Genomic DNA, 224,908 nt, shown 5'->3' with positions numbered 1-224,908 from the left:
GACGATCTCTACGATGCTTGCCTGGTGCTGGACTGGAACATTGTGCCGCGCCGGCGCGGGCGCGGCAGCGCCATCTTCTTCCACCTGGCGCGCCCCGGCTTCACGCCGACGCAAGGCTGCGTCGCGGTAACAGCCCGCACCATGGCACGGCTGCTGCCGCTGCTGTCGGAGCGGACGGTGGTGAGGGTGGTAAGGTAAGGGAATAGGGGAATAAGGGAGTAGGGGAATAGGGCAGTAAAAGTAGAGACAGGGGCGGGCGCGCCGCTTAGCTCCCCTACTCCCCTACTCCCCTACTCCTTTGCCACCCTATGTCGAGAAGGCCGAGCCGGCCGAGTTCGCGGTCCATGGCGCGTGCGATGTCCTTGCGTTCGCTACCGATGTCGCGCAGCTGGCGATCGGAGAGATCCTCGACATTCTCGTAGGGAAGATTGGCCGCGATTCTCGCGTGCCGAAGCCAGTCGAGCACGGCGCGCAGCCAGGCCGGGCGGAGGGTTACAGAGCGCAGGGCGATGTCAGACATGGTGCAATCCGCTTCTCCGGACATCAAATCCGGTTTGATGTTTCTTCGATGCTCAGATCATGGCGGATTGAAATTCAAACGGGAAACGAGTAGTTTTTTCTGCATCTTCAAGTTTTGTTTGAGGATTGGAATGCTCGACCGAACCCTCCTCGTCTGGCCCTGATGGCGCGCCTGCTGCCTGGAACCCGTGCGCTGCGGACGCTGGAGGCGGCGGCCCGGCACCTCAATTTCACCCGCGCCGCCGACGAGCTCGGCCTGACGCCGGCAGCGGTCAGCCACCAGATCAAGGAAATCGAGGATCAGCTCGGCATCATGCTGTTCACACGCACCAGCCGCACAATCCGGCTCACCGAGGCGGGTGCGGTGCTGTTCGAGGCCTCGACCGACGCGCTCGACCTGCTTGGCCGCGCGGTCTCACGGGCGCAGAAGACGGCGCGCGGATCGGCGCTGCTGAAGGTCACCCTCGATGCGCAATTCGCGACGAAGTGGCTGATGCGGCGCGTCGACGATTTTCGCAAACAGCATCCGGCAATCGAGCTGCGCTTCGATATCAGCTATGAGGTGCGCGATTTCGACCGCGACGATGTCGATGTCGGCATCCGTTTCGGCGCCGGCAAATATCCGGGGCTTCGCTCGCACCGGCTGTTCGAAAACGTCATCATTCCCGTCTGCAGTCCGGCCTTGCTGCGGTCAGGGCCGCCGCTCAAGGAGCCACGCGACCTGTTCCATCATACGCTGGCGCATATCGAGTGGTCGCGCCAGGGCGTCACCTGGCCGAACTGGAGCATGTGGATGGCGGCGGCGGGCGTCGACGATTTCGACGACAGCCGGACCATCGTGTTCGGCAATTCGACGGATGCCGTGCAGGCCGCGCTCGACGGCAACGCGGTTGCGCTCGCCGATTTCGCCATGGTGGCAAACGACCTTTCGGAAGGCCGGCTGATCCGGCCGTTCGAACTCGGCATCAAGGTCGCGCCCGAGTTCGCCTATTTCCTGGTCTATCCCGAAAATGCGGCGAACGATCCACGCATCGTCGCCTTTCGCGATTGGCTTCTCGAGGAAGTCGCCAAGACCCCAACCTAAAGGTCAGCCTGTCGCCGCCTAAAGGTCAGCCTGTCGCCGCCGCGCCGAACCAGCCGATCACCGCGCCGATGAGAAGCATCACGCCGAGCCAATGGCCGACATCGATGAGCGTCAGATCCCAGCCGAAACCTTCGTAGCGATGGTTGACCGAAAGCGTCGTGGCGACGAACCCCAGCCAGAGAACGAAGCCGAAGATCACCCCGGCAAGCAGGCTCGGTTCGCCGCCGGTCACTGCGCCGATGATCAGCGACATGACCAGCGCCATGACAAGCTCCGCGACGAAGGAGACGACGAAGGGCAGCATCGACTTGCTCATCGTCGCCGGATCAAGCTTGGCGGCCTTCAGCCACGGCTTGCTCAAGCCCATATACCAGGCCGCGCCGAACAGCCACGCCACCACGGCGGCGACGATTACCGCCAGCCAATTGATTGCTGAAAAATCCATGATTCCCTCCGGTCGATTGCGCGATGGAACGCCTGTTCGGCGATGCCGTCAAGCAAGGCACCAGACGGTGGTGCGCTTGACCTCGGCGTCCTCCAGCGCGCGGGTTACCGCCACTTCGTAGACGGCAAGCGGTTCCAGCCCGGCCTTCGGCAGATAGGAGCGGCCGGGATCGCCGACGAGGATGTCGGCGCCGCGCGCCTTCAACGCCGCGAACCACGGCATCAGCCTGTCGGCGAAAGCTTTGTCGTAGAAGACGTCGCCGGCCAGCACCAGATCCCAGCCCGCATCGGTGCCGATGCAGTCGCCGGCGAGGAATTCTATCTCGACGCCATTGGCCTCTGCATTGAGGCGGATCGCGGTCGCGCAGAACGGGTCGATATCGGCGGCGATCACCTCGGCAGATCCGGCCATCACTGCTGCAATGGCGACAAGGCCGGAGCCGGAGGCGAAGTCGAGCACGCGCCTGCCGCGCACCGCAGCCGGATTGTCGAGGATGTAGCGGGCAAGGCCTTGGCCGCCGGCCCAGGCGAAGGCCCAGAAGGGCGGTGGCAGGCCGATTTCGCTCAGCTCATCCTCGGTCCGCTGCCACAATTCATGCGCCTCGTCGGCCAGCTGCAGGCGTATCTCCGGCACATGCGGCGGCGCCATCAGCGCCGTGTTGTCGAGGATGAATTTCTTGGCGCTGTCCGGCGTCAGCGCCGTCATGGCGCCGGCGTCAGTCCGCTCATGCGGCAGACCTCCTGCCATTCGGCAGGCGTCACCGGCTGCACGGACAGCCGCCCGAGCCGCACCAGCGCCATGTCGGCCAGCTTTGGATTGGCCTTGGCCTGTTCCAGCGTCACCGGCTTCGGCATGTCCTTGAAGGCGCGGATATCGACGCACTCCCAGCGGGGGTCGTCGGTCGTGCTGTCCTGATGGGCCAGAGCGCAGATTTCGGCGATGCCGACTATGTCGAGCCCGTCATTGGAATGGTAGAAAAAGCCGAGATCGCCGATCTGCATCGCCTTCATGTTGTTGCGCGCCGCATAATTGCGCACGCCGTCCCATTGCGTGCCGGCCTTGCCCTTGGCCTTGAGGTCCTCGAAGGAGAAGACCGAGGGTTCGGATTTGAACAGCCAGTAGTTCATTGTCTTGCTCCTCCTCAGGTGCCGCCGCGACTAAAAGCGCGTAGCGTTCGACCGGCGTCATGCGACGCGCTTCAGGTTCTTGTTTTATGCATGTCGTTATCACAAAACCGCTGCACACTTTTGCGCGACATGCATTTAGATACCCGCCGGTTTGTTGAAGCTCCAGTTCCACTGCCGGATTTCGACGCTTTCGAACAGCCCTGCCTTGGTATAGGGATCGGCCGCCGACAGGGCTTTTGCCGCAGCCAGATCGGGCGCCTCGACAACGACGAGGCTGCCGTTCGGCTTGCCGTCGGCGTCGAGGAACGGGCCGGCGAAGGCCAGTTTCTTGTCGCCGTTCAGCCCTTCCAGAAAGGCAATGTGCTCGGGCCGCGTATCGAGCCGCACCTGCAGATTTCCTGGCTTGTCCTTGCAAATCAACGCAAACAGCATCTTTCCATCTCCGCAATCGTTCGGGATTACATGTCGGTTTCGGTTTTGAGCGGCCTGGTCATCAACGCCGACACAGCCTGGTCTATGGTGACGGTGCCGTCCAGTATGGCGGCGACGGCGGCGATGATCGGCGCGTCGATCCGGCGCTCGCCGGCGATGCGGGCGGCGATCGCCGCCGTCGGCACGCCTTCAGCCAGAGGCAGGCCGGCAAGCGGCTTGCCTTGCCCGAGCGCCAGGCCATGAGCGAAATTGCGCGACTGGGCGGACGAGCAGGTGAGCAGCAGGTCGCCGAGGCCGGAAAGCCCCATCAGCGTCTCCGGCTTTGCGCCGAAGGCGGCACCGATGCGGCGCAATTCGACGAAGCCGCGCGTCACCATTGCGGCCTGGGCGCTGGCGCCGAGCCCGGCGCCGGTAACGGCACCCGCGGCGATGGCAAAGACGTTCTTCAGCGCGCCGCCGATCTCGACGCCGATCAGGTCGTCGCTCCAATAACAACGCAGGTTTTCAGCCGAGAAACGGGCGGCAAGGTCGGTGGCCAGAGCCTCGTCGCGGGCGGAGACCACCACGGCCGTGGGCAGGCCCCTGGCGACGTCGGTGGCAAAGCTTGGGCCGGACAAAGCGGCGACCGGATTTGCCGGCAGGATTTCCTCGGCAATGGACGACAGCAGCGCGCCGGTGTCGCGCTCGATGCCCTTGGCGCAGAGCACCAGCGGGACGCCTTTCGGCACATGGCTGGACGCGGCCGTCAGCATGGCGCGCAACGATTGCGCCGGCGCCACCGCCAGCACGCAGTCGGCGTCGGCGAGAGCCAGTTTGATGTCACTTGTCGCCGCGATGCCGGGATCGAGCGCGATGCCGGGCAGATAGCGCGGATTTTCGCCACGGTCGATCGCCGCGACGGTCTCCGGGTCGCGCGCGAACAGCCGGACCGAATGGCCGGCGCGCAGCATGGCCAGCGCCAGCGCCGTGCCCCAGGCACCGCCGCCAAGCACGGCGACACGCCAGCCGGCGCTGGCTTTGCGCGTCATGGCTTTGCTCGTCACGCCTTGGCCCCGCGCCGGCCAGAGCCGACCATCGGGGCCGAGACGCTGTCCAGCGGCCAGCGCGAGCGCGGCACGAAATCGGCGGCGTTTTCGCCTGATATGCCGGCGCGCAGCCGCTCGATGCCGGCCCAGGCGATCATCGCCGCATTGTCGGTGCAGAGATTAAGCGGCGGGGCGACGAAGCTGAACCCGGCCTGTTCGCACAGCGCTTGCAATGTCGCCTTGATCGTCCGGTTGGCGGCGACGCCGCCGGCGACAACCAGCGCAGGCTCGGCCTTGTCCGGGAATTGCTGACGGAATCTGGTCAGCGCCCGCGAAACACGGTCGCCGAGCGCATCCGCCACCGCCGCCTGGAACGAGGCGCAGATATCGGCGACGTCCTGGTCGCTCAGCGGGGCGATCGCGGATGCCGCCTGGCGCACTGCGGTCTTGAGGCCGGAAAAGGAAAAATCGGGCTGCGCCGAGCCCTTCATCGGGCGCGGAAACGCAAAACGGGCCGCATCGCCATTTGCCGCCGCCTTCTCGACATTCGGTCCGCCCGGATAGGGCAGGCCGAGCATCTTGGCCGTCTTGTCGAAGGCTTCGCCAAGCGCGTCGTCGATGGTCGTCGCCCAGCGCTGGTAGTCGCCGACGCCGCGCACGGCGACGATCTGGGTATGGCCGCCGGAAACCAGCAGCAAGAGGTAGGGAAAGTCGAGCCCGTCGGTCAATCTGGCCGTCAGCGCGTGGCCTTCGAGATGGTTGACGGCGATCAGCGGTTTTTTAGCTGCAGCGGCGATTGCTTTTGCCGTCATCAGGCCGACGATCAGCCCGCCGACAAGACCGGGACCGGCGGTGGCGGCAATCGCATCGATGTCGGCGAGGTCGACGCCGGAATCGGCCAGCGCTGCCTCGATGATGCCGTCGAGCGCCTCGACATGGGCGCGCGCGGCAATCTCCGGCACGACGCCGCCGAAAGCGGCATGCTCCTCGATCTGGCTGAGCACGATGTTCGACAGGATTTGCGGCGTGCTGCGACCGTCCAGCGCCACCACGCTGGCGGCGGTCTCGTCGCAACTCGTCTCGATGCCCAGAACGCGGATCAATTCGTCGCTGTCTCCAAGGATTGTACGGCCTGCCTTTCCCCGATAGGAGGAAGCCGGAAAGACGGACCTCGATCCTGCCGGGGGTTATCACGGACGGCGCGCCATGCAAACAACCTTGAAAATCGGAACACGCGGCAGCCCGCTGGCATTGGCGCAGGCGCATGAAACGCAGGCGCGGCTGATGACGGCGCATGGCATGCCGGCCGAGGCGTTCGAGGTGGTCGTCATCTCGACCAGCGGCGATCGCATCCAGGACCGGCCGCTGTCGGAAGCTGGCGGCAAGGGCCTGTTCACCAAGGAGATCGAGGAGGCGTTGCTGGCGCGGCGCATCGACATCGCCGTGCATTCGTCGAAGGACATGCCTACGCTGTTGCCCGAGGGGCTGGAACTGGCCGCCTTCCTGCCGCGCGAGGACGCACGCGATGCCTTCATCGGCAAGGCGGCGCGAACGATTGCCGGCCTGCCGCAAGGCGCCAGGGTCGGCTCGTCGTCGCTCAGGCGCCAGGCACTGATCCGGCGGATGCGGCCGGACATCGACGTGGTGATGTTTCGCGGCAATGTGCAGACGCGGCTGCGCAAGCTCGACGAAGGCATCGCCGACGGCACCATCCTCGCCTATGCCGGGCTGAAGCGGCTCGGGCTCGAAAATGTCGTCACCGACCTGATGCCGCTCGACGTCTTTCCGCCGGCGCCGGGGCAAGGCGCGATCTGTATCGAGAGCCGCATCGGCGACCGCGACGTGGAAGCGATGCTGGCGGCAATCCACGACGTGCCGACCGGCCAGGCGCTGGCCTGCGAGCGCGCCTTCCTGGCGGCGCTCGACGGCTCCTGCCGCACCCCGATCGCCGGCCATGCGACGATATCCGGCGCAACGGTTTCCTTTGCCGGGCTGATCATCTCGCCCGATGGCACGCAGTCGCATGAAGTCAGGCTGGAAGGGCCAGCGCAGGAGGCGGCGCGCATTGGCGCGGAAGCCGCCGCGACCGTTCGGGCCAAAGCCGGCGAAACATTCTTCGACGGCTGGACCTGACATGCTCCGCGTCCTGGTGACGAGACCCGAACCGGGCGCCTTGCGCACGGCGCGCCGGCTTGCGGATGCCGGCTTTCAGCCGATCCTGCTGCCGCTGACCGAAACGGTGGCGCTGCCCGTCGACGTCGGCGCGGTCGCCGATGCGGCTGCGGCGGTCGCGGCCACCAGTGCCAACGGCGTTCGCCATGCGCCGAAAGAGGTCATCGCGGCGCTCGCCGGCTTGCCGTGCCACACCGTCGGCAGGAAGACGGCGGAAGCCGCCCGCGCGGCCGGGTTTCTGTCGGTCAGCGAAGGCCCAGGGAATGCCGAGGCGCTGGCCGATGCGCTTGCTGGTGGTTACGCGGGGCAGACCATCGTCTATTTCTGCGGGCGGGTGCGCTTTCCGGGCTTCGAGGAGCGGCTGCAGGCGGCGGGCGCTCAGGTCCGCGCCGTCGAGACCTACGACACCGTTGTGCTGGATTACTCCGACGAGGCCGTGCTTGCGCGCCTGTCCGCCCGGCCGGTCGAGGCGGTGCTGCTCTATTCGGCCAAGGCGGCCATGGCGATGCAGGCCCTGGCTGGCCGGCCGGCGCTGCGCGGTTTTTTTGAAGAGACGCGCTTTTTCGCATTGTCGGGACGTATTGCCGCGGCCTTGGATGATGCCGCTGGCGAAAGGATCCGGATAGCGCCCCAACCAAACGAGGACGCGCTGCTGGGACTTTTGCGGGCGCGGCGCTGACCGGCATCCGCCTGTTCCGGACGTTGGCATACCTCCTGCCGGCATCCTCAATTTATTCCGCAGCAGGCGCTGTCGGCAGCTTGGCGGGCAGCCACCAACCTGAGACAATTGCGCTCGGGCACATTTTGTTCTTGCTTTGTGCCGGCAGCTATGCTAATAATTTCAGCATGGTGCTGATTCGCCCCAACGACCCGCCGCCGAGGCGGGTTTTTCATTTCTGGTTCCGCATGCCGTGTCCCAAAACCGCTGCGGCGTTTTGCCAAAACTGAACTCCAAGCCGTGGCGTCATCACGCCGCCCCTTTTCACCGCTTGGTGATGTGCTAGACCCTTCAAACCATCCCGAAGCGAATTTTGCGGAGCCCGAGCATGGTCAAGACGCCGAAGATGCGGCATTCCAAGAGCCGCCGTGAGCCGGTGACCATCGATCTCGAGCCCGGCGCCGTCTCGCGAGTCGCCGACGAACAGGATGCCAGCTCGCAGCAGCCGGCCGCGGCGCAGACCTACGAGGCGCGGGCCGAGGAAGCGGCGAACGCATCGCAGCCGGAGCCGCCTGAGGAGCCGGTGCATGCCGACCAGACCGATCTCGAACCATGGGAACATGCCGACGCAGCCGCGCGGGCCGGCACGCAAGAGCCGACGGACGCAGGCGCCGATTCTGCCAGGGAAGCGGAAATCCCTTATCCGGCCGGTTCGGATGCGCCGGTCGGTCGCTTCACGGCTTCCGACTACAGTTTTGAGGATGCATCCGCCAATGTCCACGCAACCGAGGCCAACAGACCGGGAATACCAGGTTCCGGCGAGACAACAGCCCGGATGAGGGACGAAAACATGGCAGCGCAGCCGAAGCGGAGCGGCATCAACGGCATCGCCGCCGGTATTGTCGGCGGCGTCATCGCGCTGGCCGCCGCCGGCGGGCTGCAATTTGCCGGCCTGCTCGGGGCGCCGGGGTCGGGCGGCGTGTCGCTCGACCCCGTCAATAGTGAGATCGCTTCGCTGAAACGCGAGGTCGCGGACCTCAGACAGGCCGACGCCAACAATGACGCATCAGCCAAGGTGGACGGGCTGTCGTCGGCGCTGGATCAGGTCAGGGCGGACGTCACGGCGCTCAAATCGGCGGTCGAGCAAGGCGGCGCCGGCGACAATGCCGGGCTGGCCGCACTTGGCGACAAGGTCCGGCAGATCGAGACGGCGGTCGCGGGCCTCGGCAAGGCCGGCGGCACGGCGCCGGTCGATCTCGGGCCGCTCAACGAAAGGCTGGCCGCGCTCGACGCGCTGGTGAAATCGGCCGGCGAGACGGCAAAGGCGCAGGAAGGCCGGCTTGCGGCGCTGGAACAGTCGGTTTCACAGCTCTCGGGCAAGGTCGATGCACAGGCTTCGCAGCCGAAGATCGCGCTGGCCATTGCCGCCTCGGCGCTCAAGGCAGCGCTCGACCGCGGTGCGCCGTTCGCGACCGAACTCGAAACCTTTGCCGCGATCTCACCCGATGCACCCGAGATCGCGACGCTGCGCGCCTATGCCGAAAAGGGCGTCCCAACGCGCGCCGAGATCGCCGCCGAAGCGGACGCCACCGCCAACGCCATGGTCGCTGCCGCGACGCCTGTCGACCAGAATGCCGGCATCCTGCAAAAGCTGCTGTCGAGCGCCGAATCGCTGGTCAAGGTCAGGCCGATCGGTGCGGTCGAGGGCGCCGGCGCCCCGGAAACCGTCGCCCGCATGGAGGTCGCCGTCAATCAGGGCGACTACGCCAAGGCGCTCAGCGAATACGAAACGCTGCCTGAAGCGGCCAAGGCCGCCGGCGCCGACTTTGCCGGCAAACTGAAAGCGCGGATGGAGGTCGAGACGCAGATCGATTCGCTCATCGCTGGCGCGATGAAGGCGTGAGGAACCCGATGATCCGCATCCTCGCCTTCCTTGCCGTCGTCTTTGCGCTCGGGCTCGGGTTCGCCTGGCTGGCCGACCGGCCGGGTGAAATGCTCGTCACCTTCAACGGCTATCAATACCAGGTCAGCCTGATGGTCGCGGCGGTGGCGATCGTTGCCGTGGTTGCCGCGGTGATGATCGTCTGGTGGCTGGTCAAGGCGCTGTGGACCAGCCCCTATACGATCTCGCGCTATTTCCGCGTGCGGCGCCGCGACCGCGGCTATCAGGCGCTGTCGACCGGCATGATCGCCGCCGGGGCCGGTGACGGCGCGCTCGCCCGCAAGAAGACCAAGGAAGCGGCAAAGCTGATCCGCTCCGACCAGGAGCCGCTGATCCAGCTGCTCGACGCGCAGGCCTCGCTGCTCGAAGGCGACCATGAGGGCGCCCGCGAAAAGTTCGAGACCATGCTCGACGATCCCGAAATGCGGCTGCTCGGCCTGCGCGGACTGTATCTCGAAGCCGAGCGGCTCGGCGACCGCAACGCAGCCCGCCACTATGCCGGCCGTGCGGCGGCGGTGGCGCCGCAGCTGGCCTGGGCGGCCGAATCGACGCTGGAAGATCTGACCGGGCGTGGCGACTGGGATGGTGCGCTGAAACTTGTCGACGCCCAGAAGTCAACGCGGCAGATCGAGCGCGACGCCGCTAACCGGCGCCGCGCTGTGCTGCTGACCGCCAAGGCGCAGGCGCTGATCGACAGCGATGCCAATGCCGCCCGGACGGCGGCTCTCGAAGCCAACCGGCTGCGGCCGGATTTCGCGCCGGCGGCGGTCGCCGCGGCGAAATTGCTGTTTCGGCTGAACGACGTGCGCAAGGGCTCGAAAATCCTCGAGGCGGCGTGGAAGGCCGAGCCGCACCCGGAGATCGCCGAGCTCTACACCCATGCCAGGCCCGGCGATGCCGTGCTCGACCGGCTGAACCGGGCAAAGAAGCTGCAGGACCTGAAGAAGAACCATGCCGAGGCCTCGCTTGCCGTGGCGCGCGCCGCGCTCGATGCGCAGGACTTTTCAACCGCCCGCCGCGAGGCCGAAGCCGCCATCCGCATCGATCGCCGCGAAGGCGCCTATCTGCTGCTGGCCGATATCGAGGAGGCCGAGACCGGCGACCAGGGCAAGGTGCGGCAGTTGCTGTCGAAGGCGGTGAGAGCGCCGCGCGACCCGGCCTGGGTCGCCGACGGCGTCGTCTCCGACCGCTGGGCTCCGGTATCGCCGATCACCGGCAGGCTCGATGCATTCGAATGGCGAGCGCCGATGGAGCGGCTCGGCCAGTTGATCGACAGCGATGAGGATACGCAGGAGGCATCGGTGCCGGCAATTGCGGCTTCAGCCAAGCCGGTACAGGAAACAGCCGAGGCGATCGAGCACACAGCGGTTGCTGCCGAGACACCGGGCACCGCGACCGAAGCAAAGACCGAAAACCGTGCCGGCGAGGATCATGTGACACCGGTCGCCGCGGCGGCGTTTGCCGCGGTGCCGGACGATGCCGAAGCCGTCGAGCCGGCGCAGGAGTTGACGCGGCTGCCCGACGACCCCGGCGTCGACCCCGACGACGAGGCGGGTAAATCGACGCGCCGGTTTCGTTTGTTCTGATCCGGGTCGAGTGGACCCGGTCTTATTGGGAATGATTTGATGTTCGAACGCGTTCTGTCGTTTCTAAGGGACCTGCCGTCCGGTAGTGGCGCCAGCGCCAGCGCCGACGATCCGCGCGTTGCCGCATCCGCCCTCCTTTTCCACGTGATGAACGCCGACGGCGTGCGCCAGGATACCGAATGGGAACGGTTCAAGAAGGTGCTGGCGGAAAGCTATTCTATCAGCGGCGACGAACTCGATGCGTTGGCGGCTGCCGGCGAGCGGGCCGACAATGAGGCGATCGACCTTTACGCCTTTACCAGCGTGCTCAAGCGCCATCTCGACGCCGAGGCGCGAAAGGCCTTTATCGGCCTGATGTGGGAGATCGTCTATGCCGATGGCGAGCTGCACGAACTCGAGGACAATACCGTCTGGCGGGTCGCCGAGCTGATCGGCGTCGAACGCCGCGACCGCGTCGAGGCTCGCCTCAAGGCGGCGGCCGCGGCTCCTGGTGCTGCCGGAACGTCAAGCGACGAATAGACAGGATCCCGCCTTCCAATGCCGCCCAAGCCAAGCCCGAGACCAAAGATCCTGATCGTGCTGCATCAGGAGCATTCGACCTCGGGACGCGTCGGCCATATGCTTATCGAGGAAGGCTTCGATCTCGACATCCGCCGCCCGCCGCTCGGCGAGGCCTTGCCGCAGACGCTGGATGGCCATGCCGGCGCCGTGGTGTTCGGCGGGCCGATGAGCGCCAATGACGGCGACGAGTTCGTCCGCCGCGAGACCGACTGGCTCAAAATTCCACTCAACGAGAACCGGCCGCTGCTTGGCATCTGCCTCGGCGCGCAAATGCTGGTCAAGCATCTCGGCGGCAGGGTCGAGGGCCATGGCGAGGGCCTCGTCGAAATCGGCTGGTATCCGCTAAAGGCGACTGAAGCAGGCAGCAGGCTGATGCATTGGCCGGAGATGGTCTATCAGTTCCATCGTGAGGGCTTTTCGCTGCCGAAGGACGCGACGCTTTTGGCGACGGCCGAAACCTACCCCAACCAGGCCTTCCGCTATGGCGACAATGCCTGGGGCATCCAGTTCCATGGCGAATTGACCCGGGCGATGATGCAGCGCTGGGTGGTGCGCGGCGCCCATCGCTTCGAATTGCCCGGCGCGCAGCCCGGCCGCGACCATCTCGGTGGCCGGCTGATCTGGGACATGCACCTCAAGCGCTGGCTCGGCGAGTTCCTGCCCATGATTTTTGGCAAGCCGGCGCTGCGGTGAAGTCGGTGCATGTCGCCCAAAAGTGTGCAGCGGTTTTGGGAAAACGACATGCACAAACAAACGAACTAAAGCGCGTCGCGCTTTAGTTTCGCCCCCTGAGATGACGCACCTTGCGCAGCTGTGGGAACAGCACCGCCCATAGACCGGCGACAGCGATCGCGCCGACGCCGCCGACCACCACGGCCGGAACCGTGCCGATCAGCGCGGCCATGGTGCCGGCGCGGAATTCGCCGAGCTCATTGGAGGCGCCGACAAACACCTGGTTGACGGCGTTGACGCGGCCGCGAACGTCGTCCGGCGTCCACAGCTGGATCAGCGTCTCGCGGATATAGACGCTGAACATGTCGGTGGCGCCGAGCAGGGCAAGGGCTGCGATCGACAGCCAGGTGATGGTCGAGAGGCCGAACAAGACGGTGAACGCGCCGAACAGCGCAACGAAGCCGAGCATGACAAGGCCGGCATGGTTGCGGATCGGGTGTCCGGCCAGCCAGATGGCGACGCAGATGGCGCCGACGCCGGGCGCCGAGCGCAACAGGCCGAGCCCCCATGGGCCGAGTTCGAGGATATCGCGCGCATAGACCGGCAGCAGCGCCGAGGCGCCGGACAGGAGCACCGCGAACAGATCGAGCGAAATCGCGCCTAGCACGATCTTTTCGCTCCAGATATAGCCGAAGCCGGCGAACAGGGTCCGTACCGTCGGTCTGTCGGTCCGGCTGCGCTGGGCGGGCTTCGGGATGGTGAAGATCAGCACGGCGGCGATGAGCATCAGCGCGGCCGCGGTGGTGTAGGCGGCTTCGGCCGAAAGCCCGTAGAGCAGACCGCCGGCGACCGGCCCGACGATGGTTGCCGTCTGCCAGGCGGACGAGTTCCAGGCGATGGCGTTGGCGAAATCCTCGGGCGGCACCAGATTGGCGAACAATGATGACGAGGCCGGCCCGAAGAAGGCGCGCGCGATGCCGAACATGGCGAGCACGATGAAGACCGGCATCGGCCCGGAGAGGCCGCGCAGCGTCAGCAACAGAAGCGCCAAAGCGCAGCCCGCCTCGACCAGCACCGCCAGCGCCATGATCAGGCGGCGTCCAAAACGGTCGGCAACGTCGCCAGTGACCAGCACCAGCAGCAGCGAAGGCAGGAACTGGACGATGCCGACAAGCCCAAGGTCGAACGGGTCGCGGGTCAGATCGTAGATCTGCCAGCCGACGGCGACCGACACGATCTGGGTGGAGAATGTCGAGAGGAAGCGCGCCGCCCAGTAGCTCAGGAACGGCCGATGGCGAAAGGCGGCATAACGCTGGTCAGGCGGTACTTGGGATTCTGTGGTCATGGATCAGGCCCCGTGGCGGCGATGTCGGCCGGCGGGGCACTTCCACGATGGGCGCTGGTCCGGCCAAGAGAGCCTTTAGCGCAGTTCAGCGCAGGGCGCGCGCAAAAATCCGGCCTGGATCAACAATTTCCGCTCCGCCGGGCGTTGCCGCTGGCGGAGCGACCGGACCTGCTCCGAACGCTTTAGGCCGTCGCCTTGGCCTTCCTGCCCCTGCCCTTGACGGGCGCAGGCGGGGCGGCCTTGCGGCCGAGACCGATTGCCTTGGCCAGCTGCGAACGCGAGGCCGCGTAGTTGGGGGCGACCATCGGGTAGTCGGACGGCAGGCCCCATTTGGCGCGATAGGCGTCGGGCGTCAGCCCGAAATGGACGCCGATATGGCGCTTCAAGGATTTGAACTTCTTGCCGTCCTCGAGACAGATGATGTAGTCCGGCGTCACCGATTTCTTGGGATTGACGGCAGGCGTCAGCGGCGCGGCGACCGGCACTGCCGGTTGCCCGAGCCCGCCTATGGAAGCGCTGACGCTGGCGATGAGATCGCCGAGGCCGGAAGCCGGCAAGCGGTTCTTCTCGACATATGCGGACACGATATGGGCGGTCAGCTCAAGCAGGTCGATGTCTTTGCGAGCGTTGTTGTTGTCGTCGGTCAATCTATTTCTCCGTCCGTGGGGGTCGCAGAAATTCCTAGTCGGCAAATCTGCGCAATGCAATGACGCCGCACCACGTCACACATTATTTTGAATAATAATACTAACGGCAGCGCGGGATTAACAACCCTGAGCCGGTGCTCGATAATATCAGACAATCAGCAATATCAGATAATCAGGGATTTGTCGCGCCACAGTCGAAATCCGCCCTCGAAGGCGCGTGTATTGTCGCCGCGTCTGCAATCGGCGGGCAAGTCGGCGAGTTCCTCGACATTGCCGCCGCCGATGACCACGTAATCCGGCTGCATGGCGGCGCGAAGCCGGTCGACCACGTCAAAGACGTGTTTGCGCCATTTCTTCTTGCCGCGCTTTTGCAGGCCGCGTTCGCCGACATAGTCTTCGAAACTGCCGCGCTTCTTGTAGGGAAGATGGGCAAGCTCCATCGGTTGGGCGACGTTGTCGACGATCATCGCGGCCCCGAGGCCGGTTCCGAGGCCGAGGAACAGCATGCGGCCGCCTTCATAGCTGCCGACGGCCTGCATCAGCGCATCGTTGACGACCTTCACCGGTTTGCCGAACTCAGCGGCGAAATCGCAGCCGACCCAGCCCTTGCCGAGATTGGCGGGTTCGGTGAGCGGCCGGTTGTGGTGCACCGGACCCGGATAGCCCATCGAGACGACATCGTATTGCAGCCCTTCGGCCAGCGTCTTCACCGCCGCGACCATCTGCTGCGGCGTCAGCTCCGGTCCGGAAGCGGTCTTGCGCTCGTCGCCGCCGGCGCTGGTGCGGATCTTGACGTGCGAGCCGCCGATATCGATCGCAAGCACGATCTTTTCGGCGTCGGGTGCCGGTCGCTTCACCGCTTTGGCCATCGCTTTCGCCTCCCAGAAATCATTTCGATGGATTGATCCAGCCGTTCGGCGGGCCGAATCCAGTCATCGCTTCGGTCGGCCCCCAGGTCTTTGGCGCGTAGATCGCGGGCGGCGTGGTGTCGCCGAGCACCGGGCCGACGATGCGCCAGGCGAGCTCGCTGGCGTCCTGGCGGGTGAACAGCTGGCCGTTGCCGTTCATAGCGTCGCCGATCAACCGCTCGTAAGGCGGCATGTCGCCCTTCGAATCGTCGAGCGCGGTGAGCTCGACCTGCTCGCCGACCATGTCGTCGCCGGGCGCCTTGCGCCGGGCTCCGATCGAGATCGCCACCTGCGGATCGATGCGGAAGCGCACGTGATTGCAGTCGCCGGGCTTGATTGGATCGAAGACGTCGAGCGGCGGCCGTTTCAGCCGCACGATGACCTCGGTGGCGTGCACCGGCAGGGATTTGCCGGCGCGGATGAAGAACGGCACATCTTGCCAGCGCCAGGTATCGACGAAAAAGCGCACCGCCGCGAAGGTCTCGACCGGCGAGTTCGGCGCCACGCCCGGCTCGTTGAGATAGCCGTCGAACTGGCCGCGCACGACATCGTCCCTGGTCAGCGTCCGGATCGCCCGCAGCACCTGCACCTTCTCGTCGATCAGATCGTCGGCCGAGCGGCCGACCGGCGGCTCCATGGCGAGCAGCAAGAGGATGTTGAGCAGATGGTTTTCGATGACGTCGCGGATGCAGCCGACCTCGTCATAGAAGCGGCCGCGGCCCTCGACACCGAAATCCTCGGCCATGGTGATCTGCACGCTCTCGACGAAGTTGCGGTTCCAGATCGGCTCGAGGAAGGAATTGGCGAAGCGGAAATAGAGCAAGTTCTGGATCGCCTCCTTGCCGAGATAATGGTCGATGCGGAAGATCGACTTTTCGTCGAAGACCAGATGCAGTACCCGGTTCAGCCAGCGCGCCGATTGCAGATCATGGCCGAACGGCTTTTCCACCATCAGGCGTGCGCCCTGGGCGGCGCCCGACTGCTCCAGTCCCTGGACGACGACCTCGAACATGGCGGGCGGCACCGCCAGATAGTGCAGCGGCCGCTGTGCGCTGCCGAGCGCGGTCTTCAGTTTATCGAAGGTCGCAGGCGCCCGGTAGTCGCCGCTGACATAGCGCAGCAGCGACGCGAGCCTTGCGAAGATCTTCTCGTCGATGCTGCCGATGGCGTTGACGATGCCGTCGCGGGCGCGCGCCTGCAGCTTGGCGATATCCCAAGGATCGAAGGCGACGCCGATCACCGGCTCGTTCAGCGTTCCCTTGGCCACCATGGCGTAGAGGGCGGGGAAGATCTTCTTGTGGGCGAGATCGCCGGTGGCGCCGAAAAGCACCAGCGTGTCCGATCGTTCCTGGCTCATGGGCGTGCCTCCCTGTCGCCCGTCACGAGCCGGCCTTGGGTTTTTCGACATGGCCGCCAAAGGCATAGCGCATGGCGGACAGAAGCTTGTCGGCGAATTCGGACTCGCCTTGCGAGGAGAACCTGTCGAACAGCGCCGACGACAGCACCGGCGCCGGCACGCCGGTGTCGATCGCCGCCTTCAGCGTCCAGCGGCCTTCGCCGGAATCCGAGACCCGCCCGCCGAACTGTGTCAGCGACGAATCGGCCTTCAGCACGCCGGCCGTCAGGTCGAGCAGCCACGAGCCGATGACGCTGCCGTGCCGCCAGACCTCTGCCACCTCAGCGATGTCGATGTCGAACTGGTAATATTGCGGGTTCTCGAGTGGACTGGTTTCGGCGTCGGCGGTGCGCTGCCGCTTGCCGGCGTTCGCCGATTTCAGGATGTTCATGCCCTCGGCATAGGCGGCCATGACGCCGTATTCGATGCCGTTATGGACCATCTTGACGAAATGGCCGGCGCCGCTTGGTCCGCAGTGGAGATAGCCGAAGGGAGCGGTTCCGGCGTCCTTGCCGGGCGCAGGCGAAGCGGCGTCGGCGCCGGGCGCCAGCGTTGCGAAGACTGGATCGAGATGCTGCACCGCGCTGTCGGGGCCGCCGATCATCAGGCAATAGCCGCGCTCGAGGCCCCAGACGCCGCCGCTGGTGCCGACATCGACATAGCTCAAGCCTTTCAAGGCCAGGCGTGCGGCGTGGTCGACGGCCTCATGATAATAGGAATTGCCGCCGTCGATGATGATGTCGCCCGGCTCCATCAAGGCGGCCACCTGGTCGACGATCCGGCCGGTGATCGCCGCCGGCAGCATCAGCCAGGCGCTGCGCGGCTTCGCCAGCTTGCCGACGAACTCCTCCATCGAGGGGGCTCCGACCGCGCCGGCGGTCACAAGCGCCGCGACGCTCGCCGGGTTGATATCGTAGACGACGCATTCGTGGCCATCACGCAGCAGGCGCCGAACCATGTTGGCGCCCATCCGGCCCAGTCCCATCATTCCTATCTGCATGGTCTCGTCCTGCCTTACTTGAGGGATCGATGATCTAGTGGCTGTGCGGCATCGTCGATGCCGACAGAAAAGTCAGCATTCTCCCAACGGCCGGCATCGGACCAGAAGAATGTGAAGACAATGCTATTGCCCGGAGCGGCGTCGGCAACCGGCAACTCTGCGAGATGGATACCGAAAAGGTTCGCAGCGGTCTCGCTGTCATGGACGGTGGCCCAATTGTCGCTGCTCCAATGAACCACCGCCCGAGCCAGAAGTTCGATGCGCAGCGCCTTGCCTGCCGGTATGGTACGGATCTTGTGGTTGAAGCGCCATGCCCTGAGGCGCGACACCGTCCTGCCCTCGATATAGCGCTTGACGCCTTGCGGCGGCATGTCGAACACGGCGCCGTCGCGCAGCGACCGCAGCAGCTTGATGTGCTCGGAATGCGCCCAGACCAGCGGCTTGGCGCTGCCGGAGGGGCCGCCATGCCGCAATTCGCGCTCCGGCATATCGGGACCATCCCAGACCTGCTCCGGCAGCAGGCCGCCCGGCCCGGCAGAGTTCTCGAACGTGTTGAGAAGGCTTGCCGCTCTGTCCTTGCGTCCCGCCGCCAACTCGTAATGGGCGCGCTCGCCGACCAGCAGCGGCCCGGGCCGGCCCTGGCCGGTTCCATCGAACGGTGCGCCGTCGGCATGCTCGCCATAGCCGTCGCCATTGTAACGGTACCAGAGCGGGCCCTGCGGCAGTTCGCAGCGCAATTGCGCGTCGATGACCTTGACCGTGTCGAGGATGCGCGGATCGTCGGCTGCCCTCAGGCCGAAGCGGACCAGCGCCAGCGCATCCGGGCTGACGATCGCTTCGGCTGGGCGGTCCGCATCACCGGGCGGGCGGTTCTTGATCGGCACAAAGCCGTCCTTCGGCGATGCGGCGCCGGCGGTGTCGGGCGGGGCGATGCGGACATAGTAGCCTTCGACGCCGGCTTCGTCGCATGCGGCGGTGCCGGCGACGTAGGTCCAGCGCTCGATCTGATCGTTCCAGATATCGGCGGTTTCGCGCAGATAGTTTGCCGGCTCTGTTTTGCCGGCGGCATCGAACATGTCCGCAGCCGCAAGCAGCGCGGCGATCTCGACGGCAAGCGTGAACGGGCTGTAGCCGGCGTCTTCCTCCCAGCGGTCCTCGCCGGTGACGGGGCCGTTGCGTACGACATAGGCGGCAGCGCGCTCGATCATCGGCATGAAGGAGGAGAGTGCCGCAGGCGGCAAATGCCCGGCGCGGCGCAGCGCGTCGGCGAGCAGCAGCGGAAAGGCGCACTCGTCCATCTGGATGCCCGGCCAATAGACCGACCCGTCGAGCCAGGCGTTCTGCGGCCAATGGCCGTCCGGCTGCTGGATCGAGCGCAGATAGCCAAGGATGCGCAAGGCTTCCGCCGGGTCGCCGGCGGCGAGGAATCCGCCGGCGGTTTCGACCAGATCGCGCGGCCAGACCAGGTGATAGCCGCCGAGATCGTCGTCGCCCTTGTTGAAGCCCCACGGGATCGACAGGCTGGCCACGGCTGCTCCGGTCGACGAGCGGTGTGTCGCCAGCACCGCCGTGCTGAGGCGGTAGGGATTGAGGGCGGACACCGCATGCCGGTCCAGCGGCAGCAATCCGGCCTGCCATTGGCGCCATTTGTCGACGTAGGATCCGGCTGCGGGCCCAAAACCTTGGTTCAGGCTGGCGAAAGCAGTTTCCGCCGCCTGTTGCGGCGTCGTGCCGAAGCCCAGCGCCAGCAACATTTTTGGGTTCGCAGCCGAAAAGGCGATCTCACCGGTCAGCGCGACATTGCCGTCCTCGGCCCTGCGGCAGGCCGGATCGAGCCGGCCGCTTTGACGAAGCTGCTGCCAGCCGTCGGAGACGCCGACATAGCCGGCCGCGCACGCCTTCCACGGCCGCGACGAGGCGAGCGCCAGGCAGACGCCGCGTCCCGATGCAAACAGAACAGGCTGTCCTTCATGGTCGTCGATCCAGGCAGTGTTGCCCATGCCGGCATTGACGAGGTGCGGCGCCAGCAGCGCGTAGACGCGGTAGTCGCTGGCGGCACCCTTGAGCGACGTGAACATGATCTCCTGCAGCAAGACGGGACGTTCCGGATCGGTGAGGACGCGCTTCTCGATCCGGTAGCTTCCATCGGCTGCGGTGTTGACCAGCCGATAGGCAGGCACCCCGTCCTCGAGGGGTTCGATGCGATGTTCGGCGTCGCGCTTCTCTTCGGAGAAATAGCCGTCGGGTCCGGTGACGATCAGCCCCAGATCGCGGGTGCATGCGCTGTCGAGGCGGGAATAGTAGATCTCGTTGAGGATACCGTGGCTGATGGTGAACCAGATCGGGCAGGCCGGCGACAGCGCGGTGCCGACGCCGCTCTTGGCGCTCGACGTCCAGCGCGCCGGAATGCCGGGTGCACCCGGGGCAAGGTTCACTGCCATTTAATCGGTCTCCATCGCCATCCCTAGACCAGGAGTCGAACCGGTTTCAATGATTGCACCGCAAGTTGATCGTCGGCCATGGATTGATGTTGACAGCTTGCTGGCTATCTGCATTTGTCTGATAATAGATAAAAAACAGCATTGTGAGCGTATCAGCCATTAGCCACCAGCCAGCCATTAGCCACCAGTAAGACAGCAACTCACGGGAGGAGTATGACATGAAGAAAATATTCGTTTTGGGCGCCCTTGCAGCGATGCTTGCCGCAGGCACCGCGCTTGCCGATACCAGCGGCAAGAAGATCGCTTTCTCCAACAATTACGCCGGCAATTCGTGGCGGCAGGCGATGCTGGACAGCTACGGCATCGTCACCAAGAAGGCAGTCGCCGACAAGGTGGTCGGCGCCGCCGACGTCTTCACGACGGCCGACAAGGAAGTGCCGACGCAGGCAGCCCAGGTGCAGAACCTGATCCTGCAGGGCTATGACGCGATCGTCATCAACGCGGCATCTCCGGATGCCCTCAACGGCGCCATCAAGCAGGCCTGCGACGCCGGCATTGTCGTCGTCTCCTTCGATGGCATCGTCACCGAACCCTGCGCCTACCGCGTCGTCGTCGACTTCAAGGACATGGGCAAGCAGGAAGTCGAGCAGATGGCCAAGTTCCAGCCCAAGGGTGGCAATCTGCTGGAAATCCGTGGCCTTGCCGGCACTTCGATCGACGATGCCATCCATGCCGGCATCCTCGAAGGTGTCGCCGCCCATCCCGAGTTCAAGATCGTCGGCTCGGTGACCGGCGACTGGGACCAGACCACGGCACAGAAGGCCGTAGCGACGATCCTGCCGTCGCTGCCGGATGTGGTCGGTGTCGTCGACCAGGGCGGTGACGGCTACGGCGCGGCGCAGGCCTTTGCCGCCGCCGGCAAGCCGCGCCCGACCATCATCATGGGCAATCGCCAGGACGAGTTGCAATGGTGGAAAGAGCAGAAGGAAAAGGACGGTTACCAGACCTGGTCGGCTTCGATCGCGCCAGGCGTATCGACGCTTGCCTTCTGGGTGGCGCAGCAAGTGCTCGACGGCCGCACCGACGTGCCGCACGACCTGCTGGTTCCTTATCTCGCCTTCACACAGGACGATTTCGAGGCAGCGTTGCCGAAGATTCCGAAGGGCGGCGTCGCCAGCCACGAATACACGCAGGAAGACGCCGTCGCGGCGATCAAGGCCAACATCAAGTGAGCATGGCACTATTGTTGCCGCCACAGATAACCGGGTATCGTTGAGGGATGCCCGAGGCCAGTGCAGACATCATCAGGCCTGACGGCGCCGAAAAACATTTCGGTGCCGTCAGTATGGACATCATAAGACTGGGCGGCGCCGAAAAACATTTCGGGGCCGTCAGGGCGCTCGACGGTGTCGATTTCAGCGTTCGTGCCGGAGAATGCGTCGGTCTCGTCGGCCATAACGGCGCCGGAAAGTCGACGCTCATGCATATGGTGGCCGGCACGCTTACCCCCGACAGCGGGCAGATCGCGGTCCGCGGCGGCGTCGAGGCAAGTTATTCGGTGCCGCGCGCACAGCAGCTCGGCATACGGTGCGTTTTCCAGGAACTGTCGCTCTGCCCGAACCTCAGCGTCGCCGAGAATACGCGGATCAACCACGCCTCGCTTAATGGCTTCGGCTGGCGGCGCAAGGCGGCCGATCTGATCGCGGCCAAGCTCGACGAGATCTTCCCCGGCCACAGCATCTCGGCATCCGACATCGTCGGTGATCTCGCCATCACCAGCCGGCAGATGGTGGAGGTGGCGCGCGCCTTCACGGTCACCCAGGAGCCGCTCGAACTGGTCATCCTCGACGAGCCGACATCCTCGCTCGATGCGCATACGGCCGGCCAGCTGCTGGCGTTCGTGCGCCGCTTCATCGCCGCCGGCAAGAGCTGCATCCTGATCTCGCATGTGCTGGGCGAGGTGCTCGGAAATGCCGACCGCATCGTGGTGATGCGCGACGGCAAGGTGGTCGCCGCCGGACAGGCCGATCAATTCGACCGCGACAGGCTGGTGACGGCGATGGGCGGAGCGGAGGCGCGCGAGAAGGCCGCCGCAGAGATTGCGAGCGGCAAGCCGGAGCCCGGTCCGCTGCGGGTCCGGGCGCGGCCGGCGCGACAGCAAGATGGCAACGAGCTCATCGCCCGTGCCGGTGAGATCATCGGCCTTGCCGGGCTTGCCGGGCATGGCCAGACCGACCTTTTGCTGGCGATCTTCGCCGCGGCTTCCCGCGCCAAGACCGGCATAGAGGTCACCGCTCCGGTGGCGCTGGTTGCCGGCGACCGCCAGTCGGACGGGATTTTTCCGCAATGGTCGATCGCCGAGAACATCGGCATCCGCTCGCTGGCGCGATTGCGCAACGGCCTCTTGATCTCACCGCAGCGCGAAGCCGAGCTCGCCCAGCTGTGGCAGCGGAAAATCGGCATCCGCACGCCCGATATGAACAACAACATCTTCTCGCTGTCCGGCGGCAACCAGCAGAAGGCCTTGTTCGCGCGGGCGCTCGGCTCCGACGCCAAGATCGTGCTGATGGACGATCCGATGCGCGGCGTCGACATCGGCACCAAGCTCGAAGTCTACGACCTCGTGCGCGAAGAAGCTCGCCATGGCCGCACATTCCTCTGGTACACCACCGAAACCGAAGAGCTCGACAATTGCGACCACATCTATGTGTTCAAGAACGGCCGGATCGTCGCCAACCTTCGTCGCGACGAACTGACGGAGGAAAAGATCATCCAGTCCTCGTTTGGCGACGCGGCCTGAGATGACGGCGGCATCCATCGAGAATGGGCTAAAATCGTCGGCTCGCGCCACGAGGCGGGCGCGCATGCTGCGCAGCCTGCTGCCGGCACTGTCGTTGGCGCTGGTGCTCATCGCTATCGCCTGGCTCAACCCGCGCGCCATCAGCTATTTCGGCTTCAGCCTGATGCTCAATCTGGCGATCCCGATCGCGCTGGCGACGATCGCGCAGATGTTCGTCATCGCCGGCAACGAGCTCGATTTGTCAATCGGCACCTTTGTCGGCTTCGTCGGCTGCGTCACGGCGACATGGCTGAAGGACGCGCCGTTGCTCGGCGTCGTCATCCTGCTCGGGTCGATCGGTGTCTACGCGCTGCTCGGCGCGCTGATCCATCTGCGCAACCTGCCCTCGATCGTGGTGACGCTCGGCATGAGTTTCGTCTGGCAGGGCCTGGCCATCCTGATCCTGCCAAAGCCCGGCGGCAAGGCGCCGGACTGGCTGCTGGCGCTGATGGCCTTCAAGCCACCCTTCATTCCGTTCCCGATCATCGCGGCATTGCTGATCGCGGCGGTCGTCCACTTTGGCCTGATGCGCACCTCCTATGGTGTCATCCTGCGTGGATCGGGCGGCAATTCAGCCGCACTCAAGCGCGCCGGCTGGTCGCTGCTCCGTACCAAAATCGCGCTGTTTGCGCTGACCGGCCTGTTCGGCGTTTTGTCCGGCATGGCGCTGATCGGCATCACCACCTCGGCCGACGCCAATATCGGCAATGGCTACACGTTGCTTTCGATCGCCGGCGTCATCCTCGGCGGCGGTGAGTTCGTCGGCGGCCGGGTGTCGCCGATCGGCGCCGTCATCGGCGCGTTGACGCTGGCGCTGGCCGCATCGCCACTGCTGACGTTCATGCACATTCCGCCCGACTGGCAGGTTGCCGCCAATGGCGCCATCCTGATCATCGTGCTGGCGGCCCGGGTGCTGATCAGCCGCAGGGAGAGGTGAGCATGGTCTCGCTGCGGACACTGCTCGCCAGACCCTGGATCTGGTCGTTCTTCGGGGCGCTGCTGGTGTGGCTGGCGACGATCGCCTTCACCGGCGGCTATGGCGGAGGCGGGATGATCACGGCGGCGCTGTCGCTTGCCGTCTTCACCGTCATCGTCGGCGTCGGCCAGATGTTCGTCATCACGCTCGGGCCGGGCAATGTCGACCTGTCGCTGCCGGCCAATATCGGCCTTGCCAGTGCTGTCGCCATGAAGGTCATGGACGGCAATGATGCGATGATCGCGGTCGGGCTGCTGGCCGCGCTTGCCTGCGGCATGGCGATCGGTGCCGTCAACTACCTGCTGATATGGGCGCTGCGCATTCCGCCGATTATCGCGACGCTGTCGGCCAGCTTCGTCATCCAGTCAGTCGATATCAGCTATGGGCGCGGCTTGCAGATCAAGCCGCCGCCGGGCTTTGCCGATTTCACCAACTGGCAGGTGTTCGGTATCCCGGTGCTGGCGATCCTGACCGTGCTGTTCACCATCGGCGCCGGCATCGTTTTGCAGCGCATGATCTACGGACGCTCGGTGCTGGCGATCGGCCAGAACATCCGCGCCGCCTGGCTGGCAGGCGTCAATGTCGGCCGCACCCGCTTCCTCACCTACACGCTGTCGGGCGCGCTCGGCGGCCTCGACGGTGCACTGCTCGCCGGTTATTTCCGCGGCGCCAATGTCGATATCGGCAATGAGTATCTGCTGGCGTCGATCGCGGTCGTCGTCATCGGTGGCACGTCGGTAGCCGGCGGCAAGGCCAATGTGCCGGGGGTCTGGGGCGCGGCGCTGTTCCTCGTGCTGCTGTTGACCATGCTCAACACGTTCGGCGTAAGCGTCGGCGTGCGCCTGGTGCTGACCGGGCTGATCATCGTCGGCGTCATCACCGCGGCCGGCGGGCAGAAGGCGCTGCGCTAAGGCAAGGCCACCCGGCGGCGAGAGGATATCGATCCGGCCCGCAAACATGTGGTTCCCATCCGCATGCCAGCGCTGTAAATCCCGTCGGGCTCCTGGCCAACATCATTGTATGAGGTTTGCGTGCCCGATTTCGTCAGCACTACAAGGCACGGCAACGTCGCGCTGGTGACCATCGACAATCCGCCGGTCAACGCGCTGAGCTTCCATGTGCGCGAGCCGTTGATGCGGGCGCTCGTTTCCCTGCGGGACGAGCCGTCGGTGGGAGCAATCGTGATAGCCTGCGCCGGGCGGACCTTCGTCGCCGGCGCCGACATCACCGAATTCGGCAGACCGGCGCAGCAGCCGGAATTGCGCGCCATTGTCGCCGTGCTGGAAACCATCGCCAAGCCGACGGTCGCCGCCATTCACGGCACTGCGCTCGGCGGCGGCCTGGAACTGGCGCTCGGCTGCCATTTCCGTGTTGCCGACCGAGCGGCAAGGCTCGGCCTGCCGGAAGTCAAGCTCGGCCTGCTGCCGGGCGGCGGCGGCACGGTTCGCCTGCCGCGCTTGGTTGGTCCGCTGAAGGCACTCAGCATGATCGTTTCGGGAACGCCGATCAATGCGGCCGAGGCGCGCGCCGCCGGTCTGGTGGATGCCGTCTTCGATGGCGACCTGACCGCGCAAGCGGTGAGTTTCGCCAGCGAAACGGCCGCGAAAGGCGGTCCGTTCACGCCGGTGCGCGACCGCAACGATCGCCTCGACCAGGCCGACTTGCCGGCCTTCGACAAGGAGGCGGCAACGCTTGCGGGCAAAGCGCGCGGTCTCGAGGCGCCGATAGCCTGTGCGCAGTCGGTCCGCGACGCCCTCACGCTGCCCTTCGACGAAGCGCTGGCGGCCGAACGCGACCTGTTCGTCAAGCTTGTCGCCGGCGACCAATCACGCGCGCAGCGGCATTTGTTCTTCGCTGAACGTGAGGCGGCAAAGCTTGCCGGCAAGGATGTCGTCAGGCGCAAGATCGCCCGGGTCGGCGTCATCGGCGCCGGCACGATGGGCGGCGGCATCGCCATGGCGTTCGCCAATGGCGGTCTTCCCGTGACCTTGCTGGAAACAACGCAGGAAGCATTGCAACGCGGGCTGGCGACGATCGACAAGAACTATGCCGTTTCCGTCACCCGCGGGTCGCTGAGCGAAGACGCCAAGCGCCAGCGGCTGGCTTTGTTCAGGGGCAGCACCGACTATGCAGACCTCGCCGATTGCGACCTGATCGTCGAGGCTGTGTTCGAGGAAATGGCGGTCAAGAAGGAGGTATTCGGCAGGCTCGATGCGGTGGCCAAACCGGGCGCGATCCTTGCCACCAACACCTCTTATCTCGACGTCAACGAGATCGCCGCTTCGACGTCGCGGCCGCAAGATCTCCTTGGCATGCATTTCTTTTCGCCGGCTAACGTCATGAAGCTTCTGGAAATCGTCCGCGCCGACAAGACCTCGCCGGACGTGCTGACGACCATCGTCGATCTGGCGCGGCGGATCGGCAAGGTGCCGGTCGTCGTCGGCGTCTGCCACGGCTTCGTCGGCAACCGCATGCTGGCGGCGCGGGGTGCGGAACTGGAGGCGCTTCTGCTCGAGGGTGCAATGCCGCGCCAGGTCGACCAGGTGTTCACCGATTTCGGCTGGCCGATGGGGCCGTTCCAGATGAGCGATCTCGCCGGCCTCGACATAGGCTGGCGCAACCGCAAGGCGCGTGGCCAGACGGCTGACATCGCCGACACGTTGTGCGAACAGGGCCATTTCGGCCAGAAGACCGGCAGCGGCTTCTATCGCTATGAGAACGGTTCGCGCACGCCGCTGCCCGATCCGGAGGTCGAAGCGCTCATCCACAACAAGGCTGCTGAACGCGGCATTGCACCGCGGGCAATCGGCGCCGAGGAGATCATCGAGCGCACGCTCTATCCGATGATCAACGAGGGCGCCAAAATCCTCGAGGAACAGATTGCCGCCCGCGCGTCCGATATCGACGTCGTCTGGGTCAACGGCTATGGCTTCCCGGTCGGCAAGGGCGGGCCGATGTTCTGGGCAAGCCGCGAAGGCGTGGACAAGATCATCCGGCGGTTGGATCACTGGCACCAGCAGACCGGCGAGGACGTCTTCCGGGCGGCACCTCTGCTCAGGCAAATGGCCGAAACCGGTTCCTGGGACGGCGCTGCCGGCTGAACTTGGGACTACCGAATCCGTGCATCCATGATCTCGACAAAACGCGCGAATAGGCCCGCCTGCGATTTGATCTTGAGCTTGCGGTAGATGTTACGGCGATGGACTTTTACGGTTCCCGGCACGATGCGCATCGCCCTGGCGATTGATTCCGTGGAATGGCCCTGAAGCACCAGGTCGACGACATGCTGTTCGCGCGGCGTGAGCGAAAGGCTCTTCCAGATGTGAGCACGTTCGAACTCGCTGACTGGAGCAATCGTTTCGTCCTGCTTCGTCTCTGCCGGTTTGTCGGCCGGAAGATCATGCCAGCGCAGCCTGATGAGATTGATCACCGCAGGCGCCATGTCGCGCAGCAACCTCGCATCGGCGGTTCCGAAAGGTCCCGAAGCGCGCAATCGCATCAGCGAGAGCACCAGTGCGTCCTTTCCCGGCAGCGGCACAAAAAAGCCGACCTCCTCCGCAAGTCTGGTCTGGCTGTAATAGGAGCGGTAATATTCGCTGGCATAGAAGCGATCCGGCGCCAATTCGCGCATGCGCCAAAAGCCTTCCTTGCGCTCGACCGCAGCATGGTGGAACGGATCGAGCAGATAAGGCCCTTCCTGATAGAGCGCGACGAAGACGTGGCTGTCGGCCGGCGAGAATGTCTCGAACAGCAGCGGCGGGCGTAAGGCGCCGCGATAGCCGAAGATCACGCAATGATCGAAGCTGACATGCTGCCGGAGCCAGGCCACCATTGCCTTGCCGAAAAGCTCGCCGCTGGTCTCCCGCGTCGCTGCGATGAGCGCAGCGAGCCGGCTGTATTCATCGCTGCGCGAAACGCCCAATTCATACCCCTCCAGACGAGAAAATAGACAAAATATACCACCTGGGAGGTATATACTAGCCGCCATTGGCTCTGATAGCGTTTCGAGATCAACTAGCCGCTGGAGCCCGCAGCTTTGACCGCAGTGCCCGACATCGAGTTTCGCGGGGTCACCAAACGCTACGGCAGCGTGATCGCGGTCAGCGGCATCGATCTTGCCATCCCGCCGTCTGCCTTTGTCGCCTTGCTCGGGCCGTCCGGCTGCGGCAAGACAACCTGTTTGCGCATGATCGGCGGCTTCGAACAGCCAAGCGAAGGCGCGGTATTCATCCGTGGCCACGACATGGCCGGCACGCCGCCCTATCGGCGGCCGGTCAACATGGTGTTCCAGCAATATGCGTTGTTTCCGCATCTGGATGTCGAGGACAACATCGCCTATGGCCTGCGCCAGGCGCGGCCGCGCCTGTCGTCGCGCGAGATCAGCCTGAAAGCAGGCGAGGCGCTCGCCATGGTGCGGCTTGCCGGCTATGGACGCCGCAAGATCCATGAGCTTTCCGGCGGCCAGCAGCAGCGTGTCGCCCTGGCGCGGGCGCTGGTCAACAAACCGGCGGTGCTGCTGCTCGACGAGCCCCTGGCGGCGCTCGACAAGAAGCTGCGCACCGACATGCAGATAGAGCTGCAGAACCTGCAGCGCGAGATCGGCATCACCTTCGTCCTGGTCACCCACGATCAGGAAGAAGCACTGTCGATGAGCGATTTCGTCTGCGTCATGAATGGCGGGCGTATCGTCCAGCTTGGGCAGCCGAGCGAAATCTACGACGAACCCGCCGACCTCTTTGTCGCCGATTTCGTCGGCAAGACCAATCTGTTGAGCGGCAAGGTCGTCGGGCTCTCGGGCAAGCTCGTCGAGGTGGCGCTTGCCGATGGCACTGTCATTGCCGCGCGCAAGCGGACTTCGATGGCTCAGGGTGAAGCCGTTTCGGTCAGCCTGCGCCCTGAATCGCTAAGCCTCGGCGCGCCCGGAAGCGGCCGGCTGAACGGGCTTGTCCGCAACCGGATCTTTCTCGGTTCGACCGCGGAATATGCAATCGAGGTCCAGGGCATCGGGACGCTGCTCGCAAAGGCCGATCATCTGATTGGCGGTGGAAATCTCTTCAAGCCGGGTGAACCCGTTGCCATCGGCTTTGCAGCCGGAACGCCGCTGGCGTTTCCGGAGAATAACGGGACCAACCAGAGGGAAAACAAAAATGTCGAAATCATATCGTGACGGACTGCCGATAAGCCCTGAAAAGTTCGTCGATCAATTGATGCGCCTCAAGCGGGGTTCCATCGGCCGCCGCGAGTTCCTTGGCCTTACCGGCCTGGGCATCGCAACGGCGGTGATGGCCCGCGAGCTCGGCATCATGCCGACGCCGGCTTTCGCCCAGGAAGGTCTTGGCGACCGCATGTCGATTGCCACCTGGCCCAATTATCACGACCCGGCGACGTTCGAGAATTTCCAGGCCGAGACCGGCGTTGCCGTCGAGGTCAATGTGTTCGGCTCAAACGAGGAGATGCTGGCCAAGCTGCAGGCCGGCGCCTCGGGCTGGAGCCTTTTCGTTCCAACCAACTACACGATCTCGACTTACAAGAAGCTCGGCATCATCGAAGCGCTCGATATGGCAAAGCTTGCCAATTATGACGGCTCGCAAGAAGACCCGCGCTTCACTGGGGAAGGCACCATCGACGGCGTGACCTACGCTGTGCCGAAGAATTGGGGCACCACCGGCTTTGCCGTCAACACCAAGAAACTGGCCAAGCCGATGACGAGCTGGAAGGAATTCTGGGACACGGCGATGGCGGAGGGCGACGGCCGGACCATGGTTCATGATTACCAGCTGACCACGATCGGCAACGCGCTGAAATATTTCGGCTTCTCGTTCAACTCGCTGAAGCCGGACGAACTCGCCAAGGCGGAGGAATTGCTGCTGAAGGTCAAGCCGCATCTGTTCGCGGTCTCCAGCGACTACCAGCCGTCGATGCGTGCCGGCGACGCCTGGATGACGATGTGCTGGACCAATGACGGGGCGCAGCTCCACCGCGACATCCCCGAAATCGCCTACGTGCTTGGCAAGGAAGGCGGCGAGATCTGGACCGACTTCTACGCAATCCCCAAGGATGCGCCCAACAAGCCTGCGGGTTATGCCTTGCTCAACTATTTGATGAACCCGAAAGTCGCGGTCAGGGAGCACCTGGCCAACGGTGCGCCTTCCACCGATGCGCGGGTCAATGCGCTGCTGCCCAAGGAGGTGCTGGAAAATCCGATCCTCTATCCGGCGGCGGATCTGCTCAAGCCACTCGAATTCGGTGCAGCCGCGACCTTGACCGACCCGGGCCGGGCCGAATTGATGGCACGCTTCAAGTCGGCTTGAACCGGGCGGACCAAAGGTCCGATGCAGGCAACTCCCCCGGCGGACAGATGTCCGCCGGCATCGGGGCGATTTTTCAATGCGCAGCAATGTTCTTCGTCACAATCTCCTGACCGCCCTGCTGCTCGGTCCGGCGACCGCATGGCTGTTGGTGTTTTTAGTTTTGCCGTTCGTGGCGATCGCCGTTTTCAGCGTCGGCGAGCGGGCGCCGGAAGGCGGCTATCAGGCCGCTTTCACCTTGGCGCAGTATGCCAATCTTCCGGCGCGGGCGACCGCCTTCTGGAACACCATGGTGCTGGCGCCGGCCGGTGCACTGGCCTGTCTTCTCGTTGCCTATCCGGTCGCCTATTACCTCGCCTTGCGCGCGCCGGAGCGGTGGCGGCTGATCCTGCTTGCGCTTGTCGTCATCCCGTTCTGGACCAGCCTGCTGATGCGGACTTATGCCTGGATGTATGTGCTTGGCGGGCGCGGCGTCCCAGCTCTGCTGGCCTATGTCGGGATGGAGGATGTGCGGCTGATCAATACGCCGGGAGCGGTTCTGCTCGGCATCGTCTATGGTTATCTGCCGCTGATGATCCTGCCGATCTATGTCAGCCTCGAGCGGCTCGATCGCCGGCTGCTGGAGGCCTCCGCCGATCTCGGCGCGACGCCGATCTCGACATTCCTCGGCGTGACGCTGCGGCTGTCGCTGCCAGGTGTGATGACCGGCTTCTCGCTGGTCATGATCCTGTTGCTCGGCGAATATCTGATCCCAACGCTACTCGGCGGCGGCAAGGTCTTCTTCATCGGCAACGCGCTGGTCGATCTGTTCCTGCAATCGCGCAACTGGCCGTTCGGATCGGCAATCGCCATAACCCTTGTAGCGGTTTCCGTGGTCGTGCTGCTTGCCGCGAACCGCATTTCGACACGGCTTTCGGGTGCCCGCCGGGTGGACCTGATCTGATGCGTGCCTTCGTCGTTGCGGTCTTTGCCTTTCTCTACCTGCCGATCGCGCTGGTGGTGCTGTTCTCGTTCAACGCCGGCCACCACGCCAGCGAGTTCACTGGCTTCTCGGTGCAATGGTACGGCAAGGCACTGGCGAACCCGTTCCTGGTCGAAGCGCTGAAGAACAGCCTGTTAATCGCCACGACCAGCGCCTTGCTCGCGGCACTCTGCGGCACCGCGGCGGCGCTTGGCCTGGCGCGTGTCGGCGCGCGGACGCGAGCCGTCTTCAATGCGCTTTTGGGTGCTGCGATCGTCGTTCCTGGCGTCGTCATCGGCATCTCGACGCTGGTCGCGCTGGTCCAGCTATTCGGGGTGGTCAACCCGTTTGTCGCTTCGCTGTGGCCGAACGATCAGCCACCGCGCCTGGCGCTCGGCTATGGCTCGATCATCGCCGCGCACGGGCTGTTTTCGATGGCGCTGGTGGCGATGATCGTCGGCACGCGCCTCGGCAGCCTCGACCGCAATCTGGTCGAGGCTTCGAGCGATCTTTACGCCACCCCGCTGACGACGTTCCGCAGCATCGTGTTGCCGCAGATCATGCCGGCGGTGGTCGCCGGCTTCCTGCTCGCCTTCACATTCTCCTTCGACGATTTCATCGTCGCTTTTTTCGTCGCCGGCGCGCAGACGACATTGCCGATCTATGTCTTTGCCTCGATCCGGCGCGGGGTCACGCCGGAGATCAATGCCATCGCGACGATCGTGCTCGTCGCCTCCGTTCTGCTCGTGGTGCTCGCCCAATGGCAATTGCGCCAGCGAAAACCATCCCACTGAAAGACAAAAACATGATTCTGAAAGATCGCATCGCCGTGGTGACGGGCGCCGGGTCGGGGATCGGGCGTGCCGGCGCCATGATAATGGCCAGGGAAGGCGCGCTCGTGGTGATCGCCGACAGGGACCAGGCGGCGGGGGAAGCAACCGCTTCCGACATTCGTGCGTCCGGCGGTCGGGCCGAAGCCGTCGCCACCGATGTCGGCGACGATGCGGCGGTCGAGCAGCTCGTCGCAGGAACGCTGGGCCGGCATCGGCGGATCGACATCCTGCACAATCATGCCGGGATCCAGGTCGGCGGCACGCTGACCGAAGTCGGCGCCGACGGCATGGATGCCTCCTGGCGGATCAATGTGCGGGCGCAGTTCCTCGCGGCCAGGCTGGTCATGCCGTCGATGATCGCGCAAGGCGGCGGGGTGATCCTGAATACCGCCTCGAATTCGGGTGTGTTCTACGACCGCGAAATGATCGCCTACGCGACCTCAAAACATGCCGTGGTGGCGATGACCCGGCAGATGTCGCTCGACTATGCCCGGCACAATGTCCGCGTCAACGCGTTGTGCCCCGGCTGGGTCGACACGCCCTTCAACGAACCGTTTATCGCGCAGATGGGCGGGCGGGCGGCGATCGAAAACTATGTCCGCACCAAGATCCCCATGCAGCGCTGGGCCAGCGCCCAGGAAATCGCCGAAGCGATCCTGTTTCTCGTTTCCGACCGCTCGTCCTTCATGACCGGGCAGGCGTTGGTGATCGACGGCGGTGAAAGCATCGGCTGATCCGCAGCTCCCGGCGGGCGGGAGCTGAAATTCCCTTTGGCCTAACGGCCGGCGGCAAGATGTGCTTTCGTCTCAAGGAGAATGCGGCCAACATGGCTGGGCCGGGAGCAGAAATCGTCAGCGCAAAGGGAAGTTGCATAATGGCCGAGGCCTATATCTGCGACTATATCCGCACGCCGATCGGCCGCTTCGGCGGTTCGTTGTCGGCGGTGCGTGCCGACGATCTCGGCGCAATCCCGCTGAGGGCGCTGGTCGAGCGCAATCCCGGCATCGACTGGGCTGCCATCGACGACGTCGTCTATGGCTGCGCCAATCAGGCCGGTGAGGACAATCGCAATGTGGCGCGCATGGTACTGCTGCTGGCCGGCCTGCCGAAGGAGATTTCCGGCTCGACCGTCAATCGCCTCTGCGGTTCGGGCATGGATGCCGTCATCATCGCAGCGCGCGCGATCAAGGCCGGCGAGGCGGAGCTGATGATATCCGGCGGCGTCGAATCGATGTCGCGCGCACCGTTCGTGCTGCCGAAGGCCGAGACCGCGTTTTCGCGCAATGCCGAAGTTCACGATACCACGATCGGCTGGCGCTTCGTCAATCCACTGATGAAGAAGCAATACGGCGTCGATTCGATGCCGGAGACGGGCGAGAACGTGGCGGAAGAGTTCGCCGTCTCTCGCGCCGACCAGGATGCGTTTGCCGTGCGCAGCCAGGACAAGGCGGTCGCCGCACAAGCCAATGGCCGGCTGGCAAAGGAAATCACGCCGGTGACGATCGCGCAGCGCAAGGGTGACCCGATCGTCGTCTCGAAGGACGAACATCCGCGCTCGGGTACCACGATCGAGGCGCTGGCCAAACTGCCGACGCCGTTCCGGCAAAGCGGCACGGTCACGGCCGGCAACGCGTCGGGCGTCAATGACGGCGCGGCGGCGCTCATCGTTGCCTCGGAAGCAGCCGTGAAAAGATACGGGTTGACGCCGATCGCCCGTATTCTCGGCGGTGCCACGGCCGGCGTGGCGCCGCGCCTCATGGGCATCGGCCCGGTGCCGGCCACGCAAAAGCTATGCGCCCGGCTCGGCCTGACGCCGCAGCAATTCGATGTCATCGAGCTCAACGAGGCCTTCGCCTCGCAAGGCATCGCCGTGCTGCGCCAACTCGGCATTGCCGAGGATGCGGAGCACGTCAACCCGAATGGCGGCGCCATCGCGCTCGGTCATCCGCTCGGCATGTCCGGGGCGCGCATCACCGGCACGGCGGCATTGGAACTGCGCGAAGTCGGCGGCCGCTATGCGCTTGCCACCATGTGCATCGGTGTCGGCCAGGGCATAGCGGTGGCGCTGGAGAGATTGTGAGCGAGCAATTCCGGCCGTTCTGAAGGTGCGGCTGCGCGAATTCCCACGTCGTTCCGCCCTTCAAATTTGACCATGTGGACAAAAGCCGGGCACCGTTCCATAGTTCCTTCGCTGATATTCCAGAGAAGAGAGCCGGCTCGACACGGCGCCAATCAGAGGGGCATGCAATGGACAACGGGAAGAGCAGAATCCAATCGAAACGCGAAGGGCTTTCGCGACGCAACGTGCTGGAACTGGGCGCGCTCGGCCTGGCGGCGGCGATGCTGCCGGGCAGCGCCTTTGCTAAGACCAAGAAGCTGAAAGTGGCGGCGATCTTCGCCACGCCGATCGAGGAGCCGTGGGACAACCAGATCCACGTCGCCCTGCAGAAGGCCGAGAAGGAACTCGGCATCGAATACAAATGGTCGGAGAAGGTGCAGACCGCCGATTTCAGCCGTGTCATGCGCGAATATGCGCAAGGCGGCTATGAGCTGGTGCTGGGCGATGCCTTCGCCGCCGAGCGCGAATCGCGCAGGACGGCCAAGCAGTTTCCTAAGACCGCCTTCCTGTTCGGTTCCGGCGCCGGGCCGGCCGAGCCGAATTTCGGTGTCTTCGACAACTGGATCCACGAGCCGGCCTATCTGTCCGGCATGATCGCCGGAAAGATGTCAAAATCGGGAACGATCGGCGCGGTCGCGGCGATGGGCATTCCGGAAGTGAACCGGCTGGTCAACGCCTTCTTTGCCGGCGCCAGGGAGGTCAATCCCAACATCAAGAAGAAGGTCGCCTTCATCGGCTCGTTCTTCGACCCGCCGAAGGCAAAGGAAGCGGCCGTCGCCCAGATCGACGCCGGCGTCGACGTCATCTATGCCGAGCGCTTCGGTGTCATCGAAGCGGCGGCGGAGAAGAAGATCCTCGCCATCTCCAACATGTCGGACCAGTCGAGCCTCGGCCCCGACACGGTGATCACCGGGCCGGTCTGGGACATGTATCCGACCGTCGAGCAGGCGATCAAGCTGGTCAAGGCCGGCGTCTTCACCGCGCAGGATTACGGCGATTTCTCGCGCATGGCCAAGGGCGGCTCCTACCTCGCGCCGTACCACAAATTCGACAAGACGCTGCCGGCCGAGGTCAAGGAACTGGTCGAGAAGAAGAAGGCCGAGATCCTCGACGGCAATTTCCGAGTCGACGTGGACGAGAATACGCCGGTCTCGGACTGAGTGCGCCCGCCCCTCCCCCTTGAGGGGAGGGTGGCCCGCAGGGCCGGGTGGGGTCCCCTGCCACCCGCTCCATCCTTGTCGGTTGAAACGTCGAGGCGGTTGAGGGGACCCCTCCCGCCTCGCTTCGCTCGGCACCTCCCCGCAAGGGGGGTATCCGCGCCATCTCTCACCAGGAGTGCCCTTGCCCGCCCCTCTCATCGAAATGCGCGGCATCACCAAGAGCTTCGGCGCCGTCAAGGCGAACGAGGCCGTCGATCTCAGCGTCGCGCCGGGTGAGATCCTTGGGTTGCTCGGCGAAAACGGTGCCGGCAAGACGACGCTGATGAACGTGCTGTTCGGCGCCTATGCGCCCGATGCCGGCGAGATCCTGGTGCAGGGTCGGCCGGTGGCGATCAACAGCTCGGCCGATGCGCTTGCCGCCGGCATCGGCATGGTGCACCAGCATTTTCATCTCGCACCGCGGCTTTCGGTGCTGGAGAACCTCCTGATCGGCATTCCCGGCAGATCGGGCCGGATCGACCGCGCCGGCGGGCTGGCGCGGCTCGCCGAGATCGGCCGCCAGCACGGGCTGGCGCTCGACCCGGACCTCCCCGTCTCGGCGCTGTCGGTCGGCGAGCAACAGCGGCTCGAAATCGTCAAGGCGCTGTTTCGCGGCGCAAGGCTGCTGATCCTCGACGAGCCGACGGCGGTGCTGGCGCCAACCGAGGTCGACGGACTGTTTTCGGCGCTGCGCTCGATGGCGGCACAGGGGCTCGGCATCATCTTCATCTCGCACAAGCTCAACGAGGTGCGGGCGCTGACGCATCGCTGCGTCGTGCTCAGGCACGGGCGGGTTGCCGGCCGCGTCGATGCGCCGGCCAGCACGACATCTTCGGAGATGGCGCGGCTGATGTGCGGCCACAAGATCGTGCCTCCGGCCAGGGGACCGTCGACACCGGGTGCGGCGGTGCTGACCCTCGACGGCATCTCGACATCGCAGCATTCCGGTATGGCGCTGCGCGATGTTTCGCTGTCGGTTCGTGGCGGCGAGGTCCTTGGTATCGCCGGCGTCTCCGGCAATGGCCAGCGGGCGCTTGCCGAGGTCATCTCCGGCGTGCGAGCGCCCGATGCCGGCCGCATGACGATAGCCGGCAAAGCCGTTTCGCGGTTCTCGCCGAGCGCAGTGCAGGCGCTCGGCCTCGGCCGCATCCCGGAAGACCGCATGACGACCGGCCTGGTCACCAATCTGCCGCTTGCCGATTCGATGGTGCTGCCGCGCATCGGCACGGTGGCGTTCAGCCGCAACGGCCTGCTCAGACAGGATGCGATCCGCACCTTCGCCGAGGCGCAGATCAAGGCCTACGATATACGTTGCCCCGGGCCGATGACGCGCGCCGGGGCGCTGTCCGGCGGCAATCTGCAGAAGGCGCTTTTGGCGCGCGAACTCGCCTTCGACCCAAAGGTGCTGATCGTTTCGCAGCCGACACGCGGCCTCGATATTGGTGCCGCGCGCTTCATCCACGAAAAATTCCTCGACATGCGCGCCAAGGGCTGCGGCATTATCGTTATCGGCGAGGACCTGGAAGAGTTGCTGATGCTCTGCGACCGCATTGCCGTGATGTATGAGGGCCGCATCGTCGGCACGCTGAACAGCGCCGATGCCAGCGTCGCCAGACTCGGGTTGATGATGACCGGGGCGGAGGCCTGATGTTCCGTCTCGAGGCCCGCACCTCAACGCCCGCCTGGTTCAATCTGGCGCTGCCGCTGCTCGCCATCGGCGCGACGCTGATCCTGTGCAGCGGCCTCATTGCATTGGCCGGCGCCGGCGTCGTCGAGGCATATGGCGTGATGTTTTCGGCGTCGTTGGGCGACAGCTACGCCATCACCGAAACGCTGGTGCGTGCCGCGCCGATGATCTTCACCGGCCTTGCCGTGGCGGTCGCTTTCCGCGCCAAATTCTGGAACATCGGCGCCGAAGGGCAATTGCTGGCCGGTGCGGTGGCGAGCTGTGCCGTCGGCGCCATCCCGATGCCGGGGCCGCTCGCCATGTTGCTGATGGCGCTGGCGGGCGCCGCCGCCGGCGCGGCCGTCGCCCTGATCCCTGCCACACTGCGGGTAAAATTCAGGGTCGATGACGTGGTCAGCTCGCTGCTGCTCAATTCGGTCATTTTCTACGCGCTGATGGCGCTGATCGAGGGCCCATGGAAGGATAGTTTCAGCGGCTACCCGATCTCGCCGCCGATCGAGGATTCAGCGAATTTCCCAGTGCTGCTCGAAGGCACGCGACTGCATCTCGGCGTCGTCGCAGCGCTGGTCGCCGCACCGGTCATCTGGTTCGTGGTCGCGCGCACGACGCTTGGTTTCCGCATCAGGGTCACCGGCGAGAACCCGGAAGCCGCGCGCTATGGCGGCATCAATGTCGAGCGGGTGCTGATTTCGACGGCGCTGCTATCAGGCGCGCTGGCCGGCCTTGCCGGCGTCGGCGAGGTCGGCGGCGTGCATTTCCAGGTGATGAGCGACATCTCGCCGGGCTATGGCTATTCCGGCATCGTCGTCGCCATGCTGGCGAGGCTCAATCCGCTCGGCGTCGTGCCGGCGGCGATCTTCCTTGCCGCCGTCATGACCGGCGCCGAGGCGACGTCGCGGGCGACCGGCGTTCCGGCCTTCCTCAGCGATGTCATCCAGGGAACGGCGCTGCTCGCCATGCTGGTGGCGCTGCTGTTCACCGCCTATCGCATCCGTCGCGTGGGAATAGCCAAATGAGCGTGGTGCTGGAGCAGATATTCCAGGTCGGCTTCCTGGCCGCCATCATCCGCATCGCCACGCCGCTTGCCTTCGCGACGCTGGGCGAGATGTTTTCCGAGCGCGCCGGCGTGCTCAATCTCGGCATCGAAGGCATCATGCTGTTGTCGGCAATGACCGGCTTCACCGCGGCGAGCCTCAGCGGCAGCCTCTGGCTTGGCGTGCTTGCGGCGGTGCTGACCGGGGCGCTGATGGGCGCCGTGCACGCGCTGTTCACGGTGGCGCTCGGCCTCAGCCAGCATGTCTGCGGCATCGGCGTGACGCTGTTCAGTTCAGGTCTTGCCTATTTCCTCTACCGGCTGATCTTCGGCCAGCAATCGGTGCCGCCGAACATCAAGGGGTTCGAGACGCTGCCGATCCCGATACTATCCGGCATTCCGGTGCTCGGGCCGGCGGTGTTCAACCAGTTTTCGCTGGTCTACATGGCGATGCTGTCTATTCCCCTGGCCGCCTTCGTGCTCTACCGCACGCCGTGGGGTCTGTCGGTTCGCATGGTCGGTGAAAACCCGCGCGCCGCCGATTCGGCAGGCGTCAGCGTCATCGCGACGCGCTCCCAGGCGGTGATCCTCGGCGGCGCCTTGATGGGGCTTGCAGGCGCCTTCCTGTCGATGGCGCAATTCAACGCTTTCACCTTCGGCGTGGTTTCCGGGCGTGGCTGGGTGGCGATCGCACTCGTCGTCTTCGGCCGCTGGGATCCATGGCGCTCGGCAGGCGCCGCACTGTTGTTCGCCTTCGTCGACGCGCTGCAATTGCGCATGCAGGCAAGTGGGCTCGGCCACATTCCTTATGAGGCGTTCCTGATGCTGCCCTTCATCTTCACCATCGTCGCCATGGCGGTGATGTCGCGCAATGCGGTGGCTCCTTCGGCACTGCTCAAGCCGTTCCGGCGCGAAGAGCGGTAGCGGCGCGCCGTCCTTCACATCGCGGTAAAGCCGTTATCCACGAACAGATGGGCGCCGTTGACGAAGCTGGCCTCGTCGCTGGCCAGGAACAGGGCTGCCCTCGCCACCTCTTCCGGCTCGCCGATCCGCCCCTGCTGCGCCGCCATTGCCGCGTCTGAGACATCGACGCCGAGTTTGTCGAGATCGGCGACCTCGCGCAGGCCATGCGGCGTCCTGATGAAGCCGGGGCAGACCGCATTGCAGCGGACGTTGCGGTCGCGGAATTCGACGGCAATGGCACGCGCGAACATGTGGCAGGCACCCTTGGTGGTGTCGTAAAGCACCTCCATCGGCGTCGCCGCCACCGCCGAGATCGACGAGGTGCAGACGATGGAACCGCCGCCGGCGGCGATCATGCCGGGCAGCACGGCGCGCGTCATCAGGAACATCGAACGCACATTGACGGCATGCAGCCAGTCCCATTCCTGCAGCGTGGTCTCCAGGAAGGGTTTGATGACGATGGTGCCGGCATGGTTGAACAGAACCGTGACCGGGCCGAATTTTTCCATCACGCCCTTCACCGCCGCTTCGACCTGCCGCTCGTCCGATACGTCGGCGACCCAGTGCTCGGCGACCTGGCCGCGTTGCCTGATTGCCGCTGCGGTGGCAGCCGCCGCTTCGCCGTTGCGGTCGATGATCGCCACCTTGGCGCCCTCCGCCGCGAAAAGCTCCGAGGCCGCACCGCCCATTCCCGTCGCGCCGCCCGAAATGATGGCGACCTTGCCGGCCAGTCTTGTACCCATGTTTTGCTCCCTGCTGCCTTGCCGTGACGTCGCGGCTTTCCGCTCAAGCAGCGATGCTATCCCGCATCCATTGGATGGCCAAGGAGCCACAGACACATGGACCGGACGTTTTCTGCCGTCACCCCGGCACGCCTCAAAAAGGCAGCGCTAAGCAGTAAAAGCACTAATTTGTCTAGCAGTTGGAGAAAATTGTTCTAAAGATCGCGCGAAAATAGCACTCGACAAAGTCTACTGATTTTATAGATTAAGCGCCGAGACGGAGGTCGATATGTCCTATAGCCAGAACGCTCAGACTGCCCGCAGAGGCCAAAGGCTGAGTTCCGACCAGGTATGGCGGCCGGCCTACGCCGGCGCTTTCGCTTATCTCGTCTTTGCCCTTGCGTTCGTATTCACCGGGGCAGTGGTACTGGGGCTGATCCCCTGATTTGTAAAGGCTCTGATCGTCGAGACTTGCTCGGGATAGCGGCCTGCCGTTTGCAGAAATTCCGGAGTTGAATGAACCGAATGCCGGTGCGCTTTCGCGCGCCCTGATTCAACGTGATGGAGGAGATGGCAATGCCGATCGAGTTCACGCATGTTCCCGGTAAGATCCACGCTGCCGACGCCAGCTTTTTCTACGACTTTGTCGAGACCGCGACGAAGCTGTCACTGATCGAGGATGCCGGATTCCAGAAGATCGTCATCGACGACCAGGCCGGGCTGCTGACCAATATGGACCTTGCCGCCCAGACGCTGGACCGGACCTCCTCCCTCGAGGTCGTGCTCACGCATTGGGCGGGCGTGATCGAACCAACCGTGGCGGCGCGGCAGCTCGCTGCCCTCGACGCGAGAAGCCGTGGCCGGCTGTCGCTCAGGATGCTCAGCGAGCCGCTGAGCGACGACGATGCCGAGGCACGTCCGGCCGGCCATACGGTGGTCTGGCAACGCATCGACGAATATCTGGTGCTACTGAAGCGGTTGTGGTCGAACGACAGGCCGTTCGACCATGAAGGCGCCTTTTACAGCGTCAACGGCGGCTATGTGCCGCGCAAGGGGCCGCATGGTGCCGACGTGACCATCCGCATGGGCGGACAGTCGGGCACGGCGCTCAGGGTCGCGGGCAGGCATGCGGATGTGTTCGAGCTGGCGCCCGGCTCGCTTGCAGAAATCCGACAGTCAATGGAGCGCGTACGCGGCGCTGCCGCCGAACACGGTCGGGCCGGCAAGCTGCGTTTCGCGCTTCCCGTCCGAATCCGTTCGGAAGACCGAATCCGTTCGGAAGATAAGCCGGCCGCTTCCTGCCAGAAGGCGCTCGAACTTGCCGGGCCGCCGGCGCAGGTCGCGCTGTCGCTGCTTTCCTACGCCGCTTTGGGGATCAAGGAGTTCATGATCGTCGGCGTCGACAGGCCGCGCGAGATTGCGACTGCCGGCCGCGAGGCGATCGCACTGCTGCGCAACTCGCTGGCGCGGCGCGAGGCCGATATCCCTCAGCCGGGGGCGTTTGCGTCCCGTGCGACACAGGGCGCGAGAGCCGGCTGCTGAAGAGCCGCCGTCGTCCCGCGCCTTGCTGACGGGTCTACCACCATTCCGGGAAAGCCGCGTGAGCGGCCCTGGCCAGCGTCGGGATTTCCTGATCGGGAACGGAGCTGTAGGGCCAGAGCAGTCGCGGGCCGAGTGGCGCCCAGCCGCCGGCCGCCGCCATCGCCTTGTCGAGCGCTGCATCGCTGACATTGTAACGGGTGCGAAACGGTAGGACATGTGCGGCGAGGAAGGCCTGTATGCGGGCCTCGACCTCGGCAGCGGCGGCCATGTCGGTGCGGATCATCTGCCACCACTGTACCGCACCCTTCGGGTTGAGGCAGGCAACGTTGGAATAGCTGCCATGGGCTCCCCCAGCATAGCCTGTCGCCAGCGTGTGGCCGGGGACGAAGACGGAGAATCCGTCCAGTTTGTGGCGCATATCGGCATACCAGTCGGCGTCACCGCCCGGCAGTTTGGCGCCGACCAGCGACGGCACGGCCGCGCGCAGCCGGGCGATGCCTTCGAGTGTCAGGCGACGCTTGGCGTGCGGCGGGTTGTAGAGCACCAGCGGCGTTTCGGGCGCGGCCTCGCAGAGGCGGCCGACAAAACGCATGACCTCGTCGTCGCTGGGCGGCCACCAGTCGGGCAGTGTGAATTGCACCGCCGCCGGGCCAAACGCCGAGACCCGCGTCAGCCGCTCCAGTGCGACGCGCGGATTGGACTGGCTGATGCCGATCTGGAAAGGAAGGCGCGCGCCGCCGGCTGTTGCGGCGACCAGCCCACAAAGCCGGTCGAATTCGGGCTCGGTCTGGCAATGGAATTCGCAGGCCGTGCCATTGGAATAGACGCCGTCGACGCCTGACGCGCAAAGCCGCGCGATCGTCTCTTCCGTCGCCTGCCAGTCGATCGCTCCGCGATCGTCGATGGCCAGCATCACCGCGCCCCAGACGCCGCGCGGTGCGTGTGCGGGCAAGCGGGCCAGATGGTCGTCGAGGTCAGCGTGCACCGGCGATCTCGTGTTCGTGGCGGGTTTCGTTCGACGCGAAGGCAGCCTCGATAATGCCGATGATCTTGCGTGCATAGAGACCGTCGACCGGCACCGGCGTGTCGTCGGCAATGGCATCGCGCATCGCGCTCCATTCGCGCACCAGCGCGTTGTGCATCCAGTTCGGTTCGAATGAACCGGGCAACTCGGTCCAGACCGTATCGCGTCCAAGCATCGTGCCGCGATCCATGTCGATGCGCAGCGTTCCCTGCTCGCAGACCAGATCCATGGCGTAGGTGGTAGCGCCGGTGCGATAGCCGATGCTCTGCACCTGGCCGATGCCGCCGCCGGCGAAGCGCAGCCCAAGCAAGGCGCTGTCGTCTGCTTCCTGGTCATGGAACTTGGCGCCGAGCATGCCGCTCACCGACACGACATCGTCATCCATCAGCCAGACCAGGCGGTCGAGCGCGTGGATGCCGGCCGTCAACAGCATGCCGCCGCCGGTCGACTTGCGCAGATGCCAGTCGCGGCGATTGTGCTCCATCCATAGCTTGATGATCCAGCTCGATCCGATGAGCGGCCGGCCGAGCTCTCCTTGCTCCAGCTTCTGCCTGGCTGCCATGCAGGGCAGGGCGAAATGCATGAGATGGGCGACCATCAGCTTGACGCCGCTATCGGTTACGGCGGCGTTGATCGCGTCGCAGGCAGCCGCCGTCGGCGCCATCGGCTTTTCGAGCAGGATGTGCTTGCCGGCGTTTGCTGCGCCGATGGCCATTTCGGCATGGAGATGGTGCGGGGTGGCAATGAGGACCGCGTCGACCTCCTTGTCGTCCAGCAGCTTGCGCCAATCAGTGTAGCCGCGGCCGCCATATTCGGCGGTGAAGCGCTGCAGCGCATCGGCATTTCCACGAGAGGCGGCGACGAGACGAATCCCTCCAACCTCACGGATTGCCCGCGCATGGGCTGCGCCGAAATCGCCGGCGCCGATAATTCCTATTCCAATCATGATCCTGCCTTTTCATAAGCGGCGTCGATCAGAGACATCGCCGCAACATAATCCTCGATGGACACCGGCGGAGGCGCCTTTCTGGCCAGCCGGTCAAGCGTATCGCGCATGAACAGACGATAGCGCGTTGCCGGCAGTTCGACCGGCAAATCGGCAACGGCCGCATCGTCGAGCGTTGCGCAGGTGGCATGGTCGCCATGATCGATGAGGGTGGCATTGGCACTGACGATACGCCACTCGAAGTCACCGCCGGGGCGCATCGAGGCAAAGGTGTAACCGGCCTCGACGATGAACACCGCGCCGGCCTCGTCTTCCAGCACCAGCAGCGCATGGTCCTCGACCGGGCCGGGATGAATGCGGTTCGCGATCGAAACGCTTTTCAGGCCGAGCTTGCCGGTTGCGAGGCTGAGTGCCGCGTCGACGCCGTGTATGCCAAGATTCCTCAACGCACCCCCGCCGCCAACCGCCGGATCGACGACCCAGGCGACACCGTCGGCGATGTAGCGTTGCGGCGGGCCGTTGACCAGCCGGAACTGGCAATGCGCCACCGGCCCGGCGCGACCTTGCCGGCGCAGCCGTTCAAAGCCGGCAACGGCCGGCCCGAAACGGTTGGGCAGGGGAACAGCGACAAAAGCCTGGTGCTGCCTGGCAAGCTCGCACAGCGCCATCAGTTCCCTCGTATGGCTGGCCGCCGGCTTCTCCAGGATCAGCGGTATCCCTGCCGCGATGATCGCGCGTGCCCGCGCCGGCACCATCGAAGGGTGCCCCATCAACAGGATCGCATCCGGCGGGCTGGAGAGTATCTCCGTGAAATCTTCGATGAACGGCAGGTCATGACGCGCGGCGAACCCATGCGCTTGGCCAGGATCCTCGTCCCAGATGCCGGCGATCTCCGCACCGTAAAAGCGTGCGGCGTCGAGGTGCATTTCGGCGTGCCAGTGGCTCGAGCCGGCGAGGGTAATCTTCATTCGAAGGCAGCAGGTTTGTTATGGGCTTGCAGGATATCCTACAAGTAGCTATACGACAAGCGGGCAGGCTAATCCGGCGGATGATGAAAGCAGTGGGATGGCGGAACTGAAGTCGATCGAACCGTTGAGCAGACCGCCGCTTCTTCACGTCACCGTGCAGGAAAGCCTTAGGGCCTATATCGAAAGCAACCAGCTCAAGGCAGGCGATCCCTTGCCGCCGGAAACGTTCCTGGCGCAGCGGCTCGGCGTCGGCCGCAACTCCGTGCGGGAAGCCATCAAGGCGCTGGAATCGATCGGCATCCTGGAGACGCGGCGCGGCATCGGCGTCTTCGTCAAGGAGTTCTCGTTCAAGCCGCTGCTGGATAACCTGGCATACGGCTTGCAGGATTCGCTGCGCGATGTCGAAGAGCTGCGCGAAATCCGCCGCGTGCTGGAAACCGGCCTCATCGCCAAGACGATCGAGATGATCAGTGCCGAGGATATCGAGGCGCTGCGCCAGTTGACCGAGCGCATGCGGCAACGTGCCGAGCGCCATGAGAGCTTCGCCGAAGAGGACCAGCAATTCCACCAGCTGCTGTTCCGCTGCCAGAACAATCACATGCTGAGCGCACTGATCGACATCTTCTGGACGGCGTTCGACAAGGCCTCGAATTTCACCAATCTCGATAATCCGACGCCGCTGGCGACATGGCGCGACCATCACGAGATCGTCGAGGCTGTCGCCGCCAAGGATGTCGACCAGGCGCGTCGGCGGCTCGACGACCATTACCGGGGGATCCAGCAGGTTATCGCCAAAAACCGAGCAAGCTGAAGAACAACCTGAATATGCCAAGGGAGGAAACCATGCGCATCAGGACCATCGCATTCTCAGTCGCCGGGCTGCTGCTCGCCAGCATTGCCCCATTGACCAATGTCCAGGCACAAAGCGCCAAGACCATTGCGGGCGGCTTCGACGTCGGCCCGGGCGGTTTTCCCAAGAACTTCAACCCGCTGGTCGCGACCGGCGGCTACACCTGGCTCAGCACCTATTTCGAACCGCTGGTCATCTTCAATGCCGGGCTGACCGAGATCGAAGGCGACCTCGCCAAGAACTACAAGATCAGCGACGACCAGCTGAGCTATACGTTCAACCTGGTCAACGAGACCTGGCATGACGGCAAACCGTTCACCTCGAAGGACGTCAAGTTCACCCTCGAGCTTGCCAAGAACAAGGCCTCCGGCAGCCTGTTTGCCGCCCGCCTCGCCAACATCGCCTCGGTCGATGCACCGGATGACCACACCGCAGTGGTGAAGCTATCGAAACCGAACGGCTCGTTTCTATCCATCCTCTCGCAGCTAATGATCCTGCCGGAGCATGCCCTGGCCGCTCTGCCGCCGGAATCACTGGCGACAAGCACCTGGTGGTCGACCGCTCCGGTGGGCACCGGCCCGTTCAAGTTCAAGCGCTACGTGACCGACCAATATGTCGAACTGGCAGCCGATGACGACTATCGCAGCGGCAAGCCGAAGGTAGACGTGCTCATCAACCGCTATTTCGAGTCGCCGGCGGCGGCCGTCGCCGCGCTCCGCGCCGGCGAGATCCAGTTCACCTATGTCGAGCCCGACGATGCGGCATCCTTCAAGAGCGACAGCAATTTCAAGGTGATCGAAGGTGCCTCGTACGTGGTCAACTATATCGGCCTGAACCAGAAGGTCGACCTGTTTAGGGATATCCGTGTCCGCCAGGCGATTATGTATGCGATCGATCGCAACGCCATCATCGACAGCCTCTACGGCGGTGCCGCCAAGCCAGCCAATTGCGGCTATGTCGCGCCGCATCTCGTTCCGGCAGACCTCGAACCCTATGCCTACGATCCGGCAAAGGCCAAGGCGCTGCTGACCGAGGCGGGCTGGGACAAGATCAATGGCGACAAGCCGATCACCTTGCTGACCTATTACGGCTCGCCGCAAGCCGCCAATGTGATGGCCGCTGTCCAGTCGATGCTGGCCGAGGTCGGCATCAATGTGGTGCCGCGCGTCGTCGATACGCCGACCTACAATGGCATCGTCTACAAGCAAGGCACGCCGGACTGGAATGCATTTCCGATGGTTTATGCCGGCCTGCAGAACGGCCCCAACCCGGCCGGCCTCAATCCCGGCCTCAACAAGTCGCAGATTCCGCCGGCAGGCTTCAACACCATGCGCATCGAGTTCGACGACCTGAGCACCGCGTTGGACGCCGCGCTCGGCCAAACCGATCCGGCCAAGCTCGATCAATCCTGGCAGGAGGTCTGCAAGGTCATGAACAAGGAGCTACCCTGGGCGACGTTGTGGGTGGCCAACCGCTATGGCGTGGCCTCCAACAAGCTGCGTGACTTCGTCTGGACGCCGGCGCCGGGCGGCGGTCCTTATGCAGCTCACCCCGAGCGCTGGGACATCCAGTAAGAACTCCGCAACCAAGCGAGCAGGCGGAACCACTTTGGCGCCGCCTGCCACGGCCACGGAAAGCCCATGTTGAGCTTCATCGCCCGCCGCAGCGCCACAGGACTGCTGATGCTGGTCGCGCTCAGCGTCCTCATCTTCATCCTGCTGCGGCTGGCGCCGGGCGATCCGATCGACGCCTATATCAACCCGTCGGTCCCCATGTCGGCTTCCGACCTCGAGGGCCTGCGCGAACGGCTCGGGCTCGATCGGCCGCTTCCCGTGCAATATCTCGCCTGGCTGCGCGCGGCGCTGAGCGGTGACTTCGGCTATTCGATCCAGCGCAGCGGCGTTGCCGTGCTGCCACTGGTCATGGAACGCATCGGCCCGACGGCGCTGCTGATGGGCACGGGCCTGGCGATCGCCATCGTGCTCGGCATTTCCGCCGGCATTTTCAGCGCGGTGCGCCGTAACGAACCGTCCGACATCGCGCTGTCGGTGCTGTCGTTTATCGGTATCTCCAGCCCGGCTTTCCTGACGGCGCTGCTCGGTCTCTATTTCTTCTCAGTGCTGCTGCGCTGGGCGCCGTCCGGCGGCATGCAGACGGCCGGCGCGCCGTTCTCGATGACGGATGTGCTAGCGCACCTCATCCTGCCCGCTTGCCTGCTATCGATCGGCCATGCCGCGCTGATCATGCGCTACATGCGCGCTTCGCTGCTGGAAGTGCTCAACCAGGACTACGTGCGGACGGCGCGCGCCAAGGGCGTGCGCGAGTTCTGGGTGATCATCAAGCACGCCACCCGCAATGCGCTCTTGCCGGTCATTACCCTGATCGGCTCGACCGTCGGCATCGCCGTCGGCGGCGCCATCTTCCTGGAAAGCGTGTTCAACTGGCCGGGCATGGGACTGCTTCTGGTCAACGCCGTCGGCACCCGCGATTACCCGGTGATCATGGGCGCTACCCTGGTGATCGGCGTTTGCGTCATCCTGGTCAACCTCTTGACCGACGTCGTCTATGCCGTCGTCGACCCGCGCATTCAGGTGGCATGATGGCAATCACCGCGCCAGATCCTACAGTTGACCCGACAGCCGTGCCGCAAACCAAAGGCCCGCTTCGCCGCGCGTTCGACCGCTTTTTTGAAAACCGAGCGGCACGCGCCGGGCTTTTGATCGTCATCCCGATCCTGTTGGCGGTTTCGACCTATCCTCTGTGGTGGCCGTTCGGCCCGAACGCCATCGACCTCAGGGCGATGAACAAGGCGCCGTCCGCCATTCATTGGCTGGGCAGCGATGGCGTTGGGCGTGATGTCATGGCACGGTTGCTGCAAGGCGGGCGGATCTCACTGCTGGTTGCCATCTGTTCGGTTGCCATCTCGACCGTCATCGGCTTCCTGATCGGCGCCGTCGCCAGCTTTGGCGGGCGTCTCGTCGACGGAACGGTGATGCGCCTGGTCGATCTGGCGATGACGCTGCCGCCGGTGATCTTCCTGCTGGTGCTGGCTTCGATTGCCGGCACCGGCATCGCCCCGACCATCCTGGTGATCTCGCTGCTCTCCTGGCCAGTGCTGTCGCGCATGGTGCGCGCCCGGCTGCTCGAACTGCGCGAGCGCGATTTCGTCGTTGCGGCCCGGGGCATGGGCGCGGGGCTGCCGCATCTGCTGTTCCGGCATGGCCTGCCCAACTGCATCGATATCCTGGTCGTCTACGCCACCTTGCAGATCGCCAACGCTATCCTGCTCGAGGCCGGCCTGTCCTTTCTCGGCCTGGGCATCGCACCGCCAGAAGCCAGCTGGGGCAACATGCTCAATCTCGCCCGCTCCACCGTCGTGCTGGAAAATTACCCCTGGCAATGGATGTTCCCGGGCGCCGCACTGGTGCTCACCGTGCTCGCCATCAATTTCATCGGCGACGGCTTGCGCGATGCATTCGATCCTCGCTCCGATCTCAACTGACCTCAAAGGTTCATCAAAATGCCCCTGTTTACCGGCGTCGTGCCACCTGTCGTCACCCCGCTCAATGCCGATTTCAGCATCGACTTTCCCTCGTTCACCCGCACCATCGAGAACCTGCTCGACGGCGGTGTCCACGGGCTGTTCGTGCTCGGCTCGACCAGCGAGGTGGTCTTCCACGACGAGGCGGGCCGCAGGGCCATCCTCGAGCACGCGGTCAGGGTCAATAACGGCCGGGTTCCGATCTTCGCTGGGGTCATCGACCCGACGACCGATCGTGTGATCAATCACGCCCGCATCGCCAGATCGGCCGGCGTCGACGCCATCGTCGTCACCGCGCCGTTTTATACCCGCACCAGCCAGCCGGAGATCGGCGACCACTTCCGCTATATCAAGGATGCGATCGACATTCCCGTCATCGCCTACGACATCCCGGTCTGCGTTCACATCAAGCTGGAGCGCAAGACCACGGTCGGCCTCGCCCGGGAAGGCGCCATCGCGGGCATCAAGGATTCCAGCGGCGATGACGGCAATCTGCGTTACGTGCTCAAGGATATGGCCGATGACCCGGGGTTCTTCGGCATGACCGGCTCCGAGATCCTGGTCGACAGCGTGCTGGCCATGGGTGCGCATGGCGTCGTGCCGGGCCTCGCCAATGTCGACCCGCATGGCTATGTCAGGCTGTGGAAGCTGATGCAGGCCGGCCAGCATGCCGAAGCCCGGCTAGAGCAGGAGCGGCTGTTAAAGCTGTTCGAGATCGTCTGGATCTCGCTCGGCAGGACAAGCGCCGGCTCGGCCGGCGTCGGCGCCTTCAAGGCAGCGATGAAGAGCCTCGGCATCATCGCCTCGAACACCATGGCGCGGCCGCAGCGCAGCCTGAACGAGGAGGAAACCGCGAAGATCGACATGATCCTTCGCGACGTGGGGCTGCTCCGCTGAGTGTCGCGCCGATCCTCTCGATTTCCGGCCTGCGCGCGGTGTTCCGCATTGCGGGGCGCGACATCGCGGCGGTAACGGATGTCGACCTGACGATCGGCTCCGGCGAGACGGTGGCGCTCGTCGGCGAATCCGGGTCCGGCAAATCCGTCACCAGCCTGTCGATCATCGGCCTGTTGCCGAAAAGGGTCGGGCATATCGCCGAGGGTTCGATCGCGCTGCGGCGCAAGAACGGCACGGTCACCGAGCTGACCAGCCTCGATGCCGAGTCGCTGCGCAAGATACGCGGCAACGAGATCGGCATGGTGTTCCAGGAGCCGATGGCCAGCCTCAACCCGGTCTACACGATCGGCGAGCAGATTGCCGAGCCGATCCGCATCCATCTCGGCAAATCGCATCGCGAGGCAGAAGCAGACGCGGTGCGGCTGCTGGAGCAGGTCGGCATTCCCGATCCGAAGCGGCGGGCGCGACAGTATCCGCACGAGCTGTCGGGCGGGATGCGCCAGCGCGCCACTATCGCCATGGCCCTGTCCTGCGATCCAGGCTTGCTGATCGCCGATGAGCCGACAACCGCGCTGGACGTCACAATCCAGGCCCAGATTCTCGATCTTTTGGCCGAGCTGCAGGCGCAGCGCGGCATGGGCATCCTGTTCGTCACTCACAATCTCGGCGTCGTCGCCGAAATTGCCGACCGGGTAGCGGTGATGTATGCCGGGCGTATCGTCGAAACAGGCCCGGTGAGCGAAGTGTTCACCCGCCCGCGTCATCCCTATACGGCGGGGTTGATGCGCTCGGTGCCGCGGCTCGGCGAGGCCACGGCGCTGAAGATGGCGGGGACGCCGCTGCCGACCATTGCCGGAAATGTTCCGTCGCTCGCCTTGCTGCCCAAGGGCTGTTCCTTCGCGCCGCGCTGCCCGATGGCTATCACTGCCTGCCGCGCCGCGGTGCCGCCACTATTTGCGGCGACGCCGACCCAGCAAAGCCGCTGCCTGCGCTGGGAGGAGCTCTGATGGACGGCGCCCCCTTCCTATCGGTCAAAAACCTGACCAAGCATTTTGCGCCGACCGCGTTTTCGCGCGGCCCCATCGTCAGGGCACTGGAGGATATTTCGTTCGAGGTCAGGCGTGGTCAGGTGGTCGGGCTGGTCGGCGAATCCGGCTCCGGCAAGACCACGATCGGCCGCTCGGTGCTGCGTCTGATCGAGCCGACATCCGGCCAGATCAGCTATGGCGGCACCGACATCACCAGGCTGGGTGCCGCCCAGTTGCGCCGCCAGCGCCGCAAGATGCAGTATATTTTCCAGGATCCCTTCGCCAGCCTGTCGCCGCGCATGACCATCGGGCAGATCCTCACCGAAGGCTTGGACATTCAAGGCATTGGCAGGAAATCCGAGCGGCGGGCGAAGGCCGAGAAGGCACTTGCCGCGGTCGAGTTGCCGGTCGACGCCTATGATCGCTACGCCCATGAATTCTCGGGCGGCCAGCGCCAGCGCATCGGCATCGCCCGGGCGCTGACGCTCGAGCCGGAATTCATTGTCGCCGACGAGCCGGTCTCGGCGCTCGACGTCTCGATCCAGGCCCAAATCATCAATTTGTTGCGCGATCTGCAGCTCCGGCTTGGGCTGACCATGCTGTTCATTTCGCACGATCTGGCCGTGGTCGAGTACATCTGCGACACGGTCATCGTGCTCTATCTCGGGCGCATCATGGAGGTTGCGCCGGCGGCCGAGCTCTATGCCCGGCCGCAGCATCCCTATACGCGCGCGCTGCTGTCGGCCATTCCGTCGCTCGATCCGTTGGCCAGGCAAGACCGGCAGGTGCTCAAGGGCGATATTCCCAGCCCGGCAAACCCGCCGTCGGGCTGTGTTTTCCGGACCCGTTGCCCGTTTGCGCTGGAGGCTTGCGCCGGGGCTATGCCGCCGCTGAGGGCGACAGCCGAGGGTCATCTGAAGGCCTGCATCCGCGACGACATCGCTTAGGTTTTTTGCCCTCGGCCTACGGGAGAACTTGGGCGAGATGGACAAGGTCGTCGGCCACAAAGTCCCAGCTCTCACGAGGCGAGAGATCGGTCGTCTGCGCCGGACCATGCTCTTTCGGCCGAGCAACAAAAGCGGTTCCGATACCGCACCTTCGTGCCGCAGCCAGGTCGTCGTTATGCGCGGCGACTAACACGGCCTCCGAAGGTCGCACCCCCAGGATATCCACTGCGCGGAGATAAGCCTGTGGCGCAGGCTTGTAGGTGCCGAACACGTCCGAGCCAAGGACGGTGTCCCAAGGCAGGCCGGCGCGCTTGGCCATGTCCAGCAACAGCCGGGTATTGCCCCCCGACAAGGGCGCGATGATGAAGCGTTCCTTCAGCCTCGCAAGGCCTTTCAGCGAATCGGGCCACGGCTCCAGCCGGTGCCAGGCGAGATTGAGTTCCTCAACTTCGGTGGCCGGCAGCGCGGATGGGATTAGCCCGAACTGGACGAAGGCGGCGTCCAGATTCTCCTTGTTGATCACGTCGAGTGAAACGAAAGGCCGGTGCCCCGTCCGCACCGCCTCGGTCGAGGCGTCATAGCGCAACGCCCATGCGTCCGCGAATTCACCGGGATCGACCTGCTGTGCACCGTTTCGCGCGAGGAAGGCGCCAGCCTCCCTTGCAATACCGTTGCGCCAGTCAACGACGGTTCCCAGAACGTCGAAGAATAGAACTCGAGTAGCGGTCATATTGAGCTTTCCGGTCGGGTTGCGGTGCGTGTCCTGCCGCATCGGTCGCGATAGGACGGATCGGCCTCGTCGAGCTGCTGATCAGATAATCGAAATGTTTAAAAGCCTGATCGCGAAGGGCGGTTCCCCCGACCTCATTGAAACGTCGTCGACGCCAACCCATATGCAATCCGCGTCGGATGTTTCCTCCCATTCGTCCGGCGCGTTCCCCTCTGAAGGTTTTTCGACCTTCACATCTGGCCGGGCTTCGCAGCCCGGCCTTTTTTCTGCGGGGTAGGTGAGCGAGCCGAGATCATGGCGCAGGCGAGCCCAGCGTATCGATGCGTTTGGTCAGCGCCGCGGGATCGCCAAGCACGCGCAGCGTCTTCAGCCGAGCTGTGCCGCCGGCGGCGATCGAGACGCCCGATGCCGGCACGCCAAGCGCTTTGCCGACCAGCCTTTCCAGCGCTCGATTGGCGGCTCCGTTTTCCGGCACGGCGCGGACGCGGGCTTTTAAATAGCTTCGCCCATCCGCCGATGTTTCGATCCCCTCCAGCCTGTCCATCGCCGCTTTCGGCGTTAGCCGAACGAAAAGGTCGATGCCGTCGGCGCGAGGTCGAAAGAAACGGTTCGTCCCGTGACTCACATCGATCCGATACCGAACATCGGCTGAACCGTCGTGTCTAGGAACACGCTGATAAATGTCAGCGCCAGCAACAGGATGATCGGCGAGATATCGATGCCGCCAAGGTCCGGGAGGACGCGGCGGATCGGCCGCAATGCCGGCTCGGTCAGTCGATAGAGCATGTTGCCGATCGAGTCGACAAGCTGGTTACGCGAATTGACGACGTTGAAGGCGTAAAGCCAAGAGAAGATAGCCGCGCCAATCACAATATACCAATAGATATTAATCGCGGCATGCAGCGTGTAAAAGACTGCGATCATCGGTTGCTCCTTGCGAACGCCCGACATGTAGCCACTGCAGGGGAAAGCGGCAAGAGCCGCCTCTGCCGCATGGCGAAGCCGGACCAGCGGCAGGCGAGAATTCGGCGACACGCACAGCCTTGACAGGAAACCTCAGCGGCCGATAAAAGCCCCATCCGCTGGACGGGGCTGTAGCTCAGCTGGGAGAGCGCGTCGTTCGCAATGACGAGGTCAGGAGTTCGATCCTCCTCAGCTCCACCAGCGGATTTTTCGAATCCCCTTGCCTGGTTGCATGCCGAAGACAGCGGCCTTGGGCGTTGTTCCGCTTGCGCAAGCTTACTCGGGCAGGGGCGATTTCGCGACGCCGAGAGAAGGCCGCTCGCGACTTGCGGCCATCGACCGGCGTTTACGAACGCGTTAGGCATCGGGCGGCAAAGATCAGCCTCTCAGGTCGCTCGTCCGGCAGGCCAGAGGGCGTTGCCTCCTTCTCCAACCTTCCGAACGACCCCCTAACCTTGCTGCGCTGAGCGTCGCTTCGGCACCATGACCACCTCGAAAAACGCCCCGTAAGCCATCCGTAAGCCACGTTATCGGAACCTCACCCCGTCGATAAAAGTCGATTGCCGCAGGCCCTTCGCCTGTGTCCATCGATCAGGCGGCGGGGGTTTGAAATGGCGGCTACTTCAGCACTTCGAGACAAAATCCGCGACGCCGGACCGAGCGCGCAGAGCGGTTCCAAAGGTTCTCAGCGCGGCCGGCACACAGCACCACCGGCAGCCTGCAAGCGCAGTTCCAGCGCGTCTTCAGGGCGTGCCGGCCGAAGCCCGCCAGGCTCTCGCAAACAGCTTGAATCGGCACATGCCTGCAATCGGCTCTAGGGGGAAGAGCCGATGTCGAAGCTTCACGCCAACCTGCTTCTCCTGCTTGCCGCCGCTTTGTGGGGTTTCGGCAATGTCTCGCAGAAGACTGTGCTCGGATATCTCGACCCGCTGAGCGCGGCCGGCATGCGCTGCCTGATCGCCGGACTTCTGGTGCTGCCGCTGATGATTGGAGAAAGCCGGGTAGCGAAGACCAAAGGTTTTCGCGCCAGCTTGGCAAGGGTCGGCGCGCTATTCGCCATTTCGATCGTTCTGCAGCAGATTGCCTATCTCGGCACCTCGGTCACCAATGCCAGCTTCCTGATCAGCACCGCGACCGTGATGACGCCGGTTGCAGCGTGGGTTCTGGTCGGGGAGCGGCTGACCGCGACGGTCGGGTTTGCCGCCGGCATGACCCTGATCGGCGCGCTGCTATTGTCTGGCGGCATCGCCGGCTTCAATGGCAACGACACGACGGTGGTGCTGTCGGCCGCATGCTATGCATTGTGGACGGTCGAGCTCGGCCGCCACATGCAAACCCATGGGCGCCCGTTTGCCACCATGGCGGCGCAGTTCCTCGGCACTGCGGCGGTCACCCTGCCGCTAGCCCTCTCGCATGGCAATTTGTCGGTCGCGACGGCACTCGATGCCTGGCCGCAACTGCTTGTGCTCGGCGTGTTCTCGACTGCCGCCGGCTTCGGCATCCAGACCGTTGCCCAGCGCTTTACCTCTGCCAGCCACGCAGCGGTGATCGTCAGCGCCGAAAGCCTGTTCGGCGCGACTGGCGCCGCCCTTTTTCTCGGTGAGCGGATCTCGCCCATGGGGGCTCTCGGCGCGATGATGATGCTCGGCACCATCCTCTATCTCGTCACCTCGCCCGGGCCGGCGAATCCGGCCGATCCCGTCATATCATCGCTGGAGGGAGCTCCATGAGCTTTGCCGACGCGAGCGGATTCCAGGCTGGGCTTGCGCTCGGCATGGCCTCGGTGGCCTCGATAGGGCCGAACAACCTGATGATGATCAGGGAAGGCTTGCTGCGCGGGCGGGTGATGTTCGTGGCGAGCCTGGTGTGGGCGACCTATGTCGCCCTGATCGCCATCTCCTATATGCTCGGCAGCTCGATCGCCGGCCTCGATCCCTCACTCGGAACGGCGCTCTCCTGGCTTGGCCTGGCGGCGGTCTCCTGGTTTGCGGTGAAATCCTTTCGTGCAGCATTGGCCGTCGGCGAGGCCGAGGACCGCTCCGGCAAGGCCGAGACCAGCCGCTCCTGCGTAGCCCGCGTCATGGGCGTGGTCGGGATGAACCCGCTGACCTACGTCGAGCGGCTGTCGTGCCGGCGGCGTTCGGCCAGTCTTTCGCTGCGAGTGGTACGCAGCTCGAATTCATGGTGACGCTGATCCTGATGTCGGCGCTCGGCTGTTACGGCTATGCGCTCGGCGGCGGCCTCGTGGCGCCGCTGCTGCGCAGCCGTGCCAGCCTGCGCATCTTCGATCTCATCTCCGGGCTCATCCTGTCCACCGTCGCATTGGTCATGGCCGTGGGGCTCGTCTCGCCATGACCGCCCGTAGCAAACGCCCGCTCATCGTGCCGTCAAATGCCACCGCAGCTGAAAAGGAGGATCCAATGCAATTCGACAACGACCGTGCGCCGTTCGGCCGGCATTTCGCGCTTTCAATCTGGAACGACGCGCCGGCCAGCTGGCGTGATGCCTCCGGGCTGGTCGATCGCCTCTCCTTCGAGCCGTCGATTATCGACTTAAAACCGAAATCTGCCGGCCCCAGTCGGACCGCCCGGGCGGTGTCGCGATTTGCGGCTGCCATCCGGGCGCGCATTTCCGGTCCGGGCGGCTACTACAATCTTGGCAACGCGCTGGGGCTGGCAATGGGCGTGGCGATGCAGCTCACCACCGGCCCTGAATGGGGTGCCGGCACCCTGTTCGACTATTTTGCCGGCAGCGGCAGCGCCGTGGCGTTGACGCTGGCGACGTCGATCTTCTTCTGCAGCGGCGAAGTCTATCACCGCGCCTGGGCTGGCCGCGATGTCCCCGATCCGGCGCTTAACCGGCGCGCCGATCTCCTGTCGGGGCTCGGCGCGATCGGGCTCGGCGTAGCGCTGTTCCTGCTCGGCCAACCGGTGCTGGCTGCGACTGCCGGACTGCTGCATGCGTTGGGAAAATTCGGCAGCGCCGTGCCCGGCATGATTGTGCCCGGCTGGCCGGCCAGGTGGCCCGATCCGTTCCGCAGTGCAGTGTTGGCCAGCCGCCTGCCTGCGGCATTGGCGGCAGCCCTTTCGGCCGGCTCCGCCGTGCCTGAAGTGTGGTCGGGGGCCTCACCCGCCCTTGTCACCGCGCCGCTGACATTGCTCGCCTGCTACGCGCTGTGGGCGAGGGCCGACCTTCTGCTGTTTGCCGACGCCGGCGAAAGCCCACCAACCCGTTCCGCCGCGGCGGGGCAGGGCGACTAGAGCCGCGCCCGCAGGACCATCGTTCAACTGAAGCCAAATGGAGACAGAGCCATGTTCGGAATTTTCAATGACGACGATGCGCCTTCCCTGGAGGGGCTGTTCTATCCGACGCAGACCCGTATCGGCACCGTCTGCGTGTTCGGCGGCGCCCGCGCCGGCAACGACCGGCGCCTCGCGCAAGCGGCCGCGGCGCTGGGCCGCGAAATCGGCAGTGCCGGCATCCGCCTCGTCTATGGCGGCGGCGGTGAAGGGTTGATGGGCGCCGTGGCTTCCGCGGCGGCAGACGCCGGCGGCGAGGTGATCGCGATTGCGCCGCACTTCCTTCTGGAGCGGATGCGGATGCCGCGCGGCGTCGCCCAAATCATAGCGGTTCCGGACATGCACATGCGCAAGCGGCTGATGTTCGACTATGCGGATGCATTTGTAGCGCTGCCGGGCGGAATCGGCACCATCGAGGAACTGGCCGAAGTGATGACCTGGCGCAAGCTCGACCGGCACGACAAGCCGATCCGGGTCGCCGACTTCTTCGGTTTCTGGTCGCCCTGGCTCGACCTGCTCGATCATCTCGAGGAGCCGGGGTTTCTCAGCGGCCACGTGTCGACGGCATGTCTTGTTGCCGACGTGCCGGCGGCAATCCTGCCGATGCTGCAGCGCGGCGTCTGCTTCACGCAAGCGCAGCAAGGGGCGAGTACCGTCGGGCGCACCGCTCAATCTCTGGCACCCGTGGCGACACCATGACCGGAGCTGTCGATATGAAGGACCGCTTCGAAGCCATAGCGAACCCAAGCTGCCGGTTCGATATCTGGGACAATGAGAGCGGCGAGCCCGTGGTCCATCGCGGCCGATTGCTCTCCTTTGCCACGACCAAGACGGCGGAGCGGATCGCCGGCTTCCTCAACGAGACAGCCGCGGCCGGTGAGGCCGAGCCGGCCCGAGAAGGGCCGGGCAAGGCTTAGACCAGTCCGCGCTTGGCCATCATTGCTTCCGGTGAAGGCATCTTGCCGCGGAAGGCGGTGTAGAGTTCTTCGGGGTCCTTCGAGCCGCCGGCGGCGTAGATGTTCTTGCGCAGCCGCTCGGCCAGCGCCGGGTTGAACGGATCGCCTGCTTCCTCGAAGGCGGCGAAGGCGTCGGCGTCGAGCACTTCCGACCACATGTAGGAATAATAGCCGGCCGAATAGCCATCGCCGGCAAAGATATGGCCGAAATGCGGAGTGCGGTGACGCATCGCGATGGTGTCCGGCATATTGAGCCTTTCGAGCGTTTCGGCTTCGAAACGAAGCGGCTCTTGCGGCGCCTCCGGGCGCGCATGGTAGGCCATGTCGACCAAGGCCGAGGCGGTGAACTCGACCGTGGCGAAGCCGGCGCCGAAGGTGCGCGCCGCCAGCATCTTGTCGACCAGCGCCTTTGGCATCGGCTTGCCGGTCTTGACATGCAGCGCATGTTTTTCCAGCACCGCCGGTACCGTCAGCCAGTGTTCGTAGAGCTGCGAGGGCAGCTCGACGAAATCGCGGCTGACCGAGGTGCCAGCGACCGATGGCCAGGTGACGTCGGTCAGCATACCGTGCAGGGCATGACCGAATTCGTGGAACAGCGTCTTGGCTTCATCGACCGACAGCAAGGCGGCCTCGCCGGCCGGCGGCTTGGCGAAATTCATGATATTGTAGATGACCGGCTTCGAGCCAGGACCAAGCTTATAGCCGGATTTGAGTGCACTCATCCAAGCGCCGGAGCGTTTCGAGGGTCGCGCGAAATAATCGGCGAGGAAAAGGCCGCGCTCGCTGCCGTCGGCATTCTTCACGACGAAAACACGTGCGTCCGGATGCCAGGTGGCAATGCCCTTCTTTTCCTCGAAAGAAATGCCGAACAATCGTGTCGCCACGTCGAAACAGGCGTCGATGATGCGGTCGAGCTGCAGATACGGCTTCAGTTCGGCCTCGTCGAAAGCGAATTTCTCGGCGCGCAGCTTCTCCTGATAGAAGCGCCAGTCCCAGGCGGCGAATTTTTCATTGCTGCCGGCCTCGGCCGCCAGCCGCTGCAATTCGGCCTGGTCGGCGGCGGCCTTCTCCAATGCCTTTTTCCAAACCGGGTCGAGCAGCGTATGCACCGCCTCCGGCGTCTTGGCCATTGTGTCGTCGAGCTTCAACGCGGCATATGATTCGTAGCCGAGCAGCTTCGCCTTTTCGGCGCGCAGGCGCAGCATGTCGCGCACTACGTCCGTGTTGTCGGTGGCGCCGCCATTCTGGCCACGCATGATGAAGGCGCGGAACGCCGTCTCGCGCAGGTCTCGGCGTTCTGAGAAGGTCGAGAACGGCTCGTAGATCGAACGCGACAAGGTGACGGCGTAGCGGCCCTTCTGGCCGCGCATCTCGGCGGCTTCCGCCATCGAGCTTTTCAGGAATTCCGGCAGGCCGGCAAGGTCAGCCTCGTCGAGGAACAGCGCCCACTCGCGCTCGTCGGCAAGCAGGTTCTGGCCGAAATTGGTGCCGAGCGACGACAATTCCTCGTTGATCGACGCCAGCCGCTTCTTGCCTTCGGCGTCGAGCTTGGCACCGGAGCGGACGAAGTTTTTCCAGGTCTTTTCCAGTACGCGCAGCGTTTCGGCATCGAGCTTCAGAGTCTCGCGGCGTTGATAGAGATCGTCGATGCGGGCAAAGAGGCGCTCGTTCATCGAGATCGCCGAGAAATGCCGCGACATCTTCGGCGAAATGTCGCGCTCCAGCGCCTGGATTGCCTCGTTGGTGTGGGCGCCAGCGCGGCACCAGAAGATCGACGAGACATGGTCGAGAGCCTCGCCGGCGAGTTCGAGCGCGGCAAGTGTATTGTCGATGGTCGGCGTCCCGGTGTTGCCGGCAATCGCCTCGATCTCGGCCTCATGGGCCTTCAGGGCAGCATCGAAGACCGGAGAAAAATCGCCGTCGCCGATGCGCGTGAAATCGGGCAGGCCGAGCGGCCCTTGCCATTCAGTCAGCGGATGGGCGGCGAGGTCGACGGCGGACGGCATGGGCAAACTTTCGCTGGATGGCGGGAGGAGGCGGATCGTCACCGATGTAGGACGCCGGCCGGCTCCACGCAACAGCGCCTGGTAGCGCTGAAGCGTGCCCACATGGTGCCGTGAGTATCGTTCGAGCCGAATTTTATGCCCACCAAGATATTATCTTGTAACCTGCATTTTCCTTCGACTGAGGCTTCCACTCGTATCCTGACACCCGATCCAAAGGAACCTTAATGAGAGTAGAATTCTATGGTCTCACCTTCGACCTGCCTGCTGGATGGGTAGACATAGCCAGCGATCTTCCTGAGGGATCGCCACCTACCTTAGCCAAAGAAACGGACGGCTGCGGCGCGATTCAATTCTCTATTGCGAAGTATCGTCGCGGAGAAAAACCAAACGTAGACTTTAACGTTCTGAGAACATTTATGATTCAGTTTTGTCACAATAATTCCATAGATGTAGGACATATCACAAACATCGAGTCTGACGGTATAATCTCTGTTGGCGTATTGTCAGAGACCGGGGATCAATTGACATCTGCCTGGTATTTGTCGAATGGGAATGATGTTGTATTCATGACATACGTCGGGATGGCTAATGATACGGATTGTCTGAAAGAATTGGGCGTTGCCAAAGCAATCGTGTCGTCTATATCGTTTTAGGGACTTCGATATCGGGTGGAATTACGGGAATTACGACAACAGTGCACTTTTTAGACGTGATAACGCGGGCAATTCCAGCGACCGTCACCAAAAAGTCGCGGGCGAAAAAGCCCGTCAGTAGCCGTCGCAGTTTTCGGCGATCGCGGCTTGCGAGCTAGCGGTGATCTGGTCGTTGGCGACCGCAAAGGTCTCCTGCATCAGCATGTCGTTGCTGGGAAAATCATAGCAGGCGATCACAGTGGTGACGCCGCCCTCGGATTTCTCAATCCGGTGGCGGATTTCGGCCCCGGCGACGGCACCTTGCCACTCGGCGATCGAGGCGATGAATTCCTGCTTGCTTTGCACGACGCCGAGGTCGTCGAGCTTGATGCGGACGTTGTCGGCAAGCAGGTCCGACAATTCGGTGCGGTCGGCGACCAGCAGTGCCGAATACCAGCGGTCGATGATCGCGCTATCGTCGGCGCTGGCGACATTTGCCGAGCACAGCAGTGCTGCCGCCGCGAACACGAACCGAGCTCGCACCATGCCTCGTCTCCTACTCCGTCTCCGGCCGCTCGAAATCGCCGGTGTCCTTGTTCATCACCCAAAGCTCGCCGGTCGAAATATCGAACCAGGCGCCATGCAGCGACAGCCGCCCTTTGCCTTCGAGGATCGAAACACAAGGGAAGGTGCGCAGATTGGCTATGGAATAGCGGATCGAGATGCGCTCCAGCGCGGTCTGGCGCTCGGTCGCGGTCATGAAGGTGCTGGACGATACGGTCTCGGCCGCCGGCGCGATCAGGCTCATCCATTTGCCGATGAAATCGCCCGGCGACAACGGTGCGGCCGTGCTGTCGAGTGCCGCGCGGATGCCGCCGCAGCGGCCGTGGCCCATCACCACGATGTTCTTGACCTTGAGGTTCTGCACGGCAAATTCGAGCGCCGCCGATGTCGAGTGGAACTGATCGTCGGGCGCATAGGGCGGCACCAGATTGCCGACATTGCGCAGCACGAACAGTTCGCCGGGCCCGGCATCGAAGATCGCTTCGGGCGCGGCGCGGGAATCGCAACAGGCGACGATCATCGTTTCCGGTGCCTGGCCCTCCCGCGCCAGCGAGCGATAACGGCCGCTTTCGGTGAGATAGCGGCCACCCATGAAACTGCGGTAGCCGGCGAGAAGATGCTCGGGAAGGTGGGGCATGGGCAGCGGTAGGAGCCTTTCCGGGTTAAGGCACGGTTCAATCCCGAAAGGCTCTAGCGCATCGGCCCGAAAATCGGAACCGATTTTCGGAAGCGCGGAGACGCAGGTTCAAAGCATTGCAGCGTACTTTGTAGGTCGGCTCTCTCCAGAGTGCCTACTGCGCCGTCCAGCCGCCATCCATCGGCAAGGTCGTGCCGGTAATCTGCTTGGCCGCATCCGAGCACAGGAACAGCGCCAATGCCGCAAGCTCCTCGACGGTGACGAATTCCTTGGTCGGCTGGGCAGCGAGCAGCACGTCGTGCTTGACCTGTTCCTCGGTCATGCCGCGTGCCTTCATCGTGTCGGGGATCTGCTTTTCGACCAGCGGCGTCCAGACATAACCAGGTGCGATCGCATTGACGGTGATGCCGGCTTGCGCTGTCTCCAGCGCCACTGTCTTTGTCAGGCCAGATATGCCGTGCTTGGCCGCCACATAGGCGGACTTGAAGGGCGAGGCGACCAGCGCATGTGCCGACGCGGTGTTGATGATGCGGCCCCATTTGCGCGCCTTCATGCCGGGCAGCGCCGCCTTGATGGCATAGAAGGCCGCAAGCAAATTGATGCGGATGATGGCTTCCCATTTTTGGTCGGGAAATTCCTCGATCGGCGCGACATGCTGGATGCCGGCATTGTTGACCAGGATGTCGAGGCTGCCGAAGGCTTCCTCGGCCTCGCGGACCATGGCAGCCACCGCCGCGCCGTCCATCATGTTGGCGCTGGAGTAGCGGCACTGGACGCCGAAATCGGCTTCGATGCCGGCGCGCTCCTGTTCGATGGCGGCCGCATCGCCGAGACCGTTGATGGTGATGTTGGCGCCTTCGGCGGCAAGGGCGCGGGCAATCGCCAGACCGATGCCGCTGGTCGAGCCGGTGACGAGGGCGTTCTTGGACGACAGGAAACCCATGATGATCTCGCGAAAGGTAGGAGGGAACGGCGATGCTTGGTGTGCGTCGCAGCATGACCATGCCATCGCCGTGTGTCGGCGCGATTACAGCGCTGTGGCAGTCCAACGGCCTTCAGGTGCTGGCGGCAGGCTGACACGGCGTTGTCATGGTGCGTGCAACATAACCGGTGCGCAATCGCGCGGTCATTCCTGCAGTACATGGGGGAGCAGCTTGGAAATCGCCGATGTCGTGAAGCGCGCCTATGCGATGCCGCTCACCAACCCGTCCTTCCCGCCCGGGCCCTACCGTTTCTTCGACCGCGAATACGTCATCATCACCTATCGTACGACGCGCGAAGCCCTCGAGGCCGTCGTGCCGGCGCCGCTGGAAATCGACGAGCCGCTGGTCAAATACGAGTTCATCCGCATGCCGGATTCGACCGGCTTCGGCGATTATACCGAGACCGGGCAGGTCATCCCGGTCCGCTTCCACGGCCAGCATGGCACCTATGTCCACTCGATGTTTCTCGACGACGATGCACCGATCGCCGGCGGACGCGAGCTCTGGGGCTTTCCCAAGAAGCTTGCCAGCCCGAAGATCGTGCATGAGGGCGAAGTGGTTGTCGGCACCTTGCATTACGGCAGCGTTCTGTGCGCCACCGGCACGATGGGCTACAAGCACAGGCCGGCCGATCACGGCCAGATTCTCGCCTCGCTCGCGGCGCCCAATTTCCTGATCAAGATCATCCCGCATGTCGACGGCACGCCGCGCATTTGCGAGTTGGTACGCTATCACCTCACCGACGTGACGTTGAAGGAGGCCTGGACAGCGCCGGCGGCGCTCGATCTCAGGCCCCATGTCATGGCCGACGTGGCGCGGTTGCCAGTGCTCGAGATCGTCTCGGCGGTTCACTTCATCGCCGACCTGACGCTCGGCCTTGGCGAAGTGGTTTACGACTATCTCGCCGGACGCGAGCGGTCAGTCAGTCCAAATCTGGAGGCATTCAGTCGTGCTTGAACGCAACACCAAGAAGGCCGCCACCATCGAGGAAATCTCGGCGCAATACGACCGCGTCGCGCTGGTGTTCCAGGGCGGCGGTGCGCTGGGCGCCTAACAAGGCCGGGGTGTACCAGGCATTGGCCGATGCCGGCTGCGAGCCGACCTGGTTCTCCGGCGTGTCGATCGGCGCGATCAATGCAGCGATCATAGCCGGCAACGAGCCGAGCCGCCGGCAGCAGCGGCTCGAGCAGTTCTGGCAGACCATTTCCGGCCGCAAGATCTGGGCCTATACGCCCGAGGGCGACATCTACCGGGACATCCGCAACCGCACCAGTTCGTGGATGACGATGACGATGGGCCAGCCCGGCTTTTTCAAGCCGCGCCATCCCAATCCGTGGTTCGAGCAGTCGGGCGCCGAGGGCGCTACCAGCTTTTACGACACCGCCGAGCTTAAAGAGACGCTGGAGAGCCTGATCGATTTCGACGTGCTCAATGACGGCAAGAAGCGGCTCAGCGTCGGCGCGGTCAATGTCAGGACGGGCAATTTCGTCTATTTCGACACCGAGAAGGTGCGCATCGGACCGGAGCACATCATGGCAAGCGGCGCGCTGCCGCCGGCCTTCCCGTCGATCCGCATCGAGGGTGAGTATTATTGGGACGGCGGCATCGTCTCCAACACGCCGCTGCAATATTTGCTCGACCAGGAAGAGGACCGCAGTTCGCTGGTGTTCCAGGTCGATTTGCTCAGCGCCCGCGGCGCCTTGCCGCGCGGCATGGCCGATGTTTTGTCACGGCACAAGGACATCATGTATTCAAGCCGCACGCGCCAGAATACCGACAACTTCCAGCGCATCCATGCGTTGAAGATGAAGCTGCTCGATGCGCTGAAGCGCGTCCCCGTCGAGTTACTGAAAGAAGGGGAGCAGGAATTGATCGCGGACTATTCGGATGCCGGCGTGGTCAACATCGTCCACCTGATCTACCAGCACAAAGGCTATGAGGGGCACGCCAAGGATTACGAATTCTCGGGCACCTCGATGCGCGAGCATTGGGAGATGGGGCTGAAAGACACGCAGCGGACGCTGCGCCATCGCCAATGGCTGACACTGCCGACCAATGTCGAGGGCGTCGCCATCCACGACCTGGACCGCGAAGATCCGACTTAAAGCGCGCCGCGCGCCTGACCGGCCTCAGAACCGCAGTTTGGCGCCGGCGCGCAGCAAAAGCCAGTAGAACAGGCCGGTCGCGCCGACCGCGAGCAGCATCGTCAGGATGAAGCCGCTGGGGCTGTCGGTGAATGGCAGCCCGCCGGTGTTCATGCCGAATATGCCGACGATCAGGGTGCCCGGCAAAAGCAGCGCGCTCATCACCGCCAGCGCCTTGAGGCTGCGGTTCGATTCGTCGGCAAGCTCGGCCGCAAGCTCCTCCTGCAGCAGCCTTGCCCGGTCGTTGATCATGACGACCTCGCGGTCGAGCCGTTCCAGGCGGGCAGCAAGCCGGCGCAGAACTTCATGTGCGCCGGCGGAAAGGTTCCAGGCGGAACGGTCTTCATCCTGGAAAAGTGCTGCCAGGGCCGAGATCGGCCGATGCAAGGATACGGCAAGGCGGCGCACATCCTTCAGCTGTCGTCTTTCGTCGGCAAGTCGCTCGGTCACGAGATGGTCCTCGACCGCATCGAGCCGCTTCGTCGCCGCGGCGAGCCGCAGGCTGGTGGTCTTGCAAAAAGCCATGACCAGCGTTTCGAACAGCTCGAATGCTGTGGCGGGCCGCAGCCCCGCGGCAAGGGCGGTGTGCACTTCCTCCACCGCCGCGAGCGGATGGCGGCGGCCGGTGACCAGCAGCCGCTCCGAGACCGCAAAATGCAATCTGCCGATGGTCGTCGACTGAGGGGCGATCTCGCCATGCAGGTCGGCGGAAATGCCGTGGACGACGCCATTCTCATGCGCCAGCACCAGGCTGTCCTCATGTCCTTCGAGGATTGCATGAGCCGACGCCGGCAGCGCGCAGGCATGGCTGACCCAGGAATGGGCGCGCCGGTCGACAAGGTCGACATGCAGCCAGACCCAGCCGTCCAGTGAGGCCAGCGCGGCCTCTATGTCCCGGGGCGCCAGCGATTCGGGAGCTTTGCCGGGAGCGGCATGATAGGCCCAGACCAGCCCGGGGGCATGATGCTGGTCGTCCGCGGCAAGCAATGTCAGATGCGATGCGTCATTCATGGCCGCCGCCGAGACAATGCACGTTCAGGATCCGGGCGGCGCCGGAGCCGGCGCCGCGACATTCTGGCCAAGTCCTATCCCCGCTCAGAATATCTGGCGGAAGATGACGAACAGCACGAAGGCAGACAGATGGAGACCGGAAGGGTCAGTATCCAGGCCATCAGCATGTTGCGCACTGTCGACCATTGCAGGCCCGAGCCGTTCGCCGCCATGGTGCCGGCAACGCCCGCCGACAGCACATGGGTGGTCGAGACCGGCAGGCCGAGATAGTCGGCCGATGCGATGGTCGCCATTGCAACAAGCTCTGCGGACGCACCCTGGCCGTAGGTCAGATGGCTTTTGCCGATCTTCTCGCCGACGGTGACGACGATGCGCTTCCAGCCGACCATGGTGCCGAGGCCGAGCGCCAGCGCGATGGCGACCTTGACCCAGAGCGGGATGAACTTCGTCGCGTTGTCGACCGCCTTGTGATAGGTCGTCACCGCCTTCAGGTCGTCGGCCTCCATCGGCAGCAGCTTCTTCTTGTCGATCAGTTTCAGCGCTTCACCGATAAGATAGATGTTGTTGCGGGCGTTGCTGACCAGCGTTGTCGGCAGCTTTTCCACGGACGGATAGGGCGACAACATTGCGCTAGTGTCGTGGATGAAGCTCTGCAGCGCAGGCGTGGTCTCGTCCTTCCAGGTCTTGGTGCGAACGGCGTCACCGACCACGGTCGCCGCGTCGGTCACGGCGACGCCGGGCTTGACGTATTTGCCGAGTACCGTTTCGACCTGCGTCGCCGCCGATTTGTAGGCTTCGAGATAATTGATATCCGGCGTGCGGTTCAGCGCGAAGGCGGTCGGCACCACGCCGATCAGGATGAGCATGATGAGGCCCATGCCCTTTTGCCCGTCATTGGAGCCGTGGGCAAAGCTGACGCCGGTGCAGGTGAAGATGAGCAGCGCCCGGATCCACAGCGGCGGCGGAGCGCTCGACTTCGGCGCCTCGTAAAGCTCGCGGTTCCTGACCAGCAGCTTCATCACCAGAAGCAGCAGCCCAGCCAGGCAAAACCCGACCAGCGGCGAGATCAGAAGCGACAGGCCGACATTGCTTGCCTGCGACCAGTCGATGCCGCTGGTGATGGAACCGGCCGGCGCCGTGAACTGGTTGGCGAGGCCGACGCCGATGATCGAACCGATCAGCGTGTGCGAGCTCGAGGCAGGCAGGCCGAGATACCAGGTTCCGAGATTCCACATGATCGCTGCGACCAGCAGCGCGAAGACCATGGCCAGCCCGGAGCTTGATCCGACCTGAAGGATCAGTTCGACTGGCAGCAGCGAAATGATGCCGAAGGCGACCGCCCCGCTGGCGGTGAGCACGCCGAGGAAGTTGAAAAAGCCGGACCACATCACTGCAAGCTCGGCCGGCATGGAATGGGTGTAGATCACCGTTGCCACCGCATTGGCGGTGTCGTGAAAACCGTTGACGAATTCGAAGCCGAGCGCGATCAGCAGCGCCAGGCCAAGCAGAATCCACGGCACCGCGACGGTGCTGGTCAGGTCCTGGCTGAGCGCGTAGCCGACATAGGCAAGGCCGCCCAGGATGATGACGGCAAAGGCCGGCAGAAACCATTTGCCGGTGCTGTTTGGCCGGTCGAGCGGATGCTCCGGCCTTGGAATTCCTGCTTCGCTGGAAACAATATCGACCATACCCCACTCCTCTTGCGTTGCAGCAAAGAATGGGAGGACGCTATGTCGGCACAATGAAGCCTGTGTGACGGCAGAGCACTTTGAGATTGGAGCAGATAGTGCTGGACGGTGGTTCCTGATCTATTCCGCGATCTCCAGCAGGGTCGATATCAGCAACCGGCGCTCGTCGGCGGAGAGAATGTCCGAACCGAACAGATTCATGCTGCGAAGCCCTTCGATAGCGAGATAGCAGACCAGCAGCGCCTTGAGATTCGGCGTCTCCTCCTTCAGCCGCTCGAACACTTGCCGCCTGAACGATTTTATCGGCGTCAGGAAATCGGGATCCTCGGCAATCGCCGAAAATATCCAGGTCGCCGACGGTTTCGACTCCTCGGCATGCTCGGCCGAAAGCCTGATATAGGCCGCAAGCGGGCTCTCACCGCTGACGCCGTTGGTGCGGGCGGCCTCAAGCGCCTGTTGGAACGCGCTGAGGTAATCCTCCACCAGCGCCTGCATCAATTTCGCCTTGGTCGGGAAATTGTAGAGAAGACCACCCTTCGACACGCCGGCACGGCTGGCGACCGCATCCAGCGACAGGCTGCCGGGACCCGTCTCGCGCGCCACGTCGGCGGCGGCGGCGAGGATCTTCTCGCGCGAATTTGTTCTGCGGGCCTTCATCAATCGTTCCCCATTCATTAGCTTAAGCGGAATTGACAAGACCGTCCAGACGGTACAGTAAGATTGCCGTCATTTGAAATTGGGACCAGTCACAGGTATGTGTTCCGGTCATCCGACCGTTATGCTGGGCCATGGCCGAGGGGACTGTTCGTGATCAAGCGCTTCATCATCGCCTTCATTCTGCTCGTGCTGGTGTGCGGCGGCATCGTCGGATTCAACCTGTTCCGCGACAATGCGATCAAACAGTTTTTCGCCACCATGAAGCCGCCGGCCGCGACCGTGTCGACGGTCATCGTCAAACCGATGTCCTGGACGCCCGGCGTCGAGGCGATCGGTACTGTCAGTGCCGTGCGCGGCGTCGACCTGACCGTCGAAACCGCGGGTATCGTCAAGGACATCCAGTTTCATGCCAATCAGAAGGTCGCCGCCAACGCCGTGCTGCTGCAGCTCGACGATGCCGTCGAGCGGGCCGACCTCGTGGCGTCGAAGGCGCAAGCCACATCCGACCAGACGACGCTGATGCGCGCTCTTGAGCTGCAGAAGCGCGGGGTCGGCACCGACGCTACGCTGGACACGGCGCAGGCGGCAGCATCGGTCTCCTCCGCGCAGGTAAACAAGCTGCAAGCGGTGCTCGACCAAAAGCAGTTGACGGCCCCTTTCAAGGGCACCGTCGGTATTCCGAAAATCGACATTGGCCAGTATCTCACACCCGGCACCGCCGTGGTGACCTTGCAGGACATGGACACGATGCGTGTCGATTTCACCGTGCCGGAGCAGCAGCTTCCGCTGCTGAAGATCGGACAGACGGTGCGGCTGGGCATTGGCGGCGGCGACATGCCGTTCGCCGGCAGCATCCGCGGTATCGATCCGAAGATCGACCCGACGAGCCGGCTGGTGACGGTGAGGGCGGAGGTCGCCAATCCTGAAGGCAAGCTGACGCCCGGCCAGTTCGTCCAGGTGCGTGTCGAACTGCCGGAGGAGAACAACGTGCTGGCGCTGCCGCAGACTGCGCTGACCTCCAGCCTGTACGGTGACTTCGTCTTCGTGGTGCGCCCGGCCAAATCCGCAGAAGTCAACGGCGCGGCTCCCGACGCAAAGCCGGAAGAAAAACCAGCCGCGGATGCTGCCAAGCCCGCTGCCGAAGCACCCGCGGCAAAACCCGAAGAAAAGCCGGGCGCTACCCCAGCCAAACCGGCAGCGGAAGCCAAACCGGCAGCGGAAGAACAGAAGCCGCAGCTCGTGCTCGCCCAGGTGTTCGTCAAGCCAGGCCGCCACAACGCCGGCCTGGTCGAGATCCTGGAAGGCATCCAGCCCGGCGACGAAGTCGTTACCGCCGGCCAGAACCGGCTCTCCAACGGCATGTCCGTTGCCGTCGACAACACAATCGATCCGAGCAAGCCGGGGAACCAGCAGGCAGCCCAGCAATGAGCTTTTCCGACCTCTTCATCCGCCGCCCGGTCCTTTCGACCGTGCTTGCCTGCATGATCCTGCTTCTGGGTTTTCAGGGCATCTTCAACCTTTCGATCCGGCAGTATCCAGAGGTTGAAGAAACGGCCATCACGATCACCACGGCCTATCCCGGCGCCAGCGCCGACCTGATCCAGGGGTTCATTTCCGCGCCGATCGCGCGTGCTGTCGCTTCGACCGAAAACATCGATTATGTCACGTCGGCGAGCCGGCCGTCATCCAGCACCGTGACAGTGCAGATGAAACTCGGCTCCGACCCCGACGTTGCGCTGAACGAAGTCCTGTCGAAGGTTCAGAGCGTTCGCGGCGATCTGCCGGACGAAACCAAAGACCCGGTGATCGTCAAGGGCACCGGCCAGCAGTTCGCGATGATGTACATCTCGATGCAGAACCCGAACATGACGCCGGAACAGCTCACCGAATATATCGAGCGCGTCGTGCGGCCGCGTATGTCGACGGTCGAAGGTGTTGCCGACGTGCAGATTTTCGGCGCCGCCGAATATTCGATGCGTGTCTGGATCGACCCGATCAAACTGGCGGCGCGCGGTGTGACGGCGGCGGAAGTGCTGACCGCCATTAACGAATCGAATTTCCTCTCCGCGCCCGGCGATACCGAAAACGAATATGTGGCTTCCTCGATCACGGTTCGCTCGACCCTGCAGACGCCGGAGGCTTTCGCTGCCCTTCCGCTCCGCTCGAAAGACGGCAATGTGGTGAGACTGCGCGACGTGGCCCGCGTCGAGCTCGCCGCGGTGAACACCGACACCAGGGTCACCTTCAACGGCAAGCCCGGCATCTTTCTCGCCATCTTTCCGACGCCGGCCGCCAATCCACTGACCACCGCGGCGGCGATCCACAAGATTGTGCCGACGATCCAGGAGACGCTGCCGCTCGGCATGACGATCGAGATCGTCTATGACTCGACCGAGCAGATCAGCGCGTCGATCGAGGAGGTGTTCAAGACCATCGGCGAGGCGGTCGCCATCGTCATCGTCGTCATCCTGCTCTTCCTCGGCTCGTTCCGCTCGGTGCTGATGCCGATCGTGACCATTCCGCTGTCGCTGATCGGCGTCTGTTTCCTGCTGTTTTCTTTGGGTTATTCGATCAACCTTTTGTCGTTGCTGGCCATGGTGCTGGCGATCGGACTGGTTGTTGACGATGCCATCGTGGTGGTGGAAAACATCCACCGCCACATGGAGGAAGACGGCTTGTCGCCGATGCAGGCGGCTTTCAACGGCATGCGGGAGATCTCCTCCGCCGTCGTCGCCATGACGATAACGTTGGCCGCCGTGTTCGCGCCGCTGGCCTTCACCGGCGGCCTGACAGGCGCACTGTTTCGCGAATTCGCAGTGACGCTTGCCGGCTCGGTGGTCCTTTCGGGTGTCGTTGCCCTAACCGTCACGCCGATGATGTCGGCACGCATCCTGAGGGCCGGCTCGCACAGCCGCTTCCAGCGCATTGTCGACAACACGTTCGGGCGCGTCGAAAACGTCTATGAGCGGCTGGTCAGCGGCTCGCTGAAATATCGCCCGGTGACGCTGATGATCGTCATCGCACTGGTCGCCACGACCGGCTTCATGTTCACCAAGACCGCGAGCGAACTGGCGCCGGAAGAAGACCAGGGCTTCTTGCTGTCTATTGTGAACGCACCGCGCTATGCGACGTCGGACTACACCGAGACCTATGTGAACCAGATTCTCGGGCTAGTGAATGATATCCCCGAAACCAGGGCGCGGTTCTCCGCCGTCGCGTTCCAAGGCCCGACGAACAGCGCTTTCGTCGGCTTTGCGTTCAAGGACTGGGCCGAGCGCGCGCGCAGCTCGAAGGAACTTCAGGAAGACATCACTGCCCGCCTTGCCAAGGTGGCGGGCGTCGAGGCTTTCGTCTTCGCACCGCCGACACTGCCCGGCTCCGGCGGCGGCCTGCCAATCACGATGGTGGTGCGCTCGACCGGCGAGGCCTCCCAAGTGTACGAGGCGGCCGAGAACATCAAGAACAAGGCGCAGGCCTCCGGTCGCTTCCTCGCGGTGCAGAATTCGATGTCCTACGATGCGCCGCAAGTGACGGTGACGATCGACCGCGACCGCGCCGCGGCACTCAACCTGCCGATCGCCGATATCGGCCGGACGCTGACCCTCTTGGTCGGTGGCGCCGAGGTGGCGCAATTCGACCGCGAATCCAACAGCTACGACATCATCCCGCAGGTGCCGCAGAGCTTTCGCGACAATCCCGAAAAACTGGGGGAGTATTTCGTGCGCAGCGTCTCGGGTGAGATGGTGCCGCTCTCTGCGGTGGTGAAGATCTCGACCAACGCGTCGCCGGCGGCGATCGAGCAGTTCAACCAGTTGAATTCCGCAACGATTTCCGCCCTGCCGCTGCCTGGCGTCACCACCGGCGACGGTTTGAAAGCGATCGAGGATATCGCCAAGGAGAGCCTGCCCGACACTTTCTTCATCGACTATACCGGCCAGTCGCGGCAGGAGAAGCAACAGGGCTACACGATCATCATCGCCTTCGCGGCAGCCGTTCTCGTCATCTATCTGGTGCTGGCGGCGCAGTTCGAAAGTTTCCGCGATCCGTTGATCATCATGATGGCGGTGCCACTCTCGATCTTCGGCGCGATCGTGCCGCTTAATGTCGGGCTCGGCACCCTCAACATCTACACCCAGGTCGGCTTGATTACGCTGATCGGCCTGATCACCAAGCACGGCATCCTTCTGGTCGAGTTCGCCAACCAGCAGCGTGAAATGCACGGCATGCGGCGGCGCGATGCGATCATCGCGTCGGCCAAGGTGCGGCTGCGGCCGATCCTGATGACGACGGCGGCGATGGCGCTCGGAGTGGTGCCGCTGATCATCTCCAGCGGCGCTGGTGCCGCGGCACGCTATTCGATGGGCCTGGTGATCTTCACCGGCATCCTGGTCGGAACCATGTTCACGCTCTTCGTGGTGCCGATGTTCTACACGTTTATCGCCAGCAAGGACCTGCCGCATCACGCCGAAAAGCCGGACCCCAAGCTGATGCCGGTGATGCCGGATTAGATTGTACTAACATTGCACAATAAAGAAGGCCGGATTTCCGGCCTTTCTTGGGAGCTACGAAAAGCATCGCTCATTTGACGATGACGATGCTGGTGTTGGCCGGGCCGAAGACCTCGACGAGCTGATAGAAATCGGCGGCGTTGTCCGGATGCAGACGCACGCAGCCATGCGAGGCCGGCTGGCCGAGGCGCTTGATGGCGCTTGTCGCATGTACGGCGTAGCCGCCGCTGAAGAACACCGAATGCGGCATCGGGGCGTTGTCGTATTTCTTCGAATACCACATTTCATGCATGCGGGTCGGCTTGAACGAACCGGTCGGCGTGACGTGCGTCCTGTCGCCGGTCGAGACTTTCCAGGCGAATGTCGGCCGGCCGTCGACCAGGATTTCCATGGTCTGCTGCGATAGCGACACACGCGCGACGATCTTGTTGGCGGCGGCGTGGGCTGCGCTGTTGCCGGCACTGACAAGCAAGGCAGCACCGGTGATGACGGCGGCGGCGATGTTGATGAGCTTGGCGGAAATGGCGGTGTACATGATGTCTCCCCTATTCTGCCGGTCGGGGCCGGCTCAATTCGATGACCGGCTTATCGGGGCGTCATGTTTCGAGCCGATTTCGCTAGATGCTCGTTTGTGTTTCGATTCTGTTTCCCCCGGGTTAACAGAAAACGCCGTGCAAAGCGGCTTACAGCTGTTGGACGTCGTCATGACAGCGGCGGCGTGTTTGCCTAAGCGGATCAGCCAAACCGCGGCACGAATACGCGATTGTCTTTCGTTTGAGAGGAATTCCACCTGACTCCGAAACCGAGCTGCAACAAAGCGCGGCCTCGGCGGCATGATCCGGATACAGCGAACGGGCAAAGTTGACGTAACGAAAACAGCGGGCAACGAACGATCGGAAGCCAACACTGTTTTCGCTACGGTCTGGATTGTCTGGACAGTTTCCAGCCTGCGCGTCGACCGGCTCAAGCCCCTCTGGCGGGGGCGGCTTAGAGCCGTTGAGGATGCGCGGCGCCTCCGGCAACTTGCAGCCGAGAGGACCGAAGGCCCGCGCCGCAACGGGGGGCTCCGCTGGCGGCGCGGGCGCTTCGGGGGTTCCCCTGAAGCGCCCGTAAATCCCAATTTTGAGGAAAGAACAGGATGAAAACGAAATTCGCCGCTTCCGTGCTTTCTGCCCTGCTCTACGTGCAGGGCCTGCTCGGCATTGCCGGCCTCGCAACCGTGCTGCTGAAGGAACGTGCGCATGCCGGCGAGGTCAGCACGAACAGTGACATGCCGTCAGGCCCGTCGCTTCTCGTGGCGCGCTGAGGAAAGAGCATCGGACCCAAAAGCGGGAACCGGTTTTAGGAAAATCCGATACTCAAAAAAGGGGTGGCTGTCCTGCATTCAATCGGCGAATTGCGTTGGCGGATCGAACCGGTAACCCGCACCCCGTATGGTGGTGATGGTTTCGGTGTCGAGCTTGCGGCGCAGCCGCACGATGCGCGAATCGATCGACCGGTCGAAGGCTTCGGCATTTTCGGCGGGCGCGGCGGCGATGATGTCGTCACGCGTCAGCACCTTGCGCGGGCTGGCCAGGAACAGCCTGAGCAGCGCCACCTGCCCGGCGGACAGCTGTTCTTCCGTGCCCGAGCGGTGCATGACGATGGCCGACCGGAGATCGACGGTCGCGTTCTCCAGCACGATCAATTCCCCGGCGCTCCTGCCGCGCCGAGCCAGCAGGCCGCCAACGCGGGCGGCAAGCTCCCTGACATTGAGCGGGCTTTCGACGACGTCGGCGGCGCCGAGCTCGAGCGCCAGCACCTTGTCGACCAGATCGGCCGGGCGGCAGATCAGGATGAAATCCGGTCCACCTTCGCCGCCATGTCGCCTGAGCAGGTCGCGCCCCTCCGCCTGGCTGACGCTGTCGCCGACAACCACGACATCGATACCCTTTTCAGAAAGCAGCGATTCGGCTTCCCACGGCTGTCGCGCGGCGCGGACGTCATGACCGCGTCGCTTGAGATGATCGGCGAGATCGGTCGCAATTACTTCAGCGACGGAAACAAGCGCGATGACGGATCGTGCAGCCATGTTTTTCTACCCCGCATACGGCAACCCAAGAAGAGTGCTGGACATCATGTTTATACCCAATCTACTTTCCGCTGAAAGCGGGAGCGAACGCATCGTGCGGGCACGAATTGTCATTGTCGAGGACGAGCCCGACCTGAGGGACGCGGTCGCCGAGTATCTCGGCGCCAGCGGCTATGATGTGGCCACGGCCGAAAGTGCGGTGGCGGCGCGCGACCTGTTGGAAGCCCAGTCCTTCCATCTGGCCATTCTCGACATCGCCATGCCGGGCGAGGACGGCCTGTCGCTCGGCCGCTGGATGCGGTCGAAAATGCCGATCGGCATCATCTATGCGACGGCCGCCGGTACCGCGCTCGACCGCATCGTCGGACTGGAGCTCGGCGCTGACGACTACATCGTCAAGCCTTACGAGTTGCGCGAAGTGCTGGCCAGGGTGCGCAGCGTGCTGCGCCGCGTTCCGGAGCCGACCGAACCACAAAAAGCCAAGGCTGAAACATCCGGTGGCCGCCGGTCCGTGAGCTTCGGCGCCTTTCACGCCGACCTCGACGGCAGGCTCGTCACCGGCGCCAACGGTGCGGTCATCGACATGGCCAAGAGCGAGTTCGACGTGCTGGAGGTGTTCCTTACCCGCGCCAACCGGCTGTTGACGCGGGCGGCGATCTCCGAGGCGATCGGTTTCGTCGAGGACGCGGAATCGTCCCGCGCCGTCGACATCCGCATCATGCGGCTGAGAAAGAAGATCGAGGCGGATCCGGCCAATCCGAAATTCCTGCGCACGGTGCGCGGCGAAGGCTATATCTTCTCGCTGCCAGCCGGCGAAAATAACTGAGGCCTGGCGGCTTGAGCAAGCCACTGCCAGGAAATGACCATGACGGCTGAAACAGCACGCGCGGACTCGCAGGGCGCCAGGCAGGGCGCGGCGATGGCGGCCGTGCATGTGGTTCGCCGGCTGCGCGAAGCCGGCGACTGGCAGCGCGAGATGGAGGGTATCCTCCAAACGCTTTGCGAAGCCATGGATTGTCACCGCGGCATCCTGTTTCGCCTGCGCGAACTGCCCGGCCAGGGCTTCGCCCAGTCGGTCGCCGCTTATTGGATCGCCCCCCGGTTTGGCGGCGAGCTGGCGTCACCGACCGTCATCATGCAGTCGGTCGTCGATTCGGACCCATTGCTGGAACAGCTGGCGGAGGACGAGCGCCAAGGCAAGATATTCGCCGGGCACACACGCGATCTCGAAGGCTTTCTGCGGACCGATTTCGAAAAGCAGAACATCAAGTCATTCCTGTCGGTGTCGGTCTTTTCGCACGGCAATTTGTGGGGCACGCTGGCGGTCAACGACTGCGTCAACGAACGCGAATGGACCGACCAGGAAGAGGCGGCGCTGCACATGGTGGCACTCGCCATTGGCGACGCCATCGAACGGTCGCCCTCCGACGCGCATGCCAGTGACGTCATTCGCCGCACCATGCTGCAGGCCTCGCTCGACGCCATCATCGTCATCGACGAGACCGGCTCGATCATCGAATTCAATCCGGCGGCCGAGAAGATGTTCGGCTATCGACGCAGCGATATCCTCGGCAAGGACCTGCTCGACACGGTCGTGCCGGAATATTACCGCAAAGGCTATGCGTCGGGCGCCGAATACATGTCGGGCCGCGGCGCGCCGATGGTCGGCCAGCGGCTCGAAACGGTCACCCAGAATGCCGCCGGCGAGGTTTTTCCGATCGAGCTGACGGCGACCGAGATGCGGGTCGCCGATCGCCATCTGATCTTCGGCTCCATCCGCGACCTGCGCGACAGATTGCGCGCTGAGGAGGAAATCAACCGTCAGCGCGAAAAACTGCACCAGAACGAGAAGATGGCGGCGATGGGCTCGCTGCTTGCGGGGGTTTCGCACGAGCTCAACAACCCGCTGGCCGTGGTCGTCGCCCAGTCGACGCTGCTGCATGAATTCGCCGCCGATCCGCAGACCAAAGTACGCGCCGAAAAGGTGCGCGCCGCTGCCGAGCGCTGCGGCCGTATCGTCAAAAGCTTCCTGTCGATGGTCCGCCTGCACCCGACGGCGCAGGCCGAGACCGACCTCAACCAGGTGATCCGCGCGGCACTCGAAGTGACCGCCTATGGCGCGCGATCAAGCGGCATCATCATCGACACCGATTTCGCCGGCGGCCCGCTGCTGGCCATGGCCGATGCCGACCACGTGACGCAGGTAGCCGCCAACTTCCTCATCAACAGCCAGCATGCCTTGGCCGGCATTGCCGGCGACCGGCGGATCAAGGTCCGGACGTTTCGCAGCGACCGCGGCAATCCCGGATTCTCGGTCGAGGACAACGGGCCAGGCGTGCCGGAAGCGATACGCTCACGCATATTCGAATCCTATTTCACCACCAAGCCAGTCGGCGTCGGTACCGGTATCGGCCTGTCGATTTCCAAATCGATCATCGAGCGGCACAATGGCAATATCTGGTTCGAGGAGGTTTCGCCGAGAGGCGTGCGTTTTGTCGTGCAGTTGCCGGCGATCGCTGCCGGCGCGGTCGCCGCCGGCGACAGTCCGTCGCGGTCGAGCGGCTTGCGTCACGCGCTGATCATAGACGATGAGCCGGATGTCGCGGCGTCGCTGTCCGACATTCTGGAGTTGATGGGCATCAAGTCGCGGATCGTGCCGGCCTGGGTCTCGGCCGCCGCGACCCTGAGCGGCCACATGCCGCCGGACATCGTGTTTTCCGATTTGCGCATGCCCGGCACCAGCGGCATAGCCGCCTATCGCGAGCTGCTTGCCGAAATGCCGGATCTGGCGCGGCGTTTCGTGCTTGTCACCGGCGATCTGATCGGCGCAAAAGGCGAAATCGAGGCGCTGCCGGCGCCGCAGCGGCCGCCAATCCTCGAAAAGCCGTTCAGCACGCTGGATGTGCGCGGCGTGCTCTCGGCCATTGCCGAGCAGGTCGCTTTGGGCGGCTAGACTCCCAGAGAGACAAAAAGGAAAGAAAAAAGGCTCCCAGCCGACATTGCGGCGGGAGCCTGACTGGAGTGCTGGAGGGCGCTCGCGAAAAGATCAAAAAACGTTCGGCGTATCGGCCAGCGGGGCGGCGTTGGCGATCATGCGGACGGGCCGTGCCTTGCCCGACTGGGCAGCGATGGCGCGCAGGCAGTCCAGGCTCTCGGCGCCCCAGGCCTGACCCTTGCAGGCAAAATCGATGTCCGGGATCGGCAGGCGCGCCGTCTTGGTCGTGGTCGTCGCGCCGTCGATGAGGTTGACCGGCGGGTTCAGCGAGGCGAAGGCCGGACCGACGGTCGGCGTGAACGCCATGCCGGCAAACGCGGCAGCGGCAAGCAGCAGGAACATCGCCATCGGGTGATCGCTGGCGCGCTGGCGCAGCGCCAGCTTCGGGCGCCGGTCGTTGCGCTGCGGACCCTGCAGGCGATGGTCGTTGTCGGTGATCTGGGTTTTCGTAGGCATCGTCGTTTCCTTCGGTGTTCTTCTTTTCCCTGTTGAAACGAACTTAACCGCACCTTGTAACGGGCCAACGATGATGGATTAACGATTGTGTAACCGGCATGAAACCAGGCCCGCGGCCATTCCGGGGGCAAACCGACGATGCGTAGCTGGCCGCACCGGTGACATTCAGCGCTCGTTTTCCGCTATCCACGGCACCGGATCCACGTCGACTTTTCCGGTCCACGGAGGGCTGGGCGCTCAACAAGCGTAAGGGGATTAACGCCCGGAATTCCCGGGATTTTCCCGGCTTCGATCGTTCGAGCTCGGCTCTCAATTGCCGATCGGTTTCGCGTCGGGAATTCGTCCTATTCTCGCAAGCTATTGCATTTCAACAGAAAATATGCTTGTATTGAACGGCCATTCAATAAATAAGAGCCTTTTATGAACCCGCATCTGCGTGACGTGGCAATCCCCAACGATTGGGATCGGCGGGGCCTGCCGGGCTGGAGCTATCATTCCGACGCCTTGCTCGAACTCGAGAAAGAGCACGTCTTCCGCAATCACTGGCAGATCGCCGGCCATGTCTGCGACCTGCCGAACGCCGGCGACTATCTGACGATGGATGTGGTCGGCGAGCGGGCGCTGATCGTGCGCGGCAAGGATGGCGTGGTGCGCGCCTTCAACAATATGTGCCGCCACCGCGGCAGTCGCGTCGTTGCCGATAGCCAAGGCACTTGCAAGAATGCGCTGGTCTGCCCCTTTCATGGCTGGGTCTACAATCTCGACGGCACGTTGCGCGGCGCTGCCCGCCCGCGGTCCTTCCCCGACCTCGACAAGACCGAATTCGGCCTGATGCCGCTCGAGCTCGAAATCTGGATGGGCTTCATCTTCATCCGCTTCCGCAAGGGTGGCCCGCAGCCATCCGTGGCCGAGCTGTTGAAGCCGATCGAAGCCGAGATTGCCCATTACGGCGTCGCCGAGATGGTGCCGTCCTGGGGCATCTGGACCCAAAAGACGCCGGTCAACTGGAAGTCGGTGCGCGACGTCGACAATGAAGGCTACCACGTCGCCATGGCGCATCCGGCGCTGCAGGATCTTTATGGCGCGACCTACTTCGACGAGCCGTTCGTCAACGGCGTGTCGCGCTCGTTCGCCACTTACAACCCGCATGCCGGACGGCGCTGGAGCGTCGCGCAATACATCAAGCTCGCACCCGAGGCGAAGCAACTGCCGGAGCACCTGCGCAAGGCCTGGATCTATTACGGCATCTTCCCGAACAACGCGCTGTCGATCATGCCGGAGTCGGTGCAGTTCTATCAGGAGTTCCCGCTGTCGACGGGTGAGACGCTGCTGCGCGGCGCCATCTACCGCTATCGCGACGAGAGCAGGGAGCAGGCGGCTGCCCGCTACCTATCCTACCGCATCGACCGCGACACGCTGGCCGAAGATGTACAGCTTTCGATATGGTCCAACGAATCCATGCTGTCAGAAGCCTTCGGAGGTTTTTACCTCTCCGATCTCGAATATGGCGTGCGCACCCACCACGACCATTTGCGCAAGCAAATTCCCGTGCTCGGATTGGAGACCGCGCCCGAGGAGAAGGATATGTGGGCGCTCAACGAGGCGCTCAGATCACGCTCCTGACGCATGCCACCTAAAACGTTAGCCCTGGTCCTCAAGACCAGATGGCGACGGGAATGCCGAAACGATCGGCGAGCGGCGGATCCGGAAACGGCATTGCCTCGCCTCTGGCGATGCGGCCGGCAATCAGCATCATCGCCGCGGCATCGAGGAAATCGTCGGTGGCCGCGCCGCGCGGCGGCCTCTGGTCGAGAAAACGCTGGCCATAACCATGCCGGGCAAGCAGCGCCTTGCGTTCGGCCATGCCGGCCGGATTGATGTTGCCCTTGATCTTCTTCGGCAGACGCATCGCCCGGTCGCCGTTCAGTCTGCAGAAGGCAACTTCCGGATGCGATTCGAAGACGCGGCTGCGCAGTTCGGGCCGCGCGATCAGCAGCGAATCGATCTCACGGATCTTGGCAAAGATGCCGAAGGCCTGGATCGAGACACCGCGCGGCGGATCTGAGGTCGTCTTGGCCACGTCACTTGCCCTGCGATGTGCCGCGTACCAGGCTTCGACCGTGGTGAAGGCTTCGATCTCCGCATAGAGCGCGGCGCGGGAGGGGATGGCAAAGACACTGGATTGCCGGGCGCCAAGAAATGGCCGCACCAGCGCCTCCGGACCGCGACCGCCTCTTTGCGAGAAATCGGGCAGGCCGATCGGCATATCGACCGCTACGATTGCATTGACGGGTAGCTGGTCGAGCAACGCCGCGAAGCTTGGGAAAACGGCTGTCGACGGTGCGGCACCGGAATCGCGGCGGACGGCTATCCAGCCGGTCTTGCAACCGTCGACGCCGACAAGCACAACATCCCTAGGCGCAACATCCTCGGGCACAACATCCCCAGGCACAACATGGTCGGGCGCAGCACCCTTGGGCGCATCATCCTGGGGCACGGCGTCTTCGGCCTGCGTCACGCCCGGCGATCCCGTCCCGGATGCAGGAGATGGCGAAGCTGCACCATCGCCATCGGGTGCGACAGGCTCTGGGCATCGGTCTCGAGCTGCAATTCGTCGCCGCCGCGCTTGGCGGTGCGCGCCAGGATCTCGTAGACCGCTGCCGTGGTCGATTGCAGCGCCTTGGCGGCCGTTTGGCCGGACAGGATGCGCGCCAGGTAGACGGCCGCCGTCAGGTCGCCGAGCCCATTCGGAGGCTTGTCGATTAGCCGGTGTTCGGCAAGCAGCGCCTCTCTGCCGTTGAGCAGCAAATTGCCGATGCCGCCGGCCATCATCGCCGGTGCCGAAGTGACCAGCATGGCCGGTGGGCCGGCTTGCAGGGCAGCAGCCATTGTCGATTTCAGGTCGGGCAGCGGCGCTCCGGCCATCCATTCCAGCTCGTAGCGGTTGGGCGTGGCGATATCGGCGATCGGCATCAGCCGGTCGCGCATGGCGATTGCGGTCTGCTCAGGTACGTAGAGGCCGCCCGAATCGCCCATCACCGGGTCGCAGATATAGAGGGCGTCCGGCGTCTTCGCCTTGACGGCGCCGACCAGCGAAGCGACGGCTTCGGCCTGGCCAGCCTCGCCGAGATAGCCGGACAGCACGGCGCCGACCTCGCCCAGCCACGGCGCGCGCTCGAGGTCGGTCATCAGCGCCTTGAACTGGTCCAGCGGCGGCACGATGCGGGTGGCCCGGCCGTGCCCCGGATGCCAGGGCAGAATGACGGTCGGCACCGCCCAAACCGGAAACCCCAGCGTCTCCAGCGCAAACACGGCGGCACGGTTGCCGACCGAGCCACGTGCGACATGGCTGGAGACGACGATGACCGCGCGCGGCGCGTCGGCTTTTTCGGCGCTCATTGATCTTTGTCCTAACCGCCCCTGGTGATGAAAAGCACGAGCCAGATCAACAGGCCGATGGCAATAAGCAAGCCTGCCGCCCGACCAATACGGGTGCCCCAATATTCGATCGGGTCCGATCGGTCGGCATCGGCCGCTGTGACGTGGTCGCGCGCGCCTCTGGCGGTTCGTGCGAGGAACGAGGTGCCGCCCGGGTCGGTCTCGCGCGCCACCCGTTCGATGATGCGGCGCGATTCCGCGTCGCTGTCGTGGCGTTTCGCCATGGTGATATCCCGTTTCATCCCGAGCTTAACCCGTTCGCCTCGTCTGTCACAGGGCCTGACGGCGAATGGTAGAAACCAGTAACGCTTCTCGGCCGAAGTCATTTTCTTGCGCAAGGATTGTGCTAATGCTTCGCGTGCCAATGCTATCGAGGGGACCTTATCATGCTTGTCCAGCGCCTTGCTTTACCGCCAATCTTCCGTAATTTAGCTGCGTTCCTGGTGATGGCCGTCATGCTGCCGCTGCTTGCCGGCTGCGGCTACAACACCATCCCGACGGCTGAGGAAAACGCCAAGGCCGCATGGAGCGAGGTGTTGAATCAATACCAGCGCCGCGCCGATCTCATCCCCAATCTGGTCAACACGGTCAAGGGCTATGCCGCGCACGAGAAGGACACGCTCGATGCCGTGGTCGAAGCGCGCGCCAAGGCGACGCAGGTGACCGTGACGCCGGAAACGCTGAACAATCCGGAAGCCTTCAAGAAATTCCAGGACAGCCAGGCCGGCCTGACCAGCGCGCTGTCGCGCCTGCTGGCGGTGGTGGAGAACTATCCCGATCTCAAGGCCAACCAGAACTTTCTGGCGCTGCAAGCACAACTCGAAGGCACCGAGAACCGCATCACGGTCGCCCGCCGCGACTATATCCAGGCGGTGAGAGAGTACAATCTGACGCTGAGGACCTTCCCGTCGGTGATCTGGGCGACCTTGTGGTTCCGCGGCAACCAGCCGTTTGCGAATTTCACCATCGAGGAGGACAAGATGCAGCCGCCGAAGGTCGATTTCGGCACGCAGCAGGGCGGGTGAACGGCGCTTAGCGGGTCTGTTCCCGTTGGCCTTGTACTCCGTCCCACCCCCCTCTGTCCTGCCGGCCATCTCCCCACAGAGGGGGGTGGGAAGAAATGCCGGCCGGATTTTTTTTGGCTTCGTTCTAAGCTTTCTCCTCCTCCCTCTCACCGTTCTCGCGGCCGAATTGCCGGCGCTGACCGGACGGGTCGTCGACAATGCCGGCATCATCGATGCCGCGACCAAGGCGGCGCTGACGCAGAAGCTTGCCGATTTCGAGACCAAGGGTTCGGACCAGATCGTCGTTGCGACCATTCCCAGCCTCGACGGCGAGGAGATCGAGCCTTACGCCAACCGGTTGTTTCGCGCCTGGAAACTCGGCCAGGCGAAGGAGAACAACGGCGTGCTTTTGCTGGTGGCGCCGAACGACCGCAAGATGCGCATCGAGGTCGGCTATGGGCTTGAAGGCACGCTGACTGACCTGCACACCAAGTTGATCATCGAAAATGACATGGTGCCGGCCTTCCGTGCCGGCGATTTCTCCGGCGGCATCAGCAAGGCCCTCGACGACATGATCATGGTGCTGGAAGGCAATCCCGAAGAGCTGGAAGCGCGCGGCGAACGCAACCAGCAGCCGCCGTTCAACAGCGACGATCTGTTCTTCACCATCTTCATAGCCATCTGGGCAATCATCTTTTTCGGCGGCCTCGCAGCCTCCATCCTGCCGCCGATCTTCGGCCAGAAGATCGGTCCCGGCCGCTATCGCTGGCTGGGCATGACCTTCGAGCCGAGCCGGCGGTCGTCCGGCGGCTGGTCGGGAGGTTCCGGCGGGGGATGGTCGTCGGGTTCAAGCGGTGGCGGGTTTTCCGGCGGCGGCGGTTCGTCCGGCGGCGGCGGCTCCTCGGGAAGCTGGTGACGAGATGACAAGACACGCCGTCAGCCCGGTGGAATCCGGCCGTTTCATCAAAATGACCGGCACCGCGCTGTTGGCCATAGCGGTGCTGCTGTTCGGCTTCGCGGCCTTCGCCGCCGAATTGCCGGCGCTGACCGGACGGGTCGTCGACAATGCCGGCATCATCGATGCCGCGACCGAGGTGGCGCTGACGCAGAAGCTTGCCGATTTCGAGACCAAGGGGTCCGACCAGATCGTCGTCGCGACCATTCCCAGCCTCGACGGCGAGGAGATCGAGCCTTACGCCAACCGGTTGTTTCGCGCCTGGAAACTCGGCCAGGCGAAGGAGAACAACGGCGTCCTGCTTCTGGTGGCGCCGAACGACCGCAAGATGCGCATCGAGGTCGGCTATGGGCTTGAAGGCACGCTGACCGACCTGCACACCAAGTTGATTATCGAAAACGACATGGTGCCGGCCTTCCGTGCCGGCGATTTCTCAGGCGGCATCAGCAAGGCCGTCGACGACATGATCATGGTGCTGGAAGGCAATCCCGAAGAGCTGGAAGCGCGCGGCAAGCGCAATCCGGCGAATGACAATCCTGTCGATCCCATCTTCATGCTGTTCATCATCCTGTGGGCGACGATGTTCTTCGGCGGCTTGGCAATGGCGTTCCTGCCGCCGATCTTCGGCACGAAACTGTCGCCGGGCGTGTACAAGTGGCTGGGCATGACGTTCCGCTACGGCCGCGGGCCAGGTTCGTCACCCTCCGGTGGCGGTGCCTGGACGTCGGGGACCTCGTCCGGCAGTGGCTGGTCGTCGGGAAGTTCAGGCAGTGGTTGGTCGTCAGGAAGTTCCGGCGGCGGGTTTTCCGGCGGCGGCGGTTCGTCCGGCGGCGGCGGTTCTTCAGGAAGCTGGTGAGACATCAATCATGGCAACACGACCGATCAGCCCCGAGGATCATGAGCGCATCGCCGATGCGATTCGCGCTGCCGAATCAAAGACCGACGGCGAGATCTACTGCGTCGTGGCGCATGCAAGCGACGGCTATTTCTTCCCGGCCGCCTTCATGGCGATGCTCGGCATGCTCGTCGTCAGCCTCGCCGTCGGTTACGGGCTGGAAGCCTGGTGGCTGTCGATCCGCTTGCCGCATTTCGTCATAGCCGAGCTTCTGGCGCTTGCCAGTGTGCTCATCCTGTTGTGGGCATTGCCCGCATTGCGCATCCATTTGGTGCCGAGGCGGCTGCGCTACCAGGCCGCCCACGCCAATGCGATGAAGCAGTTCCTCGCCCGCAACGTCCACCGCACCGCGGCGCGCACCGGCGTGCTGGTGTTCGTCTCGATCGCCGAGCGCTATGCTGAAGTGGTCGCCGACAGCGGCATCGATTCTCGTGTCGGCCAGCATGTCTGGGACGGTGTCGTCCGCGACCTTACGGCGCATGCCGGCGACGATCGGATTGCCGACGGCTTCGTCAGGGCGGTCGAAGCGGTCGGTGCGGTACTGGCCGAGCATTTTCCGATGTCGACCGGCGACAGCAACGAACTGGACGACCATCTGGTCGAGATTTGATCTCGCTAAAGGCGGTTTTGCAGCGTCTCAAGGACGCACCGTTCGGCTGTGCGAAAGCATCGCAGTGGCTGACCGGACTCTTGCAATCGGGCGCCGCGGGTTTATGGTTAACCAATCATGAATACGCTGAGCATCGACATCAGGAAAGCCGAGCCGCGCGATGCAGCCGCCATTGCCGACGTGCATCTCGAGGCCTGGCGCGGCGCCTATTCGGGCATCATCCCACACCGCACTCTGACATCGATGATCAACCGCCGCGGTGCCGACTGGTGGGCGAATGCCATTCGCCGCGCCGCCACCGTCCTGGTCGTCGAAATCGGCGGCAAAATTGCCGGCTACGCGACGATCGGCAAGAACCGTGCCCGCGAACTCAGGCAGCAGGGCGAGATCTACGAGCTTTACCTGCGGCCGGAATATCAAGGCATCGGGCTCGGCAGCCGGCTGTTCTCGGCGGCACGGGCACGGTTGGCCGACCATGGCTTGAAGGGCATGGTGGTGTGGGCGCTGGAAGACAATCAGAACGCACTTGCCTTCTATGCCGGCGCCGGCGGTCGCGATGTGGCCGAGGGCGTCGAGATATTCGAGCAGAAGGCGCTGAAGAAGGTCGCTTTCGTCTGGGAATGACGGCCAGCGCATGATCCGACCGGTTTCGGTTCGGACGATCCCCCAGTACCATTCGCCGCATTGCACCATTCGCCGTCGCCCGCTATCGATCTTCAATCGAGAGAGGGATAAAGCGATGCGTATCGAAGCGATTGCCAGCGGAAAGAACCCGCCCGAGGACGTCAACGTCATTATCGAGGTGCCGATCGGCGGTGAGCCGATCAAGTACGAGATGGACAAGGAGGCCGGCACGCTGTTCGTCGACCGCTTCCTGCACACGTCGATGCGCTATCCCGGCAATTACGGTTTCGTACCGCACACGCTGTCGGGCGACGGCGACCCGATCGACGTGCTGGTCTGCAACACACGCGCGCTGGTGCCGGGCTGCGTCATCAATGTGCGGCCGATCGGCGTGCTGGTGATGGAGGACAATGCCGGCCAGGACGAGAAGGTCATCGCGGTTCCTTCGCCCAAGCTGACCTTGCGCTATGAGGACGTTCACGAATACACGCAGCTGCCTGATATCACCCGCCAGCAGGTGCAGCATTTTTTCGAGCACTACAAGGATCTCGAACCCGGCAAATGGGTCAAGATCGAGGGCTGGTACGATGCCGCCTATGCCAAGAAGATGATCGTCGAGGCAATCGAGCGGGCCAAGCGCAAGTAATTGACGGGCGCAAATAGTCAGTTATCGACGCGGCCGAAATCGGGCGTGTTGCCCAGCATCACACGCTTGTCCTTGCCGCAGGCGAAGGTGCGTGCCTTCTCGTCGGCAAGCTTACGCGCCTGATCGTTGGCGGCGGGATTGCCGGTGGCGAGCACAAGAGCGATCGTGCAGCCTTCGTGGGCGCCAGGCTGGGCAACCTTGGCGACGATCAGCACTTCCGTCGACTTGTTCTCGCCCTCGCTACCGCTGATCGAGCGACGATGGATGACTGCGATAGGAACGGCCATATCGCCCTTGGTTTCGATACGCCACTCGACTTTGGGTCCAGCCGAGTTGAGGCCGGAAAAGCTTTCCCAGACCGTGGTCATGTCGCCAGGTGGAAACCCGTAGAACAGCGATTCCCGCGCATCGTCGTAAGAAACCATCACCGGGTAGCCGCCATAGCCCGAACAGGCGAGGTCGGCCCAGTCGCCGTCGCCTTCCTCCGCCTGGGCATAAGTCACGCAGTCCTTCTCCCAGACGAGATCGGTATAGACGCTGGATATGTCGCCAGCCCGGGCCGCCTGGCAGAAACCGGCGAGGGCAAGCGGGATCAAAAGAGCGCGCATGGCGGACAACTCCGTTCGGGCTGCCGCAGCGTACCGTCAAATTCAGCAGCAGCCTAGACGAAGTCAGGCTGCTCACAGTGACCTGGTAAACGGAACGCTATTTCCTCAAGCTTGCCTCGATCAGAAGATCGGCGTTGCGGGCCACCGACTGCGCCGGTCCGCCGGCACCGAACAACTGGCCGCTGATATAGGCTCCCTCGATCAGGAGCAGCAGCCCGTCACCCAGCGTGTCGGCGTCGCCGGCGCCCATCGCCGCCGCCATAGCACGCAGGCGCCGGCGCAATTCCTGCTTGTTGGCCTCGCTCACGACGCGGGCCGGATGGCCGTGTTCGGGATATTCGACCGCGGCATTGGTCATGCCGCAGCCGCGATAGTCGGGCCTTTGCGTGCGCTTGCCGACACGCGTCAGGAAGGCGACGATCTGCGCGCGCGGATCGCCGGGATGGGCATTCACCGCCTCGTCGAAGCGCTCCCAGAATTCGAGGTCATAGTGCCGAAGATAGGATGCGGCCAACTCATCCTTGGACGGAAAGCTGCGGTAGAGGCTTGGCTTGGTGACGCCGGCACGCCGTACGATCTCGTCGACGCCGATCGCCCTGATGCCTTGCCGGTAGAACAGGTCGCGCGCCACCTGGAGAATCCGTTCGGCGGCGCGAGGCAGCGGTGCGCCATTCTCCTTGATCGTTGGTTCAATGCTTTTCATGTCTGGTTTGCCGATTGCCTGGTTGACAATGTTACCGGTCGGTACGTATGTTCCGCACATCTGAAACGTACCGGTCAGTAACATGATAGCTCAATCCCGCCCGTTTGGCCAGCGCTACGCTTTCGTCGTGGTCGCCGTCATCTTCCTCTGCCTGCTGATCGCCGCGGGCCTGCGTTCGGCGCCGGCAGTCATGATGCTGCCGCTGGAGAATAGTTTCGGCTGGCGGCGCGACGTCGTCTCGCTGGCCGCGGCCACCGGCATCTTCCTCTATGGCCTGACTGGGCCGTTTGCCGCGGCGCTGATGGAGCGGATCGGGCTGCGCCGCACCTTGCTTGCCGCGCTGCTGTTGATGTCGGGATCGACCGCGCTCAGCCTGCTGATGACCAAGCCGTGGCATCTGCTCCTCACCTGGGGCGTGTTTTCCGGCATCAGCTCGGGCGCCGTCGCCACCGTGCTCGGCGCCACCATCGTCAACCGCTGGTTCAAGACCAATCGCGGCCTTGTGATGGGACTGATGTCGGCGTCCAGCGCCACCGGGCTGCTGGTCTTCCTGCCGCTGCTCGCCTCGCTCGCCCAGTCTGGCGGCTGGAAGCCGGTCGCTATTGCCATTGCCGTGGCCACCGCCGCCTTGGTGCCGCTGGTTTATATGCTGGTACCGGAGCGTCCGGCCGCGATCGGCATGGTCCGCTATGGCGCGGAGCTCGACGATGTGCCGCCCGCGCCGCCGGCCGCGCAAGGCAATTTCCTCGCGCATACGCTGAGCACGTTGCGCCGCGCCGCCGGTACGCGTGTGTTCTGGTACCTGTTCGCCACCTTCTTCGTTTGCGGCTTCACCACCAACGGGTTGGTCGGCACGCACCTGATCGCCTTTTGCGGCGATATGGGCATCGGCGAAGTGCAGGCCGCGGGCCTGCTCTCGATGATGGGTATCTTCGATCTTATTGGCACGACGCTGTCGGGCTGGCTCACCGACCGTTTCGACCCGCGCAAGCTGCTCGGCATCTATTACGGCATTCGCGGCCTGTCGCTGATCTATCTGCCCTATTCCGGCTTCTCGGCGACCAGCCTGATCATCTTCGCCGTATTTTACGGACTGGACTGGATCGCCACAGTGCCGCCGACGCTGCGGCTTTCCAACGAGGCGTTCGGCGACCGCAGCGGGCCGATCGTCTTCGGCTGGATCGTCGCCGGCCATCAAGTCGGCGCAGCGACAGCGGCCTTTTTCGGTGGCACTATGCGTGAGTTGCAGGGCAATTACGAGCTTGCCTTCCTGATCGCCGGCATGACGGCAATAGCCGCCGCCTGCATCTCGCTGCTGATCAACACCAGCCGCCCGGCGTTCGATCCTGAACCGCAGGCGGCATAGCTTCTCGTTGCAGGAGAGATGCCGTCGGCCAAATTGCCGATCTCCCCCCTCGCGGGGGAGATGCCCGGCAGGGCAGAGGGGGCGCGAAGGTTCGCCAGCCTCCGACTTTACGCAATGTTCTGCCCAAACTCCGCTGCTCCGTCTGATTTCTTTCTGATTTGTACGTCGGCGGGACAGCGCCCCCCTCTGGCCTGCCGGCCATCTCCCCCGCAAGGGACCCGCAAGGGGGAGATCAGCAGCTTCGCCGCCGAGCGGTCCAGCCTTCCCGCTTGTTGATGTCAGAAAACCTTCATCGTTTCGAAATGTGCCTGAAACATTGAAGCTGGAGCTTGGCGGCGACGTTCAACGCCATCCAGGAGACAGCCATGAACAAGATTTCAATGACGCGGCGCGCTTTCGTCACGTCGGCCAGCGCCGTTGGCCTGGTCGGCGCCTCGGGTCTCGCCCTTCCCTATTACTCGCGCGCCAATCAGCGCCCGGCCTTCACCCATGGCATTCAGTCCGGCGATGTCGACGCGACCAGCGGCATGGTCTGGACGCGCACGGACCGGCCGTCGCGCGTCATGTTCGAAGTGTCGTCGACGGAAAATTTCGCCAATGCCGTCCGCCTGGCGCCGCTCGATACGTCGCCGGCCAGCGACTATACGGTGAAGCGGCTGCTTACCGATCTCGCCTCCGACCAGGACATTTTCTACCGCATGGTCGCGGCCGATCTTGCCGACATCAACGCCGTTTCGGAGCCGATCGTCGGCCGCTTCCGCACGGCACCTGCCTCGAAGCGCGACATTCGTTTCGCCTGGTCGGGCGACACCGCCGGCCAAGGCTGGGGCATCGACGAGACCGGCATGAAGACCTACGCCACGATCGCCAAGCACACGCCCGACTTCTTCCTGCATTCGGGCGATACGGTCTATGCCGATGGTGCGATGAAGGACGAGGTCGACCTGCCCAATGGCGACAAGTGGAAAAACACAGTGCTGATCGACGAAAAGCGCAAGGTTGCCGAGACGCTGGACGAATACCGGGCGCAGTGGAAATACAACATGATGGACAAGAACGTTCTTGCGCTCAGTGCCATCTGCCCGACTTTCTATCAGTGGGACGACCATGAGGTGCTTAACAACTGGTCGGACTCGAAGGACCTGACCGCCGACGACCGCTACACCGAAAAATCGATCCATGTGCTGGCGGCACGTGCTGCGCGCGCCTTCCACGAGATGACGACGATCCGCTACGAACTGTCGGAGCCGGGCCGCGTCTACCGCAAGATCGCTTATGGGCCGCTGCTCGATGTGTTCTTCCTCGACATGCGTTCCTACCGCGGCCCCAACGGCCCGGATATGCAGGAGACGATGACGCCGCAATCGCGCATCCTCGGCGAACAGCAGATTAAGTGGTTGAAGCGTGAGCTGGCAAATTCCAACGCGACGTGGAAAATCATCGCCGCCGATATGCCGCTCGGCCTCGTGGTCTGGAATGACGGTACCAAGAAGGTCGGGGCCGAGGCAGTCAGCAATGGCGACAATGGCCCGGCCAAGGGGCGCGAGCTGGAAATTGCCCACCTTCTTCGCTATATAAAGAACGCGGGCATCAGCAATACCGTTTGGCTCACCGCAGACGTGCATTACACGGCCGCGCATTACTACAATCCGGACAAGGCGCAGTTCCAGGACTTCAATCCGTTCTGGGAATTCGTTTCGGGTCCGATCCATTCAGGCACATTCGGACCGAATGGTTTCGACATGACCTTCGGCCCGGAGCTGAAGTTCATCAAGGCACCGACTGCCGAGCAGGGTCAGAACCTGCCGCCGTCGGCCGGCCTGCAGTTCTTCGGACTTGTCGATATCGATGGCGCTACAGAGCAGCTGACGGTGCGGCTGATGGATCGCGACGACAGCGAACTCTACAAGGTCACGCTCGATCCGGTCCGGTCGGCGTGAGCGACTGCACCATTATCCTCGGGCCAGCCCGAGGGTAGGACGTGTATCAATCGGGATAGCAGACGACGGGAATGTTGGGCCAGACGGCGCTGTCGCATCCGGCATTTTGCTGCCTTTGCTTGAAGGCGGCGCTGACTGGCCCGGTCACCACCGGGTCGACGCCATCGGGAGCATCGGCAAAAAGCTGCTCCGCCGACCGCTTGTCGGACGGCAGGGCAGTCCGCGTCTCCTTGAACGACGCGGCCGACTGCGCCGCGCCTGCCGCGAGGAGGACGGCGAGTGCGCTACATGCCAAAATCGGCCGGAGTCTGCTGCCTGCGTCGATCATGAAATTCGAACTGCCCGGACCATGAAAGGTTCCGCCTTGGTTAATAATTCCACTTCACACCAAGACATTTAAGATTTGGTGACTTTATTTGGTGACTCGCCTCCTCTTTCGCAATTGCGAAAAACCCTGTATGAGCCGCCCAACCGAAAGAGGCAGCGCCTTTTGGCCTGCTGCCTGCAACGCTCCCGAGACCAAAACATGAAAATCCGCAATATCGCGATCATCGCGCACGTCGACCATGGAAAAACCACCCTCGTCGATCAGCTCCTGAAACAGTCCGGCTCGTTCCGCGACAACCAGCGCGTCGCCGAGCGCGCCATGGATTCGAACGATCTCGAAAAGGAACGCGGCATCACCATCCTGGCCAAGGCGACCTCGGTCGACTGGAAGGGCACCCGCATCAACATCGTCGACACGCCCGGCCACGCCGACTTCGGCGGTGAGGTCGAGCGCATCCTGTCGATGGTGGATTCGGCCATCGTGCTGGTCGACGCCGCCGAGGGGCCGATGCCGCAGACCAAATTCGTCGTCGGCAAGGCGCTCAAGGTCGGACTGAAGCCGATCGTCGTCATCAACAAGATCGACCGGCCGGATGCCCGCCACGTCGAGGTGGTCAACGAGGTGTTCGACCTGTTTGCCGCGCTTGACGCGACCGACGAGCAGCTCGACTTCCCGATCCTTTACGGTTCGGGCCGTGACGGCTGGGTCTCCGAAAACCCCGAAGGTCCGAAGGACCAGGCTCTGGCGCCGCTGTTCGACCTCGTCATCAAGCACGTGCCGGCGCCGACCGTTCATCCTGGCCCGTTCCGCATGATCGGCACCATTCTGGAAGCCAATCCGTTCCTCGGCCGCATCATCACCGGCCGTATCGAATCCGGCACGCTGAAATCCAACCAGGCGGTCAAGGTGCTGCACCATGATGGCACCCAGGTCGAAACCGGCCGCATCTCGAAGATCCTTGCTTTTCGCGGGCTCGAGCGCCAGCCCATCGACGAAGCGCAGGCAGGCGACATCGTCGCTATCGCCGGCTTGTCGAAAGGCACCGTCGCCGACACGTTCTGCGACCTGTCGGTGACCGAGCCGCTGCACGCGCAGCCTATCGATCCGCCGACGGTGACGATGTCGTTCCTGGTCAACGATTCACCGCTGGCGGGCACCGAAGGCGACAAGGTGACCAGCCGCGTCATCCGGGACCGCCTGCTGCGCGAGGCCGAAGGCAATGTCGCGCTGAAGATCGAGGAATCGCCGGACAAGGATTCGTTCTTCGTCTCCGGACGCGGCGAATTGCAGCTGGCCGTGCTGATCGAGACGATGCGCCGCGAAGGTTTTGAGATCGCCGTGTCGCGGCCGCGCGTCGTCATGCAGAAGGGCGAGAACGGCGAATTGCTGGAGCCGGTCGAGGAAGTCGTCATCGACGTTGACGAGGAGCATGCCGGCGTCGTCGTGCAAAAAATGTCGGAGCGCAAGGCCGAGATGGTCGAGCTGCGCCCTTCGGGCGGCAATCGCCAGCGCATCGTCTTCCACGCGCCGACGCGCGGCCTGATCGGCTACCAGTCGGAACTGCTGACCGACACGCGCGGCACCGCCGTGATGAACCGGCTGTTCCACGCCTACGAACCCTATAAGGGTGAGCTGCCCGGCCGCACCAACGGCGTGCTGATCTCAAACGAACAGGGTGAATCGGTGGCCTATGCCATGTGGAACCTGGAAGACCGCGGCCCGATGGTCATCGACCCCGGCGTCAAGGTCTATCAGGGCATGATCATCGGTATCCATTCCAGGGACAACGACCTCGAAGTCAACGTGCTCAAGGGCAAGAAGCTGACGAACATCCGCGCCGCCGGCAAGGACGAGGCGGTAAAACTGACGCCGCCGATCCGCATGACGCTGGAACGCGCGCTGGCCTGGATCCAGGACGACGAGCTGGTCGAGGTGACGCCGAAGACCATCCGCCTGCGCAAGCTCTATCTCGACCCGAACGAGCGCAAGCGTTTCGAGAAGTCGGCGAAAGTGGTCGGCGCGGCGTAAGCCACTTTTCTCAGTCACTATGAGGGAGGGAGCACGTGCGTGCTTCCTCCCTTTATCTTACCCGCCGGCAGCCGCGATAATGCCGTCCCGGTCTGGATCGCTAGACAGGTCGATGCGGATCGCCGTTCCCGCCCGGGCCGGCCTGCGCAAGGCTTTGGCCCCATCCGGACCAACCACCAGCAATCGCTTCTCTTCCCAAACCTGAAGCCGCGATCGCGAGACACCGAGTTCGTTGGCGAGCAACCGGTCGAGCCGCAGCGCTGTCGGCATTTCGAGCTCGAGCTGGAGTTCGAGGGCGGCGGTGTTTTCCGGCCTGTCCCCGAGCACCTGCTTATGAACGGCGGCTTCAGGAAACTCCTCGACGCGCCCGATCCTGCTTCGCAGTGCGGCAGTATCGAAAGCATGGCGCCGCGCCAGGACCGGATCGTTGCGTTCGAGCGCCTGCAATATTGCCGGTTCGATATCGCGGCGACTGCATCGCTCCAGAATGCCGAAATTCCAGGAATTGTCGCAATCGATGCAGCGGTAGATCAACCAGGCATCAATGCGTTTGCCATTGGCATTGACCCGGAATTTGCCGCTGCAGCGATAGGCTTTCAGACCGCCGCAGCGATTGCAGTTGAGGTGAGGTCGCGGTGCGGTCTTGGGCGCGATCGTCCAGCGGATACGCAGTATCGAAGGCATGCCGAAAAGCCCTTCCCGTCGGGAAGTTCGTCAGATCGGCGATGTCGAGATGCCCCTGCGGGCACGGCGTGGCGAGAGACTGCGGCAGTTGGAAATCAGGTGTCGCGGGTTATGCGCGACAGCGGTTCAGCAGTGCCAAACCGGTCTCGAACCGCCACCCTGAAGAACAGATGATGTGAAAACAGGCACCGCGACTGCGACGCCCTGCTCTGTGTCGGGGGAGTTGGCGAGACCGGCGGTTACGTAGGCAAAGTGAAGCTCGGAAAGGATTTCGAGACGACACTTCTAGCCGCGAGGTGCCTGGCCGACAAGCCTTCTTTCGGTGGACGCTACCGTCGCCGGAACAGTTGGGTTATGTTGAAGCGTCCAAAAATTTCTAACGAGATCCGCGTCATGCATTTCACGTCGCTTCTGATTTTTGCCGGCGCCCTGCTTGTTGCCGCCGGCTCGCCGGGCCCGTCGATTGCCGCACTTGTGGCGCGGGTCATCGCAAAAGGGTTTCGCGACGTGTTTCCGTTCCTGCTTGCCATGTGGATCGGCGAAGCGATCTGGCTGTCACTGGCGGTGTTTGGCCTCGCCGTGGTGGCGCAGACGTTCCACTTCGCCTTTGTCGTCGTGAAATGGGTTGGCGTCGTCTATCTCGCCTGGCTTGCCTGGAAGATGTGGACCGCACCGGTCGAGGCAAAAGAAGGTTCGCTGCCGCGCGAAGATTCGCCCGTCAGACTGTTCTTTGCCGGCATGGCGGTAACGCTCGGCAACCCCAAGATCATGATGTTCTACCTGGCGCTGCTGCCGACCATCATCGATCTCGGTTCAGTCAGCGTGATCGGCTGGGTCGAGCTGACGGCGACCATGGCCGTGGTGCTGGTCGCCATCGATTTGACCTGGGTGCTCGCCGCATCGCAGGCGCGCAAGCTCTTGAGGAGCAAACGGGCGATGAAGATCGCCAACCGCGTCAGCGCCGGCACCATGGCCGGCGCTGCGGCGGCGATCGCGGCGCGGTCTTGAGCCGCCGCGTCAACCCATTTCGATTATCGGTGCGATCTCGACGCTGAAACCCGGGTCCGTCAGGATAGGACAATCCTTGGCTTTGCGGACGGCATCGTCGATGTCTTTCGCTTCGATGATGGTGTAACCGGCGGTCGGATTGCTGCCGCCATTGTTCTCGACCTTGCCGCCGGGCAGCAGGGTCTTCGACATGCCGACTGGATTGCCACCGTCGACCACGGCTGAGCCAAGCTTGCCGTACCAGCCGTTCCAGGCATCCATCGCTGCCTTCCGTTCGGCCTCCTCGGTCGGCATCTTGCCCGAGCCGTGATAGACGTAGAGAAATTTCGCCATGTTCTCCTCCTTTGATCGGCGGCATCGAACCGGCATGCGGTCATGCCGCATGCCGATCATCGGACCAAACCGGCAAACAAGCAACGAGAATGCGATGTAGCTAATATATACGACCGCGGTGCCCTATCGCGCCATCGCGTGATATTCATCGTTCGGCCGCATATCGATCGCCGATGCCAGCCGGTTCGACATGTTGAAGAACGCGGCAGTCGAGGCGATATCCCAGATGTCGCGGTCGGAAAAGCCCACTTGCCGCAGCGCCGCCCGGTCGGCTGCGACGATCTTTGCCGGCTGCTCGGTCAGCTTCACCGCGAATTCGAGCATGGCGCGCTGCCTGTCTGACAGCTCGGCGGCGCGAAAATTCATCACCATCATCTCGCCGAAGGCCGGGTCGCCGGAAAGCTGGCGCACCGCCGCGCCATGTGCAACCAGGCAATAATAGCAATGGTTGACCGATGAGACGACCACCGCGATCATCTCTCGCTCCAGCTTCGACAGGCCGGATTCACCCAGCATCAAATCATTGTACATGTCGGTGAAAGCGCGCAGCTTCTTCTCGTCGAAGGCGTAGGCGAGCAGCACATTGGGAACGAGGCCGAGCTTCTCCCGGCATTTGGCGAAATAGGCGTTGGTCGCTTCGCTCAGCTCCGCCGGTGCGAGGTCAAGCGCGGTGATTTTGTCTGTCATAGGGGATTTCTCCTCGTTTTCCGCCAGGCTGCCGGTGAATTCCGACATTTCGTCGCAAGCCGTCAAACCTTTGTCGCCAAATACCCGTCATCTGCTACGATAGTTGTAAAAACATGACGGGAGGGAATTAGCTCATGGCCGGCCTGAAATCCGCAAGCCAGTTGAAAAAGATGAGTCCGGCCAAGGGCAGCGAAAAGCCCGGCAGGCTTGCCGACTACTTGCTGGCCCGAGCTCCGGCCGAAGATGTCGCCGCCTACGACGTCATCGATCTCGAACGCGCTGCCGAACTCGCCGGCCGCGCTGTCGCCCGGCACAAGAAGGACGACTGCGTCGTTGCCATAGACGTCGATTCCGGTGTCGTCCGCCAAGGCCGGCCGATGACGGTGATCACCGTCGTCAACGACAACATGCCGTTCCTGTTCGATTCCGTCCTCGGTGAGATTACAGAGAGCGCCGGCGAGCCGCTGCTGGTTACCCACCCGGTCATCGTGGTCAGGCACGGCAAGAACGGCGTCGAGGAAATCCTCGGCGATGGCGGTTATGCCAAGGGCGAGCACAGCCATGACCGGCTGAGCGTCATCCATGTCCATATCGGCCGCCTTTCGGCCGAGCAGGCCGAAGGCCTTTCCGCACGCCTGACGAAGCTGCTCGGTCAGGTGCGCGCCGCCGTCATCGACTGGAAGCCGATGCTTGCCCGCCTCGACCAGGCGATCTCGGAATTCCGCTACTCGCCGGTGCCGCTCGACAAGGCCCATGTCACCGAGGCGATCGCCTTCCTCGAATGGCTGCGCGACGACAATTTCACCTTTCTAGGCATGCGTGAATTCAAATACACCGGCGGCGAGAAGAGCGGCATGCTCGAGCGTGCCGAAAAGCCCGGCCTCGGCATCCTTTCCGATCCCGACGTGCTGGTGCTCAGGCGTGGCACCGAAGCGGTGAGCACGACGCCGGAAATCCGCGCCTTCCTGCATGGGCCGGAACCGCTGATCGTCACCAAGGCCAACGCCAAGTCATCGGTGCACCGCCGCATCTACCTCGACTACATCGGCGTCAAGACCTACACCGGCAAAGGCGTGCTTTCGGGCGAGCTGCGCATCGTCGGACTGTTCACCTCGACTGCTTATACGCGCTCGGTGATGAAAATCCCCTATCTGCGCTCGAAGGCCGAAACCGTCATTGCCAAATCCGGCTTCAATCCCGGCGACCACTCCGGCAAGGCATTGATCAACGTGCTGGAGAGCTATCCGCGCGACGAGTTGTTCCAGGTTCCGGTGCCGATCCTGCGCAAGCATGCCGAAGCCATACTGGGATTGATCGAGCGGCCGCGCGTCAGGGCATTGGTGCGTGTCGACCAGTTCGACCGCTTCGTCTCCGTGCTCGTCTTCGTGCCGCGCGACCGCTACGACAGCGTCGTGCGCGAGAAGATCGGCACCTATCTGAAGACCGTCTTCGAAGGCCGGCTGTCGGCCTATTATCCGGCCTTCCCGGAAGGCGGGCTGGCGCGCGTCCACTTCATCATCGGCCGCTCCGGCGGCAAGACGCCGAAGGTCGAGCAGGCGACGATCGAGGCGGCGATTCGCGACATCGTACGGACCTGGGACGATGCACTGCGCGAGACCGCGACCGAGACCGGGGCCGACGCGAAGCTAACGGCCATCGCCTCGCGCTTTTCGGAAAGTTATCGCGACAGTTTCCCGCCGGCCGTGGCGCTGGCCGATGCCGGGCGCATCGCCAGGCTCGATGCGTCAAATCCGATCGCCATCGACTATTACCGTCACGCCGACCAGAAGCCGCATCAGGCGGCGCTGAAAATCTATCACCATGGCAGCCCGGTGGCGCTGTCGCGGCGCGTGCCCGTGCTGGAAAACATCGGTTTCCGCGTCATCAGCGAGCGTACTTTCGAGGTCGGCGACAATCAATCCGGCATGGTCTTCATCCACGACATGGAACTTGAGAACAGCTACGGCAGGCCGATCGACCTCGGCAATGGCGGCGCGCTGTTCGAGGACGCGTTCCTTTCCGTCTGGCGCGGCAATGTCGACAATGACGGCTATAACGGCCTCGCCCAGACCGCAGGCCTGTGGTCGGGCGAGATCACCGTCCTGCGCGCCTATGGCCGCTATCTGCAGCAGGCCGGTATCCCGCAGAGCCAGGACTTCATCGCCGCCGCACTCAACCGCTATCCCGAGATCGCCCGCGGACTGCATGCGCTGTTCGTCGCCCGCCTCGGCCCGACGGATGAGACGGAAGGCGTCGTTCAGGCCAAACATCTGAAGGCCAAGATCACGGATGCGCTGGAAGACGTTCCCAACATCGACGACGACACCATCATCCGACGTTATCTGAACCTGATCGAAGCCTCGCTGCGCACCAATCATTTCGTTGCCGATACGAAAGAGAAGGGCCAATCACTGGCGATCAAGCTCGATTCGCAATCGGTCGACGGGCTGCCGGCGCCGCGGCCATGGCGCGAGATCTTCGTCTATGGCTCCGAGGTCGAGGGCGTGCATCTGCGCTTCGGCCCGGTCGCGCGCGGCGGCCTGCGCTGGTCGGACCGTGCCCAGGACTATCGCACCGAGGTGCTTGGCCTGGTCAAGGCACAGCAGGTCAAGAATGCGGTGATCGTGCCGGTTGGCGCCAAGGGCGGCTTCTACCCGAAAAAGCTGCCGATGAGCGCCGGGCGCGACGCCATTTTCGAGGCCGGCACGGCCGCCTACAAGAATTACGTTTCCAGCCTGTTGTCGATCACCGACAATATCGGCCTGGACGGCGTCATCCCGCCAGCCGGCGTGGTGCGGCGCGATCAGGATGATCCGTATTTCGTCGTCGCCGCGGACAAGGGAACGGCGACCTTCTCGGACACCGCCAACGCCATAAGCGAAAGGCACGGCTTCTGGCTCGACGACGCTTTCGCCAGCGGCGGTTCGGCCGGATACGACCACAAGAAGATGGGCATCACCGCGAAGGGCGCCTGGGAAGCAGTCAAGCGGCATTTCCGCGAGATGAACCGCGACATCCAAACCACGCCGTTCACTGTCGTCGGCGTCGGCGACATGTCGGGCGACGTGTTCGGCAACGGCATGCTGCTGTCGGAGCAGACCCGGCTGATCGCCGCCTTTGATCATCGCGACATCTTCATCGATCCCGATCCCGACATGGCGGCTTCGATGGCCGAGCGCCGGCGTATGTTCGCTCTCGCCCGTTCAAGCTGGCAGGATTACGACAAGACGAAGCTGTCGGAGGGCGGCATCATCGTCTCGCGCAGCCAGAAGTCGATCACCTTGCCGGCGCCCGCGGCTGCGGCGATCGGCCTCGGCAAGACAACGGCCACGCCAGTCGAGATCATGAGTGCCATTCTCAAGGCGCCGGCAGACCTTTTGTGGTTTGGCGGCATCGGCACCTATGTCAGGGCATCGGGCGAGACCAACCAGGACGTCGGCGACCGTGCCAATGACGCGATCCGCATCACCGCGCTCGACCTGCGTGCCAAGGTCATCGGTGAGGGGGCCAATCTCGGCGTCACGCAGCGGGCGCGCATCGAATTCGGATTGAATGGCGGCCGCTGCAACTCAGATGCGATCGACAATTCGGGCGGCGTGAATTGCTCCGACGTCGAGGTCAACATCAAGATCGCGCTGGCTTCCGCCATGCGCAAGGGATCGCTGACCCGGCCGGCGCGCAACAAATTGCTGGCCGAGATGACCGATGAGGTCAGCGCCCTGGTGCTGTCCAACAATTACCAGCAGACGCTGGCGCTGTCCCTTGCCCGTAAGCGCGGGCTCGCCGACATCGCCCATCAGAGCCGCTTCATGGCGGCGCTGGAGGCGCGCGGACTGCTCGACCGTGCCGTCGAGGCGCTGCCGTCGCCGGCGGCCTTTGCCGAGCGCGAGACGCGCGGTGAGCCGCTGACCCGGGCCGAGCTCGGCGTGCTGCTCGCCTATGCCAAGATCGTGCTGTTTTCCGATATCGTCGCCAGCGACGTGCCGGACGATCCGCATTTCGACCGTGATCTGATGGGCTATTTCCCCGATCGCATGGCGAAGAAATATGCGGGAGAAATCCACGGCCATCGGCTGCGCCGCGAGATCATCGCCCGTGTCGTCGCCAATGATCTGGTCAATCGCGGCGGCCCGTCCTTCGTCAACAGGCTGCAGGAAGCGACTGGCCGCAGTGCCGCCGATGTCGTGCGCACCTTCGCCGTGGTGCGGGATGGCTTTGCGCTGCCGGCGCTCTACCGGCAGATCGACGCGCTCGACAACCAGATCGACGGACAGATCCAGCTCGACCTCTATCAGGCGGTCAGCCGGCTGATCTATGTGACCAGCGGCTGGTACCTGAAGAACGATACCGGCACCGCACCGCTCGGGCAGCGGATCGCCGAGTTGCAGGATGCGCGCAAGGCGCTGGAGCCGAAGCTCGTTTCGCTGCTGCCGGCCTTCTCTCGCGAGCGGATCGAGGAGCGGCGGCACGGCCTGTCGAAGGGCGGCGCGCCCGAGAGCCTTGCCGAGCAACTGGCGTTGACCGATGTGGCGGAGCTCATCCCCGACATTGCGCTGACGGCGCGGACGGCAAATGCCAGCATCGTCGCTGCCGCCAAGGCGTTTTTTGCAGTCAGCGATGTCTTCCGCATCCCGCGCGTCGAAGATGCGGCGCGCTCGATCACGCCCTCGGATTATTATGATCAACTGGCGCTTTTCCGCGCCACCGACACGATCGGCGCGGCCAGGCGCGGCATCGCCGTGGCGGCACTCACCAGTCATGCCGAGGCGGCGGATCCGGTGACAGCATGGCTGGAGGCCGGCGGCGAACGGGTCGGACGCATCCGCGAGCGGCTGCAGGCTCTGACCGAGGGCGGCGACATCACCGTGTCCCGGCTGTCGGTGGCGTCCGGCCTGATGAGTGATCTGACGGCGCTGTGAGACGTCTTCACATCGCGCGGGATTGCCGGGAAGAACTGCGCTATAGAGCGAACGGCGCGCTGCTTTGGGGCGCCGGAGCATGATCGCGAACGTAACGATCGGCTTTTGGACAAGATCGTGCTCAACAACAAGACGGAGCATCATGCCGATTCGATCGGCACGGAGCAAGCTCCAGCGGAGGGGACATGGCTGAGATCGCAGTGCAGCGTGCGTCGGGACGCGGCATCTGGGGATGGATGCTGTTCGACTGGGCGGCCCAGCCGTTCTTCACGGTCGTCACCACCTTCATCTTCGGTCCTTATTTCGTCTCGCGCATGGCCAGCAATCCGGAGACGGGGCAAGCGGCCTGGGGCTACGGCATTGCCGCCGCCGGCCTCGTCATCGCCGTTTTGTCGCCGATCCTCGGCTCGATCGCCGATCAGACCGGACCACGCAAACCGTGGATAGCCTTCTTCGCCGCGGTCAAGATCACCAGCCTCACCTTGCTGTGGTTCGCCGCGCCCGGCTCCAACCTTTTTCTGGTCGTGGCGTTGTTCTCGCTGGCATCGGTCGCGGCTGAATTCTCGACCGTGTTCAATGACTCGATGATGCCGCGCCTGGTGCCGAAGAGCGACATCGGCAGGATCTCGAACATGGCTTGGGGGCTCGGCTATCTCGGTGGCATGATCGCGCTAATCTTCGTCGTTACCGTCATGGCCGGCTCGCCTGAAACCGGCAAGACCGTCGTCGGGCTCGACCCGATCTTCGGCCTTGACCCCAGGCTCGGCGAGGACGCGCGCGCCACCGGACCGTTGTCGGCGGCCTGGTATTTCCTGTTCATCCTGCCGATGTTCTTTTTCACGCCTGATGCGATCAAAGGCATTCCAATCGGGCCGGCGGTGCGCGAGGGCCTGTCGGAACTGAAGTCGACGCTAGCCGAAGTAAGCAAGCGCAGCGGTATTTTTCGCTTTCTCGTCGCCCGCATGATCTATCAGGACGGCGTCAACGCGCTGCTGGCGCTGGGCGGAACGTTTGCGGCGGCAATGTTCCATTGGTCGATCACAGAGATCGGCCTGTTCGGCATCATCCTCAACGTCGTTGCCATCGTCGGCTGCGTGGTTGCCGCACGCCTCGACACTGCACTGGGTTCCAAGACCATAGTGATGATTTCGCTGGTCATGCTGAGCATTGCCACGATCGGCATCGTCTCGACCGGCCCGGGCTATACGCTGTTCGGCGCCTGGGTGATGCCCGGACTGGACGGCGGCGGACTGTTCGGCACGGCGGCGGAAAAAGCCTACATTTTCTACGGCCTGCTGATCGGGCTTGCCTTCGGGCCGGTGCAGGCATCGTCGCGCTCCTACATGGCGCGCAGCGTCTCCGCAGCCGAATCCGGCCGCTATTTCGGCATCTATGCGCTGGCCGGTCGGGCAACAAGTTTTGCAGCGCCCTTCATGGTGGCCACGATCACCCTGGCCAGCGGCTCGGCGCGGTTCGGAATGGCGGCGATCGTGCTGTTCCTCGGCGCAGGCATGGCGATCCTGATCGGCACGCCCTATCCGGCGGATCGGCCGGCGGAGTGAGCTGCTCTTCCCTTCTCCCACAGGGGGGAGGGAGTTCAATGCCGGAAGTGCCTCACTCCGGTGAAGACCATGGCAATGCCGTGAGCGTCGGCGGCGGCGATGACGTCGTCGTCGCGCATCGAGCCGCCGGGCTGGATGACGGCGGTGGCGCCGGCTTCGATTGCCGACAAAAGCCCATCCGCGAACGGGAAAAAGGCATCCGAGGCGACGACCGAGCCCTTGGTCAAAGGCTCCGTCAGACCGGCAGCGTCGGCCGCGTCGAGCGCCTTGCGCGCGGCGATGCGCGAGGAATCGACACGGCTCATCTGGCCGGCGCCGATGCCGACGGTGGCGCCGTCCCTGGCATAGACGATCGCGTTCGACTTGACGTGCTTTGCCACGCGAAAGGCGAATTTCAGATTGGCCATTTCGGCCGGCGTCGGAGCGCGCCGGGTCACCACCTTCAGCTCGAGGTCATCCACCACCGCATTGTCGCGGCCCTGGACGAGCAAGCCGCCAGCAACCGATTTCAAGCCAAGGCCCGCCGCGCGCGGGTCGGGCAGGCCGCCGGTGACCAGCAGGCGTAGATTCTTCTTGACGCCAATGATGCGGATTGCATCATCGGACGCCTCCGGTGCGATGATCACTTCGGTAAAGGTCTTGACGATCTCTTCGGCGGCTGCGGCATCGAGGATACGGTTCATGGCGACGATGCCGCCGTAGGCCGAGACCGGGTCGCAGGCCAGCGCCTTGGCATAGGCCGCTTGCAGCGAAGCGCCTTCGGCGACGCCGCACGGGTTGGCGTGCTTGATGATGGCTACCGCTGCGGAGCGGGTCGGATCGAACTCGCCGACCAGCTCGAAGGCGGCGTCGGTATCGTTGATGTTGTTGTAGGAAAGCTGCTTGCCCTGAAGCTGGCGTGCCGTGGCGACGCCCGGCCGCCTGTCGCCGTTGACATAGAAGCCGGCGCCCTGATGCGGGTTTTCGCCGTAGCGCATCACCGACTGCAGCCTGCCGCCGAAGGCGCGCCATGTCGGATGCTCGATCTCCAGCGCCTCGGCGAACCATCCCGAGATCGCCGCATCGTAGCTGGCGGTGCGGGCAAAGGCCTTGGCTGCCAACTTCTTGCGGAAATCCAGCGACAACGAGCCGAAATTCATCTCCAGCGCGTTGAGCACCGAGGCATAGTCGTCAGGGTCGGTGACGATGCCGACGTATGCGTGGTTCTTGGCCGAGGCACGGATCATCGCCGGGCCGCCGATGTCGATGTTTTCGACGATCGCGGCGTAGTCGGCGCCGGAGCGGCGCACCTCCTCGAATGGATAGAGATTGGAGACGACGAGATCGATCGGCTCAATGCCGTGGTCGCGCATCGCCGCGGCGTGCTCTGGATCGTCGCGAACGCCGAGCAGTGCACCATGCACCGACGGGTGCAGCGTCTTGACGCGCCCGTCCATGATCTCGGGAAAGCCGGTGAGCTCGGATACGTCGTGCACCGCCATGCCCGCATCGGCGAGGGCCTTTGCCGTGCCGCCGGTCGAGACCAGCTCGACGCCGGCCGAAGCCAGCGCCCTGGCGAAATCGATCAGGCCGGTCTTGTCGAAGACGGAGAGCAGCGCGCGACGGATGGGTACAAGGTCGGGCGCGGGAATATTCTTGGCGGCGACGGCCATGGGCTGGCGGCCTTTCCACGTGTGGTTGGAGAGCGTCCGCGGGCCGTAGCATATGAGGCCCGGAAATCAAGCCGCAAGGCTTGATCAGTGTCTGCCGTTGCCACCAGCTTCAGCTTTTTCCTGACGGCCGGCGATAATTGTCCGCGTCAGTTGCCAATGGACCTCGGGAATCTCCGAGGCCTTGAAGGCAAGCACGATCTGGCGGCTGCGGCGTGGGCCGCCAAGCCCGGCGAAATAGATCGATTCCTCGACCTCGGGTGCCACTTCGGTGGAGGTAAACACCCAGGTGTCGGCGTGGTCGGCGGTCAGCACCAGACGGTCATGCTCATCCTGGAGCACGTTTATGTCGGGATGGACATGGAAACGCACTGTAACGAAATCACGGCCATTGTTGCGGATAGAAGCGCCGCCCGGCCGCAGGAAGCGGTCCCTGCCGGCAAGCACATTGCCCTCGGTCGACAATTTCAGCTCGCGCTCATGCAGGAAGCCGAAGCGCGCCACATAGCCGTCATGGCGGGCGATGAAGCCCTGGCTGCCCTTCTGGTCGGTGCGCTTGCAAGGCACATGCTGCGGCCCGCCTATCAAAGGCGTGCCGAGCAGGTCGTTGACGCGCAAGGAGTGGTTGAAGCGCGCCGACGACGTGTCGTTGATGGTAGCGGTGGAGTGGGCGGCGGTGGCGCGGGCAAGCGGCCGGAACTCGGCGGCACCATAGGTGTCTATGCCGGCATTGACGATATAATGCTGGCGGCCCGACGACAATTCGAAGGCGAGGCATCCGGCGTGAGCAGCATTGGACACGTCGACGGGCGGCGGCGGGCCGGTATCGGCGATCACCGTGACACCACCCATCGACAGGCGCTCATAACCCGAATGCGGCGCGTGCAGCAGTGGTGCGCCGGCGGTGTCGTCGTGATGCAGGATGCTGGCGATGCGGTCGTGGATGGTGGCGCCCATGCCGTTGAAGCGGGCAAGGCTGCCATCCTGATGGCGAAAGAAGCGCAGTGCCGGCAGCATCCGGTCGATGGCGCCGATCAGGGCGGCCGGCGGTGTCTCGGCCTGATTGGCGTATGTCTGGCGCAATGGCAGAAGGTCGGCGAGGATTTCAAGCACGGTCATCGGATTACGCGAGATATGGCCGCCGTCAGGCAGGATCTGGCGGTCGAGCTCCTCGGCGAGATTGCGGGTGGCACCGCGCAGCGCCGAGGCCGGCGCCGGCAGCGACAAAGCGGCAAAGGCCAGCGCAATGCGGGCGCGCAGCCTGTCCTTGCCGTCCGGCATCTCGCGCACCATGGCGCGCAGATAGCGGATCTGGACGGCAAGCGATTTCAGGAACGCACGGTAGAACGGAAACTCGGCGCCCTGCAACACGATCGAGGAATGCTGCAGCCAGGCAATGACACGCTTGGCCGTCGTGCCGGGCTCCCAGGCGACGCCGGAAATATGGCTGCCATGGATTGCAATCCAGTCGGAAACCAACGCCCGCGCGTTGGCGGCGGCGAGCTCCGTGCTGGCGGCACGCATGTGGCGCAGCCAGCGAAAGCCATGCAGCGTTTTTTGCCAGCCGGGATTGGGCACGTCGATCTGGAAGGGCGATTTGCCACCGGTCTCGACCAGATGCCCCGAAAGCGGATAGCGGCCGTAATAGATCTCGAGCGCGATCTGAGGATCGGCGAGGCGCAGGTCCGGCGGGGCAATCAGGACGCGCTCCGGCGTGCGGCCGGAGTAGCGCCAGCGATAGAGTGGCCCGGCGCGCAAGCGCCGGCGCGTCTTGCGCCAGAACTCCCTCGCGACAAGCGTCCACAGACGCGTCGTGTTACCGGCAGCGATTGCCAAAACCCCTCCTGATCGTCCTCACCCAAGCACAAGTTTATATGATTCAAGAACTTGTGCGAAGGCGAATTCCGCGGCAGTGGGGCCGTTCAGCCTGTTTTCCATGCCTCCTCGCCCCAAGAAGTCGGATGGCGCTTCAAGATCGGCCCTTAGCCGGCTCTGCGCATGCGGGCGGCAAAGAAACCGTCCAGCCCGGAACGCGCCGGTGAGCCAAGCTCCAGATCGGCAGGCGTGGTGCGCAACGTGCCTTGCGGCGTCAGGAATGGGTCGATGCCGGCAATCTCGCCTGGCCGAAGCGGGTCGTAGATGATCTCCGCATTGCCGGCGAGAAAGTCGCGATAGAGCTCTTCGCCTTCCAGCGGATCGAGCGAACAGTTGGAAAAGATGATGCGACCGCCAGGCTTGACCAGGGCGATGGCGCGGGCAAGCAGTCGGCGTTGCAGGTCGGCCAATTTTTCGACGTCGGCCGCCGTCTTCGTCCAGGGAACGTCGGGATGCCGCCGCACCGTGCCGGTCGAAGAGCAAGGTGCGTCGAGGAGGACGGCGTCGAAGCGGTTCTTCGGCTCGTATTTGAGCAGATCGGCCTCGACGATCTCCGCGGCCAAGCCGAGCCTTTCGAGGTTCTGCGTCAGCCGTGCCAGCCGCGTTCTGGACATGTCGAGCGCAGTGACATAGGCGCCGGCGAGGATCAGCTGGGCGGTCTTGCCGCCCGGCGCGGCGCAGAGGTCGGCGATTCGCAAACCATTGATGTCGCCGAACAGCCGGGCCGGCAGGCTGGCCGCTGCATCCTGAACCCACCAGGCGCCTTCCCCAAAGCCGGGCAGTTCGGTCACGGAAGCGCTGAGCTTCTCGACCCGCACCGTGCCGGTCGGCAAGACGAAGCCGCCGAGCCGTTCGGCCCACAGCGCCGGGTCCGACTTGACCGAGAAGTCGACCGGCGCCTCATGGCGGTGGGCGAGCAGTATCTGCCTGGCCTTGTCGGGGCCGTAGACCGTTTTCAAACGGTCGGAAAACCATTTTGGTGCCTCGTCGGTTGCGGCAATTGCGGTCGCGAGCTCGTCCTGCTTGGCCCGCGCCAGCGTACGCAGCACGCCGTTGACGAGGCCGGAAAAGCGCGCCGTGCGCGGATCGGACTTGGCGTGCGTGACGGCGAGGTCGACGGCGGCGCTGTCGGGAACATTGAGGAACAGGATCTGTGCCGCCGCCACGTGCAAGATGTGCGAAAGCGCCGTGGCGTTGGGCGGCAGCGGCTTTTCCAGGCGGCGGGCCAAAAGGCCTGATATGGTCATGCGGTAGCGCAGGGCGGTGACCAGAATGGCGCGCACCAGGGCGCGGTCGCGCAAGTCGAGCGCCTTGTATTGCGGATGGCCGTTCTCATGGTCGGTCAGCCCGTCGAGTGGCGTTCTCGCGTCGATGACTGCGGCAAGCAGGCGCGCGGCTGCCTTGCGCGCGGCGAGACCGGCTACGGCCTCGCTGCCCGAATTGTGCTCGCGATCACCTGGAATTGCGTGCCGGCGTTGTGCTGCGCTCACGACCACGGACCTTTGGGTCCGGTCGGATTGCGTCCCCAGGGATTGGGTCTCGGCTTGGCCGGCTCAACCCGCCCCTCGGGCCGGGCGGCCCTGTCCCACGGACCTGACGGCTGCTGCCCGGTCTCTTTCGGCGCCGGCTTTGGCGTCGCGGCCGCTTCGGGTGCGCCGGCCATCTCGCTCGCGATCCTTTGCAATGCGGCGATGCGGTTTTCTGTGCTCGGGTGAGTGGAAAACAAACTGTCCATGCGCTCGCCGGAAAGAGGATTGATGATGAAGAGATGGGCGGTTGCCGGATTGCGCTCGGCATCCGGGTTGCGGATGCGTTCGGCGCCCCGCGCGATCTTGTCAAGTGCCGAGGCGAGCCACAGCGGGTGTCCACAGATTTCGGCCCCGCGCCGGTCGGCCTCGTATTCGCGGGTGCGGCTCACCGCCATCTGCACGATCATGGCGGCCAGGGGCGCGACGATCATCGCCACCAGCACGCCGACGATGCCGAAGGAATTGTTGTTGTCGCGGTTGCCGCCGAAGAAGAAAGCGAAATTGCCGAGCATCGAAATTGCGCCGGCAAAGGTCGCGACGATCGTCATGGTCAGCGTGTCGCGGTGCTGCACATGGGCAAGCTCATGCGCCATCACCGCCGCGACTTCTTCATGTGAGAGCTGCTCGAGCAGGCCGGTGCTGGCGGCGACAGCGGCATTTTGCGGATTGCGGCCGGTGGCGAAGGCATTGGGCTGAGGATTGTCGATGAGATAGGTTCTCGGCATCGGCAGGCCGGCGCGTTGCGCGAGACCCTTCACGATGGCGTAATATTCGGGCGCGTTGCTTTCGTTGACCTCGATCGCACGGTGCATCGACAGCACCATCTTGTCGGCGTTCCAATAGCTGAACAAATTGGTGCCGGCGGCGATCAGCAAGGCGATCATCATGCCGCCGGATCCGCCGACCAGATAGCCGACACCCATGAACAGGGCCGTCATTGCGGCCAAAAGCATGGCGGTGCGAAGGGTGTTCATCGTCTGCTCCGTTCTGGCCCAACAAAGGGGTCGATCCTTGTGGGCCCATCGCTATATGATGGGAAACAGCGGTTCCCGTTTCAATCGGGGCCTGTTTCAATCTAGCGGAAGATCGCATGATCGACAAAACCAGCCAAACGCATGCTAACGGCTCGCCGCACAAGCCACTGACGCCGGCAGCCCGGCGCGCCTTGGCCGAGGCCGAGGCCCGGCGGGAGCAATATCGCGAGAAGGAAGCCACGCTGCCGAGGGAGATCGGTGGGCGCGGCGGCAAGGAACCCGGCCGCTACAGCGACTGGGAGGTCAAGGGCCTGACCAGCGACTTTTAGCCCAGGCAGGGTGCTGGCTAAGCAGGGTACCAGCTAAGCAGGCTGGGCGGCCCGCTCCGCTTCGATGGCAATCCAGCCGCTGGCATCGACGGCGACGCCGATCGCGTCATAGCCGGCGATGGCGGCATGCGGCGTCTCCAACGGATGCCGGTGCGTGGCGCTGATCACGACGACCGCGGCGCCCGCGGCCTCGGCTGCTGCTATGCCTGCCGGTGCGTCTTCGAAGACGAGGCAATCGCGCACGTCGACGCCGAGCCGTTCGGCCGCCAGCCGGAAGCAGTCGGGCGCCGGCTTGCCGCGGGAGACATCCTCTGCCGCAACGATCACGGCGGGAGCCGGAATGCCGGCGGCCTGCAGGCGCAGCAGAGCGAGTTCACGGGGCGCCGAAGTGGCGATCGCCCAGCTCCCGGGCGGCAGCGACGCCAGGAATGCCGCGGCGCCGGTAATCGGGTGGATGCCTTCGACGTCGGCTGCTTCGGCCTGCAAAAGCGCATCGGCTTCGCGGGCAGGATCGATCCCTGGGAGCGCCAGCCGGCCGATGGTCTCGATCGCCCGCACGCCGTGGATGGTCGGCAGGAATGCAGCGACGTCAAGACCTTGCCGGTGCGCCCAGGCTGCCCAGACCCTTTCCGCCGCGGCAATCGAATTGAGAATCGTGCCGTCCATATCGAACAGGAAGGCCGCGAATTTTCTGCCTGCAAACATCGGTTTTCCCGGGGTCATCTTGGAAGGATTATTTCGAAGGGAGCATATCGATCGACCGTAACGTTGCCGCGTCCGTATGGGAAGCCGCGAGACCTCGTTTTCGACGTTCGCAAGGAACCGCGCGCACTCTCCTGCGTTGACCAGCACTATCTTCCATGACGATCGCAGGGGAGGGCGATGCTGATTCGGCTCGGCTATGAAATTGGCATTGAATGCGTTGCACCAACGCCGGTCGTTTCATTGCTCGACATCCACGGGGATCGTCAGGCCGACATCAAGCGGCAGACGCGCGTACTGACGTCGCCATCCGTGCCGACCAGGGTCTACCACGATCTTTTCGGCAATAGCTGCCGCCGCTTCACGGCGCCGGCAGGAAGCTTTCGCATCCTCTATGACGCGGTGATCGAGGACGGTGGCGAGACGGACGAGGTCAACACGCTGGCCGGGGAAGTCCCGGTCGCGGAATTGCCGGACGAGGTGCTCGGCTATCTGCTTGGCAGCCGTTACTGCGAGACCGATCATCTCAGCGATCTCGCCTGGCAACTTTTCGGCCAGCTTCCGCCGGGTTGGGCGCGGGTGCAGGCGATCGTCGACTATGTCTACAACCGCCTGTCCTTTGGCTACGGCTATGCGCGCCCGACCCGCACGGCGGCGCAGGCGCATGAGGAGCGCGTCGGCGTCTGCCGCGACTTTGCCCATCTGGCGATCACGCTCTGCCGCTGCATGAATATCCCGGCCCGTTACGTGAACGGCTATCTTGGCGATATCGGCGTACCCGCCGATCCGGCGCCGATGGATTTCTCGGCGTGGGTGGAAGTGTTCCTCGACGGCAGATGGTACACGTTCGATCCTCGCCACAATGTGCCGAGGATCGGCCGCGTCGTCATAGCGCGCGGCCGTGACGCCACCGACGTGCCGCTGCTGCATAGTTTCGGCCCGCATCGACTCAGCCGGTTCAAGGTCTGGACGCACGAGCAGGAAGGCAATCTCTTCAAGCCGCCCTATCGCGGCGTCGACAAGACCGTCAGCGCACGGATGCTGGCATAGTCCTTTCACAGTCCAGATTTCCATCTCCCGCTACCGCGGTCGTGCTGAACCGGTTCGATACATCTCGTCTGTACCGGATTGGGACGCAGTCCAGTCGTCCTGAATTGCGAGCCTGATCATGGTAAGCGCTTTGTCAACAAAGCCGCGCTGACGCGACTTTCATTTACCCGCTGTTTACCTTGCCGTCGCTTGAAACCGTTTGGAAACAATGGCCTGAGCGAGAGCCGCTCGCTTTCTCGCGCCTGGCGGCGCGATCCGGCCGGATTCCTGCAATGCGCCTTCGGACAGCTGCAGGCTGTGGCGAATGGAGGCGGAAGGAATGCAGCGTTTCGGGGGTCTTGTTCAGGCGATCGGCGGCTTTGCCGGGGATCGCAGCGGAAATTTCGCGGTGCTGTTTGGTATAATCAGCTCGGTGCTGGCGCTGAGTGTCGGCTTTGCCGTCAACGTGTCCCAACTCTACAATGTGAAATCGAGCCTGCAAGGGGTCGTCGACGCTGCGGTCACCTCGACGGCGCGCGACCTGACAACCGGCGTCATCAGCGAGGCCGACGCCAGCAAATCGGTGCAGGCCTTTCTCGATGCCAACAGCACGGCGGGTATCCTGCAGGACAACCAGATCGTTCTCGACAAGCTGACCGTCGACCGGACTGCAAACACGGTTCAGGCGGATGTCCATGTCAATGTCAGCTACTATTTCCCGCTTTTCGGCATGAGTGGCATGCAAAGCGTTCCCGCATCGACGATGGCGCTCTATTCGGACAAGCAGATCGAAGTCGCAATGATGCTCGATGTGACCGGGTCGATGGCCGGCCAGAAAATCATCGATCTGCGGACGGCTGCGGCGAATGCCGTCGACAGTTTCCTGGGCGGTCAGGACCCCTCCAAGCCACGAGTGCGGGTTGCCATCGTGCCTTACGCAAATTCGGTGAATGCGGGTACACTTGCGCCCAGCAGCGTCTATGTGGAAACCAGCACCAGCCAACGCAAACAGGCGCCGGCCAATGACGCCGTGCAATATATCTCGGGCTTCATCCGTCCGGACAATTGCGCCACCGAACGCAAGGGGATCTATCAATATTCGGACGCAGGCCCCGACGCCAGCATGGTCAACCGCGACTACCTGCTGTCGTCCTTCGCTTGGCAAACCGGCACCGCCGCCTGCCCGGCCGCCACGCTGATGCCGCTGACGGCGGATGCGACGGCGCTCAAGACGGTCATCAAGAATTTCGTCGCATCCGGCGGCACCGCCGGCCATATCGGCGTGCAGTGGACCTGGTACATGCTGTCGGAGAACTGGGGTAGCATCATGAGGACTTCGCAACGGCCGGCCAAGATGGATCCAAAAAAGGTCGCCAAAATCGCGATCCTGATGACCGACGGCGAATTCAACCTATCCTACTTCGATGCGAGCACGGTGAGCGACGTTTACAATGACGCCGGTAAGGAGCCGACCCGCACGGCCGCCAAGACACTCTGCGCTGCCATGCGCAACAAGGGCATTGAGATATTCACCATTGGGTTTGACCTAAACGAAACGAATGCCAAGGCGACGCTCCAGGATTGCGCCAGCCCGGACACCGCCAAGATCAAGCACTTTTATCAGGCGGCCAATGGAACCGAACTCAACCAGGCTTTCCAGGATATAGCGCGCAACGTCGAGATGTTGACCGTAACCAGATAGGGGACAACAGCCCAAAGGAAAAGGCCGCCGCTTCTTGCGAAGTCGGCGGCCTTCCGTGTTTCCGTCCATGACGCGGTTCCTGGCGGCGACACTGGTCGCCAGCCGCGCATCTCGCGCCTTAACGGGAAGACTGCTTCCCGAAAGTGCAATCCGCTGAGGCCACGTTCTGGAAAACGAAATCACTCGACATCGGATCACCTCCTTTCGATTTGTTGAACACTCCCCCATGATGGGGTGTCACCCGGGAAATGGCAAGGCGCGGCACCCGAAAATCCTGAACAAGCGTGCTTGCGCACCCAGGCGGCTTGCGGCCGGCCGATCTGGCAGGCAAGATCGAGCCGCTATTGTTCCGGACCGCTATTGTTCCGGGTCACTATTTTGCCGGGTAAGGGAGGACGGGGATGGAGGCAGCCGAGAGAGCGGCCCGGATTGTTCGGACGGTCATCGAGACGCTGAAGCCGGGTTTTGCGGTGAGGCTGTGGACGGGCGAGCGGATCGGCCCGGCTGCCGGCCCGGTGCTCACCATCAACGACCAGGACATCGTCTGGCAGATCGTACGTCGGCCCTCTTTATCGACGCTGATCGAGATGTGGATTGCCAAGGCGGTCGACGTCGAAGACGGATCGCTGTTCGATTTCTATGCCTTGCCCACGCACGGCAAGCTCAGGACGAAGCTCAAGACACTGCCGAAGCTGGCGATCCTGCGCGACCTGCCGGCGGTGCTGTTTTCGCGAAAACAGATGACGGCGCGAACCGATCTTTCCGGCCGCAATCCCTACGTCAGCGGTTCGAGCAAGGAGGCGATCCAGCATCACTACGACATTTCCAACGCATTCTACCGGCTCTTCCTCGACGAGCGCATGGTCTATAGCTGCGGCTACTTCAAGGACTTCGCCAACGATATCGATCAGGCGCAGAGAGACAAGCTCGACCATATCTGCCGCAAGCTTCGGCTGAAGCCCGGCGACAGATTGCTCGACATCGGCTGCGGCTGGGGAGCGATGCTCATCCATGCCGTGAAGAATTATGGCGTCGTCGGCCACGGCGTTTCGCTATCGGAGGCACAGACCGAGTTCGCCCGCGAACGCATCCGCGCTGAGGGGCTGGAGGATCGCATCACCATCGAGATAAAGTCCTATGCCGAGCTGTCCGGTTCCTTCGACAAGATCTCGTCGATCGGCATGTTCGAACATCTGGGGCTTGCCAACCATGCCGCCTATTTTTCGACCATCCATCGCCTGCTCAAACCCGGCGGCATCTATCTGCACCATGCCATCACCCGCCGCGACAAGGGCAGCATGAAGAAGACGCTGCGCAAGGGGCCGGAATTCAAAGCGCTGATCAAATACATTTTTCCGGGCGGCGAACTCGATACGATCGGCATGACGCTCGGCAATCTCGAGGCGCACGGCTTCCTCATCTATGACGTCGAAAACTTGCGCGAGCACTATGCGCGCACCTGCCGGCTATGGGCCGAGCGCCTCCACGCACGCTTTGACGAGGCCATCGCCGAGGTCGGCGAATCCAAGGCGCGGCTCTGGCTGCTTTATCTCACCGGCTGCTCGATTACCTTCGAACGCGCCTCGGCGCAGATTTTCCAGACCGTCGCCACCAGGCGCGCGCGCGGCCCAAGCGGCCTGCCGCCGACGCGGGCGGATTTATACTAATAGCTACAGGAGACGCATCGTGGCGCCGATCTCGACGCGGGCCGGTCGATCGACAGTGCAGTAGACGCCGAAATTATGGGCGTTGTGGCGGACCAGGCTGCGCAGGATTGCCGGGTCGTGGTCGAACCCGTCCTGGCCAATGATGGTGAAGCCGCAGCGGCGGCACGGCTCGGAGATGGTCAGGAGCAGGTCGCCGATCGCCAGCTTGCGCCCGATCCATTCGGTTTCGGGGAATGACCCCTCGATCTTCGGCATGTCGACGACGATGTTGGGGCGGAAGCGGCGCGGGTCGGCGGTGCCGTCTGGATGCAGCAACTTCAACTGCGCCAGCGAAGCGGTGGTCAGCAGATGAATGGGGGCTTTGACATAGCGTTCCGCCAGCAGGGGACCGGCGTATCCCGGTGTAGTATTCTCGCGGCGGAACGGCCGGATGGAGGCCGCAAAGCCGAGATAGGCGGAAATGGCGCGGTCGCTATCAGCGCCCGGTGCGGCTAGCCAGTCGCCATCCGGGACCGCAACCTCCAGTGCGCCGGCCGGCGACAGCCGGGTTCGGATGCGGGGCACCTTGTGCCATTTCACTTCGCGGTCCGGCCGTGCGATTTCATTGTTCGACGTGTCGATAAGACCAAACAGGCGGTCGCCTTCAACGGTATGCCGGGCGACCGAGATCGCCTGCTGGCGCTCGCCGGCGAGCGAGCTCGCGGGATAGCGCCAAAGCTCGGTGACGGCACCCAATATGGCTTGCATCAGCTCTTCTTGTTCTGCCGATTGGCGATCAGGTCGTCGACGACCGCCGGATCGGCCAGCGTCGAGGTGTCGCCGAGCGCGGCAAAATCGTCCTCGGCGATCTTGCGCAGAATGCGCCGCATGATCTTGCCGGAACGGGTCTTCGGCAGGCCGGGCGCGAACTGGATCTTGTCGGGCGAAGCGATGGCGCCGATCTCCTTGCGGACATGGGCGACGAGCTCCTGGCGCAATTCCTCGCTTGGCGTCTCGCCGGCCATCAGCGTGACATAGCAGTAGATGCCCTGGCCCTTGATATCGTGCGGGTAGCCGACGACGGCCGCTTCCGAGACCTTCTCATGCGAAACCAGCGCCGATTCGACCTCGGCGGTGCCCATGCGGTGGCCGGAGACGTTGATGACGTCGTCGACGCGGCCGGTGATCCAGTAGTAGCCGTCAGCATCGCGGCGGCAGCCGTCGCCGGTGAAGTACCTGCCCTTGTAGGTCGAGAAATAGGTCTGCACGAAGCGGTCGTGATCGCCATAGACGGTGCGCATCTGGCCCGGCCATGAGTCGGCAATACAAAGATTGCCGCTGGCTTCACCCTCCAGCACCTTGCCGTCACCATCAACCAGCTGCGGGTTGACGCCAAAGAAGGGCCGCGTCGCCGAGCCCGCCTTGAGGTGGGTGGCGCCCGGAACCGGCGTGATCATGATGCCGCCGGTCTCGGTCTGCCACCAGGTATCGACGATCGGCACCTTGCCGTTGCCGACAACGTTGAAATACCATTCCCAGGCTTCTGGATTGATTGGCTCGCCGACGGTGCCGAGCACGCGCAGCGACTTGCGCGACGTCTTGGTGACATGGGCGTCGCCGGCGCCCATCAGCGCGCGCAGCGCCGTCGGCGCGGTGTAAAAGATGTTGACCTTGTGCTTGTCGATCACGTCCCAGAAACGCGACTGCGACGGGTAATTCGGCACGCCTTCGAACATCAGCGTGGTGGCGCCGTTGGCGAGCGGCCCGTAGACGATGTAGCTGTGGCCGGTGACCCAGCCGACATCGGCTGTGCACCAGTAGACGTCCCCGTCGTGATAGTCGAAGACATATTGGTGGGTCATCGAGACATAGACGAGATAGCCGGCGGTGGTGTGCAGCACGCCTTTCGGCTTGCCGGTCGAGCCCGACGTGTAGAGGATGAACAGCGGATCCTCGGCGTTCATCTTCTCGGGCTTGCATTCGGCCTTAACCGTCGCGACCTCGTCATGGTACCAGACGTCGCGCCCGGCGGCCCAGCCGGTCTTGCCGCCGGTGCGGCGTACTACCAAGACCTTTTCGACTTTCGTTCCGGCCTTGGCGGCGATCTCGATCGCCTTGTCGGTGTTCTCCTTCAAGGGGATCGGCTTGCCGCCGCGCAGGCCTTCGTCGGCGGTGATGAGGAAGGTCGACTTGCAGTCGTCGATGCGTCCGGCCAGCGCGTCCGGCGAAAAGCCGCCGAAGACCACCGAATGAATGGCGCCGATGCGCGTGCAGGCGAGCATCGCATAGGCGGCCTCCGGGATCATCGGCATGTAGATGGTGACGCGGTCGCCCTTCTTGACGCCGTGCTTCTTCATCACATTGGCGAGGCGGCAGACATGTCCGTAAAGCTCGTTATAGGTGATCTTCCTGTCGTCGTAGGGATTGTCGCCTTCCCAGATGATGGCGGTCTGTTCGCCGCGCTTCTTCAGATGCCGGTCGATGCAGTTCCAGGAAACGTTGGTCTGGCCATCCTCGAACCATTTGATTGAGACCTTGCCGTCGAAGGACGTGTTCTTGACCTTGCTGTACGGCTTGAACCAGTCGATGCGCCTGCCGTGCTTGCCCCAGAACTTGTCCGGGCTCTTGACGCTGTCGGCGTACCATTTCAGGTAGGTGTCATTGTCGATCAGCGCGTTCTTCTTCCACGCCGGCTGGACGCGATGGACATGAACATCGGACATTTCTTCGCCTTCCTCCCGAAACCAAACCGCCGGCTTGACTGCCGGCAGGATCGCAGCGTTGCGGCCGCGAATTCGCGCGCATTATTAACAGTTCGGCGATGACGGCAACATTAGACGTTGGATTTGCGCGGCGGGATGCCGCAGGTCCCTTCCCGGGTGGTGTCAGCACTCTAGCGAGACGGCTGCTAACCGCATGTTTTTGCGGCAGAAATCTGGCTCGACCGCAGAAATATCAATAGACGATTAAGCAAATGGGGTGCACAATTTCAGGCTGGGAGGAAAGAGAATCAACCAGGGGACCGCAATGCGCGACCATTCCGAAATGGACCTGATGCTCAAGGGCTATGGCTTGACCACGGCCAAGATTCTTTATCACTTTCCCGATCATCCGCATCTGCTGCAGAGCTTCATCTGGCAGGATTACGACATCGCCCCGAAATTTCCGGTGCTTATCCGCTTCATCGAGTTCTGGCAGGCCAAGCTCGAAGGCCCGCTGCATTCAGTCAGCTACACGCACCAGAAGCTGATCGCGCCGAACGAATGGCGCAAGGTCGACGGCGAGTTCGTGCTGCATTAAAGCACGCGGGCGGCAGCCTGGGAGCCGCCGCCCAGCTTTTGGAGCGTCAGACGGCGGGCGGGTTCAGCCGGGCAAAACCCTCCTGCCGGCGATAGGGAAAATACGGGTAGGGTGCGGTGACCTCGCTTGCCGTGTCCAAGATTTTCATCTGATCCGGGGTCAGTGACCATCCGACGGCGCCGAGATTCTGGCGCAACTGCTCCTCGTTGCGCGCGCCGATGATGACGGAGGCGACGGTCGGCCGCTGCAGCAGCCAATTGATGGCGATCTGCGGTATGGTCTTCCCGGTTTCCTCGGCGACAACATCAAGCGCGTCGACGACCCGATAGAGATGCTCGTCGTCGACGGGCGGTCCGAAGCTTGCCGTGTCGTGCAGCCGGCTTTTCTCGGGCAGCTTCTGGCCACGGCGGATCTTGCCGGTCAGGCGGCCCCAGCCGAGCGGGCTCCACACCAGCGCACCGACGCCCTGGTCGAGGCCGAGCGGCATCAACTCCCATTCATAATCGCGCCCGACCAGCGAGTAATAGACCTGGTGGGCGACGTATCGGGGATAGCCGTATCTGTCCGCCAGGCCGAGCGACTTCATCACTTGCCAGCCGGAAAAATTGGAAACGCCGACATAACGCAGCTTTCCGGCGCGCACGAGCCTATCCAGCGTCGATAGCACCTCCTCGATCGGTGTTGCGGCGTCGAACGCGTGCAGCTGCAGCAGGTCGATGTAGTCGGTGCCAAGACGCCTCAGTGCGTCCTCGACGGCCTTGATGAGGCGCGAGCGGGACGAGCCGGCGTCGTTGGGACCGTCGCCCATCGGCAGCGAGGTCTTTGTCGAGATCAGCACGGCATCGCGGCGGCCCTTCATCGCTTCGCCGAGCACCTGTTCGGAAGCGCCATTCGAATAGACGTCGGCGGTGTCGAACAGGTTGACGCCCGCCTCCAGGCAGATGTCGACCAGCCGCCGGGCTTCCGTCGCATCGCTGTTGCCCCAGGCGCCGAACAGCGGCCCTGACCCGCCGAAGGTTCCAGCGCCGAACGAGAGCGCCGGGACTTTCAGGCCCGATGCGCCAAGATTTCGATAATCCATCTGTTTCTCCTATGGTGTACAAGGGTTCTTCGAGTTGCTACGAGCGGGCGGGTGCCGGTTCACCGAGCGTTGGGCGATCGAGGCGTAGCGCCAGCGCTGCCACGGAAAGCGCCGAGAGCGGCAGCAGGGCCGCGACCCAGGTGACGGCGCCGAGGCCGGGGCCATGGGCGATGACCACGCCGCCGAGCCAGGCGCCGGCCGCATTGCCGAGATTGAAGGCGGCGATGTTGAAGGACGAGGCGAGGCTCTGGCCGGCGCCTTGTGCCTTTTCCAGTACCCACATCTGCAGCGGCGCCACGGTGGCGAAGGCGGCGGCGCCGAGCAGGCCGACATAGATGACGGCCATAACCTGGCTGTGCAGGGCGAAGGTCATGGTGCCGAGCACCAGCGCCAGCACGACGAGACTGCCGAGAACGGAAGGCACCAGCCAGCGGTCGGCGAACTTGCCGCCAGCGAGGTTGCCGGCGATGAGGCCGCCGCCGAAGACCAGCAGGATCGGCGACACCGCTGCTTCCTCAAAACCGGTGATCTCGGTCAGCAACGGGGCGATGTAGGTGAAGACGGCGAAGACGCCGGCATAGCCGAGCACGGTGGTGGCAAAGCCAAGCAGGACGGGCGTGCGGCCGAGCACGGCGAGATCGGCGCGCAAATTGCTTTGCTCAGGCGCTGTCTGGCTGCGCGGCACCAGCAGCAGGATGATGGCGAAAGCGACCATGCCGACCAGGGTCACCGCCCAGAAGGTCGCGCGCCAGCCGAAGGCCTGGCCGAGCCATGTTCCGAAGGGGACGCCGAGGATGTTGGCGATGGTCAGGCCGGTGAACATCAGGGCGATCGCCGATGCCTTCTTGTTGGGCGCCACCAGCCCGGTCGCCACGACCGAGCCGACGCCGAAGAAGGTGCCGTGGGCGAAGGCGGTGAGCACGCGCGCACCCATCAGCGTCCAGTAGTCTGGGGCCAGCGCGCACGCGAGGTTGCCTAGCGTGAAGATTGCCATCAGCGCCAGAAGCACGGTCTTGCGCGGCCACCGGCCGGTGGCGATCGTCAGCAGCGGCGCGCCGATGACGACGCCCAGCGCATAGCCGGAAATCAGTTGACCGGCAGCTGAGATCGAGACGCCGAGATCGGTGCTGACGTCGAGCAGCAGGCCCATGATGACGAATTCGGTGACGCCAATACCGAAGGCGCCGGCGGCAAGAGCGTAGAGAGCAAGAGGCATGGCGGTTCCCACTTCGATGACGGCCAGTTTCGACGACGGGCGCCGTGTCCTCTCACGCCCGGCCCGAAAGATCGTGATGCACCGAACTGTGAACCAGCCTTGCCTAGGGCACATTGCCTGTGAAATAGATTCACCAATGGCCAGGCCCGACATCAACCGCTCCGGCGAGATCGAAGTGTTCGTCCGCGTCGTCGAGGCCGGCAGCTTTTCGGCCGCTGCACGTGCGCTGCGCATGAGCCCGTCGGCGGTTAGCAAGCTGATCGCGCGGCTGGAGGGGCGTCTTGGCGCCCGGCTGATCATCCGCTCGACGCGCAAGCTGCGACTGACACCGGAAGGGGCGGCCTTCTTCGACAGCGGCGTGCGCATCCTGGCCGACATGGCGGTTGCCGAGCGCGAGGCAGCGGCGGGTGCCGCGCCGCGTGGCCGGCTGCGGATCAATAGCTACGTGCCTTTCGGGCGGCACCGGCTGATCCCGCTTTTGCCGCGTTTTCTAGAACGATACCCCGAAATCTCGGTCGATCTGGTGTTGACCGACAGTGTTATCGACCTGATGGAGGAGCGCGCCGACGTCGCCATACGTGCCGGCCCGCTCGGCGAATCACGGCTAGTGGCGCGCAAGCTCGGGCAGAGCCGGGTGGTCGTCGTTGCCGCGCCATCGTATCTCGAAGCGCGTGGCACACCCAAGACGCCCGCCGATCTCGATCGTCACAACCGGATGGGCTTCTGCTTCGTGCGCCACGTCGAGGGCTGGCCTTTTGTCGACGCGGCCGGCAAGCCGATCACCATATCGATCGTTGGAAACACGCTGGTCAGCGACGGCGAGGCGATGCGGTTGATGGCGCTCTCAGGGGCGGGCATCGCCCGGCTGGCACGCTGGCACGTGGAGGCCGACATTGCCGCCGGCCGGCTGCTGCCGCTGCTGGAAGAGTTCAACCCCGGCGACGAGGAACTGACCCATGCGGTTTATGTCGGCCAAGGCAAGCATTTGCCGGCGCGGGTACGGGCCATTTTAGATTTCCTGGCCGAAACCGCGCGGCTGGGCTGAAGCGGAAGGCATTCGGGAGCCACTTGGCTCCCGAATTTGGCTGCCGAAATGTCACGTCGACAAGGAACTACTTCTTTGGCGTGAACGGCGCCGGCCTGCGGCCCGCCGCCTGGCGTTCGAGCATCCAGCCCGGATATTCGGGCGGCAGCGCGCTGACTTCGTCGAGACGAGCAAGATCGTCGGCATCGAGCTTCAACTCGGTTGCCGCAAGGTTCTGTTCCAACTGGTCCATGCGGCTGGCGCCGATGATGACGCTCATCACGAACGGTTTGGCCAGGACAAAGCCGAGCGCCACCGTGGCGACGCTGACGCCGTGCTTGGCGGCGATCTCGCGCATGACGGCGACCGCTGCCCAGGCACGGTCCTCATTGACCGGCGGGAAATTGAAGCTGGCGCGGCGACCTTCGCCATTGCCGGGGGCACCGGGTCCGTACTTGCCCGAGAGCAGGCCGCCCGCCATCGGTGACCAGACCATCAGCCCGAGCTTCTCCTCGTTGAGCAGCGGCACGATCTCGCGCTCGAGATCGCGGCCAGCGATCGAGTAATACGATTGGACGGTTTCGAAACGGGCAAAGCCCTTGCGCTCGGCAATACCCAACGCCTTGGCGATGCGCCAGGCCTGCCAGTTCGAGACGCCGACATAGCGGACCTTGCCAGCGGCAACCAGGTCGTCGAGCGCCCGCAGCGTTTCGTCTATCGGCGTGACCGTGTCGGTGCCGTGCAGCTGATAGAGATCGATATGGTCCAGCTGCAGCCGTTCGAGGCTACCTTCGACCGAATCCATGATATGGCCGCGCGAAGAACCGCGCTGGTTCGGGCCGCCGCCCATGGCGCCGTGAACCTTGGTGGCGATGATCACGTCCTGCCGATTGACGCCGAGATTTCTCAGCGACTGGCCGAGAAGCCGTTCCGAGGCGCCGAAGGAATAGACATCCGCCGTGTCGAAGAAATTGACGCCGGCGGCGAGCGAGCGGGCGACGATCTCGTCGACGCCCTCCTGGTCGAGGCTGGCGATCAGGCCCCATTGGGCATTCTCGCCGGCGGCGCCGAATGTCATCGTACCGAGGCAAAGTTCGGAGACGAACATCCCCGTATTTCCAAGTTGATTGTAACGCATGGTGGCTCCAGAGGCTTTGGGATAACTCGAACCATATAGGAACGAAACGTTCCGTTTCCATTGCTGGCTTAGTCAGCGTCAGCCTGTGGCCTAAGGCCGGCTGCGCCTCATCTGGCGCCGAAAATCGCCGATCCAACCCTGACACTGGTCGCGCCGAAGGCGATCGCCGTTTCGTAGTCGCCGGACATGCCCATCGACAGCTTTCCGACGCCGGCTTCATCTGCGAACTTCTCCAGCAGCGCGAAATGCGGACCGGGATTCTCGTCGGACGGCGGGATGCACATCAGCCCCTCGACCACGAGGCCATGGACATCGCGGCAGCGGGCGACGAAGGCGACCGCCTCGCGCGGCTCGATGCCGGCCTTTTGCGGCTCGGAACCGGTGTTGACCTGGACATACAGCCTTGGTGACCGGCGCTGCCTGGCGATTTCCTTGGCGAGTTCGGCGGCGATCTTTTCACGGTCGACGGTTTCGATGACGTCGAACAATGCCACCGCTTCCTTGGCCTTGTTCGATTGCAACGGCCCGATCAGGTGCAGCTCGATGTCGGGGAAAGCTTCCTTCAGCGCCGGCCACTTGGCTTGCGCCTCCTGGACGCGGTTCTCGCCGAAGACGCGCTGGCCGGCCTCGATAACCGGACGGATATCGGTGGCATCGAAGGTTTTCGAGACCGCAACCAGCGTCACCGCCCCGGCCTCGCGTCCGGCCTCGCGCTCGGCAGTGGCGATCCTTGCCTTGACGGTGAAAAGCTGTTCGACGGCGCTCGCCATGCCTATATCCTGCCTGTGTTTGGCTTTTCGCCGGATCGCCGCAGTTGACGGGTCCGGTAATCCATGGTGAACACCGCGACGACATTTCCTGAGCCGCCCGGGCATTGTCCGGCGGCTCGCGCATGCTTTTAAGTGAAAAACACCCGATGGCAACCGAACGATACAATCCGCGCGCGTCAGAGCTCAAATGGCAGAAGGCCTGGGACGCCAAGAAGCTGTTCGAAGCCGACAACGATGACCCGCGCCCGAAATACTACGTGCTGGAGATGTTCCCCTATCCATCGGGGCGCATCCATATCGGCCATACCCGCAACTATACGATGGGCGACGTGGTGGCGCGCTACAAGCGGGCCAAGGGTTTCAACGTGCTGCACCCGATGGGCTGGGACGCCTTTGGCATGCCAGCCGAAAACGCAGCAATGCAGAACAAGGTCCATCCCAAGGACTGGACCTATCAGAACATCGCTGCCATGCGCGAGCAACTCAAGGTCATGGGCCTGTCGCTCGATTGGGCACGCGAGTTCGCTACCTGCGATGTCGATTATTACCACCGCCAGCAGATGCTGTTCCTCGATTTCGTCGAGAAGGGCCTGGTGACGCGCAAATCCTCCAAGGTCAACTGGGATCCGGAGGACATGACGGTGCTTGCCAACGAGCAGGTCATCGACGGTCGCGGCTGGCGCTCGGGCGCGCTGGTGGAACAGCGCGAGCTGACGCAATGGTTCTTCAAGATCACCGACTATGCGCAGGATCTGCTGGATTCGCTCGACCAGCTCGACGACTGGCCGGAAAAAGTGAAGCTGATGCAGGCGAACTGGATCGGCCGTTCTGAAGGCCTGCTGATCCGCTGGCCGCTGGCCAAGCCAGTCGCCGGCGAGCATGAGCTCGAAGTCTATACGACAAGGCCCGACACCATCTTCGGCGCCTCCTTCATGGCGATTGCGGCCGACCATCCGCTGGCCAAAAAGGCGGCCGAAGACAATCCGGCGCTGGCAAAGTTCATCGACGAGGTCCGCCACATGGGCACGTCGGTGGCGGCCCTGGAGACGGCCGAGAAGAAGGGCTTCGATACCGGCATCCGCGTCGTCCATCCGTTCGACGAGAAGTGGACGCTGCCCGTCTACGTCGCCAATTTCGTGCTGATGGACTACGGCACCGGCGCCGTTTTCGGCTGCCCGTCCGGTGACCAGCGCGACCTCGACTTCGCCAACAAATACGGCCTGCCGGTCATTCCAGTGGTGATGCCGGAAGGCGAGAATCAAGGAAGCTTCCAGATCATCGACGAGGCCTATGTCGGCGACGGCGTGATGATCAATTCGCGCTTCCTCGACGGCATGAAGCCGGATCAGGCATTCGACGAGGTGGCGAAGCTGCTCGAACAGAAGACCATCGGCAACCGGCCGATGGCCGAGCGCAAGGTGAATTTCCGCCTGCGCGACTGGGGCATTTCGCGCCAGCGCTATTGGGGCTGCCCGATCCCGATGATCCATTGCGGGGATTGCGGCGTTGTGCCGGTGCCGAAAGCCGACCTGCCGGTCAGGCTGCCTGACGATATCGAGTTCGACCGGCCGGGCAATCCGCTCGACCGTCATTCGACATGGCGGCACGTCAAATGCCCGCGTTGCGGCAAGGATGCGCGGCGCGAAACCGACACGATGGACACGTTCGTCGATTCGTCGTGGTATTTCGCGCGCTTCACCGCGCCCTGGGCCAACGATCCGACCGATCCCAAGGCCGCGACTGAATGGCTGCCGGTCGACCAGTATATTGGCGGCATCGAGCACGCCATTTTGCACCTGCTCTATTCGCGCTTCTTCACCCGCGCCATGCGCGAGACCGGCCATGTCGATCTCGCCGAGCCGTTCAGGGGCCTGTTCACGCAAGGCATGGTGGTGCACGAGACCTATCGGGTTGGCGGCGCCTCGAACGGCCGCTGGCTTGCGCCGAGCGAGGTCAGGCTGGAGGACGCCGACGGCAAGCGCCGCGCCTTCGAAATCGCCACTGGCGAAGAGGCGGTGATCGGTCCGCTCGAAAAAATGTCGAAGTCGAAGAAGAATACCGTTAGCCCGGAAGAGATCACCGACGGCTACGGCGCCGATACGGCGCGCTGGTTCATGCTGTCGGACTCGCCGCCCGAACGCGATGTCGAATGGACCGACGAGGGTGCGGCCGGCGCGCATCGCTTCATCCAGCGCATCTGGCGGCTGGTGTTGACGGCTGCCGATTCGCTCGCCGGAGTTCGGCCAGAGGCGGCGAAGGACGGCGAGGCCGGAACAGTGTCCAAGGCCGCGCACAAGATCCTCAAGTCTGTCGGCGAGGATATTGAAAAGCTCGCCTTCAACCGTGCCATCGCCCGTATCTATGAGCTCGCCAATGCCCTGACCGTACCGCTCAACGAGGCAGCCGAAGGCAAGGCCGGTCCGGCGCTCCAAGCGGCCTGCCGTGAAGCCGTCGAGATCCTGGTGCACGTGATCGCGCCGGTCATGCCGCATCTGGCCGAGGAGTGCTGGCAGACGCTCGGCGGCACCGACCTTGTCGCCGAACGGCCCTGGCCGGACTACGATCCCTCGCTTGTCGTCGACGCCGAGATCGTGCTGCCGGTCCAGGTCAACGGCAAGAAGCGCGGCGATTTGACAATTGCCCGCGACGCGGACCAAGGTGCGGTCGAAAAAGCGGTTCTGGCTCTCGACTTCGTGCAGAAAGCGCTCGAAGGTAAGGCGCCGCGCAAGGTGATCATCGTGCCGCAGAGGATCGTCAATGTTGTTGCCTGATCCGAAAAAAGCGGAGCTGACGCCGCGCCGTATCATGCTCTACGGGCTGCTCGCTTCGGTGGCGCTGGTTTCCGCCTGCACGGTGCGGCCGCTCTATTCAAGCGCGCCGCTGATCGCCGGCTCTCAGGTCGGCGCTGCTGCCGAACTGGCATCGATCTCGGTCAAGCCGGTCAAGACCCGCTACGCCCAGCAGGTCCGCAACAATCTGATCTTCGCGCTCGGCCAGGGCGCCGGCGAGCCTGCTTCGCCGGTCTATTCGCTTGATCTCGGCGTCTCCGAACTCGTCGAATCGGCGGCAATCGAGCAGGTCACGACCGACGAGGACGAGCCGACCGCCGGCACAGTGACGCTGACCGCCAACTATGTGCTGAGCGATGCCAAGACCGGCACGGTCATAGCGAGGGGCAAGCGCTCTATCCCGTCCTCATACGATAGGCCGCGCCAGGAATTCGCGTCGTATCGGGCGCAGATCGACGCCGAGAACCGCGCGGCGCGCGAACTGGCGGATGTGCTGCGGCTGTCGATCGCCCAAGATCTGATCAAGCACGGCAAGCCGGCGGCAAGCTAGGTCTTTCCATCCTGGATTGAAGCGCTCCGTCTGTGGCGGATTGCGCTGTCAGCAAAAGGCCGATTGCTCGGCATTTTTTGTTCGACGTAGGACATTTCGCTTCAGCCGATCTTCTGGCCGGTCTTTGCCCAGTCGGCGAGGAACTGCTCCAGGCCCTTGTCGGTCAGCGGGTGCTTGACCAGTGCCTTGAGCGTCGCCGGCGGGGCGGTGATGACGTCTGCCCCGATCAGTGCCGCCTGTTTGACATGGTTCACCGTGCGCACAGAAGCGGTCAGGATTTCGGTCTGGAAATCATAATTGTCGTAGATGGTGCGGATATCGGCAATCAGTTCCATGCCGTCCCAGCCACTGTCGTCGATGCGGCCGACGAAGGGCGAGATGAAGGAGGCGCCGGCCTTGGCAGCGAGGAGCGCCTGGGTGGCCGAGAAGCACAGCGTGACGTTGACCATGCGGCCGTCCGACCGGATGTCCTTGCAGGCTCTCAGGCCGTCGAGCGTCAGCGGCACCTTGATGCAGACATTGTCGGCGATCCTGGCCAGGATCTTGGCCTCCGCCATCATGTCCTTGTATTCGGTGGCGACGACTTCGGCCGAGACCGGGCCCTTGACGATCTCGCAGATCTCTCTTGTGACGTCGGCGATCTTGCCGCCCGATTTCAGGATCAGCGACGGATTGGTGGTTACGCCGTCGAGCAGCCCCAAATCGTTCAGCTCACGGATTTCCTTGACATCGGCGGTGTCGACAAAAAATTTCATGGCGGTCTCCTGAAGATTTTTCATGTGCAGGTCATGCACATTCGGGGTCGGACTTTGATCTAGACCAAAGTCGGGGCAAGGTCACGCCTCATGATCGAAGATTCGCCCTTTGTCGCGGCCGCACCGGTGCTGGTCCCAATGCCTGCTGAGCGCCCCTACACCTATGCTGTGCCGGCTGGCATGCGCGTGGTGCCGGGCTCGATCGTGCGCGTTCCGCTTGGCCCCCGCCAGGTCGCCGGCATCGTCTGGGACGGCGCCGTCGAAAAGGTCGACGCGAAGAAATTGCGGCCGATCGAGCAGGTTTTCGACTGCCCGCCGATCGACCGCGCGATGCGGCGTTTTGTCGATTGGCTGGCGCAGTACACGCTGTCGCCGCCCGGCATGGTGGCGCGCATGCTGCTCAGGGCGCCGGAGGCGTTCGATCCGGAGCCGTGGATCGAAGGGCTGCAGCGCACCTTCGCCAAGCCCGACCGGATGACGGAGGCGAGGACGCGCGTGCTGGAAACGGCCGAAGGTGGGCTCGCCTGGACGCGGTCGGGCCTGGCGCATGCGGCAGGCGTGTCGTCGACGGTGGTGGACGGGCTGAGGGCGCAGGGCGTATTCGAGACGGTGATGATCCCGCCGCGGCCGGTGGTCGCAGCACCCGATCCCGGCTACGCCGTGCCGGCACTGATGCCCGACCAGAGCGATGCCGCCGAGATGCTGCGCGCCAATGTCGCGGCCGGCATATTCGGCGTCACCCTGCTCGACGGTGTAACCGGATCCGGCAAGACGGAGGTCTATTTCGAGGCGGTTGCGGCCGCGCTCGATCGCGGCACGCAAGTGTTGATCCTGCTGCCGGAAATCGCGCTGACCCACGCCTTCCTCGAACGCTTTCAGGAGCGGTTCGGCGCCAAGCCGGCGGAGTGGCACTCGGACCTGCCGCCAAGAATGCGCGAAAAGGTCTGGCGGCAGGTGGCGGAAGGCGGCGTGCGGGTGGTCGCAGGCGCGCGCTCAGCGCTGTTCCTGCCGTTCAGGGAGCTTGGGCTGATTGTCGTCGACGAAGAACACGACCCCGCCTACAAGCAGGAGGATCGCGTCTTTTACAACGCGCGCGACATGGCCGTGGTGCGCGGCCATATCGGCGGGTTTCCGGTCGTGCTCGCCTCGGCGACACCGTCGGTCGAAAGCCGGGTCAATGCCAGCCAGGGCCGCTACAGCAGGGCGGTGCTTTCGGCGCGCTTTGCCGAGGCGGCACTTCCCGATCTCAAGACGATCGACATGCGCCGTGCGCCGCCGGCACGCGGCGGCTTCCTGTCGCCGGTGCTGCTTAGCCATATGCGGCAGACGCTGGAAAGAAAGGAACAATCGCTGCTGTTTCTCAACCGGCGCGGTTATGCGCCGCTGACGCTCTGCCGGGTCTGCGGCCACCGCTTCGGCTGTCCGGTCTGCTCGGCCTGGCTGGTCGAGCACCGCTTTCGCGGTCAGCTCGTCTGCCACCATTGCGGGCACAATGAACGCCGGCCCGAGGCCTGCCCGGAATGTGGCACGCTCGATCATCTGGTCGCCTGCGGGCCGGGCGTAGAGCGCATCGCCGAGGAGGTCGTCGCGCATTTCCCTGATGCCCGCACCATCGTACTGTCGTCCGACCTGATGGGCGGCGTGCGGCGGCTGCGGCTCGAGCTCGAAGCCATAGCCAATGGCGAGGCCGACATCGTCATCGGCACGCAACTCGTCGCCAAGGGCCACAATTTCCCCAACATGACGCTCGTCGGTGTCGTCGATGCCGATCTCGGCCTGGCCAATGGCGACCCACGCGCCGCCGAGCGCACCTTCCAACTGCTCAGCCAGGTGACCGGCCGCGCCGGCCGCACCGGCAAGAAGAGCCTTGGCCTGCTGCAGACCTTCCAACCCGACCACCCGGTGATGCGGGCGATCGTCTCCGGCGATGCCGAGGCCTTCTACGAGCGCGAGATCGCCGAACGCGAGCGGGCGGGGCTGCCGCCCTTCGGCCGGCTCGCCGGCGTCATCGTCAGCGCGGCGACCCGGGCGGAAGCCGAAGGGCACGCCCGCGGCCTGCGCCGTGCCGCGCCGCAAGCCATCGACCTGTTCGTCCTCGGTCCGGCCGAGGCGCCGCTGTCATTGATCGGCGGCCGCCATCGCTTTCGCCTACTGATCCAGGGCGAGCGGCGCGCCGACATGCAAGGGTTCATCCGCACCATGCTGGCCGAGGGACCGAAGATAAGGGCCTCGGTGCGGGTCCAGGTCGATATCGACCCGCAAAGCTTTTTGTAAGGTGTCGATTACCCTTTCGAGACGCGTTCGGTGAATGGGTTCAGGTAAGGCACGTCGAGAATCGCAAAATGCCGGGTGTTGGCCGTCAAAACTGACAGGCCGTGCAAACGGGCGGTAGCTGCGATCAGAACGTCCGCCAGTCCCGGATTGGCGCCTCTGGCGATAGTGGCGTCTTCCAGTTTTCCGGCTTCTCGCGCGATTGCTAAATCGATGGGAAGGATGCGCTGGTTGAACTCTAGAAGCAACCTTTCGAACCACTCATTGATGCGCTCCGCCTTCATATGCCCGCCCGCCCGCTTCAGTTTCGCGATTCCTCGTTCCACCTCCAAGATGACGATCGACGAGAGCTGCCAAGAGCCGCGTTCTCCTTGTACAGCAACCCAGTTCTGCACGTGTGACGGAAGCAGAGGCCGACCAGGTGCAAATGCCGAGAGAAAAGACGTATCAAGCAGATAGCCGGTCAAAACTCCACTTCCCGCGACGGCGATTCGTTTCGCTCAAGCTCGATGCCGCCTGGATACCGAAGCAGGAAATCCACGAAGTCTTTTTGGCTGTTCTGCGGATAAAGTTTCCGTCCCTCACCGATTGGCACCACCATGACTGCGGGCTTGCCGTGCTTGGTGATAACCGTGGGCTCACCGTTCTCAGCGGCCTCCACGAGCGCGGAAAGGCTGGCCTTTGCCTCTCGCAGTTGCATCGTCTTCATGCGCGGAACCCCTTGTGGTCTCATGTAGTCACAATATAGGAATTGTGCAGAAAAAAACAGCCCATTGTTTAACGTCCTGTTAGCCCGGTCGAGACAACGGTCGCGCTCGCGTTGAGCTGACGCGCCCTGCAAATTGCCGACGGCCCATCTGGCGCATGTCAGTTGCTTCGCTAGAATGCCCGAAATTTTGAATATCCATTTACGAGGGGACAAGGATGGAATTTGCGTTTCCATGGCCGATGAGCCAGGGCGAGTGGCTGGCATGGTCGGGCGCGGTCGCGACTCTATTGCTCGGCCTGTTGCTATTCCTGGCTCCACAGCTGGCGTTCCGCATCCTGCGGCTGCAGGTCAGACCGGAGAAGGCAGCGGCGATCGCCGAGGGGCGCGGCCGGATGTCGGGCTTCTATCTCGGCGTCAGCCTGTGCTGCATCCTCTTGGCGCAGCCGCTGCTCTACATGGCGCTCGGCTTCTCCTGGCTATTCACCGCCTTCGGCCGGCTGCTGTCGATGATGTCGGACGGCGCCAATACGCCGTTCAACTGGGCATCCATCGTCGTCGAGCTGGTGCTGGCGGCGCTGCCGCTTGCGTTCGCCTTCGGCTTTTTGCCCTGAATCACAGAGCAATCCGGGGTTGGTTGCTGAACTCGGCGAGCGGATGCGACAATAGTGCCTGAAAACCATGCCGGACGACGCATTGCGGTCTGAAAATGCCTGTGCTAGACGGCAATCGACTTTCGATCGGGGATAGCGGAAGCCGCGCCTCCGTGCTTGGAAAAATGCAGTAAGGTCAAAGATTTAGCCAGAGTTTTTGCTCGCGCCAACAATCTGCGGCCTGTCAGACAAGAGAAAAGACGGTCCGTGGCCCAATCGTCATCGCCAATCTCAGGTGTCGCAGAACGCTATGCGGGTTCGCTGTTCGAACTCGCGCTGCAGGCCAATTCGGTGGCCAGCGTCGAGACCGACCTCAACAGTTTCGAAGCGATGCTCGAAGGCAGCGCTGACCTTTCGCGGCTGATCAGGAGCCCGGTTTTCTCCAGCGAAGATCAGGCCAAGGCGATCGCCGCGATCGCCGACAGAGCGGGGATCACGGGCCTCACTGGCAATTTCCTGCGCGTCGTTGCCCAGAACCGCCGGCTTTTCGCCGTGCCAGGAATGATCAAGGCGTTCCGCCAGATCGCCGCCGAACACCGCGGCGAGACCGCCGCCGAGGTCACCTCGGCGCATGCGCTGACGCCTGCCCAGGAAACCGAGCTGAAAGCGGCGCTGAAAAGCGTCGCCGGCAAGGATGTGGCGATCACCGTCACCGTCGATCCGTCGCTGCTCGGCGGGCTGGTGGTCAGGATCGGCTCGCGCCAGATCGATACGTCGCTCAAAACCAAACTCAATTCGCTCAAGCTTGCACTGAAAGAGGTCGGCTGATGGACATCCGCGCCGCGGAAATTTCCGCAATTCTGAAAGACCAGATCAAGAATTTCGGCAAGGAGGCCGAGGTCTCCGAAGTCGGCCAGGTGCTGTCCGTCGGTGACGGCATCGCCCGCGTCTATGGCCTCGACAATGTCCAGGCCGGCGAGATGGTCGAGTTCCCCGGCGGCATCCGCGGCATGGCGCTCAACCTCGAAGCCGACAATGTCGGCGTCGTTATCTTCGGCGCCGACCGTGACATCAAGGAAGGCGATACCGTCAAGCGCACCGGCGCCATCGTCGACGCGCCTGTCGGCATGGGCCTGCTCGGCCGCGTCGTCGATGCGCTCGGCAACCCGATCGACGGCAAGGGCCCGATCCAGGCCACCGAACGCAAGCGCGTCGACGTCAAGGCGCCCGGCATCATCCCGCGCAAATCGGTGAACGAGCCGATGTCGACCGGCCTCAAGGCCATCGACGCGCTAATCCCGGTCGGCCGCGGCCAGCGCGAGCTGGTCATCGGCGACCGCCAGACCGGCAAGACCGCGATCATCCTCGACACCATGCTCAACCAGAAATCGGTGCACGACAACGGCCCGGAGAAGGAAAAGCTGTACTGCGTCTATGTCGCCGTCGGCCAGAAGCGCTCGACCGTGGCGCAGTTCGTCAAGGTGCTGGAAGAGCGCGGCGCGCTCGACTATTCGATCATCATCGCTGCGACCGCGTCCGATCCGGCGCCGATGCAGTTCCTGGCGCCGTTCACCGCCTGCACCATGGGCGAATATTTCCGCGACAACGGCATGCACGCGCTGATCAGCTATGACGATCTGTCGAAGCAGGCCGTCGCCTATCGCCAGATGTCGCTGCTGCTGCGCCGTCCTCCGGGCCGCGAGGCCTATCCGGGCGACGTTTTCTACCTGCACTCGCGCCTGCTCGAGCGCGCCGCCAAGCTCAACGACGACAATGGCGGCGGGTCGCTGACGGCGCTGCCGATCATCGAGACGCAGGCCAACGACGTGTCGGCCTATATCCCGACCAACGTCATCTCGATCACCGACGGCCAGATCTTCCTGGAAACCAATCTGTTCTTCCAGGGCGTCCGTCCTGCGGTCAATGTCGGTCTGTCGGTGTCGCGCGTCGGCTCTTCGGCGCAGATCAAGGCGATGAAGCAGGTTGCCGGGTCGATCAAGGGCGAGCTCGCGCAGTACCGCGAAATGGCTGCTTTCGCGCAGTTCGGCTCCGATCTCGACGCCGCCACGCAGCGCCTGCTCAATCGCGGCTCGCGCCTGACCGAGCTTTTGAAGCAGCCGCAATTCTCGCCGCTCAAGGTCGAGGAGCAGGTCGCGGTGATCTTCGCCGGCGTCAACGGCTATCTCGACAAGCTGGCGATCAACCAGGTCGGCAAGTTCGAGCAGGGGCTGTTGTCGCACATGCGCTCGGCCGGCAAGGACGTGCTCGACGGCATCCGCAAGGAGAAGGCGCTGTCCGACGATCTGCGCGCCAGGCTGAAGGCAGAGATCGACGCCTTCGCCAAGACCTTTGCTTGAGTGGGCCGGACGGGATCAGGTTTGAAGCATGCCTTCGTTAAAAGACCTTCGTAACCGTATCGCCTCGGTCAAGGCGACGCAGAAGATCACCAAGGCGATGCAGATGGTCGCCGCGGCGAAGCTGCGCCGCGCGCAGGAAGCGGCTGAAGCGGCGCGTCCCTATTCGGAGCGCATGGGCGCGGTGCTGGCCAACATCACCCAGGCGATCGGCGGCGGCGGCGATGCCCCGGCGCTGATGACCGGCACCGGCAAGGACGACGTGCATCTGCTTGTCGTCTGCACGGCCGAACGCGGCCTGTGCGGTGGCTTCAATTCGCAGATCGCCCGCTTTGCCCGTGACCACATCCGCAAGCTTCTGGCCGACGGCAAGCAGGTCAAGATCATCTGCGTCGGCAAGAAGGGGTTCGACATATTGCGCCGCGACTACGGGGCGCTGATCATCGAGCGTGTCGATCTGCGCGAGGTCAAGACGCTGGGCTTCGTCAATGCCGATGCCATCGCCAAGAAGGTGATCCACCTGTTCAACGAAGGCGGCTTCGACATCTGCACGCTGTTCTATTCGCAGTTCAAGTCGGTGATCAGCCAGATCCCGACAGCGCAGCAAATTATCCCGGCGGGCGTGGTTTCGGATGCTGCTGAAGCGAAGGATGGTGGCAGCGCTGTCTACGAATACGAGCCGGAGCCGGGCGAAATCCTCTCCGATCTCATCCCGCGCAACATCTCCGTGCAGGTCTTCCGCGCGCTGCTCGAGAATGCGGCCGGCGAGATGGGCGCCAAGATGAGCGCCATGGACAATGCGACGCGCAATGCCGGCGACATGATCAACAAATTGTCGATCACCTACAACCGCCAGCGGCAGGCGCAGATCACCAAGGAATTGATCGAAATCATTTCGGGCGCCGAGGCGCTCTAGGCACGCTCCCAAGGAGGTCATCGACCTCAAGCGTGTGAGAAACAAAGAGACGAAAAGGGTAAAGACGATGGCGAAAGCAGCGACCCCGAAGACGGCAGCCCCTAAGGCCGCGGCACCAGCAAAGGCTCCGGCGGCAGCAAAGGCCGCTCCGGCCAAGAAGGCGGCAGCAACCAAGGCCGCCGCCGTGAATACGCCGGCCGCTACCATCAAGAAAACCGGCTTGGCGGGCAAGGTTCGCCAGGTCATCGGCGCTGTTGTCGACGTGCAGTTCGGCGAACATCTGCCGGCGATCCTGAACGCGATTGAGACGATCAATGTCGGCAATCGCCTGGTGCTCGAAGTGGCCCAGCATCTCGGCGAAAACACCGTACGCTGCATCGCCATGGACTCCACCGAAGGTCTGGTTCGCGGCCAGGACGTCTATGACACCGGCGCGCCGATCACCGTGCCGGTCGGCCCTGGCATGCTCGGTCGCATCATCAACGTCATCGGCGAGCCGGTCGACGAGGCAGGCCCGGTCGACGGCATCGAGATGCGCTCGATCCACCAGCCGGCGCCGACCTATGTCGAGCAGTCGACGGAAGCGCAGATCCTGGTCACCGGCATCAAGGTGCTCGACCTGCTGGCCCCCTATGCCCGCGGCGGCAAGATCGGCCTGTTCGGCGGCGCCGGCGTCGGCAAGACGGTGCTGATCCAGGAACTGATCAACAACGTCGCCAAGGCGCATGGCGGCTTCTCGGTGTTCGCCGGCGTCGGCGAGCGCACCCGCGAAGGCAACGACCTCTATCACGAGTTCATCGAGTCCGGCGTCAACAAGAAGGGCGGCGGCGAAGGCTCCAAGGCCGCGCTCGTCTATGGCCAGATGAACGAGCCGCCGGGCGCGCGCGCGCGCGTAGGCCTGACCGGCCTGACGGTTGCCGAATACTTCCGCGACCAGGGCCAGGACGTGCTGTTCTTCGTCGACAACATCTTCCGCTTCACGCAGGCGGGCTCGGAAGTGTCGGCGCTGCTCGGCCGCATTCCTTCGGCCGTGGGCTACCAGCCGACGCTGGCCACCGACATGGGCGCGCTGCAGGAGCGTATCACCACGACGACCAAGGGTTCGATCACCTCGGTGCAGGCGATCTATGTGCCGGCCGACGATTTGACCGACCCGGCACCGGCGACTTCATTCGCCCACCTCGACGCGACGACCGTGCTCAACCGCGCGATTTCGGAAAAGGGCATCTATCCGGCGGTCGATCCGCTCGATTCGACTTCGCGCATGCTCGACCCGATGGTTGTCGGCGAGGAGCACTACCAGGTCGCGCGCCAGGTGCAGTCGATCCTTCAGCGTTACAAGTCGCTGCAGGACATCATCGCCATCCTGGGCATGGACGAGCTGTCGGAAGAGGACAAGCAGACGGTTGCCCGCGCCCGCAAGATCGAGCGCTTCCTGTCGCAGCCCTTCTTCGTCGCCGAAGTGTTCACCGGCGCGCCGGGCAAGTTGGTCGACCTCGCCGACACCATCAAGGGCTTCAAGGGCCTTTGCAACGGCGATTACGACCACCTGCCGGAGGCCGCCTTCTACATGGTCGGCGGCATCGAGGAAGCGGTCGAGAAGGCACAGCGCCTGGCGGCTGAAGCGGCGTAAGCCAAAGCGAATAGCGAATAGGGAGTAGCGAATAGGGGTCTATGAGCCGGACGAGTTTCTTCACTACTCGCTACTCACTATTCCCTATTCGCTAAATTGATCATGCCTGAAGCTTTCAAGTTCGAACTGGTCTCGCCGGAGCGCCTCTTGGTTTCCGAGCAGGTCGAATCCGTCGTCATCCCAGGCGCCGAGGGCGAAATGACCGTGATGGCGCATCACGCACCGGTCATGACCACGATCAAGCCGGGCGTCGTCACGTTGAAGACCGCTTCCGGCAAGGAAGAACGCTACGTGGTGTTCGGCGGCTTTGCCGACATCGTTCCGGCCGGCTGCACGCTGCTGGCGGAATCGGCTGTGGCCGTCGGCGACATCGACCGCGCCGAGCTTGCCCGCCGCATCCAGGAGGCGAGGGAAGACGCCGCCGACGCCAAGGACGACCAGGCCCGCAGCAAGGCCGAGCAGTTCCTTAACCAGCTCACCACGCTTGAAGGCGCCATCCTGCCGGCTTAACGCGAAGGATCAGTTCGGCGTCGAGAAAGCGAGGCTTGCCTCGCTTTTTTATTTGGTGAACAGTCAGGCTGCCTTGGCGTGGGGGGCCGATGATAGAACAAACAGTGCAACAAGAAACAGTCTCGCGATCCAGATGGTCGACGGCCCTGGTGTCGGCCCTTGGCGGCCCGTTTGGCGGATTTCTATGGATTGGCGCTGGCAAACTGGCTGTCATAAGCCTGTTTGTGATCAGTGCTGTCAGCATCGCGCTTTGCTACATCGGAATTCCGGTGGTGCCGGGCATGGATCTTGCGGCGGCGGGCAACTTTTCAGGTATCGGCTTGATGATCCTGTGGGCGACGCTCGTTGTTCCCTTTGCGCATCGGTTCAAGCCGGACAAATGGTATGCGCAAGGGGTGTCGGTGTTCGTGTTGGCGTTTTACGCCTCCATCGTGGCTGCGTTTGTAATCCGCTCGTTGGTGTTCCAATCGTTTTCGATCTCGTCTGGCAGCATGACGCCGACGTTGCGGGAGGGCGACTATCTCTTCGTGTCCAAATCCGCATACGGCTACAGTCGCTACAGCGTGCCCTTCAACGTGCTCTCATTTGACGGGCGCCTATTGGGCGCGGAACCCAAAAGGGGAGATGTGGTGGCATTCAAGTTCCCGCCCGATCCGAGCGTGAACTACATCCAGCGGATCGTCGGCTTTCCGGGCGAAAAGATCCAGATCATCGACGGGATGCTTTACATCAACGAGGTAGCGGTGGGGCTCGAGGATATCGGCTCTTTTTCGTCCGAAGAGTTCCCCGATCCAGTCAAACTTCAACGTGAAACTTTGCCAGAGGGCGTGTCCTACACCGTTCTCAACCTGACAGATTCATCCATCGGGGACAACACGAACTCGTGGATCGTGCCCGCAGGCCACTATTTTGCACTTGGCGACAATCGGGACAATTCCTCCGACAGCCGATTCAGCGTCGGGTTTATTCCCAGTGAAAATCTGGTCGGCAAGGCCGTGCGGCTGTTCTGGAATTCTAAAGGCCTCGACTATTCTTCCCGGCAAGTATTGGATCCGTCAGGCAAATAGCTCACACCGTCAGCGCTTCCACGGCGCGCATGACGCCGCGCAGTTCGGCGAGGCCCTTCAGGCGGCCGATGCAGGAATAGCCGGGGTTCACCTTCTTGCCGATGTCGTCGACAATGGCATGGCCATGGTCCGGACGCATCGGAATCTGCCAGTCCGCCCTGCCTGCCGCCTTGCGCCGCCGCTCCTCGCCAATCAGCGCCGACACGACCGCCACCATGTCGGTGTCGCCGTCGAGGTGCTCGGCTTCGTGGAAGGAGCCGTCGGGCTCCTTGGTGACATTGCGCAGATGGGCGAAATGGATGTTCTCGGCGAAAGCCTTCGCCATTGCCGGCAGATCGTTCTGCGCGCTCGCGCCGTAGGAGCCGGTACACAGTGTCAGTCCGTTAGCCGGCGAAGCGACGGCGTCGAGCAGCGCGCGGGCATCGGCTGCCTTGGAAACGATGCGCGGCAGGCCGAACAACGAAAAAGGCGGATCGTCGGGGTGGATCGCCATCCTGACGCCGGCCTCTTCGGCAACCGGCACGATCTCGCGCAGGAAGGCAAACAGGTTTTCGCGCAGTCCTTCGGTAGAGACGTCCTTGTAGAGGTCGAGGGCGCGGCGGAAGCTCGCTCGATCGAAGATGAATTCGCGCGCCGGCACCCAGCCGATCAGGTTGAGCTCCAGTCTCGCCTTGTCGCTTTCGCTCATGCCTTGCAGCCGCACACGCGCCGCCTCGACACGGGCCGGCGGGTGATCGGCCTCCGCCCGTTTTCGCTCGAGGATGAAGACGTCATAGGCGCAGAGCTCGACGACATCGAAGCGCAGCGCCGTGCCGCCATGCGGCATCGGATAGTCGAGGTCGGTGCGCGTCCAGTCGGTGATCGCCATGAAATTATAGCAGATGGTGTTGATGCCGGCGGCAGCGACGGCGCGGATCGAGGCCTTATAATTGTCGATCAGGGTGCGCCAGTCGCCACTGCGGGTCTTGATGTCCTCGTGGACGACGATGCTCTCGACCACGTCCCAGGTCAGGCCTGCTGCCTCGATCTCTGCCTTGCGCCTGGCGATCTCGTCCGCCGGCCAGGCGCGGCCGTCATTGAGGTGATGCAGCGCGCTGACGATGCCGACGGCGCCGGCCTGACGGACATGGGCAAGCGTCACCGGGTCGTCGGGCCCGAACCAGCGCCAAGTCTGTCTCATGGCTTCTCACTCCCTATGCCAAGCGCCGCCAAGGCAGCGGCAGGCCCGCCCCGCCGCAGGCGCTCGAGATGGGCTGTCGTCAGATCAATCAGTGTCATGCGCTGGGAATGGTCCCTGGCGAAGCCGGCGAGATCGAACATCGCTGTCACAGCTTCATCAGCCGGCCGGCTGCCGAGCGCCGTAAGCCGAGTGTCGATCGGGTCGGTGAAATGGGCTTCGGGCAAGGTCTTGCCGCGCGCCTCGCAAGCGGCGATCCAGGCGGCCACCACCAGCATCAGATGGGCTGGGGGATCACCGGCACTCAGCCGCTCGACGGCCGAGGCGACGATGCGCTGTGGCAGTTTCTGGCTGCCGTCATTGGCGATCTGCGCCGTGCGATGGGCCAGCGCCGTGTTCGAGTAACGTTCGGCGAGCTGGGCCGTGTAGCCGGCCGTATCGAGCCCGGCGTCCGGCGGCAGCGTCGGGATCGCCTCGGCCCACAAGCCGTCGACGAATTGCCGGATCGCCGGATCGGCAAAGGCGCGGTCGACCGTGTCGTAGCCGCTGAGCAGGCCGAGATAGGCGATTGCCGAATGCGAGCCGTTGAGCAGCCGCAGCTTCATGTCCTCGAACGGCCCGACGTCGCCGACCATGGTGACGCCGAACTTTTCCCAGGCCGGCCTGCCCGCCGGAAAGTCGTCCTCGACCACCCATTGGCAGAACGGCTCGGTCATCACCGGCCAGGCATCCTCGACGCCGAGCTCGACGGCGATACGCGCCCGGTCGGCATCGGTGGTCGCCGGCACGATGCGGTCGACCATGCTCGACGGAAAGGCGACGCCGTCGGCGATGTGTGCGGCGAGCCTGGCATCGCCTGAAGTGGCGAGCCTGGCATCGCGCAGTGCGGCGAATTCGACCAGCAGGCGGTGCAGCGTGGCGCCATTGGCCGGAAGGTTGTCGCAGCAGAGCACGGTGAAAGGCTGGATGCCGGTGGCACGGCGGCGCGACAGCGCCTCCGTCAGGAAACCATGCGCCGTTCGTGGCATTTGCGGGTTAGCCAGATCATGGACGATGTCGGGGTGGGTATTGTCCAGTCCGCCGCCGGCTGCCCTCAGATAGGCCTTTTCGGTGATCGTCAGCGTGACGATACGGGTGAGCGGATCGGTCAGAGCGGCGAGCACCGCAGCCGGATCTTCCGGCGCCACCAGCAGCGACAGGATCGAACCGACGACGCGCAGCTCTTCTTCGACGCTGCTCCTGATCGCCAGTGTGTAGAGGCCATCCTGCGGCGCCAGTGCGTCGCGCGTGTCTGGACTGCGCAAGGACACGCCGACAATGCCCCAGCCTGTCTCTCCAGCCGCCAGACAGTCGTCGACATAGGCCGCCTGGTGGGCGCGGTGGAACGCGCCGACGCCGAGATGGACGATGCCTGGCGCAATAGCGCCGCGGTCGTAGCGGGGAACCGCGACCGAAGCCGGCAGTGCCTTCAGCGTGCTGTTGGAAAGGCGTCTATTGGTCATTGCGCGGCGTGTCTGATCGAGGTTGCTGGGTCACTGTTGGCAGGCGGCGTAACACCCGTTGCCGTCACGCACAATGGGCAATGGCCGACGAAAAGTCATCATACAACAACCCATTTTTTGTATGTTGACATTATTTCTTTCCAACCCTACCGATGTCCGGATTGGGAGGATTTACGTGGCCGCATTGACGGATCCGGACTTGCTGTTTGCCGCCGAGGCGCGCCCGCGTTCGCTGGCCCGCGATCTCTACGCCGCGGTCAAGGACCTGCCGATCGTCAGCCCGCACGGCCACACCGATCCCCGCTGGTATGCGCTCAACGAGGCGTTTCCCGATCCGGCGCAGTTGCTGATCGTACCGGACCACTACATTTTCCGCATGCTGTTCAGCCAGGGCGTTCGGCTTGAGGAGCTTGGCGTGCCGACACTTGACGGTTCGCCGGTGGAAACCGACGGCAGAACGATCTGGCGGCGCTTCGCCGAGCATTATTACCTGTTCCGCGGCACGCCGACCCGGCTGTGGTTCGACCATGTGCTTGCCCATCTGTTCGGCATCGACGAGCCGCTGAATGCCAAGACGGCCGACCGCCACTACGACACGATCGCGACGCTGCTGCAGTGGGAGAATTTTCGCCCGCGAGCGCTGTTCGAGCGCTTCAACATTGAGGTCATCGCGACGACCGAAGGCGCGCTCGACGATCTCAGATGGCACCAGATGATCCGCGACAGCGGCTGGGACGGCCGCGTCGTCACCGCCTATCGGCCGGATGCGATCGTCGATCCCGACTTCGAAGGCTTTTCGGCCAATCTCGACCGGCTTGGCGAGATCACCGGCTGCGACACCGGCAATTGGGCCGGCTATCTCGATGCGCATCGCCAGCGGCGCGCCTTCTTCAAGAGCTTTGGCGCGACTTCCTCCGATCACGGCCATCCGACGGCCGAAACCGCCAATCTCTCGGATGCCGCCGCCGAGGAGCTGTTCAACCGCATCCGCCGGGGCTCGAACGACGAGCGCGAGCGAAAGCTGTTTCGCGCCCAGATGCTGACCGAGATGGCCAAGATGAGCCGTGACGACGGGCTGGTCCTGCAAATCCATCCCGGCTCCTGGCGCAATCATTCGCCGGCTGTCTTTCAGAAGTTCGGCAGGGACAAAGGCTTCGATATCCCGACTCGAACCGATTATGTGACGGCGTTGAAGCCGCTGCTCGACTGTGTCGGGCTGGAGCGCGATCTCACCATCATCCTGTTCACCCTCGACGAGACCAGCTATGCGCGCGAGCTGGCGCCGCTCGCCGGTGTCTACCCGGCATTGAAGCTCGGGCCGGCCTGGTGGTTCCACGACAGCCCCGAAGGCATGCGCCGGTTCCGCGAGATGACCACCGAAACGGCCGGTTTCTACAACACCGTCGGTTTCAACGACGACACCCGCGCCTTTCCATCCATACCGGCCCGCCATGATGTGGCGCGCCGGGTCGATTGCGCATATCTGGCGCGTCTCGTCGCCGAGCATCGGCTCGGCGAGGACGAGGCGCACGAGCTGGCGCAGGAACTTGCCTATACGCTCGCGAAAAAGGCGTACCGGCTCTAACGGCGCTTGCCGCCATCGTTCAAACGGGAGGAAACCAATGCTGCATTTTTCAAGACGGGCGGGAGCTACGCTACTTGCCGCCGCACTGCTGGCCGGAACGGCAAGCGCCCAGACGGTCCTGCGCTCGTCTGACACACACCCGGACGGCTATCCGACGGTCGAGGCGGTCAAATATTTCGGCGAGCTCGTGAAAGAGCGCACGGCCGGCCGCTATGTGGTCGAACTCTATCCTTCCGCGCAACTCGGCGAGGAAAAGGACACGATCGAGCAGGTGCGCACCGGCGTGATCGATCTCAACCGCGTCTCGATGGCGCCGTTCAACGGGCTCATCCCGGAGACCACCGTACCCTCGCTGCCCTACATCTTCCGTTCGGAAGACCATATGCACAAGGTCATGGACGGGGCGATCGGCGACCAGATCGCGGCGGCGTTCGACCAGGTCGGGCTGGTGCTGCTCGCCTTTTACGATGGCGGCTCGCGCTCCTTCTACAATTCGAAGAAGCCGATCAACACTGTAGCCGACATGGCCGGCATGAAGTTCCGCGTCATCCAGTCCGACATCTTCGTCGATATGGTGGCGGCACTCGGCGCCAACGCGACGCCGATGCCGTATGGCGAGGTGTATTCGGCGATCGAGACCGGGGTGATCGACGGTGCGGAGAACAATTTTCCGAGCTACGACACCGCCAAGCACGCGGAAGTCGCCAAATACTATTCGCTCGACGAGCACACGATGGTGCCGGAAGCCTTCGTCATGGCGAAGTCGAGCTGGGACAAGCTGACGCCGGAAGACCAGGCGATCTTCAAAGCGGCCGCCAAGGAGAGCGTCGCCAAGCAGCGCGAGCTGTGGACCGCCAAGGTCAAGGAATCGCGCGCCAAGGTCGAGGCGGCCGGTTCGCAGATCACGACGCCGGATAAGCAGCCCTTCATCGACGCGATGGGCCCGGTCTACGAGAAGCACGTCAAGGACGACAAGCTGAAGGCCATGGTCGAAGCCATCAAGGCCGTGCAGTGATCAAGCGGCGGCGCGGACATCCCGCGCCGCCGTCCTCTTGCGGAGAAAACCGGTGACTTCCAGCCTAAAACCAAGACCGCTCCTGTCCGGCGTCGCGCAAGTGATGTCGCGCGTCAGCACGGCGGCGCTGTCGATCGCCGGCATCGGGCTGGTGCTGATGACCGCCTTCGTCGCCTGGCAAGTGTTCGGCCGCTATGTTCTGAATCGTTCGCCGAGCTGGACCGAGCCGGGCTCGGTGATGCTGATGAGCTGGTTCATTTTCCTCGGCGCTGCCGTCGGCGTGCGCGAGAACTATCATCTCGGCTTCGACGTCCTGCTCTACGTGCTGCCAAAAGGCGGCAAGCGCTGGCTGCGGATGATTTCGGACCTCGTCGCGCTCGCCTTCGGCATCGGCATGATCTGGTATGGCAGCCAGCTGGTCGCATTGACCTGGGGCTCTGTCTTGCCGTCACTCGGCATATCGGGGGGCTGGGACTATGTCCCGCTTGTCGCGGGAGGCGCGCTCATCGTGCTCTTCACGCTGGAGCGCATCGTGCTTCGCCTCTCCGGCGCGCCGATCGACGATGCCCTCGATGAATTGCCGCCGGCCGAAGTCGCAGCCGAACTCGACACCGCCAACGTGAAGGTCTGACGCCATGGAACTGTGGATTCTCTTCGGCGTCTTCACCCTGCTGATGCTTATCGGCACGCCGATCGCTTTCTGCCTCGGCGTCGCAAGCCTGGCCACCGTCCTCTATATGGGCCTGCCGCCGCTGATCGTCTTCCAGCGCCTGAATTCCGGCATGAGCGTCTTTTCGCTGCTGGCCATTCCGTTTTTCATCTACGCCGGCGACTTGATGGTGCGCGGCGGCATCGCCAGCAAGATCGTTGCCTTCGCCGGCTCGCTCGTCGGCCATTTGCGCGGCGGCCTCGGGCAGGTCAACATCGCGACCGCTACACTATTCGGCGGCATTTCGGGCTCCGCGGTGGCGGAGGCAGCCGCGGTGGGCGGCCTGATGATCCCGCAGATGAAGGCGCGTGGATATGGAGCGGACTACGCCGTCAACGTCACGTCGATGGCGGCGCTGATCGCGCTGCTGCTGCCGCCGTCGCACAACATGATCATCTACGCGATCTCGGCAGGCGGAAAGATCTCCATCGCCGATCTGTTCACGGCCGGCATCATCCCGGGCCTGCTGCTGGCCCTGTCACTGATGGTCACCGCTTATTTCGTGGCGCGCTCCCGCGGCTATCCGACCGAGCCGTTTCCGGGCTTCACCGCGGTCGCGCATCTTTTCGCCGTCGCGGTGCCCGGCCTGCTGCTGATCGCGATCATCTTCGGCGGCGTACGATCGGGCGTCTTCACGGCCACCGAGAGTTCCTGTATCGCCGTCATCTATGCGCTGCTCGTGACCGTCTTCGTTTACCGGCAGATGACCTGGGAAGGGTTCGTTCATGCCACCCATGGCGCCGTGCGCACCACGGCCATGGTGCTGCTTATCATCGGCATGGCGGCGGCATTCTCGTGGCTGATGGCCTTCCTGAAAGTACCGGCAGCGCTGATAGCCTCCATGAACGCGATCTCGGACGATCCGCTGGTCGTGCTTCTGCTGCTCAACCTCTTGATGCTGTTCCTCGGCACGTTCATGGACATGGGGCCGACGATCATCATTTGCACGCCGATCTTCCTGCCTGTGGCGCAGGCCTACGGCGTCGATCCGGTGCATTTCGGCGTCATCATGATCCTCAATTTCGGCATCGGGCTGAACACGCCGCCGGTGGGCGCAGTGCAGTTCGTGGCGTGCGCAGTGGGCAAGATATCCGTCTGGGAATCGATGCGCTCGATCTGGCCGTTCTATGGCGCAGGCCTCGTGGTGCTGGCGCTCGTCACTTACATTCCAGCCATTTCGCTATGGCTGCCGAGCGTCTTCAAATAGGGGTTGCGACATGGCATCGGACACCGCAGTCGGGCTCCGCGTCGAACGAAGACCGAAGCTTTCGGAAACCGTCGTCGCCGCGATCCGCAAGCAGTTGCAGGCGGGCGAGATCCAGCCTGGGCAAAAGCTGCCGACCGAGGGCCAGTTGACTGAAACCTTCGGGGTCAGCCGCACCGTGATACGCGAGGCGCTGGCCAAGCTTGCCGCGGACGGCCTGGTCGAGCCGCGCCAAGGCGCCGGCGTCTTTGTCACCGAGCATATCTCGACAGCGTTCGGGGCTCTGGCAGCGGAGATGGGCAGCAAGGATTCAATTGCCCTCAACGTGCTCGAAGTCAGGTTGGCGATCGAGATCGAATCCGCCGGGCTCGCCGCCCTCCGCCATAACGCCGCACAGGAAGCGGCGATCCAGGAAGCCTTCTTCGAGTTCGAACGGCTGCTCCTCAACAGCGAGCCGACGGGACCGGCCGACCTCGCCTTCCACCGCGCAATCGCCAGCGCCACCAACAATCCGTTCTATGTCGAGATGCTCGATGTGCTCGGCCGGCGCGCCATCCCTTGCGATGTGACCTCGCCCTGGTCGACCGAATTCGCGCAGTCCGACGCCTACCAGCGCGGCCTGCAGCGCGAACACCTGATGATCCTTAATGCCATCTCGGCAGGCGATGCCGAGGCGGCACGGGAGGCGATGCGCGCGCATCTCGGTGCCAGCCAGCAGCGCTATCGCGAACGCCTGCACGCGCGTCAGGTGTTTTATGCCGACTCGGTCAAGGCCGCGGCAACTGAATAAGCAATTGAGGCAGCTCCATGGGACAGCAATGAATCACACTGACAATCATACGGATTTCACCTCGCGCTTTGCCATCGATCCTGTTTCTGCCGCGGCGATGGGCACGGACGAACTGCGTCACAATTTTCTGATCGAGGACTTGTTCCAGCCCGGCCGTATCAGCCTGACCTACACCCATTACGACCGCATGATCGTCGGCGGTGCCATGCCCGCCGGCGCGCCGCTGCCGCTGCAGGCGATCAAGCCAACCGGGACCAAGAATTTTCTCGACCGCCGCGAGATGATCATCGTCAACATCGCCGGTGCAGGCGTCGTGAAAGCCAGCGGCCAATCCTACGAGCTGCAGGCGCGCGACATGCTCTATCTAGGCATGGGCACCGATGAGGTGTCGTTCGCTGCGACCAATCCGGCTGAGCCGGCTAAGTTCTACCTGCTAAGCGCGCCGGCGCATCAGAGCCATCCCAACCGGCTGATCCGCATCGGCGATGCCAAGCGGCTCGATCTCGGCAGCCAGGCGACCTCCAACGAGCGCTCGATCTTTCAGTTCATCCATGCCGACGGCGTGAAGACCTGTCAGCTGGTCGTCGGCATGACCCAGCTTGCCCCCGGTTCGGTCTGGAACACCATGCCGTGCCATGTGCATGACCGGCGCATGGAGGCCTATCTCTATTTCGACCTGCCGGAGACGGCGCGGGTGTTTCACTTCATGGGCGAACCGGACGAAACGCGTCATCTCGTCGTGCGCAACGAGGAGGCGGTGCTGTCGCCGGGATGGTCGATCCATTCGGGCGCCGGCACCTCGAACTACGCCTTCATCTGGGCGATGGCCGGCGACAATGTCGACTATACCGATGTCGACCTGGTGGCGATGGAGGAGCTCAAGTGAGCGACCTCTCGGCCTTCAGCCTTGCCGGCAAGCGTATCCTCGTCACCGGCGCCAATACCGGCATCGGCCAGGGTATCGCCGTGTCGATCGCGCGTGCCGGCGGCGCGGTCGTCGGCGTCGGTCGCTCGGCGATGGACGAGACGGCGGAGAAGATTGCGGCGGCCGGCGGACGCTTTGAGGCGGTCCGCTGCGACCTTGGCGATGATGCCGCCGCCCAGGCGATGCTTGACCGCGTCTGGGACGATACGGGGCCGCTCGACGGCCTGGTCAACAATGCCGGCATCATCCGGCGTGCCGATGCGGTCGACTTGACCGAAGCCGACTGGGACGACGTCATCGGCGTCAACCTCAAGACGGTGTTCTTCCTCAGCCAGAGTTTTGCCAGGCGCGTGCTTGCCGACCCGGGACGGCGTGGCAAGATCGTCAACATCGCTTCGGTGCTGAGTTTTCAGGGTGGCATCCGCGTCGCCTCCTACACCGCCTCCAAACATGGCGTGCTCGGCATCACCCGACTGCTCGCCTGCGAATGGGCGGCAAAGGGCATCAACGTCAACGGCATTGCGCCAGGCTATATCGAGACCAACAACACCGAGGCGCTGCGTGCCGATCCCGACCGCAGCGCTTCGATCCTGGCGCGCATTCCGGCCGGGCGCTGGGGCGCGCCGGAAGACATCGGCGACGCAGCCGTCTTCCTGCTGGCGCCGGCGTCGAACTATATGCACGGCGCGGTGATGCCGGTGGACGGTGGCTGGCTGGCGCGATGAACAACAAAAGATGAGAGTTTGGCGATGACCGGAACCAAGATCTTCTCGCATGCCGGCGAGGGTGCGTGGACGCCGACGCCGGATGGCAACCGCAGGCGCGTGCTCCTGCACACGGACGAACTGATGATGGTCGAGTTCGCCTTCGACAAGGGCGGCGTCGGCGCGCTGCATTCGCATCCGCATGTCCAGGCGAGCTACGTCGCCGAAGGCCACTTCGAGGTCACCATCGACGGCAGGACCGAGATCTTGGAAACCGGAAGCAGCTTCATCGTTCCTTCCAACCTGGTCCATGGCGTCAAGGCACTGGAGGCGGGACGACTGGTCGACAACTTTACGCCGCCCCGCGCCGATTTCCTCGACTGAGCTGCGGGCCCGAAGATCAGGCTGTCAGTTCTCGGAACGAAAAACCCGCGCCTCCGGAGAGACGCGGGCGTGTTGCCTGGGCGCTTGTGGCGCCGCGGTACTCAAAACATCACCGCAGAACCTGAACCTGCCGAATGATGGTGAAGATAGGATTAACCGCTCCGAGGCGGCGCGATATTCACAGCCAAGGCGAATAGGGGCTGGAACGACGGTCTGATATCGGCCAATGAGAGAGAAGTTCGCTTCAGCCGGTGCCGAGGACAGGACCAGAGGGGTCGATAAATGTTCGAATCTGCTGTCCAGGCAATCACCCGGCGATTCGCCGGGGAATTTCGGCAGGTCGTATCCGCGAAAGTTCTGTAATGCAGATTGCGGCGAGCATACCGGCAGAGGATTCCAAGCGGCGCGTCCTGAAGGATGTCTTCGGCTTCGATGATTTTCGTCTCGGCCAGGCGGCCGTGATGGAGGCGCTGCTGGCCGGGCATCATGTACTGGCCGTCATGCCGACGGGTGCGGGCAAATCGCTCTGCTACCAGGTCCCGGCGCTGGTGCTGGGCGGGCTCACCATTGTCGTTTCGCCGCTGGTAGCGCTGATGCAGGACCAGGTCGCCGCATTGCGCCTTGCCGGTGTGGCGGCCGATACGATCAATTCCTCGCTCGATCGCGATGCCAATGTCGCTGCATGGCGCCGCGTCGCGGCAGGGCAGACACGGCTGCTCTATCTTGCGCCGGAGCGGCTGATGACCCCGCGGATGCTCGAGGCGTTGACCAAGCTCGATGTCCGGCTGATCGCCATCGACGAGGCACATTGCATCTCGCAATGGGGACCGGCGTTCCGGCGCGAATACGAAGAATTGTCGCGGCTGCGCGGCATCTTCCCCGATGTGCCGATCATTGCGCTGACGGCGACTGCGGACGAGACGACGCGCACCGACATTGCCGCGCAACTGTTCGACGGGCGCGTCGATACCGTGGTGCTCGGCTTCGACCGACCGAACATCAAGCTAAGCATCGAGCCCAAGCAGGACAGCAAGCGCCAATTGCTGAATTTCGTGCAGCGCCATGCCGGCCGAAGCGGGATCGTCTATTGCCTGTCGCGCAAAAAGACCGAAGAGATGGCGGCGTTCCTCGAGCGGAACGGCGTACGCGCGCTCGCCTATCATGCCGGCATGAGCAAGGACGCGCGTGAAGCGAATCAAAACGCTTTCATGACCTTGTCCGGGGTGGTGATGGTGGCGACCATCGCCTTCGGCATGGGGATCGACAAGCCGGACGTCGCCTATGTCTTCCACACCGACCTGCCGGGCAGCTTGGAAGCCTACTATCAGGAAATCGGGCGGGCGGGCCGCGACGGGCGGGCGGCCGAGGCGCATATGCTCTTCGGTCTCGGCGACATCCGTATGCGCCGGCTTTTCATCGACGACGAGGGCGCACCGGCGGAGCACAAGAGGCGCGCGCATGGCCGGCTCGATACGTTGATCGGCTATTGCGAGACGGCGCAGTGCCGCCGCCAGATCCTGCTTGGCTATTTCGGCGAAAGTGCTTCGCCTTGCGGCAATTGCGACAACTGCCTCGACCAGGCGCCGCATGCGGATGGCGACGCCGAGGCGCGGATCATCCTGGCAGCGATCACACAGACCGGCGAGCGCTTTGGCGCTGCCCACGTTGTCGATGTCCTGCTCGGCCATGAGACCGAGAAGGTCCTGGCCAGGAACCACCACAGGCTTGCCAGCTTCGGCACCGGTGTGGCGCATAAGAAGAGTCTCTTGCTGTCGCTGCTTCGCCAACTCGTCGCGGGAGGGTTCCTGACATTGGACTCAGCCGGCCATGGCGGCCTCGCCGTCGCCGAGAAAGGCCGTGAACTCGCCCGGGGCGAGGCTTCATTCCGGTATCGCGTGGACGCGCGCCAGTCATCGCGAGGCAAGATACGTCCTGTGGATACCGCAGCAGGCACGGAAGGTCTGGATTCGGCGCTGCTGGCCGCGCTCAAGGCGGTACGGCTGCGTCTTGCCCGGGAACGCCAAGTGCCGGCCTTCGTGATCTTTTCGGATCGTACGCTGATCGATATGGCTGAACGCTGCCCGCGTGATCTGGACGCCTTCGCCGCGGTCAACGGCGTCGGCGCCGCCAAGCTCAAGGATTTCGGCGAGATATTCCTCGGCGCGATCGCTGCGCATCAGTCCGGTCTCTCGGGTTGAAGACCCACTCCAGCGACGCAATCAGCACCTGCTTCGTCTCGCCGCTGCAATCGCAGCCTCCTGCTGCCGCAAGCGCTCGATCTTCGCGCTTTGGCGGGCAGCGACGGTCGAGGCGACACGCTGCCCTCCCCACAGCCAGTCCGGAATGTTGGTGTGGACGACTTTGCCGCGAGCGATGGCTGTTGCCGACATCTCGTCAGCGACCGTGCCGATCGCCACGTTGAGCTCGACGCAACTCATCTTGTCGTATTTCGCAGCATCAAAGGATGCAGGCAAAGGCGATGCACAACTTCCGACAAACATCAGGCTGCATATCACAGGCGTGGCCGTGGAGATCGGCTTCATTCTCTTATCAAGCACGTTGATGCCGGACAGACGAATATCGGAGGATTCTCGACCTCGGGCCGCTAAGCACTCCCGAGGTTCCGCGTAACTGAAGCATGTGACCTCTACAACCCTCTGTCCTGACCGTCCTATTTGTCCTCGAAGAATTCCGAGAGAACCGCTGCTATCGTCGGGGTGCTCTTCTGGGAAAAAGTGCCCGCCTTGGACAGCGCGTCCTTCCACTCTGTCAGCCCATTTCCTCCAGATAGCCAGCGGCCCGCCTTCTTGCGCATACCAGTTCTCCAGGGCGCCTTCGCCACTCCATAGCGCCATTAGCGGGCACTCGATGCGACGACCGTTTGCGTGGTCCAGCGCGTCATGTTCACGATCGATCGTCGCAGCGGCGCGATACTCTTCGCATATCGCATGAATATGCGCGGGATCGCGAAGCGCATCAACATAGGCGTCCCTGACCTCTTTGGAGACCATTTTCGTCGACGATCCCCATTGCGTTATTGCATCGTCGACGACGGCATCGGGAGCCGCGCCAATCAGACGTTCCGGCAGGGGCTCCGGCTGGGCAAGCAGGCTCCAGGGCCAGAAGCCGAGCGCCAGTCTGGCATCCGCCCGATCCCATGTTGCGGCGGTGGGGATGATGTCGAAGACGGCGATTTTGAGGACTTTGTCCGGATGGTCGAGCGCAAGGCGATAGGCAACCCGCCCGCCGCGATCATGTCCGGCAACCATGAATCGCTCAAACCCCAGTTGCTTCATGGCTTGAACCATGTCGCCGGCCATGGCGCGCTTGGCGTATTGGCTATGATCGGCAGAGGAAACCGGGCAGCCGCTTTGGCCATAGCCTCGAAGGTCGGCGGCGACCACCGTGAAGCGGGGCGCCAAGGCTGCGGCGATATCCCTCCACATCAGATGCGTCTCTGGAAAACCGTGAAGAAGCAGCAGCGGCGGACCGGTGCCACCGACCCTTGCGAAAATGGTCGTATCGTCCAGTCGCAAGCTGGTGGCTCTGAAACCTGCAAACACCGTCAGCCTCCTCCGGCGCCGTCAGACAAACTCTCTAAGGGCACTAACGGTCGCCTGAGGCGAAAACCCCGGCCGCGATGGCCAGGGTTCAAGCCGGCCAATTGCTAGAATCGAAACCAGACCCAGACGCGCCTGCGGAAGCACCGCCTGCGCCGATAGCCATTCCGCCAGTAAACGCGACAGACCCTTCTCCAAGCACGCCGGCGGCGCCGGCGCGGCCGGTGCCACCGGCGATGATAGACTGGTTGCAACTCTGCTTGAGTATCGTCGTCGAAGGTCTCGACGTCCGGCGTCTCGAGTTCATCGAGAATGCCGTTTCTGGCAGTTGGAACGCCGGCCACTGCGTTGATTGGCCGAACTGTGCTTGCAAGGGCCGCGGCCCCGGCAATGCCAAACATTCCTGTCAAAAATAGTCGCCGATCCATGGAAACCTCCCGATCTCAACCAGCGATAGAACAAGGCTAACGATGGGGAGATAGCGCAGTCGGTGCAAACGCCCAGAGCCGCGCGGCGATTAGCGGTGGTCCGGTCGGCCGGAGGGTGTTGCCTTCTCGTCGAAGTGGGACGGCTACTTCGATCGACAAACACCGGACGCTTTTTTGAATTGATGGCGGCCGAGACACAAGGAACATCGAATGACGTCTGCGCCATAGCCACCCAATTCCACGCTACTGCTCTCGCTTTGGTCGTTGTGTTGCAAGAGGGCTTGACTGCCATCCTACCAGAAGGTAGGTAGGGGCATGGGCAACGTGTCTACTACCTCCGACGACATCCTGGCTTGTGCGCGTTCTCTGATCGTCGCTGGCGGCTACAACGGTTTCAGTTATGCCGACATCGCTGATGTGGTCGGGATTCGTAAGGCGAGCATCCATCACCATTTCCCAAGCAAGGTCGATCTGGTCCGAACGCTGGTTGCGCGGTATCGGGAAGAAGCTGAAGCGGGGATGGCGAATCTCGAACTTCAGGTCTCCGATCCGCTCGAACAGCTTCAGGACTACGCTGGCTATTGGGAAGTCTGCATCGCGGATGCCAGCGCTCCGTTTTGTATCTGCGCGCTGTTGGCAAGCGAGCTCCCCGTGCTGCCCGAGGAAGTTGGCCTTGAGGTCCGGGCGCATTTCCGCTCCCTGTCGGCTTGGCTGACATCCGTGCTGGAGCGCGGTGCGCGGCTCGGCCGATTCCAACTGATGGGTGCCCCTCGTGCCGAGGCTGAAGCGTTCATGGCGACTGTCCACGGCGCGATGCTTTCGGCACGGGCCTATGGCGATCCGAAGATATTCGCCGTCGTGACACGCCCGCTCCTGGAGCGGCTCGCTCCGCGTTCCCTCCAGATACAATCCTAAGACCTCAAATAACCATCGCCGTAACGGCTCTGCGACGTTCGTCGAGAGACCTACCTACTAGTCGAAAGGACATCCAATGACGGTTCACAGTAGCGATCTTTCCCGCGCCAGCCAGGAACAATGGCTCAAGCTCTATTACTTCGCACGGACGGCGGTCTCGGCTGTCTGGGTGGCGGCTGCCTTTACAGTGGGACAGAATTCCGGGGTGGCGGCGGCGGTTTTGCTCGTGGCTTATCCTGCATGGGATGCCCTCGCCAATTTTGTCGACGCATCGCGCAGCGGAGGATTGGGACAGAATCGCACCCAGACCATCAACGTCGTGGTCAGCGCGGCGACAACGCTCGCGGTCGTTGTTGCGCTGAAGATGAGCATGAATTGGGTGCTTGGGGTGTTCGGCCTATGGGCGATCCTGTCTGGCCTGCTTCAACTCGGCACCGCGGTCCGCCGTTGGAAGAGCTCTGGCGCGCAGTGGGCGATGATCCTGAGCGGAGGGCAATCAGCACTGGCAGGCACGTTTTTCATCGCGCAGGCGCGGATGCCGATGCCGCCATCCATCACCAACGTGGCCGGCTATGCCGCAGTAGGCGCCCTCTACTTCCTGGTTTCGGCGGTGTGGCTGAGTGTGAGCCAATTGCGGCGGAAGGCTGCATAGCCCGCCATCTTGAGCCATCACCGACCCGATCAGAGGGCTGCCAGCTGCTAGTATCGGTTCGCCAAACACAACGACCCGCCCTTATCCTTAAGGACCGATATGTTTGGAATTTCACCACCCGGCTGGGGGCTAGCCGCTCATCCAAGGCATCTCGATCGCGCCGAACGATACAGCGATCCCGAGGGCCATCAGCGCAATGCCCAAGGCAACTTCGAAGCGGCGGCCGCGCTGCAGCAGCTTCTCGACGAAGACGACCAGCGTCAACAGCAGCATCCAGGCGACGCTCATGATGCCCACCGCGACCAGCACGGCAAACAGCGCCCAGCAGCAACCAAAGCAATAGAGCCCGTGCCGCAGCCCCATCTCGAGTGCGCCAACCCGCCCGTCGCGCCAATGCTGCGCAACGAAAGCGAGCGGCGAACGGCAATGGCTGAGGCAAATGTGCTTGAGGGTCGTGAATTGGTAGAGTCCGGCGACGCCAAGCGTGATACCGAGCGCGAGCGGCGCCCATTTCGAACGCTGAGGCGGATCGAGGCTGGTCGCAAACTCGCTTCCGAACTGGACCAGGACATACACGAGAAGGCCCGCCGCCGCCCAGACGAGCATGTAACCCGCGACGAATATCCACGTCGGGATGGCAACGTGCTGTTCGCGCCTGGCCTGCGCCGCCGCGAACATAAAGATCATGGGCGCGGCCGCCGGCAGCATCATGGCAGCCATCATCACCGTCCATACAGCAAGAAAGGCGGCGGCGCCGGCAAGTGACCAGCCGTCGGCGGCAATTCCTGCCATCGCCATGCCGGCCATGCCTTCCATACCCTCCATCCCGCCGCGCACCGCAATGCCCATCGGCATATCCATGCTGAGGGTCAGCGCCCACGCCGCCGCTGTTAGCACGACGAGCGATGCGAGAACACCGAGCGGCATGCCACGCAAATTCCGGAGCCGCGACGATTTCCCGGGGAACGCGTCAGGCATCGGCACGTCCTAGTTCGGGCCGGTCCAGTCGAACGGAATGTGTTTGCTCGAGCGCGCCGTGCCCGTCCAGTCGAGCCCGAAGCCTTTGGTGCTCACCTCGACCGAACGCCCCCAGGTGGCAACCTGGCCCGGGCCGACCTCCGAGCCCGGCGGGTTGATCGTCTGCACCCGCTTGCCGGGTGGTGTTGTGGGACCTGAAAGCGCTTCCGCATGCCCGACGACGAGGCCAGGAATCTCGACCCGCCAGGTGGCAAGGTCGCCCGCCACCTCGAAAGTGATCGGCACGAACTCCATGCCACGCATCTCGCCGATGTTGGCGGCAAAACCCGCCGGCCAGCCGCCAGCCTGCCCGCCGAAGATCGCCTGCAGGGCTTCACGTTGCCGCTCGTTCGCCTTCTCGTCGAGGTACATGCCCATCACAGCCTTTGCCTCGCCGGCCCATAGATTGCCTTCGAACTCGCCGAGCGCCACCAGCGACAGGCCGTCGAGCTTCACGTCGCCATACTGACCCTCGCGTACATGCCAGGCGAGCACGCCCTGGCAGTGATTGCCGGTCGGCCGCTGGGCGAACTCGCAAGGGCAAGGGATATCGCAGCTGCAGATGTCGAACCAGTCGCCTGCAAGCCACCATTGAGGCACTGCATTCATGGCTCTTCCTCCCGGAATGTAGCGCCATTTATACGTCGAAGGCGGGGCGCACTCCAGCAGTTAGTGCATCGCTCGGTGATTTTTGGTGAACTTGCCGACCCAGACACAAGTCACCGCGTTGATCAGCAACTGCTCGCGACGGAACCCAGCCACCATCCAATGCGACCACGAAAGTGGTTTCTTGCTCCGTTCCATGTGCTCGATGAGGTCGTGGGTAGGTTCGCGACGGGTCGATCACCAAATACACGATCCAGCTGACGCTCGCTTGACCCACATTGCGAACCGACAACCTTCCGCAACACCGCTCGGTTGCTTGGTCAACGACCTAGCGGGCCAAGGGTTAACGCCGGGCTGCAATTGAGCTCCGCGGCTTCACGAGCATTTATGGCTGAGTTCGGCAGGCAAAAATCAAAAAATGAAATTAGGATCACTGGCGGAGAGGGAGGGATTCGAACCCCCGATGGGCTTGCACCCATGCCGCATTTCGAGTGCGGTGCATTCGACCACTCTGCCACCTCTCCGCGGTCATGGTCCGCCGTTGCCGGCGCGGCGCACTAGATAACGGCTGGACAGGCAGGTTACAAGGGCCAATCTGCCCCGGCGCCGCAGGTTCCCGTCCGTGCTGCGTTCAAAGCTGCGGTGCCCGATGTTCCATGTTTGCCGGACTGGGCTCAGCCCATTCGCAGCTTGCCCGCGGCGCTTGCCTTGACTCAAGCCGAACCTTCGGTTAGGGACAGCGCGCAATCGGCGTGGAGGGATCTTCCGCGCCGCTTGTTTTTTGAACCCGCAGACTGACAAAAAGACGGCCGAACCGCCTCAGGCGGTTCATCAAGGCCGACCGAACAGCGAAAGGCAAAAAATGTTCGCAGTCATCAAAACGGGCGGCAAGCAGTATCGCGTTGCCGCCAACGATCTCCTGAAGATCGAAAAACTCGAAGCCAATGTCGGCGACATCGTCGAAATCGGCAATGTGCTCGCGCATGGCGAAGGCGAGAACGTCACGTTCGGCGCGCCGTTCGTCGATGGTGCGATGGTCACCGCCGAAGTCGTCGAGCAGGGCAAGAACCGCACGGTCATCGCCTTCAAGAAGCGTCGCCGGCAGAATTCGCGCCGGAAGATCGGCCATCGCCAGCTTTTGACCACTGTCAGGATCGCCGAGATCCTGCTGGGTGGCGCCAAGCCGGCGAAGAAGACCGCCGCCAAGACCGAAGCGAAGGCCGAAGTTGCCGCCAAGACCGAGGCGAAGGCTGAAGCTGCGCCGAAGGCCGCAGCCAAGGCAGAGGCTGCGCCGAAGAAGGAAGGCAAGGCCGAGGCAAGTGAAGCCGCCGCGCCGTTGTTCAAGGCGCCGAAGGGCGAGCCGGATGACCTGACGGTGATCAAGGGCATCGGCCCGGTTGCCGCCGGCCAGCTCAACGAACAGGGCATCACCACCTTCGCCCAGATCGCCAAGCTGTCCGACAAGGATGTCGCCAAGATCGACGAGCACATGCCGTTCAGCGCCGACCAGATCAAGGACTGGCGCGAGCAGGCCAAGGAATTGGCGAAGAAGTAGAACGAACCGGCGCAATCGTCGCCGGATCGGACTTGAAACGGAACGCGAACGCGTTCATAAGATCGTTTAGGCGCCTTGCGGCGCATCGGAGTAGTTAGATGGCACACAAGAAAGCTGGCGGATCGTCGCGCAATGGTCGCGACTCCCATTCCAAGCGGCTCGGCGTGAAGAAGTTCGGCGGCGAAGCCGTGATTCCGGGCAACATCATCATTCGTCAGCGTGGCACGACGTGGCATCCCGGCACCAATGTCGGCATTGGCACGGACCACACGCTGTTTGCGCTGGAAGCTGGCGCAGTCACCTTCAACAAAAAAGCCAATGGCCGAACCTACGTATCGGTGAACCCGATGACGAAGGCAGCGGAGTAGCCGGTTCCGCAAGAGAACACCGGCACCCATCTCGGGACCGGTGTCTGGCCAAGCCAGGAAATGGATCAGGGGAGATGGGTTTCCATCTCCCCTTTTTCTTGCCTGGAGGACTGACATGGTTGCCGAAGCGGAAGCGACAGACGACGAAAGTTACGCGATAGATTGCCCGGTCCTGGTCACCGAGCGGCTGGTCATGCGGGCCCCGCGTGAAAGCGACATCGAGCAATTGGTGGCGCTCGCCGATAACCGCCATGTCGCGGAAATGCTGGCCCGCATGCCGCATCCCTATGGCGAGGCCGAGGCACGCGCTTTCCTGGCTATGACGGCATCGCGCCGGGCCGGAATCGCCTATGCGTTGACGCTGGCCGGCACCGAGACCTTCGTCGGCTGTGCCGGGCTCAACACCACGGATCGCGGGCTGGAGCTCGGCTATTGGATCGGCGAGCCGTACTGGAAACGCGGCTACGCGACGGAGGCAGCGCACGCACTGGTCGACCTTGCCTTCCAGAGAACCACGATCCAGGTGCTGCACACCTCGACGCGGGTGATCAATCCGGCCTCGCGCCGGGTCATCCACAAATGCGGCTTCCAGTATGCCGGCCAGGGCATGCTGAATTCGATCGTTGCCGGCCAGGTGCCGGTCGAGCGCTACCGCCTCGATCGCAAGACCTGGACCAGCCTCAGGAATTGGGTGCATTTTTGATGGATGCGGCTCACGCCATCTCGACCCAGACCGGCAAGTGATCCGAACCGGCCGCTTGCCGGTCGACCCACAGGCGCCTCAGCGATTTGGTAAGCGAGGCGCTGGTGAAGATGTAGTCGATGCGCTTGTGGCGGCTGGCATCGCCCGGCCGCTTGGGGTCGACCCAGGTGACGAGATCGGCGCCGGCCGCGCCGAGGCGCGCGGCGGCATCGACGGCGAGGTCGGCGGTCACCGGCATGCCGAATTCATGGTCAGGCTGGCCGGCGAGTTCGACGTGTTCCGGCGATCCGGCGAGCATGTTGAAGTCGCCCATGACGACGAAGGCTTCGGGACAAGGCAAGTCCGGTAAGCCGATCTCGGCGACGCCGGAGAGCCCACCGCCCTCGAGCGGGTAGTTCAACAGGCGTTCGCGCAGAAAGCGGATCTGGCTCAGGCGTTCGACCGGGCTGCGATGGTCGAGATGAGTGGAATAGAAGCGGACGAAGCCAAGCGGCGTTTCGATCAGCGCCTCCAGCGCGCCGCGCTGGAAGTTCATCGCCTCGAAACTGCGGCTGCGCGGCAAAAGGAGATTGCGCGACAGATGGATCGGCGTTCTCGACAGCACCATGTTGCCGAGCTGGAAGGTGGTCGTGATGGCGCGGCCGTTCTCCAGGCGCGATCCGGCGTCGGCTTCGAAATTGCTGCCGTAGACGGCAAAATAGTCGGGCAGCGCCTCGCCGAGCTCGGCCACCATGTCGCGGCCGCCATTCTTCGGGTTGCCGCGGGTGACCTCCTGCAGCGCGATCACGTCGGCGCCGCGCACCGCATCGGCGATGCGACCGACATCATAGCGGCCGTCGAGGCCGATGCCGTAGTGGATATTGTAAGTTACCAGCTTCATTCCGACATCTCGCGCTTGGAAAGCCGAAGATCGATTTTCGGCAAGGGTCAACCAAATGCTACGCGTCCAGAGATACGCGCGACGTTACAGTAGCAAAAACGGCCCTCGCCCTTCGACCCGCCTTGCTTTAGAGCAATCCCGCAAAGCCAATAGCAGAAACCATACAATCCGATGAAATTTCTCGATCAAGCCAAGGTCTACATCCGCTCCGGCGACGGCGGCGCCGGTTCGGTGTCGTTCCGGCGCGAAAAGTTCATCGAGTTCGGCGGCCCGGACGGCGGCGACGGCGGCCGCGGCGGCGATGTCTGGGTGGAGGCGGTCGACGGACTAAACACGCTGATCGACTATCGCTACCAGCAGCATTTCAAGGCCAAGACCGGGACGCACGGCATGGGCCGCAACATGACCGGCGCCAAGGGTGCCGACGTGACGCTGAAAGTGCCGGCCGGAACACAGGTCTTTGCCGAGGACAATGAGACGCTGATCTGCGATCTGACGGTCGTCGACCAGCGCTTCCTGTTGGCCAAGGGCGGCAATGGCGGCTTCGGCAACCAGCATTTCAAGACCTCGACCAACCAGGCGCCGCGCCGCGCCAACCCCGGACTGCCGGGCGAAGAGCTCAATATCTGGCTCAGGCTGAAGCTGATCGCCGATGCCGGCCTGGTCGGGCTGCCCAATGCCGGCAAGTCGACCTTCCTGGCGGCCGTCACCGCGGCCAAGCCGAAGATCGCCGACTATCCCTTCACCACGCTGCATCCGGGCCTTGGCGTGGCCCGCATCGACGGGCGCGAATTCGTCATTGCCGACATTCCCGGCCTGATCGAAGGCGCGCATGAAGGCGTCGGCATCGGTGACCGCTTTCTCGGCCATGTCGAACGCACGCGCGTCCTTCTGCACCTCGTCTCGGCGCAGGAAGAAAATCCGGGCAAGGCCTACAAGACCGTGCGTGCCGAACTCGACGCCTATGGCAACGGGCTGACCGACAAGGTCGAGATCGTCGCTCTTTCGCAGGTCGACATACTCGATGCCGACGCACGCAAAAAGAAGGCCGCCTCGCTGAAACGCGCCGCCGGCCGCGCGCCGATGCTGCTTTCGGCGGTCACCGGCGAGGGCGTCGAGGCGGTGTTGCGCGCGCTGATGGCTGTGGTGGCGAAGGCGCGCGAAGCTGTCGCTGCGCCGGTCGAGACGCGCTGGAACGCATAGCCATGGCCGCGCAATCGCTGAAAAACTATCGGCGCATTGCCGTCAAGATCGGCTCGGCGCTGCTTGTCGACCGCACGACGGGCCTGAAGCGCGACTGGCTGGCCTCGCTTGCCGACGACATCGCCGTGCTGGCCAATGGCGGCGCCGAAATTCTCGTTGTGTCTTCCGGTGCGATTGCACTTGGCCGCACCATCCTCGGCCTCGGCAAGCGGGCGCTGAAGCTCGAGGAGAGCCAGGCGGCGGCCGCCGTCGGGCAGATCGCCTTGGCCGGCGCCTGGTCGGATGCGCTCGGCAAGAATGGTTTGAAATCGGGCCAGATCCTGTTGACGCTCGGCGACACGGAAGAGCGCCGCCGTTATCTCAACGCGCGGGCGACGATCTCGACGCTGCTCAAGATGAAGGCGGTGCCGGTCATCAACGAGAACGATACGGTGGCCACCTCCGAAATCCGTTATGGCGATAACGACCGGCTGGCGGCGCGCGTCGCCACCATGATGGGCGCCGACCTTTTGGTGCTGCTCTCCGACATTGACGGGCTCTACACGGCACCGCCTGCGCGTGACCCGCACGCTCGGTTCATTCCGATCGTCGACCGCATCACCCCCGACATCGAGGCGATGGCGGGTGCCGCCGCTTCGGAATTGTCGCGCGGCGGCATGCGCACCAAGCTCGATGCCGGCAAGATTGCAACCGCCGCCGGCACCGCCATGATCATCACATCAGGCACGCGGCTGTCGCCGCTGCTGGCAATCGAGCGCGGCGAGCGCGCCACCTTCTTCCGGCCGAGCAGCAGCCCGGTCAAAGGTTACAAGACCTGGATCGCCGGGCAGCTCGAACCGGCTGGCCGGCTGACCGTCGATGCCGGCGCCATCGGCGCGCTGCTCTCCGGCAAGTCGCTGCTGCCGGCCGGCGTCAAATTGGTCAGCGGCAATTTTGCGCGTGGCGACACGGTGGCGATCCTGTCGCCCGAGGGCCGCGAGATAGCGCGCGGGCTGGTTGCCTATGATGCCGCCGATGCCGTAAGGATCGCTGGGCTGAAGACGACCGAGATCGAAACCGTGCTCGGCTACGAGGCGCGTTCGGCGATGATCCACCGCGACGACCTTGTGGTGAGCCATGCCGGTGGTGAGCAAGTAGTCGGTGACCAGGTTACATAGCGGAGGATGAGCCATGCTGACGCTGCATGAAAAATCCCGGGATGACACCGTCGCGCTGATGGCCGATATCGGCCGCCGCGCGCATGCCGCGGCCCGACCGCTGGCCATCGCAGCGGCCGAGCGCAAGCACAAGGCGCTGGTCGGCATGGCTCAGGCGATCCTTCGGCATGAGCAGGATATCCTCGACGCCAACGCAATCGACATCAGAAATGGCGAGGAGGCTGGCCTATCGGCAGCGTCGATGGATCGGCTGAAGCTCGATCCCGTCCGCATCCGCGCCATGGCAGACGGCATCAGCGAGATCGCCGAGTTGCGCGACCCAATCGGCGAAATCATTGCTGGATGGGACCGGCCGAACGGGTTGCACATCGAACGGGTGCGCACGCCGCTAGGCGTCATCGGCGTCATCTATGAGAGCCGGCCGAACGTGACCGCCGATGCCGGTGCGCTCTGCCTCAAGGCGGGCAATCCGGTGATCCTGCGCGGCGGCTCGGATTCAGCGAATTCTTCCGCCGCGATCCATGCCTGCCTGGTCGAGGGGCTGAAGGCAGCCGGGCTGCCGGAGGATGCCATACAATTGGTGCCGACCACCGATCGCGCCGCCGTCGGCGAAATGCTGAAAGGGCTTTCCGGCAATCTCGAGGTCATCATTCCGCGCGGCGGCCGCAGCCTGGTCGAGCGTGTGCAGAAGGAGGCGCGGGTGCCGGTCTTCGCCCATCTCGAGGGCATCTGCCATCTCTATATCGACCGATCGGCTGATCTCGACATGGCGGTCAAGATCGCGGTCAATGCCAAGATGCGGCGCACCGGGGTGTGCGGCGCTGCCGAGACGCTGCTGGTCGACAGTGCCGTCGCCGTCACGCACCTGGTGCCGATCCTCGAGGCCCTACGGGCGGCAGGATGCGAAATCCATGCCGATGCCGAGGTGCTGAGGCTTTATGCCGATGCCCAGCCCGCGACCGATGCAGACTGGGTGACCGAATATCTCGACGCGATCATCGCTGTGAAGCTGGTCGACGGCATTGGCGGCGCGATCGAGCATATCGAGACGTTCTCCTCGCATCACACCGAGGCGATCGTCGCCGAGGACGCCACAGCGGTCGACCGGTTCTTCAACGAGGTCGATTCGGCGATCCTTCTGCACAACGCCTCGACCCAGTTTGCCGATGGCGGCGAATTCGGCATGGGCGCCGAAATCGGCATCGCCACCGGCAAGATGCATGCCCGCGGACCGGTCGGCGTCGAGCAACTGACGTCGTTCAAATATCGTGTACGCGGGTCGGGACAGGTGAGGCCTTGAAGCTTTGTGTTCAAAGAACCTGAAGCCTTGCGCCCAGCCACCCCCCTCTGTCCTGCCGGACATCTCCCCCTCAAGGGGGGAGATCAGCTCTCGTTCGCGATTTCGCCAATTGCCGGGCGGGCAGAATTCAAGCTGTCATTGAAGCTGACAATCTCCCCCCTTGAGGGGGAGATGCCCGGCAGGGCAGAGGGGGGTGCCTGACGCATGCTTGCCTTGTCCGAACATGCCATATCCTCCCGTTACCTCAAGATGCCGCATGCCGGGAAAGGCGTGGCGGTCGGGCTGTTTGGCGGTTCGTTCAATCCGCCGCACGCCGGGCATGCGCTGGTCGCCGAGATCGCGCTCAGACGCCTTGCTCTCGACCAGCTGTGGTGGATGGTGACGCCCGGCAATCCGCTCAAGAACGCTGGTGAACTTGCGCCGCTGGCCGAGCGGCTGCAGCTGTCTGAAAAGATCGCCAAGAACCCGAAGATCAAGGTCACCGCCTTCGAGGCGGCCCACCACGTCCGCTTCACCGCCGACACGCTGGCGTTGGTCAAGGCGCGTAACCCCGGCGTCGATTTCGTCTGGATCATGGGGGCCGATTCGCTTCGCGACTTCCACCGCTGGCAGCGCTGGCGCCGTATCGTGATGACGTTCCCGATCGCGGTGGTCGACCGGCCAGGTGCGACGCTGTCGTTCCTGTCGTCCGTGGTCGCCAAGACTTTCGACTATGCCCGCGTCGACGAAGGCGACGCACCGCGGCTCGCCCGCATGAACGCGCCGGCCTGGACCTTCATCCACGGCCCGCGTTCGTCGCTGTCGTCGAGCGCGATCCGCAATGTGGCAAAGGGCTGAGCGGGCGGAAGGCAAGTCCAGCCATGTCGCATTTGCCGCTGCCTTGACCTGCTTGATGGGCGATCCTCGGTCATGACGATTCTCGAGCGCGACCAGGACAAGAACGGTCTAGGGCAGCCGGCGCCCTCGATCGCCATTGCCAGCATCCTCTTGTCGATGGCGCTGATCGCCGTCGGCAATGGGCTCATGTTCGCCTATATCCCAGTCCGGCTCGGCGCCGAGGGCTTCGATCCGACTTGGGCGGGGCTGATCGTCACCGGCCTTTCGGCTGGCGGCCTCGCTGGCTGCATCCTGACCGGGCCGCTGGTGCGGCGTGTCGGCCATGCCCGCGTGTTCATGGTACTGTCGGCGCTGATCGTGCTGTCCAACGCCGCGGTCGGCGCCGGGCCGCACCCATTGCCATGGATCGCTGCACGGGCGCTCTACGGCTTTGCCATATGCGGCCTGTTCATTGTCGCGCAGAGCTGGCTGAACGATGTCGTCGCAAACGCCATCCGCGGCCGGGTCATGGCTATCTTCTACGTTGCCTATGTCGCCGGACTCGGCGTCGGCTATTCGACGCTGGCGTTGATCGATATCCGCGCGGCCGATGCGCCGCTGATCGGCATTGCCTTCACCGCGCTGTCGATCCTTCCCGTCGGGCTGACGCGGCTCGCGCAGCCACCGGCGCCGCAAGCGGCGTCGGTGGCGCTCGGCCGCGCCTGGCGAATCTCGCCGGTCGGCGTTGCCGGCATGCTTGCCGTCGGCGGCCTGTCGATGACGATTTCAGGTTTTGCGCCAATCCATGCCACCGCCAGAGGCTACAAGCCAGGCCGACGTCGCCTTGCTGCTTTCGGCAATGCCGGTCGGCACGCTGATCCTGCAGATTCCCCTCGGCTGGATTTCCGACCGCACCGACCGGCGCTTTGTGCTGATCGCGGCGTCGGCGCTTGCCGCCGCGGCGGGCCTGTTTGCACTGGGTTTCGACGGTGGCGCTCTGGCGACGCTGCTCGTCATCTACGTGGTCTGGGACGGCGCCTCGGAATCGATCTATTCGCTGGCCAGCGCCCATGCTGGCGACCGCGCCGGCAAGGACGACATGGTGGCGCTGTCGAGCTCGCTCTTGTTTGCCTGGTCGCTGTCCGGCTTCGTCGTGCCCGGCATTGTGACCGGGCTTTCCGCCATCTATGGCACGCAGGCCTTCATCTATGTGGCAATCGTCATTGCCGCCGCCTACTGCTTGTTCGTTCTCTGGCGCGTCGGCATGGTGCGGCCCGTGCCCGCCACCGAGACCGGCAGTTTCGCGCCGATGACGGCGCAGGCGCCGTTGCCTGTCGATCTCGCCTTCGCGCCCGAAGATCAGCGCGGGCGCGGAGAGCTTTGAGGGCCATCTGCGGGCTGGCTTCAAATGCTCTATTGCTGCGTGGCTGAGGCCTCCGGCTGCGGCGCTTGCGGCGCCGGCGCCGGAATTGAAAGGCCTTCGGCATCGAACGCCTGCTTGACACTCTTGGTGAGGTCGATCTGGGCGGCGAAGAAATCGGCAGCCGCCGTCCAGTAGCGCAAGGTGATGGCGACGGTGCTGTCCCCGACAGTCGCGACAAAGGCGATCGGCGCCGGCTGCCGCCTGACGCGCCGGTCGGCGGCGGCGACACCGAGCATGGTCTTTTGCGCGAAATCGATGTCGTTCCACGAGCCGATGCTGAGCGTGATGTCGCCGCGGCGCACACCATTGCGGGTGAAATTGCGGACCGGCTGGTTCCACAGGGTCGAGTTAGGTGCAAGCACGTAGACACCTTCGACCGTCCTCAGCGTTGTTGCAAACAGCCCGATCTCCTCGACGGTACCGGATATGGCGCCGACCTCGACATATTCGCCGATGCGGAACGGCCGCAGCGCCAGCAGCATGATGCCAGCGGCAATGTTCTGCAGCGTGCCTTGCAGCGCCAGACCGATGGCCAGGCCGGCGGCACCGATGGCGGCAATGATCGAAGCCGTCTGCACGCCGAACTGGCCGAGAACCATGATCACGACAAGCCCGAGGATGGCGTAGCGGACGACCTGCGAGAAGAAATGGCGGAGCGTTTCGTCGAAGCCGTGAACGTGGCCGAGGCCGGCATAGATCGAACGCTCGGCGAGGCCGGCGACGATGTAGCCGATGACCAGCAGGATGACGGCGCCGACCGCCGAAAGCGAGTAGGAGACGATCAGCGTGCTGAGTTGCGCCAGGCCGGATTGCACGGTGAGGAGGGCGTTCTGAGGATCGATCGGCATGTCGGGATTCCGGTTCGTGGATGAGCCGATAACCGCTGCGGGGCGAGGCGGTTCCGAATTTCTGGCCCGGAAAAGCCGCATATTCGGCCGTTACCGGGCGTCTGCTTGCGAGCGGTGTCTTGAAACTGCAACCTAACTCTGCCTATCTAAGCAGTGTCACCTGATTTGAAAGGTGATTTGGTTGTTCTTGCTGCGAAAGGAAATACACTGAGAACAGCACTGCGGAAGAAGGCCGACATCGTGCCTTCGCCGGCCGGGATCAGCGTAAACGACGCCGTGTCCCGCGCCATCAAGACAGTCCTTGCCAGTCTGGAAGACTCCAAGGCCGAAAACATCGTCTCAATCGACATTCAGGGGAAATCGAGCCTCGGCGACTACATGGTCGTCGCGTCGGGCCGATCGCACCGTCATGTCTCGGCTGTCGCCGATCATCTCCTCAAGGCGCTCAAGGATGCCGGGCTCGGCACGGCGCGCGTCGAGGGGCTGGCTGGCGCCGACTGGGTCCTGATCGATTCGGGCGACATCATCGTCCATGTCTTCCGTCCCGAGGTCCGCGACTTCTACAATCTCGAAAAGATGTGGCAGGCGCCGGATCTTGAGGAAGAGACCCTCCACTGAGCCGTATTCGTCTTGATGCATGTCGTTGTGCGACACGCATCAGCGGCTCTCCGAGGCAGGGATGAAGATTACCGTTCATGCCGTGGGCCGAATGAAAGCCGGCCCCGAGAAGCAGTTGGCCGACCGCTATTTCGAGCGTTTCGCCAAGAGCGGCCCTGCCGTAGGCCTCGAATTCGCCGGGATCGCCGAGATTGCCGAAGGCCGCGCGCAGACGGCCAATGAGCGCCGGCGCGAGGAAGGCCAGAAGCTGCAGACCCACTTGCAACCGGGCACGGCGCTGATGCTGCTGGATGAGCGCGGCAAGAACCTTTCCTCCGAGGATTTCGCCGGCCGCATAAGCTTGCTGCGCGATGGCGGGCGCAAGGCGCTGGTGATCGCCATTGGCGGCGCCGACGGCCATGACCAGTCGCTGCGTGACTTGGCTGATCTGACGGTGTCGCTCGGCGCGCTGACCTGGCCGCATCAGCTGGTCCGCGTCATGCTGGGCGAGCAGCTTTACAGGGCGGCCACGATCCTTTCCGGCCACCCCTACCATCGTTCATGAAGCCGGTTCGATCAGCGAATTGACGCCAGTCGCCCGGATTTCTGCCCCAATGCTCATCGACAGTTTGGGCTCATAGGGGTTTGCGGATGGCGGCCGGGCTCGAACATGGTTGATGGTTCGTTAACGAAGCCGCGCATAGAGTTGGGCTTCAATGTCTGAAGACTGGAAATCACGAACGGGCTCCTGGCGCGTGCGCTACGGCATCGCAGCGGCGGTGATCGTGGTTTCGCTCGGGATCGCGCGGGCTGAGAACACGCTCGACCTGGCGCCGGACCCGGACCAGAGCCGCGCCGAATACGAAAAGGTATCGAAAGAGATCACGCTGTCGTCCGAGCGGCTGGCCAAGCTCGCCGCCGACATAGCGGCGGTCAAGAAGGACCATGCCTCGATCACCGCGGCACTGATCCAGTCGGCGATGACCGAGCAGAAGCTCGGCCAGGACATCGAGGACATTGGCGGCAAGCTGGAAGGGCTGAAGGCGCAGGAGCAGAAGATACGCGCCTCACTGGCCGCCAGACGTGACGTTCTGGCCGAAGTGCTCGGCGCGCTGCAGCGCATGGGGCTCAATCCGCCGCCGGCGATCCTGGTCAAGCCGGAGGACGCATTGTCGTCGGTGCGCAGCGCCATCCTGCTCGGTGCCGTGGTGCCGGAACTGCGCCAGCAGACCGACATGTTGCTGGCCGATCTCAAAGAGCAGTCGCGGGTGACGGCCTCGATCGAGGCCGAGCGGGCGCGGCTGACGGCAGCGGTCGGCGAGCAGGCGGCGGAAAAAAAGCGGCTCGGCATGCTGCTCGAAGCCAAGCAGAAGCTCGCCGCCGATACGCAAACCGCGCTGGCCGCCGAAAAGCAACGGTCCGCGACGCTGGCGGCCAAGGCCGGCAGCCTGAAAGAGCTGATCGCATCGCTCGAGGCCGACAGGGCCCGCAAGGCGGCGGATGCGGCCAAGGCAGCCGAGCAAAAGACGGTGGACGCCGACAAGGGCCCGGCATCGGCCCCGGCGCCAACGGAACTGGCCTCGCTGCCGGTGCCGGAGAGCAACAGGCTCACCGCTGCTGCGCCGTTTTCCGCGCTTCAAGGGCAGATCGCGCTGCCGGTCACCGGCAGGATCAAGCGGCGCTTCGGGGCCAACGACGGTAACGGCGCGGTGATGCTCGGTGACATGGTTGCGACACAATCGGGAGCCATCGTCACAGCGCCGGCGGATGGAAACGTGCTTTATGCGGGGCCTTTCCGCTCTTACGGTCAACTCTTGATCCTGAATGCGGGTGACGGCTATCATGTCGTCCTGGCGGGGATGAGCAGAATCAGCGTCGCGTCTGGCCAGTCGGTGCTCGCAGGTGAGCCGGTCGGCGCGATGGGAGAGGCCCGGGTGGCGAGCACCTCGGCATCGAAGAATGGAAATGCCACGCCGGAGCTCTATGTCGAGTTCCGCAAGGATGGAAAACCCGTCGATCCGGCCCCATGGTGGGCGGACCGTTTTTCTGGAAGGACGTGAATGATGCGGAAACTGTCGCTTCTGTTTGCCGGTGCGCTGATGGGTGCATCGGCGATGAGCCTGGTCTATGGCGCGCCCGGCTCGACGGCGAAGGCTGCGGGCTCCGAGACCTATAAGCAACTGGCGATCTTCGGCGATATCTTCGAGCGGGTGCGGGCGAATTATGTGACGCCGCCCGACGACAAATCGCTGGTCGAAAATGCCATTAACGGCATGCTGTCCTCGCTCGACCCGCACTCCTCCTACATGAATGCCGAAGAAGCGCAGGACATGCGCGTGCAGACCAAGGGCGAGTTCGGCGGCCTCGGCATCGAGGTCACCATGGAGAACGACCTGGTCAAGGTGATCACGCCGATCGACGATACGCCGGCCGCCAAGGCTGGTGTGCTCGCCGGCGACTATATCGCCAAGATCGACGGCGAGGAGGTCCGCGGCCTGACGCTCAACGACGCCGTCGAGAAGATGCGCGGGCTTGTCAACACGCCGATCAAGCTCACCATCCTGCGCCAGGGCGCCGACAAGCCGATCGAATTGACGGTCGTGCGCGACATCATCAAGGTCAAGGCGGTGAAGTTCCGGGTCGAAAACGACATCGGCTACATGAAGATCACCTCCTTTACCGAAAAGACCTATGACGACCTCGAGAATGCCATCGACACCATCAAGAAGCAGGTGCCGAACGACAAGCTCAAGGGTTACGTGCTCGACCTGCGCCTCAATCCGGGCGGTTTGCTCGACCAGGCGGTGAGTGTGTCGGATGCCTTCCTCGACCGTGGCGAGATCGTCTCGACGCGCGGCCGCGATCCGAAGGACGTCACCCGCTTCGACGCGCGGGCCGGCGACGACATCGGCGGCAAGCCGCTGATCGTGCTCGTCAATGGCGGCTCGGCCAGTGCCTCGGAAATCGTTGCCGGCGCGCTGCAGGATCTGCGCCGCGCCACGGTGGTCGGCACGCAGTCCTTCGGCAAGGGTTCGGTGCAGACCATCATTCCGCTTGGCGAGAACGGGGCGCTGCGGTTGACGACGGCGCTCTATTACACACCGTCCGGCAAGTCGATCCAGGGCAAGGGCATCACGCCCGATATCAAGGTTGACCAGCCGCTGCCGGCGGAACTGCAGGGCAGGGACCTGACGCGCGGCGAATCCGACCTCAAGGGCCATATCAAGGGCGCCGACGAAGGCACGACCGGTTCGGGCTCGGCAGCCTATGTGCCGCCGGAACCGAAGGACGATTTGCAGCTCATCTATGCCGAGCAGCTGCTGCGCGGCCAGAAGACCGATCCGGCGTTCCCACCGAATCCGCAGAAGGCCGTGTTGAACCAATAAGGGCAGGCAAGCCGGGCCAAACAGGTCTGGCTGCCTGAGCGAAGCGATGCGATGCTGCCGGGGCCGCGAGGCTCCGGCAGTTTGATTCGGGGCCGCGGCCGGCATGCTGCGCGTCCAGTGAAGCGAGGGGACGCGCCGACATTTTGGATTTGCGCCTCCGGAGGTTTCACTTCGGAGATGCGCGCCGGGGGTGCGGGCTTGGCTGATATCGGCAAGGACATAGAACGACCTCTCGGACAGGCGATCCGGGCGCCGCGCCCAGGCAGCAGGATCAGCGCCGGTGCAGTCGCGGCCGCGCTCGTCGTGCTGGCCGTGGTCGGCGTTTCCGGCGCGATCGCCTTGCGCGACAAGCCGTTCCGCAAGCCGCAAGAAGTCGCCGTTTCGACGCCGAAGATGCCGGCAGCGGCGGATCCCGCCGCGGCGCCGGCCAAGGCGACGCCCGCAACGGAAGCGCCAAGCAACGCAAGCGAACAGAAGACGGGCGAACAAACGACAAGCGGGAAGATGGGCGGTCCGCAGATCATCCATGTCCAGACCGAAGAGGGCGACGGTCCGCCCAAGGCGGCCATTGTCATCCGCGACCCTTCGACGATCGGCCAGAACCTCAGGATCGCGCACATTCCCGACAAGGCGCTGATCGAGGCCAGCGAGACCGGTCCGCTGCCGATCCGCGCCGCCGACGGCCGGCGCCCGTTCGATGTCTATGCGCGGCCGTGGTCCGGCGCACGCGGTGCACGCGTGGCGCTCGTCATCGGCGGGCTTGCCGTGTCGCAGACCGGCACGCAGGCAGCCATCGCCAAGCTGCCGGCGGAAGTGACGCTGGCCTTCGCGCCGCAAGGCAACAGCATCGGCCGCTGGATGCAGGTGGCGCGGCAAGGCGGCCATGAGGTCATCATGCAGGTGCCGCTCGAGCCGTTCGACTATCCGAACGTCAACCCCGGCCGTAACACGCTGACCGTGGCAGCGGCGCCGGACGAGAATTTGAAGAATTTACGCTGGGCGCTGTCGCGAACGACCAACTACACCGGCGTCATGAACTATATGGGCGCCCGCTTTTCGGCCGACGCGACGGCGATGGGGCCGTTGATGGCCGAGCTTGGCAAGCGTGGTCTGGCCTATGTCGACGACGGTTCGTCGGCGCGCAGCCTGGCATCCGAATTGGCGCTGAAGGACGGCGTGCCGTTCGTCGGCGGCGATACGGCGATCGACGCGGTGCAGGACCGCGGCGCCATATTGAAGAAACTGGATGGGCTGGAAGCGACGGCACGGGCGAAAGGCTTTGCCGTCGGCATCGGCTCGGCCTTCGACCTGACAGTCGATACCGTGTCGTCCTGGGTGACCGAGGCCAAGAAGCGCGGCATCGAGATCGTGCCGATTTCGGCGGTGGCCATAGATCCGGAAAAAGGCTGACATGGCAAAGAACAAGCTCGTTGACGCCGAGACACTGCCCTACCGGCCCTGCGTAGGGGTGATGGTCCTCAATGGCGATGGCATGGTCTGGGTCGGCCATCGCATTGCCGAGCCGGACAGCGAATTCGCTGGAACCACGCAGCTCTGGCAGATGCCACAGGGCGGCATAGACGATGGCGAGGAGCCGCTGCCCGCGGCGGAGCGCGAGCTTTACGAAGAGACCGGCATGCGCTCGGTGTCGCTGCTGGCCGAGGCGCCGCACTGGATCAAATACGACCTGCCGGCCCATCTGGTCGGCGTCGCCTTCAAGGGACGATATCGCGGCCAAACGCAGAAATGGTTTGCCTTCCGCTTCCACGGTGACGAAAGCGAGATCGAAATCAATCCGCCGCCGGGTGGCCACAAGGCCGAGTTCGACCGGTGGGCGTGGCGGCCGATGCTGGAACTGCCCGGTCTGATCGTGCCGTTCAAGCGCAAGGTCTACGAAGACGTGGTGGCAGCGTTCCGGCACCTGGTGGCGTAGCCGCCGGCCTTCCGCTAAAACAGGTCGGCATGACCGACATCTCCAGCAAATCCCTTCCGCAGACCGTCTCTCTACCGCAGGCCGGCGCCCCGAGTGAGCCGATCAGCGAAGCGGCGGCGGGGGCGATCCTGACCATCGACCTTGGCGCCGTCCGTGAGAATTACCGGCGGCTGAAGGCGCGTCTGGGCGGCGTCAGCTGTGCCGGAGTGGTCAAGGCCGACGGTTACGGGATTGGCGCGGCGCCGGTGGCGGCGGCGCTGATGGCTGAAGGCTGTGATATTTTCTTCGTCGCGCATTTGGCCGGCGGCGTCTTGCTGCGCAAGGCGCTCGGCTCAGACCCGGCCATCTACGTGCTGAACGGCATTCCGCCAGGTGCGGAACGGGAAGCGGTTGCGGCGGGGCTTTGCACTGTCGTCAACAGCGCCAGCCAACTTGCGGCATGGCGCGAGATGGCCGGGCGGGTGGGCCATAAATTGCCTGCCGCCGTCCAGGTCGACAGCGGCATGTCGCGGCTCGGCATGGCGCCCGAGGAGGTGAAAGCCATCGCGCAGGATCCGCAGGCTTTCGATGGTGTCGAACTGACCTTCGTGATGAGCCATCTCGCCTGCGCCGACGAACCCGAGCAACCGGCCAACGAGCAGCAACGGCTGGAATTCGAACGGCTGCGCCGGATGCTGCCGGGAGCGCCGGCGTCGCTTGCCAATTCATCAGGCATTTTTCTCGGGCAGCGCTATCACTACGACCTCGTTCGTCCGGGTGCCGCTCTCTATGGCATCAATCCGACGCCGGCGAAGGACAACCCGATGCTGCCGGTGGTGCGATTGCAAGCCAAGGTCATCCAGACGCGGATGCTGGAGGCCGGCGCCGGTGTCGGCTACGGCCACACTTTCCACACCAAGGCCCCGCTTGCCGCGGCGACGATTTCGCTCGGCTACGGCGATGGCTGGCATCGACGCGCCGCTTCCGCTGCCTGGTTCGAAAATGTGCGGCTGCCCTTCATCGGCCGGGTTTCGATGGATTCGATCATCCTTGACATTTCCGCATTGCCGCCCGGCAAGCTGAAGGCCGGCGACCTCGTCGAACTGATCGAGCCGTCGTCGCAGACCGTGGACCAGGTAGCCGGCCAGGCCGGCACCATCGGCTATGAGGTCTTGACCAGCCTCGGCCACCGCTTCCACCGGCGCTATGTGAATGGCTAGGACGCAAGCTTGTTGTCCTCACGCATGTCGTTTCCCTCAGCATCGGCACTTGGCGGACGCCGCAGAATCCGGCAGACAGAAGGCGGCGATGATCCCGGACCCGAACCCTGACGAGACGCCGTTGCGGAGAACTAAGCGATGAAGATCTTCGTGCTGGGCGGCGGTGTGATCGGGGTCACCACCGCCTATTTTCTTGCCGAGGCCGGCCATCAGGTGACGGTGATCGACCGCCAGAAAGGCCCGGCGCTGGAAACCAGCTTTGCCAATGCCGGCGAGATCTCGCCCGGCTATGCCTCGCCCTGGGCCGGGCCCGGCGTTCCGCTGAAGGCCGTCAAATGGCTGTTGATGAAGCATGGTCCGCTGGTGGTGCGGCCGGCGCTCGATCCGCATATGTGGATATGGCTGGTCAAGATGCTGCGCAATTGCACGGCTGAACGCTACGCGCTGAACAAGGCGCGCATGGTGCCGCTGGCCGAATACAGCCGCGACACGCTGAAGGCGCTGCGCGAGGCGACCGGCATCGCCTATGACGAGCGCGCCAAGGGTACGCTGCAGCTTTTCCGAACGCAAAAGCAGCTCGATGGCGTCGGCGGCGATGTCGAGGTGCTGAAGACCTATGGCGTCCCTTATGAGGTCCTCGACCCCGACGGCTGCATTGCTGCCGAGCCCGCGCTGGCTGGCGTGCGCGAGAAATTCGTCGGTGGCCTGCGGTTGCCCGGCGACGAAACCGGCGACTGCAAGATGTTCACCGACAGGCTTGCGGAGCTTTGCGCGGCACGCGGCGTCACCTTCGAATACGACACGGAGATACGGCGCGTCGTCAAGAAGCGCGATCGCATCACCAACATCAGCACCAGCAAGGGCTGGATGGTCGCTGACGCCTATGTGATGGCGATGGGCAGCTATTCGGCGCGGTTCATGCGCATGCTGAAGCGGCCCATCCCGGTCTACCCGGTCAAGGGCTATTCGATCACCCTGCCGATCAAGGACGCCGCCGCCGCGCCGGTGTCGACGGTGATGGACGAGAGCTACAAGGTGGCGATCACCCGCCTCGGCGACCGTATCCGGGTCGGCGGCACGGCGGAAATCTCCGGCTTCGACATGCGGCTGCACGAATCGCGGCGCCGCACGCTCGAACATTCGGTCGGCGACCTTTTCGCGGGCGGCGGCGACATGCGGTCGGCCACCTTCTGGTGCGGGCTGCGGCCGATGACGCCGGACGGGCCGCCGCTGATCGGGCGCACCGATTTCTCCAATCTCTATCTCAATACCGGCCACGGCACGCTCGGCTGGACCATGGCCTGCGGCTCGGCCAAGGTTCTGGCCGACATCATCTCCAGCCGGGTGCCAGACATCGACGTCGGCGATCTCGGGCCGGGACGATACGCCAAGTAAGACCCCCAGCAGCTTAAGACAGCCGCCGGCCGGTAGGCTTCACGCGAACAAACCCCGGTCCCGTTCGACGGCCTTGGTGATGAAGCTCGCGGCGATCTGGACGCGGCGCAGTGGCCTGACCGATTCATGATAGACCAGCCAGTAGGCGCGGCGGATGGGTGCGACGATATCGAGAGGCACCAGCTCCGGCATCGAGCGGGCAACGAAGGTGTGCAGGATGCCGATGCCGGCGCCGGAACGCACCGCTTCGGCCTGGCCGAGCGCTGAGGAAATGGCGAAGCTGGTGCGCCAGTCGGCGCTGAATTCGGCCGCGTAGTCGAGCGAGGGACTGACGATCAGGTCCGGCACGTAGCCGATCAGCGTGTGCTGGCCCAGCTCGGCGGCGGTTCCGGGCAGGCCATGCGTGTCGGCGTAGGCCCGCGACGCGAACAGGCCGAGCGTGTAGTCGACGAGCTTTCCCGCCACCAGACGGCCTTCCGTCGGCCGTTCGACGGTGATGGCAATGTCGGCCTCGCGGCGGGACAAAGAGAAGGAGCGCGGTACCGGCACCAGCTGGATGGTGAGCTCGCGGTGCAAAGCGGTCAGCGCGCCGAGGCGCCTGGCCAGGAAGGCGACGCCAAAACCGTCCGGCGCGCCGATGCGCACGGTGCCCGAGACGTCGTCGCCTTCGCCTGAAACGGTCGAGCGCGCGGCGATCATGTCGCCCTCCATGCGTTCGGCGATTTCGAGGAAACGTTCGCCTGCCGGCGTCAGCTCGCTGCCGGTGGTAAGCCGGCGAAACAGTTTTGTCCTGAATGCATCCTCGAGGGCGGCAATGCGGCGCGAGACGGTCGCGTGATTGAGCTCCAACCGCCTGGCGGCGCCGAGGATCTGGCCGGCGCGCGCCACGGCAAGGAAGATGCGAACGTCATCCCAGTTCATCGGGATGGTCCGTTTCGATAGAGAGCGCCGTGTTCCCGCCCACCCCCCTCTGGCCTGCCGGCCATCTCCCCCGCAAGGGGGGAGATCGGATGTCCGGTCGGCTTTCGCCAATCTCCAACGTCGCAAAAAGGGCGGTAAGGCCGAAGCCGCCAATCTCCCCCCTTGCGGGGGAGATGTCCGGCAGGACAGAGGGGGGTGTGAAGAAACTCAACTCAGCAATCCAAGCGATAGGAGTACACTCCCTACCATTTGCGCCATTTGATGCACAATCGCGCGCCGCTATCTATTTTCTGCACAACGGTTGCGTTTTCACTCGCGTTGCCATCGCTCCCGCAAAGGCGGACAATGCCTCATCACGAACCAAGGAGAGAAACCATGATCGAATACGGTCATTTCATTGGCGGCAAGCGTGTCGCCGGGACCAGCGGCCGCAAGCAGGACGTCATGCAGCCGATGGACGGCACGGTGCGTGGCACGGTGGCGTTGGCTTCGCAGGCGGAATTGCGCGCAGCGGTCGAAAACGCCAAGGCGGCACAGCCCGGCTGGGCGGCGACCAATCCTCAGCGGCGCGTACGCGTCCTGATGCGGTTCCTCGAGCTGGTCGCCAAGGAGTATGACGCGCTGGCCGAGATGTTGGCGCGCGAACACGGCAAGACCATCGCCGACGCCAAGGGCGACATCCAGCGTGGCCTCGAAGTGGTCGAGGTCTGCATCGGTGCGCCGCATATGATGAAGGGCGAGTTCACCGATGGCGCCGGCCCCGGCATCGACGTCTATTCGATGCGCCAGCCGCTCGGCGTCGTCGCCGGCATCACGCCGTTCAATTTTCCAGCGATGATCCCGTTATGGAAGATCGCGCCGGCCATCGCCTGCGGCAATGCCTACATCCTCAAGCCGTCGGAGCGCGATCCGGGCGTGCCGATGCGGATTGCCGAACTGTTCATCGAGGCCGGCCTGCCGGCGGGCATCCTCAATGTCGTCAACGGCGACAAGGAAGTGGTCGACGCCATCCTCGACGATCCCGACATCAAGGCTATCGGTTTCGTCGGCTCGACACCGATCGCCCAGTACATCTATTCGCGCGGCTGCGCGGCCGGCAAGCGCGTGCAGTGCTTCGGCGGCGCCAAGAACCACATGATCATCATGCCCGATGCCGACATGGACCAGACCGTCGACGCGCTGATCGGCGCCGGCTACGGCTCGGCCGGCGAGCGCTGCATGGCGATCTCGGTGGCCGTCCCGGTCGGCAACGACACCGCCAACCGGCTAATGGAAAAACTGGTGCCGCGCGTCGAGAGCCTGAAGGTCGGTCCGTCGACGGATTCTTCCGCCGATTTCGGCCCTCTGGTCACGGCGCAGGCGCTGGAGCGGGTCAAATCCTATGTCGACACCGGCGTCAAGGAAGGCGCCAAGCTGGTGGTCGATGGCCGCGGCTTTTCCATGCAGGGCTACGAGAACGGCTACTATATGGGCGGCTGCCTGTTCGACAACGTGACTGCCGACATGCGCATTTACAAGGAAGAGATCTTTGGGCCGGTGCTGTCGGTGGTGCGCGCGCCGACTTACGAAAACGCCATCAAGCTTGCCAACGAGCACGAGATGGGCAATGGCGTCGCCATCTTCACCCGCGACGGCGATGCGGCGCGGGACTTCGCCTCACGAGTCCAGGTCGGCATGGTCGGCATCAACGTGCCGATCCCGGTGCCGATCGCCTACTATACGTTTGGCGGCTGGAAGGCGTCCTCGTTCGGCGACCTCAACCAGCACGGGCCGGACGCGTTCCGCTTCTACACCAAGACCAAGACTGTGACGTCGCGCTGGCCGTCCGGCGTGAAGGACGGCGCCGAGTTCGTCATCCCGACGATGAATTAGCCGGACGGTTTCCTGTCTGCGCGTCCTCGCTTCGGCTGCGGGCGCGCGGGCCGGTGTGAAGGACGGCGCCGAGTTCGTCATCCCGACGATGAACTGATCCAAATCGCAGAAAGCAAGAAAAGGCCCGGGCTTGGAGCCCGTGCCTTTTTTGTCGCCGTCTTCATCGGCATGAACACGAATGTGATGGAACCAAGAAGGCAGCAATCCTCTTAGGTTGCAGTCCTGCCGCGAAGGAGGAGCTGGCAGATCAACCAACGGCGCTGGTGACGGCTCCGGGGGATATCGTCCGGCGCAAAGGAGATGTCAGATGACACGTCTCATGGCGATCATAGCTTGCGCGGCAACGGCGGCGCTTTCCGCCATCCCGGCAATGGCTGCCGAGCAATGCGCGGCACGCGCCGATATGGTCAAGGCGCTCGGCGAGAAGTTTCATGAAAACCCGAGCGCGGTTGGCGTCGTCAATCCGAATGTGGTGCTTGAAGTCTTCGTTTCCGACAAGGGCACCTGGACCATCCTCGCCAGCGATACAAAAGGTCAAAGCTGCGTGATTTCAGTCGGCGAAGGCTGGGAGAGCGCGATGACGATAGCGGCGCTGCCCGGTACCTGAAGTAGGCCTTTCCTATTCACCTGGCCGCAGCCTCGGCACGACAGCCGGGCTGCGGCCCTGTTCTCGGCGACCTTGAAACGGATCTCCCCGCGCCCACTTGAGGCGCGCACGGCTTGCTATTTTTCGTTAGCGATACCATATATGGAACATAGCGAGAACATCCAGAATCGTTCCCGCTGGCGGCAGACCGGAACACGGAAAGGAGCGACGCGATGATGACGTCGGAACCGGCCTGGATCGCTCCGGCAAAATGAGGCCGTCAATCACCTCCCTTTGCCGGATCGTGATGGCAAAGGAGGTGCCCTATGGCACGCAAATCGCTGTTAGGATGGGTGAAGACCGTAGCTTTTGCTGGCTTATTCGCGGTGGGTACGAATGCCGCAAGCGCCCAATATCAATACTGCGTTGAACATGGCGACCTCGTCGCCCACCTGGCCGAGAATTTCCAGGAAAGACAGTTTGCTCTCGGACTGATCGGTCAGGAGGCGGTCATGGAAGTTTTTGTCGCCGATAGCGGAAGCTGGACGGTCATCGTGACCGACGTCGCCGGCAGAAGCTGCATTGTCGCAGCCGGCGAAAATTGGGAAAGCGTGGACGCCCTGCCCGGCCAAAACTCATGAGGGAGCGGGCGGCGTCAGCGCGTAGCAGCTGCCTCAGCGTGGCCGCGCAGCAACGCCATCAGCCGCTTGGCGTCCTTGGCCGCGGCCTCTTCGTCGCCGGCGAGGATCGAGCGGATCAATGCGACATGGTGCTCGGCGGATTCGGCCAAGCCGGTATCGGCCTTGTAGCGGAACCAGAAGCGGCGGCTGTGGGTTTGCAAGGGCGCCGCCAGGCGCGCCGCGAACGGGTTGTCTGCAGCCAGCGCCAGCGCCTCATCAAGCGCCTTGTCGGCTTGGATGAAGCAAAGAACATTTTCCGAAATCACGGCCTTTTGCATGGCCAGCGCTGCGTCATGAAACAGGTCGGCGGCCTCGCGGGTGACGAAGCGGGCGGCCGAGCGGGCAAGCACGACCTCGACGCCGCGGCGGGCGTCGAGGACGCGCAGCCAGTCGCCAGGGTGAAGCGGGGCAATGGCAATGCCGGCACGCGGCCGGACCTCGAGCAGCCCCTCCCAGGCCAGCCGCTGGATCGCTTCGCGCACCGGGGTGCGGCCAAGGCCGAGCCTGTCGATCAGCGCCCCCTCGGTGATGAAGCTCGCGGGCGCCAGTTCGAGCGTTACGATCATATGCTCGAGCCTGCGGTAGGCCTTCGCAGTCGCCGGCTCGGAGCCTGGGTTGTCATATACCAATGCGGCATCTCCTGATATATTTTTGATATATCATGTCAGATTCAACGTTGACAGCCGGCTTCTTAAGAAATATACGACTGATATATCAGATGGAGCAACCGACATGTGGGCCGGAGTTTTCCCCGCCGTTACGACCAAATTCACCGAGGATGATCGCCTCGACCATGCCGAGATGGAGCGCTGCTTTGCGCTGCAGATGGAGGCCGGCTGCGACGGCATCATCGTCTGTGGCTCGCTTGGCGAAGGACCGATGCTGTCGCATGACGAAAAGATCGAGGTGCTGAAGACCGCGCAGAAGATCGCCGGCAACAAACCGGTGCTGTTGACGGTCAACGAAGCCGGCACACGCGAGGCGGCGACGATCGCGCGCCGCGCCGCAAAAGAAGGCGCCAACGGTTTGATGGTGGTGCCGAGCCCGATCTACCATACCAATGCCGAGGAGACAGTCGCGGCACTCAGCGCCGTCGCCGCGGCCGGCGACCTGCCGGTGATGATCTATTCCAACCGGCTTGCCTACCGCGTCGACGTCACTGTCGACCAGATGGAGGAACTGGCGAAGGACCAGCGCTTCATTGCCATCAAGGAGTCCTCCGACGACATCCGCCGCTCGACCGAGATCATCAACCGCCTCGGCGACCGCTATGACCTGTTCACCGGCGTCGACAATCTTGCCTTCGAGGCGCTGTCGGTCGGCGCCATTGGCTGGGTGGCGGGCCTGGTCACCGCGTTCCCGCGCGAGACAGTCGCCATCTATCAATTGATGAGACAGGGCCGCCGCGAGGAGGCGTTGAAAATCTACCGCTGGTTCCGGCCGCTGCTCGACCTCGACGTCTCGACCTATCTGGTGCAGAACATCAAGCTCGCGGAGGTCTTCGCCATCGATACCAATGACCGGGTGCGCATGCCGCGTCAGCCGTTGGCGGGCGAGCGGCGCAAGGCTGTCGAAAAGACCGTCAGGGACGCGCTGGCGGTGCGGCCAGAGCTGCCGGCATTCTGATCCAGTCCCTTCGAGGGTATTTGCAGATGTGCAGCGCGGCGCATGGCAATGAATGATAATGCTACGCTCGATGTTGCCATCATTGGTGGCGGCATTATCGGCATCTGCGCCGCCGGCTTTCTGGCCGAGGCGGGGCGAAACGTCACGATTTTCGATCGGACGGGGATCTGCGAGGAAACCAGCTCCGGCAATGCCGCTGCCTTGGCGTTCTCCGATGTGCTGCCGCTGGCTCACAAGGGCATGATCAGGCAGTTGCCGAAATGGCTCGCCGACCCGCTAGGCCCGCTCAGCATTCCGCCCGCCTATCTGCCGAAGCTGTTGCCCTGGCTGGTCCGCTTCTGGCGGGCCGGCCGAAGCGACCGCTATGAAGCCGGCCTTGCCGCGCAGGCCGGGATGATGAAGCTCGCCGAGGCGGAATGGATGGGCTTGCTCGACCGTTCCGGCACACGGCCGATGCTGCACGAGGACGGCTCGCTCGAACTCTACGAAAGCGAGGCCGAGTTCAAGGCGTCGCTGCCCGGCTGGGCGGCAAGGCAGCGCTTCGGCATCGGCTTCAACCATGTCGAAGGCAGCGCTCTCGCCGCCTTGCAGCCCGGCCTGTCGCCGCGCTTCGCCAGGGGCACGTTCGTGCCGGGGTGGAAGACCGTCGCCGACCCCAAGCTGCTTGGAAAGGCCTTATGGGCCTATGCCGAGAGGTTGGGCGCGGGGTTCGAAAAGGCCCGGATCGAGCGTATCGAGGCGGGACAGGGCGACGCGATCCTGACCATGGCCGACGGTACGACGCGTCGGGCAAAGCATGTCGTCATCGCTGCCGGGGCCTGGTCGCATCTGCTGGCAAGACATCTCGGCGACGGCATCCCGCTGGAGACCGAGCGTGGCTACAACACGACGCTGCCGAAGACTGCGTTCGACGTAAAGCGGCAATTGATCTTCTCCGGGCATGGCTTTGTCATCACGCCGCTCGAGACCGGCCTGCGCGTCGGTGGCGCGGTCGAGCTCGGCGGCCTCGAAAGGCCGCCCAATTATGCGCGCTCGAAAGCACTGCTCGAAAAGGCGCAAAAATTCCTGCCAGGGCTGGATCCGGCCAATGGCCGCGAATGGATGGGGTTCCGGCCGTCGCTGCCGGATTCGTTGTCGGTGATCGGGCGGTCGCAAAAAACGCCGTCGGTGGTGTATGGCTTCGGCCATGGTCATCTCGGCCTGACCCAGGCCGCGGCGACCGGACGCTTGATCCGTGAGCTCGTTCTCGGGCAGGGTCCATCGCTCGATCTCGGTCCGTTCAGTCCGCAACGGTTTTGAGATCGAAGACATTCAGTTGGGAGCCGGCATGGCCAAGAATTCCTTCTTCTGCATAGACGGCCACACCTGCGGCAATCCGGTGCGGCTGGTCGCCGGCGGCGGACCGCTGCTCAACGGCTCGACGATGATGGAGCGGCGAGCGCATTTCCTGGCCGAATATGACTGGATCCGCACCGGGCTGATGTTCGAGCCGCGCGGCCATGACGTGATGTCCGGCTCGATCCTCTATCCGCCGACGCGCGAGGATTGCGACATCGCCATCCTGTTCATCGAAACCTCCGGCTGTCTGCCGATGTGCGGCCACGGCACAATCGGCACTGTGACCTTTGCCGTCGAACATGGGCTGATCAAGCCGAAGACGCCGGGCGTGCTCAGGCTGGATACGCCGGCGGGCCTGGTCGTCGCCGAGTACAAGCAGGTCGGCGACTATGTCGAGGAGGTGCGCATCACCAATGTGCCGTCCTTCCTCTATGCCGAGGGACTGACGGTCGAATGCCCCGGGCTCGGCGAGATCAGCGTCGATGTCGCCTATGGCGGCAATTTCTACGCCATCGTCGAACCGCAAACGAACTATCGCGACATGGCCGACCATTCGGCGGGCGAGCTGATCGCCTGGAGCCCGGTGGTGCGGCAGCGGCTCAACGAGAAATATTCCTTCGTCCACCCGGAGAATCCCGGCATCGACAAGCTGTCGCACATATTGTGGACCGGTGCGCCGACCAACCCGCAAGCCGATGCCCGCAACGCCGTCTTCTACGGCGACAAGGCGATCGACCGCTCGCCCTGCGGCACCGGCACCTCGGCGCGGATGGCGCAGCTTCACGCCAAGGGCAAGCTTGGGGTTGGCGACGACTTCGTCCATGAATCGATCATCGGCTCGCTGTTCAAGGGCAGGGTGGAAAAAGAGGTCACCGTCGCCGGCAAGCCGGCGATCATTCCGTCGATCGGCGGCTGGGCACGGATGACCGGATTGAACACGATCTTCATCGACGACCGCGACCCGTTCGCGCACGGCTTCGTCGTCAAATAGAAAAAACGCTGACGCAGGGGAAGAAAGAGAGCGTAAACGGATTGCGATCAACGACGCAACGATCCCGCTCATCAACTTATTTTGACGGCGATTTCTTCGAAACGAGGCGCATGGTGCGGTTGAATCGTCAAAGACATTGCGTTAGGCCAATGGTAGGGTCCGCGATGGTCCAGGGGCCGGACGGGAATAAAACGGGCAATCGGACGGCGTGCGGCGAAAACACGCATAGCCATCGAAAAATCACGTTGCAATCCGGGCTCGAAACTTTACGACTAGGGGAAATACGAAAAGGAATGCGTCTGCATGGGCGACATTCCAGGGGAGCCACGACAGCATGCAGTATTTTGTCCAGCAGCTTATCAATGGGCTGACGCTGGGATCGATCTATGGGCTGATAGCGATCGGCTATACGATGGTCTACGGCATCATCGGCATGATCAATTTTGCCCATGGCGACATCTTCATGGTCGGGGCATTCACCGCCCTCATCGTTTTCCTCATTCTCGGCGCATTGTTCTATTCCTTGCCGGTGGTGATCGCGCTGCTGATCATGATGATCGTCGCGATGCTGCTGACCAGCCTGTATAATTGGACGATCGAGAAGGTGGCCTACCGGCCTTTGCGCGGTTCGTTCCGGCTGGCCCCGCTGATCACCGCGATCGGCATGTCGATCGCCCTGTCGAACTTCGTCCAGGTGACGCAAGGGCCGCGCAACAAGCCGATCCCGCCGATGGTGTCCACGGTCTACAACATCGAGGGCATCAGCGTATCGCTGAAGCAGATCATCATCGTCATCGTCACCGCGCTGCTGCTGGCGCTGTTCTGGTATTTGGTCAACAAGACCTCACTGGGCCGGGCGCAAAGGGCATGCGAGCAGGACCGCAAGATGGCGGCGTTGCTTGGCATCGACGTCGACCGCACCATCTCGATCACCTTCGTCATGGGTGCGGCCCTTGCTGCCGTCGCCGGCACGCTGTTCCTGATGTATTACGGCGTCATCGCCTTCTCCGACGGTTTCACGCCCGGCGTGAAGGCGTTCACCGCGGCGGTGCTCGGCGGCATCGGCTCGCTGCCCGGCGCCGTGCTCGGCGGGCTGATGATCGGCTTCATCGAAAGCATGTGGTCGGCTTATTTCTCGATCGACTACAAGGACGTCGCCGCCTTCTCCATCCTGGCGATCGTCCTGATCTTCCTGCCTTCCGGCATATTGGGCCGGCCAGAAGTCGAAAAGGTCTGAGGTCATGGCGGTCACTGTATCTCCGGAGCGCGGCGTCGTCGCCACCCCAGTGCAACGCGCCACGCGCGAGGCGCTTTATGCTGGTGCCATCGCGCTCGGCCTGTTCGTGCTGTTCATCGGCCTGCGGACCGATCAGAACATCTCCAACGAGCTGATCCTCGTACAGCGCTGGGGCCTGCTCGCCGCCGTGGTGATCGCCACCATGCTCGGCCGCTTTCTCTACGTTGCCTACGGCCAGCCCTTCCTGGCCAACCAGAAGATTGCCGACATCGCCACCGGGCTGTTGCCGGAAAGCGTGGCGACGCGGTTCTTCCGGTTGCCGTATTTCATTGCTGCCGTCGTCGTAGTGGCTGTGCTGGCGCTGCTGGCCGGCTCGCTCGATGGTTTGCTGGGGCCGGGTCTCGCCGGTTATGCGCGCTTCGCGCGGGCGCTGGCGATCATCTATGCGCTGGCCTCGGTGCTGTTCTATTTCCGCACCTTCATCCTCGCCCATTTCTCGGCGTTGGGCATAACCGCACTGGCGCTCTACCCGATCATCGTCGTGGCGGTGCTTGCCGTGTACGCAGGGTCGATGGCCGGCGGGTTCCAGGGTTCACTGAAATGGGTCGACAATTTCGGCATCCAGATCCTGATCTATGTGATGTTGGCCTGGGGGCTGAACATCGTCGTCGGCCTCGCCGGCCTGCTCGATCTCGGCTACGTCGCCTTCTACGCGGTCGGCGCCTATGCCTATGCGCTGCTCGGCACGCATTTTGGCCTGTCGTTCTGGATCCTGCTGCCCGCCGCCGGCGCCATGGCCGCCTTCTGGGGGGTATTGCTCGGGTTTCCGGTGCTGCGTCTGCGCGGCGATTATCTGGCGATCGTGACGCTTGCCTTCGGCGAGATCATTCGTCTCGTGCTGATCAATTGGCGCGAGGTTACGAACGGCTCGGCCGGCATCTCCGGCATCCCCAAGGTCACCTTTTTCGGCCTGATGACGTTCAACGTTTCGGATCCGAATTATATCGCCAAGGTGTTGGATATCGCCACATCGAGCGCCTACTACAAGATATTCCTCTACTATCTGATCCTGGGGCTCTGCCTGCTCACCGCCTTCGTCACGATAAGGCTAAGGCGCATGCCTGTCGGCCGCGCCTGGGAAGCGCTGCGCGAGGATGAGATCGCCTGCCGCTCGCTCGGCATCAACACCACCACCACCAAGCTCACTGCCTTTGCCACCGGCGCCATGTTCGGCGGCTTCGCCGGCTCGTTCTTCGCGGCACGGCAAGGTTTCGTCAGCCCCGAATCCTTCATCTTCCTGGAGTCGGCCATCATTCTGGCTATGGTCGTGCTTGGCGGCATGGGTTCGCTGGTTGGCATCGCCGTCGCCGCCATGGTGATGATCGGCGGCACGGAGGTGCTGCGCGAACTCGATTTCCTGAAGCAGGTCTTCGGCCCCGACTTCACCCCGGAACTCTACCGCATGCTTTTATTCGGCATGGCCATGGTCATCGTCATGCTGTGGAAGCCGCGCGGCTTCGTCGGCAGCCGTGAACCGACAGCCTTCCTCAAGAAGAGCAAGGCCGTATCCGGCTCCTTCACCAAGGAAGGCCACGGCTGATGAGTGATACGAACCCATCTCCCATGAACGATGCCATCCTGCAGGTCGACCATCTGTCGATGAAATTCGGCGGTCTGGTCGCCATCGGCGATCTCTCCTTCCAGGCCAAGCGCGGCGAGATCACCGCGCTGATCGGACCGAACGGCGCCGGCAAGACCACGGTGTTCAATTGCATCACCGGTTTCTACAAACCGTCGGAAGGCATGCTCACGCTCAATAGGCGCGACGGCTCGAGCTATCTGCTCGAACGCCTGCCGAACCATGAAATCCCGGCACGCGCCAAGGTGGCGCGCACCTTTCAGAACATCCGCCTGTTCTCGGGCATGACGCTGCTCGAGAACCTGCTGGTAGCCCAGCACAACAAGCTGATGAAGGCGTCCGGCTACACCGTGCTCGGCCTGTTCGGCTTCAGCGGCTACCGGAAGGCATCGGCCGAGTCGGTCGAACTGGCCAGGCACTGGCTGGAGAAGGCCGATCTCGTCGACCGTGCCGACGACCCGGCCGGCGACCTGCCCTATGGCGCGCAACGACGCCTCGAGATCGCGCGGGCGATGTGCACGGGTCCGGAGTTGCTCTGCCTCGACGAGCCGGCTGCCGGCCTCAATCCGAAAGAATCAATGGCGCTCAACGCGCTGCTGATGGACATCAAAGACAACACCGGCACCTCGATCCTGCTGATCGAGCACGACATGGCGGTGGTCATGCAGATTTCCGACCACGTCGTGGTGCTCGAATACGGGCGCAAGATATCGGACGGCAGCCCGCATTCGGTACGCACGGACCCGCGCGTCATCGCTGCCTATCTCGGCGTCGAAGACGAGGAAGTCGAGACGGTACTGACCGAAGTCGGCGACGAGGACGTCATCGAGCAATTGGACACCGGTCCCGATTCCGCGCACGGCCCAGGCACATCGTCTTCGTATCTCGCCGGACCGGTGACCGATACGATCGGCCACAGCGAGGGCGAGCGCGTGACCGTGTCGAAAGGCGCCTCGAAAGCCGGGCAGTTCGATGCAAAGTCGAGTGCCGCGGCAAGCAAGGCAGCAGCGCAAGCCGCCGCTCCCCCGGCCAAGGCGGAACCCGCTGCAGCTAAGCCGACCGCGAAACCCTCCACGGCTAAGGCGCCGGCCAAGTCGAAGGTCGCGGGCGTTTCGAACCGGCTCACAGCGCCACGTGGCGGCGAGGCCGACAATCTGACCCGCATCAAGGGCATCGGCACGGTCAACGAGAAGAAGCTTAACCAGCACGGCATCTTCCATTTCGACCAGATCGCGGCATGGAAGAAAGCCGACGTCGCGGCCGTCGAGGCCTATCTCGCCTTCGACGGACGCATCGCCCGTGAGGACTGGGTTGGTCAGGCCAAGCTTCTCGCCGCCGGCAAGGAGACGGAATTTTCGCGCCGCGTCGACGCCGGGAAAGTGGAAACGAGCCACGCTTCCGGGAAAACTGCGAAAACAGTTGCCGGCAAGACTGCTGCCGCACCTGCGGGCAAGCGCGGAGGGCGCAAGTGATGGCCGGCACAACGCTGCTCGATATCAAAGGCGTCCAGACCTACTACGGCAACATCAGGGCGCTGAACGGTGTCGACGTCACCGTCAGGCAGGGCGAGATCGTGGCGCTGATCGGCGCCAACGGCGCCGGCAAGTCGACGCTGATGATGACCATTTTTGGTGCTCCGCGGGCCCGGGCGGGCACGATCACCTTCGCCGGCACCGATATTACCCAGATGCCAACGCATGAGATCGCGCGCATGCGGATCGCCCAGTCGCCGGAGGGCCGGCGCATCTTCCCGCGCATGACGGTGATGGAAAACCTGCAGATGGGCGCCAGCCTCGACGGCCTCAAGCATTACGACGAGGACGTCGAGAAGGTGTTCACGCTGTTTCCGCGCCTGAAGGAACGCATCGCCCAGCGCGGCGGCACCCTGTCGGGCGGCGAACAGCAGATGCTGTCGATCGGGCGTGCGCTGATGGCACGGCCGAAGCTGCTCCTGCTCGACGAGCCGTCGCTCGGCCTGGCGCCGCTGATCGTGAAGCAGATCTTCGACGCCATCCGCGAGTTGAACCGGACCCAAGGGCTGACAGTGTTTCTGGTCGAGCAGAACGCCTTCGGCGCGCTGAAGCTCGCGACGCGCGGCTATGTCATGGTCAACGGCAATGTGACGATGAGCGGCACCGGCAAGGAGCTGCTCGCCAATCCGGAAGTGCGCGCCGCCTATCTCGAAGGCGGCCACCACTGAGTTCAGGAGACTTCATCATGCAGGGCATTCTCTACGAGGAACCCTCGATCTGGCAGTTCTTCTTCGTCACCTGCCTGCTCGGCGGCTGGGCGGCATGGATGACCGGCAAGGCCAGCGCCCAGACATGGCGCAGCTTCCTCCAATTGTTCGCCTACATGCTCGGCCTTGGCATTGGCGTAAGGTTCATTCATCACGCGCTGTTCGGCGGCACGATGTTCTCGCTGCATTACTATATCGTGGATACGATCGTACTGATGATATTGGGCTTCATCGGCTATCAATACACGCGCACAAACCAGATGGTGACACAGTATAATTGGCTCTATGAAAGAGCATCGGTTTTGAGCTGGAAGCCGAAAGGTTGACGTTCATGATTAACGCCGTTTCGGGGATGAATCGGCGTGACAAGTGCCTGAAAATCGGCAAAGTACGTTTTCTGCGAGTAAAAGTGGGCATCGCATGAAAGCATCATCCAACGCCCACTCCGTAAATGGGAGCGTTTTACATGAAAAAATCACTTTTGTCCGCCGTCGCCCTGACCGCGCTGATCGCGTTCAGCGGCAGCGCGTGGGCTGACGTCCTGGTTGGCGTCGCCGGTCCGATCACCGGTCCGAATGCCGCCTTCGGCGCGCAGCTGCAGAAGGGTGCCGAACAGGCCGTCGCCGACATCAATGCGGCCGGTGGCATCAATGGCGAGCAGATCAAGCTCTCGGTCGGCGACGACGTCTCCGATCCGAAGCAGGGCATCTCGGTCGCCAACAAGTTCGTCGGCGACGGCGTCAAGTTCGTGGTTGGCCACTTCAACTCGGGCGTCTCGATCCCGGCGTCGGAAGTCTACGCGGAAAACGGCATCCTCGAGATCACGCCGGCCGCGACCAATCCGAAGTTCACCGAACGCGGCATGTGGAACACGTTCCGCACCTGCGGACGTGACGACCAGCAGGGCAGCATCGCCGGCGCCTATCTCGCGGCGAACTTCAAGGATGCCAAGATCGCGGTCATCCACGACAAGACGACCTACGGCCAGGGCCTTGCCGATGAGACCAAGAAGGCGATGAACGCAGCCGGCCTGACGGAAGTCATGTACGAAGGCGTCAATGTCGGCGACAAGGACTTCTCGGCGCTGATCGCCAAGATGAAGGAAGCCGGCGTTTCCATCATCTATTGGGGTGGCCTGCACACCGAAGCCGGCCTGATCATCCGCCAGGCGGCTGACCAGGGCCTCAAGGCGACGCTGGTTTCCGGCGACGGCATCGTGTCGAACGAGCTGGCCTCGATCGCTGGCGACGCAGTTGCGGGCACGCTGAACACGTTCGGCCCGGATCCGCGTCTGATCCCGACGAACAAGGAACTCGTCGAGAAGTTCCGCGCGCAGGGCTTCGAACCGGAGGCCTACACGCTTTACTCCTACGCCGCCATGCAGGCGATCGCCGAAGCAGCCACCGTTGCCAAGTCGAACGACCCGCAGGAAGTTGCCAAGGCGCTGCATGAGAAGGGTCCGTTCAAGACCGTTCTGGGCGACCTCTCCTATGACGCGAAGGGCGATCCGACGTTGCCCGGCTACGTCATGTACGAGTGGAAGAAGGGCGACGACGGCAAGTACACCTACATCCAGAAGATGTAAGCCTGTCGACGACGACAATTCGGAATGCCCGGCGCTTCGCGCCGGGCATTTCTGTTTTGACGACATGGAGTCGATTTAAATCGGTTTAGCCGCACCTCGATTTTGTTTGCACTGCAGCATTTTCGCGCTAATCATGTCCGGCAGTTCCCTTCCCCGCGTCCGGAGCCCTGTCCTTGGCAATCTCGAAGATCCTTGTCGCCAACCGCTCCGAAATTGCTATCCGCGTTTTCCGCGCGGCTAATGAACTCGGCCTCAAAACCGTGGCGATCTGGGCGGAGGAAGACAAATACTCCCTACATCGCTTCAAGGCCGACGAAAGCTACCAGGTCGGGCGCGGGCCGCACCTGACCAGGGATATGGGGCCGATCGAAAGCTATCTGTCGATCGAGGAGGTTATCCGCGTCGCCAGGCTTTCGGGCGCCGATGCCATCCATCCAGGCTACGGCCTGCTGTCGGAGAGCCCGGAATTCGCCGAGGCCTGCGCCACGGCCGGCATCATCTTCATCGGGCCAAAGCCGGATACGATGCGCAGGCTGGGCAACAAGGTCGCCGCCCGCAATCTCGCAATCGAAGTCGGTGTGCCGGTAATTCCCGCCACCGATCCCTTGCCGGACGACATGGCGGCGGTGAAGGAACTCGCCAGGACGATCGGCTACCCGGTGATGCTCAAGGCATCCTGGGGCGGCGGCGGCCGCGGCATGCGCGCCATCCGCTCCGAGGCCGATCTCGCCCGCGAGGTGATGGAAGGCAAGCGTGAGGCGAAGGCGGCTTTCGGCAAGGACGAGGTCTATCTCGAGAAGCTGATCGAGCGCGCCCGCCATGTCGAGGTGCAGGTGCTGGGCGACACGCATGGCAATGCGGTGCATCTGTTCGAGCGCGATTGTTCGATCCAGCGCCGCAACCAGAAAGTGGTCGAGCGGGCGCCGGCTCCCTATCTCGAAATGTCGCAGCGCGAGGAGCTTTGCGCCTATGCGCTGAGGATCGCGCGCGAAACCAGCTATATCGGCGCCGGCACGGTCGAGTTCCTGCAGGATGCCGATACCGGAAAATTCTATTTCATCGAGGTCAATCCGCGCATCCAGGTCGAGCACACCGTCACCGAACAAGTGACCGGCATCGACATCGTCAAAGCACAGATCCACATACTCGACGGCTTTGCCATCGGCACGGCGGAATCGGGCGTGCCGACGCAGAAGGACATCAGGCTCAACGGGCACGCGCTGCAGTGCCGCATCACCACTGAAGACCCCGAGCATAATTTCATCCCCGACTATGGCCGCATCACCGCCTATCGCGGCGCCACCGGCTTCGGCATCCGCCTTGATGGGGGCACCGCCTATTCGGGCGCGGTCATCACCCGCTTCTACGATCCATTGCTGGAAAAGGTGACGGCGTGGGCGCCGACGCCGGCCGAGACCATCGCCCGCATGAACCGGGCGTTGCGCGAATTCCGAATCCGGGGCGTGGCGACCAATCTCACCTTTCTCGAGGCGATCATCAATCACCGGAGCTTCGCCGACAATTCCTACACCACCAAGTTCATCGACACGACGCCGGAACTGTTCGCCAGCGTGAAGCGGCAGGACCGCGCGACCAAGCTGCTCAACTATCTTGCCGACGTTTCGGTCAATGGCCATCCCGAGACGCGCGGCCGGCCGCAGCCAAAAGCAGATGCGGCGCCACCGGTGGTGCCATATCTCAACGGCAATGTGCCTGACGGCAGCAAGCAGAAGCTCGACGTGCTCGGGCCGGAGAAATTCGCGGCGTGGATGCGCGAGCAAAAAGAGGTGCTGGTCACCGACACGACAATGCGCGACGGGCATCAATCCTTGCTCGCGACGCGTGTGCGCACCTATGACATCGCCGGCATCGCCGGCACCTATGCGCGCGCTCTGCCGCAGCTTTTGTCACTCGAATGCTGGGGCGGCGCAACATTCGACGTCGCCATGCGCTTCCTCACCGAAGATCCATGGGAGCGGCTGTCGCTGGTGCGCGAGGCAGCACCCAATCTTCTGCTGCAGATGCTTCTGCGTGGCGCCAACGGCGTTGGCTATACCAACTATCCCGACAACGTCGTCCAGCATTTCGTCCACCAGGCCGCTGCTGGCGGCATCGACCTGTTCCGCGTCTTCGACTGCCTGAACTGGGTCGAGAACATGCGTGTGGCCATGGATGCGGTCGGCGCCGAGGGCAAGCTGATCGAAGCGGCGATCTGCTATACCGGCGACATACTCGATCCGGCGCGGGCGAAATACGATCTGAAATACTATGTCGGCCTGGCCAGCGAATTGCAGGCGGCGGGCGCCCATATCATTGCCGTCAAGGACATGGCGGGGCTTCTAAAGCCGAGTGCTGCCCGCGTGCTGTTCAAGGCACTGCGCGAGGCGACAGACCTGCCGATCCACTTCCACACGCACGACACATCCGGCCTGTCGGCGGCCACCGTGCTGGCAGCGGTGGAGAGCGGTGTCGACGGCATCGACGCGGCGATGGATTCGCTATCTGGCAACACCTCGCAGCCATGCCTGGGTTCGATCGTCGAGGCGCTGAAGGGCACCGAGCGCGATCCGGGCCTCGACCCGCAATGGATCAGGAATATCTCGTTCTACTGGGAGGCGGTGCGCAACCAGTACGCCGCCTTCGAAAGCGACCTGAAGGGGCCAGCATCGGAGGTCTATCTGCACGAAATGCCTGGCGGGCAGTTCACCAACCTCAAGGAACAGGCGCGCTCGCTTGGGCTGGAGACGCGCTGGCACGAAGTGGCGCAGACCTATCACGACGTCAATCTGATGTTCGGCGATATCGTCAAGGTGACGCCGTCGTCCAAGGTCGTCGGCGACATGGCGCTGATGATGGTCAGCCAGGACCTGACCGTCGCCGACGTCGAGAATCCGGCGCGGGACATCGCCTTCCCGGATTCTGTGGTGTCGATGTTGCGCGGCGACCTCGGCCAGTCGCCGGGCGGCTGGCCAAAGCCATTGCAGAAGAAGGTGCTGAAGGGCGAAAAGCCGATCACGGTGCGGCCGGGTTCGCTGCTCAAGGCGGCGGACCTCACGGCCAGCCGCAGGGAGGTCGAGGAAAAGCTCGAGCGCAAGCTCAGTGAGTTCGAGTTCGCGTCGTGGCTGATGTATCCGAAGGTGTTTTCGGATTTCGCCGCCGCGCAGGAGACCTACGGGCCGGTCAGCGTGCTGCCGACGCCGACCTATTTCTACGGCATGAAGCCGGAAGACGAGATTTTCGTCGACATCGAAAAAGGCAAGACGCTGGTGGTGCGCTGCCTTGCCATGGGCGATGTCGACGAAAAGGGCATGGTCACCGTGTTCTTCGAGCTCAACGGCCAGCCGCGCCGGGTGAAGGTGCCGGACCGGGCGCATGGCGCCTCCGCTGCCAAGGCACGGCGCAAGGCGGAGCCGGGCAATGAGGCGCATGTCGGCGCGCCGATGCCTGGCGTCGTCTCGGCGCTTGTGGTCGCTGCCGGCCAGGCGGTGAAGGCCGGCGACGTGCTGCTGTCGATCGAAGCGATGAAGATGGAAACGGCGCTGCATGCCGAGCGCGACGGCACCATCGCCGAGGTGCTCGTCAAGGCCGGCGACCAGATCGATGCCAAGGATCTGCTGATCGCATTCGGGTGAAATAGGCCGGCATCAGACAGCCTTGTCGGCGCCTGGCAGCAGCCCTTCATGCCGCATCGATAGCACCTTGACCCGCCGCGCCCGGTCGGGCATCGAACCGCTGCAATTCGCCGCTCGGGTCACCCCGAGTCGCGGTGAGAAAACGACGCGGAGAGAAGAATATGGCCGACGACATCACCGAGACCAGCCAGACTGTTGCCGCCGGCCAGTTGCGCGCCTTCATCGAGCGTATCGAGCGGCTCGAGGAAGAGAAGAAGACGATTGCCGACGACATCAAGGAAGTGTTCGCCGAGGCCAAGGGCACCGGCTTCGACACTAAGGCGATGCGGTCGATCATCCGGCTGCGCAAGAAGGACCAGGCCGAGCGGCAGGAAGAGGAGTCCATCCTCGATCTGTACAAGGCCGCGCTTGGAATGGTGTAGGCCGGTAACAGCCTTGGGCGCCGGTTGCGGCGCCCCTCGACGGTTCGAACATGAGCGAATTCGATTTTGGCGCCCGCCGCGCCTCTGAATTCCGCCAACGCAGCTTCTGGACGCTGTTCGCGGAACGGCAGCCGGATGAAAGGGCTCTGCTGGCGAGGCGTGGACCGTGGTTCTGGCAGCGTGGGCTGCCCGACTTCGCATTGGTCCTTTCCATGTACGTCGCGCCTGCGCAGAATCATGTCGGCGTCTTCTTCGGCCGCAACGAGAAGTTCGGTGCCACGCAAGCCTGGTCGCGGCTGAAGCCGTTCCAGCCGGCCATCGAAGACAGGCTGAAGCTCAGGCCAGAACAAAGTTGCGACGGCCTCGGCATCAATTCGATGTGGCGGGTGAATTGTTTTGCCGAAGACAATTGGCCGGCGATGACCGACTGGCTGGTGACGGAAGCCTCGCGTTTCGAGCGCGCGATTGCCGAAGTTCTGGGTCAGGAATAAAGCAGGGTTTCCAGACGCTATCCTTGTGGAAGGGTTGCGCTGGTGAGCAGAGCGAGGGAGCCGGTGGATCGATGACGATCATGTCGCGCGTTGCCGCCTTCTTCCGCTCACGCTGGCTCGGCGGCGTGCCGCTCGATCGGCTGTTCTGGCGCGACCTGGTTGTGGTCGGCACAGCGATCAACGTCGCGTCGTCGGTGGCGGCGCTCATTCTGCTCGGGCTGAAGTTGCCGCTTGCGCTGGTTCTGGCGGTGCATTTCGCGCCGGTGCCCTACAACATCTTCCTGACTTTTGCCGTTTGGCGAACTGCCGGAAAATCAAGTGGCGCCAAGGCCTCGCTGATGACGCTTGGCGCCTCGTTGTGGCTGATCCTGGTGGTCGTGGCCTGACGATCAGGCGGCCGGCTCGAATTTGAGCGCCACGCCGTTGATGCAATAGCGCAGGCCGGTCGGCGGCGGGCCGTCCTCGAAGACGTGGCCGAGATGGCTGCCGCAGCGGGCGCAATGGCATTCGGTGCGGACCATGCCGTAGCTGCGGTCGACAGTAGTCTCGAGCGAACCCGGCACCGGGTCGTTGAAGCTCGGCCAGCCGGTGCCGCTCTCGAATTTCAGCTTGGATTCAAACAAGGGTTGGTCGCAGCCGACGCAGGAGAAGGTGCCGGCGCGCTTCTCGTGCAGCAGGGCGCAGCTTCCCGGCCGCTCGGTGCCGTGGTTGCGCATCACCGCATATTGCTCAGGCGTCAGCAGGGCGCGCCATTCGGCGTCGGTGCGGGTAACGGGGTAGGTGTGGCTGTCCATTTTTTCCTCTTAGCTTAGGTCGCTATTTGGGTTGCCTTCCCAACTTCGCCTGAAATAGGGATTTGTTACCGCGTTTGCCCGTATTTCTATCCTGTCGCGAAGAATTCCTCAGGCGATGGCGGCGAGATAGCGCGCAACCGATGCTGAAAATGCCGCCTTTGCATCTCCGATGACGTTCTGGTTCCACCACGCGCCATAGATATGGTCGAACGCGAAAGGCTCCAGCGCGGCCTTGATGCCGAGCACTTTCGAAGCGTTGAGCGGGATGTAGTTCGGGTAGCTGTACATGAAGCTGAGATGGCGGCGAGTCGGCGTCACCTGCACGATGTCGCCGGCCAGGATGGCATTGCCGCCGTCGCGCTTCCAGTGCAGCACCTGGCCACCGGCAAAGTGGCCGCCGCAGCGGATGAGCGTCAGCGACGGGTTTATGGCGCGCGTCTCGCCTTGCCAGCTGATGATCGCCGGATGCGGCCGCATGATCCACTGACAATCATCGGCGTGCAGATAAATCGGCACGCCGCCAAACGCCTCGCTCCACTCGACCATTGCCGAATAATAATGGCAGTGGGAAATGGCGATCGCGGCGAGGCCGCCCCGGCGGTTGATCTCGGCCACCGCCTCGTCGCTGACCATCGAAATGCAGTCCCACAGCACATTGCCGTGCGGCGTTTGCGCCAGCAATGCCCGCTGGCCGATGGCGAAGCGCGGCTCGATGCCGAAGGCGAGCACGCCGGCGTCGTCTCTCATCGCGAGCCGATGGCCGGCGGCGAGCTCTTCCGGCGTGGTCCAGGCCTGGCCCTCCCAACGCACATATTGCCGCTCGTCCTCGCAGATCGGGCAATGTCGCGGCGGCGTCGCTGTCGCCGCGAACTGGACACCGCATTGCAGGCAAAGGAAACAGGTCGACCTTCCTGTTTTGCGTGGATCCATTCAGTGCTTCCTTGAAAGTTGCTTCGTCGCGGCTTCGAGGCCGGCGAGCGTCAGTGGAAACATGCGGCCGTCAAAAATATCGCGGATCATGGCAATCGAATGGGTAAAACCCCAGTTCTTCTCGGCTTCCGGGTTGAGCCATATGGCATTTGGCCATTGCTGCAGCAACCGCCCAAGCCAGACGGCGCCGGCCTCCTTGTTCCAGTGCTCGACCGAGCCGCCGGGATGGGCGATCTCGTAGGGGCTCATCGAGGCGTCGCCGACGACGATCACCTTGTAGTCGGGGCCATATTTATGCAGGAGATCGAAGGTCGGAATCACCTCGGCATGGCGGCGGCGATTGTCCTTCCACACGCCCTCGTAGAGGCAGTTGTGGAAATAGAAATATTCGAGCTGGCGGAATTCGGCGCGGGCAGCCGAAAATAGCTCCTCGACGCTCCTGATGTGGTCGTCCATCGAGCCGCCGACATCGAAGAACATCAGCAGCTTGACCGCATTGCGACGTTCGGGTTGTGTCTTAACGTCGAGATATCCGTGCTCGGCGGTGGCGTGGATGGTCCCTGGCAGGTCGAATTCCTCTTCGGCACCTTCGCGCACCCAGCGGCGCAGGCGTTTCAGCGCGACCTTGATATTGCGGGTGCCGAGCTCGACGGCATCATCGAAATTCCTGAACTCGCGTTTGTCCCAGACTTTTACCGCGCGGCGGTTGCGGCTTTCGTGCTGGCCGATGCGCACGCCTTCGGGATTGTAGCCATAGGCGCCGAAGGGCGAGGTGCCGCCGGTGCCGATCCATTTCGAACCGCCCTGATGCCGGCCCTTTTGCTCCTCCAGCCGCTTCTTCAGCGTCGCCATCAGCTTTTCGAAGCCGCCCAGCGCCTCGACCAGCTTCTTCTCCTCATCGGTCAGGTGCTTTTCGGCGAGCCTCCGCAGCCATTCCTCCGGGATGTTTGCGACATCGACCGGGTTTTCGCCAGCCCGCGCCTCGACACCTTTGAAGATGTGCGAAAAGACCTGGTCGAAGCGGTCGATGTGGCGCTCGTCCTTCACCAGAGCGGCGCGGGCGAGATAGTAAAAGCCCTCGACATCATAGTCGACCAGCCCGGCCTCCAGCCCCTCCAGCAGCGACAGATATTCGCGGAGCGAGACCGGAACCCGCGCTGCCTTCAGTTCGAGGAAGAAGGGGATGAACATCTCACGGTCTACAGCAGATCATACTCGATGAAGCCGGTCCTGCGCGCCACATGGTCGTAGAGCTTGCGTGCGGTTGTGTTGGTCTCGTGCGTCATCCAGTAAACGTTCTTGACGCCTATCTTGCCGGCTTCCTGCTTGACCGCTTCGATCAGGGCGGCGCCGACGCCCTTGCCGCGCACATCGGGGTCGGCAAACAGGTCCTGCAGATAGCAGTTGTTTATCTCCGACCAGCAGGAGCGATGGTAGAGATAGTGCGTCAGGCCGACGGCCTTGCCGTCGAGGGTGGCGATGAAGCCTTTCGGCTCGAACTCGCCCGCCGTGAACAGCCGCTTCCAGGTGACGGCGTAAACCGCTTCCGGCAACTTGGTTTCGTAGAAGGTGAGGTAGGTGGTCCACAGACGCCGCCAATCGGCATGGTCGGATTGCGCCAATGGGCGGACGGTGATCTCGGTCATTTCATTTCCCTCTGAAGTCGGCAACCGAAGCTGGCCTCTGTGCCTGGGCAAGGGCAACGGTCCAGCGACGGGAAAGCGCTGTCCGGGGGCTTTCGTCGGCTTCCGACTGACCGGCCCTTCACCCCTGCCGTCTCGCCATGAAGGCCAGGCGCTCGAACAGATGCACGTCCTGTTCGTTCTTCAGCAACGCGCCATGCAGTTTCGGCAGCGCATTCTTCGGGTCGGCGCGCAGGTCCTCCGGCGCGATGTCGTCGGCGACCAGCAGGCGGATCCAGTCGAGTGCCTCGGAGGTCGACGGCTTCTTCTTCAGGCCCGGCACGTCGCGGATCTCGTAGAACTGGGTCAGTGCTGCTCGCACGAGGTTCCGCTTGATGCCGGGATAGTGCACGTCGACAATTTTGTGCAGCGTCTCGACATCGGGAAAGCGGATGTAGTGGAAGAAGCAGCGGCGCAGGAAGGCGTCCGGCAATTCCTTCTCGTTGTTGGAGGTGATGATGACGATCGGCCGGACGGTGGCGCGGATGGTCTCGCCGGTCTCGTAGACGAAGAACTCCATCCTATCCAATTCCTGCAACAGATCGTTGGGGAACTCGATATCGGCCTTGTCGATCTCGTCGATCAGAAGCACGATTTTCTTGCCGGCCGCAAAGGCGTCCCATAATTTGCCGCGCTTGATGTAATTGCGGATGTCGTTGAAGCGCTCGTCGCCGAGCTGGCTGTCGCGCAGCCGCGAGACGGCATCATATTCATAAAGGCCCTGCTGGGCTCTCGTCGTCGATTTGACGTGCCATTCGATCAGGTCCAGGTCGAGCGCCGCCGCCACCTGGCGGGCAAGTTCGGTCTTGCCGGTGCCGGGCTCGCCCTTGACCAGCAACGGCCGCTCCAGCGCGATCGCCGCGTTGACCGCCACCATCAGATCCTTGTCGGCAACATAGGCTGCCGTGCCTTCGAAACGCATTTTTGCTCCCGGGTTCATCGCGCGACCCTAAGGACGCGGCCTTCGCTGTGCAAGGCGCTGCTGGCGAAGCGGGGATCTTGCCGCCGCTGACCTCGTTGAGGGATTTTGCGTCGATTTAAGACTCGAAGCATGTCGTCTCTCTGGCGCTTGGCCTGTCGTCTGCCTATATTGGCGGGGACGGTCTGCGCTTCCCGGCAGGAGAACATTTCCCCGGGGCCTTAATGATCCCTAGGGAGCTGTCCCTGGGAAGACCCGTGGGTTTTCTCATACGGCGCCCACCTACTTTGTAGGTTCCCGGGATCGCTCTCTCCACCGGTTGTGTGGATCGTCACTCACATTTCAGTGGGCCATGCGGTAGGAAACGTCGCTCCCAAAACCCCGTCCAGATCCGACTTTTTCTATCCTGGCTCCATGACCTCCTCAAAAGACCTGAAAAAAAATCTTCGCAACCAAGCCCTCGGGCGCCGCGATGCGCTCGATCCGTTCTGGCGTGTGGAGGCAGCACTCGAAATGGCCGAGACGGCGCGCGACCAGATCACCGTCGAGCCGGGCCAGATCGTCTCAGGCTTCTGGCCGATGCGCTCGGAAGTCGACGTCCGGCCGCTGATGTTTGCCTTGCGCGAGAAGGGCGCGAGGCTCTGCCTGCCGGCCATTCTCGACAAGACGACCATCGTTTTTCGCGAACTGGTGCGCGGCGCGCCAATGATCGACATGGGCTTCGGCACCGTCGGGCCGCATGAGGAAGCCGAGGTACTCGATCCGCAGGTGATGCTGGTGCCGCTTGCCGCCTTCGATGCGCGCGGCCACCGCATCGGTTACGGCGCCGGCTATTACGATCGGGCGATCGCGCGGCTGGCCGACAAGGGGCAGCAGCTGCGGCTGATCGGCATTGCCTTCGACTGCCAGGAGGTGGCCCAGGTGCCGGACGAGCCGCATGACGTGATCATTCCGGAAATACTCACCGAGAGCGGGTTGCGCCTGTTCGCGCCGAAATTGTAGATAAGTTCCTGGACGCATGGTCTTTTTCGAAAGTCATGCAGCTTTTTGCTTCGCTGACCTTCGGTTCGGGATCACGCTTATATGAGACTTCTCTTCCTCGGCGACATGGTCGGCAAGACAGGACGTACGGCGGTGTGGGAACAACTGCCCGGCCTGATCTCGGATTTCAAACTCGACTTCGTCATCGTCAATGGCGAGAACGCCGCCGGCGGCTTCGGCATCACCGAGGAGATTTTTCGCGAGACGATCTCGGCCGGCGCCGATGTCGTCACCACCGGCAACCATGTCTGGGACCAACGCGATGCGCTGATTTTCGCGCCGCGCGAGGAACGCTTCCTGCGTCCGTCCAATTTCCCGAAAGGCACGCCGGGGCGCGGCTCGGGCGTCTACATCGCCAGGAACGGCGCGCGCGTGCTGGTCGCCAACATCATGGGCCGGGTGTTCATGCATCCCGAGCTCGACGATCCATTCCAGGCCGGCGAGCGCGAACTTGCCGCTTGTCCGCTTGGCGAGCAGGCCGATGCGACCGTCATCGATTTCCATGCCGAGGCGACCTCGGAAAAAATGTGCTTCGCCCATTTCGTCGACGGCCGTGCCAGCCTTGTTGTCGGCACCCACACGCATCAGCCGACCGGCGATCACCAGATCCTCAATGGCGGCACCGGTTATATTTCCGATGCCGGCATGTGCGGCGATTACGATTCCTCGCTCGGCATGGACAAGGAGGAGCCGCTCAACCGGTTTTTGTCCAAGGTGCCGAAAGGCCGTTTCGAGGCGTCGACCGGACCGGCGACATTGTGCGGCGTCGGCGTCGACATTTCCGACCGTAGCGGCCTGACTGAACGGATCGCGCCGTTTCGCCGCGGCCCGCGGCTGGAGGAAACGGCTCCATCCTTCTGGTCGTGACATTGATATGGACGCTTGCAATACCCAATTGCCGGCGAAACTGCTCTAGATCGTAGAGGGGACGACCTCCATGCAGCTAGTCGAATTCCTGGCGCCGCATTTCGCCTTTGTCTCCGACCCGACGGCATGGGTCGCGCTGCTGACGCTGATCGTGCTGGAGGTCGTGCTCGGCATCGACAATCTGATCTTCATCTCGATTTTGACCAACAAATTGCCGGTAGCGCAGCGAGCCCGCGCCCGGCGGCTCGGCATCTCCGCCGCGCTGGTGATGCGGCTGATCCTGCTGGCCACCATCTCGATCATCGTCCAGTTGACGATGCCGATATTCACCGCCTTCGGCCACGGCTTTTCATGGCGCGACCTGATCCTGATTGCCGGCGGCCTGTTCCTCGTCTGGAAGGCGACCAAGGAGATCCACCACACGGTCGATCTCGATGATCACCAGGACACGATGATGGGCGAAACACTGCAGCTGTCGCTGGCCGGCGCCATTTTCCAGATATTGCTGCTCGACCTCGTCTTCTCGATCGACTCGATCATCACCGCCGTCGGCATGACCGACGAAATCGCGATCATGTACATCGCGGTGATCGTGGCGGTGAGCGTGATGATGCTGGCGGCCGGGCCGCTGGCCGATTTCATCGCCAGGAACCCCAGCATCGTCATGCTGGCGCTAGGGTTCCTGCTGATGATCGGCATGACGCTGATCGCCGACGGCATGGGTTACCACGTGCCGAAAGGCTATATCTACGCCGCCATGGGCTTTTCGGCACTGGTCGAAGGACTCAACATGCTGGCGCGACGGCGGAAGAAGGCCAAGGGCGGCGGGCACTGAGTCCAGCGGAGCGAACCGGCAGCGCAGAGAACTAGGGCTCGGTCTCGATCGTCGCGGCCATGCAGAACCTTTGAGAGGTTGGCGGGACGGAGGGATCGCTGCGGAATGGCTTTTGGCACCCGAAGACCTTACTGCGCCGGCAAACCCTTCGGATGGCGGTCGCCGGTCAGGCCAAGCGTCAAGCCTTGCTCGAGCCACGCCTTGGCGCCGGCGAGCACCAGCGCAAAGCCGCCCGTCGAGTCGATCGCCTGCTTGATCTGCTCGTCGCCGCTACCGGCAAAGCCAAAATTGCGGACCTCGACAAAGGTCGTGCCGCCGGGCATCTCGGTAAAAGTCCACACCACCGTGGTCGGTGGATCGCTCCATTGCATGACGATCTTCTCGTTCGGCACGATCTCGCTGACCGTTACCGTCGTCGAGGCGCCATACATGCGCCATTCCCAATGGATTTCCTTGCCGCTGTCCAGCCTGTCGCTGCCGTGGGTGAACCAGAATTTTGTCGTGATCGCCGGATCAACGATAGCTTCGAACACGTCGGCGACCGGCCGCCTTATCAGCATGCCGGCTTCGGCGGTCGGTGTTTCACGGATTTCCATAGCGTCCTCCTTTCCACGGCGCCGCCCCGGTTCACCAAGCATCGGGTTCGCGCACGAGGTGAATGATGTTGGCCGGGTTGGTGATCCAGCCGCCGCGAAAGCCTTCACCCAGTGCCTCGATGGCGTCGCAGCGCACGACGCCGGCCTTGGCGAGATGGTCCGCCGCGCCTGGAAAATCATCGGTGAACAGTTCCAGCCAGACCTCGGCCTGACTAAGCATCGGCGCCTCGTCGATCCACAGGCGATTGGGACCGAGTTCAAAGCCGATAGCGGGCGCCTTGGCCGTGAATGGCTTCAGGCCGATGACGTCGCGATAGAAGGCGATCGTTGCCTGGTATTGATGTGGCGGCACTTTCATGGCGATGTTGATGCCGCCGCTGATCTTCGCGGTCATTTGCTGGCTCCATTCCCGTGTTCAGGTTCGATTGGCCGGTTCGGTCCAGAACCCGCTATGCCAAATTGATTTGCCAGGAGACTCCGAACCTGTCGTTGAGCCATGCAAACCGGCGGCTGAAACCATAATTGTCCAGCGGCATCAGAAATTTGCCGTCCTTGGCCAGGGCCTCGACAATGCCGTTCAGCTCTGCCTCCGTGGAGCAATCCACATACAGCGAGACCGACGGCGTGAATGTGAAGGCATGGTGCACGGGGCTGTTGTAGACCATCACTTCTAGACCGCTTATGGACACGCGCGCCAGCTTGACCGTCCCTTCCGGGCCGTCTTCGCCGGAGCCGTAACGTGTGACGTCAAGGACGCTGCTGTCGGGGATCGTCTCGCAATAGAAGGTCATTGCCTCTTCGGCCTTGCCCTCGAACATCAGAAATGGCGTCACTTGCTTCATCGCAGGCCTCCGTCATCTTGGTGGTTTTTCAGATGTTGTTCTCGTTGGCCGGCTCGCCCTTCATCTCGCTGCGGTAATAGCCGTCGCGCAGATTGATGCCGTATTCGACATAGGCCTTCATGCAGGCCAGCATCTGCGACCAGCCCTCGCAATTGAGATAGGACTTCTTCAGGCCGACCGCGTCCTCGCGCCAGCCGGTCTCGGCGATGGTGACAAAGGTGCCGCCATCATCGAGCGGTTCGAAATTCATCTCGATGCGGGTCTTGTAGGCTGGCTTGCCGTCGGCATCGGAGGCGTCCCAGTGCAGCACGATGCGGCTGTCCTTGATCACTTCGTCGACCTCGACGGGGACGTTGCCCCACCAGACAACACCGGCACCAGCCACCAGCGGCGCGCTGGCGCCGCCGATCGTAGTGAAATAGCCGCTAAGCTTCTTCGGATTGATGACCGCGTCGAAGACTTCGGCGACAGGTTTGCCGATGCGGCCCGAAACCCTGAATCCAAGAGACATATCCACAGCTCCTTCCTTGAATGGCTCAACGATATGTTATAGAAACATAACATGTCAAGCCATTCGCGGGACGACAATGTTTTCAAGGCGCTGGCGCATCCGCGCCGGCGTGAGTTGCTGGACCGGCTGAAGGATGCGCCGCAGACCACCGGCATGTTGTGCGATGCCTTCCCCGACATGGACCGCTGCACGATCATGCTGCATCTGAAAGTGCTGGAGGAGGCCGACATGGTCGTGGCGCGGCGCGAGGGCCGCGAGCGTTGGAACCATCTCAACGCGCTGCCGATCAAGCACATCCACGACCGCTGGATCAGCCAATATGCCACGCACGCGATCAGCATTCTCGACCGGCTGAAGTCCGATCTGGAGGGGTGAACGGCCGCCGAAGCCTGCCTTTTCGGGTCTCAAGCCCTTGCGTGTCGTCTGCCACGGCGCGGCTGGACGAATTGAGCCGATTTATCTATAAGCCGGCCATTCCGACATAGAGCGCCGTACGTCCGTCCGGACGCAGCAGGACGTTCTGAGATTTTGAATTCGAGCACTTTGCAAGGCGCCGGGTGGTTCACCAGGCCGCGGATGCTCTAGCCGAGAAGACGACAGGGGTGCCATGGCTGGCCATTCACAGTTCAAGAACATCATGCACCGCAAGGGCCGTCAGGATGCGGTGCGATCGAAAATGTTTTCCAAGCTGGCGCGCGAAATCACCGTCGCCGCCAAGAGCGGCACGCCCGATCCATCGATGAACCCTCGCCTGCGCCTTGCGGTGCAGAACGCCAAGGCGGTGTCGATGCCGAAGGACAACATCCAGCGCGCCATCAACAAGGCGTCGATGGGCGATGCCGAGACCTACGAGGCCGTGCGCTACGAGGGTTATGGGCCGGGCGGCGTCGCGCTGATCGTCGAGGCGCTGACCGATAACCGCAACCGCTCGGCGTCGAATGTGCGCGCTGCCTTCACCAAGGCCGGCGGGGCGATGGGCGAGACCGGCTCGGTGTCGTTCATGTGGGACCGCGTCGGTGAGATCTACTATCCGGCATCGGCCGGCAGCGCCGAAAAGGTGATGGACGCGGCGATCGAGGCCGGCGCCGACGACGTCCAGTCGGACGAGGAAGGCCACACGATCTACTGCGCCTTCGAGAATCTCGGCGAGGTGTCGAAGGCGCTGGAAGGCGCGCTCGGCGAGGCTGAATCGGTGAAGCCGATCTGGAAGCCGCAGACCAATATCGCGGTTGACGAGGAGCGGGCACAATCGCTGATGAAGCTGGTCGCGACGCTTGAAGATGACGACGACGTGCAGAGCGTCTACGCCAATTTCGAGGTCGACGAGGAGACCTTGGCGAAGCTCAGCGCGGCATGACCCAACACGCGCTGCCTACAGTCCGCATCACCTATTGCACGCAGTGCCTGTGGCTGCTCAGGGCCGGCTGGATGGCGCAGGAGCTGCTGTCCACTTTCGGCACCGATCTCGGCGAAGTGACGCTGGTGCCCGGTACCGGCGGCATCTTCACCATTTCCTGCAATGACACGCTGGTCTGGGACCGCAAACGTGACGGCGGTTTTCCCGACGCCGCAAAGCTCAAGCAACTGGTTCGCGACGTCATCGATCCGGATCGCGATCTCGGCCATGCCGATCGCAAGGGTCATAAGTCGAAGGACCCTGCCTGAGGGTCTTCTTGCCCCGGCATTCACCGCCACGCGAAGATAAAGCAGCCCAGCGCCACGATGGCGGTGATGGTGCGGACATGGTTCCACATCACCCAGTCCTTGAGATAAGTGGCCCATACCGCGGCGCCGTTGGCGCTTGCCGGATCGACGGCGGCCAGGGCGTTGTTGAGCGGCACGTTGAACATCATCGTCACGATCGGGTTGCCGACGAGATAGATCAGGGCGCCGGCGAGAAGCCAGAACGCGCCCGGCTGGCTCCAGCCGATAAGAGCGCCGGCGGCAAGCACAAGACAGACCAGCCCGGTGCCGAATAGCGCGGTCATGAATGCCGGCGTAATCACGGTGATGTTGATCGAATTCATGGCGGCGATGCCGCCTCCGGCAGGCAAGCGGGCGAGCGCCGGCATGATAAAGTTGGAGAAGGCGAAGAAAACGCCGCCGACAACGCCTGAGCCAATGGCAGCGACGAAGGTGAGGGTGGGAAGCAGTTTCATGATCATGTCAGTTCCTCCAGATGCCCGTGGCGGCGGTTTCGGTTGCGTAGGTGGAAAAGTCTTTTGGGGCGCGGCCGAGCACGCGCTGGACGCCGTCGGTCAGCGTTTCGTTGCGGCCGTCGAGCACTTCGGTGAACAGCTCGTTGAGCAGCCAGGCGAACTCGGCCGGCAACTCGTGCTCGGCTATGGCGGCGGTGAACTCGGCATGGGAAACCCGCTTGAAACGGATGTCGCGGCCTGCGGCCCTGCCGATCTCGGCGACCGCGTCGGCAAAGCTCAGCAGCCGCGGCCCGGTCAGCTCATAGAGCTCTCCGACATGTCCTTGCCGGGTTAGTACGGTAAAGGCGGCCTCCGCGATATCGTCGGCATCCACAAATGGTTCGCCCACACTGCCGACCGGCAACGCCACCTCGCCCTCCTGCAAAGATTCGACGAGGAAGCCTTCGCTGAAGTTCTGGGAAAACCAGGCGCAGCGCAGGATCGTCCAATCGGCGCCTGAAGCTTTGAGCATCTCTTCGGCGCGCTGTGCTTCCGTTTCGCCGCGCCCCGACAGCAGCACCAGCCGGCGCACACCACACTCCACGGCAAGACGAGAGAAGGCGCCGACGGTGTCGGCCGCGCCGGGCACCGCAAGATCAGGATAGTAGCTGATGTAGACGGCGCCGACACCATCAAGCGCGGGCTCCCAGGTCGTGCTATTTTCCCAGTCGAAGGGCGGCGTACCCGAGCGCGAGCCGATCTGCACCGGCAGGCCCCGCGCCGTCAGCCGCTCGGTGAGACGGCGGCCGGTCTTGCCGGTGCCGCCGAGGATCAAAGTTGGTTTCGTTACAGTAGGGTTCATGTCGATTTTCCTCAGTTTGCAAATGTGAGCAATCCTCACATTTGCCAAACGTGATAAACCCTCGTATTTTGCGAGTCAAGCCAATTTGTTGATTGTTCGCCTGGAGACAGTGATGGAAGGCTCTGCCGTATCGGATTCACAGGATGGCCAGATCGCATCGCCGCGCCGAACGCCGAGCCAGCAGCGTAGCCGCGAGCGGGTCGAGCGCATGCTGGCCGCAGCGTCGGCGCTGATCGCCGAGCAAGGCAGCGATGCGATGCGCATGGGCGAGGTGGCCGAGAGGGCTGGCGTGTCGATCGGCTCGCTCTACCAGTTCTTCCCGGACAAGCGGGCAATCATTTGGGCGCTGGCCGAACGCTACACCGCCGAAAGCCAGGCCTGCATCGCGGCGGCACTCGCCGACGTCAGTGACGCCGACGGCTTGCGCCAGGCGTTTTCGGAGCTGGTGGATATCTACTACCGGTTATTCCTGGCCGAGCCGGTGATGCGCGACATCTGGTCGGGGACACAGGCCGACAAAGCATTGCGCGAGCTTGAGCTTGCCGACAGCCGGGCCAACGCCGAATTCCTCACCACGGTGCTGAAGCGGTTGCGGCCGTCCGCCGATCCGGAAGCGCTGGAAACCACGGCATTTCTCATCTGGCAGATGGGCGAGGCCGCAATGCGGCTTGCGATTTCGGTCGACCGGCAAGAGGGTGACAGGCTGGTTGCGGCCTACAAGCGGATGGCTCTGCGAGAGTTGCTCGGCGCTTGACCGGCGCCGCGCGCATTCATTTTCCCTTGCCTGGCAAGGAGATGGCCAGCATCGTGCCCTTCGGCGGCCGATACTTCCGCCGCCACGCCTTCGGGCTCAGGCCGGTGATGCGCAGGAACTCACGGTTGAAGTTCGATTTGCTGAGGAAACCGGCGTCGAGCATGATGCGGGTGATCGGTTCGTCGGTCGCCGCGAGCAAGCGGCGGGCCTCATCGATCCTCCTGCCGTTGACGTATTGGGATACGCTCGATCCGTGGACGCGATTGACCGCCGATGACACTTGCCGTGCGGGGAGGCCGAGCCGCCTGGCGATGCGCCCGAGGTTGAGATCGACATCCTTGTAGAGATATTTCGATGTCATCAGCGCGTCGACCGCCGCCGCGACCGCGGAATCTTCGCTGGTCACCCGTGGCGTGGTTTGGGCGTGCGACACATCCTCTTCCTCTTCGTCGGAAGCAGCGGTTTCGCTGGCAACAGCGGCCGCGCTGCCGAGCAGCATCAGCGCTAGGACGTTGGCGGCGGCAATCACCGCGCCGGAATGAGTGCCACCTGTCCATTCGAGGTCGAAGCTGATGATGATGTCGGTGACCGGCGATGCAAGGATCGCCAGCGCCGTCACCAACAGCGATCGGTAGGACCGCAAGACGCCGTCGAGACGCGATTCGACAAGAACATCCGGACCGGCCAGCGCTAGCCAAAGAAGGGCGGCGCCATAGGACAGGAAAACGAGGATGATCACCGGCCCGACCGGCTCGCGCCAGAAGATCAGGAGCAGGACAACCAGGCAGGCCGGCAGCAAATGCGGCCAGAGTGATGCCAGGCGATGCGCGGACGGTTCCTTTGTCAAACCGCTGAAGGCTATCCAGGCAAGGGGTGCGATCAGTGTCGCCAGGACCGACTGGAACGGCATGATTGCCCTGACATCATAACCCCAGCGAATGCCGATCAGCACCGACTGCAAGGCATAGGCGGCGATCAGCAGCATGAAGGCGATGTTTTCACGCAGATCGGCCTCGTTTCGGCGGACCATCTGCACGAGCAGGATGACCAGCAACAGGGCAACGACGAATGGCAGGGGAATGAAGATCATGATCGCAAGCGTGGTTCCAAAGCGGGCAGCGGCCGACAATGACCCGGATTGCGTTCGCGGTCGTCCCGGATCGCGATCAAGGTCGCGGAAATCGACGTTTCAGATCATCTCGACAACGCCACGGTCCAGTCGCGACCGCCCAACATGATCGGAGACAATGATGAAATCCGCAATTCTCGTCTTGCTGCCTTTTGCCGGCGTTGCCCTGGCATCGCCGGCGACCGGTGAGGCCTCCAAGACGCTCGATCTCGTCGGGGTGAGCGCCGTCATCACCGGCGAAGCCAGTTCCGTCAAGCTCACCACTTCGTCCGCGGCACCCTACCACGCGACGATCAGCGGCCGCCGTGAAGGCTGGTTTGCGAGCTGGTATTCGAGTTGGTTCGCCAGTGACTGCCGTTCCGCCAGCGACATGAAGCTGGTGGCCTCGACGCTACGCATCGATGTTGCTCCCTCCTCGTGGCTGGATCCTTCGGACTGCGTGGTCGAGATCAACGCCAACATCCAACCCGAGAGTTCCGTGTCGATCGACCAAGCGGCGCTGCAAGCCAACATAGCGGGGAATTTCTCTACTATCGCCATCGCCGGCAAGGCCGCCGATGTTTCACTCGACGGGCATGCTTCGAGCATCGATCTCAAGGGCGAGGCGCTGAAGGTCAATCTCTTCTATGGCAGCATCCGGCAGGACGAAAACATCGCGATTGCCGGCAAGGCGCTGGATGCCACGCTGTCCTTCGGCCAGCAGGTTCCGATCAGCTATTCGGTGACAGCATTGGCGTCCTTCGTCGACAGTTCGCTTCCCAACACCGCCGGCGCCAAACCCTCGATCGTCATCAAGGGCGATTTCGTTCGCGCGACGATCCGCTGAATAAAAAACCCGCCACAAGGGCGGGTTTTTTATCTGCAGGCAGCCAATGCGGCTTGAGCGTTCTTCGACCTTACAGGCCAAAACCTTCGAAGCGCTTCTTGAACTTCGACAGGCGGCCGCCGCGGTCGAGCAGGGTCTGCTGGCCGCCGGTCCAGGCCGGATGGGTCGTCGGGTCGATATCGAGGTTCATCGTATCGCCTTCCTTGCCCCAGGTCGAACGGGTCATGTATTCGGTGCCGTCGGTCATGACGACCTTGATGGTGTGGTAGTCGGGATGGATGTCGGTCTTCATGGTTCTGTTCCTGGCTTGCCGGGTGCTGCCGACGGGCTGAAGCCTGCGTCGATGCGCCCCTTTTTAAAACTCGAAGCCGCAGCTATTGAGGAGCCACGGCTTCTAAAACGGTCGGCGAGCCTATACATCAGCCGGAATTGAATCACAAGGCCGCGGCAAGCGCATATTGATGGCGCAAACCTCAAAAGGCCAAAGGACACGGTCATGGCGAACATCAGCGGCGATGCAGACGAGCGCAGGCGCTCGCTGAGGCCGCTGCAGCGCCTGTTTCCCTACATCACCCATTACCGCAAAATGGTCATCGGCGCGATCATCTCGCTGGCCGTCGCGGCGGCGACGACGCTGGCGCTGCCACTGGCCGTGCGGCGGATGATCGATCACGGCTTTTCCGCTTCCGATTCCAGCTTCATTGCCGAATATTTCGCCATGCTGGTGGTGATGGCCGCCGTGCTGGCGGCGGCGTCTGCCAGCCGCTACTATTTCGTCATCACGCTGGGCGAGCGCGTCGTTGCCGATATCCGCCGCGATGTCTTTGCCCACGTCACGACGCTGTCGCCCTCCTTCTTCGACACGGCCCAGTCGGGCGAGATCGTCTCGCGGCTCGCCGCCGACACGACACAGGTCAAATCGGCCGTGGGTGCTACCGCCTCGGTGGCTTTGCGCAACGTCATCCTCGGCCTTGGCGCCGTGGCGATGATGGTCTTCACCAGCCCAAAACTGTCCGGCCTGGTCATCGCGGCCATTCCGTTAATCGTGCTGCCGCTGGTCGCCTTCGGCCGCTCGGTGCGGCGCAAGTCACGGCTGGCGCAGGATACTCTGGCCAATGCCACCGCCTATGCCAGCGAGCAGATCGGCGCGGTCCGCACCCTGCAGGCCTTCACCAACGAGAAGCTTGTCACCGGGTATTTTTCATCCGCCGTGGAAGCAGCGTTCGAAGCGGCGCGGGCCTCGATCTTTGCCCGCTCCTTTCTCACCTTCTTCGCCATCTTCATGATCTTTTCCTCGGTGGTGGCGGTGCTGTGGTTCGGTTCGCGCGACGTGCTCGACGGCACGCTGTCGCCAGGTACGCTTGGCCAATTCCTGCTCTATTCGGTGTTCGCTGCTGGCGCGCTCGGCGCCTTGTCGGAGGTCTGGGGCGAACTGTCCCAGGCAGCAGGCGCTGCCGAACGGCTGACCGAGATCCTGGCCGAGAAACCCGCGATCCAGGCGCCCGCCGATCCGAAGCCGCTGCCGGCAAAGGCGAGAGGCGCGATCAGCTTCGACGATGTCTCCTTCTCCTATCCGGCCCGGCCCGACCGCGCTGCCGTCCATGGCCTCAGCTTTCAGGTCAAACCCGGCGAGACGGTGGCGATCGTCGGACCATCCGGCGCCGGCAAGAGCACCGTGTTTTCGCTGCTTCTGCGCTTCTACGATCCGGAAGCCGGCAGGATCGTCATCGACGGAGTCGATCTGCGCGAGGCCGATCCGGCCGCGATCCGCGCGCGCATAGCCATCGTGCCGCAGGATGTCACCATCTTTGCCGCAAGCGCGCGCGACAATATCGGCTTTGGCCGGCCTGGCGCCAGCCAGGCCGAGATCGAGGCGGCGGCGAAAGACGCGCTTGCCGACGAGTTCATCCTGAAACTCGAAAAGGGCTATGACAGCCAGGTCGGCGAGCGCGGGGTGACGCTGTCGGGCGGCCAGCGCCAGCGCGTGGCGATCGCCCGCGCCATTTTGCGCGATGCGCCGATCCTTCTGCTCGACGAGGCGACCTCGGCACTCGATGCCGAAAGCGAGACGCTGGTGCAGACGGCGCTCGACCGGCTGATGCAGGGGCGTACCACGATCGTCATCGCCCATCGGCTGGCAACCGTGCTGAAGGCCGATCGCATCCTGGTCATGGATGGCGGCCGCATCGTCGAGGAAGGCACGCATCAGAGCCTGGTCGCCAAGGGCGGCATCTATGCGCGGCTGGCCAAGCTGCAGTTCGAAACCGGGGCGAATGCCTTCAGGGGCGCGGCCGAGTAGGTCCCCCAGCGACCGCTGGGATTCTTCAGCTACCGAAAGCTCGGCGTTTGCCGCGTCGATAGGCGATGAACAGGGGAACGCCGACAAGCAACGACAACAAAAGCATGCTGGCGACGGTCTGTCGCTGCTCCTTTGCCGGATCGCTGAGCTGCACATCGGCAGGCGGCTCTTCATAGGTAAAATCGTACTGCCACCGGATTTCGTCCGCGACGTCATCGACGGTTTTCAGATAGTCGGCAATCGCCTTGGCCGGCACTTCAGTTGCCAGGCTCTGAAAGTTCCATTCGACTTGAAATTCGGTGGGCGTGTTGGACCAGGACGCCTTGAGAGACAGATAGGGCGTCACGACGTTTTTCATCGACTCGCCGGAAAACCTCGCCTTGAGGTTGCGCACCGTTATCTTGTGACGCCGGTAGAACTGGGGGCCGATGGAGACTGGCCCGGTTCGGTCGACGATTGTCGGGGTTGGAAGAGAGTTGTTGCCGAGATCGGCCGCGCGGATCGGGAAATTCTTTGCCAGATCGTTGGCCGCCAGCGCCTCTGCCGGCAAGCGATAACTTTCCTTCACGCTCACTATGTTGTCGTCGCGGCGATCCACGATTTCCGGCTTGGCGACGGTTTGGATGCCCGGATATTGCTTGTTGTAGTATTTCAGGTAGGCGTCCGACACCTCGCTCAGCGACCGGCTGGCCAAATTGCCGCGCATCCAATCGGCATCGGCGTCCTGATATGTCGAGAAGACCGTCAGCACGAGGGGATCGCCCGGTTTCCGCGGAAAATCGAAGTCCTCGGCGATCTGGATCGATGGGCTGGTAAGCACAGGACTCGGCATCTTCTCCAATCCGCCGGTGCTGGAAAGCGGCAGCGCGAAGCCGTAGTCCGACTGTGCGAGATTGGGCGCCTTGCCGCCCTGAAGATAGTCGGTAGCATCCAGCCAATATGTCTTTGTTCCGATCCTCGCCTTGACGATGGCATGGTCGAAATCGCGAAGCGCCGGCAGATGCTGGTCCAGGGCCCGCCCTTCGTCGAGATCGGCCAGGGCAACCTCGGCAGCAATGCCAAGCCGCACAAGCGAAGAAACCAGCAGCAGTGCCTTGTCCTTGCAGTCACCAAACCCGCTCAGGATGACGGTCGCGGGATCACGCGGAATGTAGGAACCGGCACCCATCGACAGGCTTACATAGCGGATCTGGTCCTGCACCAACCGCATTGCCTCGACCATCCGGTCTTCGGGCACTGGATGCCGCAGTGCGATGTCGTCGAGCTTTGCGGCAAAAGCCGAGGGAAAAACGGTCGCTGGCTTGTAATAGGGCGCAACAGCATCGACCACACTTTGCCAATTCGCGGTCGATGCGACATCGATAGAGCCCCAGCCTGGATATGTCACGGGCAGGTTGTCCTCGACATTGACCGGTTTCGGGTTTGGAATTTCCCACAGATAGGTCGTGTCCGGCCCTGTCGACGAGATCGAAGGCTTGAGTTGGGTCCCCCTTGTCTTGGTCTCGAGCGGCTGGCCCGAAGGCCAAATGATGCTCGTGCGGATAAGCGCTACCGGCTCTTCCCATTCGGTGGAGAAATTCTTGAAGAAGAGATCCTTGCCAACGAGCGGCGTTATCTCATAGGTCGATCCGTAATCAACGATGTCGCCGGCGCGCACGTCATCGATGTTGACATGTGCTGTCAGCCAGCCGTCGAAGACGCCTTTCTCGGCATCTCTTTCCCTGCGGAAGATGTCGAATTCGACGTCTTCCAGCCGGTCCAAAACGGCGCCGTCGCGGATGATGTGAAGATGGTTGAGCGTGACCTTGTGCCGGGACGGATCGAATTGCAGATCGATACTCGCGCCCCGATCCAGCCCGGGACGGTCAACGATTTTATAGACTGTGCGCGAGTACTCGACATAGCCGCCGGCGCGATGCTTGATCTGGTCGTCCGAGAGCAGCCATGAAACACCATTCTTGATTTGATCCGATCGGGTGGGATCGGCAGCCGGAATATCAACCTGCATTACCCAGCTTTCCGCGGGGCCCTTGAGAACCATGTCGTCGGACATGGCCGGAGAACTCAGGCCGATCAACAAGATGAAAAATACCAAGCGGGGCCAGAAAGACTTCATCCTACGAAAACTGTAACAGGCAGACATCTACGCTCGCCCAACTTGGAAGAACTCCTTTTTCAGAGGCTTTCCTTCCAAAGTAAAGGCCAGTTTCGCGGATTTCTGCAGTCACCGCAGCAAGAACCAGGAACAGACGAAGCGACTCAGTTACCGTACCGCTTCTTCAGGTGATCGGTGAAATGCACGGCATTGAGCTTTTCGCCCGTGGCGCGTTCGAGCAGTTCCGGCGTCGACCAGCGCGAGCCTTGCGACCAGATCCTTTTGCGGCGCCAGTCGTTGATCGCGGCGAAATCTCCCTTGGCGAGGTCTTCGTCGGCTGAAGGATGATCTCTGGTCAGCGCCGCCCATTGCTGCGCCGCCATCATGGCGCCCAGCGTGTAGGAGGGGAAATAGCCGAAGGCGGCACCCGGCCAGTGGACGTCCTGCATCGGACCATCAGCCGGATTGTCTGATGTCGACAGGCCGAGATAATCGCGCATCTTGGCATCCCAGGCCTCGGGCAGGTCGGCTGCTTCCAGCCGCCCCGAGACAAGCTCCTGCTCCAGCTCGTAGCGCAGGATGAACATGCAGCGGGTAGGTGACCTCGTCGGCATCGACGCGAATCAGACCGCGCTCGACCCGGTGCACATGCGGCAGGATGTCGTCGATCGTCCAGCTCTCACCAAGGTGTCTTTCGACCACCGGCAGTGCCCAGCGCCAGAATTCTGGATTGCGGCCGATCTGCTTTTCGACGAACAGGCTCTGGCTTTCATGCACCGCCATGCCGCGCGCTCTGCCGAGTGGCCAGTGCGCCCACGCCTTCGGCAGGTTCTGCTCGTACAGCGCATGGCCGGTCTCGTGCAGCACGCCCATCAGCGCCGACAGGAAATCCGAGGTCTTGTAGCGGGTGGTTATGCGCACGTCGCTCGGCACACCGCCGCAGAAGGGATGGTGCGAAACCGACAGCGAGCCGTGGGTGAGGTCGAAGCCGACTGCGGCCATCATGGCGAGGCCGAGCTCGCGCTGCTTGTCCAAGGGGTAGCTGCCGGAAAGCGGCTTCAGCGGATGTTTCGCCAGCCGCTCCTCCTGCACGGCAAGTGCCTCCGGTACGAAGCCTTTCAAGAAAGTCTTCAACTCAGCAAATAAAGGCGTGATGTCGGCGGTGCGATTGCCCGGGTCATATTGCTCCATCAGCGCGTCATAAGGCTCGAGCCCGAGCACCTCGGCGCGAAATGTCGCCTCCTCGCGCACCAGCGCCACGACGCCTTCGAGCGCCGGCAGGAAGCCGGCCCAGTCGTTCTTGGCGCGCAGGTCGCGCCAGAGTTGCTCGGAGCGCATGCGCACAGTCGTCTGGCGCTCGACGAACTCGACCGGCAGGCAGGTCAGGTTGGTGTATTGCCGGCGGAACTCCCTGACCGCGGCCTGCTGCTCTTCGTTCAACGCCTCCTGCTCGGCCGCCGCGATCCAATCGGCAATCTCCGGCGCAGTCGCCTGGGCGTGGTGCATGCCGGCAAGCGCCGACATTGCCTCTGCGCGCTTCTCGCCGCCGCCGACCGCCATATGGGTCGCCTCGTCGGCGCCGAGAATGGCGAGGGCATGTTCCAGCGCTTCGAGCTTGTGGCCGAGGTCGTCGAGATTTTGAAAGGACATGGTGGGTTCCGCTGATTTGACGGCGGGAAAAGATACCAATGGAAAAGTGTTGGCAACCCCTGAAAACCGTCTGCGACCGATGCATCGACTGCCGGCCGCAACGGCCGAAAGGCATCTTGCGGAAGCGGTGGCGTGCGTGATCAATGTCGTCGGCGGCGGCAGACCGCAATGGGGGAGACGAGATATGATCGCCAATGTGCTGGTCGGGCTGGTGGCCGTGATCCACCTCTGCATCGTCTATCTGGAGACGGTGCTGTGGGACACGCCGCGCGGCCACATGGTATTCAAGCTGACGCCGGAATTCGCCAGTGCCTCGAAAGTGCTTGCGGCCAATCAGGGACTTTACAACGGTTTTCTCGCAGCTGGGCTGATCTGGGGGCTTTACCTCGGCGAAGCCGGTTTCCAGTTCAAAGTCTTCTTCCTGCTCTGCGTCGCCGTCGCCGGTCTCTACGGCGCGGCGACGGTGGGCCGTAAAATCCTGTTCATCCAGACAGTGCCGGCAATGCTGGCGCTGATTGCGCTGGCGTTGGGCTAGCGCATGATCCCTGAACCGAAACTGGAAAAGGATCATACGCAAAATCAATTGCCACAGCGCCGGGCGCTGCGGCCGATCTCAGCCGCCTGGATAGTTTGGGCCGTAGCCGTTAGGATAGTATCCGCCATCGCCGCCGTTACCGATGAGGAAGGCACTGCCGGTATCAGCGCGTAGCTTTTGGCTGACATCGTCGAGCTGCGCCAGCAACTGCTGATATTGCGTGCTCGGCATCGTTCCATCGCGCGCGGCCCTCTGGGCGGCCCGATCGAGTTGAGCGACCTGCGTGCGCAAGTCACGCGCCTCGCCCGGCTCGAGCTTGTTCGCCCGGATGGCGCCCTGGATACCCGTCTCCACGCTCTGGATCTGATTGATCAAGGCCGTCTCACGCGGGCCGGCGTAAGCGCCAGCAAACGGAACGGCGAGGAGAAGTGTGGCGAGCGTAGCAGTCCTGAGGTTCCTGGGAGCGAAGAAGCGCATGGTTGCGTCTCCTTAACTGGGGAAGGCGATGGTTGGGTTTTCCTGCCTTCCGGCCGCGGGCCGTCAGGTTCCGTCGCGTCGCGATGAGCGGTTCCACCGCCGGCGGTTCTCGGCCCATGACCAAGGCTAAAAGGCGGTGGCGGCAAAGTGTAATTAAAAAAAGGTAATTTCTTCAGCTCTTGCCGCTGCCGCATCAGTGCCCTAGATGCCGCCGACTTGAGCCGGCTCGATCCGGTGCATGTAACGAACCGAAGGTTTGCAGATCACCGCTCGGTCAGCTTCAGCTCGATGCGGCGGTTCTTGTTGCGCGCCTCTTCGGTATCGGCGGGGTCGAGCGGCTGGAATTCGCCGAAGCCGGCCGCGACCAGCCGGTTGGCCGGCACGCCGTTCTCGATCAGGAACTTGACCACCGATGTCGAGCGCGCCGTCGACAATTCCCAATTGTCGCGGTAGCGGCCGGTGCCGGAGAGCGGCTTGTTGTCGGTGTGGCCGTCGACGCGCAGCACCCAGTTGATCTCCGGCGGGATCTCCTTCTGCAATTCGATGATGGCATCGGCGAGCTTCTTCATTTCGACCTTGCCGGCATCGTTGATCACTTCGGAGCCGGTCGGGAAAAGCACTTCCGACTGGAAGACGAAGCGGTCGCCGACGATGCGGATGTTCTCGCGGTCGGCGAGAATTTCACGTAAGCGGCCGAAGAAATCGGAGCGGTAGCGGTTCAGTTCCTGCACGCGTTGCGCCAGCGCGACGTTGAGGCGGCGGCCGAGATCGGCAATCTTGGTGTTGGACTCGCGATCGCGCGTTTCGGACACGTTGAGCGCTTCTTCGAGCGCTCCGATTTGCCTGCGTAGCGCCGCGATCTGCTGGTTGAGGATTTCAACCTGGCTCAGTGCCTGTTGACTGATCTGGCGCTGGCTGTCGAGCTCGCCGGAAAGTGCCGTTGCGCGCTGGTTGGCGGCGTCGCCGGCGCCAGCGCCTTGCGCCAGCAATTGTTCGAGCCGGCTCTTTTCCGCCTCCGATGCAGACAGCGAGGCCTGCAAATTGGCAAGGGTGTCCTCCTTGTCCTGCGTCGTCGAGCGCTCCAGCGCCAGGAGCTGGGTCAACTCATTGATCTGGGAGTTGAGGCGGTTGAGCACCGTGTCCTTGCCGGAGATCTCGCGGCCGAGCAGGAACTGCGCCAGCACGAAAACCGTGAGCAGGAACATGATCGCCAACAGCAGCGTCGACAGCGCATCGACGAAGCCCGGCCAGTAATCGATGCGGCGGTCGGAGCGCCGGCCTCGTGCCAACGCCACGTCAATGCACTCCAGGTTTCTTCAAGGCGTCGGCGATCTTCTCCAGGGTGTTGCGCATCGCCTTCTGCTCGTCGGACTGGGCCTCGACCCAGTCGCGCATGATCTGCTGTTCCGAGCGCATGTTCTTGACCAGGCCAGAAATGCCGTCGGCGAGATTGGCCATGGCGGTGGCGACGCGCGGATTGGCGCCGCCGCCATTCTCCTGCAGGGTGCGCAGCTTTTCCGACAACAGACGGATTTCATCGGAGGGTTCGCTCTTGGCCGCGTCGGCAACGACGATGTCGGAGGACAGGTCGGTGACCGAGGACAGCCAGTTCTCGAGCTCGGTATAGAAGCGCGTCTGGGCGCGGCCGGCCTGCAGGTCGAGGAAGCCGAGCACCAGCGAGCCGGACAGGCCGAACAGAGACGACGAGAAAGCGGTGCCCATGCCGGCCAAAGGGGCGGAAAGCCCCTGCTTCAGGGATTCGAGCACGGCCGCTGCGTCGCCGGTGCCGGGATCGAGCGACTCGATGGTTTCGCGGATCGAGCCGATCGTGTTGAGCAGGCCCCAGAAGGTGCCGAGCAGGCCGAGGAACACCAGCAGCCCGACAAGGTAGCGCGAGGTGTCGCGGCTTTCGTCGAGGCGGGTGGCGATCGAATCCAGCATGGTGCGCATCGAACTGGTCGAGAAGGCAATCGTCGAGGAGCGGCCGATCATCGCCTTCATCGGCGCCAGCAGCACGGGTTCGGTGGTTTCGGAACCGGCGCGGAACGAATTGACCCAGCGCACCTCGCGGAACAACCGGCCGACCTGGACGAAGGCCAGCAGGATGCCGACCGCCAGCACGCCGATGATCAGGCCGTTGAGGCCGGGATTGGTGACGAAGGCGGTCGAGATCTGGCGGGTCAGGATGGCGGCGATAAAGGCCACGATGAACAGAAAGATCACCATGGTCAGCAGAAAGACCTGCGGGCTCGACAATTTGTGCGGGTCGTAGATCAGAACGTCGGAGCGCCTGCCCATGCCGAAGGATCTGAGTAAAGTCATCCGTGCCCCGTTTCCGATGCCATCGCCGCCGATCACATTGTGTTTGCGACTCTAAACGGAATTGTGACGAAATTGAATGGCGCTTGGCAATATTGCCACTGTCCGCGACCGGAGGTCAAAGCCGGTTGATGACCAGGCAGTCGACCATGGCGGCCAGATGCAGGCCGGCGCCGGTGACGACAAAGCCGTGCCACAGCGCATTGTGGAAGCGCAGGCCTTTCCAGGCGAAGAAGATCACGCCACAGGAATAGACGATGCCGCCGGCAACGATGAGGGCGATCGATGTCGCCGGCAGCGTCCGTAGGAGCGGCTCCACCAGAACGATGCCGCTCCAGCCGATGGCGAGATAGAACACGATTGCCAGCCGGTCGAAACGGCCGGGGAGAAAGACCTTGATGGCGATGCCGACCGTCGCGGCGATCCAGACCAGGACGATCATCGAAACAGCCAGCGGCGAGCCGCCGAGCTGGGCAAGGAACGGCGTGTAGGTCGCAGCGATCAGCAGGTAGATCGCCGCATGGTCGAAGCGCCGCAATATCCATTTCGCCGGCGACGATACCGGCCACAGATTATAGGCCAGCGAAACCGACAGCACGGTGAGCAGCGAGACCACATAGAAGGCGGCGGCGACATATTCGCCGGGGCCGGTTCGATAGGCGGCCAGTGCCAGCAACGTCGAGCCGGCAGCGATCGCCAGCACGATGCCCACGGCGTGGACGATACCGTCGGCGATGATCTCGGCGCGCGAGTAATGCCAGCGCCCCATGAAGGGGATGTCGAGCTGGGATAATTCGCTCTGGGATGTGGGCCGGCTGTTCGTCATCGATGATCCTGCGTCGCCTTATCTGGGCGGCCGCGGGACAGTATTTCAAGCTTTGGTTGCGGTTTTGCGACTGCGGCGCTTCAGCGCGGCGCGACTACATCAGCGCGCTGGGAGCGGCTTCTTCACCGTCTTCAACAGCGCGCGTTGCATGAGTTCGTTGCCGGCAACGACCGAACCGGCGGTCAGCATGTCCTGGCCGCCGGCAAAATCGGAGACGAAGCCGCCCGCCTCGCGGATCAGCAACATGCCGGCGGCAATATCCCAGGCCGACAGGCCGATTTCCCAAAAACCGTCCATGCGGCCGGCGGCGACGTAGGCGAGATCGAGCGAGGCGGAGCCGAGGCTGCGCACGCCCGAGACCTCGGCCATGACATTGCGCAACTCGACAAGGAAATTGCCGTGCTGGCCACGCCCGAGATGCGGCACGCCGCAGCCGATCACCGCATCGACCAGCTTGGTGCGGCCGGCGACGCGCAACCGTCGATCGTTCATGAAGGCGCCGCCGCCACGCTCGGCGGTGTAGAGCTCGTCCATCGCCGGATTGTAGATGACGCCGGCGACGATCTGGCCTTGGCGCTCCAGCGCGATCGAGATCGCGAACAGCGGGATGCCGTGCAGGAAATTGGTGGTGCCGTCGAGCGGATCGACGATCCAGCGGTGCTGGCCGTCGTCGCCCTCGATCACGCCGCGTTCCTCCATCAGGAAGGCGTAGCCGGGCCGCGCCTTGGACAGTTCGGCAAAGACGATGTCTTCGGCCTTGCGGTCGGCCTGGCTGACATAGTCGCCCGGCCCCTTCATCGAGACCTGCAGGTTCTGCACTTCGCCGAAGTCGCGCGACAGCGAGCGGCCGGCCTTCATTGCGGCCTGGACCATGACATTGAGGATCGCGGAACGCGCCATTGCTCTTCTTCCTGTCGCTGCGCCTATCTGCTTTGACGCGTGATCCTATCCAAAAAGTCTGCCACTTTTCGGGATCACGCCTTAGTCGGCGCGGCGTACGTAAGTGATTTCGTTGGTATCGACGATGATACGCTCGCCCGAGCCGATGAACGGCGGCACCAGCACACGGATGCCGTTTTCGAGTATCGCCGGCTTGTAGGACGAGGCTGCCGTCTGGCCCCTCACCACCGGGTCGGCCTCGGTGATGGTCAGCGTCACCTGGTCGGGCAGCGAAATGCCGATCGGCCTTTCGTCATAGAGCTGGACCGTCACCATCATGCCGTCCTGCAGGAAGGCGGCGCGATCGCCGACGAACTCCTTTTGCAATTCGAGCTGCTCGTAGCTTTCGGTGTCCATGAACACCAGCGCGTCGCCCTGCTCGTAGAGGAAGGAAAAATCCTTCAGATCGAGCCGGATCTGCTCGACCGTCTCGGCCGAACGGAAGCGCTCGTTGAGCTTGGTGCCGTTGATCAGGTTCTTGAGTTCGACCTGGTTGTAGGCGCCGCCCTTGCCGGGCTTGACGGTGTTGGTCCTGACCGCCACCCAAAGGCCGCCATCATGCTCGATGACGTTGCCGGGACGGATTTCGTTGCCATTGATCTTGGCCATGGTGAGGTGATCCGGAAATGAGATGATCGCCGCAAAGGGCAATTTGGCGCCTCCAAGACCACAAATCGCTAGCAGAGGCAAGGAGCGCCTTCCGATGAAGCGGGAACGAAGCTCGCCCGGCAGCGCGGCGCGGCAGCCTCAGTCCGTCCTGACGATGGCGGTTACGGCCGCGCTCATGGCGTCGGCTACCTCTGTTAAAAGATGCAGGTGCGGCGAACGCAAGACGACAATTCGCAGCGACAGCTCGAGGCCGGGAGCGTCGACCAGGGCAATGCCCTCCGGCAGCTTTTCCTGCAGCAGCCGCTTGGGCAGCAGGCCAAGGCCTTGGCCTCGACGAACCCAGTCGATCTGGAGCGCGCTGTCCTGAATCTCGGCGCCGACCATCAACCTGTGGCCGCCCTCGGCAAGGGCAGCCGCCAGCCGCCGGCGCGCGTCGCAAGGTTCAGGACTGAGAACCCAGGGCATGGTCTTGACGTCGGCTTGCCGGCCGGTGTTTTCGGCGGCGATGATGGCGAGGGGCTCGGTTCCGACAACGCCGTCGCCAGTTTTGGAATTGCCGCCGTCCAGGATGAAGGCGAGGTCGAGCTGTCCGCGCTTGTGCTGGTCGGCCAGCTCAAGGCTCCAACCGCTCTTCAGACGCAGCGAAACCTTCGGAAACCGCGCCACGGCATCAGCAATGGCGGCGGCCACGGCTTTGTCGCAAAGTCCATGGGCGAGGCCGAGCCGCAGCAGACCCTCCGGCTCGTTGCCCCTGGCGAATGATCGCAGCGCGTCGACGGCGGCGAGAATGTCCTTGCCGCGTGCCAGCACCTCTACGCCGGCCGGGGTCAGTCGCGACGGCTTTAGCCGGCGGTCGAGCAATTCCGTGCCGAGCATCTCCTCCAGCCGCTGGATCTGGCGGGTGACGGCCGGCTGCGTCAACGGCAGGCGTCGAGCCACCTTCTGAATCGAACCCTCCTCGGCAAAGAGGGCCAGTGTTTTCAGTTCTTCGAGCACGAGACACCTGAACATGTCAGAGAGGCATAATTATGCTGAACATTATGAATTTGAAATCCGATGGATGGCAAGCGATTTTCCTCCGGCAGCACCAGCAGAGAAGGAACACGATGAAAGCGATCGAATTGCAGAGCCCGGGCGGCCTCGAGAATCTCAGAATGGTCGAGCGGCCGATGCCTGAACCAGGGCGCCAAGAGATGATTGTGAAGGTGAAGGCGACGGCGCTGAACTACCGCGATGCCGAGATCGTCCGCGGCAGCTATCACACGAAGTTTGCATTGCCGCTGGTGCCGCTGTCGGACGGCGTCGGCGAAGTCGTAGCCGTCGGCGCCGAGGTCAGCAGGTTCCAGATCGGCGACCGGGTCTGCGGCACGTTCTGGCAGCGCTGGGTCGGCGGCAGTTTCGCGATGGCCGAGCCCTCCTATCAACGTGGCGGCCCGATCGACGGGCTGCTCAGCGAATTTGCTCGGCTCGATGAACAGGCGGCGGTGCTGGCGCCGGCCAATCTGAGCGACTTCGAGGCGGCGACGCTGCCCTGCGCCGGCGTGACGGCATGGCACGCGCTGTTTACAGAGGGCAGCGTCGAGCCCGGCGACACCGTACTTTGTCTCGGCACCGGCGGCGTTTCCTTGTTTGCGATGCAATTCGCCGCCGCTGCCGGGGCGCGCGTCATCGTGACGTCGAGCAGCGACGAGAAACTTGCACGGGCAAAGCAACTGGGCGCGCATGATGGCGTGAACTATCGCAGCGTCCCCGACTGGGCATCGGCCGTGTTGGGATTGACGGATGGGCGCGGCGCCGACCATATCATCGAGGTTGGCGGACCGCAGAGTTTTACACAATCGCTGAGGGCAGCGGCGCGCGGCGCCCAGATCAACGTCATCGGCTATCTCGGCGGCAGTGACGGCGCCATCAACCCGCTCGACATCTTCCGCCGGCAGGTCAGGGCGCGAGGCATACCGGTGGGCTCACGCGAATCCTTCGAGGCGATGAACCGCGCCATTGTCGTCAACCGATTGAGACCGGTGATCGACCGGGTCGTACCGTGGACCCAGGCCGCCGAAGCCTTTCGGTACCTTGAACACGGCTCGCCCTTCGGCAAGGTCGTGCTCGATCATACGCAATGAGCCTCGCGCTTGCGAGTCCGGGTGCAATGAGTCGCGAGATCACAGTCAGGGCAGGCGATTGGCCCGTTGCAGCGCCTGCTGCGTCTGCTCGTCGGTCAGGCCCTGCAGGAAATCATCCATCTCTTGGTCGATGAGCCCAGCGCGGCGGGCGACAACATACCAGGCGCCGGCGAGGATCAGATCCGGATCGGTGCCGATGCCGTTCATGTAGAGCTTGGCGAGACGGTTCTGGGCGGCGACGTTGCCGCCTTCTGCGGCCTGCTTCATCCAGTTAAAGCCCGATTTCAGGTCGCGGGCGCCGCCGCGCCCCTCGATCATCCAGGTGGCGAGATCGATCTGCGCCGTGTCGTAGTTCTGCCGCGCAGCCTGTGCCAGCAGGCCGCGGGCGCGGACATCGTCGCGCGGCTTGCCGCCGGCGCCATTGGCGTAGACCTGTGCCATCGCATATTGTGCGTCGGCAAGCCCGGTCGCGGCGGCGCGCTCGTAATAGGATACGGCTTTGGCAATACCGGCATCGCCGGGCTCCTGTTCGACCATCAGCTGGGCAAAATTAAACTGCGCCAGGCGGTTGCCGGCTTCGGCGGCGGCCTGCATCAGCGCATAGGCCTCCTTCTCGTCCTTTTTGACGTAGCGGCCATCGAGCAGCATCAGCGCATACTGGAATTGCGATTCCGGGATGCCCTGCTCGGCGGCAAGCGCATACCACTTCGCCGCCCCTGCCGCGTCGACCGGCACGCCGAGGCCGCGCGACAATATCTCGGCCACCAGCGTCTGTGCCGCCGGATCGCCGTTTTGAGCACGGGAAATCGCAAGGTTGTAGGCCGTCTTGTAGAGGCCGCGCTGAAAGGCGCCGTAGGCGGCGTCGGACGGTTTTGCGCCGAAGCGGTCGGGGTTGATGGTATCGGCCGACGGCAAAGGGGCCGTGGTGGCGGGCTGCGGCAATGGTGGGAGAAACGGCTTGTCGGCAGGCTCGCTGGAATCCGGCCTCGGCTGCGGCAGCGGAACGGGTTCCGCCGCTATCGCCTGGGTTACGGCCGTTGCGAGAAAAGCGCTGAAAAGGATCGTCCGAGAGAGCACGTCAGTCCTCGAAGCGCGGTGCGGTTTCGTCGAGCAGCGCGTTGGCGGTGGCAACCGCCGTCTTCGGATCGACGTCGCCGGCGAAAACCGCGCTGGAAAGCGCCACGAATTCGGCACCGGTGGCGGCGACAGCTTCCACCGAGGCAAGATCGGATCCGGCCATGACGATGCAAGGGATCTGGATCACGTCCGCCCACCATTGCCCGAGCGACAGGTTGCGGGGATGCGGCTCCGGCTTGTTGTCGTAGCCGAAGCGACCGAAGAAAATATAATCGGGCCTGACCTCGCCAAGTTCCAGCGCGTCGTCGCGGGTCTTGGCGCCGCCGGTGCCGACCATCATCCTGGCCTGGAAGTGTTCGATCGTTTCGGCGAGCTCGTCCTTGCCGACCTCGACATGGATGCCGTCGGCCTGGACGCGGCCGGCGATGCGGGTGTCGCCAGCAATGATGACGGCAATGCCGGCCGCTTGCGCCACCGGCACGATCTGCTCGGCAAAGGCCTGGAAGGCGGCCTCGTCCATGCCGTTTTCCGGCAGGATCAGCGAGGCGACGTCACCGCCGTCGAAGGCTGCGGCGATGCGCTCGGCCGGCACGTTCGGCGGCGCGATCAACACGATACGGCAGCGGTTGGGGGGCGTTGCGTCATTCATTGGTGTTCGGTCCCGGTTATCGCCTATGCCGGGCGAAGATGGTAGCATTGCGGCATAGAGCAAAGTGCGGGGATTGAACAGGCGGCAGGGGGATCACGATTGCCGGCTAGATCTATCGGGGCTCGGCGCATGACTACCGTTGGCCGAAATTCTCCTCGCCTGGTCGCTTGCGGGCTCTACGCAGGCACTTTCGATTTCCAAAGCGACCAGCCGAGGTTCATGCCGGCGGCGGCGACCAGGATGGCGGCGGCGCCGGCGATCTGCGCCGGATGCAGCCGGTGGCCGAAGGCGACGACGTCGACGAGGATGGCGACGACTGGATAGATGAAGGACAGCGACCCCTGCAGATGCGTCGGCAGTTTCTGGATGGCGCCGTACATGAGGATGTACATCAGGCCGGTATGGACGATGCCGAGCGTCGCCAGCATGACCCAGCTCCGCGCATCGGCGGGAAGGTGGGTGAGATTGGCGAAAGGTGCCAGCATGAGAACGCCGACGCAGACCTGGATCAGGGCGATCAGGTGCGGCGGCGTGCCTTTGAGCTTCTTGGTGACGATAGCCGCAACGGCCCAGAAGAAAGCCGCGGCCAGCGCCATCGCAATGCCGGTAAAGTAATCCGTACCATGATCGCCTGCATCGGGCGCGGCCTGCACGATCAGCAGCATGCCGGCGAAGGCGATGCCGAGCCAGGTCAGCTTGGTCACCGTCAGCCGTTCGGAGAAGAAGAGCGCGCCAAAACCGACCAGCATGAAGGGTTGCGTATTGTAGACAGCCGTGGCGATCGAGATCGACGCGCGGGAAAACGCGCTGAACAGCAGCAGCCAGTTGATAACGATGGCAGCACCGCCGAGAGCCGCGATCGCGACAATGCGAAGCGACAGCCTGCCGCGCAGCAGTCCCAGCGCCGTGCAGATAACCAGCAGCGTTACCGCACCGAAGGCGCAGCGCCAGAACACCACGTCCATGATGGGTTGGTCGGACAGGACGACGAACCAGCCGATCGTGCCGAGGATCGCCATCGCCGCAGTCATTTCGATCGTGCCGCGTACCGTGTTGTCCATGGATGCTCCCGAAACCCGTTGAGATTCTATAATCCCACGGCAGATATGGGCCTTTCCATGACTTGTAGCTGGTGATATGCAGAACGAACCTAATTTAATTAGGTAAACATCGGCTTTTTCTTGGAATTGTAAAATGCTGGACGAGCTCGATAGAAAGCTCCTCGATATCCTGGTCAGGGATTCACGGACCTCGCTGAAGGAACTGGCGCTGCAGGTCGGGTTGTCGTCGCCAAGCGTTTCGGAGCGGCTTCGGCGGCTTGAGGATCGCGGCGTCATTCGCGCATTCACCATCGACATCGATCCGCAGGCGCTCGGCTACGCCTTGCAGGCGATCGTTCGCATCCGGCCGTTGCCCGGTAAGCTGCACATCGTCCAGAAGCTGATCGAGGAAATCCCGGAATTCGGCGAATGCGACAAGGTGACGGGCGATGACTGCTTCGTCGCCCGGCTGTTCGTCCGCTCGATCGGCGAGCTCGACGGGATTCTCGACCGCATCGCCGACAAGGCCGAAACCAGCACCGCCATCATCAAGGCGCAGCCGATCCGGAGACGCCCGCCGCCGCTCGACATGCCAAATATGTGACGGGCTCCGGTGGCGTGGCCCACGTATTTGCGGTCGCGGTCTGGCCATTTCTGGTCTATTCCAGAGTTCAACTTTCCCTCCAGCCTCCTTTCCCCATGTCAGGCCTGCTCATCGATCCCTGGTTCTATGCCGCGGCCATGCCGGCCGTCATCCTCGTCGGCCTGTCGAAAGGCGGCTTCGGCGGCGCCGTCGGCTTTGTCGGCGTGCCATTGATGGCGCTGACCATGCCGCCGGTTCAGGCTGCCGCAATTCTTCTGCCAATTCTGTGCCTGATGGACATTGTCTCGGTGTGGACATGGTGGGGTATCTTCGACCGCAAGATGCTGGCCGACATGATGCCGGGTGCCGTGATCGGCATTGCCCTTGGCTGGCTGACGGCGGCACTTGTAACCGAAGAGATGGTCCGGCTGATCGTCGGCGCGGTCGCCCTGATCTTCGTGCTGCGCTGGCTCTATTTGCAACTCCGCCACGGTGCCGGCCACGCGGCGGAGCCCAACCGCGTTGCCGCCGGCTTCTGGGGTACCGTTGCCGGGTTCACCAGCTTCGTCGCCCATGTCGGCGGCCCGCCTTTTCAGGTCTATGCGTTGCCGATCAGGCTGGATCCGAAGGTGCTGTCCGGCACCGCGGCGATCTTCTTCGCCGTCACCAATGCACTGAAGCTCATCCCCTATTTCGCGCTCGGCCAGTTCGACACCACCAATTTGACCGCGTCGGCGGTGCTGATGCCGCTGGCGCCGCTGTCGACAATCGCCGGCGCCTGGCTGGTGCGGCGGATGCGGCCGGAGCTGTTCTATCCCTTCACCTATGCGACCGTGGCGGTCGTCGCGGTCAAGCTTCTGTGGGACGGCATCGCCGGCCTTCTGTAAGACGGCGGCCCCAGGCGGCCGCCGCCGGATTCCTTAAACCTCAGGCGGCACTCGGCAGCAGCGGCCGCGTCCTGCCAAGCGCGAGAGCAGCGCCGGTTGCCAGCACGAACGCCATGCAGCCAAGAATGGTGATGTCGTGCAGTGTCGGCTTCAGCACCATGTCCGCGATGATCATCAGCATCACCGAATAGTCGAAGCGCGCGGCATTGAGGACGCGCTGGCCCTGGGCAAGCACCGCCGGCGTCACGCCATCCTTGGCGATCATGCCTGCCATGCGGTCGGCAGTCGGCTTGAAGACGAACATGCCGATGCAGAAGGTCGTCGCATAACCGGCAAGGCCGATCAGCACCCACAAATCGGAAAAGCCGACCCAGAAGCCGCACATGATGAGGCCGAAGAGCAATGTCAGCATCGACATCGGCGCGAAGAACCGGTTACCGAGCTCGCCAGTGGCGCGCATCGCCTGCAACATGCCTTCGACGTTTCCAGCGCGGTCGGCGCGTACCGCAAGCAGCATCAGGGTGAAGCCGCCGCCGACCCAGAGGATCGCCGAGACGATGTGCAGAAATTTAACGGCCGAGTACCAGTCCATTGTTCGCTCCTTGAGAAATTTTCATGATTGCCGGAGCGCAATTTTGCTCCGCCTCGTTGCGAGGAGCGGGCGTTTAGCGCGGCGCCTGTTTCGGAACGATGTCGCGCGGCGAGCGGATCTGTTTCGGTATGTCGGTCACGATCTGGAGGAACCGTGGCGCAAGCGCGTCGCCCCCACTTTCCAGCCGGTGGTGAGAGC

General features: G+C 63.5%; 215 protein-coding genes, 2 tRNA genes, 1 other RNA gene and 5 pseudogenes (1 of these 223 only partly in view). 133 read left to right on the top strand and 90 right to left on the bottom strand.

Translation table 11 applies throughout. The features are described 5' to 3' along the window. Positions 1–198, top strand: partial view of a L,D-transpeptidase family protein gene (locus NKI01_RS04270; RefSeq protein ID WP_352962098.1) — the 3' end only. It extends 339 nt beyond the left edge of the window; only the last 198 of its 537 coding nucleotides appear in the window; the start codon falls outside the window, past its left edge; it ends in the stop codon at positions 196–198. 76 nt (positions 199–274) lie between these two features. On the opposite strand, the gene NKI01_RS04265 is transcribed toward NKI01_RS04270, so the two are convergent. Further along, complete coding sequence (locus tag NKI01_RS04265) at positions 275–520, bottom strand: hypothetical protein (RefSeq protein ID WP_023721384.1); 246 nt, start codon at positions 518–520, stop codon at positions 275–277. 162 nt (positions 521–682) lie between these two features. On the opposite strand from NKI01_RS04265, the gene gcvA reads away from it, so the two are divergent. After that, entirely contained in the window at positions 683–1,603 is a 921-nt protein-coding gene (gene gcvA, locus NKI01_RS04260; protein ID WP_352961989.1) for a transcriptional regulator GcvA, read from the top strand. Between the two features lie 25 nt (positions 1,604–1,628). Here gcvA and NKI01_RS04255 read toward each other — a convergent pair whose 3' ends face one another. From NKI01_RS04255 to tsaD, 6 genes are all read right to left on the bottom strand, one after another. Then, the gene (locus NKI01_RS04255; protein ID WP_023721382.1) at positions 1,629–2,048 is read right to left on the bottom strand and encodes a DUF1761 domain-containing protein; all 420 of its coding nucleotides are present in this window, start codon (positions 2,046–2,048) and stop codon (positions 1,629–1,631) included. A 48-nt stretch (positions 2,049–2,096) separates the two neighbouring features. Further along, positions 2,097–2,753 (bottom strand): class I SAM-dependent methyltransferase, encoded by a 657-nt coding sequence (locus tag NKI01_RS04250; RefSeq protein WP_352861567.1) that lies wholly within the window; start codon positions 2,751–2,753, stop codon positions 2,097–2,099. Further along, positions 2,750–3,175 (bottom strand): EVE domain-containing protein, encoded by a 426-nt coding sequence (locus NKI01_RS04245; protein WP_352494080.1) that lies wholly within the window; start codon positions 3,173–3,175, stop codon positions 2,750–2,752. Before NKI01_RS04245 ends, NKI01_RS04250 begins: the two co-directional genes overlap by 4 nt. A 135-nt stretch (positions 3,176–3,310) precedes the next feature. Further along, positions 3,311–3,607, bottom strand: coding sequence for a YciI-like protein (locus tag NKI01_RS04240; RefSeq protein WP_352961986.1), 297 nt, complete (start codon positions 3,605–3,607; stop codon positions 3,311–3,313). 26 nt (positions 3,608–3,633) lie between these two features. After that, positions 3,634–4,635, bottom strand: a complete 1,002-nt coding sequence (locus tag NKI01_RS04235; RefSeq protein WP_352961983.1) for an NAD(P)H-dependent glycerol-3-phosphate dehydrogenase — start codon at positions 4,633–4,635, stop codon at positions 3,634–3,636. 11 nt (positions 4,636–4,646) lie between these two features. Continuing rightward, positions 4,647–5,732 carry a tRNA (adenosine(37)-N6)-threonylcarbamoyltransferase complex transferase subunit TsaD gene (tsaD, locus tag NKI01_RS04230; protein ID WP_031194644.1) on the bottom strand — a complete coding sequence of 362 codons (1,086 nt, stop codon included), beginning with the start codon at positions 5,730–5,732 and terminating at the stop codon, positions 4,647–4,649. Positions 5,733–5,838: 106 nt separating this feature from the next. On the opposite strand from tsaD, the gene hemC reads away from it, so the two are divergent. The 6 genes from hemC to NKI01_RS04200 all read left to right on the top strand — a co-directional run bounded on the left by hemC (position 5,839) and on the right by NKI01_RS04200 (position 12,244). Then, positions 5,839–6,765 (top strand): hydroxymethylbilane synthase, encoded by a 927-nt coding sequence (hemC, locus tag NKI01_RS04225; RefSeq protein WP_023721376.1) that lies wholly within the window; start codon positions 5,839–5,841, stop codon positions 6,763–6,765. Position 6,766: 1 nt separating this feature from the next. Further along, entirely contained in the window at positions 6,767–7,483 is a 717-nt protein-coding gene (locus NKI01_RS04220; RefSeq protein ID WP_352961980.1) for a uroporphyrinogen-III synthase, read from the top strand. A 367-nt stretch (positions 7,484–7,850) separates the two neighbouring features. Then, positions 7,851–9,365, top strand: a complete 1,515-nt coding sequence (locus NKI01_RS04215; protein WP_352961977.1) for a COG4223 family protein — start codon at positions 7,851–7,853, stop codon at positions 9,363–9,365. Positions 9,366–9,373: 8 nt separating this feature from the next. Further along, positions 9,374–10,990, top strand: a complete 1,617-nt coding sequence (locus tag NKI01_RS04210) for a heme biosynthesis protein HemY (RefSeq protein WP_023721373.1) — start codon at positions 9,374–9,376, stop codon at positions 10,988–10,990. 39 nt (positions 10,991–11,029) lie between these two features. Continuing rightward, complete coding sequence (locus NKI01_RS04205) at positions 11,030–11,509, top strand: tellurite resistance TerB family protein (protein WP_352481012.1); 480 nt, start codon at positions 11,030–11,032, stop codon at positions 11,507–11,509. An 18-nt stretch (positions 11,510–11,527) separates the two neighbouring features. Beyond that, positions 11,528–12,244: a glutamine amidotransferase gene (locus NKI01_RS04200; protein WP_352961974.1), complete on the top strand. Its 717-nt coding sequence runs from the start codon at positions 11,528–11,530 to the stop codon at positions 12,242–12,244. An 82-nt stretch (positions 12,245–12,326) separates the two neighbouring features. Here the strand turns inward: NKI01_RS04200 and NKI01_RS04195 are convergent, their stop codons facing one another. The 6 genes from NKI01_RS04195 to NKI01_RS04170 form a co-directional block, all read right to left on the bottom strand. Next, positions 12,327–13,568 (bottom strand): MFS transporter, encoded by a 1,242-nt coding sequence (locus NKI01_RS04195; protein ID WP_352641260.1) that lies wholly within the window; start codon positions 13,566–13,568, stop codon positions 12,327–12,329. A gap of 182 nt (positions 13,569–13,750) precedes the next feature. Next, positions 13,751–14,215: a Ros/MucR family transcriptional regulator gene (locus tag NKI01_RS04190; protein WP_023721369.1), complete on the bottom strand. Its 465-nt coding sequence runs from the start codon at positions 14,213–14,215 to the stop codon at positions 13,751–13,753. A 164-nt stretch (positions 14,216–14,379) separates the two neighbouring features. Beyond that, positions 14,380–15,084: an ROK family protein gene (locus tag NKI01_RS04185; RefSeq protein ID WP_023721368.1), complete on the bottom strand. Its 705-nt coding sequence runs from the start codon at positions 15,082–15,084 to the stop codon at positions 14,380–14,382. A gap of 19 nt (positions 15,085–15,103) precedes the next feature. Next, the gene (zwf, locus tag NKI01_RS04180) at positions 15,104–16,480 is read right to left on the bottom strand and encodes a glucose-6-phosphate dehydrogenase (RefSeq protein ID WP_023721367.1); all 1,377 of its coding nucleotides are present in this window, start codon (positions 16,478–16,480) and stop codon (positions 15,104–15,106) included. 22 nt (positions 16,481–16,502) lie between these two features. Continuing rightward, positions 16,503–17,519 carry a phosphogluconate dehydrogenase (NAD(+)-dependent, decarboxylating) gene (gene gnd / locus NKI01_RS04175; RefSeq protein WP_352588112.1) on the bottom strand — a complete coding sequence of 339 codons (1,017 nt, stop codon included), beginning with the start codon at positions 17,517–17,519 and terminating at the stop codon, positions 16,503–16,505. A gap of 14 nt (positions 17,520–17,533) precedes the next feature. After that, entirely contained in the window at positions 17,534–19,960 is a 2,427-nt protein-coding gene (locus NKI01_RS04170; RefSeq protein WP_352961971.1) for a glucan 1,4-alpha-glucosidase, read from the bottom strand. A gap of 218 nt (positions 19,961–20,178) precedes the next feature. Here NKI01_RS04170 and NKI01_RS04165 point away from each other — a divergent pair, with 218 nt between their 5' ends. The 5 genes from NKI01_RS04165 (at position 20,179) to NKI01_RS04145 (ending at position 26,876) form a co-directional block, all read left to right on the top strand. Continuing rightward, positions 20,179–21,192 (top strand): ABC transporter substrate-binding protein, encoded by a 1,014-nt coding sequence (locus tag NKI01_RS04165; RefSeq protein ID WP_023721363.1) that lies wholly within the window; start codon positions 20,179–20,181, stop codon positions 21,190–21,192. 113 nt (positions 21,193–21,305) lie between these two features. Next, positions 21,306–22,760: a sugar ABC transporter ATP-binding protein gene (locus NKI01_RS04160; RefSeq protein WP_352961968.1), complete on the top strand. Its 1,455-nt coding sequence runs from the start codon at positions 21,306–21,308 to the stop codon at positions 22,758–22,760. Between the two features lies 1 nt (position 22,761). Continuing rightward, the gene (locus NKI01_RS04155; protein WP_023721361.1) at positions 22,762–23,736 is read left to right on the top strand and encodes an ABC transporter permease; all 975 of its coding nucleotides are present in this window, start codon (positions 22,762–22,764) and stop codon (positions 23,734–23,736) included. Between the two features lie 2 nt (positions 23,737–23,738). Next, positions 23,739–24,686, top strand: coding sequence for an ABC transporter permease (locus tag NKI01_RS04150; RefSeq protein WP_023721360.1), 948 nt, complete (start codon positions 23,739–23,741; stop codon positions 24,684–24,686). A 120-nt stretch (positions 24,687–24,806) separates the two neighbouring features. Then, a complete protein-coding gene (locus NKI01_RS04145) occupies positions 24,807–26,876 on the top strand; it encodes a 3-hydroxyacyl-CoA dehydrogenase NAD-binding domain-containing protein (protein WP_352718055.1) in 2,070 nt (689 codons plus the stop codon). Between the two features lie 8 nt (positions 26,877–26,884). Here NKI01_RS04145 and NKI01_RS04140 read toward each other — a convergent pair whose 3' ends face one another. Beyond that, positions 26,885–27,697 carry a response regulator transcription factor gene (locus NKI01_RS04140; RefSeq protein WP_352481005.1) on the bottom strand — a complete coding sequence of 271 codons (813 nt, stop codon included), beginning with the start codon at positions 27,695–27,697 and terminating at the stop codon, positions 26,885–26,887. A 114-nt stretch (positions 27,698–27,811) separates the two neighbouring features. Here NKI01_RS04140 and NKI01_RS04135 point away from each other — a divergent pair, with 114 nt between their 5' ends. The 10 genes from NKI01_RS04135 (at position 27,812) to NKI01_RS04090 (ending at position 38,839) form a co-directional block, all read left to right on the top strand. Continuing rightward, positions 27,812–28,942, top strand: a complete 1,131-nt coding sequence (locus NKI01_RS04135) for an ABC transporter ATP-binding protein (RefSeq protein ID WP_023721357.1) — start codon at positions 27,812–27,814, stop codon at positions 28,940–28,942. Further along, positions 28,923–30,086: an ABC transporter substrate-binding protein gene (locus tag NKI01_RS04130; RefSeq protein ID WP_023721356.1), complete on the top strand. Its 1,164-nt coding sequence runs from the start codon at positions 28,923–28,925 to the stop codon at positions 30,084–30,086. The genes NKI01_RS04135 and NKI01_RS04130 overlap by 20 nt, the downstream gene beginning before the upstream one ends. 76 nt (positions 30,087–30,162) lie before the next feature. Further along, positions 30,163–31,026, top strand: coding sequence for an ABC transporter permease (locus NKI01_RS04125; protein ID WP_352481004.1), 864 nt, complete (start codon positions 30,163–30,165; stop codon positions 31,024–31,026). Further along, positions 31,026–31,838 carry an ABC transporter permease gene (locus NKI01_RS04120; protein ID WP_352961963.1) on the top strand — a complete coding sequence of 271 codons (813 nt, stop codon included), beginning with the start codon at positions 31,026–31,028 and terminating at the stop codon, positions 31,836–31,838. The genes NKI01_RS04125 and NKI01_RS04120 overlap by 1 nt, the downstream gene beginning before the upstream one ends. 11 nt (positions 31,839–31,849) lie before the next feature. Further along, positions 31,850–32,611, top strand: a complete 762-nt coding sequence (locus NKI01_RS04115) for an SDR family NAD(P)-dependent oxidoreductase (protein WP_023721353.1) — start codon at positions 31,850–31,852, stop codon at positions 32,609–32,611. A gap of 140 nt (positions 32,612–32,751) precedes the next feature. Then, a complete protein-coding gene (gene pcaF / locus NKI01_RS04110) occupies positions 32,752–33,957 on the top strand; it encodes a 3-oxoadipyl-CoA thiolase (protein WP_352961960.1) in 1,206 nt (401 codons plus the stop codon). Between the two features lie 167 nt (positions 33,958–34,124). Beyond that, positions 34,125–35,156, top strand: coding sequence for a BMP family protein (locus NKI01_RS04105; protein WP_352451297.1), 1,032 nt, complete (start codon positions 34,125–34,127; stop codon positions 35,154–35,156). 181 nt (positions 35,157–35,337) lie between these two features. Continuing rightward, positions 35,338–36,843, top strand: coding sequence for an ABC transporter ATP-binding protein (locus NKI01_RS04100; RefSeq protein WP_502899418.1), 1,506 nt, complete (start codon positions 35,338–35,340; stop codon positions 36,841–36,843). Next, a complete protein-coding gene (locus NKI01_RS04095; RefSeq protein WP_352961957.1) occupies positions 36,843–37,898 on the top strand; it encodes an ABC transporter permease in 1,056 nt (351 codons plus the stop codon). Before NKI01_RS04100 ends, NKI01_RS04095 begins: the two co-directional genes overlap by 1 nt. Continuing rightward, a complete protein-coding gene (locus tag NKI01_RS04090; protein WP_352480999.1) occupies positions 37,895–38,839 on the top strand; it encodes an ABC transporter permease in 945 nt (314 codons plus the stop codon). Before NKI01_RS04095 ends, NKI01_RS04090 begins: the two co-directional genes overlap by 4 nt. A 14-nt stretch (positions 38,840–38,853) precedes the next feature. On the opposite strand, the gene NKI01_RS04085 is transcribed toward NKI01_RS04090, so the two are convergent. Continuing rightward, positions 38,854–39,621, bottom strand: a complete 768-nt coding sequence (locus NKI01_RS04085; RefSeq protein ID WP_352480998.1) for an SDR family NAD(P)-dependent oxidoreductase — start codon at positions 39,619–39,621, stop codon at positions 38,854–38,856. A gap of 268 nt (positions 39,622–39,889) precedes the next feature. On the opposite strand from NKI01_RS04085, the gene NKI01_RS04080 reads away from it, so the two are divergent. Continuing rightward, the gene (locus tag NKI01_RS04080; protein ID WP_352961954.1) at positions 39,890–40,045 is read left to right on the top strand and encodes a hypothetical protein; all 156 of its coding nucleotides are present in this window, start codon (positions 39,890–39,892) and stop codon (positions 40,043–40,045) included. Between the two features lie 131 nt (positions 40,046–40,176). Then, the gene (locus tag NKI01_RS04075) at positions 40,177–41,142 is read left to right on the top strand and encodes an LLM class flavin-dependent oxidoreductase (protein WP_352814958.1); all 966 of its coding nucleotides are present in this window, start codon (positions 40,177–40,179) and stop codon (positions 41,140–41,142) included. A gap of 34 nt (positions 41,143–41,176) precedes the next feature. Here the strand turns inward: NKI01_RS04075 and NKI01_RS04070 are convergent, their stop codons facing one another. Genes NKI01_RS04070 through NKI01_RS04060 form a run of 3 tightly spaced genes read right to left on the bottom strand, consistent with a single transcriptional unit; the run spans position 41,177 to position 44,080 of the window. Further along, positions 41,177–42,127 carry a dihydrodipicolinate synthase family protein gene (locus NKI01_RS04070; RefSeq protein WP_280940428.1) on the bottom strand — a complete coding sequence of 317 codons (951 nt, stop codon included), beginning with the start codon at positions 42,125–42,127 and terminating at the stop codon, positions 41,177–41,179. Continuing rightward, positions 42,117–43,112: a Gfo/Idh/MocA family protein gene (locus NKI01_RS04065; RefSeq protein ID WP_352917781.1), complete on the bottom strand. Its 996-nt coding sequence runs from the start codon at positions 43,110–43,112 to the stop codon at positions 42,117–42,119. Before NKI01_RS04065 ends, NKI01_RS04070 begins: the two co-directional genes overlap by 11 nt. Then, positions 43,109–44,080 (bottom strand): Gfo/Idh/MocA family protein, encoded by a 972-nt coding sequence (locus tag NKI01_RS04060; RefSeq protein WP_352917780.1) that lies wholly within the window; start codon positions 44,078–44,080, stop codon positions 43,109–43,111. The genes NKI01_RS04065 and NKI01_RS04060 overlap by 4 nt, the downstream gene beginning before the upstream one ends. A 97-nt stretch (positions 44,081–44,177) precedes the next feature. Here NKI01_RS04060 and NKI01_RS04055 point away from each other — a divergent pair, with 97 nt between their 5' ends. From NKI01_RS04055 to NKI01_RS04025, 7 genes are all read left to right on the top strand, one after another. Continuing rightward, the gene (locus tag NKI01_RS04055) at positions 44,178–44,891 is read left to right on the top strand and encodes a FadR/GntR family transcriptional regulator (RefSeq protein WP_031194640.1); all 714 of its coding nucleotides are present in this window, start codon (positions 44,178–44,180) and stop codon (positions 44,889–44,891) included. Positions 44,892–44,923: 32 nt separating this feature from the next. Then, positions 44,924–46,504 carry an ABC transporter substrate-binding protein gene (locus NKI01_RS04050; RefSeq protein WP_352917779.1) on the top strand — a complete coding sequence of 527 codons (1,581 nt, stop codon included), beginning with the start codon at positions 44,924–44,926 and terminating at the stop codon, positions 46,502–46,504. 66 nt (positions 46,505–46,570) lie between these two features. Continuing rightward, positions 46,571–47,530, top strand: coding sequence for an ABC transporter permease (locus NKI01_RS04045; RefSeq protein WP_352480994.1), 960 nt, complete (start codon positions 46,571–46,573; stop codon positions 47,528–47,530). Beyond that, positions 47,527–48,432 (top strand): ABC transporter permease, encoded by a 906-nt coding sequence (locus tag NKI01_RS04040; RefSeq protein ID WP_502896308.1) that lies wholly within the window; start codon positions 47,527–47,529, stop codon positions 48,430–48,432. Before NKI01_RS04045 ends, NKI01_RS04040 begins: the two co-directional genes overlap by 4 nt. A gap of 18 nt (positions 48,433–48,450) precedes the next feature. Then, a complete protein-coding gene (locus NKI01_RS04035; RefSeq protein ID WP_352917778.1) occupies positions 48,451–49,368 on the top strand; it encodes a dihydrodipicolinate synthase family protein in 918 nt (305 codons plus the stop codon). Beyond that, positions 49,365–50,375, top strand: a complete 1,011-nt coding sequence (locus NKI01_RS04030; protein WP_352917815.1) for an ABC transporter ATP-binding protein — start codon at positions 49,365–49,367, stop codon at positions 50,373–50,375. Before NKI01_RS04035 ends, NKI01_RS04030 begins: the two co-directional genes overlap by 4 nt. Further along, positions 50,375–51,343, top strand: coding sequence for an ABC transporter ATP-binding protein (locus NKI01_RS04025; protein ID WP_352961950.1), 969 nt, complete (start codon positions 50,375–50,377; stop codon positions 51,341–51,343). Before NKI01_RS04030 ends, NKI01_RS04025 begins: the two co-directional genes overlap by 1 nt. 16 nt (positions 51,344–51,359) lie before the next feature. On the opposite strand, the gene NKI01_RS04020 is transcribed toward NKI01_RS04025, so the two are convergent. From NKI01_RS04020 to NKI01_RS04010, 3 genes are all read right to left on the bottom strand, one after another. Continuing rightward, a complete protein-coding gene (locus NKI01_RS04020; RefSeq protein WP_352917776.1) occupies positions 51,360–52,115 on the bottom strand; it encodes a haloacid dehalogenase type II in 756 nt (251 codons plus the stop codon). Between the two features lie 250 nt (positions 52,116–52,365). Next, positions 52,366–52,698: a DUF167 family protein gene (locus NKI01_RS04015; protein WP_352917775.1), complete on the bottom strand. Its 333-nt coding sequence runs from the start codon at positions 52,696–52,698 to the stop codon at positions 52,366–52,368. Then, positions 52,695–52,997, bottom strand: a complete 303-nt coding sequence (locus NKI01_RS04010) for a YggT family protein (RefSeq protein WP_292657287.1) — start codon at positions 52,995–52,997, stop codon at positions 52,695–52,697. The genes NKI01_RS04015 and NKI01_RS04010 overlap by 4 nt, the downstream gene beginning before the upstream one ends. Before the next feature lie 164 nt (positions 52,998–53,161). On the opposite strand from NKI01_RS04010, the gene NKI01_RS04005 reads away from it, so the two are divergent. The 7 genes from NKI01_RS04005 (at position 53,162) to NKI01_RS03975 (ending at position 57,252) form a co-directional block, all read left to right on the top strand. Beyond that, a tRNA-Ala gene (locus tag NKI01_RS04005) sits at positions 53,162–53,237 on the top strand. A gap of 629 nt (positions 53,238–53,866) precedes the next feature. Further along, positions 53,867–54,766 carry a DMT family transporter gene (locus NKI01_RS04000; RefSeq protein WP_352494097.1) on the top strand — a complete coding sequence of 300 codons (900 nt, stop codon included), beginning with the start codon at positions 53,867–53,869 and terminating at the stop codon, positions 54,764–54,766. Next, positions 54,763–55,224: a LysE family transporter gene (locus tag NKI01_RS03995; RefSeq protein ID WP_352961947.1), complete on the top strand. Its 462-nt coding sequence runs from the start codon at positions 54,763–54,765 to the stop codon at positions 55,222–55,224. The genes NKI01_RS04000 and NKI01_RS03995 overlap by 4 nt, the downstream gene beginning before the upstream one ends. Beyond that, complete coding sequence (locus NKI01_RS03990) at positions 55,218–55,391, top strand: hypothetical protein (RefSeq protein ID WP_352961944.1); 174 nt, start codon at positions 55,218–55,220, stop codon at positions 55,389–55,391. The genes NKI01_RS03995 and NKI01_RS03990 overlap by 7 nt, the downstream gene beginning before the upstream one ends. Positions 55,392–55,456: 65 nt before the next feature. After that, complete coding sequence (locus NKI01_RS03985; protein WP_352917773.1) at positions 55,457–56,296, top strand: hypothetical protein; 840 nt, start codon at positions 55,457–55,459, stop codon at positions 56,294–56,296. Between the two features lie 51 nt (positions 56,297–56,347). Continuing rightward, positions 56,348–57,034, top strand: coding sequence for an LOG family protein (locus NKI01_RS03980; protein ID WP_352961941.1), 687 nt, complete (start codon positions 56,348–56,350; stop codon positions 57,032–57,034). Continuing rightward, positions 57,031–57,252 carry a hypothetical protein gene (locus NKI01_RS03975; protein WP_023721327.1) on the top strand — a complete coding sequence of 74 codons (222 nt, stop codon included), beginning with the start codon at positions 57,031–57,033 and terminating at the stop codon, positions 57,250–57,252. The genes NKI01_RS03980 and NKI01_RS03975 overlap by 4 nt, the downstream gene beginning before the upstream one ends. On the opposite strand, the gene NKI01_RS03970 is transcribed toward NKI01_RS03975, so the two are convergent. After that, complete coding sequence (locus NKI01_RS03970; RefSeq protein WP_352962095.1) at positions 57,249–59,303, bottom strand: M3 family metallopeptidase; 2,055 nt, start codon at positions 59,301–59,303, stop codon at positions 57,249–57,251. The genes NKI01_RS03975 and NKI01_RS03970 overlap by 4 nt on opposite strands. A 218-nt stretch (positions 59,304–59,521) precedes the next feature. Between NKI01_RS03970 and NKI01_RS03965 the strand changes: the two genes are divergently transcribed. Beyond that, entirely contained in the window at positions 59,522–59,950 is a 429-nt protein-coding gene (locus NKI01_RS03965; protein ID WP_352961938.1) for a hypothetical protein, read from the top strand. 114 nt (positions 59,951–60,064) lie between these two features. Here NKI01_RS03965 and NKI01_RS03960 read toward each other — a convergent pair whose 3' ends face one another. The 3 genes from NKI01_RS03960 to NKI01_RS03950 form a co-directional block, all read right to left on the bottom strand. Next, a complete protein-coding gene (locus NKI01_RS03960; RefSeq protein ID WP_352917771.1) occupies positions 60,065–60,475 on the bottom strand; it encodes a nuclear transport factor 2 family protein in 411 nt (136 codons plus the stop codon). 10 nt (positions 60,476–60,485) lie between these two features. Beyond that, positions 60,486–61,130 (bottom strand): carbonic anhydrase, encoded by a 645-nt coding sequence (locus tag NKI01_RS03955; protein WP_352917770.1) that lies wholly within the window; start codon positions 61,128–61,130, stop codon positions 60,486–60,488. A gap of 154 nt (positions 61,131–61,284) precedes the next feature. Next, positions 61,285–62,073 (bottom strand): 3-hydroxybutyrate dehydrogenase, encoded by a 789-nt coding sequence (locus tag NKI01_RS03950; protein ID WP_352917769.1) that lies wholly within the window; start codon positions 62,071–62,073, stop codon positions 61,285–61,287. 211 nt (positions 62,074–62,284) lie between these two features. Here NKI01_RS03950 and NKI01_RS03945 point away from each other — a divergent pair, with 211 nt between their 5' ends. Both NKI01_RS03945 and NKI01_RS03940 read left to right on the top strand, forming a co-directional pair. Next, positions 62,285–63,070, top strand: a complete 786-nt coding sequence (locus NKI01_RS03945) for an acetoacetate decarboxylase (protein WP_352917768.1) — start codon at positions 62,285–62,287, stop codon at positions 63,068–63,070. Continuing rightward, positions 63,063–64,218 (top strand): annotated as a pseudogene (locus NKI01_RS03940) (patatin-like phospholipase family protein). The gene NKI01_RS03945 and the pseudogene NKI01_RS03940 overlap by 8 nt, the downstream one beginning before the upstream one ends. 24 nt (positions 64,219–64,242) lie before the next feature. Here the strand turns inward: NKI01_RS03940 and NKI01_RS03935 are convergent. The 3 genes and pseudogenes from NKI01_RS03935 to NKI01_RS03925 form a co-directional block, all read right to left on the bottom strand. After that, a complete protein-coding gene (locus NKI01_RS03935) occupies positions 64,243–65,268 on the bottom strand; it encodes a transporter (RefSeq protein WP_352961934.1) in 1,026 nt (341 codons plus the stop codon). Positions 65,269–65,352: 84 nt separating this feature from the next. Further along, a pseudogene (locus NKI01_RS03930) lies at positions 65,353–66,956 on the bottom strand (inorganic phosphate transporter). 120 nt (positions 66,957–67,076) lie between these two features. Continuing rightward, positions 67,077–67,613: a TetR/AcrR family transcriptional regulator gene (locus NKI01_RS03925; RefSeq protein ID WP_352641294.1), complete on the bottom strand. Its 537-nt coding sequence runs from the start codon at positions 67,611–67,613 to the stop codon at positions 67,077–67,079. Positions 67,614–67,763: 150 nt separating this feature from the next. Between NKI01_RS03925 and NKI01_RS03920 the strand changes: the two genes are divergently transcribed. Next, on the top strand, positions 67,764–69,041 hold the full coding sequence (locus NKI01_RS03920; RefSeq protein ID WP_502896307.1) for an efflux RND transporter periplasmic adaptor subunit: 1,278 nt from the start codon (positions 67,764–67,766) through the stop codon (positions 69,039–69,041). Next, entirely contained in the window at positions 69,038–72,121 is a 3,084-nt protein-coding gene (locus NKI01_RS03915) for an efflux RND transporter permease subunit (RefSeq protein ID WP_352480983.1), read from the top strand. The genes NKI01_RS03920 and NKI01_RS03915 overlap by 4 nt, the downstream gene beginning before the upstream one ends. A 70-nt stretch (positions 72,122–72,191) precedes the next feature. On the opposite strand, the gene NKI01_RS03910 is transcribed toward NKI01_RS03915, so the two are convergent. Then, on the bottom strand, positions 72,192–72,656 hold the full coding sequence (locus NKI01_RS03910; RefSeq protein WP_023721319.1) for a L,D-transpeptidase: 465 nt from the start codon (positions 72,654–72,656) through the stop codon (positions 72,192–72,194). A gap of 603 nt (positions 72,657–73,259) precedes the next feature. Here NKI01_RS03910 and NKI01_RS03905 point away from each other — a divergent pair. After that, positions 73,260–73,427 (top strand): hypothetical protein, encoded by a 168-nt coding sequence (locus tag NKI01_RS03905; RefSeq protein ID WP_352641299.1) that lies wholly within the window; start codon positions 73,260–73,262, stop codon positions 73,425–73,427. 78 nt (positions 73,428–73,505) lie between these two features. On the opposite strand, the gene NKI01_RS03900 is transcribed toward NKI01_RS03905, so the two are convergent. Beyond that, complete coding sequence (locus NKI01_RS03900; protein WP_352588153.1) at positions 73,506–74,192, bottom strand: winged helix-turn-helix domain-containing protein; 687 nt, start codon at positions 74,190–74,192, stop codon at positions 73,506–73,508. A gap of 46 nt (positions 74,193–74,238) precedes the next feature. Between NKI01_RS03900 and NKI01_RS03895 the strand changes: the two genes are divergently transcribed. Together NKI01_RS03895 and NKI01_RS03890 are read left to right on the top strand one after the other, a co-directional pair. Next, entirely contained in the window at positions 74,239–75,018 is a 780-nt protein-coding gene (locus NKI01_RS03895; RefSeq protein ID WP_352788054.1) for a response regulator, read from the top strand. Positions 75,019–75,057: 39 nt separating this feature from the next. Then, positions 75,058–77,145 carry a PAS domain S-box protein gene (locus tag NKI01_RS03890; RefSeq protein ID WP_031194628.1) on the top strand — a complete coding sequence of 696 codons (2,088 nt, stop codon included), beginning with the start codon at positions 75,058–75,060 and terminating at the stop codon, positions 77,143–77,145. A gap of 93 nt (positions 77,146–77,238) precedes the next feature. Here NKI01_RS03890 and NKI01_RS03885 read toward each other — a convergent pair whose 3' ends face one another. Then, positions 77,239–77,643, bottom strand: coding sequence for a hypothetical protein (locus NKI01_RS03885; RefSeq protein WP_352480982.1), 405 nt, complete (start codon positions 77,641–77,643; stop codon positions 77,239–77,241). A 420-nt stretch (positions 77,644–78,063) separates the two neighbouring features. Between NKI01_RS03885 and NKI01_RS03880 the strand changes: the two genes are divergently transcribed. Beyond that, positions 78,064–79,266, top strand: coding sequence for an aromatic ring-hydroxylating oxygenase subunit alpha (locus NKI01_RS03880; RefSeq protein ID WP_352480981.1), 1,203 nt, complete (start codon positions 78,064–78,066; stop codon positions 79,264–79,266). A gap of 31 nt (positions 79,267–79,297) precedes the next feature. Here NKI01_RS03880 and NKI01_RS03875 read toward each other — a convergent pair whose 3' ends face one another. The 3 genes from NKI01_RS03875 to NKI01_RS03865 all read right to left on the bottom strand — a co-directional run bounded on the left by NKI01_RS03875 (position 79,298) and on the right by NKI01_RS03865 (position 81,305). Next, positions 79,298–80,050, bottom strand: a complete 753-nt coding sequence (locus tag NKI01_RS03875; RefSeq protein WP_502899420.1) for a DUF429 domain-containing protein — start codon at positions 80,048–80,050, stop codon at positions 79,298–79,300. A 107-nt stretch (positions 80,051–80,157) separates the two neighbouring features. Next, a complete protein-coding gene (gene pdxY, locus NKI01_RS03870) occupies positions 80,158–81,042 on the bottom strand; it encodes a pyridoxal kinase PdxY (RefSeq protein WP_352961929.1) in 885 nt (294 codons plus the stop codon). A gap of 11 nt (positions 81,043–81,053) precedes the next feature. Continuing rightward, on the bottom strand, positions 81,054–81,305 hold the full coding sequence (locus tag NKI01_RS03865) for a hypothetical protein (protein ID WP_023721310.1): 252 nt from the start codon (positions 81,303–81,305) through the stop codon (positions 81,054–81,056). A gap of 162 nt (positions 81,306–81,467) precedes the next feature. Between NKI01_RS03865 and NKI01_RS03860 the strand changes: the two genes are divergently transcribed. From NKI01_RS03860 to ppa, 6 genes are all read left to right on the top strand, one after another. Continuing rightward, positions 81,468–82,106 (top strand): LemA family protein, encoded by a 639-nt coding sequence (locus NKI01_RS03860; protein WP_023721309.1) that lies wholly within the window; start codon positions 81,468–81,470, stop codon positions 82,104–82,106. Between the two features lie 85 nt (positions 82,107–82,191). Beyond that, a complete protein-coding gene (locus NKI01_RS03855) occupies positions 82,192–83,001 on the top strand; it encodes a TPM domain-containing protein (RefSeq protein WP_502895830.1) in 810 nt (269 codons plus the stop codon). Positions 83,002–83,053: 52 nt separating this feature from the next. After that, positions 83,054–83,896 carry a TPM domain-containing protein gene (locus NKI01_RS03850; RefSeq protein ID WP_352481111.1) on the top strand — a complete coding sequence of 281 codons (843 nt, stop codon included), beginning with the start codon at positions 83,054–83,056 and terminating at the stop codon, positions 83,894–83,896. Positions 83,897–83,906: 10 nt separating this feature from the next. Beyond that, entirely contained in the window at positions 83,907–84,545 is a 639-nt protein-coding gene (locus tag NKI01_RS03845) for a TPM domain-containing protein (protein WP_352480980.1), read from the top strand. Positions 84,546–84,662: 117 nt separating this feature from the next. Then, a complete protein-coding gene (locus NKI01_RS03840) occupies positions 84,663–85,169 on the top strand; it encodes a GNAT family N-acetyltransferase (protein ID WP_023678138.1) in 507 nt (168 codons plus the stop codon). Between the two features lie 115 nt (positions 85,170–85,284). Continuing rightward, a complete protein-coding gene (gene ppa, locus NKI01_RS03835; RefSeq protein ID WP_023721304.1) occupies positions 85,285–85,815 on the top strand; it encodes an inorganic diphosphatase in 531 nt (176 codons plus the stop codon). Between the two features lie 17 nt (positions 85,816–85,832). Here the strand turns inward: ppa and NKI01_RS03830 are convergent, their stop codons facing one another. Both NKI01_RS03830 and NKI01_RS03825 read right to left on the bottom strand, forming a co-directional pair. Next, positions 85,833–86,423: a hypothetical protein gene (locus NKI01_RS03830; RefSeq protein ID WP_352908555.1), complete on the bottom strand. Its 591-nt coding sequence runs from the start codon at positions 86,421–86,423 to the stop codon at positions 85,833–85,835. 97 nt (positions 86,424–86,520) lie between these two features. Next, positions 86,521–87,126, bottom strand: a complete 606-nt coding sequence (locus NKI01_RS03825; protein ID WP_352480978.1) for a TetR/AcrR family transcriptional regulator — start codon at positions 87,124–87,126, stop codon at positions 86,521–86,523. Between the two features lie 82 nt (positions 87,127–87,208). Between NKI01_RS03825 and NKI01_RS03820 the strand changes: the two genes are divergently transcribed. Together NKI01_RS03820 and NKI01_RS03815 are read left to right on the top strand one after the other, a co-directional pair. After that, positions 87,209–88,492, top strand: coding sequence for an MFS transporter (locus NKI01_RS03820; RefSeq protein ID WP_031194621.1), 1,284 nt, complete (start codon positions 87,209–87,211; stop codon positions 88,490–88,492). 365 nt (positions 88,493–88,857) lie between these two features. Then, on the top strand, positions 88,858–90,432 hold the full coding sequence (locus NKI01_RS03815; protein ID WP_352494110.1) for an alkaline phosphatase D family protein: 1,575 nt from the start codon (positions 88,858–88,860) through the stop codon (positions 90,430–90,432). Between the two features lie 46 nt (positions 90,433–90,478). Here the strand turns inward: NKI01_RS03815 and NKI01_RS03810 are convergent, their stop codons facing one another. Then, positions 90,479–90,760, bottom strand: coding sequence for a hypothetical protein (locus NKI01_RS03810; RefSeq protein ID WP_023719739.1), 282 nt, complete (start codon positions 90,758–90,760; stop codon positions 90,479–90,481). Positions 90,761–90,958: 198 nt separating this feature from the next. Between NKI01_RS03810 and typA the strand changes: the two genes are divergently transcribed. Continuing rightward, positions 90,959–92,788 (top strand): translational GTPase TypA, encoded by a 1,830-nt coding sequence (typA, locus tag NKI01_RS03805; protein ID WP_023719738.1) that lies wholly within the window; start codon positions 90,959–90,961, stop codon positions 92,786–92,788. 57 nt (positions 92,789–92,845) lie between these two features. On the opposite strand, the gene NKI01_RS03800 is transcribed toward typA, so the two are convergent. Beyond that, positions 92,846–93,472: a DUF1062 domain-containing protein gene (locus tag NKI01_RS03800; protein WP_352494111.1), complete on the bottom strand. Its 627-nt coding sequence runs from the start codon at positions 93,470–93,472 to the stop codon at positions 92,846–92,848. Positions 93,473–93,865: 393 nt separating this feature from the next. Between NKI01_RS03800 and NKI01_RS03795 the strand changes: the two genes are divergently transcribed. Further along, positions 93,866–94,480 (top strand): LysE family translocator, encoded by a 615-nt coding sequence (locus NKI01_RS03795; protein WP_352480973.1) that lies wholly within the window; start codon positions 93,866–93,868, stop codon positions 94,478–94,480. Between the two features lie 9 nt (positions 94,481–94,489). Here NKI01_RS03795 and NKI01_RS03790 read toward each other — a convergent pair whose 3' ends face one another. Beyond that, positions 94,490–94,813, bottom strand: coding sequence for a YciI family protein (locus NKI01_RS03790; RefSeq protein WP_352494112.1), 324 nt, complete (start codon positions 94,811–94,813; stop codon positions 94,490–94,492). A 123-nt stretch (positions 94,814–94,936) separates the two neighbouring features. Further along, positions 94,937–95,500 (bottom strand): peroxidase-related enzyme, encoded by a 564-nt coding sequence (locus NKI01_RS03785; protein ID WP_023719735.1) that lies wholly within the window; start codon positions 95,498–95,500, stop codon positions 94,937–94,939. 134 nt (positions 95,501–95,634) lie between these two features. Between NKI01_RS03785 and NKI01_RS03780 the strand changes: the two genes are divergently transcribed. Together NKI01_RS03780 and NKI01_RS03775 are read left to right on the top strand one after the other, a co-directional pair. Continuing rightward, positions 95,635–100,419: an NAD-glutamate dehydrogenase gene (locus NKI01_RS03780; protein WP_352961925.1), complete on the top strand. Its 4,785-nt coding sequence runs from the start codon at positions 95,635–95,637 to the stop codon at positions 100,417–100,419. 185 nt (positions 100,420–100,604) lie between these two features. Beyond that, positions 100,605–101,981, top strand: a complete 1,377-nt coding sequence (locus tag NKI01_RS03775) for an MFS transporter (protein ID WP_352961923.1) — start codon at positions 100,605–100,607, stop codon at positions 101,979–101,981. A 35-nt stretch (positions 101,982–102,016) separates the two neighbouring features. On the opposite strand, the gene purH is transcribed toward NKI01_RS03775, so the two are convergent. The 4 genes from purH to htpX all read right to left on the bottom strand — a co-directional run bounded on the left by purH (position 102,017) and on the right by htpX (position 108,008). Then, positions 102,017–103,633 (bottom strand): bifunctional phosphoribosylaminoimidazolecarboxamide formyltransferase/IMP cyclohydrolase, encoded by a 1,617-nt coding sequence (gene purH, locus NKI01_RS03770; RefSeq protein ID WP_352845276.1) that lies wholly within the window; start codon positions 103,631–103,633, stop codon positions 102,017–102,019. An 84-nt stretch (positions 103,634–103,717) separates the two neighbouring features. Continuing rightward, positions 103,718–105,466, bottom strand: coding sequence for a heparinase II/III family protein (locus NKI01_RS03765; protein ID WP_023719730.1), 1,749 nt, complete (start codon positions 105,464–105,466; stop codon positions 103,718–103,720). Positions 105,467–105,612: 146 nt separating this feature from the next. After that, positions 105,613–107,001 carry an RsmB/NOP family class I SAM-dependent RNA methyltransferase gene (locus tag NKI01_RS03760; RefSeq protein ID WP_352961920.1) on the bottom strand — a complete coding sequence of 463 codons (1,389 nt, stop codon included), beginning with the start codon at positions 106,999–107,001 and terminating at the stop codon, positions 105,613–105,615. Then, complete coding sequence (htpX, locus tag NKI01_RS03755) at positions 106,992–108,008, bottom strand: zinc metalloprotease HtpX (protein WP_352961917.1); 1,017 nt, start codon at positions 108,006–108,008, stop codon at positions 106,992–106,994. Before htpX ends, NKI01_RS03760 begins: the two co-directional genes overlap by 10 nt. 116 nt (positions 108,009–108,124) lie before the next feature. Between htpX and NKI01_RS03750 the strand changes: the two genes are divergently transcribed. Continuing rightward, positions 108,125–108,337, top strand: coding sequence for a DUF1674 domain-containing protein (locus NKI01_RS03750; protein WP_352961914.1), 213 nt, complete (start codon positions 108,125–108,127; stop codon positions 108,335–108,337). Positions 108,338–108,370: 33 nt separating this feature from the next. Here NKI01_RS03750 and NKI01_RS03745 read toward each other — a convergent pair whose 3' ends face one another. Then, positions 108,371–109,042 carry an HAD-IA family hydrolase gene (locus NKI01_RS03745; RefSeq protein ID WP_023719726.1) on the bottom strand — a complete coding sequence of 224 codons (672 nt, stop codon included), beginning with the start codon at positions 109,040–109,042 and terminating at the stop codon, positions 108,371–108,373. 177 nt (positions 109,043–109,219) lie between these two features. On the opposite strand from NKI01_RS03745, the gene NKI01_RS03740 reads away from it, so the two are divergent. The 3 genes from NKI01_RS03740 to NKI01_RS03730 all read left to right on the top strand — a co-directional run bounded on the left by NKI01_RS03740 (position 109,220) and on the right by NKI01_RS03730 (position 113,437). Beyond that, positions 109,220–110,089, top strand: a complete 870-nt coding sequence (locus NKI01_RS03740) for a transglutaminase-like domain-containing protein (RefSeq protein ID WP_023719725.1) — start codon at positions 109,220–109,222, stop codon at positions 110,087–110,089. A 319-nt stretch (positions 110,090–110,408) separates the two neighbouring features. Continuing rightward, positions 110,409–111,770 (top strand): pilus assembly protein TadG-related protein, encoded by a 1,362-nt coding sequence (locus tag NKI01_RS03735; RefSeq protein WP_352961911.1) that lies wholly within the window; start codon positions 110,409–110,411, stop codon positions 111,768–111,770. A gap of 401 nt (positions 111,771–112,171) precedes the next feature. Next, complete coding sequence (locus tag NKI01_RS03730; RefSeq protein WP_352961907.1) at positions 112,172–113,437, top strand: class I SAM-dependent methyltransferase; 1,266 nt, start codon at positions 112,172–112,174, stop codon at positions 113,435–113,437. Between the two features lie 3 nt (positions 113,438–113,440). Here NKI01_RS03730 and NKI01_RS03725 read toward each other — a convergent pair whose 3' ends face one another. After that, complete coding sequence (locus NKI01_RS03725; RefSeq protein WP_023719722.1) at positions 113,441–114,184, bottom strand: MOSC domain-containing protein; 744 nt, start codon at positions 114,182–114,184, stop codon at positions 113,441–113,443. Then, a complete protein-coding gene (acs, locus tag NKI01_RS03720) occupies positions 114,184–116,139 on the bottom strand; it encodes an acetate--CoA ligase (RefSeq protein WP_023719721.1) in 1,956 nt (651 codons plus the stop codon). The genes NKI01_RS03725 and acs overlap by 1 nt, the downstream gene beginning before the upstream one ends. A 304-nt stretch (positions 116,140–116,443) precedes the next feature. On the opposite strand from acs, the gene NKI01_RS03715 reads away from it, so the two are divergent. Beyond that, positions 116,444–116,716 carry an usg protein gene (locus NKI01_RS03715; protein ID WP_023719720.1) on the top strand — a complete coding sequence of 91 codons (273 nt, stop codon included), beginning with the start codon at positions 116,444–116,446 and terminating at the stop codon, positions 116,714–116,716. Between the two features lie 46 nt (positions 116,717–116,762). Here the strand turns inward: NKI01_RS03715 and NKI01_RS03710 are convergent, their stop codons facing one another. Beyond that, positions 116,763–117,797, bottom strand: coding sequence for an aldo/keto reductase (locus NKI01_RS03710; RefSeq protein WP_023719719.1), 1,035 nt, complete (start codon positions 117,795–117,797; stop codon positions 116,763–116,765). A 37-nt stretch (positions 117,798–117,834) separates the two neighbouring features. Continuing rightward, positions 117,835–119,013 (bottom strand): MFS transporter, encoded by a 1,179-nt coding sequence (locus NKI01_RS03705; protein WP_352480967.1) that lies wholly within the window; start codon positions 119,011–119,013, stop codon positions 117,835–117,837. A gap of 136 nt (positions 119,014–119,149) precedes the next feature. Between NKI01_RS03705 and NKI01_RS03700 the strand changes: the two genes are divergently transcribed. Next, positions 119,150–120,058, top strand: coding sequence for a LysR family transcriptional regulator (locus NKI01_RS03700; protein WP_352961903.1), 909 nt, complete (start codon positions 119,150–119,152; stop codon positions 120,056–120,058). 67 nt (positions 120,059–120,125) lie between these two features. Here the strand turns inward: NKI01_RS03700 and NKI01_RS03695 are convergent, their stop codons facing one another. Further along, positions 120,126–121,175 carry an aldo/keto reductase gene (locus NKI01_RS03695; RefSeq protein ID WP_352856417.1) on the bottom strand — a complete coding sequence of 350 codons (1,050 nt, stop codon included), beginning with the start codon at positions 121,173–121,175 and terminating at the stop codon, positions 120,126–120,128. A 107-nt stretch (positions 121,176–121,282) separates the two neighbouring features. Further along, positions 121,283–121,945 carry a YggS family pyridoxal phosphate-dependent enzyme gene (locus tag NKI01_RS03690; RefSeq protein WP_352814989.1) on the bottom strand — a complete coding sequence of 221 codons (663 nt, stop codon included), beginning with the start codon at positions 121,943–121,945 and terminating at the stop codon, positions 121,283–121,285. A 146-nt stretch (positions 121,946–122,091) separates the two neighbouring features. Here NKI01_RS03690 and leuS point away from each other — a divergent pair, with 146 nt between their 5' ends. Continuing rightward, a complete protein-coding gene (gene leuS / locus NKI01_RS03685; RefSeq protein WP_352961899.1) occupies positions 122,092–124,716 on the top strand; it encodes a leucine--tRNA ligase in 2,625 nt (874 codons plus the stop codon). Further along, positions 124,703–125,284, top strand: a complete 582-nt coding sequence (locus NKI01_RS03680; protein WP_023719713.1) for an LPS assembly lipoprotein LptE — start codon at positions 124,703–124,705, stop codon at positions 125,282–125,284. The genes leuS and NKI01_RS03680 overlap by 14 nt, the downstream gene beginning before the upstream one ends. A 101-nt stretch (positions 125,285–125,385) precedes the next feature. Here the strand turns inward: NKI01_RS03680 and fsa are convergent, their stop codons facing one another. After that, complete coding sequence (gene fsa, locus NKI01_RS03675) at positions 125,386–126,039, bottom strand: fructose-6-phosphate aldolase (protein ID WP_023719712.1); 654 nt, start codon at positions 126,037–126,039, stop codon at positions 125,386–125,388. Between the two features lie 90 nt (positions 126,040–126,129). Here fsa and NKI01_RS03670 point away from each other — a divergent pair, with 90 nt between their 5' ends. Beyond that, on the top strand, positions 126,130–128,313 hold the full coding sequence (locus NKI01_RS03670; RefSeq protein WP_352961896.1) for a primosomal protein N': 2,184 nt from the start codon (positions 126,130–126,132) through the stop codon (positions 128,311–128,313). Between the two features lie 8 nt (positions 128,314–128,321). Here NKI01_RS03670 and NKI01_RS03665 read toward each other — a convergent pair whose 3' ends face one another. Both NKI01_RS03665 and NKI01_RS03660 read right to left on the bottom strand, forming a co-directional pair. Then, positions 128,322–128,777 (bottom strand): type II toxin-antitoxin system VapC family toxin, encoded by a 456-nt coding sequence (locus NKI01_RS03665; protein ID WP_352640107.1) that lies wholly within the window; start codon positions 128,775–128,777, stop codon positions 128,322–128,324. Further along, positions 128,774–129,019 (bottom strand): type II toxin-antitoxin system Phd/YefM family antitoxin, encoded by a 246-nt coding sequence (locus tag NKI01_RS03660; RefSeq protein ID WP_023719709.1) that lies wholly within the window; start codon positions 129,017–129,019, stop codon positions 128,774–128,776. The genes NKI01_RS03665 and NKI01_RS03660 overlap by 4 nt, the downstream gene beginning before the upstream one ends. A 215-nt stretch (positions 129,020–129,234) precedes the next feature. Between NKI01_RS03660 and NKI01_RS03655 the strand changes: the two genes are divergently transcribed. The 7 genes from NKI01_RS03655 (at position 129,235) to lepB (ending at position 136,089) form a co-directional block, all read left to right on the top strand. Further along, positions 129,235–129,630: an AGROH133_08824 family phage infection protein gene (locus NKI01_RS03655; RefSeq protein ID WP_352961893.1), complete on the top strand. Its 396-nt coding sequence runs from the start codon at positions 129,235–129,237 to the stop codon at positions 129,628–129,630. 246 nt (positions 129,631–129,876) lie between these two features. Further along, positions 129,877–130,437, top strand: coding sequence for a F0F1 ATP synthase subunit delta (locus tag NKI01_RS03650; protein ID WP_023719707.1), 561 nt, complete (start codon positions 129,877–129,879; stop codon positions 130,435–130,437). Continuing rightward, a complete protein-coding gene (gene atpA / locus NKI01_RS03645; RefSeq protein ID WP_023719706.1) occupies positions 130,437–131,966 on the top strand; it encodes a F0F1 ATP synthase subunit alpha in 1,530 nt (509 codons plus the stop codon). The genes NKI01_RS03650 and atpA overlap by 1 nt, the downstream gene beginning before the upstream one ends. Before the next feature lie 28 nt (positions 131,967–131,994). Further along, complete coding sequence (locus NKI01_RS03640; RefSeq protein ID WP_023719705.1) at positions 131,995–132,879, top strand: F0F1 ATP synthase subunit gamma; 885 nt, start codon at positions 131,995–131,997, stop codon at positions 132,877–132,879. Positions 132,880–132,946: 67 nt separating this feature from the next. Beyond that, a complete protein-coding gene (gene atpD / locus NKI01_RS03635; RefSeq protein WP_352494126.1) occupies positions 132,947–134,512 on the top strand; it encodes a F0F1 ATP synthase subunit beta in 1,566 nt (521 codons plus the stop codon). A gap of 102 nt (positions 134,513–134,614) precedes the next feature. Beyond that, complete coding sequence (locus NKI01_RS03630; protein WP_352856411.1) at positions 134,615–135,022, top strand: F0F1 ATP synthase subunit epsilon; 408 nt, start codon at positions 134,615–134,617, stop codon at positions 135,020–135,022. An 89-nt stretch (positions 135,023–135,111) separates the two neighbouring features. Then, a complete protein-coding gene (gene lepB / locus NKI01_RS03625; RefSeq protein ID WP_502896876.1) occupies positions 135,112–136,089 on the top strand; it encodes a signal peptidase I in 978 nt (325 codons plus the stop codon). A gap of 1 nt (position 136,090) precedes the next feature. Here lepB and uxuA read toward each other — a convergent pair whose 3' ends face one another. Together uxuA and NKI01_RS03615 are read right to left on the bottom strand one after the other, a co-directional pair. After that, positions 136,091–137,269 carry a mannonate dehydratase gene (uxuA, locus tag NKI01_RS03620; RefSeq protein ID WP_352494127.1) on the bottom strand — a complete coding sequence of 393 codons (1,179 nt, stop codon included), beginning with the start codon at positions 137,267–137,269 and terminating at the stop codon, positions 136,091–136,093. Then, positions 137,266–138,768, bottom strand: a complete 1,503-nt coding sequence (locus NKI01_RS03615) for a mannitol dehydrogenase family protein (protein WP_023719700.1) — start codon at positions 138,766–138,768, stop codon at positions 137,266–137,268. The genes uxuA and NKI01_RS03615 overlap by 4 nt, the downstream gene beginning before the upstream one ends. Positions 138,769–138,943: 175 nt before the next feature. Between NKI01_RS03615 and uxaC the strand changes: the two genes are divergently transcribed. The 9 genes from uxaC to recQ all read left to right on the top strand — a co-directional run bounded on the left by uxaC (position 138,944) and on the right by recQ (position 148,282). After that, on the top strand, positions 138,944–140,353 hold the full coding sequence (gene uxaC, locus NKI01_RS03610) for a glucuronate isomerase (protein ID WP_352908548.1): 1,410 nt from the start codon (positions 138,944–138,946) through the stop codon (positions 140,351–140,353). Positions 140,354–140,390: 37 nt separating this feature from the next. Beyond that, complete coding sequence (locus NKI01_RS03605) at positions 140,391–141,368, top strand: TRAP transporter substrate-binding protein (RefSeq protein WP_023719698.1); 978 nt, start codon at positions 140,391–140,393, stop codon at positions 141,366–141,368. Positions 141,369–141,471: 103 nt separating this feature from the next. Further along, positions 141,472–141,999 (top strand): TRAP transporter small permease, encoded by a 528-nt coding sequence (locus NKI01_RS03600; RefSeq protein ID WP_023719697.1) that lies wholly within the window; start codon positions 141,472–141,474, stop codon positions 141,997–141,999. A 4-nt stretch (positions 142,000–142,003) separates the two neighbouring features. Beyond that, positions 142,004–143,284 (top strand): TRAP transporter large permease, encoded by a 1,281-nt coding sequence (locus NKI01_RS03595; RefSeq protein ID WP_023719696.1) that lies wholly within the window; start codon positions 142,004–142,006, stop codon positions 143,282–143,284. 10 nt (positions 143,285–143,294) lie between these two features. Further along, on the top strand, positions 143,295–144,071 hold the full coding sequence (locus NKI01_RS03590) for a FadR/GntR family transcriptional regulator (RefSeq protein ID WP_023719695.1): 777 nt from the start codon (positions 143,295–143,297) through the stop codon (positions 144,069–144,071). Positions 144,072–144,099: 28 nt separating this feature from the next. Next, complete coding sequence (gene kduI, locus NKI01_RS03585; protein WP_023719694.1) at positions 144,100–144,957, top strand: 5-dehydro-4-deoxy-D-glucuronate isomerase; 858 nt, start codon at positions 144,100–144,102, stop codon at positions 144,955–144,957. Beyond that, on the top strand, positions 144,954–145,721 hold the full coding sequence (gene kduD / locus NKI01_RS03580; RefSeq protein ID WP_352480961.1) for a 2-dehydro-3-deoxy-D-gluconate 5-dehydrogenase KduD: 768 nt from the start codon (positions 144,954–144,956) through the stop codon (positions 145,719–145,721). The genes kduI and kduD overlap by 4 nt, the downstream gene beginning before the upstream one ends. Before the next feature lie 24 nt (positions 145,722–145,745). Continuing rightward, entirely contained in the window at positions 145,746–146,084 is a 339-nt protein-coding gene (locus NKI01_RS03575) for a cupin domain-containing protein (protein ID WP_352908547.1), read from the top strand. 362 nt (positions 146,085–146,446) lie between these two features. Further along, complete coding sequence (recQ, locus tag NKI01_RS03570) at positions 146,447–148,282, top strand: DNA helicase RecQ (RefSeq protein ID WP_352961888.1); 1,836 nt, start codon at positions 146,447–146,449, stop codon at positions 148,280–148,282. 495 nt (positions 148,283–148,777) lie between these two features. Here recQ and NKI01_RS03565 read toward each other — a convergent pair. After that, positions 148,778–149,647 (bottom strand): annotated as a pseudogene (locus NKI01_RS03565) (alpha/beta hydrolase); the annotation flags it as partial. Positions 149,648–150,387: 740 nt separating this feature from the next. Between NKI01_RS03565 and NKI01_RS03560 the strand changes: the two are divergent. Next, positions 150,388–150,987 carry a TetR/AcrR family transcriptional regulator gene (locus NKI01_RS03560; RefSeq protein WP_352494133.1) on the top strand — a complete coding sequence of 200 codons (600 nt, stop codon included), beginning with the start codon at positions 150,388–150,390 and terminating at the stop codon, positions 150,985–150,987. Between the two features lie 76 nt (positions 150,988–151,063). Next, complete coding sequence (locus tag NKI01_RS03555; protein ID WP_352961885.1) at positions 151,064–151,639, top strand: DUF308 domain-containing protein; 576 nt, start codon at positions 151,064–151,066, stop codon at positions 151,637–151,639. 129 nt (positions 151,640–151,768) lie between these two features. Here NKI01_RS03555 and NKI01_RS03550 read toward each other — a convergent pair whose 3' ends face one another. The 3 genes from NKI01_RS03550 to NKI01_RS03540 form a co-directional block, all read right to left on the bottom strand. After that, positions 151,769–152,566, bottom strand: coding sequence for a DUF2182 domain-containing protein (locus tag NKI01_RS03550; RefSeq protein WP_245278614.1), 798 nt, complete (start codon positions 152,564–152,566; stop codon positions 151,769–151,771). A gap of 60 nt (positions 152,567–152,626) precedes the next feature. Continuing rightward, positions 152,627–153,265 carry a DUF1326 domain-containing protein gene (locus tag NKI01_RS03545; protein ID WP_352588206.1) on the bottom strand — a complete coding sequence of 213 codons (639 nt, stop codon included), beginning with the start codon at positions 153,263–153,265 and terminating at the stop codon, positions 152,627–152,629. Between the two features lie 431 nt (positions 153,266–153,696). Beyond that, positions 153,697–153,786 (bottom strand) — tRNA-Ser (locus NKI01_RS03540). 338 nt (positions 153,787–154,124) lie between these two features. On the opposite strand from NKI01_RS03540, the gene NKI01_RS03535 reads away from it, so the two are divergent. The 3 genes from NKI01_RS03535 (at position 154,125) to NKI01_RS03525 (ending at position 155,888) form a co-directional block, all read left to right on the top strand. Continuing rightward, on the top strand, positions 154,125–154,817 hold the full coding sequence (locus tag NKI01_RS03535; RefSeq protein WP_352961881.1) for a 50S ribosomal protein L21: 693 nt from the start codon (positions 154,125–154,127) through the stop codon (positions 154,815–154,817). A 98-nt stretch (positions 154,818–154,915) separates the two neighbouring features. Continuing rightward, on the top strand, positions 154,916–155,185 hold the full coding sequence (gene rpmA / locus NKI01_RS03530; RefSeq protein ID WP_023678077.1) for a 50S ribosomal protein L27: 270 nt from the start codon (positions 154,916–154,918) through the stop codon (positions 155,183–155,185). 115 nt (positions 155,186–155,300) lie between these two features. Continuing rightward, positions 155,301–155,888, top strand: coding sequence for a GNAT family N-acetyltransferase (locus tag NKI01_RS03525; protein WP_352961878.1), 588 nt, complete (start codon positions 155,301–155,303; stop codon positions 155,886–155,888). A gap of 10 nt (positions 155,889–155,898) precedes the next feature. Here NKI01_RS03525 and NKI01_RS03520 read toward each other — a convergent pair whose 3' ends face one another. Further along, entirely contained in the window at positions 155,899–156,768 is an 870-nt protein-coding gene (locus NKI01_RS03520; protein ID WP_352787935.1) for an endonuclease/exonuclease/phosphatase family protein, read from the bottom strand. Positions 156,769–156,939: 171 nt separating this feature from the next. Between NKI01_RS03520 and obgE the strand changes: the two genes are divergently transcribed. The 5 genes and pseudogenes from obgE (at position 156,940) to NKI01_RS03495 (ending at position 162,628) form a co-directional block, all read left to right on the top strand. Then, positions 156,940–157,971 carry a GTPase ObgE gene (gene obgE, locus NKI01_RS03515; protein ID WP_352961874.1) on the top strand — a complete coding sequence of 344 codons (1,032 nt, stop codon included), beginning with the start codon at positions 156,940–156,942 and terminating at the stop codon, positions 157,969–157,971. A 2-nt stretch (positions 157,972–157,973) separates the two neighbouring features. After that, complete coding sequence (gene proB / locus NKI01_RS03510; RefSeq protein ID WP_023719680.1) at positions 157,974–159,128, top strand: glutamate 5-kinase; 1,155 nt, start codon at positions 157,974–157,976, stop codon at positions 159,126–159,128. 13 nt (positions 159,129–159,141) lie between these two features. Then, positions 159,142–160,428 (top strand): glutamate-5-semialdehyde dehydrogenase, encoded by a 1,287-nt coding sequence (locus NKI01_RS03505; RefSeq protein ID WP_352815009.1) that lies wholly within the window; start codon positions 159,142–159,144, stop codon positions 160,426–160,428. A gap of 249 nt (positions 160,429–160,677) precedes the next feature. After that, complete coding sequence (locus NKI01_RS03500; RefSeq protein WP_031194203.1) at positions 160,678–161,265, top strand: nicotinate-nucleotide adenylyltransferase; 588 nt, start codon at positions 160,678–160,680, stop codon at positions 161,263–161,265. A 72-nt stretch (positions 161,266–161,337) separates the two neighbouring features. Further along, positions 161,338–162,628 (top strand): annotated as a pseudogene (locus tag NKI01_RS03495) (MFS transporter). 29 nt (positions 162,629–162,657) lie between these two features. On the opposite strand, the gene NKI01_RS03490 reads toward NKI01_RS03495, so the two are convergent. Next, positions 162,658–163,515 (bottom strand): mechanosensitive ion channel family protein, encoded by an 858-nt coding sequence (locus tag NKI01_RS03490; protein ID WP_023719676.1) that lies wholly within the window; start codon positions 163,513–163,515, stop codon positions 162,658–162,660. A gap of 240 nt (positions 163,516–163,755) precedes the next feature. On the opposite strand from NKI01_RS03490, the gene rsfS reads away from it, so the two are divergent. From rsfS to NKI01_RS03450, 8 genes are all read left to right on the top strand, one after another. Beyond that, complete coding sequence (gene rsfS / locus NKI01_RS03485; RefSeq protein ID WP_023678068.1) at positions 163,756–164,133, top strand: ribosome silencing factor; 378 nt, start codon at positions 163,756–163,758, stop codon at positions 164,131–164,133. Between the two features lie 61 nt (positions 164,134–164,194). After that, complete coding sequence (gene rlmH / locus NKI01_RS03480; protein ID WP_023719675.1) at positions 164,195–164,677, top strand: 23S rRNA (pseudouridine(1915)-N(3))-methyltransferase RlmH; 483 nt, start codon at positions 164,195–164,197, stop codon at positions 164,675–164,677. 151 nt (positions 164,678–164,828) lie between these two features. Continuing rightward, positions 164,829–166,172: a murein hydrolase activator EnvC family protein gene (locus NKI01_RS03475; protein ID WP_352494137.1), complete on the top strand. Its 1,344-nt coding sequence runs from the start codon at positions 164,829–164,831 to the stop codon at positions 166,170–166,172. Next, entirely contained in the window at positions 166,173–167,498 is a 1,326-nt protein-coding gene (locus NKI01_RS03470; RefSeq protein ID WP_023719673.1) for a S41 family peptidase, read from the top strand. A gap of 198 nt (positions 167,499–167,696) precedes the next feature. Continuing rightward, complete coding sequence (locus NKI01_RS03465) at positions 167,697–168,908, top strand: divergent polysaccharide deacetylase family protein (protein ID WP_352494139.1); 1,212 nt, start codon at positions 167,697–167,699, stop codon at positions 168,906–168,908. A gap of 1 nt (position 168,909) precedes the next feature. After that, positions 168,910–169,431, top strand: a complete 522-nt coding sequence (locus tag NKI01_RS03460) for an RNA pyrophosphohydrolase (protein ID WP_352480951.1) — start codon at positions 168,910–168,912, stop codon at positions 169,429–169,431. Between the two features lie 29 nt (positions 169,432–169,460). Then, positions 169,461–170,630: an alanine racemase gene (alr, locus tag NKI01_RS03455; protein ID WP_352937330.1), complete on the top strand. Its 1,170-nt coding sequence runs from the start codon at positions 169,461–169,463 to the stop codon at positions 170,628–170,630. A 138-nt stretch (positions 170,631–170,768) separates the two neighbouring features. Beyond that, a complete protein-coding gene (locus NKI01_RS03450) occupies positions 170,769–172,025 on the top strand; it encodes a D-amino acid dehydrogenase (protein WP_352494141.1) in 1,257 nt (418 codons plus the stop codon). 39 nt (positions 172,026–172,064) lie between these two features. Here NKI01_RS03450 and NKI01_RS03445 read toward each other — a convergent pair whose 3' ends face one another. Beyond that, the gene (locus NKI01_RS03445) at positions 172,065–172,946 is read right to left on the bottom strand and encodes a LysR family transcriptional regulator (RefSeq protein ID WP_023719668.1); all 882 of its coding nucleotides are present in this window, start codon (positions 172,944–172,946) and stop codon (positions 172,065–172,067) included. A 375-nt stretch (positions 172,947–173,321) separates the two neighbouring features. On the opposite strand from NKI01_RS03445, the gene NKI01_RS03440 reads away from it, so the two are divergent. From NKI01_RS03440 to NKI01_RS03430, 3 genes are all read left to right on the top strand, one after another. Further along, the gene (locus NKI01_RS03440) at positions 173,322–174,818 is read left to right on the top strand and encodes a CoA-acylating methylmalonate-semialdehyde dehydrogenase (RefSeq protein WP_352588226.1); all 1,497 of its coding nucleotides are present in this window, start codon (positions 173,322–173,324) and stop codon (positions 174,816–174,818) included. Between the two features lie 307 nt (positions 174,819–175,125). Continuing rightward, on the top strand, positions 175,126–175,425 hold the full coding sequence (locus tag NKI01_RS03435) for a hypothetical protein (protein ID WP_023719666.1): 300 nt from the start codon (positions 175,126–175,128) through the stop codon (positions 175,423–175,425). 305 nt (positions 175,426–175,730) lie between these two features. Continuing rightward, positions 175,731–176,045: a hypothetical protein gene (locus NKI01_RS03430; protein ID WP_023719665.1), complete on the top strand. Its 315-nt coding sequence runs from the start codon at positions 175,731–175,733 to the stop codon at positions 176,043–176,045. A gap of 14 nt (positions 176,046–176,059) precedes the next feature. Here NKI01_RS03430 and NKI01_RS03425 read toward each other — a convergent pair whose 3' ends face one another. Continuing rightward, positions 176,060–176,713, bottom strand: coding sequence for a GntR family transcriptional regulator (locus NKI01_RS03425; protein WP_023719664.1), 654 nt, complete (start codon positions 176,711–176,713; stop codon positions 176,060–176,062). Positions 176,714–176,816: 103 nt separating this feature from the next. Here NKI01_RS03425 and NKI01_RS03420 point away from each other — a divergent pair, with 103 nt between their 5' ends. The 13 genes from NKI01_RS03420 (at position 176,817) to NKI01_RS03360 (ending at position 191,670) form a co-directional block, all read left to right on the top strand. Continuing rightward, positions 176,817–177,710 carry a dihydrodipicolinate synthase family protein gene (locus NKI01_RS03420; RefSeq protein WP_352961869.1) on the top strand — a complete coding sequence of 298 codons (894 nt, stop codon included), beginning with the start codon at positions 176,817–176,819 and terminating at the stop codon, positions 177,708–177,710. A gap of 48 nt (positions 177,711–177,758) precedes the next feature. After that, entirely contained in the window at positions 177,759–179,009 is a 1,251-nt protein-coding gene (locus tag NKI01_RS03415; protein ID WP_352494144.1) for an NAD(P)/FAD-dependent oxidoreductase, read from the top strand. A gap of 28 nt (positions 179,010–179,037) precedes the next feature. Continuing rightward, positions 179,038–180,039, top strand: a complete 1,002-nt coding sequence (locus NKI01_RS03410) for a 4-hydroxyproline epimerase (RefSeq protein WP_023719661.1) — start codon at positions 179,038–179,040, stop codon at positions 180,037–180,039. Positions 180,040–180,373: 334 nt separating this feature from the next. Then, positions 180,374–181,276 carry a branched-chain amino acid ABC transporter permease gene (locus NKI01_RS03405; RefSeq protein WP_023719660.1) on the top strand — a complete coding sequence of 301 codons (903 nt, stop codon included), beginning with the start codon at positions 180,374–180,376 and terminating at the stop codon, positions 181,274–181,276. 4 nt (positions 181,277–181,280) lie between these two features. Then, positions 181,281–182,876 carry a high-affinity branched-chain amino acid ABC transporter permease LivM gene (gene livM, locus NKI01_RS03400; protein ID WP_352480943.1) on the top strand — a complete coding sequence of 532 codons (1,596 nt, stop codon included), beginning with the start codon at positions 181,281–181,283 and terminating at the stop codon, positions 182,874–182,876. Then, positions 182,876–184,387 carry an ATP-binding cassette domain-containing protein gene (locus NKI01_RS03395; protein WP_023719658.1) on the top strand — a complete coding sequence of 504 codons (1,512 nt, stop codon included), beginning with the start codon at positions 182,876–182,878 and terminating at the stop codon, positions 184,385–184,387. The genes livM and NKI01_RS03395 overlap by 1 nt, the downstream gene beginning before the upstream one ends. Continuing rightward, a complete protein-coding gene (locus NKI01_RS03390; RefSeq protein ID WP_023719657.1) occupies positions 184,387–185,115 on the top strand; it encodes an ABC transporter ATP-binding protein in 729 nt (242 codons plus the stop codon). The genes NKI01_RS03395 and NKI01_RS03390 overlap by 1 nt, the downstream gene beginning before the upstream one ends. A 17-nt stretch (positions 185,116–185,132) precedes the next feature. After that, positions 185,133–185,480, top strand: a complete 348-nt coding sequence (locus tag NKI01_RS03385) for a DUF6867 family protein (protein WP_023719656.1) — start codon at positions 185,133–185,135, stop codon at positions 185,478–185,480. A 140-nt stretch (positions 185,481–185,620) separates the two neighbouring features. After that, complete coding sequence (locus NKI01_RS03380; RefSeq protein ID WP_023719655.1) at positions 185,621–186,739, top strand: branched-chain amino acid ABC transporter substrate-binding protein; 1,119 nt, start codon at positions 185,621–185,623, stop codon at positions 186,737–186,739. Positions 186,740–186,912: 173 nt separating this feature from the next. After that, positions 186,913–190,371, top strand: coding sequence for a pyruvate carboxylase (pyc, locus tag NKI01_RS03375; protein ID WP_352894714.1), 3,459 nt, complete (start codon positions 186,913–186,915; stop codon positions 190,369–190,371). A gap of 161 nt (positions 190,372–190,532) precedes the next feature. Next, on the top strand, positions 190,533–190,793 hold the full coding sequence (locus NKI01_RS03370; RefSeq protein ID WP_023719653.1) for a DUF2312 domain-containing protein: 261 nt from the start codon (positions 190,533–190,535) through the stop codon (positions 190,791–190,793). A gap of 50 nt (positions 190,794–190,843) precedes the next feature. Further along, positions 190,844–191,284 (top strand): hypothetical protein, encoded by a 441-nt coding sequence (locus tag NKI01_RS03365; protein ID WP_352961864.1) that lies wholly within the window; start codon positions 190,844–190,846, stop codon positions 191,282–191,284. Between the two features lie 71 nt (positions 191,285–191,355). Then, a complete protein-coding gene (locus NKI01_RS03360) occupies positions 191,356–191,670 on the top strand; it encodes a hypothetical protein (protein WP_352961861.1) in 315 nt (104 codons plus the stop codon). A gap of 3 nt (positions 191,671–191,673) precedes the next feature. Here NKI01_RS03360 and msrB read toward each other — a convergent pair whose 3' ends face one another. From msrB to NKI01_RS03335, 5 genes are all read right to left on the bottom strand, one after another. Then, a complete protein-coding gene (gene msrB / locus NKI01_RS03355; RefSeq protein ID WP_352480940.1) occupies positions 191,674–192,078 on the bottom strand; it encodes a peptide-methionine (R)-S-oxide reductase MsrB in 405 nt (134 codons plus the stop codon). A 108-nt stretch (positions 192,079–192,186) separates the two neighbouring features. Then, positions 192,187–193,008 carry an MBL fold metallo-hydrolase gene (locus tag NKI01_RS03350; protein WP_352480939.1) on the bottom strand — a complete coding sequence of 274 codons (822 nt, stop codon included), beginning with the start codon at positions 193,006–193,008 and terminating at the stop codon, positions 192,187–192,189. Further along, entirely contained in the window at positions 193,009–194,199 is a 1,191-nt protein-coding gene (locus tag NKI01_RS03345; RefSeq protein WP_352480938.1) for a vWA domain-containing protein, read from the bottom strand. Between the two features lie 8 nt (positions 194,200–194,207). Continuing rightward, a complete protein-coding gene (locus tag NKI01_RS03340) occupies positions 194,208–194,654 on the bottom strand; it encodes a GNAT family N-acetyltransferase (RefSeq protein WP_352961857.1) in 447 nt (148 codons plus the stop codon). A gap of 118 nt (positions 194,655–194,772) precedes the next feature. Next, entirely contained in the window at positions 194,773–195,612 is an 840-nt protein-coding gene (locus NKI01_RS03335; RefSeq protein ID WP_352961854.1) for an AAA family ATPase, read from the bottom strand. A gap of 176 nt (positions 195,613–195,788) precedes the next feature. Between NKI01_RS03335 and ssrS the strand changes: the two genes are divergently transcribed. The 4 genes from ssrS (at position 195,789) to NKI01_RS03315 (ending at position 198,352) form a co-directional block, all read left to right on the top strand. After that, positions 195,789–195,943, top strand: a non-coding RNA gene (gene ssrS / locus NKI01_RS03330) — 6S RNA. An 80-nt stretch (positions 195,944–196,023) separates the two neighbouring features. Further along, the gene (locus tag NKI01_RS03325) at positions 196,024–196,611 is read left to right on the top strand and encodes a 5-formyltetrahydrofolate cyclo-ligase (RefSeq protein ID WP_352787922.1); all 588 of its coding nucleotides are present in this window, start codon (positions 196,024–196,026) and stop codon (positions 196,609–196,611) included. A gap of 81 nt (positions 196,612–196,692) precedes the next feature. Then, positions 196,693–197,517, top strand: coding sequence for a TIGR00282 family metallophosphoesterase (locus NKI01_RS03320; protein ID WP_352787920.1), 825 nt, complete (start codon positions 196,693–196,695; stop codon positions 197,515–197,517). A 70-nt stretch (positions 197,518–197,587) separates the two neighbouring features. Continuing rightward, positions 197,588–198,352: a TerC family protein gene (locus NKI01_RS03315; RefSeq protein WP_352494148.1), complete on the top strand. Its 765-nt coding sequence runs from the start codon at positions 197,588–197,590 to the stop codon at positions 198,350–198,352. Positions 198,353–198,480: 128 nt separating this feature from the next. Here NKI01_RS03315 and NKI01_RS03310 read toward each other — a convergent pair whose 3' ends face one another. The 4 genes from NKI01_RS03310 to NKI01_RS03295 are packed head-to-tail and all read right to left on the bottom strand — an operon-like array spanning position 198,481 to position 200,301. Continuing rightward, the gene (locus NKI01_RS03310; protein WP_352845228.1) at positions 198,481–198,948 is read right to left on the bottom strand and encodes an SRPBCC family protein; all 468 of its coding nucleotides are present in this window, start codon (positions 198,946–198,948) and stop codon (positions 198,481–198,483) included. Between the two features lie 31 nt (positions 198,949–198,979). Beyond that, positions 198,980–199,342: a hypothetical protein gene (locus NKI01_RS03305; protein WP_352640128.1), complete on the bottom strand. Its 363-nt coding sequence runs from the start codon at positions 199,340–199,342 to the stop codon at positions 198,980–198,982. A 55-nt stretch (positions 199,343–199,397) separates the two neighbouring features. Beyond that, on the bottom strand, positions 199,398–199,790 hold the full coding sequence (locus tag NKI01_RS03300; protein WP_352640129.1) for a VOC family protein: 393 nt from the start codon (positions 199,788–199,790) through the stop codon (positions 199,398–199,400). A 28-nt stretch (positions 199,791–199,818) separates the two neighbouring features. Next, a complete protein-coding gene (locus NKI01_RS03295) occupies positions 199,819–200,301 on the bottom strand; it encodes an SRPBCC domain-containing protein (protein ID WP_352961850.1) in 483 nt (160 codons plus the stop codon). Between the two features lie 51 nt (positions 200,302–200,352). Here NKI01_RS03295 and NKI01_RS03290 point away from each other — a divergent pair, with 51 nt between their 5' ends. The 3 genes from NKI01_RS03290 to NKI01_RS03280 all read left to right on the top strand — a co-directional run bounded on the left by NKI01_RS03290 (position 200,353) and on the right by NKI01_RS03280 (position 201,966). Continuing rightward, positions 200,353–200,676, top strand: coding sequence for an ArsR/SmtB family transcription factor (locus NKI01_RS03290; protein WP_023719639.1), 324 nt, complete (start codon positions 200,353–200,355; stop codon positions 200,674–200,676). Positions 200,677–200,908: 232 nt separating this feature from the next. Next, the gene (locus tag NKI01_RS03285; protein ID WP_023678028.1) at positions 200,909–201,658 is read left to right on the top strand and encodes a YebC/PmpR family DNA-binding transcriptional regulator; all 750 of its coding nucleotides are present in this window, start codon (positions 200,909–200,911) and stop codon (positions 201,656–201,658) included. Continuing rightward, positions 201,655–201,966, top strand: coding sequence for an Rdx family protein (locus NKI01_RS03280; protein ID WP_023719638.1), 312 nt, complete (start codon positions 201,655–201,657; stop codon positions 201,964–201,966). The genes NKI01_RS03285 and NKI01_RS03280 overlap by 4 nt, the downstream gene beginning before the upstream one ends. A 20-nt stretch (positions 201,967–201,986) precedes the next feature. On the opposite strand, the gene NKI01_RS03275 is transcribed toward NKI01_RS03280, so the two are convergent. Both NKI01_RS03275 and NKI01_RS03270 read right to left on the bottom strand, forming a co-directional pair. Continuing rightward, positions 201,987–202,466: an anthrone oxygenase family protein gene (locus NKI01_RS03275; RefSeq protein WP_352480934.1), complete on the bottom strand. Its 480-nt coding sequence runs from the start codon at positions 202,464–202,466 to the stop codon at positions 201,987–201,989. Position 202,467: 1 nt separating this feature from the next. After that, entirely contained in the window at positions 202,468–203,301 is an 834-nt protein-coding gene (locus NKI01_RS03270; protein ID WP_352961847.1) for a Rossmann-fold NAD(P)-binding domain-containing protein, read from the bottom strand. 112 nt (positions 203,302–203,413) lie between these two features. On the opposite strand from NKI01_RS03270, the gene NKI01_RS03265 reads away from it, so the two are divergent. Then, positions 203,414–204,055 (top strand): TetR/AcrR family transcriptional regulator, encoded by a 642-nt coding sequence (locus NKI01_RS03265; RefSeq protein WP_352480932.1) that lies wholly within the window; start codon positions 203,414–203,416, stop codon positions 204,053–204,055. 16 nt (positions 204,056–204,071) lie between these two features. Here NKI01_RS03265 and NKI01_RS03260 read toward each other — a convergent pair whose 3' ends face one another. Then, entirely contained in the window at positions 204,072–205,145 is a 1,074-nt protein-coding gene (locus NKI01_RS03260) for a helix-turn-helix domain-containing protein (protein WP_352961844.1), read from the bottom strand. Between the two features lie 160 nt (positions 205,146–205,305). On the opposite strand from NKI01_RS03260, the gene NKI01_RS03255 reads away from it, so the two are divergent. Further along, positions 205,306–206,010 carry a hypothetical protein gene (locus NKI01_RS03255; RefSeq protein ID WP_352961841.1) on the top strand — a complete coding sequence of 235 codons (705 nt, stop codon included), beginning with the start codon at positions 205,306–205,308 and terminating at the stop codon, positions 206,008–206,010. Between the two features lie 70 nt (positions 206,011–206,080). Here the strand turns inward: NKI01_RS03255 and rpmE are convergent, their stop codons facing one another. Next, complete coding sequence (gene rpmE, locus NKI01_RS03250; protein ID WP_006327661.1) at positions 206,081–206,302, bottom strand: 50S ribosomal protein L31; 222 nt, start codon at positions 206,300–206,302, stop codon at positions 206,081–206,083. A gap of 204 nt (positions 206,303–206,506) precedes the next feature. Here rpmE and NKI01_RS03245 point away from each other — a divergent pair, with 204 nt between their 5' ends. Then, positions 206,507–208,309: an ABC transporter transmembrane domain-containing protein gene (locus tag NKI01_RS03245; protein WP_352480929.1), complete on the top strand. Its 1,803-nt coding sequence runs from the start codon at positions 206,507–206,509 to the stop codon at positions 208,307–208,309. Between the two features lie 25 nt (positions 208,310–208,334). On the opposite strand, the gene NKI01_RS03240 is transcribed toward NKI01_RS03245, so the two are convergent. After that, the gene (locus NKI01_RS03240; protein WP_352494150.1) at positions 208,335–210,362 is read right to left on the bottom strand and encodes a DUF3857 domain-containing protein; all 2,028 of its coding nucleotides are present in this window, start codon (positions 210,360–210,362) and stop codon (positions 208,335–208,337) included. A 206-nt stretch (positions 210,363–210,568) separates the two neighbouring features. After that, positions 210,569–212,054, bottom strand: a pseudogene (locus NKI01_RS03235) (carboxypeptidase M32). 184 nt (positions 212,055–212,238) lie between these two features. Between NKI01_RS03235 and NKI01_RS03230 the strand changes: the two are divergent. Beyond that, entirely contained in the window at positions 212,239–212,589 is a 351-nt protein-coding gene (locus tag NKI01_RS03230) for a DUF1304 domain-containing protein (RefSeq protein ID WP_352480926.1), read from the top strand. Positions 212,590–212,667: 78 nt separating this feature from the next. Here the strand turns inward: NKI01_RS03230 and NKI01_RS03225 are convergent, their stop codons facing one another. The 7 genes from NKI01_RS03225 to NKI01_RS03195 form a co-directional block, all read right to left on the bottom strand. Beyond that, positions 212,668–213,066, bottom strand: coding sequence for a hypothetical protein (locus NKI01_RS03225; protein ID WP_352937340.1), 399 nt, complete (start codon positions 213,064–213,066; stop codon positions 212,668–212,670). A 263-nt stretch (positions 213,067–213,329) separates the two neighbouring features. Next, positions 213,330–214,361, bottom strand: a complete 1,032-nt coding sequence (locus NKI01_RS03220; RefSeq protein WP_352480924.1) for a peptidoglycan -binding protein — start codon at positions 214,359–214,361, stop codon at positions 213,330–213,332. A 1-nt stretch (position 214,362) separates the two neighbouring features. Further along, complete coding sequence (locus NKI01_RS03215; protein ID WP_352849185.1) at positions 214,363–215,388, bottom strand: MotA/TolQ/ExbB proton channel family protein; 1,026 nt, start codon at positions 215,386–215,388, stop codon at positions 214,363–214,365. Positions 215,389–215,503: 115 nt separating this feature from the next. Next, the gene (gene trhA, locus NKI01_RS03210) at positions 215,504–216,211 is read right to left on the bottom strand and encodes a PAQR family membrane homeostasis protein TrhA (protein ID WP_023719627.1); all 708 of its coding nucleotides are present in this window, start codon (positions 216,209–216,211) and stop codon (positions 215,504–215,506) included. A gap of 99 nt (positions 216,212–216,310) precedes the next feature. Further along, positions 216,311–217,111, bottom strand: coding sequence for an inositol monophosphatase family protein (locus NKI01_RS03205; protein WP_023719626.1), 801 nt, complete (start codon positions 217,109–217,111; stop codon positions 216,311–216,313). 81 nt (positions 217,112–217,192) lie between these two features. Next, positions 217,193–217,759 (bottom strand): elongation factor P, encoded by a 567-nt coding sequence (efp, locus tag NKI01_RS03200; RefSeq protein ID WP_023678016.1) that lies wholly within the window; start codon positions 217,757–217,759, stop codon positions 217,193–217,195. A gap of 138 nt (positions 217,760–217,897) precedes the next feature. Further along, positions 217,898–218,770, bottom strand: coding sequence for a LysR family transcriptional regulator (locus tag NKI01_RS03195; protein WP_352480922.1), 873 nt, complete (start codon positions 218,768–218,770; stop codon positions 217,898–217,900). A 95-nt stretch (positions 218,771–218,865) separates the two neighbouring features. On the opposite strand from NKI01_RS03195, the gene NKI01_RS03190 reads away from it, so the two are divergent. Then, positions 218,866–219,882, top strand: coding sequence for a zinc-dependent alcohol dehydrogenase family protein (locus tag NKI01_RS03190; RefSeq protein ID WP_023719624.1), 1,017 nt, complete (start codon positions 218,866–218,868; stop codon positions 219,880–219,882). Between the two features lie 45 nt (positions 219,883–219,927). Here the strand turns inward: NKI01_RS03190 and NKI01_RS03185 are convergent, their stop codons facing one another. The 3 genes from NKI01_RS03185 to NKI01_RS03175 form a co-directional block, all read right to left on the bottom strand. After that, positions 219,928–220,959, bottom strand: coding sequence for a tetratricopeptide repeat protein (locus tag NKI01_RS03185; RefSeq protein WP_023719623.1), 1,032 nt, complete (start codon positions 220,957–220,959; stop codon positions 219,928–219,930). 1 nt (position 220,960) lies between these two features. Beyond that, entirely contained in the window at positions 220,961–221,608 is a 648-nt protein-coding gene (locus tag NKI01_RS03180) for a thiamine phosphate synthase (RefSeq protein WP_023719622.1), read from the bottom strand. A 176-nt stretch (positions 221,609–221,784) separates the two neighbouring features. After that, complete coding sequence (locus tag NKI01_RS03175) at positions 221,785–222,669, bottom strand: DMT family transporter (protein ID WP_352961836.1); 885 nt, start codon at positions 222,667–222,669, stop codon at positions 221,785–221,787. A gap of 133 nt (positions 222,670–222,802) precedes the next feature. On the opposite strand from NKI01_RS03175, the gene NKI01_RS03170 reads away from it, so the two are divergent. After that, positions 222,803–223,252, top strand: coding sequence for an Lrp/AsnC family transcriptional regulator (locus tag NKI01_RS03170; RefSeq protein WP_023719620.1), 450 nt, complete (start codon positions 222,803–222,805; stop codon positions 223,250–223,252). A 95-nt stretch (positions 223,253–223,347) separates the two neighbouring features. Beyond that, entirely contained in the window at positions 223,348–224,118 is a 771-nt protein-coding gene (locus NKI01_RS03165) for a sulfite exporter TauE/SafE family protein (RefSeq protein WP_023719619.1), read from the top strand. A 40-nt stretch (positions 224,119–224,158) separates the two neighbouring features. On the opposite strand, the gene NKI01_RS03160 is transcribed toward NKI01_RS03165, so the two are convergent. Further along, the gene (locus NKI01_RS03160) at positions 224,159–224,710 is read right to left on the bottom strand and encodes a DUF2269 family protein (RefSeq protein ID WP_023719618.1); all 552 of its coding nucleotides are present in this window, start codon (positions 224,708–224,710) and stop codon (positions 224,159–224,161) included. Positions 224,711–224,908: the final 198 nt, after the last annotated feature.

Source organism: Mesorhizobium sp. M0815 (genome assembly GCF_040319995.1).
Classification (GTDB): Bacteria; Pseudomonadota; Alphaproteobacteria; order Rhizobiales; family Rhizobiaceae; genus Mesorhizobium.
This window is presented reverse-complemented; position numbering and strand designations above follow the sequence as displayed.

What these genes read in the sequence shown, in the direction of transcription:
- NKI01_RS04095 (WP_352961957.1), top strand. Translation starts at nt 36,843, where the DNA reads ATGTTCCGTCTCGAGGCCCGCACCTCAACGCCCGCCTGGTTCAATCTG.
- NKI01_RS03240 (WP_352494150.1), bottom strand. Translation starts at nt 210,362, where the DNA reads ATGTCCGACGACATGGTTCTCAAGGGCCCCGCGGAAAGCTGGGTAATG.
- NKI01_RS04085 (WP_352480998.1), bottom strand. Translation starts at nt 39,621, where the DNA reads ATGGGTACAAGACTGGCCGGCAAGGTCGCCATCATTTCGGGCGGCGCG.
- NKI01_RS03295 (WP_352961850.1), bottom strand. Translation starts at nt 200,301, where the DNA reads ATGTCTCTTGGATTCAGGGTTTCGGGCCGCATCGGCAAACCTGTCGCC.
- NKI01_RS03785 (WP_023719735.1), bottom strand. Translation starts at nt 95,500, where the DNA reads ATGACAGACAAAATCACCGCGCTTGACCTCGCACCGGCGGAGCTGAGC.
- zwf (WP_023721367.1), bottom strand. Translation starts at nt 16,480, where the DNA reads ATGAGCCAGGAACGATCGGACACGCTGGTGCTTTTCGGCGCCACCGGC.
- NKI01_RS03670 (WP_352961896.1), top strand. Translation starts at nt 126,130, where the DNA reads ATGATCGAAGATTCGCCCTTTGTCGCGGCCGCACCGGTGCTGGTCCCA.
- NKI01_RS04025 (WP_352961950.1), top strand. Translation starts at nt 50,375, where the DNA reads ATGGACGGCGCCCCCTTCCTATCGGTCAAAAACCTGACCAAGCATTTT.
- NKI01_RS03265 (WP_352480932.1), top strand. Translation starts at nt 203,414, where the DNA reads ATGGAAGGCTCTGCCGTATCGGATTCACAGGATGGCCAGATCGCATCG.
- NKI01_RS04125 (WP_352481004.1), top strand. Translation starts at nt 30,163, where the DNA reads ATGCGCAGCAATGTTCTTCGTCACAATCTCCTGACCGCCCTGCTGCTC.
- NKI01_RS04155 (WP_023721361.1), top strand. Translation starts at nt 22,762, where the DNA reads ATGACGGCGGCATCCATCGAGAATGGGCTAAAATCGTCGGCTCGCGCC.
- obgE (WP_352961874.1), top strand. Translation starts at nt 156,940, where the DNA reads ATGAAATTTCTCGATCAAGCCAAGGTCTACATCCGCTCCGGCGACGGC.
- NKI01_RS03490 (WP_023719676.1), bottom strand. Translation starts at nt 163,515, where the DNA reads ATGCCGATCGATCCTCAGAACGCCCTCCTCACCGTGCAATCCGGCCTG.
- NKI01_RS04245 (WP_352494080.1), bottom strand. Translation starts at nt 3,175, where the DNA reads ATGAACTACTGGCTGTTCAAATCCGAACCCTCGGTCTTCTCCTTCGAG.
- NKI01_RS03690 (WP_352814989.1), bottom strand. Translation starts at nt 121,945, where the DNA reads ATGGCGAGCGCCGTCGAACAGCTTTTCACCGTCAAGGCAAGGATCGCC.
- NKI01_RS04210 (WP_023721373.1), top strand. Translation starts at nt 9,374, where the DNA reads ATGATCCGCATCCTCGCCTTCCTTGCCGTCGTCTTTGCGCTCGGGCTC.
- NKI01_RS03310 (WP_352845228.1), bottom strand. Translation starts at nt 198,948, where the DNA reads ATGGAAATCCGTGAAACACCGACCGCCGAAGCCGGCATGCTGATAAGG.
- NKI01_RS03305 (WP_352640128.1), bottom strand. Translation starts at nt 199,342, where the DNA reads ATGACCGCGAAGATCAGCGGCGGCATCAACATCGCCATGAAAGTGCCG.
- ppa (WP_023721304.1), top strand. Translation starts at nt 85,285, where the DNA reads ATGCGTATCGAAGCGATTGCCAGCGGAAAGAACCCGCCCGAGGACGTC.
- NKI01_RS03700 (WP_352961903.1), top strand. Translation starts at nt 119,150, where the DNA reads ATGGCCAGGCCCGACATCAACCGCTCCGGCGAGATCGAAGTGTTCGTC.
- NKI01_RS03255 (WP_352961841.1), top strand. Translation starts at nt 205,306, where the DNA reads ATGAAATCCGCAATTCTCGTCTTGCTGCCTTTTGCCGGCGTTGCCCTG.
- NKI01_RS03740 (WP_023719725.1), top strand. Translation starts at nt 109,220, where the DNA reads ATGCTGATTCGGCTCGGCTATGAAATTGGCATTGAATGCGTTGCACCA.
- NKI01_RS03800 (WP_352494111.1), bottom strand. Translation starts at nt 93,472, where the DNA reads ATGCCTTCGATACTGCGTATCCGCTGGACGATCGCGCCCAAGACCGCA.
- NKI01_RS03845 (WP_352480980.1), top strand. Translation starts at nt 83,907, where the DNA reads ATGGCAACACGACCGATCAGCCCCGAGGATCATGAGCGCATCGCCGAT.
- leuS (WP_352961899.1), top strand. Translation starts at nt 122,092, where the DNA reads ATGGCAACCGAACGATACAATCCGCGCGCGTCAGAGCTCAAATGGCAG.
- NKI01_RS03525 (WP_352961878.1), top strand. Translation starts at nt 155,301, where the DNA reads ATGGTTGCCGAAGCGGAAGCGACAGACGACGAAAGTTACGCGATAGAT.
- NKI01_RS04035 (WP_352917778.1), top strand. Translation starts at nt 48,451, where the DNA reads ATGCCCCTGTTTACCGGCGTCGTGCCACCTGTCGTCACCCCGCTCAAT.
- atpD (WP_352494126.1), top strand. Translation starts at nt 132,947, where the DNA reads ATGGCGAAAGCAGCGACCCCGAAGACGGCAGCCCCTAAGGCCGCGGCA.
- NKI01_RS03415 (WP_352494144.1), top strand. Translation starts at nt 177,759, where the DNA reads ATGAATGATAATGCTACGCTCGATGTTGCCATCATTGGTGGCGGCATT.
- NKI01_RS04000 (WP_352494097.1), top strand. Translation starts at nt 53,867, where the DNA reads ATGTCGAAGCTTCACGCCAACCTGCTTCTCCTGCTTGCCGCCGCTTTG.
- NKI01_RS04055 (WP_031194640.1), top strand. Translation starts at nt 44,178, where the DNA reads ATGGCGGAACTGAAGTCGATCGAACCGTTGAGCAGACCGCCGCTTCTT.
- NKI01_RS03410 (WP_023719661.1), top strand. Translation starts at nt 179,038, where the DNA reads ATGGCCAAGAATTCCTTCTTCTGCATAGACGGCCACACCTGCGGCAAT.
- NKI01_RS03825 (WP_352480978.1), bottom strand. Translation starts at nt 87,126, where the DNA reads ATGAAAAGCATTGAACCAACGATCAAGGAGAATGGCGCACCGCTGCCT.
- NKI01_RS04065 (WP_352917781.1), bottom strand. Translation starts at nt 43,112, where the DNA reads ATGATTGGAATAGGAATTATCGGCGCCGGCGATTTCGGCGCAGCCCAT.
- uxuA (WP_352494127.1), bottom strand. Translation starts at nt 137,269, where the DNA reads ATGAGACAGACTTGGCGCTGGTTCGGGCCCGACGACCCGGTGACGCTT.
- NKI01_RS03505 (WP_352815009.1), top strand. Translation starts at nt 159,142, where the DNA reads ATGCTGACGCTGCATGAAAAATCCCGGGATGACACCGTCGCGCTGATG.
- NKI01_RS04150 (WP_023721360.1), top strand. Translation starts at nt 23,739, where the DNA reads ATGGTCTCGCTGCGGACACTGCTCGCCAGACCCTGGATCTGGTCGTTC.
- NKI01_RS03165 (WP_023719619.1), top strand. Translation starts at nt 223,348, where the DNA reads ATGTCAGGCCTGCTCATCGATCCCTGGTTCTATGCCGCGGCCATGCCG.
- NKI01_RS03980 (WP_352961941.1), top strand. Translation starts at nt 56,348, where the DNA reads ATGTTCGGAATTTTCAATGACGACGATGCGCCTTCCCTGGAGGGGCTG.
- NKI01_RS03320 (WP_352787920.1), top strand. Translation starts at nt 196,693, where the DNA reads ATGAGACTTCTCTTCCTCGGCGACATGGTCGGCAAGACAGGACGTACG.
- NKI01_RS03655 (WP_352961893.1), top strand. Translation starts at nt 129,235, where the DNA reads ATGGAATTTGCGTTTCCATGGCCGATGAGCCAGGGCGAGTGGCTGGCA.
- NKI01_RS03660 (WP_023719709.1), bottom strand. Translation starts at nt 129,019, where the DNA reads ATGAAGACGATGCAACTGCGAGAGGCAAAGGCCAGCCTTTCCGCGCTC.
- NKI01_RS04205 (WP_352481012.1), top strand. Translation starts at nt 11,030, where the DNA reads ATGTTCGAACGCGTTCTGTCGTTTCTAAGGGACCTGCCGTCCGGTAGT.
- NKI01_RS03290 (WP_023719639.1), top strand. Translation starts at nt 200,353, where the DNA reads ATGTCAAGCCATTCGCGGGACGACAATGTTTTCAAGGCGCTGGCGCAT.
- NKI01_RS03910 (WP_023721319.1), bottom strand. Translation starts at nt 72,656, where the DNA reads ATGTACACCGCCATTTCCGCCAAGCTCATCAACATCGCCGCCGCCGTC.
- NKI01_RS03595 (WP_023719696.1), top strand. Translation starts at nt 142,004, where the DNA reads ATGGAACTGTGGATTCTCTTCGGCGTCTTCACCCTGCTGATGCTTATC.
- NKI01_RS03810 (WP_023719739.1), bottom strand. Translation starts at nt 90,760, where the DNA reads ATGATCGACGCAGGCAGCAGACTCCGGCCGATTTTGGCATGTAGCGCA.
- NKI01_RS03715 (WP_023719720.1), top strand. Translation starts at nt 116,444, where the DNA reads ATGCGCGACCATTCCGAAATGGACCTGATGCTCAAGGGCTATGGCTTG.
- NKI01_RS03390 (WP_023719657.1), top strand. Translation starts at nt 184,387, where the DNA reads ATGGCCGGCACAACGCTGCTCGATATCAAAGGCGTCCAGACCTACTAC.
- NKI01_RS03325 (WP_352787922.1), top strand. Translation starts at nt 196,024, where the DNA reads ATGACCTCCTCAAAAGACCTGAAAAAAAATCTTCGCAACCAAGCCCTC.
- NKI01_RS03395 (WP_023719658.1), top strand. Translation starts at nt 182,876, where the DNA reads ATGAGTGATACGAACCCATCTCCCATGAACGATGCCATCCTGCAGGTC.
- NKI01_RS04170 (WP_352961971.1), bottom strand. Translation starts at nt 19,960, where the DNA reads ATGGCAGTGAACCTTGCCCCGGGTGCACCCGGCATTCCGGCGCGCTGG.
- NKI01_RS03705 (WP_352480967.1), bottom strand. Translation starts at nt 119,013, where the DNA reads ATGCCTCTTGCTCTCTACGCTCTTGCCGCCGGCGCCTTCGGTATTGGC.
- NKI01_RS03605 (WP_023719698.1), top strand. Translation starts at nt 140,391, where the DNA reads ATGCTGCATTTTTCAAGACGGGCGGGAGCTACGCTACTTGCCGCCGCA.
- gnd (WP_352588112.1), bottom strand. Translation starts at nt 17,519, where the DNA reads ATGCAGATAGGAATGATGGGACTGGGCCGGATGGGCGCCAACATGGTT.
- lepB (WP_502896876.1), top strand. Translation starts at nt 135,112, where the DNA reads ATGATAGAACAAACAGTGCAACAAGAAACAGTCTCGCGATCCAGATGG.
- htpX (WP_352961917.1), bottom strand. Translation starts at nt 108,008, where the DNA reads ATGAACACCCTTCGCACCGCCATGCTTTTGGCCGCAATGACGGCCCTG.
- trhA (WP_023719627.1), bottom strand. Translation starts at nt 216,211, where the DNA reads ATGACGAACAGCCGGCCCACATCCCAGAGCGAATTATCCCAGCTCGAC.
- NKI01_RS03905 (WP_352641299.1), top strand. Translation starts at nt 73,260, where the DNA reads ATGAAAACGAAATTCGCCGCTTCCGTGCTTTCTGCCCTGCTCTACGTG.
- NKI01_RS03340 (WP_352961857.1), bottom strand. Translation starts at nt 194,654, where the DNA reads ATGACCGAGATCACCGTCCGCCCATTGGCGCAATCCGACCATGCCGAT.
- NKI01_RS03440 (WP_352588226.1), top strand. Translation starts at nt 173,322, where the DNA reads ATGATCGAATACGGTCATTTCATTGGCGGCAAGCGTGTCGCCGGGACC.
- NKI01_RS03750 (WP_352961914.1), top strand. Translation starts at nt 108,125, where the DNA reads ATGATCGACAAAACCAGCCAAACGCATGCTAACGGCTCGCCGCACAAG.
- NKI01_RS03745 (WP_023719726.1), bottom strand. Translation starts at nt 109,042, where the DNA reads ATGTTTGCAGGCAGAAAATTCGCGGCCTTCCTGTTCGATATGGACGGC.
- NKI01_RS03405 (WP_023719660.1), top strand. Translation starts at nt 180,374, where the DNA reads ATGCAGTATTTTGTCCAGCAGCTTATCAATGGGCTGACGCTGGGATCG.
- NKI01_RS04020 (WP_352917776.1), bottom strand. Translation starts at nt 52,115, where the DNA reads ATGCGGCAGGACACGCACCGCAACCCGACCGGAAAGCTCAATATGACC.
- NKI01_RS04250 (WP_352861567.1), bottom strand. Translation starts at nt 2,753, where the DNA reads ATGACGGCGCTGACGCCGGACAGCGCCAAGAAATTCATCCTCGACAAC.
- NKI01_RS03285 (WP_023678028.1), top strand. Translation starts at nt 200,909, where the DNA reads ATGGCTGGCCATTCACAGTTCAAGAACATCATGCACCGCAAGGGCCGT.
- NKI01_RS03280 (WP_023719638.1), top strand. Translation starts at nt 201,655, where the DNA reads ATGACCCAACACGCGCTGCCTACAGTCCGCATCACCTATTGCACGCAG.
- NKI01_RS03640 (WP_023719705.1), top strand. Translation starts at nt 131,995, where the DNA reads ATGCCTTCGTTAAAAGACCTTCGTAACCGTATCGCCTCGGTCAAGGCG.
- NKI01_RS03965 (WP_352961938.1), top strand. Translation starts at nt 59,522, where the DNA reads ATGAGAGTAGAATTCTATGGTCTCACCTTCGACCTGCCTGCTGGATGG.
- NKI01_RS03975 (WP_023721327.1), top strand. Translation starts at nt 57,031, where the DNA reads ATGACCGGAGCTGTCGATATGAAGGACCGCTTCGAAGCCATAGCGAAC.
- NKI01_RS03270 (WP_352961847.1), bottom strand. Translation starts at nt 203,301, where the DNA reads ATGAACCCTACTGTAACGAAACCAACTTTGATCCTCGGCGGCACCGGC.
- NKI01_RS04130 (WP_023721356.1), top strand. Translation starts at nt 28,923, where the DNA reads ATGTCGAAATCATATCGTGACGGACTGCCGATAAGCCCTGAAAAGTTC.
- NKI01_RS03500 (WP_031194203.1), top strand. Translation starts at nt 160,678, where the DNA reads ATGCCGCATGCCGGGAAAGGCGTGGCGGTCGGGCTGTTTGGCGGTTCG.
- NKI01_RS03335 (WP_352961854.1), bottom strand. Translation starts at nt 195,612, where the DNA reads ATGCGTTTCGAAGGCACGGCAGCCTATGTTGCCGACAAGGATCTGATG.
- NKI01_RS03830 (WP_352908555.1), bottom strand. Translation starts at nt 86,423, where the DNA reads ATGCGCGCTCTTTTGATCCCGCTTGCCCTCGCCGGTTTCTGCCAGGCG.
- atpA (WP_023719706.1), top strand. Translation starts at nt 130,437, where the DNA reads ATGGACATCCGCGCCGCGGAAATTTCCGCAATTCTGAAAGACCAGATC.
- NKI01_RS04200 (WP_352961974.1), top strand. Translation starts at nt 11,528, where the DNA reads ATGCCGCCCAAGCCAAGCCCGAGACCAAAGATCCTGATCGTGCTGCAT.
- NKI01_RS04050 (WP_352917779.1), top strand. Translation starts at nt 44,924, where the DNA reads ATGCGCATCAGGACCATCGCATTCTCAGTCGCCGGGCTGCTGCTCGCC.
- NKI01_RS03885 (WP_352480982.1), bottom strand. Translation starts at nt 77,643, where the DNA reads ATGCCTACGAAAACCCAGATCACCGACAACGACCATCGCCTGCAGGGT.
- NKI01_RS03435 (WP_023719666.1), top strand. Translation starts at nt 175,126, where the DNA reads ATGACACGTCTCATGGCGATCATAGCTTGCGCGGCAACGGCGGCGCTT.
- NKI01_RS03815 (WP_352494110.1), top strand. Translation starts at nt 88,858, where the DNA reads ATGAACAAGATTTCAATGACGCGGCGCGCTTTCGTCACGTCGGCCAGC.
- NKI01_RS03880 (WP_352480981.1), top strand. Translation starts at nt 78,064, where the DNA reads ATGAACCCGCATCTGCGTGACGTGGCAATCCCCAACGATTGGGATCGG.
- NKI01_RS03365 (WP_352961864.1), top strand. Translation starts at nt 190,844, where the DNA reads ATGAGCGAATTCGATTTTGGCGCCCGCCGCGCCTCTGAATTCCGCCAA.
- NKI01_RS03950 (WP_352917769.1), bottom strand. Translation starts at nt 62,073, where the DNA reads ATGGGTTTCCTGTCGTCCAAGAACGCCCTCGTCACCGGCTCGACCAGC.
- NKI01_RS03730 (WP_352961907.1), top strand. Translation starts at nt 112,172, where the DNA reads ATGGAGGCAGCCGAGAGAGCGGCCCGGATTGTTCGGACGGTCATCGAG.
- NKI01_RS03545 (WP_352588206.1), bottom strand. Translation starts at nt 153,265, where the DNA reads ATGAATGCAGTGCCTCAATGGTGGCTTGCAGGCGACTGGTTCGACATC.
- NKI01_RS03890 (WP_031194628.1), top strand. Translation starts at nt 75,058, where the DNA reads ATGACGGCTGAAACAGCACGCGCGGACTCGCAGGGCGCCAGGCAGGGC.
- NKI01_RS03925 (WP_352641294.1), bottom strand. Translation starts at nt 67,613, where the DNA reads ATGAAGGCCCGCAGAACAAATTCGCGCGAGAAGATCCTCGCCGCCGCC.
- proB (WP_023719680.1), top strand. Translation starts at nt 157,974, where the DNA reads ATGGCCGCGCAATCGCTGAAAAACTATCGGCGCATTGCCGTCAAGATC.
- hemC (WP_023721376.1), top strand. Translation starts at nt 5,839, where the DNA reads ATGCAAACAACCTTGAAAATCGGAACACGCGGCAGCCCGCTGGCATTG.
- NKI01_RS03300 (WP_352640129.1), bottom strand. Translation starts at nt 199,790, where the DNA reads ATGAAGCAAGTGACGCCATTTCTGATGTTCGAGGGCAAGGCCGAAGAG.
- NKI01_RS03795 (WP_352480973.1), top strand. Translation starts at nt 93,866, where the DNA reads ATGCATTTCACGTCGCTTCTGATTTTTGCCGGCGCCCTGCTTGTTGCC.
- NKI01_RS03775 (WP_352961923.1), top strand. Translation starts at nt 100,605, where the DNA reads ATGGCTGAGATCGCAGTGCAGCGTGCGTCGGGACGCGGCATCTGGGGA.
- NKI01_RS04255 (WP_023721382.1), bottom strand. Translation starts at nt 2,048, where the DNA reads ATGGATTTTTCAGCAATCAATTGGCTGGCGGTAATCGTCGCCGCCGTG.
- NKI01_RS03420 (WP_352961869.1), top strand. Translation starts at nt 176,817, where the DNA reads ATGTGGGCCGGAGTTTTCCCCGCCGTTACGACCAAATTCACCGAGGAT.
- NKI01_RS03190 (WP_023719624.1), top strand. Translation starts at nt 218,866, where the DNA reads ATGAAAGCGATCGAATTGCAGAGCCCGGGCGGCCTCGAGAATCTCAGA.
- rlmH (WP_023719675.1), top strand. Translation starts at nt 164,195, where the DNA reads ATGAAGATTACCGTTCATGCCGTGGGCCGAATGAAAGCCGGCCCCGAG.
- NKI01_RS03535 (WP_352961881.1), top strand. Translation starts at nt 154,125, where the DNA reads ATGTTCGCAGTCATCAAAACGGGCGGCAAGCAGTATCGCGTTGCCGCC.
- NKI01_RS03780 (WP_352961925.1), top strand. Translation starts at nt 95,635, where the DNA reads ATGGCCGGCCTGAAATCCGCAAGCCAGTTGAAAAAGATGAGTCCGGCC.
- NKI01_RS03180 (WP_023719622.1), bottom strand. Translation starts at nt 221,608, where the DNA reads ATGAATGACGCAACGCCCCCCAACCGCTGCCGTATCGTGTTGATCGCG.
- pdxY (WP_352961929.1), bottom strand. Translation starts at nt 81,042, where the DNA reads ATGAGCGCCGAAAAAGCCGACGCGCCGCGCGCGGTCATCGTCGTCTCC.
- NKI01_RS03990 (WP_352961944.1), top strand. Translation starts at nt 55,218, where the DNA reads ATGGTGACGCTGATCCTGATGTCGGCGCTCGGCTGTTACGGCTATGCG.
- recQ (WP_352961888.1), top strand. Translation starts at nt 146,447, where the DNA reads ATGCAGATTGCGGCGAGCATACCGGCAGAGGATTCCAAGCGGCGCGTC.
- NKI01_RS03935 (WP_352961934.1), bottom strand. Translation starts at nt 65,268, where the DNA reads ATGAATGACGCATCGCATCTGACATTGCTTGCCGCGGACGACCAGCAT.
- NKI01_RS03895 (WP_352788054.1), top strand. Translation starts at nt 74,239, where the DNA reads ATGTTTATACCCAATCTACTTTCCGCTGAAAGCGGGAGCGAACGCATC.
- kduI (WP_023719694.1), top strand. Translation starts at nt 144,100, where the DNA reads ATGAATCACACTGACAATCATACGGATTTCACCTCGCGCTTTGCCATC.
- alr (WP_352937330.1), top strand. Translation starts at nt 169,461, where the DNA reads ATGACCGACATCTCCAGCAAATCCCTTCCGCAGACCGTCTCTCTACCG.
- NKI01_RS03820 (WP_031194621.1), top strand. Translation starts at nt 87,209, where the DNA reads ATGATAGCTCAATCCCGCCCGTTTGGCCAGCGCTACGCTTTCGTCGTG.
- purH (WP_352845276.1), bottom strand. Translation starts at nt 103,633, where the DNA reads ATGGCCGTCGCCGCCAAGAATATTCCCGCGCCCGACCTTGTACCCATC.
- NKI01_RS03865 (WP_023721310.1), bottom strand. Translation starts at nt 81,305, where the DNA reads ATGGCGAAACGCCACGACAGCGACGCGGAATCGCGCCGCATCATCGAA.
- NKI01_RS03345 (WP_352480938.1), bottom strand. Translation starts at nt 194,199, where the DNA reads ATGTTCATCCCCTTCTTCCTCGAACTGAAGGCAGCGCGGGTTCCGGTC.
- fsa (WP_023719712.1), bottom strand. Translation starts at nt 126,039, where the DNA reads ATGAAATTTTTTGTCGACACCGCCGATGTCAAGGAAATCCGTGAGCTG.
- NKI01_RS04265 (WP_023721384.1), bottom strand. Translation starts at nt 520, where the DNA reads ATGTCTGACATCGCCCTGCGCTCTGTAACCCTCCGCCCGGCCTGGCTG.
- NKI01_RS04215 (WP_352961977.1), top strand. Translation starts at nt 7,851, where the DNA reads ATGGTCAAGACGCCGAAGATGCGGCATTCCAAGAGCCGCCGTGAGCCG.
- NKI01_RS04165 (WP_023721363.1), top strand. Translation starts at nt 20,179, where the DNA reads ATGAAGAAAATATTCGTTTTGGGCGCCCTTGCAGCGATGCTTGCCGCA.
- NKI01_RS03550 (WP_245278614.1), bottom strand. Translation starts at nt 152,566, where the DNA reads ATGCCGCTCGGTGTTCTCGCATCGCTCGTCGTGCTAACAGCGGCGGCG.
- rpmA (WP_023678077.1), top strand. Translation starts at nt 154,916, where the DNA reads ATGGCACACAAGAAAGCTGGCGGATCGTCGCGCAATGGTCGCGACTCC.
- NKI01_RS03475 (WP_352494137.1), top strand. Translation starts at nt 164,829, where the DNA reads ATGTCTGAAGACTGGAAATCACGAACGGGCTCCTGGCGCGTGCGCTAC.
- NKI01_RS03230 (WP_352480926.1), top strand. Translation starts at nt 212,239, where the DNA reads ATGATCGCCAATGTGCTGGTCGGGCTGGTGGCCGTGATCCACCTCTGC.
- pcaF (WP_352961960.1), top strand. Translation starts at nt 32,752, where the DNA reads ATGGCCGAGGCCTATATCTGCGACTATATCCGCACGCCGATCGGCCGC.
- NKI01_RS04060 (WP_352917780.1), bottom strand. Translation starts at nt 44,080, where the DNA reads ATGAAGATTACCCTCGCCGGCTCGAGCCACTGGCACGCCGAAATGCAC.
- NKI01_RS03360 (WP_352961861.1), top strand. Translation starts at nt 191,356, where the DNA reads ATGACGATCATGTCGCGCGTTGCCGCCTTCTTCCGCTCACGCTGGCTC.
- NKI01_RS03315 (WP_352494148.1), top strand. Translation starts at nt 197,588, where the DNA reads ATGCAGCTAGTCGAATTCCTGGCGCCGCATTTCGCCTTTGTCTCCGAC.
- NKI01_RS03850 (WP_352481111.1), top strand. Translation starts at nt 83,054, where the DNA reads ATGACCGGCACCGCGCTGTTGGCCATAGCGGTGCTGCTGTTCGGCTTC.
- NKI01_RS03560 (WP_352494133.1), top strand. Translation starts at nt 150,388, where the DNA reads ATGGGCAACGTGTCTACTACCTCCGACGACATCCTGGCTTGTGCGCGT.
- NKI01_RS03555 (WP_352961885.1), top strand. Translation starts at nt 151,064, where the DNA reads ATGACGGTTCACAGTAGCGATCTTTCCCGCGCCAGCCAGGAACAATGG.
- NKI01_RS03260 (WP_352961844.1), bottom strand. Translation starts at nt 205,145, where the DNA reads ATGATCTTCATTCCCCTGCCATTCGTCGTTGCCCTGTTGCTGGTCATC.
- NKI01_RS03680 (WP_023719713.1), top strand. Translation starts at nt 124,703, where the DNA reads ATGTTGTTGCCTGATCCGAAAAAAGCGGAGCTGACGCCGCGCCGTATC.
- NKI01_RS03460 (WP_352480951.1), top strand. Translation starts at nt 168,910, where the DNA reads ATGGCAAAGAACAAGCTCGTTGACGCCGAGACACTGCCCTACCGGCCC.
- NKI01_RS03840 (WP_023678138.1), top strand. Translation starts at nt 84,663, where the DNA reads ATGAATACGCTGAGCATCGACATCAGGAAAGCCGAGCCGCGCGATGCA.
- NKI01_RS03955 (WP_352917770.1), bottom strand. Translation starts at nt 61,130, where the DNA reads ATGCCCCACCTTCCCGAGCATCTTCTCGCCGGCTACCGCAGTTTCATG.
- NKI01_RS03175 (WP_352961836.1), bottom strand. Translation starts at nt 222,669, where the DNA reads ATGGACAACACGGTACGCGGCACGATCGAAATGACTGCGGCGATGGCG.
- NKI01_RS04115 (WP_023721353.1), top strand. Translation starts at nt 31,850, where the DNA reads ATGATTCTGAAAGATCGCATCGCCGTGGTGACGGGCGCCGGGTCGGGG.
- NKI01_RS04120 (WP_352961963.1), top strand. Translation starts at nt 31,026, where the DNA reads ATGCGTGCCTTCGTCGTTGCGGTCTTTGCCTTTCTCTACCTGCCGATC.
- NKI01_RS04235 (WP_352961983.1), bottom strand. Translation starts at nt 4,635, where the DNA reads ATGACGCGCAAAGCCAGCGCCGGCTGGCGTGTCGCCGTGCTTGGCGGC.
- NKI01_RS03170 (WP_023719620.1), top strand. Translation starts at nt 222,803, where the DNA reads ATGCTGGACGAGCTCGATAGAAAGCTCCTCGATATCCTGGTCAGGGAT.
- msrB (WP_352480940.1), bottom strand. Translation starts at nt 192,078, where the DNA reads ATGGACAGCCACACCTACCCCGTTACCCGCACCGACGCCGAATGGCGC.
- NKI01_RS03960 (WP_352917771.1), bottom strand. Translation starts at nt 60,475, where the DNA reads ATGGTGCGAGCTCGGTTCGTGTTCGCGGCGGCAGCACTGCTGTGCTCG.
- NKI01_RS04045 (WP_352480994.1), top strand. Translation starts at nt 46,571, where the DNA reads ATGTTGAGCTTCATCGCCCGCCGCAGCGCCACAGGACTGCTGATGCTG.
- NKI01_RS03725 (WP_023719722.1), bottom strand. Translation starts at nt 114,184, where the DNA reads ATGCAAGCCATATTGGGTGCCGTCACCGAGCTTTGGCGCTATCCCGCG.
- NKI01_RS03985 (WP_352917773.1), top strand. Translation starts at nt 55,457, where the DNA reads ATGCAATTCGACAACGACCGTGCGCCGTTCGGCCGGCATTTCGCGCTT.
- NKI01_RS04160 (WP_352961968.1), top strand. Translation starts at nt 21,306, where the DNA reads ATGGACATCATAAGACTGGGCGGCGCCGAAAAACATTTCGGGGCCGTC.
- NKI01_RS03590 (WP_023719695.1), top strand. Translation starts at nt 143,295, where the DNA reads ATGGCATCGGACACCGCAGTCGGGCTCCGCGTCGAACGAAGACCGAAG.
- NKI01_RS03695 (WP_352856417.1), bottom strand. Translation starts at nt 121,175, where the DNA reads ATGCGTTACAATCAACTTGGAAATACGGGGATGTTCGTCTCCGAACTT.
- NKI01_RS04080 (WP_352961954.1), top strand. Translation starts at nt 39,890, where the DNA reads ATGTCCTATAGCCAGAACGCTCAGACTGCCCGCAGAGGCCAAAGGCTG.
- NKI01_RS03600 (WP_023719697.1), top strand. Translation starts at nt 141,472, where the DNA reads ATGTCGCGCGTCAGCACGGCGGCGCTGTCGATCGCCGGCATCGGGCTG.
- NKI01_RS03900 (WP_352588153.1), bottom strand. Translation starts at nt 74,192, where the DNA reads ATGGCTGCACGATCCGTCATCGCGCTTGTTTCCGTCGCTGAAGTAATT.
- NKI01_RS03575 (WP_352908547.1), top strand. Translation starts at nt 145,746, where the DNA reads ATGACCGGAACCAAGATCTTCTCGCATGCCGGCGAGGGTGCGTGGACG.
- rpmE (WP_006327661.1), bottom strand. Translation starts at nt 206,302, where the DNA reads ATGAAGACCGACATCCATCCCGACTACCACACCATCAAGGTCGTCATG.
- NKI01_RS03615 (WP_023719700.1), bottom strand. Translation starts at nt 138,768, where the DNA reads ATGACCAATAGACGCCTTTCCAACAGCACGCTGAAGGCACTGCCGGCT.
- NKI01_RS03790 (WP_352494112.1), bottom strand. Translation starts at nt 94,813, where the DNA reads ATGGCGAAATTTCTCTACGTCTATCACGGCTCGGGCAAGATGCCGACC.
- NKI01_RS03995 (WP_352961947.1), top strand. Translation starts at nt 54,763, where the DNA reads ATGAGCTTTGCCGACGCGAGCGGATTCCAGGCTGGGCTTGCGCTCGGC.
- NKI01_RS03195 (WP_352480922.1), bottom strand. Translation starts at nt 218,770, where the DNA reads ATGTTCAGGTGTCTCGTGCTCGAAGAACTGAAAACACTGGCCCTCTTT.
- NKI01_RS03215 (WP_352849185.1), bottom strand. Translation starts at nt 215,388, where the DNA reads ATGACTTTACTCAGATCCTTCGGCATGGGCAGGCGCTCCGACGTTCTG.
- NKI01_RS03370 (WP_023719653.1), top strand. Translation starts at nt 190,533, where the DNA reads ATGGCCGACGACATCACCGAGACCAGCCAGACTGTTGCCGCCGGCCAG.
- typA (WP_023719738.1), top strand. Translation starts at nt 90,959, where the DNA reads ATGAAAATCCGCAATATCGCGATCATCGCGCACGTCGACCATGGAAAA.
- NKI01_RS03860 (WP_023721309.1), top strand. Translation starts at nt 81,468, where the DNA reads ATGCTTGTCCAGCGCCTTGCTTTACCGCCAATCTTCCGTAATTTAGCT.
- NKI01_RS03275 (WP_352480934.1), bottom strand. Translation starts at nt 202,466, where the DNA reads ATGATCATGAAACTGCTTCCCACCCTCACCTTCGTCGCTGCCATTGGC.
- NKI01_RS04105 (WP_352451297.1), top strand. Translation starts at nt 34,125, where the DNA reads ATGGACAACGGGAAGAGCAGAATCCAATCGAAACGCGAAGGGCTTTCG.
- NKI01_RS03710 (WP_023719719.1), bottom strand. Translation starts at nt 117,797, where the DNA reads ATGGATTATCGAAATCTTGGCGCATCGGGCCTGAAAGTCCCGGCGCTC.
- NKI01_RS03735 (WP_352961911.1), top strand. Translation starts at nt 110,409, where the DNA reads ATGCAGCGTTTCGGGGGTCTTGTTCAGGCGATCGGCGGCTTTGCCGGG.
- NKI01_RS03225 (WP_352937340.1), bottom strand. Translation starts at nt 213,066, where the DNA reads ATGCGCTTCTTCGCTCCCAGGAACCTCAGGACTGCTACGCTCGCCACA.
- efp (WP_023678016.1), bottom strand. Translation starts at nt 217,759, where the DNA reads ATGGCCAAGATCAATGGCAACGAAATCCGTCCCGGCAACGTCATCGAG.
- NKI01_RS04075 (WP_352814958.1), top strand. Translation starts at nt 40,177, where the DNA reads ATGCCGATCGAGTTCACGCATGTTCCCGGTAAGATCCACGCTGCCGAC.
- NKI01_RS04240 (WP_352961986.1), bottom strand. Translation starts at nt 3,607, where the DNA reads ATGCTGTTTGCGTTGATTTGCAAGGACAAGCCAGGAAATCTGCAGGTG.
- NKI01_RS03205 (WP_023719626.1), bottom strand. Translation starts at nt 217,111, where the DNA reads ATGGCGCGTTCCGCGATCCTCAATGTCATGGTCCAGGCCGCAATGAAG.
- NKI01_RS04040 (WP_502896308.1), top strand. Translation starts at nt 47,527, where the DNA reads ATGATGGCAATCACCGCGCCAGATCCTACAGTTGACCCGACAGCCGTG.
- acs (WP_023719721.1), bottom strand. Translation starts at nt 116,139, where the DNA reads ATGTCCGATGTTCATGTCCATCGCGTCCAGCCGGCGTGGAAGAAGAAC.
- NKI01_RS03445 (WP_023719668.1), bottom strand. Translation starts at nt 172,946, where the DNA reads ATGAACTGGGATGACGTTCGCATCTTCCTTGCCGTGGCGCGCGCCGGC.
- NKI01_RS03470 (WP_023719673.1), top strand. Translation starts at nt 166,173, where the DNA reads ATGATGCGGAAACTGTCGCTTCTGTTTGCCGGTGCGCTGATGGGTGCA.
- NKI01_RS03160 (WP_023719618.1), bottom strand. Translation starts at nt 224,710, where the DNA reads ATGGACTGGTACTCGGCCGTTAAATTTCTGCACATCGTCTCGGCGATC.
- NKI01_RS03430 (WP_023719665.1), top strand. Translation starts at nt 175,731, where the DNA reads ATGGCACGCAAATCGCTGTTAGGATGGGTGAAGACCGTAGCTTTTGCT.
- NKI01_RS04090 (WP_352480999.1), top strand. Translation starts at nt 37,895, where the DNA reads ATGAGCGTGGTGCTGGAGCAGATATTCCAGGTCGGCTTCCTGGCCGCC.
- NKI01_RS03450 (WP_352494141.1), top strand. Translation starts at nt 170,769, where the DNA reads ATGAAGATCTTCGTGCTGGGCGGCGGTGTGATCGGGGTCACCACCGCC.
- NKI01_RS03380 (WP_023719655.1), top strand. Translation starts at nt 185,621, where the DNA reads ATGAAAAAATCACTTTTGTCCGCCGTCGCCCTGACCGCGCTGATCGCG.
- NKI01_RS03520 (WP_352787935.1), bottom strand. Translation starts at nt 156,768, where the DNA reads ATGAAGCTGGTAACTTACAATATCCACTACGGCATCGGCCTCGACGGC.
- NKI01_RS04195 (WP_352641260.1), bottom strand. Translation starts at nt 13,568, where the DNA reads ATGACCACAGAATCCCAAGTACCGCCTGACCAGCGTTATGCCGCCTTT.
- NKI01_RS04010 (WP_292657287.1), bottom strand. Translation starts at nt 52,997, where the DNA reads ATGATCGCAGTCTTTTACACGCTGCATGCCGCGATTAATATCTATTGG.
- NKI01_RS03350 (WP_352480939.1), bottom strand. Translation starts at nt 193,008, where the DNA reads ATGGATCCACGCAAAACAGGAAGGTCGACCTGTTTCCTTTGCCTGCAA.
- NKI01_RS04185 (WP_023721368.1), bottom strand. Translation starts at nt 15,084, where the DNA reads ATGGCCAAAGCGGTGAAGCGACCGGCACCCGACGCCGAAAAGATCGTG.
- NKI01_RS03630 (WP_352856411.1), top strand. Translation starts at nt 134,615, where the DNA reads ATGCCTGAAGCTTTCAAGTTCGAACTGGTCTCGCCGGAGCGCCTCTTG.
- livM (WP_352480943.1), top strand. Translation starts at nt 181,281, where the DNA reads ATGGCGGTCACTGTATCTCCGGAGCGCGGCGTCGTCGCCACCCCAGTG.
- NKI01_RS03915 (WP_352480983.1), top strand. Translation starts at nt 69,038, where the DNA reads ATGAGCTTTTCCGACCTCTTCATCCGCCGCCCGGTCCTTTCGACCGTG.
- gcvA (WP_352961989.1), top strand. Translation starts at nt 683, where the DNA reads ATGGCGCGCCTGCTGCCTGGAACCCGTGCGCTGCGGACGCTGGAGGCG.
- NKI01_RS03385 (WP_023719656.1), top strand. Translation starts at nt 185,133, where the DNA reads ATGCAGGGCATTCTCTACGAGGAACCCTCGATCTGGCAGTTCTTCTTC.
- NKI01_RS03245 (WP_352480929.1), top strand. Translation starts at nt 206,507, where the DNA reads ATGGCGAACATCAGCGGCGATGCAGACGAGCGCAGGCGCTCGCTGAGG.
- NKI01_RS04220 (WP_352961980.1), top strand. Translation starts at nt 6,767, where the DNA reads ATGCTCCGCGTCCTGGTGACGAGACCCGAACCGGGCGCCTTGCGCACG.